We start from the raw sequence: 171,442 nt of genomic DNA on the forward strand, positions 1-171,442 counted from the left end.
GCATCATCGACGAAGGCCACGCGGACCTCACCACCGATCTCGACACCAAACGCCTCACCGTGTTTGCCGACTCGGAAAAGGAAACCAGCTCCGACCTCGGCGAAAGCTCATACGAACGCAACGTTGCCGGCCACGACAGTCTGAACCCAGACGACACCGTCATTTCTGTGACCAACAAAGCGTGGCAGGAAATCCCACGCGGTTCGAAGTTCTTAGGCGAACCAGGCTCGTCCACGTACCTGTTGCCCCAAGCGGTTCTAGGGAAGCACGTACACGGCGAAATGGACCCGCACCTGTGGCACGACGTGAGCAACGCAATCGCCTACGTCAAACTCATCCGTGACACGCTTGCCCACGCCGACCCAGACAACGCGGGCACATACGAGGCGAACGCCAAGCGTTACGTGGACAGGCTGGACGCACTGGACGGCGAAGTACGCGACACCCTTGCGTCTATTCCCAAAGACAAACGCCACCTTATTACCACGCATGACGCGTTCGCGTACCTCGGCGCGGCATACGACGTGTACATCGCCGGGTTCGTCACGCCAAACCCCGCTGTTGAACCCAGCGTCACTGATCGAATTCGGCTCGCCGACACCATTCGGAACCTTAAAGTCCCAGCGGTCTTCGTTGAACCGCAATTGGGTAGGTCGCTCACTCTCAGAACAGTTGCGGATGAAGCGAACGTGAGCGTGTGCGACATCTACTCGGACGCGTTTGACTCCCGCGTCACTACTTATGAAGAACTCATGCGGTTCAACGCACAATCATTGAAAGGATGCCTGACATGAAAGCGATTCGACTGACAGCGATCGCATGCACGCTACTGGCTGTAGGGGTAGTAAGCCCCGTTGCGACAACCGTTTCCTCTACCGTCACAGCGACCGCGGCGCATGCCACGGGGAGCCAACCTTCAGGCAACGGTGCTGAAGACGAAGAAGAAAAGCTCAAACAGAACGTCTCCGATTCTGAAGAACTCAGCGAGGACCATGCGACGATCGACGCCGGTCACGTGGACATTGGCCCACGCCTCACCGACGGCAAGACTGAACTCGTGGCTCGCGACGACACGGCTAACCCACCCGTGTGGCGACACCTGGACAAAACCGTGCTCAAAGTCGTTGATCAGGGCGGCAAGATTCAGATGCCAGACGACGAACAGTACTCGTTCATTCCAGCCAACGCGGGCGATGACGTGTGGGTGATCCCGCAGGTCGAACAACCCGGTGTCGTATGGCTCGGCTGGAACACGCAGAACCCCAGCTTCGTCAACGAAGTAGACGGCAACGTCACCTTGTCTCTACGCGGAGTGCAAGGCCCCGGAGACCTGGTCGTGTACCTGCAAAACGGCGGATTTGGTGCCCCGCAAATCGTGTGGGACGACCAGCAGCGCGACGCCTCGGTGGACCTCAACACTCACACGCACGCCAACTGGGTATTCACCAAGCCGGGGGAGTATTTGGTGAAGATGTCCGTGAGCGCGAAAACCACCTCGGGCGAAAAGCTAGAAGACACCCAAACCATCCGCCTTGCCGTGGGAGACCAAGCTGACGTAGACAAAGCCGCCAGCATGCAGTGGGAGGGCTCAGACGACGCTTCTAACGAATCCGGGCAGAAAGAAAACTCGGAAGACAACAAAGCCGCCGGGAAGTCGGACGGCAACTCTGCGCTGCCACTGATCGCAGGGGGAGTGGGCGGCGTTTTCCTCATCGCCGTCATCTCGGTCGCAGTCATGTCAGCGAACGCACGCAAGCGCAAGAAGGCCGCAGGGATGGACGAGTGAGCGCACACGACACGACCACCGTTTTAGACGTCCGCGACCTGTGTACAAAACTGGGCGGGCGGTCGGTTCTTGAGAACCTCAACCTGGAGATCGCCGCGGGCAGCTTCGTAGGTCTCGTGGGTCCCAACGGGGCTGGAAAGACCACACTGTTGCGCTCCATCCTGGGGCTCATACCTTCCCGCGGGAAGGTGACTTTGCAGGCCGAGGTGGGTGTTGGGTACGTGCCCCAAAAGCACGAGTTTGCGTGGGACTTCCCGATTTCGGTTGAAGACACCGTGCTGACCGGTAAGCGCTTCAAGCTGTGGCAACGCCCCACCGTCGAGGATTACAAAGCGGTCAATAACGCGCTCAAGCAAGTACATCTTTCAGAGGTCAAGGACCGTCCCGTTGCCGAATTGTCCGGGGGACAAAAGCAACGTGTTTTGGTGGCTCGCGCACTTGTCTCGCATCCGCAGTTGCTGGTGCTCGACGAACCCTTCACCGGCGTTGACGTGCCCACCCAGGAACTGCTCACTGATCTGTTTATCTCCCTTGCAAAGGAAGGCACCGTGGTGCTCATGGCCACTCACGATCTGGTGGCGGCCATGCACACGTGTACACACATTGCGATGCTCAAAGGCAACATCCGAGCGTACGACTCACCACACAACCTGACCGACCCGCAACTGTGGTGCGATGTGTTCAGCCTCAAACCGCAGTCACCTCTGCTGACTGCACTGGGGGTGAGCGCATGAGCGTGTTCGACTTCTTCGCAGACCTCACCAACCCGCTTCTGGTATTCCTGCCCAAGGCACTCATGGTCGCCACGATGGCGAGCATTCTGTGCGGTGTCGTAGGTTGCTTCGTGGTGTTGCGTGGCATGAGCTTTATTGGTGACGCGGTGGCTCACTCGGTATTTCCGGGTCTTGCAGTCGCGTTCGTGGTAGGCGGAAACCTGGTCGTGGGTGGCGCGATCGCCGGTGTTGTGACGGCACTTTTGGTAGCGATTTTTTCCCAGTTCCGCAGGCTCAAAGAAGACTCGGTCATTGGTGTGTTCTTCGTGGCGGCGTTCGCGTTGGGAATCGTCATCATTTCGCAGTCGCCCGGCTATGCGGGGTCGCTGACGGACTTTTTGTTCGGGTCGATCACAGGTATCCCCACATCAGACGTGTACGTTGTGGCTATCACCGCTTGTGTCGTGATCGCGGTGCTCATGGTCTTCTTGCGTGACCTTGTCACGGTGAGCATCGACCGTGAATATGCGCGGGCGTTGGGGCTCCGCGTCTTCTGGTTGGACATCGTCCTCTACATTGCGGTGACTCTGGCAATCGTTGTCTCGATCAGGACCATTGGAAACATTCTGGTGCTGTCGTTGCTCATCACCCCGGCGGCGACCGCGCGACTTCTCACCGACAAACTCTCCACCATGATGTTCCTCGCACCCGCGCTGGGCGCAGTGTCGGCGTTCATTGGACTCTATATTTCCTGGACCGCTGACTTCCCCGTGGGCGGAACGATCGTCCTGGTGCTCACCAGTTTCTTCCTACTTGCGTGGTTGTTTGCTCCACGGCACGGGATGGTGGCGCGTCTGTGAAGTGTCGATTCTGGGGAGCGGTCTGTGCTGTGGTGGTGCTGGTATTTGTGCCGCACGTGACACCTCAACCGGTGTATGCCAGTGAGATTTTCGAAGCGCGTGGGGACACACTCACGCTCGATACACGCGAGTGGAAGAGCACGGGGCCCGTGACTCTGAGCGTGCCTGCCGGCACGAAAGTCGCTGATAGCTCTGACGATGCTGAACCCGCGGGTGGCACCGAGCCTCGCACCATCTCAGACGAAGTGACCTTCGACGGGGAACACTTACCGTTTGCGGTACAGACCAAGCCGTCGAAACCGGTGAGTGTGCAAGTGAAGGCCACTCCTGGGACGTACTGTCTGAGCATCCACGCGCACTCGCTTGGCAAGAAAGAGCCTCGGCAACACACCCAAACCATCCGGGTCGAATCCACCGACGGCACCACCACAATCGACACCGACCCCGCAGACTGCCCAAACGACCTCGACGAGAAACACCGCATCAAACCGCCTGAGCTGGGACCCAAACAGCACACAATCAAGGCGGAAAACACCTCGGCGGGGTACGTTGCCCACGCCGACTTCGACGCACGCGGAATGGACGGACGCGTGCGCATGGCGTTCCGGCACGACGGCCACGGAACCATGGGCGTCATCAACCCCAATCGCTCTCAAGGCGGGAACATCGCGACGCGTGGGGACACGTTCGCCTACGATATTTCGGCCCCCACGATCGAGCCCCTGCACCTGACGTTCTCGGAGCCGGGAACGCACTGCGTCGCCTACTCCATGTACGGAGATAACGCCAAGAAACCGGCGCGCAACGGGATGCTGACGGTCACCGCAAAAGGGGCCGAGGTGACTGACGACCGGGCTGCGGACGGCCGGGCGGAAGATGGGGCGACTAGTGATGGGGCGACGGACTCACAGTGTGCGCCCACAACCCCGGTCCCTCGGAACCCAGCCGAAAGCCCCTCCGATTCGCACGACACGTCGACCGACGACAAAGGCACGGACAACGCAGAGGAAACAGGCCCCGGCCAGGAGGGTGACACCTCGGGCAATATGCCTGGCCATTACGGCGCCGCGCCGGGCGTGACCGTGCCCACTCCCGCCGCGCTGCCTTTCCAACCGGTTGCGGCCAATGTGTGCGCACCGGCAGGCGAGGGACAAATGGTTGACGTCACGCACGGGCAGGTGCTCATCAATCCCACCCAGGTCAAAGTGAACGGGGCAGAACGCGCACCCTCAACCGTGAACGTCACCGTGCCAGATTCAGCGCGGACCGCATTCACTCCTTCAACAACTCAGGACAAAGAGTTCGCCACCCCCGGATCCCAAGTATGGGCAACTGGTGGTGCGAACGCGCCCGCCGTGGGATGGAGCGCAAACGACCTGGATCCGGCACTCGTGAAGTCCATGCAGGTGACGCTCACGCGCGTGAGCGGACCGGGAAACGTCATCATTCAGCAAAAAGACGCGCTAGGGAAGAACACCAAGAACCTTCGTCAAGGTTCGCAGTCGACCGTCACGCCTGGGCAGTTCAGCACCCCCACCTTCATGTTTAACCAACCCGGCGCGTATGACGTGGAGTTTGAAACGCTGACTCGTGAGGTTCACGGACACGAACGCCGGGCCACTGTTGTTCTCCGGTTCAACGTGGGCAAAAAACTGCCAGCTCAGGTGGTCGGCTCGCCCTTAGGCGCGCTCATTGGTCACTGCCAAGCGGCCTCAATCACCGGGGACATTGTGCAAGCCAACCCACCTGCGGATCCCCCTCAAGCTGCCCCAGTAACGCCCGAGGTCGAAGGTCCGTCGAACTGGTGGTGGGGAGTCGTTGGGGCGGCGGTCTTGTGTAGCATTGCGCTGGCGATCCTTGCCGCCAGCGTGTGGGTCAGAGGGGACTCGTAATGCACAGTGAAGACAAGCGTTACGCCAGTAGCCTGCAGGACACTGCCGAAATCCCCAAGGTCCCTACGCAGCCCACAGGCACTACGCAACCCAAGGTCACAGCGAAACCCAAAGGCACTACGAAGGTGGTAACGACCTCGGCGGGGGTATCCCGGTGGTGGGCAATCCCGCTCATGGCGATGTCGATTGCGTTGGTGGTACTGGCCGGGCTGCTGTTTGTGAACCTCCGTACGGACGGGGCGGCCAGCGAGGCCGAGGAAGTCGTGGAGATTCCAGCGCCCGTTGCGCCCTCCATGCCTGCCGTTGACCCGGTGACGGGCGGGGTTGCCGTCGATAACCCGTGGTTGCGAGAGACGAGCGAAAGGTCGGGGATCCCGCAACGTGTTCTGCAGGCGTATGTCGCGGCAACGGTGTGGGCTGCCCAGCGCAGTCCGCAGTGTGGGTTGTCGTGGAATACGTTGGCTGGAATCGGCAAGATCGAGACCGATCACGGACGCTACAAGGGCGCCCGCGTCGATGACTCCGGCGAGGTCACGCCGCACCTCTTTGGGGTTCAGCTGCGTGGTGATGGGACGGCGCATATTCGCGACACAGACGGCGGGCAACTCGACGGCGACCGGACACACGACCGCGCTGTGGGCCCAATGCAGTTCATTCCAACCACATGGAACCAGTTTGCTGTGGACGGTAACGGCGACGGTGAGAAAGACCCGCACAACATTGACGATGCGACAGCGTCCGCAGCTGCTTTTCTGTGTGCGAACAACCGGAACCTGACCGACGTGAACGGGTACACGGACGCGATCAAGGCATACAACCCGTCGGATCAATACGTGCGCGACGTGGCAAATGAAGCGCAACGCATTGCCCAAGTTGTGGGTCAGGCTGCGCAAAGCGAGCAAAACGGCGCAATATAATGCGTAGTCTCGTTCGCTTTGCGCCGTTTGTTAAGGCCGTTTGGCTGATGGAGCCCGAGGTGTCGGTAGGGTAAGGGGCATGAGAAGCCCGCTACGACCTCGGGAAGGGATCAGCGCAACCCGGTTGCGCGCACCTGGCGGCAATCAGACGCACTCCCGCCAACACGAACCGGTTCCCGCGACCGTCCGCGACTGGTTGTTAGCCGATTTCCCCGATTCGCGTGAGGAGCTCGACTACATCACCGATCCCCACGGAGGCGGGCTCGTAGACGAAAATGGCCGACCGGTCACCCTGGAGACACCTGTGACCCCGGGCGGCTTCTACTTCTTCCACCGGATCGTGCCACCAGAAGCGCGCGTGCCGTTCGACGTGACCGTGGTGCATGAAGACGAACACCTGTTGGTCGTGGACAAACCACACTTCCTGGCGTCGACTCCCAACGGGCGATTCGTGCGTGAATGCGTGGTCACTCGGTTGCGAGTAGACCGTGGCGAACCAGACTTAGTGGCCATTCACCGGCTTGACCGTGTGACAGCCGGGCTGCTTGTTCTTTCGCGCAACCCAGACACGCGAGGGGCATATCAGCGACTCTTTCAAGACCGAAAAGTGGACAAAACCTATGAGGCCTTAGCGGTTCTTCCGGGCGACTTTGACCCGTCTGCATTTCCACTCGAGTGCGAGTCGCGGATCGAAAAAGACAAAGGCACACGTGGTGTTAAAGAAGTCGACGGGCCCATCAACGCGCGTTCTCGTATCGAGTTTTCACACGTGGTGGGTACGTATGAGGGTGATCCGGTTGGCCGGTTTGTGCTCACGCCGCACACGGGCAAAACTCATCAGTTGCGCATTCACATGTTAGGCGCAGGCGTGCCGATCCTGGGTGATCCCGTGTACCCGCACGACCTGGACCAGGACCCGTACGACTTTTCGCACCCCCTGCGTTTGTGTGCCGTTGGACTTGGGTTTCGGGACCCGCTCAGTGGCGAGGAACGCCGGTTTGCATCCGGGATCCAGTTAAGCGTGTGAGCGTTCGGTTACAGCATTCCTCCCACCATGCCGGTGAAGTAGGGGACCAGCCAAATACCCCACACCAGAAGCGAAAACTTGTGGAACACCGCACGTGCACGGTCTGAACCTTTGCACATGACGTAAAGCGCCCACACAAAGTGGATGGCCATGAGTAGTAGCGCCAGCGCTCCGGTGACCGCCATGATGAGACCCAAGATTTGAGCGGCTTCGCCACCGTAGGTAATAGCGTCAGACTGTGCGATTCGTCGCATGAACTCGGTTCCAGTTGCGTCACACACTAAACCCAGGCCAAACAGTGCCGCATGCGGCCACGTGAGGACCTTTTTCTTGTGTTCTGCCCACACGCCCATGGTGTAGAACACCAGAGCCGCGGTGATGAAGGCAATAGCAAAAAACAACATAACCCCAGTGTGTGAAAACTAGCGCTTACCCACATCGCCCACCGGGTTGGTTATCCCATCAACCAAATGGTTGAGTCATCTGTTTATAAACTCACACCCTTAACGTGGGGAGGGCTGGGTGAAAGCGTTAGGATTGCCTGTATCGGCAGGACGAAGGGGAGGACTCCAATGAGCGAAGTTGAACAGCATTTCCGCGAAGCAGAAAACCCATTTTCACTTACTGGTTTGACCTACGACGACGTACTGTTGCTCCCCGGAGACACCGATGTCATCCCATCTGAAGCGTCGACCCGCACCCGGTTGACACGCGAACTCGACATCAACATCCCCCTGATTTCTGCTGCCATGGACACGGTGACTGAAAGCCGGATGGCCATTGCCATGGCACGCATCGGTGGAATTGGAATCATCCACCGCAACTTGAGCAAAGAAGACCAGGCCGCGCAGGTCGACTATGTGAAGCGCTCCGAATCGGGCATGATCACCGACCCCGTGACCATCACTGCCGACAAGACCCTGCAAGAACTCGACGAAATGTGCGGCCAGTACCGCATCTCGGGCTTGCCGGTCGTGGACGACAACGACGTGCTCGTCGGAATCATCACCAACCGTGACCTGCGTTTTGTCCCACGAGCAGAGTTCGCCACCAAAACGGTTGGCGAAGTCATGACAAAATCTCCTCTGATCACAGCGCCTGTGGGTGTGAGCTCAGAGGAAGCCTTTGAACTTCTGGCTGAACACAAGATTGAGAAACTGCCGCTCGTTGACGGCAACAATGTGATCCGTGGTCTCATCACGGTGAAAGACTTCGTCAAGAGCGAAGAGTACCCCCTGGCGTCCAAAGACTCCGAAGGTCGCTTGCTTGTTGGTGCAGCCGTTGGTTTCTACGGTGACGCTTTAGAGCGTGCTGGCCTCCTTGCTGAAGCGGGAGTTGACGTGCTTGTGGTTGACACGGCGAACGGCCACGCACGTGGTGTCACCGACATGATCAAGACCCTCAAAAAAGACCCGGCTTTCTCTCACGTCCAAGTCATTGGTGGAAACGTCGCCACCCGCGAAGGCGCCCAAGCGCTCATCGACGCAGGTGCTGACGCCATCAAGGTGGGCGTTGGGCCAGGGTCAATCTGCACCACTCGAATCGTCGCTGGTGTGGGTGTCCCACAGGTCACCGCGATTCACTTGGCCTACCAGGCTGCACGCGAAGCTGGCATTCCAGTGATCGGAGACGGTGGTCTCCAGTACTCCGGTGACATCGGAAAAGCCCTTGTTGCAGGTGCGGACTCAGTGATGCTGGGTAGCCTTTTGGCTGGATGTAAAGAAGCTCCCGGTGAATTGCTCTTGGTCAACGGTAAGCAGTACAAGACATACCGTGGCATGGGCTCTTTGGGTGCCATGGCGCCACGCAAGGGCCGCTCGTACTCCAAGGACCGCTACTTCCAGGCCGATGTCGCCACCGACACCGACCTCATCCCAGAAGGTGTCGAAGGCCGGGTCGCCTACCGTGGTGAACTCAAGAACGTTGCCTACCAGCTCACGGGTGGACTGCGTCAAACCATGTTCTACGTGGGAGCGCGCACCATCCCTGAACTCAAAGCGCAAGGACGTTTTGTGCGCCTGACGGCTGCGGGACTGAAAGAAAGCCACCCACACGACATTCAAATGACGGTGGAAGCGCCTAACTACCAGTCGCGCTAAAGACGGTTAGCAAAACTCACACAGCACATGTACAGTGTGATGCAGACTCGGGGTGCCGCTAAAGGCTGAGATCATACCCGTGAACCTGTTTGGTTAAGACCTGCGAAGGGAAGTCAGCATGACATCTGTATCTGAAAGCCGTACCGGAAACGCTCCAGAATTCACTCCTGCGTTTCTCACTCACATGCGTGAACTCACGCCCCTGGTGCAATGCATCACCAACACCGTGGTGCAAGAAGTTGCCGCGAACATTCTGCTCGCATCCGGCGCCTCGCCGGCCATGGTTGACCACGAAGCTGACGCAGCCGCATTCGCCAAGGTCGCCAATGGTGTGTCTGTGAACTTTGGGACCCCCAGCTCGCACACGTACTTGTCCATTGACGCTGCCGTGCAACAGCGCACCGAGGACGGAACCACCTGGGTGTTAGACCCGGTTGGTCTGGGAGTGGCTCCGTTCCGAACCGCCCGGGTTTTCCGGGCTTTAAGCGAACGCCCAACCGTGGTGCGCGGAAACGCCTCAGAGGTGGCGGGACTCGCCGGAATGGGTCAGGGTGCCCGAGGTATCGAAGCAGTTGACGACGTCGAATCGGCTTTGCCTGCCGCGAGTAAGATCAGCAACGAATACGGTTCTGTTGTCGCGATCTCTGGCCCCACCGACGCGATCGTCACCGCAATCGACGGCACCACCTATGTCAGCCACGTAGAAGGTGGATCCGCCTACATGCCACTCGTCGTTGGAACCGGTTGCTCCCTGGGCGCGCTCGTAGCAGGGTACGCAGGAACAGCCCACCACCTCCTCGGCGAATCAGCTACCACGGAAGAAAAACTCACCCGCTACCACCAAGCCACCGTGACCGCGCACGCACACTTCGCGGCAGCCGGTCTGCGCGCACACGAACTGGCAGACGGGCCAGGTAGCTTCAAAGTCCACTTCCTCGACCAGCTCCACGCAGTTACCGAAACTGATCTGAGCGAAATCAACGTGACCACGGAGGAACTGTGACCAACCCGCGTTTGAGCGACATCGACGCGTCCCTGTACTTCATCACCGACACCAAAATGTGCGAACAGGCGGGACGCACGGTGGCGCAAACGGTTGAGCTTGCAGTAGCCGGAGGCGCCGGAATCGTGCAAGTGCGCGACAAGCACGCCACCGACGACACGTTCGCTCAACTCACGTTGGGCGTTCTCGAAGCCGTCGAGAACGCCCGGAGCGCTTACAACATCACGCGCCCCGTGCCTGTTTTTGTAAACGACCGCGTCGACGTCGCAGCCAGCCTCATCAACGACGGCCACGACATCCACGTCCACGTGGGACAAGACGACACGAGCGTGCCACGTGTCCGCGAACTCATCGGCAACACGCCACTGATAGGCCTGTCAGCCAACACTCCGGAAGAAATTGAAGTCGCCCGCACGCACGGCGACTTCGGAAACGGGGGAGTGGACCTTCTGGGCGTGGGTCCCGTTTGGGACACCGCAACCAAAGAAGGCGCCCCAGCTGGACTCGGAATCGACACGCTCAAGAACCTCACAGCCACCTCGGCGATTCCTGTCTTTGCCATTGGCGGAATCAACGCGGAACGGGCAGCGCAACTCAAGGACACCTCGGTCGCGGGAGTGTGCGTGGTATCAGCAATCTGCCTTGCCACAGACCCACAAGCCGAAGCGCAAAAAATCTACGACGCATTTCGCAACTGACCCTTGTGGGGGAACCCAAACCAACCACCCCACACGATAAGGAGATCGACATGTCACGACCCCCTGTCGCGTTGAGTATCGCGGGAACCGACCCCTCCGGTGGAGCAGGTGTCCATGCCGACTTAAAAACCTTCACGGCCCTGCGCGCATACGGAACTTCGGTGATTACCGCGCTGGTCGCCCAAAACACGCACGGAGTCTCCCGCGTGTACGGGATTGACACCGACTTCGTGTCTGACCAGTTTGACTCGGTGCTGACGGACATGCCCGTGGACGCGACCAAAACTGGGATGCTGGGCACGCGGCAGCTCGTGGAAATGGTTGCAGAACGCGCCGGCCGAGGTGGTCTGGGCTTCCTGGTCGTTGACCCTGTCATGGTGGCCACCTCCGGGCACCGCCTGCTCGAAGAAGACGCCGTGGATGCCGTGCGCACGCTTATGGTGCCCGCCGCCCATGTCATCACGCCCAACCTTCCTGAGGCCGCGCTTCTCTTAGGTGACGACGTTGAACCCGCCCACGACCTCGACACCATGCGCTACCAGGCACGCGAACTGATCGAACGTGGCGCTCGCGGTGTGCTCGTGAAAGGCGGTCACGGCGAAGGTGATGAAGTCCTCGACGTGCTGGCGCTCAACGACGGCACCGACGTCACCCTCACCGAATACCGCCACCAGCGCATCACCACCCCCAACACCCACGGAACCGGGTGCACGCTCTCGGCTGCGATCACCGCGCTCGCTGCCCGGCAGGCGTTGGAAGGAACCCTGGATGTTCCCGAGGTCGTCGGGACGGCCCTTGACTACCTCGCCCGCGCGTTGGAATCCGGCAAAGACTGGACACTGTCGCTCGACCTCCACGGGGCCCACGGCCCCGTCGACCACATGGTCACCATCCCAACGCCGTGAAGCTCCACCCATAGCCCTCTCCAACCCACCCCACTGAAAGGAACACTCATGACTGCGACGACCTCGGCCGCCGAAATTGGTAGTGAACTACGTAACCTTTACGTTGCCGGCCCCCACACGCAAGCCCTGTGGGACTCCTGCGACGACATCATCACCGCAACCGAAAACCTCACGTACCTGCAGGAACTCGCAGCCGGTGACCTGGACGCACGCGCGTTCACCAACTACCTCATCCAGGACGAAATCTACCTAGACGGGTACGCACGCACCATGCTTCTGCTGGGGCACCGAGCCCATAACAATGACGACATGCGGTTCTGGGCGACCTCGGCGGGAACCGCCGTTGCAGTAGAAAACGAAATGCACGAAGCCCTGCTGGCGTCCGATGAATTCTCACACCACATTGCCGAACTCAACGACGAAAACGGCAAACCAGTCGCTTCACCTACAACCTTGGGATACGTGTCATTCCTCATGGCAACAGCCACGACCGAACCGTACGAGGTGGGTGTGGCCGGCGTTCTCCCATGCTTCTGGGTATACGCCCACGTGGGCAAGGTGCTGACCCGTTTGGTAGGCGACGGAATGGCCACGCACCCGTACAAGCAGTGGATCGAAGAATACGACTCAGAAGACTTCGACGCTGGCACACGTGAGGCTGTCAAGATTCTGGAACGCGAACTGGAAAACGCGCGCCCCGCAGAACGCGAAAAGATGGAAAAAACCTTCCGTCAGGCGTGCATGTACGAACTGCACTTCTGGGCGTCCGCACGTGTTGTGGAACGTTTTGAACTGGTGAAGTAATAGTTCGCTAGAACCCCTCACTTTGCGTTGAGTTGCGCATACCATGAGTGCAACGCAGATTTGCCAGGTCAGGAGGGTTCATGAAAATCACCGGTGCGGTCTTACGCGAAATGCGTGCGCAACGCCCCTACGCGCAGTCCCGTCCCATCGACATCACGACAGTGGAACTGGACGAACCCGGCCCTCACGAAGTACTCATCCGAATGACCGCAGCCGGGCTGTGCCACTCTGACCTGTCAGTGGTGGACGGCAACCGACCTCGGCCCCTTCCCATGCTTCTTGGGCACGAAGGCGCCGGGGTCGTCGAAAAGGTGGGCGAAGACGTCACCGAATTTACCCCCGGAGATCACGTGGTGACGGTGTTCTTGCCACGGTGCGGGCAGTGTGCCAACTGTGCGACCGACGGCAAGCTTCCGTGTACTCCGGGGACCGCGTCGAACAATGCGGGCGTATTGTCGTTTGACGGGGAGATCCGCCGGCTCAGCGAATCCGGTGACAGCACCGACCAGCGGGCTGGGCGACCCGGCGAACCCATCAACCACCACTTAGGCGTGAGTGTGTTCGCCACCCACGCTGTTGTCAATGCCGCGTCCATCGTCAAGGTGGGGTCCGACGTCCCGCCCCAGATCGCAGCGCCCCTCGGTTGCGCGGTTCTCACCGGGGGAGGCGCCGTGCTGAACGCGGGCAAACCTGCTCCCGGCGACGACATCATGGTCGTTGGCCTGGGCGGTGTGGGCATGGCGGCCCTGCTCACCGCGTTGAGTGTGGGGACCGGCGAGGTGATCGGCGTAGACGCCAACCCGGAAAAGTTGGAGCGTGCCCGTAAGTTGGGTGCGTCCCAGGTGTACACCCCCGCCGAGGTGGCAGAAGCTGGCGTGAAAGCCCCCGTTGTGATCGAAGCAGCGGGGCACCCGAAAGCGTTTGAGACCGCGTATTCAGCCACAGCCGTGGGCGGAACCACGGTAACCGTGGGACTGCCTGCTCCGGATGCGATTTCTCAGATTCACCCGTTGACCTTAACCGCTGAAGCCCGCACCGTTGTGGGCTCGTATTTAGGGTCCGCGGTGCCATCGCGTGACATTCCTCAGTACGAACAGATGTGGCGCGAAGGGAAACTGCCTGTTGAAGAACTGGTTTCTGGAATCGTGCGCCTGGACGACATCAACGCCGCCATGGACACGCTTGCAGACGGTAAGGCTGTTCGACAGGTGGTTCTCTTTGACTGACCGTGCGATACCCTTAAAGGGTGAGTAACGAAGTTGAAATTGGTCGCGGTAAGCGGGGGCGTCGCTCCTATTCTCTTGACGACGTAGCGGTGATTCCCGCTCGACGAACTCGTGACCCTCAAGACGTTTCGCTGGCATGGCAGATTGACGCCTACCACTTTGAACTCCCGTTCATTGGCGCACCCATGGATTCGGTTGTCTCACCGGCAACGGCGATTGCATTGGGCAAGTTCGGCGGGCTGGGTGTGTTGGACCTGGAAGGCTTGTGGACTCGCTACGAAGACCCACAGCCGTACCTGGACGAAATCGCATCGCTTCCAGAAGACCAGGCGACCGTGCGCATGCAAGAAATCTATTCTGAACCGGTCAAGGCTGAGCTCATTACGGCGCGGCTAAAAGAGATTCGTGAAGCAGGCGTGACAGTTGCTGGGGCGCTTACTCCGCAACGCACGCAAGAGTTTTGGAAGACCGTGGTCGAAGCTGGAGTTGACCTTTTTGTGATTCGCGGGACCACGGTCTCAGCGGAACACGTCTCAAGCGAAGCTGAACCGCTCAACCTCAAACGCTTCATTTACGAACTCGACGTTCCGGTCATTGTTGGTGGTGCTGCCACCTACACGGCAAGTCTGCACCTCATGCGTACCGGAGCTGCCGGTGTTCTCGTTGGTTTTGGTGGCGGTGCCGCATCAACTACCCGCCGTACTTTGGGAATTCACGTTCCCATGGCTACCGCGATTGCCGATGTTCACGCAGCTCGCCGAGACTACATGGACGAATCGGGTGGGCGCTATGTCCACGTGATTGCTGACGGTGGTTTGGGCACATCGGGTGACATTGTTAAGGCATTTGCGATGGGTGCCGACGCCGTGATGCTCGGTTCTACCTTGTCGAGGGCAGAAGAAGCTCCGGGACAAGGTTTCCACTGGGGAGCCGAAGCTCACCACCCGCACTTGCCGCGTGGTCGGCGGGTAGAGATGGGAACCGTTGCGCCACTTGAGCAGCTACTTTTTGGACCCGGCCACTCCGCAGTGGGCGAGGTCAACCTGGCTGGCGCACTGCGGCGGTCCATGGCGACCACCGGGTACTTGGACCTCAAGGAGTTCCAGCGCGTCGACGTGACGGTCGCTCCGTACGTTTAAGAGGGTTTATAAGGGAACTGTCACTGTATGTTGCGTTTGGCTTTCACGCCCAGATGGATCGGGAGGTTTGTTCTTGTTCTTGCTTTAGCAACTGCTTTTGTCTTCCTGTCCATGTGGCAGGTAGACCGCGCGCAACACAAGAACGATGTGCAAACCAGTGCGTACGCCGATGACAAAACCCCGCTGAATGAGGTTGTTTCGGCTCAAGTTCCCATGCCCTCGCGTGACACCGACCGTCTGGTAGAAGTCAGTGGATCCTATGTTCCTGAAGCCACAGTGCTCGTTGAAGGGCGTCACCAGAACGGGCAAGCTGGCTTCTGGGTTGTCACCATGTTCACCGTTGATAACGCGCAACTGGGAGGCGGGCTCAGCGGAGATAAACCCGTTGCGATCCCTGTTGTCCGTGGGTTTACCGCTGATGAGGCGACCGCGCGTAACTCGCAGGCTCCGTCAGGCACACACACGCTCGTTGCTCGGATTGGTCCCACCGAAGCCCCCGAACCCTCTGTGGGTGTGAAGGTCGTAACCACGGTTTCTACCGCGCAGCTCGTGAATTATTTTGACGTTTATTCGTATGGCGCCATGCTGTTTCCGGAACCGGATCAGCGTGCTCAAGCCTCAGGGCCCGAACTCGAACACGTGACGTTCCATGCGCAAGAATCCGGTGGCTTGGATGTGCAATCAGCCTTCTACGCAGTGGAATGGCTAGTGTTTGCTGGATTCGCGTTTTATATTTGGTGGCGACTCTTGCGCGACGAATACCGCAGGCAAACAAAAGACGAGCACCAGCACTTCATTGTTGTAAAAAAGCCAGGCCAAAAGAACCTGGGCAACTAGCGCTTCGCTAGCTATTGGAGAGGACATACCGTGCAGGATCCGCAAGACCAGCGACCCGAGTTTGACGAACACGCGCATGACCCGGAAACCGTATTTACGGTCTCACGTTACACCTCGGCACGTAATGCGGAACGTTTTTACCGTGTCATGGCCCTCATCACGGGGACCATGCTGATGATTCTGACGCTTGAAATGATCTACAAGTACATCATTACCCCGCTCATGGGTGGTGATCCTTCAACCGCACTCCTCATTGGAAACTTCAACTTAGGAGCCGCGATCGCGATCTGCCACGGGTGGTGCTACGTGGTGTACTTGGTGGCGAGCTGGTGGCTGAACTCCTCTATGAAGTGGTCGCTACGCCGGATGCTCGTGTTGGCTCTTGCCGGTGTTGTTCCCGTCATGTCGTTTATCTGGGAACGCAAGGTACACCATGAGGTAGAACGGCGTTTAGACGAAGCTGTTGTCATTGCGCCAGCAGATTAAATTCTCCCCGTGTTAGCTCGATAGGATAACGGTATGCAACCTTCAATTCCCACTGCTTCGCGCCCCGTTCTGGTGGTGGATTTCGGAGCACAGTACGCCCAGCTGATCGCACGCCGTGTTCGTGAAGCCGGCTTGTTCTCTGAAGTCATCCCGCACACTGCTCCTGCTCAAGATTTTGTGGACCGGAATCCAGTGGCCATTGTGCTTTCTGGTGGACCGTCTTCTGTCTACGCTGAAGGGGCTCCCCGTTTGGATCCCGAGGTGTTTGAACTGGGTGTTCCCATGTTCGGCATCTGTTATGGGTTCCAGTCAATGGCACACAACCTGGGTGGCAAAGTTGCCCACACAGGATCCCGGGAGTATGGATCAACGCCACTGACCGTGGCAGGGTCCTCGCAGCTACTAGACGGCCAGCCAGAAAACCAAACGGTGTGGATGTCGCACTCGGACTCGGTGGCTGAAGCCCCTGAAGGGTTCACCGTTGTCGCATCCACCCCAGGTGCACCCGTTGCTGCGTTCGAATGTGCTGAACGCAAGCTCGCCGGTGTGCAGTGGCACCCGGAAGTGCTCCACTCCGAGTATGGTCAGGCAACCCTTGAGAACTTCCTGCACTCGATCGCAGGTCTCGAACCAACGTGGACTGCCGGAAATGTCATCGACGAACAGGTCGAATTGATCCGCCAACAGGTGGGGGACAAGCAGGTGATCTGCGCGCTGTCCGGTGGCGTTGACTCCGCAGTTGCGGCCGCTCTGGTTCAAAAAGCAGTGGGCGATCAGCTCACGTGCGTTTTTGTTGACCACGGTCTGTTGCGCAAGGACGAACGCAAACAGGTCGAACAAGACTATGTGGCCTCAACGGGTGTGCGTCTAGTGACGGTTGACGCCGCCGATCAGTTCTTGAACGAACTGGCTGGCGTCACGGATCCTGAAACGAAACGCAAAATCATTGGGCGTGAATTCATTCGCGTATTTGAAACAGCTGCTGCTGACTTGGTTGCCCAGTCACGCAACGACGCTGAGCCCATCGAGTTTTTGGTCCAGGGCACGCTGTACCCAGACGTGGTGGAATCCGGAGGTGGCTCTGGCACCGCCAACATCAAGAGCCACCACAACGTAGGCGGCCTGCCCGAAGACTTGCAGTTCACGCTAGTCGAACCTCTGCGTGCGCTGTTTAAAGACGAAGTCCGTGCGATTGGTCGCGAACTTGGCTTGCCTGAAGTTATTGTGGGTCGCCAGCCGTTCCCAGGCCCTGGTTTGGGCATTCGCATTATTGGCGAAGTGACCCGTGACCGCCTCGATGTACTCCGTGAAGCAGACGCAATTGCCCGCGAAGAGCTGACGCGAGCAGGAATGGACGACAGCATTTGGCAGTGCCCCGTTGTGCTCCTTGCCGATGTGCGTTCGGTGGGTGTGCAGGGCGACGGCCGTACCTACGGCCACCCGGTTGTTTTGCGTCCGGTGTCCAGTGAAGATGCCATGACGGCTGACTGGACTCGCGTGCCATACGATGTGCTTTCCACGATTTCTAACCGCATCACCAACGAAGTGGACGAAATCAACCGTGTGGTTCTCGACATCACGTCGAAGCCGCCGGGCACGATCGAGTGGGAGTAATCCTGCGGGGCAAAGTGCCCAGTTGCATCTCCTGAACACTGTTCAGTTACACTAGGTGAGATTTCACCCAAGGTGGGTGAACCTGTGTACAAGGAGAACTACGTGTCTACTTCCACCGCGCCTGAAACACGCCGTGCACCACAGCCGCGCAGCGTAGGGATGGATGTTGCATATATTGCCGTTTTCGCTGCCCTCATTTGGGTGTCTGCGCTCATTCCACCTATCCCTGTTGGTGGAGTCGGCGTTCCGATCACGGTGCAGACCCTCACGATCGCCATCACCGGAATGGTCTTGGGAGCATGGCGCGGGTTCGCGGCAACCGGTCTGTACATCGTGCTGGGCCTGATCGGGTTGCCCGTGTTCGCTGGCGGCTCGGGAGGTCTGGGTGCTCTCGCCGGCCCCAGCGCGGGCTACCTGGTATCCTTCCCGTTCTTTGCTGGTCTCATTGGTCTGTTGGCTCAGATTTCAGTGAAGAAACTGACCGGTGTGAAACTGTGGCTGGCTCTTGTGGGTGCGGCTCTGGTCGCTCGTTACCTCATCGTGTGGCCGATTGGCGCTTTCGGTATTCACCTCAACGCTGGAGCCCCACTTGAAGCGGCCTTCCTCGCAGATATCCCGTTCTGGCCAGGCGACTTGGTGAAGAACATCCTCGCCGGTGCTATTGCGCTCATGATCCACCGCGCATTCCCCACCGTGCTGGTGCGCCGGTGATCACTTTCGACGGCGCACGCGTTGCGATCGACGAAGTCGGAGGGCCCGAAAGGGTCCTCCTGGACACCACCTCGGTCACGCTGACACAGCCAATGACGTCAGTCATTGGCCCCAACGGATCGGGCAAAACTACGTTCCTTCAGATGATCAACGGTCTGATGACGCCCACCTCGGGCGATGTTCGCGTAGGCGAACTCAGCGTCACCCAAAACCTCAAGGACGTACGCAAGCGAGTGGGGTTCGTCTTCAGCGACCCCGCGGCCCAGCTTGTCATGCCCACGGTGGTCGAAGACGTGCAGCTGTCCTTGCGCCACCTGCCCAAGGCTGAACGCAAACCGGCGGCGATGGCCATGCTCACCGAACTGGGCGTAGAAGACCTGGCCAGCCGTTCCGTCTACGAACTGTCTGGCGGGCAACGCCAGTTGGTCGCCTTGGCAACTGTGTTGGCGGTAGACCCTGAGGTTTTGGTGCTCGATGAGCCGGCGACGCTCCTGGACTTGAAGAACACGCTTCTGCTGCGGCGCACGCTGCGTGATCTGGTGGACCGGCGCGGGGTTCAGGTGGTGTTTTCTACCCACGACCTGGACTTCGCTTTGGACGGGCATGAGTGCGTGTTTATCGACGGCGGCCAGGTGTGTGGCAAGGGCGCCCCGGCCGAGGTCGTTGCCGAGTACCGAGCGAGTGTCGCATGAGGCGTCGGCAACAGTTTTTGGGTGTGTGCTCGCCCCGCCGTGGGTGGTTGCACACGGCCCCTGTGGGCCTGAAGTTCGCGTCACTGACGGTGTTGACGCTGGTGGTGATGCTTGCCCGTAATCCCTTTGTGAACGCTGGCCTCATCGTGCTGCTGGTGATCATTGGATTAACGGCCAGAATGAGCCTGAGGCAGATTCTGGGACCCATTCGACGCATGTGGCTGATCTTTGTGTTGTTGGTGGTCTTCCATGTGTTCTTGAGTGACTGGTGGAACGCCGCACGCATCATCACGGTGATGATCACGTGCGTGGTGGGTGCACAGATCTTCATGCTGTCCACGCCTCTGTCTGTTCTGTTGGACCTTTTCAGCATGTTGGTGAAGCCGTTGAAGTTTATAGGTGTCCGCCCACAGGTGCCAGCGCTTGCGGCAGCGATTGCGGTGCGCAGCGTTTCCTACTTGGCTGACTTGGCTGACACAGCGAAGGATGCCGCCAGTGCACGCGGATTAGAAAACGACATTCGCGCACGCACCGTGCCGGTGATGTTAGGTGCCGTGAAGTACGCGCAGGACACCGGGCGGGCGCTTGAAGCCCGCGGGATTCTGGATTAGCTGACGCGGTCCTGTGCCCAGCGAGGAGCCCCGATGAGCGACCGGCCAATCACCTGGGGCGCAGGAGAATCGATCGCTGCGGCGTAGTGACCTACAAGCTGTGAGCACACGCTCTTCCACGTGCGACCCAGAACCACCTTGCGGGCCGCTTCACCGAACGCTGCGCGCTTAGCGTCATCGCCCACCAGGTCACGGACGTGGTCTTCCATCGCGGTGAGGTCGCCAGGTGTGTACAGCCACCCGGTACGGGAGTGGTCGACCAAATCCAGTGGGCCACCTCGGGCGGGGGCAACCACGGGCACGGCACTTGCCATTGCCTCCTGGATGGTCTGGCAGAACGTTTCAAACTCACCGGGGGACACCATGACGTCGAAGCTCGCAACCGCCTGTGCCAGGGCGGCACCGCCCAAAAAGCCAGTGAAAACAGCGTCAGGCAGAAGTTGTTGCAAACGAGCGCGCTGCGGTCCTTCACCCACGATGACCAACTGAACGTTAGGGATGTTGCCCAGTCGAACCAAATCCTCGACCTGCTTCTCGACTGCCAGACGTCCCACAAAACCAACGATCTTCTTGCCCGCAGGGGACATGCGCGCCCGCCACTCTTCCGAACGGTGGCTGGGGTCAAAGCGGGTCGAGTCAACACCTCGGGCCCACAAACGCACATCAGCCACTCCGTGACTGTGCAACTGGTCGATGGTGAACGACGATGGGGCAAGAGTCAGGGATGCGTGCTGGTGGATGTTGCGCACGTGGTTCCACATGAGGTTCTCCACCCCACGCAGACCGTAGCGTGCGGCATAAGCAGGTACTTCAGTCTGGTAGACAGCTACCGAGGGGATGCCCAGGTCCTGTGCTGCGAGCACTCCGCGCCATCCAAGGACGAACGGGGAGGCTAGGTGGACGACGTCGGGGTCGTAGTCAGCCAAAATGCGACGGATACGAGGGACACCGCCGGGGGCAACGCGAACCTTGCGATACTTAGGCATCGCAAAAGAGGGCACTCGAACAATTCGAGCGCCCGAAAGTTCAGTGGGGGAGTCGTGACGAGTTCCAGGAGCGATCACGATGACGTCGTCACCGCGTTCCGCTAAGTGTTCAAGGACTCGGACAACCGTGTGGACCACGCCGTTGGTCTGGGGCAAGAAGGACTCAGCAATAATCGCAACTCTCACACCAGCATTAGAGCCTAGTGAAGTAACATGAAAACGGTGTCAGTACGAACAATGGCTAACTAAACGGTAAACTTAACCACTGGGTAACTAACGTGACGACTGAACGAAGCGCTCGATGCTCGGTCGGAGCCGTTGATATCCGTGCATGTCCGTTGAAAAGTCGTTGAACTAAAGGAGCAGACAGTGACGTGGGCTTTGGCGATCCTCTTGATTGTCTTGGTCATTGTTGCTGGTGTGGCGATTGGCCTGGTTGTCCGCAATAACCAGCTGTCACTTGCTCGCGACCTGTGCCTCGAAGCACTGCGCCAAGTGAATGTGCAACGTGAACAGAGGCACGCGCTCGTGCCAGAATTTGTGAGCCTCGCACGCTCATGCCGGGATAACGACAGTAAACGTAACGGTGTCGCTGGCGCTTCAGTTGAACGGTGTGACGAAGCAGGGCGCGAACTCTCCGCCGCCCTCACTCAAGCAGTGTCGGTAGGTACGGAAGAACCTGCCACCCCAGGTGACACAACGGCCAGTGTAGGGCCAGCGGAAGACCAACTCACCTCGGCCATTGACACATTAGCGCGCGCCGCCCGCGTGCAAGGCGACGTTACGGACACCGACGAAACATGCCGCATCCAGATCCATGACCTCTACGAGCACCTCCTCATGGTCGAACACCGCCTGTCAGCCGCCGTGCGCTACTACAACCTGGTGGTAACGCAGTATTCGACGATGCGTTCCTCGTGGGTATCCCGACCACTGACGGGCGTGTACCGGAAGTTCGCCCACATCGCATACACGCCCAACGACTTTTCCGAAAACGTGCCCAACACGCTGCGAGTGCCAGAACGCGAAAAAGGAACAGGCTACCGGCCAGGAAGCGTGTTCGGCTAAGTGACGGCTCGCAATACAGAAGAATCAGGCCAACCGGATCCTCCACACCAACGTTTCCGGATCGACTTGGGGTACGTGGGCACCAACTTCCACGGGTGGGCGCTCCAACCTCATCTGCGGACCGTGCAAGGGGAACTCGAAACCGCGCTCGCCCGGATCCTCAGCACCCCCGTTCGCGTGACGGTGGCCGGCCGTACGGATGCCGGCGTGCACGCGCGCAGACAGGTCGTTCACGTGGACATTCCGCACACCGACTTTCCGCGGTTGGTGGGGCAACCTCGGGCGCGGGGTGAGCAGCGAACGCCGGAGCGGGGATTGACATCCCGGTTGCGCGGTGTGCTTGCCCATCAGGACGCCAGTGACATTGTGATCCACGGGGTGACGGCTGTGCATTCTGATTTTGATGCCCGGTTTTCTGCCTTGTGGCGTTCCTACACCTACCGGCTGGCTGATCCCCAGGCTTTTACCGACCCGCTGACCGCAGCTTTCACCGTGGAGCACCGGGCGGAGTTAGACGTTGCTGCGATGAGTGCAGCTGCCCAGCAGGTGTGCGGCCTACGCAACTTCTTGCCATTCTGTAAGCCACGCGAAGGTTCGACAACAATCCGCACATTGGAAGAACTCCGGGTGGAGCGCGATGGCAACGGTGTGGTCGAGCTTTTCTTCCGCGCAGACGCCTTTTGTCACCACATGGTGCGCGCCCTGGTGGGTGGGCTCGTCAAAGTGGGGGAAGGTAAGTGGGAACCGGGCAGGTTGGCTGACATGTGTGAAGAAGCCGGCCGAGGTGGTTCCGACTTCCCGATGTTTGTCTTCCCAGCGCACGGATTAGTTTTGGAAGGCGTGGGATATCCCGAACCTGGTGAGTGGGCTGTGCGCAATCAGCAAACCCGCGCGCGGAGGGACGCTGAGTAGTGCGGAATTGGGCGGTGAACGGGCGCTGAGTCACGGTCGTGAGATTTTGCGCTCGGCTCACATAATTTACTCAGTTATTGCTCTGGTTTACCTCAAGTTCACGCTGCGCTGATAGACATTGAGAGCATTTGTTAATTTCACTCCCTTGATGAGGACATTATGAAGCGAACAACCCGCGCTTTTGCGGCTGTGTCAGCACTCGCTGTCGTGTCGCCACTTGGAGCGCTCCCAGCATTCGGTGCAGCCGACGAAGGCACCGAATTCCAGATCCTGAACATTACAGACTTCCACGGACGCATCGGATCCGGCGTTGGCGCCGACCTTGCGGGCGCCGTTACTGACAACCGCCAGGAAAACTCCACATTCCTGTCCGCTGGTGACAACATTGGTGCATCCACCTACGCATCGTCGTCACAGCAGGACAACCCCACCCTTGAGTACCTCGACGCACTTGGGCTAGACGCATCGGCCGTAGGTAACCACGAATTCGACCGCGGGTTCGACGACATCAAGTCACGCGACACCAACTTCGAACACCTGGGTGCCAACGTTGTGAAGAAGGGAACTGACGAACCAGCGTTCCCCGCGTACACCACGTACGACGTCAACGGCATCAAGGTCGCAGTCATTGGTGTCGTCACAAAGGACACCAAGACTCTGGTATCCCCAAGTGGTATCAAGGCGATCGACTTCATCGACCCTGTCAAGGCAGTAAACAAGGCGGCCCAGGAACTCGAAGCTTCAGACGAAAAGCCTGACATTACAATCCTGGAAGCACACGCCGGGCCTTCGTCTGCTGGCAGCATCGAAGAAGCTACCGGTTCAAACGACGAATTCGCGTCCTTGGTAGAAAAAGCTGACGCTTCTATCGACGCGATGTTCTTTGGCCACTCACACATCAAGATGAACCTGGAAGCCAAGATTCCAGGAACCGACCGCACACGTCCAGTGGTTCAGGCTGGTAACTACGGTGACTCTCTTGCTGACGTCCGTCTCACCTCAGAAGGAAACGGCGACTGGACCGTCAAGTCCTCCGACCTGATTGAAGTCGAGGGCGTTGGAACCGAACGTGACGGCCGCGGAAAGGTGACCGGCTACAAGGACAACGTGCCTGCAGACGTTAAGAAGATCATCGATGACGCGGAGGCTAAAGCGCAGGAAGCTGGATCGGTTAAAGCCGGCGAAATCACCGAAGATATCACGCGTGCATTCAAAGAAGACGGTTCGGAAGACCGTGGCGCAGAAAGCACCCTGGGGAACCTGGTTGCAGACGCTCTGAAGGAAGGTGTCACGTACTCTAACCTTGAAGAAGCTGACTTCGGTATCACCAACCCAGGTGGTCTGCGTACCGACTTGAAGATGGATGACCAGTTCGGTGAAGAGGCCGAAGGTGTTGTCACCGACGGTGAACTCAACCAGGTTCTTCCGTTCGCTAACGACCACGGTGTTGTCACTATGAAGGGTGAAGACGTCATCGAGCTCTTCGCTCAGCAGTGGCAGCCGGCTGAAGCATCGCGCCCATTCCTGCACCTCGGTATCTCAAAAGAACTGAGTGTTGTCTACGACTCCAGTGCTGAAGACCCAGCCAAGCGGGTTAAGTCAGTCAAGGTCAACGGAGAAGACATTGACCCTGCAAAGGAATACCGTGTAGCTACCCTGTCATTCTTGGCAAACGGTGGTGACAACTTCGGAGCGTTCGCAAAGGGCACATTCGAACAGTCGGGTCTCACCGACTTCGAAATCTGGCAGAAGTACTTCGAAGAGAACTCGCCAGTGTCACCAGACAAGAAGGAACGCCAGGCTGACTTCGCGAAAGACATTCTGGGTAGCGGAGACGCCACTGCCGAGGTTCACACACCTGACACCAGGAAGAACAACTTCTACCTCCAGATCGACTCAAAGGTCGAAGCAGAAAACCTTCTCTTTACCGTTGAAGCACCAAAGGGCTACGACGTTGAATGGGAAGACGCAAAGGTTATTGAAGGAACCGAAAACACGGTTCGTGTCGACAAGGTCAAGGCTGGCGAAACGCAGGTGAAGTTCCGTCTGGTGCGCAACTCCGACAAGACCGACGGTGCTAAAGAGTTCAACACCACCCTGATCGCTGACCCAGCCGCGAAGTGGTGGGACAACAACCCACTTCCAATCTTGCGTGAAACCAAGGTTGGATTCGTCTCAGAAGACAAGCCTGGGGACGACTCCGACGAAGGAAAGCCTGGCGATGACTCTGACGAAGGAAAGCCTGGCGACGACTCTGATGAAGCGACACCTGGTGAAGGTGGACAGGACGACAAAGGTAAGGACAAGGGCGGTTCCGACAAAGACGGCTCGGACAAGGGCACAGACGGCTCTGACAAGGGCAAGGACACGGACGCCGGTGACGGCAAGCCACTGCCTCGCACCGGTACCGAAACCGCTGGCATGATCGCCGCTGGAATCGCATTGCTGGCCGTTGGTGCAGCGGCAGTCGGACTTACTCGCGTCCGTCGCAACTAACCGCACACAGGTGAGTGACACCTCGGCGAAGGTGACTCCACCCACCCCGTGAGCGAAGCCACGCTTCGACCCCTCCCAAGCATTTGCCTGGGAGGGGTCGAATGCATTAGATTAGGTAGTCGTTGCGTACGTCAATGCACATGCCACAAAACCTCTAGTCGCGTTGCAGGTTGAGGCGAAGGTGCTCTTCGTACAACATGACAGAACTGCACTGGCGATCTCCAAAGATCACGACCTTTGAGAACACGCGCGGTGCCGCACACACTAGAGACGAAAAGAAGGCTACACTTGCGTACCTATACTCCGAAGCCCGGCGACATCGAGCGCCAGTGGCACGTCATTGATGCCACTGACGTCGTACTTGGTCGACTTGCTTCGCAGGCAGCTCGTCTGCTTCGCGGCAAGCACAAGGTGACATTTGCCCCACACGTTGACACGGGCGACTACGTGATCATCATCAACGCTGAAAAAGTTGCTCTGACCGGCGCCAAGCTGGAACAGAAGCGCGCATACCGCCACTCCAACTACCCTGGCGGAATCAAGAGCGTGAACTATGCAGAACTGCTGGCTACCAAGCCTGTTCTGGCAGTTGAAAAAGCCGTTGCAGGTATGGTTCCGAAGAACCGCCTCGGCCGTGAACAAATGCGCAAGTTGAAGGTGTACGCGGGTCCTGAACACCCACACGCATCACACAACCCGCAGACCTACGAAATCAGCCAGGTTGCGCAGTAAGCGCCCCGGGCACTGACAGGAGAATCATGGCTGAAAACATCAACGAAGAAGTCGAACTGACTGAATACTCAACCGAAACCCCTGCTGGTCAGGGCGAAGCCGCAACCGGTGGCCGTGGGCAGTCGCTCACTGCTCCAGGTGCTGGAGTTGGACGTCGCAAGCAGGCAATTGCTCGCGTGCGTTTGGTTCCTGGCTCCGGTGAATGGAACATCAACGGTCGCGACCTTGCAACCTATTTCCCGAACAAGCTCCACCAGCAGCTGGTGAACGAACCGTTCCGCCTGCTGGACCTGGAGGGACGTTTTGACGTGTTCGTCCGCCTGCAGGGTGGAGGACCTTCCGGTCAGGCTGGTGCTGTTCGTCTGGGAATTGCTCGTTCGCTCAACGAGATTGACCGCGAAAACAACCGCCCAGAACTGAAGAAGGCTGGATTCCTGACCCGTGACGCTCGCGTACCTGAGCGTAAGAAGGCTGGTCTGAAGAAGGCACGTAAGGCACCTCAGTTCTCGAAGCGTTAATACGTGTTATGCGCATGTGGCCCCGGTATTTACCGGGGCCACACGTGTTTGTGGGAGTGGTGAGGGTGATTGGCTCACGCTGGGCAGGATGGTTAGGCAGATGCTGAACCAGAAGTTTGCGGCGTTTTCGGTTTAGGGGCCCGAGGTTCCTCATGCTTTGAGTTGTGTGTCGCCTGGGGGAGTGAGCTGTCGATAGCCAGGGCAACCATTCCCGCGGACACGCACATTGTTCCTAGTGTCCAGACTCCCAAAACAATGAAACTCTCAACGACCGCCAAGCTCAGAATCGCTATAACACCTATGACTATGGGCAGCGCATAGCCCACCGGGAAACCGTTGATGCGCGCGTTGAGTCCAAAGCACGCGGCGCACGCCAGGAGCAACGTGGGCATGATGAAAGCAGAGATCTGGAAGCCGTCGGACATCGAAATTGATAACGCCCCAATTGTGGGTAGGACAATAGCAAGGACTCCCAGCACGCGGACGACAATCAGGGTGATACGCCGTTCACGTTCCGAGCGCTGCTCAAGCGCAAGTGTCAAGGCATAGCCACCGAGGACAAAAGCCTGACCAACGAAGAACAACCACAGGTCAGATTCAGCGTCGATGATGAGTGTGAACAAGCCCACGGCTACAAGCGCAAGCAGGCTGCTACCAGCCCACGTCAGCCGGTGCAGGGAGTGCGTGAGGTGAAAAAGATACGGAACACATGCGATAATCCCGGGGATGAGAACCAGAAGGCCAATACCAAAGCCGTTGACAATAGGGTTTGCCGGTTCTTGTGGAAAGAACAACACGGCGCAATAGAGCGCGAGTGATGTTGTTGAGAAGAGTGTTGTCAGTGATGTGAGAACGTATGACTTGTCCATGGTGCCTCTTTCTTTAGCCTCGCGGACATGCGAGTGGTTGATTTCACTATTGCACCGTGTCATCTAGTTTTTGTTTCAAAAGTGGTATCGGTTGGGTAAAGTTCCGTTACGTGTAAGAGCTGGATTCGGGGCACAGTAACTGTGTCAGTGCCTCTGGCTACACTTGAACAAATTGCAGTAGATGTGAAAGTGAGACTCATGGGTCGTCTGTTTGGAACCGACGGAGTGCGCGGACTCGCCAACCGAGACATCACAGGCCGGTTGGCTCTCCAATTATCGGTTGCAGCGAGCCGGGTGCTGGCAAAGCCTGAACAAGCTGGGAACCACCGCCCGCGTGCAATCGTCGGACGTGACACCCGAATCAGTGGAGACTTTCTGTCAGCTGCAGTAGCGGCGGGGATCGCCTCAACTGGCGTCGACGTGTGGGACGCAGGCGTGCTCCCAACTCCCGGTGTCGCTTATGCAGTGAAAGCCACGGGTGCTGAGTTCGGCGTGGTTCTTTCTGCTTCTCACAACCCCATGCCAGACAACGGCATTAAGTTCTTTGGTCCAGGTGGAACCAAACTTGATGACGCGATCGAAGATGAGATCACCGCTCTCGTTGACGTGAATTGGGATCGTCCCACCGCCGAAGCCGTTGGGCGTATCCAGCGTTACCCGGCTGCCGCCGATGAATTTACCGAACACCTGGTCGCCGGTCTGGGCGAAAAAGTGACACCTCTGAAGGGACTCACGGTTGTTGTTGACTGTGCCCACGGAGCAGCCTCCGTTGTGGGCCCAGCGGCCCTGCGTCAAGCAGGGGCCGAGGTCATTGTGACCGCCGCAGAACCAACGGGACTGAACATCAACGACGGAGTTGGCTCCACTCACATCGACAACCTCCAGCGTGCGGTCATCGAACAATCCGCTGACCTAGGTGTGGCATTCGATGGGGACGCTGACAGGTGCTTGGCCGTGGATGCGCGTGGACGCGAAGTCAACGGTGACCAGATCATGGGAATCCTGGCGATTGGCCTGAAAGAAGACGGGGTACTCGCACACGACACTCTGGTGACAACGGTGATGAGTAACCTGGGCCTGCGCCTCGCTATGGAACGCTATGGCATTGATACGGTACAGACCGCCGTGGGCGACCGGTACGTTCTTGAACGCATGAAGGCCGACGGATACTCCCTGGGTGGCGAACAGTCCGGGCACATCCTCATGCTTGATCACGGTTCCACCGGTGACGGAGTCCAAACGGCGCTTCACCTCATGCACCGCATGGCTACGTCAAAACGGACGCTTGCCGACCTTGCAGCAGAAATCCCGAACCTGCCTCAAGTTCTCATCAACGTGAAAGACGTTGACAAGAGCCGTACTGCAGACCCTGCAGTCGCTGCTGAAGTCACGGCAGTAGAAAAGGAACTGGGAACAACTGGGCGAGTACTCCTTCGAGCTTCCGGTACGGAACCGGTCATTCGCGTCATGGTAGAAGCCGAAAGCGAAGAAGTCGCACAACAGCAGGCGCAGCGCCTGGCCGATGTCGTCAAGACGCAGCTGGCACTGTAAATGACGCCCAAGTTCGCGACTGCCATCGCGGCGTCCGGGGCAACTGCCGTTGCCACGCTCATCACCTCGGCCGTGTCCCTGGCACTTCGCCCTGCCACGCACGACGGCCTACTGTTCGTCTTCAGCAGGTTAACCACCTCGGTGCTGGTAGTAGGGGCAATCGCATCAGGCCTCGCTTTCATTTTTGGGTTCGTGCGCGCGAACTACCGTGGGCACCCCGTGGCACGCACGCCCGGTAGCGCAAAATGGCTGGCACTCACAGCTCTGTTCGTCGCGGTAGGGCCAGCCGTCATCATGTACATGCTCACAGTCATGTGGCTTACCAACGCCATGTATGTAGGGGCGCTCGCCCTTCTGGTTGGCCTCATTGCTGGGCCACTTTTTGCAGTGGCAATGCGACCCATGAGCCGCCTGATTAGTGAACCTGGGTCAGCTGGCAAGAAAACGTAAACGGCGCAACCTTAGAGGGCGTAACAGGCTGATGCACAAAGCTTTCACGTAGTTTCCTGGTCCGCAAACTGGGTCTCGTAGAGTTCGGCGTACCGGCCACCGGCAGACAGCAGTTCGGAGTGCGCACCGCGCTCCACAATGCGCCCACCTTCTATCACCAAAATCTGCGACGCCGAACGCACCGTCGACAACCGGTGAGCGATCACAATAGCCGTGCGGCCGGTCATCGCCTCGTTCAACGCCTGCTGGACTGCCACCTCGTTCGTGGAATCCAAAGCGCTGGTCGCCTCGTCTAACACCACAATCGGAGGAGCCGCCAGGAGCAAACGCGCAATCGTTAACCGTTGCCGTTCACCACCGGAGAGCCGGTACCCGCGTTCCCCAATCACCGTGTCAACTCCATCAGGCAAAGCTTCGACAACACGGTCCATGCGGGCACGGCGCAAAGCGGAATTGATTTCCTCGTCAGTGGCATTCGGCTTGGCAAGCAACAGGTTTTCCCGAATCGAATCGTGAAACAAATGCCCATCCTGCGTCACCATGCCCACGCCTGCCTTGAGATCCGCAAACGCAAGGTCACGGGCATCAATACCGCCCAAGCGCACGCACCCTGAAGTGGGGTCGTACAAACGCGGAACCAAAGACGCAATCGTCGACTTACCAGCCCCAGACGACCCCACGAGCGCAACTGTTGACCCGGCAGGCACCGTGAACGAAATGCCGTGCAACACCTCGGCGTACTCCCGCGTATCCAACACCGCCACGTCTTCCAAAGACGCAAGCGACACCTCCGCAGAAGTGGGGTAGGTGAAACGTACGTCATCAAACTCCACTGACAACGCACCTGATGGCAAAGCACGCGGGTGCGCAGGCTCAGTGATGATGGGCTTGAGGTCTAAAATCTCAAAGATGCGCTCAAAGCTCACAACAGCGCTCACAAAGTCCATTCGTGCGTTCGCAAGCATGGTCAACGGTGCGTAAAGGCGGGTGAGAAGCATCGCCAAGGTGACCACCATGCCCGCGTTGAGGTGACCCTGCACCGCCTCGAAACCTCCCAAACCGTACACCAGTGCAAGAGCCAAAGCCGACACCAAGGTCAGAGCCGTCACGAACGTGGTCTGCAACATGGCGGTCCGAACCCCAATTGCGCGGACGCGGTCAGCGCGCTGTGCAAATTGGGCAGACTCACGTTCAGGCGAACCAAAAAGCTTCACCAGCGTGGCGCCACCTGCATTAAAACGTTCAGTCATGCGGGTGGACATCGCCGCGTTGAGATCAGACGCCTCGAACTGGAGTTTTGCCAACTTTGACGCCAACAGACGAGCGGGCAGTAGGTAAATAGGGAGCAAAACCAGCGACAAAACCGTGACCTGCCACGAATACGCAAACATGACACCCAGCGTGAGCACAAGAGCCACAAGATTCGACGCAACCGACGGCAACGTGTTCGCAAACGCGCGCTGAGCCCCCATGACATCGGTACTCAAACGAGAAATCAAGGCCCCAGTGCGCGTGCGGTTGAAAAATGCCACCGGCATGGTCTGCACGTGGTCGAACACAGCAGTGCGCAAGTCAAAAATGAGCCCTTCGCCCACCTGCGCCGAAAACCACCGGTTGATCAAGGACAGCGCGGCATCCAAAAGAGCAATCACACCCATGGCCACTGCAAGCCACACAATCGTGGACACCGGCCCGCCGTCAGTGATCGCATTGACAACCCGGCCAGACAGAATTGGCGTGATGACACCCAACAGCGCGGCCAAAGCTGAAAGCAAAACGTAGGCCACCATGCGAGCGCGATGACGACGGGCAAAGGTAAAAATCCTGCCCACCGTTGACCAACTCACCGACTGTGACTTACCACCGTACTTTTGCGCGGCCGTGGCACGCCGCAACACCATATGCGGTGAAATGTTCGACATGTAGAACCCTTAAGCCACCACACTCACAGCTTCCGTAACTGGATGCTCTTCACCTTGTGGTTACTTGCCTTTTTCAGAATCAAGTCCGCACGACCTCGGCTAGGAAGAACATTTTGCGACAAGTTAGGCGCGTTAATTGAGTCCCAAATTTCTCCCGCCAACGTCACCGCTTCCTCTCGCGTCAACTGCGAATACTTGTGAAAGTACGAGTCAGGACGGGAAAACGCGCCTTCCTGCAGGCGCAAAAAGCGGCGAATGTACCACTCGCGAATATCACTCGTGTTGGCATCCACGTAAACGGAGAAATCAAAATAGTCACTCACGGCCACGCCAATGCGGCCGTCAGGGCGCGGACGCGGAGCCTGGAGAACATTCAACCCCTCAACGATCACAACATCGGGGGAGCGGACCGTCACCTCGGCGCCATCAATAATGTCGTACGTGTGGTGGGAATACACAGGAGCGCGCGCCTCTGGTGCACCCGCCTTAATCTTCGCCAAGAACCGCAACAAACGCCTGCGGTCATAGGATTCCGGAAAGCCCTTCCGATCAGCGATCCCACGGCGCTCAAGCTCCGCGTTTGGGAACAAGAACCCATCAGTCGTGATGAGTTCGACCCGTGGGGTGTCTGGCCACCTCGACAACATTTCACGCAGAAGGCGTGCCGTCGTTGATTTACCAACCGCAACAGAACCCGCAACACCAATAACAAAAGGAGTGCGCTTAGGTGTGACGTCCTTGCCTTTTTCACGTAACGGGGTGAAAAACTCGCGCGTCATCTGATACTTGTTACCCCGCGCGGCAACGTACACACTCAGCAGTTCGGACAGCGGAAGATAAATGGAGCGAACTTCGTCTAGGTCGATTCGCTCACCCAAACCGCGCAGTCGCTCAATTTCCTTTTCCGTCAGTGGTGAGGATGTGGTTTCCGCAAGCGCTGCCCACGACTCTCGATCGAAGAGCCAGTAGGGCGACGGCAGTGAGTCCGAATCTGGTCGCAAACCGGCCAGGCGCCGTGCGGGATCAAGGTTGTTGAGCGCATTCATAGGCCACATTGTCCCACTTTTCCCACGCCCTTCTACTTTCAGTGTCACAACGGGCGTATCAGCAGCGAAAAGTGAATGTATCTTTTGTTCGTCCTGTATTTCTCGCTTGGCTAGGCAGTCGGTACGATTGGTCCCATGTGTGGAATTGTGGGATATGTTTCAACTTCTCGTGCCCAGTCTGCAGGCGGGTCTGAGCAGGCAACAGCAGGTCGCGACCATTCAGCTATCGACGTAGTCATGGGTGGTCTCAAGCGCATGGAATACCGCGGTTACGACTCCGCCGGTGTAGCGCTTGCAACCCCTGGCCAGCCACTTTTCAGTGAGAAGAAGTCCGGTAAGTTGTCTAACCTCAAGGACGCGTTGGAGACTCACCAGATTCCGGACGCCACGACAGGAATTGGTCACACTCGTTGGGCTACCCACGGTGGCCCCACCGACCAAAACGCTCACCCTCACCTGGCCGATGACGGCAAGTTGGCGCTCATTCACAACGGAATCATTGAGAACTTTGCGCCCCTGAAAGAACGTCTCGAAGCTGATGGCGCTCAGTTTGCATCCGAAACCGACACGGAAGTTGCCGCTCAGCAGCTGGCCAAGAACTACCGGGAAACCGGCAACCTGACCGAAGCCATGCGCATTACTGCAACTCAGCTTGAAGGTGCGTTCACACTCCTGGCTATTCACCAGGATCTTCCGGACACGGTTGTGGCTGCACGCCGCAACAGCCCACTTGTCATTGGTCTGGGTGACGGCGAAAACTTCCTTGGCTCAGACGTCGCAGCGTTTATTGACTACACGCGCGATGCAGTTGAAATTGGTCAAGACCAGATCGTGACCATCACACCGGATTCAGTCGACATCATTGACAGGGACAACAACCCGGTCGAAGGCAAGTCGTACACGGTTGACTGGGACCCAGCGACCGCTGAAAAGGGCGGCTTCGCATCGTTCATGGACAAAGAAATCCATGACCAGCCCCAGGCTGTTGCTGACACTCTGTTGGGTCGCATGGACCAAAACGGCAACCTGCAGTTGTCAGAGATGAACATTGACGAATCGGTGCTCAAGAGCATCGACAAGATTGTTGTGATCGCATGTGGGACTGCTGCCTATGCAGGTCAGGTTGCCCGCTACGCAATTGAGCACTGGTGCCGTATCCCTACCGAGGTCGAACTGGCTCACGAGTTCCGTTACCGGGACCCGGTGGTCACTGAGAAGACCTTGGTGGTGGCGATCAGCCAGTCGGGTGAAACCATGGACACACTCATGGCCGTGCGCCACGCCCGCGAACAGGGTGCCAAGGTGATCGCTATTTGCAACACCTACGGTTCCACCATTCCGCGCGAATCCGACGGCGTGCTCTACACCCACGCTGGCCCAGAAATCGCGGTTGCGTCCACGAAGGCGTTCTTGGCGCAGATCGTCGCATGCTACCTGTTGGGTCTGTACTTGGCACAGCTACGTGGCAACAAGTACCAGGACGAAATCAAGGTCATCCTGGACGAACTTGAACAGATGCCTAGCAAGATCGAACGGCTTCTGGACGAAAGCAAACAGCAGGTACTCGACCTTGCACAATCCATGCGGGACACCACCTCTGTCCTCTTCTTGGGGCGTCACGTAGGCTACCCCGTCGCCATGGAAGGCGCGCTTAAACTCAAGGAGCTCGCCTACATTCACGCAGAAGGTTTCGCCGCCGGTGAACTCAAGCACGGCCCTATCGCGCTGATCGACGAAGGCCAGCCGGTGTTCATTGTGGTGCCAAGCCGTGCATCGCGTTACTCGTTGCACGACAAAGTGGTTTCCAACATCCATGAAGTCCGCGCGCGTGGTGCCAACACGATCGTGATCGCAGAAGAAGGCGACACTGCGGTCGAACAGTTCGCATCCGAAGTGATCTACGTGCCTGCAACGCCTACGTTGCTGGCGCCACTTCTGACCACGATCCCGTTGCAGATCTTCGCGATGGAACTGGCCTCTGCCAAGGGCTTGGACGTCGACCAGCCGCGTAACCTGGCCAAGTCAGTCACGGTCGAATAAATCGCAACGAATTCAGGGCTGACTCGTAACCGTGGCCATTATTGGGATTGGAGTCGACATTGCTGATGTCGAGCGGTTCCGTGAACACATTGAACGCGTTCCGGAACTGCTTGACCGGCTCCTCACACCTGCTGAGCAGTTAAAGAAGAACGGTAAGCGGCGTACCCCTGAGTCTTTGGCCGCCCGCTTTTCAGCTAAAGAGGCCCTGGTGAAGGCCCTGCAGTTGCCAGAGATCATTCCGTGGCACGAAGCTGAAATCGTGTCAGCGTTTACGGGTGCGCCCAGTTTCCGGCTTTCAGGTTGGGTTCTTCAACACTTCCGCGACATGGGCGGCGAGACAATCCACGTGTCGATTACTCACGACGCCGGCCGGACCGTCACGTTCGTTGTGGCGGAGGGAAACCCGGTGCACAGCCACCCGCCCGTTGACCAGCCGGCCCCGTTGCTCCCTGGTTCGCCCGAGGCGTTAGCAGCTCTCGCTGAGTTCCGGCAACGCGCTGAAGAGACGCGGGAGGCGCGGCGCAAAGCGCGCGAGGAAGCACGGCGAAACGCGGAGTAAAGCGCATCAGCGCGCGCTTCCTTACAACTGGAACGTCAGGCGCGCGCCACCTTCCAGAGTGTGCGACTCGCCGTTGACGTACACGCTCACAGAGTGAGTTTCGCGTGAACGGGATACCAGCGTGAGTTCCGTGTGCGTGACGTACACTTCGATGATCTGGCCCTGGAACAGAACCCGGAAACGTGCGTCGGCAACGTGTGTGGGCAGGTTCGGGTAGAACTCGATCCGGTTGAACCGGATGAGCACACCGGCGAATGCGCGAAGAATAACGTCGACGGTTCCGGCCATGGCTCCCAGGTGGATGCCTTCTGCGGTTGAACCCCACTGAGTGTCGTCGATGTCGATGCGCAGCGCTTCTTGCCATTCGTTCCACGCGTCCTCGCGACCAATCATGGCGAGCACGGCAGCGTTGGCGACCCGGGACAAGCTGGATCCGTTGGTGGAATGAGCCACGTAGTAGTCGATGGTACGTTCGACTTCTTCTTCACTCATGTCGTAGCCCATGCGGCGCAGTTCCTTCACCACTCCAGTGGGGCCCAACAGGTAGAACAACATGTTGACGTCAGACTGTTTGGACAGCTTGTAGTTGTTGGTCGAATCGTCCTCTGATTCCAGGATCAGGTCCATGCGTCCGATATTGCCGTACTTGCGACGGTAGGCGTCGAAGTCAAGGTCCTTGAGGTCTTCGTACCCCGCGAATTGGCTGATCCGCCCGTCTGGCGCAAACGGCACGTACAGGCGTGCGGCCATGCGTTCCCACAGGGTGACTTCCTCTGGGTCGATGTTGAGCCTGAACTCCAATTCGTCTGCTTCGTGGGATGACAGCACTTCAAAGATGCGCACGGCGTGACGTGCCAGCCACGCGACCATGACATTGGTGTACGCGTTGTCGTCCACACCTGATCCGGGGGTTCCCGGGTAGCCGTCGTGGTATTCGTCGGGCCCCATGACACGTCGGATGTGGTAGCGGTCCTCAGCAGCGTCGTATTCAGTCATGGAAGCGAATAGACGCACAATTTCGATGATGAGTTCACCGCCGTGTTCGGCCAACCATTTGGTGTCGGCAGTGACGCGGTAGTGCTGCCATGCGTTGTACGCCACGGCAAGCCCCACGTGGTATTGCCTGCGTGAGTTGTCTGGCATCCACCTGTTTGAACGGTGGTTCCACAGCTCCACCGGTGTCTCTTCGCGCCCGTCAGAACCCGACTGCCACGGGAACTGAGCTCCCTTAAAACCGGATTCGCGGGCCAGTTGGCGGGCGGCGTCGAGTCTGCGCCACCGGTACATGAGTAGAGATTTGGAAATCTCCGGGAAGCGCATGTTCAGCAACGGCATGACGAACACTTCGTCCCAGAAAATGTGCCCGCGGTAGCCTTCTCCGGTCATTCCGCGCGCGGTGGTTCCCACGTCCTGTGCAACGGTGTGTGGGGACATGGATTGGATGAGGTGGAAGGTGTGTAGGTCCACCATGAGTTGTGTTTGGTCCGCCGCGCCCGAGGTGGTGTCCACCTCCACGCCGAACCGGTCCCAGAGTTTGGCAAGGGCTGCCCGGTGGCCGGGCAGGAGGGCAGTAAAGCTGCAGTCGGGCAACCAGTCGAGGTGCTGGACCGCCCCGCCTCGCACGGAACTTAACGCGGGGTCTCGGGAGTGGACGGTGGAGGTGACGGTGTCGAAGTCGAACGCGTGACCTGGGTGAACGGTAAATGCGTGTTCGCGATAGATGGCTTTTCCGCGTTCGTTTTCTTCGCTTACGGTTTCGACGTCGTATCCCATGGTTTCGCCGGGCATGCGCTGTGTTGAGAAGTCGACTCGGCGTTCTGTCACGCGGGTGCGTTGGGCCATGGCAACCCGGGTGCGGCTCTGTTCGGTGATGACTTCGGTGAGCAGGGTGCCGTCTTCGAGCACTTTCGCGTGACGGGTCTCAATGTGCTGTTTGGCCAGTTGGTCGTATTCGGCCACGTTGTCATTGTTGACGCGCGCGTCGATACCTAAGCGCACATGCACTTTCTGTGGCTCATTGCTCAGCGTTTCAACCCGGGTGAGGGTAGCGCTTAAGTGCTGTTTGTCCATGGAAACGATGCGACGCTGGCACAGTTTGAGCGAGCGCCCGCGCGGGTCTTGAACAACCAGGTGACGCACCAGAGCGCCGTCGTCAAAGTTGAGGGTCCGTTCTTCGGACACCACGGTGAGTCCGCGGTCTGAGAGCCATTCCCCGTCTGCGAATTTCACGTCCAAGGCGGCCCAGTGAGGCAGATTCACCATGGACTCGTGGACTTGCGTGCGCCCCTGAACGGTGGATGTGAGCCGGTTGAAGATCCCAGCGATATACGCCCCTGGTGCCCCGCGGTGCCCGGTCTTGATTTCCGAGGCGGTACCCCGGATAGCCATGTATCCATTGCCCAGGGTGGTGAGGGTGGCGCGTTTGCCTTTGTGGTGGTCTTCTCCGCCCACATAAACGAGGGTGCGAGAGCGGTCGCGGCGTTCTCCCAGGTCGAGTTCGTGCAGGTCCCCAATGACCACATCGGCTCCGGCGTCGATGAGTTCGTCGCGGTGGCCGTGGCGGTCAACACCAACGACCAGCCCAAATTTCCCAGCGCGTCCTGCTTGAACACCTGAGATGGCGTCTTCAACAACAACGGCGTTGCGGGGTTCGACGCCGAGGTCGTTGGCAGCCCGGAGGAAGGTGTCAGGTTGGGGTTTGCCGGGCAGGTGTTCGTCGAGTGCGGTTTGTCCGTCAACGATGGTGTCGAAGAGTTCCGTGATCTGTGCGTTGTTCAAAAGGGCGGGCGCGTTGCGGCTGGCAGTGACGAGGCCGATCTTGCGTCCGCCTGCGCGCAAGCGTTCGATGAGGTTGATGGTCCCTGGGAAGGTGCGGACGCCCTGTTTTTTGAGTTCTTCGTTAAATGCGTCGTTCTTGTGACGGGCCAGCCCGTGAACGGTGAGTGCCCCGGCCGGGTCGTCGTCGTCACCTTCTGGAAGTGTGATGCCACGGGAGGCAAAGAACTCGCGCACACCGTCTTCGCGTGGACGCCCGTCCACATACGCACGGTAGTCAGTGGCGACAGAGAACTCAGAGGCGTTGAGTTCCTCCGGGAACTCGACTGCTGCGTCTTTGAGTTGAGGATTGGCGAGGGCGGAGTCAAACAGTTGTTTCCACGCGGCGGCATGGAGCGAAGCGGTGTCGGTGACGACTCCGTCCATGTCGAAGATCACTGCGTCGAATGGTGGGGTGGCTGTGAGAACCTCAGTCATATATCTAGCTCATCATGAATGAGTGACGCGTGGGTGAACGTCACGGCCTTGTTCAGAAACTTTTGTGTTTGTTTGACCACGTTGTTCGACTCGTGACCGGGTTTACTAGGCTTAACGTCATGACAGCGAACGAAGGTGTACTCAAGAAGGTTGTAGAGGTTGCAGAGCAGTTAGCTCCCCGGTTGCGAGACATTCGCACACGGATTCACCAGAATCCGGAACTGGGTCTGACTCTTCCTGCCACGCAGAAAACTGTGCTGGATGCTCTTCACGGCTTGGATCTTGAGGTGACGACTGGAACCAATCTGGATTCGGTCGTAGCCGTGCTGCGTGGTGACAAGCGTGGCGAAAACCCGCAAGCGGTGCTTTTGCGTGGTGACATGGATGCGTTGCCCGTGACCGAAGCTACCGGGTTTGAGTTCGCTTCGACGAATGGCAACATGCACGCGTGCGGGCACGACTTGCACGTTACTGGCCTTATTGGTGCCGCCCACATCTTGCACGCATGCAAGAGCGAACTGGCAGGTGACGTCGTGTTCATGTTCCAACCGGGCGAAGAAGGTTATAACGGAGCCGGGAAGATGGTGGACGAGGGAGTCCTTGAAGCTGCCGGCGTCCCAGTAGTGGCCGCGTTCGGGGTCCATGTTTCGGCTGATCAGCCCCCAGGGCACGTGTACTCCAAGCCGGGTTCGTACATGGCGTCTGCGAACAATCTAGAAATTACTGTCCGCGGCCGAGGTGGTCACGCCGCCCGCCCGGAAGCCGCCTTGGATCCGGTGCAGGTTGGGGCCTCGATCGTGGGCCAGTTGCAAGAGTTTGTGTCCCGGCACTTTTTTGCGTGGGACCCCGTGGTGCTCACGGTGGGGCAGTTCCAGGCAGGAACTGCGCCCAACGTCATCCCCGACTCTGCGTATCTGGCTGCGAGCGTGCGCACATTCTCGGAAGAAACCACCAGCGAATGTGAACGGGTTCTCCCCGCCCTGGTGGAGGGGATCGCGCAGGCACACGGCCTGACCGCGGAGGTCAACATGTACCGCCTGCTGCCAGCCACCATCAATAACAACGATGAGAACGCCCTGTTCCTCGAAACTGCTGAAGCCCTGTTTGGCACCGAACGCGTTCACCTCATGGACCACCCTAGGGTGGGGTCAGAAGACTTCTCCCGCATCCTTGATCTTGTTCCGGGGTCATATGGACACTTCGGTGCGGCGTACGGGCCGGAAGACACGTGGGAAGCTAACCATTCACCTCGGGCGCGGCACACGGATACCGCGTTAGGCGACCAGGCGGCGTTTCTTGCCGCGCTGGCACTCAACCGTTTGAACAAGGACTAGCATGCAACCGCTGTACACCTCGCAACAGGTGCGCGACGCAGAAGCACCTCTTCTGGCAGCCGGCCAGGGCAAGGAGCTCATGCTGAAGGCGACCACGGGGCTTGCGCATGTGGTTGTGCGGGAACTGCAGAACAGGTACGGGAGAGTGTATGGAACCCGCGCGGTCGCGTTGGTGGGTTCGGGAAACAACGGTGGAGACGCGCTGTACGCGCTGGAGTTTTTAGCCCGCCGAGGTGTCGCCTGCCAGGCTGTGACCGTCGCCGGTTCTGCGCACGAGGAAGGGTTAGCCGCCGCGGTGGCAGCGGGCGTGCGCGTCACCACGGAGTGGGACAGTGCGCGGGACGCGGACGTGGTCATCGACGGGATTCTGGGCACAGGGGCCTCTGGGGCGCTTCGCGAACCCTTGGCGAGCCAGCTGACCGACTGGCAAAACAACGCGTGTGATCAGCTGTGTATTGCGGTTGATGCCCCCACGGGCGTGAACGCGTCAACGGGTGAGGTTGATCCGCATGCGGTGCGTGCGACCCACACGGTGACGTTTGGCATGTTGAAGGCTGGGCTGTTTGTGCACCCAGGGGCTGGGTTTTGCGGGCACGTGGAGTGCGTGGACATCGGTTTGACCAGCGTGGACGCCCCGGCTGGCTACCTGCACACCACGGCGAGTGTGCCGGGGCCGGGCGAACAGGACCACAAATATTCGCGTGGCGTCCTGGGCGTTGCGACCGGGTCACAGCAGTACCCAGGTGCCGCCGTGTTGGCGTCTCTTTCCGCCCAGAACACTGGCGTGGGAATGGTGAGGTATGTGGGTGACGCAGCTGGGTTGGTTATGCATTCCGTGCCCGAGGTCGTTACCGGGTGGAGACGCGTGCAAGCCTGGGTTGTGGGCCCCGGGGCGCCAGAAGATGAACTGGTCGATGAGGTTTTGGATCAGGCGTATAAGAAGTGTCTGCCTGCCGTAATTGATGCAGGTGCGTTGGCGCGGGTGAGCAAGACACGTGACCACTGGGTTCTCACTCCGCACGCAGGCGAAGCCCAATCACTGTGCGAGTCGCGCGGATGGACTGTGACGCGTGAGGAGATTGAGTCAGCACCTGCACACTGGGCGCGACGCTTGGCCTCTGAACTGGGGTGTTGTGTTCTGATTAAGGGTGCGCGCACTGTTATCAGTGAGCCCGACGGTACGTTGCACCTCACGCCGGTAGGGCCGGCACGTTTGGCTACAGCTGGTAGTGGCGACGTTTTGGCTGGCATCATGGGTGCCCTCATGGCAACAGAACAGCCGGCTGGTTCGCGGAGCGCCGCGGTGGTGGCAGCGAATGCTGTTCTTCTTCATCATGAAGCTGCCGGGAACCGCGCATTGGAAACTGCTCAGTCTATTCTGGAAGTCGCACGTTCACACAGGGAGGAATCATGACGTCTGCACCACTGACGGCCGTGATTGATACGCGCGCACTTGTACACAATGTGCAACTGTTGCAGAAACGCGCTGCAGGAAAACAACTCGTGGCAATTGTGAAAGCAGACGCATATGGACACGGGGTGAACCTGGTGGTTCCTGCGCTCGCCCGTGCTGGCGTGACGCACTTTGGTACTGCGACGATCCCGGAAGCTGTGGCTGTTCAGGACTTTCTTGCTGACCGTAGCGGTCAGAGCAGTCAGAGCGATGGTGGCGATCAGCGCGACCACACAGTCATGTGCTGGCTGTACGAACCAAACGCTGACCTTTCTGAACCTGTTGAACGCGGAATTGAGCTGGGCGTGGGATCACCTGCGGCCCTTGAATCAATCTTCAACGCCGCCCACACCACCGGAAAAACCGCACGTATCCACCTCAAAGTGGACACGGGTTTGGGCCGCAACGGCCTCAACAGTACGCAACTACAACAGGTGTTAGAACAACTTACCACTGCACACGGCGTGCAGGTGTGTGGTGTCATGTCTCACTTCGCATGCGCTGACGAACCAGACAATGACTTCAACACAACCCAGATTGAGAGGTTTAACCAAGCTGTCGACACGGTAAAAGCAACGCTTCAGATCGACAACCTGATGGAACACATCGCCAACTCGCCTGCGATCCTCTCCATGGACCCCGTGCCAGGAAACGCGGTGCGGGCCGGTGTCGCCATGTACGGGCTCAGCCCCTTCGCGCCAGTTGACCACTCCTACTCGGAAGGCCTCCAACCGGCGATGACACTGGTCTCACACGTGTGCGCAGCCAAAGACGTCCCTGCAGGCCAAGGTGCCTCATACGGACTGCGGTACACAACCTCGGCGCCGTCCAAATTTGCGCTGGTAGCCGGCGGGTACGGGGACGGAATCCCGCGCCAAGCCTCCCACAAAGCGCACGTGGCCATTCAAGGAAAAGCGTTCCCAGTCGTAGGGTCGATTGCCATGGACCAGATGATCGCTGACGTGGGCGACGCGCAGGTATCTCCCGGGGACCCAGTGGTGATCTGGGGCAACGGCGGCCCACACGTCGACGAATGGGCACAGTGGGCGGACACCATCAACTACGACATCGTCACCCGATTGGGAGCTCGCGTGCCACGAGTAGAACAGGAGCACACGTGATCCGCACGTCGTCCGTGGAACAGACAGCCACTTTTGCCCGCGTCTTGGCTACCCATGTGCAGGCCGGAGACGTGATTCTGCTGACCGGAAATCTGGGGGCCGGGAAAACCACGCTCACTCAGATGATCGGGAAAGAGCTCAACGTGCGTGGCCGCATCACCTCACCCACCTTCGTCATTGCGCGTGAACACGAAGCAGTAGGCGACGGCCCGGGGCTCGTTCACGTCGACGCGTACCGTTTAGAAGACGCGATGGAACTGGACGACTTGGACCTCGACTCGGAACTCGACGACATGGTCACGATCATCGAATGGGGCCGGGGCAAAGCAGAACAGCTCAGCGACTCCTACTTGGACATTTTCATCGACAGGCCCGAATCCGATCCCGAATCCGAAGCGCGCACCTACACGCTGAGCGCCCACGGGTCACGGTGGGAAGGTCGCGTTGAACAACTGACAACCGCGTGCCAGGAGGCGCTGTGATCACATTGGCGATTGACACCTCGGCGGCGGCGAGCGTGGCACTCGTGGACTCACACGGGGAGGTGCATGCTCAACGCACCACGTTTAGTGCGCGTAAGCACGCCGAATTTGTGGGCCCCGCGATCCGCGAAATCACGCAAGACGTGCAGCCGCAGCGGGTGATCGTGGGCGTGGGGCCCGGGCCGTTCACCGGCTTGCGCGCTGGGATCGCCACCGGGATTGGTTACGCGCTGGGTTTGGGTATTCCCATTTATGGTGTGCGCAGCCACGACGCGTTGGCATTCCGTGCAGCAGCCCACGGAATCACCGGCGACATTACTGTTGCCACCGACGCCCGCCGTAAAGAGGTGTACGCAACCACCTACCACTTGGGGTCTACCGTGACCTTGGTCGACGGGCCACGCGTGATCCTCCCGGCAGAGCTCACACCGGCTGCCACCCGAATTGGGCGAGGCTTTGTTCTCTACTCCGAAACCCTGGGCAACCCGGCACGTACGGAAGATGAGTCCACCGAACCCACGGCCAGTGACCTCGGCCTGTGCGCCCAGGACCAGCCAGGCAACCCGGAAGGACTGGGCGCGTTGCTTGACACCTCGCCACTGTACTTGCGTGAACCGGACGCCAAACCCCGCCAATGATCGAACGCATGCGGTGGATGGACATTGCCCCGGTGGCGGTCCTCGATGAGAAGAGTTTTGGAAACCAAGCATGGACCGAAGAGTTCTTCTGGTCGCAAATGGCGGTTCCCGGCAACCGGTTTTGGGTCGCGCGGGACGGTGGCCAGGTTGTGGGGTATGTGGGGCTCTCAGTTTCCGGCCCCCAAGGTGACATTCTGACGCTGGCCAGTGACCGCCGAGGTGTTGGCAGCCGGCTCTTGGATGTCGCCATGGACGCGGCGCGAGAAGCGGGTGTCGAAGCCCTGTATTTGGACGTGCGCGACGACAACGAACGCGCTATTTATTTGTACGCCTCGCGCGGGTTTGAAGAGATCAATCGGCGGGCTGGTTACTATTCGGACGCAGACGCCCTCATCATGCGTAGTAGCCTGTGAGTATGGACATTGAGGCCACCCTCACTGAATGGGAAGACGGTTGTGATTTGGTGATCAGCTCGGTCGCTCCCGTGGACCGTGCAACCGTGTGGAACTACGTGACAGACCCTGATTCTGCTTCGCAGTGGTTCGCTCCGTGGAGTCGCGACGACGACGTTGTGACATTCGACTTTGACGGTGAGCAGCTCACGGGCGAAATCATCGGGAGCGAAGATGAGCGGTTCTTCTTGCTGGAACTTCCGTTTGGGCGAGTGGGCCTGAATGTCAGTGAAGAAACGCCTCATTCAACACGTCTTACGGTGACCCACACGTTCGCCACGTATGAGGAAGCGGCACACACAGTTCCTGAAATTGGGCCCGTGTGGGACACCCACCTGCGCGCTTTACTCACGGAACTTGGAGCGAAAAACGTGGACATCGACGAAGATTCCCAAGCACGCATGTACGCGAGCCTCGCGGTGGAGGACCAGTGACCGAACCTTTGGTGTTAGGGATTGAAAGTTCCTGCGATGAAACCGGTGTAGGGATCGTGTGTGGTCGCACCCTGCTAACGAACACGGTCGCTTCGTCCATGGACGAACACGTGCGTTACGGGGGAGTAGTTCCCGAGGTGGCCTCCCGGGCGCACATCAACGCAATTGGACCTACCGTGCAGGCGGCACTGGACGATGCGGGCGTGACTGTGGACGACCTGGACGGGATAGCAGTGACAGCCGGACCGGGACTGAGCGGAGCGCTCATGGTGGGCGTGTCAGCGGCTAAAGGGCTGGCCGCTGCCACGGGTCTGCCGCTGTACGGGGTGAACCACTTGGCGGCGCACGTGGCCGTCGATATGGTGGCCCCCGATTCGCCTGGGCTCACGCTGCCCACCGTGGCGCTGCTGGTTTCTGGCGGGCACACTGAGATTCTCACCATCACCGACATGGTTGACGGGGTGGAACTGGTTGGTGCCACGATTGACGACGCGGCGGGGGAGGCCTTCGATAAGACAGCGCGGTTGCTGGGCTTGGACTATCCAGGTGGTCCCAATATTTCGCGTGCTGCAGCAGGTGCTTTCACTGACGGGGTTGCAGGGGATCCGCACGCGGTTGCGTTCCCGCGGGGGCTTACGTCTGCAAAGGATATGCGTGACCCGGAACGTCGCTATTCGTTTTCTTTTTCTGGTTTGAAGACCGCGGCCCTGCGCTATGTCACTCAAACGCCCGATGCCAATGTTGCGGATGTCGCGGCTAGTTTCGAAGAAGCGATTGTGGACGTGCTGGTGAAGAAGGCGCTTTTGGCGTGTGAAGACTTCAACATTCCTCACTTGCTTGTAGGTGGGGGAGTTGCGGCGAATAGGCGGTTGCGCGCTCGCCTTGAGCACGACTGTGCGGAGGCTGGAGTGACGTTACGGATTCCGCCGTTCGCACTGTGCACGGATAACGGTGCCATGGTGGCTGCGTTGGGCGCGGAGATCATGAGTCGTGGGCTGGCCCCGTCGGACTTTTCGTTTGGAGTGACAAGTTCATTGGAGGTCGACCACGTCTATGTCTGACCCACAGGTTTCGCGTGCTTCTGGTGACGGGTGGTGTGAAACACCCCAGGGTCGTTTCTGGGGGTTGTTCGGAGCCGCTGGTTTGCTCATTCATGACCCGGAGCGGGGCGTTTTGCTCCAGCACAGGGTTTCCTGGTCAGCTCACGGAGGGACGTGGGGTATTCCTGGAGGGGCTAAGCACAAGGGTGAAAGCGACACTGCGGCCGCGATTCGGGAAAGTCACGAAGAAGCAGGTGTGCCGGCTCTTGATGGGCACGACATTGAGATCCTTGATCTGTACACGGTTGATAAGAGCGGCTGGACGTACACCACGGTGATTTGCCGGGCTTTGGGGCGACTGGAAGAAAGCATCAGTGACCCTGAGAGTGAGGAACTCGCGTGGGTTCCCGTGGACCAGGTTGAGAGCTACCCTTTGCACCCCGAATTCGCGAAGGCGTGGCCTACCCTGCGTAAGTCCTTGGGGTGACTTCCGCGCGTGACGTGTTGTGCGGACGTATGGCTGGGTGGCCTGCGTGCGTGAACGGTTTACCCAACACACTTCGAACTGCTGTGTTGGCTACACACCCTTTTTGTTCGTTTTGTTCACGTTTTCGCGCGAAAATCGCCTAGTTACCCAACACAGCAAGTTCAAAACTGCTCACTTGTGGTGGGTAAACCGGTTTAGGTTTCAAGGCACTCGCGCACCTTGAGCACAATACTGTCCATCTCGTGTAGTGCGGTCACGCGAATCACTGTCCATCCGAGTCGGCCTAGTTCGTAGTAACGATCCGTGTCTTTGAGTACTTGTTCGGTGAGCTCGAAGTGGTGGCGCCCCTCGTATTCGATCGCGATTTTTGCAAACGGGTATGCCAAGTCCGGGTGGATATGTACTCCGAACCGCTCAATCCACACTGGGTGTGCGACCACTGGTTCAGGCAGACCAGCGCGCACAAGCGCTAACCGGAGTCGTGTTTCTTGAGGTGACGCAACGTTCTCACGGGCCAGCGCACTGGCTTCTTTCAGCTTGGACCACCCGTGAACCTTGGGCCCGGCAGCAACCAGTTCATCGAGTTTGGAGCGTGTGAGTTCCGCTGGTCTGCGCCATGGCCCCATGAGCGCGTCAAGGACTGCGACCAGGTTGTCCACAGGCTCTTGCCGTGCAAGGACATGAAGAATCCCGCCGAGGTGGTGAACCCTTAGGCCTTCTTTGGTGACCTTCGCGGTGTCTGTCATGCGGAAAGTTTTCACGTGCGGAACCAAAATTGGGTTGCATTTCTTGGGAACCGCAATGTCTAGCTCTGGTCGAAGTTTGACTGGCAGTCCACGCAGATAAGCGGCACTGTTACCCGTGACCAGTGCGTGGGGTCGGGTTGCCGTTAATGCGCTGAGCTCAGTAAATAAGGTCCACCAGTGAGGATCCTCGCGTGCCCAGGGTGGTATGCGTACGGTGCGAACATGCGCATCAGAAGTGAAGGTTCCCCTCAGTTTGTGGCCTTTGAGGAATACCGGTGTGAGTTGTGATGTGCGGAGACCACGTGTGCGCGCCTCCTGTATAGACATCGGAATGTGCAGGGTGCGTTGTGATGTGTTTGTGAACTCCATGCGCTGAATGTAGGCCCCTGGGTTCGCTTCCGCTATGGCCCTTGAACGATCTGTGGAAAACCTGATTTTCCGGGTACACCTGTGCCGCACAGTCACACGCTGAGGACAACGCTGAACGGTTTACCCAACACACTTCGAACTGCTGTGTTGGCTACACACCCTTTTTGTTCGTTTTGTTCACGTTTTCGGCTCATATTCGACCCGTTACCCAACACAGCACACGAAAAACTGCTCACTTGTGGTGGGTAAACCAGTTTCGACCTACTCCGCGCCAGGCGCAATAACCTCAGAAGGCCGTGTGGACTTAAACTCGTCAACCAAAAGCTTGGCTACTTGGAACATGTCGCCCGTGTTTTCGTGAACAGCCCGTTGACGCTGATAGGACGCGCCAATGCGCGCAAACTGCAGCATGTCCAGAAGCTCATCTTCACACCCAAGCTCACGGGCAATCGGGGTTAAGAACTCCACCTCATCAGCAATTACGTGCTTCACCAGGCGCTCACGCCCCAGTTCGTTTTCAATGATGATCGCGTCCATCCCGTAACGCGCGGCACGCCACTTGTTCTCCACATGGAACCACTGCGGCATAGTGGGTAGGCTCAACCCGCGGTCCAAACGATCGCAGAAGTGGTGCACTAGACACTGAACGAACGCGGTCACTGCGGCGACCTCGGCGATGGTAGGCATCCCGTCACACACCCGCACCTCAATGGTTCCCCACTTAGGGGCAGGTCGGATATCCCACCGGATCTCATTGATCTGTTCAATCACGCCGGTCTTCTGCATGTCGCGGACGTACTTTTCATATTCGCGCCACTCGGTAAACGGATACGGCAGTCCGGCGGTGGGCAACTGCTGGAACAGCATGGCGCGGTTGGACGCGTAACTGGTATCCGTGTCTTCCCAAAACGGGCTGGAAGCACTCACCGCTTGCAAGTGCGGCACGTAGCACATGAGCGCGTTCATAATGGGCAAAACGTACTCGCGCTTGTCGATACCCACGTGCGTGTGAACCCCGTAAATGAGCATGTGGTGACCCCACCACTGCGTGCGGTTAATGAGTTCCGCGTAACGTTCCTTGTCGGTCACCTGTTGCTCACGCCAGTGCGCAAACGGGTGAGTTCCTGCACTCATGAGGTCCAAGCCCAGCGGGTTTGTGATTTCGCGGAGCTGTGCAACAGAAGACTTGAGATCCGCTACCGCGCCAGACACCTGTTCATGGACACCGGTAACAACCTCAACCGTGTTCGTGAGCATTTCGCCCACAATGCACGAATCAAGACCAGCTTCACCAACAAGAGTAAGGACCTCACCGGCACGCGGGACGAGGTCCAAATTCGTCTTGTCAACCAAAGCTAGCTCCCATTCGACTCCCAAGGTCGAACGGGGGGACTGCGCAAAATCAACCATGATGGCAATCCTAGTGTGTAGCCCAGGAATACACGGTGTGAGCTAGCTCGCTGGGTCGCCTGTCGCAACGGGGTTTGAATCGTCCGATGACCACCCTGACCAGGAAGGACCGTACAAAACCGGGGTCACGCCCACTTGCATCAAGCTCAACGCATTGTGACACGCTGTGACACCAGACCCGCAATAAACCCCTACCTCCGCGGTAGCCTTGCCCGTTTCGTCAAGCACGCCGAGGTCGTTCCACGCCTTCCGCAGTTCCTCCTCTGAGAGCCACCGCCCGTTAGGGGTGTTGAGGGTTGTGGGCCGGTTGATAGCCCCTGGGATGTGGCCGGCTTTGGCATCCATGGGTTCGTGGTCCCCGCGGTAGCGTTCGGCGGCGCGGGAGTCGATGAGAATGCCGGTGCGGGCGAGCTCAGCGGCCCCCGCTGCGTCGGTAGTGGGAAGGGACGGAGTGACGGTGTAGGCCGAAGGCACGCGCTCATTGGTGTCGGGGCCATGTTCCAGTTCGTACCCGGCGTCTTTCCATGCGGTCAGGCCACCGTCGAGCACGTGAACATCTGTGAGCCCCGCCCACACGAGCAGCCACCACGCGCGGGCAGCCGCAGTTGAGGAGGCGTCGTCATAGACCACAACAGTGGTTCTTTCATCGATACTCAAACACTGCAGCGTCCGTTGGAATTCCTCAACGCTGGGAAGCGGGTGGCGGCCCAGGTGCGGTTGATCGGGGCGATGACTGGATAGCTGTTCGTCCAGTGATACGTACGTGGCCCCGGGAATGTGATTTTCCAGATAGTCCGGGTAACCGTTGGGTTTGCCCAGGGTCCACCGCACATCCAGAATGCGAACACGGGGTGTCCCCAGAAGCGAGTGAAGTTGATCCACGTCGATCACGTACTGCGTCATTGAGTCGCCTCTCGTTAAGCATTTGCACATTACAGCCTAGCTAAACTTAGCCCCATGCGTCGTTTAATCACCGCGGGAATCTGTGCTCTGTTGCTGACAGGTTGTGGAGGGACCCAAGGGAACCCCACACAAACGTCGGGCCCTGCGCAGAAAACTGAGAAGTCCCAAACCGCTGCCACGGCCCCTGAGGCTCCTGAAACCCCACAGCCCCAGGGACCGGCGCCGGTTGAAGGGATAAGCAAAAAGGACACCGCGGAAGCAAAACAAATCGTCGAAAAGATGTCGGATGAAGAACTGGCCGGATCTGTTTTGATGATGACGTATCAAGGAACGGATCCGCAGGTCGCTGCGGACACCATCAAACGCTTGCACCTGTCCGGCAGTATCGTCATGACCTACAACCTGGGCGATGCAGCCACTTTTGAAGACCTGAAAGCGACCACCTCGGCGATCAAAGCAGGCGGCAAAGACCGCGACTGGCCGGTTCTGACTTCAGTCGACCAGGAAGGTGGCCCCGTTGCCCGCGTACGTTCGGCAACCATGCCGTTCCCGCCACTCATGGCCGGTGGGGCCGTGCGCAACAAGGACACCGTCACCAACGCAACCCACGCGCAAGGTGCGGAACTGCGCGACGCCGGTTTTTCGATCGACTTCGCCCCTGTCGCCGATGTCACCGTGGGTGCGAAAGACCCAGCAATCAACGTGCGGTCTGCGGGCGACAAGTCTGACGCGGTGAGCGACACGGTCGTGGCCGCAGTGAACGGGTATAGCAAGGCGGGGATTGGTTCGGCGGCCAAACACTTTCCGGGCCACGGATCCTTGACGGTCGATTCGCACGAATCCCTGCCGGTGTCCAAGAAGTCGCTGAAAAAGCTGAGCAAAACGGAATTTGAGCCGTTTCGGAAGGCCGCCGAGGTGGGGGTTCCGTTGGTCATGGTTGGCCACATTGCGGTGCCCGGGAACGAAAAGCTTCCCGGTGACCTCAATCCCGAGGTGTATGAAGCTTTGCGTAAAGATGTTGGCTTTGAACACGTGGCAGTGACCGATGCGTTGAACATGGGCGCGGTTACGCAAAAGGACGCGGCGCTCGCCGCGATCAAGGCGGGGGCAGATTTGGCTCTCATGCCTCATGACATTGAACAAGCACACGCAAGCATTGTGAAAGCGGTGAAAAGTGGCGATCTGTCACGCGAGCGGATAACGGAGGCTGCGACGCGGGTGGTGGCGCTGAGTCTGTGGCAAAAGCGCAGCGCTGAAACTGCTAAGGGGAGTGCCCCTAAACCTGAGGGCGCGTTGCGTGCGTACGCTGAGGAGTCTTTGTCGGTGGTCCGTGGGGCGTGCGAGGTCGCCACGCCACTCAAGCAAGCGCGAGTAGTGGGTGACGATGAGGTTGCTGTTCAAGGACTGTCCGAGGCGTTTGAAAATAACGGTGTATCTGTTGGTAGTGGCCCAACTGTGAGCGTGGGACAGAAGGCAGCAAGTGGGGCAGAGTACGTTGTGGGGATCGGTGCACCGTGGAACGTGGACCGGGCCAAGGCTGACACTGTCATTGCCACATACACCGGCAACGAGTATGCGATGGATGCTGTAGCCAAATACTTGACCGGTGAACTGGAAGCGACAGCGCAAGTTCCCGTCAAGGTTCGCGGTAAGTCACCTACGTGCGGAAAGTAGCGGGGGCTGGTTACAGCGTCACGGGCTGCGTTAACAGCACCACGTGCTTTTCGCCCACGCGGGTGAAAACCAAAGTTGCTGACTCGCTGCCCTGGGTGAGCTTCAGCTGACGACGCACCTTCTCAGGAACAATGTCCATTCCACGTTTCTTAATAATGACCTTGCCAATGTTGCGTGCCTTCAGTGCTTGACGCAACGCCTTAATACCAGCAGGCAACACATCCACAATTCGGTACTGCGACACCGCGCGCTGAGCAATCCCGGTCACAAGAGCGTCACCAGTCAGGTACGCAATTTTGGGGGAGATCCGCCACACACCTAGAGGGTCACAGAGGGCAGTGACGAGCCCGGCTCGCACCAGAGCCCCGTCCGGTTCAAACAGATACTCGCCCAGCTCACCAATCCCGGGTTCGTCCGCTTCGGGCACCTCGGACTCGTGCACGGTCAGTGTTCCGGGCCCATCGCCCATGAGAAGAGCGGAACGCCCCGCCCGTTGACACGCGTCGCCAGCGTACAGGCCCACTTCAACGACATCGCCGTTGTGCGAAACCCACTGGGCCTCCCACCCGTCCGGAACGAGGGCATGGTCCAACGCCGGTCCCATCTTCACGCCAGCTGCCCGCACCTCGGCGGCCTTTTCCACTACCCATGACAGCGACGGCGAGAACGACTCCGGATCACTGAGCCTGCGCGCCTGCCCATCCCGGTGCGAACCCGACCTGCGGGCAGGGTCGCACCACAGCGCGTCAAACCCCGCCAGGTTCTGATCCTCCGCGGCACCATGAACCACCTCGGCGGTGGGGAACTCACGCATATTAAACGCCGCAAGCGCAGCGGTAACCTCATCGATCTCAACCGCGCGCACCTGCACATCTGTACCCGCAAACGCCAGCGCATCGGCACCGACCCCGCACCCCAAATCAATAATCGAGGTGACTCCAGCCTGACGCATCCGGGCCGCGTGGTGGGCGGCGACCGGAAGCCGGGTGGCCTGCGCTAACCCGTCGCGCGTGAACAACATGTGTGAAGCAAACGGGCCAAACTTGTCTTCTGCCTCGATGCGCAACTGAGCCTGCGTGAGGATCGCCGCGGTGAGTTCAGGACTCAAGCCCTGCTCCCGCAACTGCTTGTTCAGCCGCAACTCACGCGAACGGTCGTACTCGAGTGAATCCAGAATCTTAAGAGCAGAAACGTCAAGAAGTTGTTTCAAAATGCTGGGATCCATTTCACTATGGTAACTGGCGTATAGGGTGGAGATGTGAGCACACTTTTGACCGCGCGCACAGTTCGCGAAATCGCACATGAACTGGGGTTACGCCCCACTAAAACGCGTGGCCAAAACTTCGTGATCGATCCCAATACGGTGCGCATGATCGTGGAAGAAGCACAGCTCACCCCTGGCGAACAGGTTGTGGAAATTGGCCCGGGATTAGGCTCGCTGACCCTGGGACTTCTGGAGGCGGGCCACCCGGTGACGGCGGTCGAAATCGACACGCTCCTGGCATCCCGGCTCCCGCGCACCATTGACGAACACGCCCCGGATGCCCACCCGCTCACCCTCATCAACGAAGATGCCCTCCACGTCACCGAACTTCCCACCACCCCCACCGCCCTGGTGGCGAACTTGCCGTACAACGTGGCTGTGCCGGTGCTCATGCACTTCTTGGAAACGTTCCCGTCGCTGAACTCGGTGTTGGTGATGGTCCAGGCCGAGGTGGCAGACCGTCTGGCTGCCACCCCAGGTTCGCGGGTGTACGGGGCACCCAGCGTGAAAGCCAAGTGGTACGGGGCTGTGACTCGCGGGTCGGACATTGGGAAGAACGTCTTTTGGCCGGCTCCCAACGTTGGTTCCGGGCTGGTGCGGATCGTGAAGCACGCGCAGCCATATGGTGATGAGGACCTGCGCACAGCCACATTTGACGTGGTCAACGCGGCATTTGCCCAGCGCCGGAAAACACTCAGGCAGGCGCTTGCAGGTCTGTTGGGTTCAGGCGCGGACTCTGAACAGGTGCTGATGGACGCGGGTGTCGACCCCAAGACACGCGGTGAAGCCCTGGACATCGACGCGTTCATCGCAATCGCACGTACGTGGCTGGCCGGCAGGAAAGGCTCACAATGACTGAGGTAACCGCGCGAGCCCCCGGAAAAATCAACGTGTTCCTTCATGTGGGGGACCGGATGGATGACGGATACCACGAACTCGTCACCGTTTTTCAAGCCCTCGACATGTATGAAGAGGTCACGTTGCGCCCGTGCTTCGACCGCACGGACACGGTGGTTCGGAACATCTCAGGAAACGACACGTACCCCGGGCTCAGCCCAGTTCACGCAGTGACGCTCAAAGGCCGGTTCGGCTCGACGGCGATCCCGCTGGATCACTCGAACTTGGCGGTGTCGGCGATCAACCGCTTGGCTGCCCGCACCGGCGTGCACGTTCCAGTTGCTGTCGAAATCGAAAAGAACGTCCCCGTTGCCGGTGGAATGGGTGGCGGATCTGCCGATGCCGCAGCTGCGCTCGTTGCCTACGCGAAACTGGCGGGCATCAACGACCCGGACCTTCTGCGTGCCGTGGGTGCCGAACTCGGCGCAGATGTTCCGTTTGCTCTGCGTGGCGGTTGCGCTGTGGGAACCGGCCGAGGCGATGAACTCAGCCCCATCTTAAGCTCCGGTGAGTTCACCTGGGTGCTTGCCACCTCGGTCGACGAACTTTCCACCCCCGTGGTTTACCAAACTTTGGACGACCTCCGCGATGCTGGCGAGGCCCCGCCTGCCGGGGACGTGCAGGAGCAACTTGCGCAGGTTTTGCAGGCGGTAGGTTCGGGGGATGCTCACGCATTGGCGCAGGTTGTGCACAACGATATGGAGCCCGCGGCGTTTGGGCTGCTGCCCGCCGTCGCCGAGGTCGTTACCACCGGGCGGCAGGCAGGCGCCTTGGCTGCGTTGATGTCCGGCTCTGGGCCCACGGTGGGGTTCTTGGTTGAAGACGCGACGCATGCGTTGGATCTGACTGTTCTTTTGGAAGCGAGCGAATCGGTGAAGCACGTGGTTCGTGTTACGGGTCCGGCGTGCGGCGCCCATATTGTGACCCAGTGACCACCGTCTAGCGTTCGCTTTGCGCCGTTACGTACGAAGCTTGTCGACCCGGATCGGTTCGGGGATCGTGCGCCAGTGTTCGCGGGGCCATTTTTTGGTTGTGAGTCGTTCAGCCCGCAGGAACATCGTTTCATCGCCCGTCGCGTGGGCCATCACAGCTAATGCGTTAGCGAGTTCTGCCGGTCCTGCTTGTTTCGCCGCAATGTCGTCGGCGGCCAGTTCAACCAACAGTGTTGCGGATCGCTTGAGCGGAGCAAACACGTGCAACATCTGGTCCAGAGTTGTGAGGATTGAGAGGATTTTGCCGTGGCGTTTGGTCACGTGCGCGTACTCATGGGCCAAAACGGCTTGAAGTTGCCCAGGTGTCAATGCGTCACGCAAGCCCGTCGTCACCATGATGGTTCCCGGGCGACCGTCAGCAGGAGGAGTTGAAAGCGCTGCAGGGTACGTGTGTTTTACCGTGGCCAAGGTGAACCCGGGGCGCTCTTCTTGGGACACGACATGAGTATTAAGCGCTGTAATGACCTCACGAACATCTTTGGTCACGGGAGCGGTTGCCATGATCCAGAAACTCACGGCCGCAACGGTCAACAGTGTCGCTAAGCCATATGCCCAAAGACTCGCAAGCGGAATGGTGTCAGTAATTGCCGGGAGCATGCGCAAGGCAAGTGAAATGGCCGCAACGAACAGGAACCACACGCCCAACACTGTGGAACCGAGCTGGGCATACAGCGACAGGGACGGAAACCGTAACTGAAAGCGGGTGCGCGCAAGAACGGGTATCAGTACGCCCGTGACACATGCCAGGACGGCACACGTGATTGCGCTAGCGAGCACTGAGCCTATTTCGTGAACGCCGAACGCAAGAGTTCAAGATCGCGACTGTCCAGGTTGCCTGCGAACGCCAAAAGAGCGGCTTCACGGTCATTTGCCTGGTCTAAAACGCTCACCATGTCGTCGACAGTCTGCTCTTCATTAGTTCGAACAGCTTCAAACTTGGTCTTACGAGGCGACGGGCCACCGCGCTTCACGTGCCCCTTCTTCTCTAACCGCGTGAGAGTGGTCATCACAGTGGAGTACGCAGGGGTGTGGTCGACAAACTGACGCTGAATGTCACGGGCTCCTAAAGGAACCGGGGAATCCCACAAGAAGTTCATGATTTGGGATTCCAGCTCACCCCATTCGCGGATTCGTGCCACGATCGTCCTTTCACTCAGATCACCACTATTGTATGTCGCACTAGCGGAATAAGCTATGGGGTTTCTTCGCCAGCTTCTTTATCGGTGCCTTTCGAGTTCTTTGATGTATCAGAATCATCCAACGCGTCCGTCTCTATAGGGTCACCGTTGTCATCCAAATACTCGCCCGTGGCGTAGTCGTAGTTGACAGGGTTTCCGTCTTCGTCGGTTCGCTGGTACCAAGCAGTCAAGTCCTCCGCCTTCGAGTCGAAAGTTGCGCCGGCGGCGTACTTCGACGTGCTGGAAGTTGGCTCGATCGAAATGGCGAAGTCGTCTCCGTGCTTCTCAATACCGCGTCGCACCATCGACTTCAACGCCTGTTGCGTGTAGTTAACCCGCAACGTTTGCGGGTCGCTCCGCAGGTCCTTCACCAATCCCACACACATGAGAACAATGACGAAGGTAAACGGCAAAGCTGTCACCGTGATGAAGTTTTGCAAGCCGGTCAATGCGCTTGACCCGCCCACCAGGAGCATGACAACAGCAATCCCTGCCATACACAGCGCCCAAAACGCGGTGATCAACCGGTTAGGTTTGGGGTTTCCTCCCTGTGTGAGCTGCGCATTGACCAAAGAAGCGGAGTCAGCCGTGGTGATGAAGAAAATGGCCAACATCACCATGACAATTGGCGCGATCAAGGCCGCTCCAGGCAGGTAGTCGAGCACAGTGAAGAAAATGTTCTCCGGTGCAGGCAGAGTCTCAATCGTGCCGTCGGTAGCCACTGCCTGCTGTGTGTGCTGCAAGTAAATCGCGGTTCCACCCAAAATGGTGAACGCCAGAACAATGATTGACGACGGGATGAACAGAACACCCAGAACGAACTGGCGGATCGTGCGCCCGCGAGAAATCTTGGCGGTAAACACACCTACAAACGGTGACCAGCTCACCCACCACGCCCAATAGAACGTGGTCCACGCCGACAAAAACTCCTGCATCTCAGGCGAGTCCGCCATGGTAGCCGAGAGCGCCTCGGGGGCGGTGGCGAAATACTCAACGATGACACCCGGGATGATGTTCATCAAGAACACTGTTGGCCCAGCAACAAAGAAGAAGAAAGCCAGCCCCACAGCCATCACCATGTTGATGTTAGAAAGGCGGCGAATTCCCTTTGTCACACCGGAAACGGCGGACAGGATCGTGCCAATCGTCAGCACCATGATGATGACGATGGCCACCGTGTTCCCGGTGGTGTTCCAACCGGTGACAATCTGGGCTCCGCGCGCAATCTGAAGCGAGCCCAGACCCAGACTGGACGCGGTACCAAACAAGGTCGCAACAATCGCAAGCGAATCAATAATGCGACCGCCCAGAGAGTCGCTCTTCTTCCCAAACAGCGGTTCCAAAACGGAACTCATCAACGGGAGACGACCTCGGCGGAAAGACATATACGCAACGGTGAGGCCCACGATCGCATAAATCGCCCACGCGTTGACACCCCAGTGCAGAGCTGCCTGCGCCATGGCCCCCTTGATCGCTTCAACCGTGGCAGGGTCATACGCGCCCGGGCGAGGCGACAAGAAGTACTGGAGAGGCTCGTATGGGCCAAAGAAAATGATCGCAATTCCGATCCCAGCAGCGAACAACATCGCCGCCCATGAACCAGTGGAAAACTCCGGCTTTTCACCGTCCAGGCCCAGCGGGATACGGCCGTAACGTGAAAATGCAATGCACAGCAGGAAGATCACCAGGACAACTGCCAGTCCGTTGAAAACCCATCCAAGATTGCTCATCACCCACTGCAACGCCGCAGTGGACACTTCCAGCACCTGTTCTGGCGCCAAAATTCCCCACGTCACGAAGCCAATGATCAGCAACCCAACAATGACCAGGATGCCTTTATCCACCCGGTAACGAATCAGCTGATCCTCAATCGAAACACCGGGCACCAGCGCGGGGTGGATGCCGTGCGGGTACTCGATCTCCTCAATAAAGCGCTTGGCTTTCTTAGTGCGCTCTTGGCGGACCTTCTTTTTACGCGCGGCCCTCTCTTGCTGCTCTTGGAGTTTGGGGCCCATGCGGATGTCGATTTCAGGCTCTCCGGAAGGGGCGGTTTCGTCGTGAGAAGAGTTACGTTTCGAATGGTCGTTGTTCATTTTTCCTCGCTGAGAACCCGGGGGGGGCTTCTTCTCAGACTATCGTGTTATCCAAGGCCAGATCAGATACGAAGGGACTGTGTGTGCACCTGCTTGGCGCTGAATCCATCAGCTTGTCCTACCCCAACCGGGTCGTTCTTGACGACGTGACCGTTGGGGTTTCTGCCGGCGACCGCATTGGGATCGTGGGGCGTAACGGCGACGGGAAGTCCACGCTCATTAGGATTCTGTCTTCTGACTTGCCTCCGGATTCTGGCCGGGTTACCGCCCGAGGTGGCACCCGGATTGGGTACTTGCGTCAGAGTGACGATTTGGGGGAGTCGGCCACGGTGCGCCACGCGGTTGTGGGGGATGTTCCCGATCACGAGTGGGCTTCGGATGCAGAGAAACGCGATGTGATTCACGGGTTGCTGGGTGATCTTCCGCTTGAAACGCCTACCCACAGCCTGTCTGGGGGACAACGTCGCAGGGTTGCTCTTGCAGCTCTTCTGGCCCAACCGTGGGACGTGCTCATTTTGGACGAACCCACCAACCACTTAGACATGACTGGTGTGCGGTGGCTAGCTGAACACGTGAAGAAACGGTGGCCAGCTGGCCAGGGTGCGTTTCTGACCGTCACCCACGACCGTTGGTTCCTCGACGAAGTGACCACCCGCACGTGGGAGGTTCACGACGCCACAGTCGACGCCTACGACGGTGGCTACGCCGCCTATGTTTTGCAGCGGGTTGAACGTGACCGGCAGGCGCAAGCCGAAGAAGCCAAACGCCAAAACTTGATGCGAAAAGAACTCGCGTGGCTTCGCCGAGGTGCCCCCGCCCGCACCTCCAAACCCAAGTTCCGGATTGACGCGGCGAACGCTTTGATTGCTGGCGAACCTCCTGTGCGCGACACGGTTGAACTCGTGTCCATGGCTACGTCGCGACTGGGCAAAGATGTATTTGAAATGGTGGGTGCCTCGGCTGCGTTCGCTACGGATGACAATCCCGAGGTCGTTCGCACAGTGATCGAACCCACTGACTGGATCGTGGGACCCGGCGACCGCATTGGCATTTTGGGCGCTAACGGTGCTGGAAAATCCACGCTGGTAGGCCTCTTAACAGGGCGGGTTGAGCCCGCCTCGGGCAGGGTGAAGAGGGGCAAGACCGTGCGCGTGGCCCTTCTTGACCAGCAACTGCGCGAACTTGATGACGTGCAAGACGACTTTGTGCGCGAAATCGTGGGGCGCAAACGCGAAGTGCAGACCGTGCAAGGGGAACTGACGCCCAGCCAGCTTCTGGAAAAGCTGGGCCTGGGTGGCGTTCTTAAATCCCGGGTGCAAGACCTTTCAGGTGGCCAGAAGCGCAGGCTTCAGCTGTTCATCGTCCTCATGGATGAGCCTAATGTGCTGATTCTGGACGAGCCCACCAACGACATGGACACCGACATGCTCGCGGCTATGGAGGACCTTCTGGACCAGTGGCCGGGCACGCTCATCGTCATTTCGCACGACCGCTACTTCACGGAACGCGTCACCGACCACCAGTACGCGGTACTCGGCGGGCACGTACGGCACCTGCCCGGGGGAGTCGACGAGTACTTTGCCTTGCAACAACAGGCGGAGGCCACACCTCGGCACGTGCAAAAACAGGAAGCACCCAGTGAGGACGCAAGCGGGCTGAGCCCTGCCGAACACCGGCGAATCACTAAAGAGGTGCAAGCCGTGACGCGCAAACTTGAGCGGATCGACAGCGAAATTGCGAGATTGGACAGCACTATCGCAGAACACGACCAGTCCGACTTCGAAGGCTTGGCTGAGCTTTCTGCATCACGCAATGAACTGCTGGAGGATAAGGACGAGCTGGAACTGCAGTGGCTCGAACTGTCAGAACAATTGGAGTAGTGGTGGCGGGGTGGGTTACGCAACGACTCGTGCGCCCCTACCCCTGCCAACAGAAGTTAGACAGTTTCTGTAATGACGTCCGCAACTTGATTCAGGGTGCGAGTAATGTCCGCAAGTTCACTGCGATGCTCGTCTCCAAGTGGTTTGAGCATGAGACCCACGTGGCGATAGAAGTCCACTGCGATTTGAGCTGCTCGCTCTGTGTAGTACAAGGCGATGCGTCGCTTGTCCGCGTCGTCCTTGTCTCGAACGATGTAGCCACGCTCTGCGAGACGTTCAAGAATGGAGGTCAACGTCGAAGCAGACAGTGACATGCGGTCCGCAATGTAACCGGGTGTGACAGTGACATCTCTGTCACTTGCGGCGATGATCGCAAAAAGTACGCGGAAGTCAGCTTGATTGAAGTCTCGTTCACTCGCAAACCGAATCGATGCAAGCTGGATAACTGAACAACAGCGAATGAGTGAATAGGTAACTCCGGCGAGTTCGTCATCGTTGATGCCTGGTGAAGGGAAATCGTCGGACCGCGTTATGTCAAATAGTTCATTGAGGGAATCAGGCAACATACCGCAATCATATGCAAAGCCTGGTCAGAAGGTATATCTGTCTCAATTTAAAGGACATGTGAACATGGTGTGTCTTTTCAGTGAATCCGCTATTATTGGAACTGTTGTAAAGTATGCCAGTTGCGCCAAAGTGGCACGTGGCCCCCGCTGGTAGTCCTGACGGGGCGAAGGTTTCAATGTGCCCAAAAGTTTAGGAGAAAAGGTGAAGCGCAAGTTTCTTGCTCCCGTTACCGCCATTTCAGTTATCACAGCACTAGCTGTTTCTGCATGTGGCCAGGCTCCCGAAGAAGGCGGGGGTGACAAGCAGGCCTCAGATTTCAAATCTTGCATCGTTTCTGACGCTGGTGGTTGGGACGACCGTTCCTTCAACGAATCTTCCAAGGACGGTTTCGACCGTGCTGTTGAAGAATTCGGTTTGCAGAAGGGTGAAGCAGAATCCAAGGACGACTCCGACTACGTCCAGAACGTTGACAACATGGTGCAGCAGGGATGCAACCTCATCTACGGTGTTGGTTTCAACCTGGCTGGTGTTCTCACCGACTCTGCAAAGCAGAACAAGGACGTTCACTACGCGCTGATCGACTCGACCTTCGCAGAAGCTGACGGAACCCCCGTTGAAGTTGAGAACGGCAAGCCACTCCTCTTCAACACGGCAGAAGCCGCATTCCTCGCAGGCTACCTGGCAGCTGGTACCACGGAAACTGGAAAGGTAGCGACCTTCGGAGGAATGCAGATTCCTTCGGTTTCTATCTTCATGGACGGCTTTGCTGACGGTGTGAAGAAGTACAACGAAGACAACGGCAAAGACGTCAAGCTCCTGGGTTGGGACAAAGAAGCTCAGAAGGGCTCATTCTCTGGTGATTTCGACAACCAGTCGCAGGGTCAGGCCCTGACCGAACAGTTCTTGTCCCAGGGTGCAGACATCGTCATGCCGGTTGCTGGTCCGGTTGGACTGGGTGCCGCCGCGGCAGTCGCTAAGGACGACAAGGCACGCCTCATTTGGGTTGACGCTGACGGTTACGAAGCAATCCCTGACTACAAGGACCGTGTTCTGACCTCGGTTGTGAAGCAGATTGCAAACGCTGTGTACGACACCACTGTTGAGTCCAAGGACGACAAGTTCTCGTCTGAACCATACGTCGGAACGCTTGAAAACGAAGGTGTGGGACTTGCTCCGTACCACGACTTCGAAAGCAAGATCGATGATGAACTCAAGTCAAAGGTTGAAAACCTGAAGCAGGACATTATTGATGGCAAGATCAAGGTCGAAACCCCGAACGCGCCTACGAAGTAATTCCATAGCGATACCCGGTCCGGAACTGTTCCGGCCCGGGTATTGTTGTGCTTGAGCCCTGTGAGGAGACACCGTGCAACTTGAATTACAAGGAATTACTAAGCGATTTGGGTCGTTTACCGCTAACGATTCGATTGACCTCACCCTTAAACCTGGCGAGATTCACGCTCTACTTGGTGAAAACGGTGCAGGTAAATCTACGCTTATGAACGTCTTGTACGGGCTGTATGAACCCACTGAAGGATCGATCCTTCTTGACGGGAAGCCCGTAAAGTTTTCCGGCCCCGGCGACGCTGTCGCCGCTGGTATCGGAATGGTACACCAGCACTTCATGCTTATCCCTGTTTTCACGGTTGCCGAGTCGGTTGCCTTGGGATACGAACCAACCAAGGCGCTGGGGCTTCTCAACCTTGACGAGGCTCGAGCCAAAGTGCGCGAAATTTCGGAACGGTTTGGGTTCGACATCGACCCGGACGCCGTTATCGGTGATTTGTCCGTGGGAGCGCAACAACGCGTAGAAATCATTAAAGCGCTTTCACGCGACGCTCAAGTTTTGATTCTGGACGAACCCACCGCGGTTCTCACACCACAAGAGACCGATGAACTCATCGAGATCATGCGTCAGCTCAAGGACCAGGGCACGTCGATTGTGTTCATTACTCACAAACTTCGTGAAGTCCGCGCCGTAGCTGATGCGATCACCGTGATCCGCCGCGGAAAAGTCGTCGGTACAGCTTCACCTGAATCGACCGAATCCGAGCTCGCTGGTTTGATGGTGGGGCGTGATGTCAACCTCACAACCGATAAACAGGATGCACAAGTTGGCGACGTCAAGTTCGCCGTCAAGGACCTCACGGTTCTAGACAAGTCAGGGTTCCCGGCGGTGAAAGACATTTCCTTTGAAGTGCGTGCCGGTGAAGTGCTAGCAATCGCCGGTGTGCAGGGCAACGGTCAGACTGAACTGACAGAAACCATCATTGGCCTTCGAGCACCGGCACAGGGATCTATCTCGCTTGGCGGAAACGAACTTGTAGGCACATCGGTGAAACACCGTTTGGACGCCGGAATAGGGTACGTCCCAGAAGACCGGTCCACAGACGGCATGATCAAAGACTTCTCGATCCGCGAAAATATGATTCTCGACTGGTACAACCGCCCGCCATACTCACAAGGGCTTGCGCTGAAGCCACAGGTTATTCGCGAAGAAGCTGCGAAGAAAGTCGAAGAGTTCGACATTCGGCTCGGAACAATTGACGACCCAATTTCCACTCTGTCTGGTGGTAACCAGCAGAAAGTCGTTTTGTCGCGAGAGTTGGGACGTGAACTTAAGCTCTTGATTGCCTCTCAACCCACTCGAGGTCTTGACGTTGGGTCAATCGAGTTCGTGCACAAACGCATTATTGCGGAACGCGACGCAGGTACTCCGTGCATTATCGTGTCCACGGAACTCGACGAAGTTCGTAACCTTGCTGACCGTGTTGCGGTTATGTACCGGGGAAGCATCGTGGGGATTGTCCCTGCTGATACCCCGCGTGACGCGTTGGGCCTCATGATGGCGGGAGCGTCGGAAGAAGAAGCTATGGCTCGCGTCGCTGATGGATCAGCAGTGACGGAAGTCAGTGAGGCAGCGCAGGAGGACATCGTATGAGCGCGCCCGTAAAAGAAAAGAAGACAGAAGCGCAATCGACACCGCAGTCACCTTCGGTCATGCGGCAGATTGTGACCGGGACGTTCGGTGTATCAGTCTTGTCGATTGTTCTTGCGCTTGTGTTTGGGGCATTTCTGATCGCGTTCGCCAACCCAGACGTACAGCGAGCCGCGGGGTATTTTTTCGCCCGCCCCACTGACCTGCTGTACTACGCATGGACGTCCGTCAGTGAGGCGTATGTGGCGCTTTTCCGTGGAGCGATCTTTGACTGGCAAGCGAACTCGTTCACCCGCATGATTCGTCCCATAACCGAATCGCTCGTGCTGTCCACCCCGCTCATCTTCACTGGATTGGGAATTGCTTTGGCTTTTCGGTCTGGTCTGTTCAACATCGGTGGACAGGGACAGGTGATTCTTGGAGCCGTAACTGCTGGTTTTGTGGGTTATGCGATCAACCTGCCACCGGTGATTCACCTTCTAGTTGCGCTTGTAGCCGGAACGCTAGCGGGCGCTGTGTGGGCAGGAATCGCAGGTGTCCTCAAAGCACGCACAGGTGCCAATGAAGTGATCGTGACAATCATGCTCAACTCGATCGCTGGATTCCTTCTGGCATATCTGCTCAAACAAGCGTGGTTTAGGCAAACAGGTTCAGCGAACCCCATCACTACGGAGATCCACAGCTCTGCGGCATTGTTCCCGCTTCTCCCTGCTCCTTTCCGTCTGCACTTCGGTTTCCTGATCGCGATCGCCGCCACCGTGCTCGTGTGGTGGATTCTGGAACGCTCAACGATTGGTTTTGAGTTCCGCGCAGTGGGGTCAAACCCTGAAGCATCCCGCACAGCGGGTATTTCGGTTCAGCGCGTCACCATTCTGGTGATGGCGCTTGCTGGAGCGCTCGCCGGTTTGGGCGGAGCAGCTCACGTGCTGGGAACTGAAATGAAAATTACAGGCGGTATTGCCGGGCAGATCGGGTTTGACGCGATCACGGTAGCGCTGCTTGGGCGGTCCAGGCCGCTTGGTACGTTCTTTGCCGGTTTGCTGTTTGGCGCTCTGAAGTCCGGTGGGTACCTCATGCAGGCACAGACTGGAACGCCCATCGACATCGTTTTGGTTGTGCAGTCAACGATCGTGCTTCTGATTGCGGCACCACCGCTGGTCCGCGCGATCTTCCGTCTGCCAGCGCCCGTTGCTAAGGAGGCTGCATGAACACCCTAACTAAGGAAGCACAAATGCCTACGGCTCTGCAGCCCGTTGAGTGGAAGTACCCCATTGTCTACGGCGTTTTGGCTCTTCTGGCGCTTGCAGTGTTTGGGTTCGGGGCGCCCGGTGACGCTCAGACGACGTTCGCGTTTACCGCACCTGATGCGTTCATCTCTCTCCCAGATCTGGTGGTAGCTTCGAAGATTACTGCGATCGTGGTGGGTGTCATTCTCTTGGCACTTGCCGGTTTCAGTTTGTGGGCTACGCGTGCCCGGGCCGAGGTGGGAGTATGGCTCCCGCTGGCATTCGGAGTTTTGTTTGTGTTTGCGTTCTTGACATGGGCCGGTGCGGGCCGAGGCGTCATTGCAACGACCTCGTTGTTGGCTGGTGGCCTGGCGCTGTCCGTTCCGCTGATCTTTGGTGCCATGTGTGGTCTAGTTGGGGAACGTTCTGGCATTATCAACATTGCGATTGAGGGTCAGCTTTTGGCTGGCGCTTTCCTTGCAGCAGTGGTTGCCAGTGTTGCTAAGAACCCGTACGCAGGGCTGGTTGCAGCGCCACTGGCAGGGGCCATTGTGGGTGCAATCCTGGTGTTCTTTGCCGTGAAGTACTGGGTCAACCAGATCATTATTGGTGTTGTTCTCAACGTGCTCGTGGTGGGTCTGACTAACTTCTTGTTCTCGACTCTTCTCACGCAGAACCAAGAGCTGTGGAACACGCGCCAGGCGTTGCCGGCTTTACCTATTCCTCTGTTGAGTGAAATCCCGGTGCTTGGCCCCGTGTTCTTTAAGCAGAACGTCTTGGTGTACCTCATGTGTGTGGTTGTCATTGTTCTGCACGTGGCTGTGTTCCGCTCCAAGTGGGGCTTGCGGATGCGCGCAATCGGTGAGCACCCACGGGCTGCCGACACGGTGGGTATTAACGTCAACCGTGGACGTGTTCTGAACACGATCTTCGCTGGTGCGATCGCAGGCCTTGGTGGTGCGTTCTTTACGATCGGCTCAGGTTTGGCTTTCGGTAAAGAAATGACTGCCGGTCAGGGTTACATCGCTTTGGCGGCAATGATCTTGGGTAAGTGGAACCCATTTGGAGCGCTGTTCGCAGCGATTCTGTTCGGGTTTACCAAGAACCTGGGTAACTCGCTTTCCGCGATCGGGGCACCTATTCCGCAGGACCTTCTGTTCATGTTGCCGTACATTGTGACGATCTTCGCAGTTGCAGGGTTCGTGGGGCAGGTTCGCCCACCGGCGGCAGAAGGTATCCCATACTCCAAGCAGTAAAAGAGGTCAGAATGGATTGGGACGTTTTGCGTGAACGCGCGCGTGCCGTGATGGAAAACGCGTATGTCCCGTATTCGAAATACCCAGTTGGTGTTGCCGCTCTTGTTGACGACGGTCGCATCATCGTGGGGTGCAACGTTGAGAACGCGTCCTACGGATTAGGCCTGTGTGCCGAATGTGGTCTCGTTTCGGAGCTTCACCGGACGGGAGGTGGCCGGTTGGTCGCTTTCGCGTGCGTTGACAAACACGGCAACAAACTGGTGCCGTGTGGCCGGTGCCGTCAACTTTTGTACGAACACGGTGGGCCAGATCTTCTTCTGGACATGCCGTCTGGGATCGCGCCACTGTCCCAGGTTCTCCCTGAAGCTTTTGGACCCGATCACTTAAGGAGCTGACATGATCGAACCGTTTGACGCCGTGGATGTGATTCGCACAAAGCGTGATCATGCCGAACTCAGCGACGAACAGATCGCATGGGTCATCAACGCCTACACACGCGGTGTTGTCGCCGATGAGCAGATGTCGTCCTTGGGTATGGCGATCTTCCTCAACGGGATGAGCCCACGCGAGATCGCTCAGTGGACGCACGCGATGATTGAGTCCGGCGAGCGGATGGACTTTTCTAGCTTGTCGAAACCCACCTCGGACAAACACTCAACAGGGGGAGTGGGGGACAAGATCACTTTGCCACTGGCCCCCTTGGTCGCAGTCTTCGACGTGGCCGTTCCACAGCTGTCCGGCCGTGGACTGGGACACACCGGTGGCACGCTGGACAAGCTGGAATCGATTCCCGGTTGGCGCGCCAACTTGAGCAACGACGAACTCATGAGCCAGCTTGAGGACATTGGCCCAGTGATCTGTGCTGCTGGAAGTGGCCTGGCGCCGGCTGACAAGAAGCTCTATGCGTTGCGCGACATCACCGGGATCGTCGACTGTATTCCGCTCATCGCGTCGTCAATCATGAGCAAGAAGATCGCTGAAGGCACCCAGGCATTGGTGCTTGATGTGAAGGCGGGTTCGGGAGCGTTCATGAAGGACGTCGAACAGGCGACCGCTCTTGCCCGCACCATGGTGGAGTTGGGGAAGAACGCAGGCGTTGAGACCTCGGCGTTGATTACCGACATGTCGACCCCGCTTGGGCTCACGGTTGGTAACGCGCTGGAAGTCCGGGAGTCCGTCGAGGTGTTGGCTGGCGGAGGCCCAGCTGATGTCGTTGAGCTGACGGTTGAGCTGGCACGTGAGATGCTCGCGCTGGTAGGCAAGACCGAGGTGGATGTCGAGGCCGCGCTGAAAGACGGCCGGGCGATGGACATGTGGAACCGTATGATTGAACGTCAGGGTGGCGACCCGCACGCGAGCCTGCCCACCGCAAAAGAAACCCACACCGTGACTGCTGAAGAATCGGGCGTTGTCACAACCCTGGACGCGCTGAGTGTAGGAGTTGCCTCGTGGCGTCTGGGTGCTGGTCGCGCACGCAAGGAAGACCCAGTGCAAGCCGGTGCCGGTATTGAGCTACACGCCAAACCAGGTGACACCGTGACTGCGGGCCAGCCTTTGATGACGTTGCACACGGATGAATCGCAGCGTTTTGAACGTGCGCTCGAATCTCTTGAAGGTGCGTGGAGCATTGGCCAGCAGGCTACGCCTCGCACTGTTATTTTGGACCGAGTTTCCTAACCGAAAGGACCCCCAATGACCACCCGCACTGATGTTGCACAGATGATCGACCACACGCTTCTCAAGCCCGAATCAACTCCTGATGACTTCGCTGCGCTGGTTGAGGCCGGTAAGGAACTGGGTGTGAAGGCTGTGTGCGTGTCGCCTTCCGCGCTCCCACTCACCGACACGGGTGACCTGGTGGTGGCCACGGTTGTTGGCTTCCCGTCTGGTGCGGTCAAGCCACAGATTAAGGCTGCCGAGGCGTCCCAGGCTGTGCGTGATGGCGCCCGTGAGATTGACATGGTGATCAACGTGGGGCAGGCAATCGCGGGAGATTTCGCTGGGGTCGAAGCTGATATCAACGGGGTAGTGACTGCCGTTGCCGAGGCGGCAAAGGACTTAGGCCTTCCGGTTGCTACCGGCCCGGAGTCAGCGACTGAAGGTGCCGCGATCGTCAAGGTGATTATTGAGTCGGCGGCTTTGAACGACGAGCAGATTGTGGGTGCGTGCGAGGCTGCTGTGCGTGCAGGAGCCCACTACGTGAAGACATCGACTGGGTTCCACCCGGCCGGTGGCGCAAGTGCTCACGCTGTCAAACTGATGCGCTCAACGGTGGGTGATGCCCTGGGCGTCAAGGCTTCCGGTGGGATCCGTGACGCGCAGGCAGCACAGTCCATGATCGAGGCTGGGGCATCACGCTTGGGCCTGTCAGGAAGTGCTGCCGTGCTCGACGGTTTCACGGCGTAAGCACCGTGAACGGTTGAAGGGCGTTGTTTGGGTGCCCCTGGCAAGGAGGTCACCTAAACAACGCCCTTGTTTTTCTTGCAAAGGTATCTAGTCAGGGCCGTCGCAGGGAGACGATCACATAAACAATCCAAAGGCCACCGAAAAGAAGGGTAAGTAGACCACTCCAAGGAAACAATAGCTCCGCTGGTGAGCCGTATATGTTTGCGTCGCGAGACATTCCTGTAATAGTTCCGCATGCAACAAATATTGCCAAGCTCATTGCGAATGTAGCGCCCAAAACAGTGTTTGTGATGATTTTTCGCGACGTAGGCTTCCTCACTTCGGGTTGCAAGCTTGTGCGATGGTCTGGGGCAAACCCGTAGGTGTGATTTTTATCTAGGTTCTTATTTTCTTTGCCCTCTACCACGGACTTTATGAGCGACGCTCCTGCTACTGCTTAATCAGTGCGCGTGATCACTCATACCTTGCACCGCGGTGTGCGATAAGTGATATGCACAATTGTACGGTACATCAACGGCGCGTCAAGGCTTCCGGTGGGATCCGTGACGCGCAGGCAGCACAGTCCATGATCGAGGCTGGGGCATCACGCTTGGGCCTGTCAGGAAGTGCTGCCGTGCTCGACGGTTTCACGGCATAAGCAGCTCAGTCACGTATTACTGCAGGAACTCAGCGAGGTCTGCAGTAATACGGTCCAGCTTGGCGCGCGCTTCTGCAAGAGCCTGCGGGTACGTGCTCTCATCAGCCGTTTCAACGGCTTCCAGATAGCACTTGAGCTTGGGTTCTGTTCCCGATGGGCGGATCACTACGCGGTCGCCAGATTCGGTTAAGAGAGCAAAACCGGGGGTACCCGGAAGGGACTCCGACCCTTCCGACAGGTCAACGACCTCGGTCACGGCAGACCCACCCAGATCAGCGGGAGGTGCCGACGCAAGCCGGTCCAACATCTTGTCAATATGCTTCAGGTTGGTGACACGAATCGTATAAGGCGCGGTGAGGAAAATACCGTCACGCACGCGAATGCGCTTCAGCTCATCGTCAACCGTGCGCCCTTGTGCGTGGAGTTCAGCAACAAGGTGAGCGATGACAACCGCGGCCGACACGCCGTCCTTATCGCGCACAACCTGAGGGTCCACGCTGTAGCCCAGAGCTTCTTCGTACCCGAATACCAAATCGGTGCCACGGGAAATCCACTTGAAACCGGTCAGCGTGGTGCGATGCGGGACCCCGTGGAAGTCCGCGGCCTGGGCCAACGCGCGTGACGACACGAGCGAATTGGCCACGGTCCCAGGGGTCCGGGACGCAATGAAATCGCCCAGGAGCAAACCAACCTCATCACCGGTCAACTGACGGAACGCGCCGGGGGAGTCCGGGATCGGAACAGCGATCGACACGCGGTCGGCATCCGGGTCGTTGGCGATGACCAGCTGTGCGTTCTCAGCTTTTGCCGTTTCAAAGGCCAGGTCAAGGGCCCCAGGTTCCTCCGGGTTAGGGAATGTGACTGTGGGGAATTCCGGATCGGGCTGAGCCTGCGCTTCCACGGGCGTAATACGGGTGAACCCGGCCTGCTTAAGAGCGGCCAGCGTGGTGTCATTGCCCACGCCGTGCATCGACGTGTGGACAATCCGAAGATCAGCCGGTGCGTCAGACACTCCCAAACGCGACCTGACCGTGGCGATGCTGGCTAAGTACTCCTCGGTGACGTCGACGCTTTCCCACCCGGACTCAGCGCGGGGAACATCTGCAACACTTTCAACACGGGCAATGTGCGACGCGATCTGCGCATCAAACGGCGCAACGATCTGAGCTCCTGCGCCGTGCGTGGCGCGTTCGTGAGCAGCGTCCTCACTTGCAGCCCCAATTCCAGCGAATGCCATCCCCGGTGCCCCCGCCGTGGCGTGGGCGGCGCTGGCTTGGGACACGGTTTCAGCTAAGTACACGGCGGCCTGCGGGCGGGCCCCCAAGTACACCTTGTATCCATTGTCCCGAGGTGGATTGTGGCTGGCCGTGACCATCACCCCGGCATCGGCGTCGAGGTGGTTGACGGCAAACGCCAGCATAGGAGTGGGTTTGCGGGCTGGCAGCATGAGCGCACGGGCACCGGCAGCGGTGACAACGGCTGCGGTGTCGCGGGCAAAATCCTCTGACCCGTACCGGGCGTCACACCCGATCACCACGGTGAAATCTTCCCCTACGGTGTCACGTAGAAACGCGGTGAGCCCGGCTGCTGCGCGGATCACCACGGCACGGTTCATCCGGTTGGGGCCACCGCCCAGTTCGCCACGCAGACCCGCGGTCCCAAACTGCAGCATGCCAGAAAAGCGGTCGGCCAAATCATCGAGTGCTCGAGCCGACTCTTCACCCGGCTCCTGCGTCGCTTCGACCAGGTCCGTCAGCTGTTTCCGGGTTTCTGGGTCCGGGTCATCTGCGATCCATGCGCGTACAGCATCAAAGTCCACACTCATGATTCCCTCACTTCAGGATTCGACGAACAATGTCAGCCAACAGTTGCGAGATCCGGGGTCCGGCCTGTTGCCCAGCCTCTAACACCTCGGCGTGGCTGAGCGGTTGTTCAGAAACACCGGCACCAAAGTTCGTCACCAGGGAAATCCCCAAGATTTCCATGCCGGCTTCACGCGCAGCGATGGCCTCCAGAGCAGTGGACATTCCCACCAGGTCAGCGCCCATGGTGCGAGCCATGCGAACCTCGGCGGGGGTTTCGTAGTGCGGGCCGCGGAACTGTGCGTACACGCCTTCGGCAAGCGTGGGGTCGATCTCTTTGGCAACTGCCCGCAACCGCGACGAGTACAGGTCGGTGAGGTCCACGAACGTGGCACCTTCCAGCGGGCTTGAAGCTGTGAGGTTGAGATGGTCGGAGATAAGGACGGGGGTTCCCGGCGCGAAGTCCGTGTGCGTGGAACCGCACCCGTTGGTCAAAATGATGGTTTTGGCTCCAGCGGCCGCAGCTGTGCGCACCCCGTGAGCTACCGCGCGCACACCCTTACCTTCGTAGAAGTGGGTGCGAGCTCCAAGGACCAGAGCGTGTTTGGGGCCCGCCTGCGTGTCCACCTTGATGGTGGTGAGGGTGCCGGGGTGGCCGGACACCTGTGAGGTGTGGAAGCCGGGCACCTGATCTGCTGGCGTTGAGGCTACGGGGTCGCCCAGCAACTGTGCTGCTGACCCCCATCCCGAGCCCAGCACCAGGGCGATGTCGTGGCTGTCGATTCCGGCTGCGTCGTTGAGAACCTGGGCAGCCTGCTGTGCGCTTTCAAGCGGTGAGTCGTTCGTGCTCATACCAGTGACACTAGACGAAAACGGGTGGTGTTTTCATGTGATCTTCGCAAAAACGTGCCACGTTAGGATTTAAGCATGATGACAATCCGCCCGTTTGCCCCCGGTGATGACCTGGCGCTCAACAACATTCTGAGCGACCCCAACGACCCCGCGCACCACATGTTGCGTTCGCTTGTGCGCGAAGATTCGGATTCGGCGCCGGTGACGCGCACGGTTGTCGCCGAGGTGGCCTCCGGCGTGCTCGTGGGTGTTGCCGTGTGTGCGCAGTCGCCGGCGCACCCGCAGCGGGCGTGGTTTCATACTGAGGTGGCTCGCGAATTAGACGGTGAAGAGGCCGCCGAGGTGTCCGCCCAGTTGCGTGAAAAGCTCAGTCACGCTGTGAGCGGGACGGTTCTTGAGGGGCTGCCTTTGCGTACCCGAGTGGGTGTCGGTGCGGGTAGTTCAGGTGGGGCCGGTGTGGGTAGCGCGGGCGCGGGCAGCGCGGACGGCGACACGGAGCTGTTCCGAACCCGGATCGTGCGCGTTGAAACCCTGGCATTAGGTGGTTTGGGAGCCGACCGTTTAGACGACTTTGTTGTCACAGCTACCGGTTCGGTGGAGCTCACTCGCGCCTTTTCGGAGTGGTACACCGGAGTCAACCGGGCTGACCCTGCTGCGTCCATGACCTTGGGCGAATTCAACCGGCGTTTCCTGTCAGAGGCGACCGGCGCACACGGAGCGGCCATGTTCAAACGCGACGGGCAGGTGAATGCGTTCGCCGTGTCGTACCCGCCAGAGCAGAGTGCCGAAGGGGACGCACCTCAAGAGAGCTCTGAGGCCACAGAACTCACCGTGGGTGTCATGGCTGATGCCGTTGAACCACGTCCGGAACGAGATTCGGCGGAATACCAAGCCGCGCTCGGCGATGCGGGAGCACTCATTGCCCGCCTGTCCACGGACACCGATGTTGTGGTGGAAGTGACCAGCGAAATGCCAGTGCTCACCGAACTCATCGACGGCCTGGTGCAGGCGGGCAAAGCACACGTGCTCTACGAATACGCCACGCTGGGAAGCGCGCCACTCAACGCCTAGTCGCGCTTCTTCTGCACCCGCTGACGCGCAAAGTCCACATACCAGTCCACGGTGGCAACGTCCTCGGCGGCGGTGCGGTTAATTGTGCTGGGGTCTGCTCCCTGGAAGATCTTCTTAATGGGCACTTCCATGAGCTTGCCGGTGCGTGTGCGCGGAACCGCGGGGGCCTCAATCATTTCATCGGGTACATAGCGGGGCGAGATCTTGGTGCGGATCGCCTCAACAATTGCGCCCTTGAGGTCCTCATCGAGCGTGTGCCCGCGAGCCGGAACCACGAAAAGCGGCATGTAGTAGTCGCCGTCTCCCACCTCGGCGCCAATCACCATAGAGGTCGCAACCCCGGGCACCTGGTCCACAACGTCACAAATATCAGCCGAGCCCATACGGATGCCGCCACGGTTGATGGTGGAGTCGGAGCGACCGTGAATGATCCACGGGCCTTCCGGCAACTGGGTAGCCCAGTCGCCGTGGCGCCACACGCCGGGGAAGTCCGCGAAATAGGCGTTGTGGTACTTGCTGCCGTCCGGGTCGTTCCAGAACATGACTGGCATGTTGGGAAGAGGCTGCGTGAACACGAGCTCACCCACCTCGCCAATCACGGACTCGCCTTGTGAGTTAAACGCGTGTGCATCGACGCCCAGCACCTTGCCTTGGAGTTCGTTGACGTACACAGGGTCGTACGGGTTGGCACCTAGGATTCCCGAACAAATGTCGGTTCCACCCGAGCTGGAGCCCAGCTGGAAATCGTGTTTGACCTGCTCATATGCCCACCTCCACGTGGACCCGGGAAGCGTGGACCCGGTGGACATGATGTGTTCCAGATGAGGGAGTTTATAGCTTTCTGACGGGTTGATGCCGGCTTTTTCGATGAGGCTGAGCAGCGCGGCCCCGGTGCCGATCTGAGTGACATTTTCACTTTCCGCAATGTCGAACAGACGAGCGGGCGTGGGGTAGGCGGGCGAGCCGTCGTAGGTGATGGTGGTGGCGCCTAGGGCCAGAACGTTCACCATGAGGTTCCACACCATCCACGTGGTGGCCACTGCGAAGTACAAGCGGGTGTTTTCGTCCGACCCGTTGTGCAGGCCAACCATCTTGTACACGTCCAGAACGATTCCGCCGTGCCCATGCACGATTCCTTTCGGCTTGCCTGTTGTGCCGGAGGAGTACAGGATCCACAGCGGGTGGGAGAACTCGACTGGTTCAAATACCGGGTCTTGCGGGGTGGCGGTGATTTCGGAGAAGCGGTGATGAGTGACCGAGGTGGTTGCGCTGGCGCTTTCCTGTCCGGCGAGGTCTGTGTACGTGTCTGGGTGGGAGTCACGGTGACGGTCGATGAGGATGTGGTGTTCTACCGTGGGGAGCACGCTGAGTGTGGATTCGATCTGGGGGAGCATGTTCCGGTATGTGCCGTTGAAGTCGAACCCGTCAACCGTGAGGAGGACTTTGGGCTCGATTTGGGCAAAGCGGTCAGCGATTCCGTTTTCACCAAAGTCCGTGTTGACCACCGACCACACGGCACCCACGGTGGCCGAGGCCAGTAGTGCGATGATGGTTTCAGCAATGTTGGGGAGCACGGCGGCCACGCGGTCGCCGGGGCGAACACCCATGTCACGCAGTGCCGCAGCCAGTGCGCCAACTTTTCCGTTGAGTTCCTTCCACGTGTAGCTTTCGCGGGGGTCGGATTCGTGGAGGGCCACCACGGCTTCGCGGTCTGGCATGGTGTGGACGTGACGTAGCAGGTTTTGTGCATAGTTCACGCTGGCGCCGGGGAACCATGTGGTTTTTTCGATTGAGTCACCCGTGCGTACGGGGCCGTCGCCACGGGTGCCCACGACGTCGAAGTACTCCCAGATGCTTTCCCAGAAGTCGTCGAGGTTGTCGACTGACCACTTGTGTAGTTCGGCGAACCCGGTGGTGTGAACTCCCTTTTTGTCGGCCAGCCACTGCTGATACGCGTACATGGGGGATTGGCGGATACGTTCTTCACTGGGCTGCCACAGCATTTCACGAGTAGTCATCTGATCCTCCGTTGGATTCGTAACGTGCGTCACGCTACATCATGCCCGATCAATCGTTCGGTTTTCTAGTAGAGCACGACACGTGGACGGGCACGCGCACATTCGCGTGTACGAACCACGCACATGAGTCGTGCGGTGGAATGAACGGAAGGTCGCGCGCTACGTGCCCCAGCTCCTGTGGTGAACGCGCTCCAACGATCAACATGGGACCTCGGGCGCGAGCCTGCGCCAGTGGCGAGCCATAACCAGGCATGTGGTCAAGAGGCGAGGCAACCACGGTGAGTTCTCCGAATTCCCAGGAATCTTCGTGCGCTCGCGGAACCACGGCTGTGCCACGTGGCAGATGCTCAGACAATCCAGCAAGAAGCGGTGCGGTTGCGTGGTCTGGGCCCAATACGTTCAAGACCGGCCCTGTTGCCGGATCCCAGTACACCGCATTGCCCAGCGGACTCGTCCCCACCAGGATTCCGCTACCCACATCGGGAACTGGCCGGAGGGTAAACGGCACTCGGGTGGACACCTGAGCGTCGACCCCGTCGGAAGCTGCGATCGACGGGGAGGAGAGGAGACCTCGGCCGGGGTCTTTCATGCCAGCGAACCGGGCGGGTTTCACTCCATAGAAAACAGCGTCAGCCGCCACGGCAGGCGGGAACGTCAAACGGGTCGAAGCTCGCGTCGCCACTGCCGATGCAACACCCCGGCGGCCTGTCACCAGGGCAAACGGCCTGTGGGCCAGCACCAAATCCAGCCTGGCCCGGTGCGTGGGAGAGAACAGGTCGTCCGAGTCATCCACAGCGACAAACACGGAGTGTGAACTGGGTAGTGACTCCAGCAGACTCAGCGCGGCTTCGTGCATCCACTCCGTGTTCGCGTACACATGGGCTGCCTCCATGGACGTTCCTTGCCGCCCGAATCCCACCACCACGTGCGTGTTACTCGCGTGCCCGGCCAGCACGTGGAGAGCGTGGGTCTTTCCGCACCTCGGACCCCCGCTGATGAGCACCGCCCCGTCCCGGTCCGGTTGGTAGGTCCACGGGGTGAGTCCCGCCGAGGTGTCAAAAACTGCGCTGGCTGTTCCGTCGAAGATGCGTGGCAACGGGGGAGGGACGATGGTGTGTGGTGTTGTGCCAGGCGAGTGGTGAGAGACCTCATCCCCGCCGGTGTTCACAGTCTGTAACACGCTGTTCTCGTAGCCGGGGAGAAGCACTTCTGTTTGCGGCGCGTCCTCAGTGTCGGCCGGGCGCCAACGCATGACGGCCGGTTCCGGTGGGCCCGTGTGTGCCGATCTGAACAAGGTGAGCCCGTGCGGCGTCGAGATGAGCCCCAGGCCGGGTGCGCTCGCGTCTAGGCGCGCGGCCTCGGGGGAGTCGATGACGTCGTTTGAGTCCTGCGTGTCCCTCACGCGTAGGCACACGCGCATCGAAATGTTCGACTTCATCCGGGCTGTCACCACGCCGGAGGGCCGCTGGGTGGCCAGTACCGCGTGGATCCCCAGAGACCGCCCTAACGCGGTCAGCTGTTCCAGGATCTCTACACTTTCCGGGATCTGATGGACCAGCGCTTGAAACTCATCGATGACGGTGACGATCCGGGGGAGTGGTGCGTTGTTTTCGTTATATGCGGGCAGATCGCTCACTCCGGCGCGTGCGAACAACTCTTCGCGTCGCGTCACCTCAGCCAGAACGTACCTCAGCGCTCTGAGCCCTAAGAACGTGTCCAGGTTTGAGACGACCGTGTCGGTGTGCGGCAGGTCTTGCAAGGGCGCAAACGCAGCCCCGCCCTTGAAGTCAACCAGAACAAACCGGACCTCTTCAGGCGTGAGCGCAGTGGCTAACGACTGAATCCACGCGCTTAAAAACACCGACTTCCCACTGCCCGTTGTCCCCGCAACAAGCGCGTGTGGCCCGTCCGCAAAAAGATCAAGAAACACGGCACCGCTTTCGCTCACCCCGACTGGGACCGCGCTGCGCGAATCATGGGATGCTACCCGGGTGAGTTCTTCGACACTCATGGACGCCAACGTGACCGCGCCTGTTTCCCCAGCCCCACCCAGCACGCGCACGAACCGGTGGGCGGGCATGCACCTGGGCGCAATGCGGCCCGGCACAGGACCGGCGCCTAGCGGTGGCGGGCAATGTAGGTTCGCCGCCACCGAATCCGGGCAGTCCACAATCCACGTGTCGGCCATCTCGGCGGGAGTAAACCTGATGGTGTCACCCCAGGTGACGGTAATGACCGGTCCCGAGGCGGCCACCCCTACCCGCAGAAACTCCGGCCCATCTGGGGGCGGGTCGAAAACCACAGCCGCGTCGCACGCCCGGAGCGTGACGATGATTCCGCGGGCCACCTCGGGCGCGGATTCACCACACACCACCAGTTCCGTACATTCGAGGTCCACGGTGACGACCTGGTTGTTGGACACCAGGTGTGTGTGGCCGTCGCGGGTGATCCCTGGAACGTCGACGCGGGCGGCCACTCGGTCAAACGGAGGTTCGTATTCCGGTGGAGCCTTCACCGTGGCGCCCACGCAACACGTCCCAACACCCACCGGGATCCTGGACAGTGAAAACGGGCGTTGGTTCTCAGCGCTCGCGGCACGGGCGCGGTTGGTGCGGATATCGGACTCGAACTGCTCAACCGCCCGAGAAAACTCTTGCAGCGCCTGGGTGAGGTCGCGGGCGTACCGGCGCCGACTGCTCCACCACATCACCCCGGCGCTCAAGGGACCGGCAACGCTGAACAACAGAAACCACCACATGTGGGTGACAAGCATGAGCACCACGCCCAGCACAATCGGGATCGCGTAGTGAGCCAGGTGGGGTGCTCGCGGGGCCGTGACGCGTGGGGCGGCTGGCCAGGCGAGCGGTTCCGGTGGGGTGGTGCGGTTGCGTGGGTCGTGTGTCCCGAGGTGGGTTGCCCCAAGCGTAGTAAGTGTGGCTGCTGGGGCTGGGGCGACGGGATTTGGGGCACGGCTCATATGCGGATCGAACAGTTGCAAGGTGGCTTCATGCGATCTGCCCACGGTGAAATCGGAGCGGGTCCATGGGGTGTAAAACCCGGAGTCCGGGCCGGCGAGCACAGAGACCGACTTCCGTTCGACCTCGGGCAGGGCGTGACATGCGAGGGCGCTTGCCTGTTCAATCACCGTGACCGGGCTACGGGTACACCACTCGAACCATCGCTCGTGTGGTGCAGGGGTTGCGCGGGCGAAATTGCGTGCAGTGTAGGTGGTTGGGGTCTCAATGCCACGGTCGGTCATGAGTGCAGTCATCACGTCAGCAGCCTCGGCGTACCCGGGCGCGTCGACGTGCATGGATGACAGGGAGTCACCTTCCACAATGTGAACGATCGTGCTGTACATGTTCGCCATGGTGCACGTTCGTGGGCCGTGGTTCTAGACCCTGGTTTTGAGGTGTGGATAACCGGGTTTTGTCCACACTGAGAGTGGCAGGTGGTCGTAGGGCTTGTGGACGCAAGTGCGCGGCAGCGTTGGGGTAGGTAGCACGGTTAGATCGCCCGGGTGTGTCAGGGTTACCGGAGCGTGCCGCGGGCTTTAGTTGTTGAGGTCAGGGTAATGCCTTTGGGGACAAAAGGCGAGATGAGGATGGGTTTGTAGCGGGCGTGCGCGGTGACGTGAACATTGCGCGAATCTGCAATGTGTGCGCTTACTCGAATGTGTGAGAGGTTCGATGGGGGTCTGATACGAGCCACATGCTGGTTCGCTTTTTTCTCAATTCCGTGGGCGTCAAAGACGAACGTAGGTTTACCACCTGGCACCGGCTGGTAGCTTTCCACAGCCGCAAGGGCAGCTGAATCGGCGATCGCGTACAGCTTGCGGTGAGCCATGTAGAAGTCGGTGATGATGGTAATGATGGTGACCAAAGCGAGGACAATCACGCAGAACCCAACGGCAAGGGGCGTGATCGAACCGGCTTCACGGTGAGCCGGTGATGCCATGCGTGATGTCATGGTGTCCTCCCGTAGGTGCGACGATGTCGGTATGCGAAGCCGTGACGGTAATGCGCCCGGCTGTGTCACTGTTGAAAACGAATGGAATCCCAGGAAGAGCCACCCGGGTTTCCACATGTGCGGTGACAGTTGAACCTGGGGTGTCGCATTTTTCTGAGCAGGAAAATTTCACGCGGTGTGGAGTCCCCGTGAGACCAAAATCATCCAGATGTAATGACGCGGTAGCGTTGGCGCGTGCATGTGCAGTGTCTGGGTGTCTGGAAGCGTAACGGGCCGAATCGATCGCAATAGCCTGCGTGGCATAGGTTCCCGCTTGCAGCGTGCTGATCGCTACGACGATGTACACGACAGGCACCAGCAGCACCACCGAAGCAAAAATGAACTCGATAGCTGCGGTGCCGGATTCGTCTCCAACACGTGTGTGACCCGCGGTTCTACGCAGGGGCTCTCTGCCAGGACTCGGGGGAGTGGACCGTCTACTCATACGCATCATCCCTTGGCTCTTACGGCTCAAACACCGGTTCAACGAATGCGCGTCCCTGCCTGGTCATGACGCCGGTGGGACCCCACATTCCAATGACCGGCACCGCAGTTGTTACCTCCACAACAGCCACGTCATCCCCGTGAACACTGTCGAATCCCACATCGATAGGTCCGGCGAACCGTTCGCCAAGGGAACTCACAATCAGAGTCCGAGTCACCTCGCGTGCGTCATCAGCGTTGCCGTCGCCCATCGCAAGAACCCGGGCACCAGCGACAGCGGCATCGGTGACGGTGTTGCGCACGTGAATAGTCAGACACACTTGCAACACACCAGCGAACACCAACGATAAGAGCGCTGCAACAAGCACAAACTCAGCTACCGCTGAACCACGATCCGACTTCAAACGCTCAAGGGAACTACTTGGCCGCATAAGGGAATTACCCCGCGTTGCGCACCTTGTTCATCGAATCATTAAAGAAATTCGTAAACGCTTCACCGGCAAGCGCCCACAGGGCGACCACCAACGCCGCGGTCATAACAGTAATCAAGACCCAACCCGGCACATCGCCGCGATCTGAGCGTCGGTAGCGGGCACCTCGGGGGCGGGGACGGGGAGTAAACGCAAATAAAAGGGTGGATAAAAAGGCGTAGAACCGGACAAACATAGCTCCTCCTTGAGCTAAAGACCTACTTTGAGAACAGCCAACGACGGATAAACAGCGAACAGGACGGTAATGGGAAGAACGAAAAGCACAACAGGAACAAGCATCCCAACTTCCTTCTTGCCCGAAAGCTCCATGAGTTTGCGGCGACCCTCCTCTCGAACATCGGCGGCCTGAGCACGCAACACCTCAGACAGCGGCGTGCCACGGGACAGTGCAATTGCAAGCCCGTCAACGAACTGAATGAGGCTCTGGATATTGGTGCGACGAGCCATTGCGTCCAGCGCATCTACCAGTGATGTGCCAGTGCGCGCCTGAGCTAATGCGATTCGCAGTTCGTCACTGAGCTCGCCCGTTGCGGTGTGACACACGCGGTTAAGAGCATCAACGGTGCCCTCACCAGCAGTAATGGACAGTGCTAAGAGTTCAGCGATGGTGGGGAATTCTGCCAGTATGCGCTCTTCACGCTTCTTGACCGCCTGGGTGAGGAGCCAATCGTTAAGAAAATGGCCACCCACGCCACCAAGAACAATCAGAACAACACACACCACAGGGTTGAAACCACGCGCCACAATGATCACCGTGCACATGAGCGCACCCACCACAAGGCCGGCGATAATGAGCAACACCTGGCGGGCACGGAAACTGTCGACCGTGTGTGACGGGCCCAGTTTTGAGAGTCGCAGAGTCACTGACGCATCGGTTGTCATACGCGAGTTCAGCCAGTAAAGAGCTCGGTGAGCGAAGTGACGGGCAAGACCACCAAACCCAGTTTCGGTAGGGGCGGTGAGGTGGTACTTTTCTTCGGCTACTTGAGTAGTCCGCAAATACGGGCCGATGCGATCCTCTAACCGTGGACGCCGCATCACAGGCAAGGACAGTACAAAGAACGTCAGCGACAAACCAACAGAAAGCCCAAGCGCGCCAATAACAAGCGGGTGATCAATCGACATCATCGCAGAACCCGCGCCTCTTCAGGCAACCGGCCAATCCGCTTCATGACACTGTAGGCACACAGCGAAATGACCAAACCCACAACCAACAGAACAGTGCCCTGGGCAGTGTTATACGCATCCGCAGTTTCCGGTCGGGTGGCAAGTAGCCCCAACACCACCCACGGGGCAGCCACGCCCAGCTTGGCTCCGGTCACAGTCCACGATTGGCGGGCTGTTAACTCAGCACGGGTACGTGCATCCTCCCGCAGAAACTGGCTCAGCGTTTTGAGCATCGCACCCAAATCCGTCCCACCCACTTCGCGGGTGATGTGCAACGCCGCCACCATGCGGTCAGCAACCGGATCAGCAGCCGACTCTTTAAACCGATTGAGGGCCAGACTAAACGAACCCGTAGCGCGGTACTCACGGGCAAAGACTTCGAACAGGGGCCGCAACGCAACTGGACCGCGGGCACTCAAGCCGCATACCGCCTCAGGAAGGGAAAGCCCCGCGCGAACCCCGGAACTCAAATGGTCGATGGCTTCCGGCCACAGCGTGCGGCGGGAGACCGAGGTTTTGCGGGCCCGGATCTTCACGATCTGGTATGGCGCGACCGTTGCGAACAACCCAAAACACACCGCAATGGGTAACGCTGGCGAAAACACGTACGTCACCGAAGCAACCATCAGCCCGCACACTAAGCACACCGTGAAAAGCTGTGCCGGACTCACCCGGTGAAGCCCCGCAGCCCTGAGCTCATCGCGCGTGCGCAAAATAAAAGCGGGCGGGGTCTTCTTCTGGGCCGGCGCCTCCCACATGGACCACCACACGCAAAACAGCCCAGCCCCAAGAGTGAGGCCACACAGCGCACCAGCCAAAGACGTGGTCATGCCGCCTCCAAAATGTGGTGGATGTCTTTGCCCACGCGGGCAAAGCGCTCGCCGAGGTGGGTAAACCCAGTGCCGCGAACTAAAGTTCCGCGCTCAGTGGTGTGGAAAACGGTTTCAAGTTCAACTGTGTTGTTTTCCATTCCGCCGGGAATGGCAGCGATTTCGTCGACCCGGCGGGTGCCGGATGGGTCGAGTCTGACGTGCACAATTAAGTCGATGCACGTTGCGACCGTGGGGGTCACGAACGCCGAACCGATGTTGGGACCGGCTAAAAGCGGGAGGGTGCACATTTTGGTGACCGCTGCACGTGCGGAGTTCGCGTGCAGGGTGCCCAGCGCAGGGAGGCCACTGTTGGCGGCGACGAGGAGGTCAAAGCTTTCGGCTTCGCGGACCTCGCCCACGATGATCCGTGACGGGCGCATACGCAGGGCTTCTTTTACAAGCTTGCGCAAAGTCACTTCACCTGCACCTTCAAGCGACGGTTGACGGCATTGGAGCGCGACCCAGTCACGTGTGGGCAGGGACAGTTCGAACACTTCTTCGCACGTGATGACGCGCTCGCGGGCAGGGATCGAGCCTGCTAAAGCGTTGAGCATGGTGGTCTTACCCGCTTGGGTCGCTCCAGAGACGATGACGTTGGCTCCTGCGATCACTGCTGCGTCAAGAAACTCGGCTGCTGGTGGGGTGATCGTTCCGTTTTCTACTAGGTCTCGCAGGGAGCGGGTGCGCGAAATGAACTTGCGGATGTTGACGCTGGGGTACTTGCGGGTGATGTCGGGGAGAACCACGTGGAGGCGCGAACCGTCAGGCAGGCTGGCGTCGACGAAAGGACTGGAAAGGTCGACGCGTCTGCCGGTTGTGCGAAGCATCCGCTCGATCAAATCGTAGATGTCTGTTTCGGTCAGGATGGTGGTGGTGAGTTCGGAAACTCCGCGCCGGCTGATGAAAACGCCTTGTGGCCCGTTGATCCAGATTTCTTCAATGTCCGGGTCGTCGAGGTACTTCTGTAAGGTGCCGAAGCCCGCGACGTCGTCGAGAATGCTTTGGAACGCCTCTTCTGGGTTGGACAGCACGGGGAGGTTTCCCTTGAGAGTGCGCTCGTCGTAGTCAGCGATGACATCTTTGATGACGTCGCGTGAAGCGGCGGTATCTATTCGGGGGTCTATTCCAGTTGCGCGAATTCGGTCACGCACTTCCGAGGTGATGATGTCGACAGCGTCCATGATGTCTCCAACCGGATTTGCGGGTGCTCAACAATTTAGCCCGCTGAGTGCTGAATAGGAATACCCTGAACAAAATCTGTGGATAACTTTGCGAGGTTGTGCCGTGTAGTTGGCGCCCGAGGTTGAGTTACGGGGTGAAGGAGGCGTGGCACCTGAGCGAGTGGAATTGCGTGGGGTTGGGTGAAGTAGAGTAGAAGCACTATGGCCATTGACTTTCCAAGCGAGATCGCTTCACTGCAGCAAACGTTTTCCTCAATTCGTGAAGTGTCTGACGTTGAACAGCTGAAGTCTGAAGTAGCGGAGCTCACCGAGGCCGCCACCGCTCCTGACCTGTGGGACGACCCTGATGTTGCGCAGGCCATCACCTCCAAGCTCAGCCACAAGCAGAGCACCTTGGAAAAGCTCCAGAAGTTTGACCAGCGCATTGAAGACGTTGAGCTTTTGGTCTCGATGGGTGAGGACGAAGGCGATGAGGACGCTTTGGCTGAAGCGGCCTCGGAAGTTGAAAAGCTTAAGTCTGAACTGGCCGCGCTGGAGATCTCGACTCTACTGTCTGGCGAATTTGATGAGCGTTCAGCCGTGATCGCGGTTCGTGCTGGTGCTGGTGGCGACGACGCGACTGACTGGGCACAAATGCTTACTCGCATGTACATCCGCTGGGCTGAAAACCGTGGCTACAAGGTTGAAGAGCTGGATACGTCGTACGCGGAAGGCGCGGGCGTGAAGTCGGCGACCATCCAGGTGAACGCGCCGTATGCGTATGGAACGCTCTCGGTTGAAGCGGGTACGCACCGGCTCGTGCGCATTTCGCCTTTCGACAACCAGGGCCGCCGCCAGACCTCCTTTGCCGCGGTCGAAGTTGTCCCTCTGATCGAGCAGACCGACCACATCGACATCGACGAAAACGACCTCCGCATTGACGTGTTCCGTTCTTCGGGGCCTGGTGGTCAGTCGGTGAACACGACGGACTCGGCGGTGCGTATTACGCACGTGCCAACGGGAGTTGTTGTGTCGATGCAGAACGAGAAGTCCCAGATTCAGAACCGTGCCGCCGCGATGCGTGTTTTGCAGTCGCGCCTGTTGCAGCTGAAGCGGGAAGAGGAAGAAGCGCAGAAGAAGGACCTGGCTGGTGACATTAAGGCCAGCTGGGGTGACCAGATGCGGTCGTATGTCACGCACCCGTATCAGATGGTGAAGGACTTGCGTACGGGTTATGAAGTGAATAATCCGCAAGCGGTGTTTGACGGGGATATTGACGGCTTCTTAGAGGCTGGGATCCGCTGGCGTAAGGAAGAAGAAAAGGCGGCCGAGGCGGCAGCCAACCAGCCGTGAGTCTCACCTGGCGCGGGCGCTGGTAAGATATTCATCTTGTGCCTGCAAGGAATGTGAGAGGAGGGCTGGCACGTGGCAAAAGAAACCGGTAAGAAGACGATTGCGAAGAACCGCAAAGCGCGTCACGACTACCACATTGAAGACACGTATGAGGCTGGTCTTGTTCTCACGGGTACTGAGGTGAAGTCGTTGCGTGAGGGGCGTGCTTCGCTTACGGACGGGTTCGCGTTGATCTTCCAGGGTGAAGCGTGGCTAGAGAACGTCTATATCCCTGAGTATTTGCAGGGGTCGTGGACGAATCACTCTGCGCGTAGAAAGCGGAAGTTGCTTCTGCACAAGGCTGAGATTCTGAAGATTTCTCACAAGTTGAAGGAATCGGGTAGGACTCTGATTCCGCTGGAGCTGTACTTTGATGGCTCGCGGGTGAAGGTTGAGATCGCTGTGGCCCGAGGTAAGAAGGACTGGGACAAGCGACAGACTTTGCGTGAGAAGCAGGATCAGCGTGAGGCGCAGCGTGCGATGTCCCTCCGCCGGAATATGTAAACGCTTGTTGGAACGAGCTGTGGATAACGCTTGTTCTTGTGACTATTCACACGTGTGGAAAAGTTGGGGATATCCCGGACTTTCAAGCTTCTCCATAATGTGGAACGCATGAATGCTGGATTTATGAATAGTCTCTGACCTGCGAAAACGTCGCTTCCGTGGATAAGTGTGGAAACTTTATCCACAGTGTGGATAGGGCTGTGGAATATTGCGCGAAGCGCAGGTGTTGTGTATAACGCACTGAAAAACTTGAGATCATGTTGATGGGATCCTATGGCTCCCACAGGCTGTGTTTTTCTTGCGTTTTTGTTAGAATAAAAAGTCCCGCTTTGCGCGGGGTGTTTGGCAATTGCATATGGGGATGATCGGTTTCGACGTTGGACATTGCGTCGGGAGAAGCGGGCCGAGAATGCAGACTCAACTCGTGATGCTGTCTGTAAAAGAATAGGTGCTAAATCTAACAACCGCACCGAGTTTGCCCTCGCCGCCTAATTTAGGCCTTAATCCGCGAGCTGCGACTCCGTCAGCCTAGAGGTGCTTTCCCTCTAGATCCTGGCGTCGTTTAGAAAGCCACTGCTGCTCACACATGTTGGGGGTGTGAGTGGGACTCTTACTCAACTCCGTTCGTTGGGAAAGCGTGTTCGTGCGCTCCCCAGGACCTAAGAAACATTTACACGTACTGCGCCCGGAGAAGAATCGACAATTTGCCGACGGACGCGGGTTCAATTCCCGCCATCTCCACAAATGTGAAGTCTCGGGACATCGTTCACTCGATGTCCCGAGACTTTTTGTTTTGCACTGCATGCAGGTCACTCAGTGCCTCTAGACTTTTTCCTTTTCGCTTTCTTTTCTGCTCTGCGTTGACGTGCTCGGGCCCGTTTGGTTTTGCGGATTTTGACAACCCAACGCGGAACAAAGGGCCACGGCAGTGGAATCCCGAGCGCGCCGGTGAAGCCGATGACTCCAATGAGGAACGCAATAACGATCGGCGCTTGGAATACCGTTTCGATGGGCTCGGGAAGGTGAAGGGCCTCGACTAGTCCTGCGGCGCCGGCGGCACCCATGATTAGCGAGCCGTAGGGGAAAATGTAGAGTGCGCCATCACTATCTGCGCCTTGCGCATCGCCGGTGTCGTACCAGGCTTCCGATTCGGGAGTCCTCCGCACGCCCAAGATGTAATAAACCCAATAGAGGATCATGAAAAGGAACAACCCCAGGGCAACGAGTAACTCGGTTGTATCCATGCTCATAGACTGTGCCCTCCGGTGGACGCTTGTGGCGGTACCGAATAGAAACGTACCAGCCTTCGGTTAGGTCGGGCATGTAGTGAAACTTCGACCATGCGAACTAGTCCGAGCTCGAATGCGTTGCGAGAGTACCTTTGTGTAACTCACCGCCCTGTTAGTGATTGGAACCTATTCACTAACTGCCGTGCTTTACCGCTGGTCACCGTTCCCGTGATAAGTGCAACACTGGAATGATCGCTGAAAACAATACCGACTCGTCCTCGCTGCAAAATCCCACGGGGGATGTGGCGCATCGTGGTGATGTCCTGCACGGCGCACCACCACACGAGGTTTGTGGCGCGGTCGGAATCCCTGAGATTGGCGACGAGCGTCAGGCGCTGATTTGTGAGGAGCAAGTCTGCGGTTGGTGTGATAGCAGTGCTCAGGGTTCCAGCCATCGAGCCCGGCGCACCGATGAGCGTGGTGCCTGAAACGAGCTTCTCAACGGCGGCATCCCACGCGTGAATGGATAACGAAGCATCGAACGGATTGATGTGCCATCCACGCTCTGCCTCGGATTTAAGCGAGCCACTCCTTATGACGTCTCCTTCACCTGATAAAGGAGTGAAAGAAAGCTCTCGACCCGAAAAGTAGTCGGCACTTATGCACGCAAGTCCAGTTTCTCCGTCAGGCAGGAACTCGCGGATTTCTTTTGCATTAAGCTTCAGAGCGTCTAGCACAGTAACAGCATTTCACAAGCCTGAGTACCCCGCACAACCACTCTCACCAGGTCGCATGTGACGAAAAGTGGCAAAGATAACAATTTGAACGCGCCTTTCGTGTCGCGGTCTCAAAGTTGTGAGGTGATTCACAGGTGACGCTATAGTGATTCACTACGTGACACATAACACACTGGAGGAAACATGCGGAGTGCATGGAAAAAGAAGGCGCTAGGCGCTGTTGCCATTGTCGCTTCAATGACACTGGCAGTCACTGGGTGCGCCAAGTCGCAACGTGGCGAAGGTGGCGGCGGAGACGTCGACGGCCACTTTATTTTTGCTGCGTCATCTGACCCCAAAACGCTTGACCCAGCGTTTGCAAGTGACGGTGAGTCATTCCGCATTACTCGCCAGATCATGGAAGGACTGGTGGGTACTAAGCCTGGAACGGCTGACCCAGCCCCACTCTTGGCCGAATCATGGGACACCAGCGAGGACGGCCTGTCCTACACCTTCCACTTGAAGGAAGGCGTGAAGTTCCACGACGGAACCGACTTCAACGCTGAAGCAGTCTGTGCAAACTTTGACCGTTGGTACAACTTCACGGGCATCCAGCAGTCTGAAGCAGTTGCGTATTACTACGGCAAGCTCTTCCGTGGCTTTAAGGACAAGCCAGAAGACGCTGTGTACAAGTCCTGCGAAGCTACCGACGAGAAGACCGCAAAGGTCGACCTGGCCCAGCCATTCGCCGGATTCATTGCTGCTCTGTCACTCCCAGCGTTCTCCATGCAGTCGCCAGAAGCCATGGAAAAGTACAACGCTGACAAGATTGGTGGAAGCGCCGAAGCTCCAGAAATGAGCGAATACGCTCGCGAACACCCAACCGGCACCGGCCCGTTCAAGTTCGAAGCGTGGAACCCTGGTCAGGACATCAAGCTGAAACTCAACGAAGACTACTGGGGCGAAAAGGGACAGATCAACCAGATCACGTTCCGTGTCATCGACGACCCGGTTGCCCGTAAGCAGTCCTTGGAAGCAGGCGAAATTGACGGTTACGACCTGGTTGCACCTGGTGACGTCAAGCCACTGTCTGACGCAGGCTTCAACGTGATGAACCGCGACCCGTTCACCATCCTGTACTTGGGCTTCAACCAAGAAGTCAAGGAACTCCAGGACGTCAAGGTGCGCCAGGCGATCAGCTACGCGATCGACAAGGACGCCCTCATCAAGCAGACCCTTCCTGAAGGAACCAAGCCCGCTGTCACGTTCATCCCTGACAGCGTGAACGGTTACACCGAAGACGTCGAAAAGTACGAATACAACCAGGAAAAGGCTAAACAGCTTCTGAAGGAAGCCGGCTACGAAGACGGTTTCACTATCGACTTCAACTACCCGACTGGCGTTTCACGTCCGTACATGCCTACTCCTGAACAGGTGTTCTCCAACATTTCTGGTCAGCTTGAACAGGTTGGCATTAAGACCAAGGCTGTTCCGGAAAAGTGGTCCCCTGACTACCTTGACCGTATCCAGGGTGGCAAAAACCACGGCATCCACCTCTTGGGATGGACCGGTGACTACAACGACACCGACAACTTCGTAGGTGTGTTCTTCGGGACCGAGAAGCCAGAGTTCGGTTTCAACAACCCTGAACTCTTCAAGGCGCTTTCGGACGCCCGTAAGGAACCAAAGTTGGAGAAGCAGACGCCACTGTACGAAGACATCAACAAGAAGGTTGCTGAGTTTGCACCGGCCGTGCCTTTGGCACACCCTGCCCCATCGCTCGCGTTCTCAGAACGCGTGGAGGACTTCCCGGTCTCACCTGTCAACGATGAAGTCTTCAACGAGATCAAGCTGTCTAAGTAAGACCGCGCCCGAGGTGTCAGCCCGGTTGGTCTGATCCCTCACCAAAAGGGGTGGAGCGGCTCCGCTCCACCCCTTTGGCCGGTCATTTTGACGCTGAAATACAACTGAAAGGCATCTGCCCGTGCTTCGACTTATAGGCAAGCGGCTCTTGCTGCTTATCCCTACGCTTATTGGGCTTTCAATTCTCCTGTTCTTATGGGTGCGCGCTCTACCAGGCGGCCCTGCAACTGCACTGTTGGGTGACAAAGCCACGCCCGAGGCCGTTGCGGCTGTGAATAAGGCATACGGGTTCGACCGCCCCATATTAGAGCAGTACTTCGTATACATGAGCAAGATTCTGACAGGCGACTTTGGAAGGTCAATCCTTACCAACAGGCCTGTTCTTGAAGAGTTTGCCGCTCGCTTTCCCGCAACGCTTGAACTGTCAATTTTTGCAATCATCTTTGCAGTCGTCGTGGGTATTCCATTGGGCTACTGGGCTGCACGCAACGTAGGGAAGTGGCAAGACCACCTGGCTGTTCTCTTCTCGCTGTTTGGCGTGGTTATCCCTGTGTTCTTCCTGGCGTTCCTCCTCAAGTGGGTGTTTGCCGTTGAACTGGGTTGGCTACCCACCGATGGTCGGCAAGACCCACGTATCGACGCCACCCACTACACCAACTTCTACATTTGGGACGGAATCAGCACGGGCGAATTCGACGCCGCCTGGGACGCCTTCCTCCACCTCATCCTTCCTGGAGTGGCACTGGGAACAATTCCATTGGCCATCATTGCGCGTATTACACGCGCAGCTGTTCTCGAAGTGCAAAACGCGGACTACGTTCGCACAGCACAAGCAAAGGGCCTGGCGCCCCGCCTTATCCGTAGCCGGTTCGTGATCCGCAACTCAATGCTTCCTGTGATCACTACTATGGGTCTACAACTTGGTTTGCTGATCTCTGGTGCAGTTCTTACAGAAACAGTGTTTGCGTTCAACGGGATCGGCTCGTTCTTGTGGGGCGCGATCTTTAACCTCGACTTCCCAGTCTTGCAAGGCTTCATCATCTTTATTGCGCTGATCTATTCGATCATCAACTTGATCGTCGACGTGTCTTATGGACTCATCGACCCGAGGGTGCGTGTGTCATGACAATGAATCTTCCTCCAAAACCAGGCGGCGCAGCTGCCAACAACGCTGACAATCTCGCTGCGAGCCCTGAACAGGTTCAAGCAGGACTCACACAGACAACATCGGAACCCACGATGGACCAAAAAGGTACGTCGGTGTGGAAAGATGCTTTCTTGCGACTACGCAAGAACCCTGCGGCAATTGCGGGCTTTGTGATTGTGGCTCTGTTCGTTCTGGTCAGTATTCTGGCTCCTGTTTTGGCCCCGCATCCTGGCACTGCGGTCCCAGGGGCGCGCGAAATCACTCCCAGTCACATTCCTGGACCCGGTGAGCTGTCAGAGTTTCCACTAGGGCTCGACCGCTTTGGCGGCGACGTCCTATCCAAGCTCATTTGGGGTGCGCAGTCATCCTTGGTCATTGGTGTCGTATCGACAGCATTGGGGCTCTTGGGAGGTATGCTCCTGGGCCTGCTCGCCGGCACGTTTGGCGGATGGGTAGACGGCCTGGTGATGCGTATTGTCGACATCTTGCTGTCGGTTCCCAACCTTCTGCTGGCGGTCTCAATCGCAGCTATCCTGGGCCAGACTCCGTACGCGGTCATGATCGCAATCGGTGTTTCCCAGGTTCCGATCTTTGCGCGTCTTTTGCGGTCTTCCATGCTCACGCAGAAGGGACAAGACTACGTGCTGGCCGCCCAGACTCTGGGGCTTAGCCGGGGAACCATCACCATGAGTCACGTTCTTCCTAACTCCCTTGGCCCTGTGATCGTGCAGGCGACGCTGACTCTCGCCACCGCCGTCATTGACGCAGCCGCACTGTCGTTCTTGGGACTTGGTGGTGGACGTCCAGAAACCGCCGAGTGGGGCCGAATGCTGACCTATGCGCAGTCGGAACTTGGAACAGCGCCCTGGCTTGCGTTCCTCCCAGGCATTTGCATTGCGCTGACCGCTTTGGGCTTCACGCTTATGGGCGAATCGCTCCGCGAAGCTCTCGACCCCAAATCACGGGCAAGGTGACACCATGACTCAGACTCCTAAAGAAACACCTAACCTCCTTACGATTCAAGACCTCGAAGTCTCTTTCACCACCATGCACGGCAAGGTGCAAGCGGTGGAAGGCGCCAGTATGGAACTGCCAGCAGGTGGAACACTGGCAATCGTGGGGGAATCCGGATCAGGTAAATCCACCACCGCAATGGCAACCATTGGTCTGCTGCCCGGCAGCGGAAAAGTGACCGCAGGTTCTATTGTTTTTGACGGCCAAGAACTCGTGGGGCTGGCAGAACCAAAAATGCGTAGCATCCGAGGTCGTCAAATTGGGTTGGTTCCGCAGGACCCCATGAGTAACCTCAACCCGGTGTCACGGATCGGAACCCAGATTTCTGAAACCCTTCTCACTCACAAACTGGCGACCAAACAGACGGTGCAGGAACAGGTTGTGGAAGTGATGGCTCAGGCCGGTATTCCGGAACCTGAAAGGCGTGCTAAACAGTTCCCGCACGAACTTTCAGGCGGGCTGCGTCAGCGTGCGCTCATCGCGATTGCTTTGGCATGTAAACCCAAACTTCTCATCGCAGACGAACCCACCTCGGCGCTGGACGTCACCGTCCAGCAGGTCATCCTTGACCAGATTGACTCGATGACCGCTGAGCTAGGAACCTCGGTTCTGCTCATCACACACGACCTTGGACTAGCGGCCGAACGGGCCCAGAACCTGGTGGTCATGCACCGGGGGAAGGTTGTGGAATTCGGCTCATCGCGTCAGCTTTTGGAAGACCCGCAACACCCATACACGCAGTCGCTGGTCAAAGCGGCGCCGTCAGTTGCCGCTGCTCGCCTGCTCACCCAGGAGCACACAACGGAAGACACCGGCGCGGAGGCGAAAGAGGAAGAAAAGCCCCTTGTAGAGATTTCTGGCCTCACGAAGGTGTATCCAATTCGTGGGCAAGACGATTTCTACGCTGCAAAAAACGTGAGCCTGGAAATCCCTCGCGGAAAAACGGTTTCGATCGTGGGGGAGTCCGGCTCAGGGAAAACGACCACCGCTCGCATGCTTTTGAAGCTCATCGAGCCCACTGAAGGTTCCATTACCTTTGAAGGAAAAGACGTTTTGGCCCTCAAAGGTAAGGACCTCAAGGACTTCCGGCAACGTGTACAAGCGGTGTTTCAGGACCCCTACTCATCGTTGAACCCCATGTTTACGGTGGGCAAGATCATCGAAGAACCGCTAGCGGCCTATAAGCGGGGGAATGCTGCAGAGCGTCGCAAACGCGTTCTTGAGCTGATGGAACAAGTGGCACTGCCACAACACTTCTACCGCAGATACCCGGCCGAGCTCTCCGGAGGGCAACGTCAACGTATCTCAATCGCTCGCGCACTTGCGCTCAACCCCGATCTCATAGTGTGCGACGAACCTGTCAGCGCTCTTGACGTATTGGTGCAAGACCAGATCCTGAACCTGCTGAAGAACCTTCAAGAAGAACTGGGGCTGTCTTACCTGTTCATTTCGCACGACCTCGCCGTGGTTAGGCTCATCTCTGACTACGTGTGCGTGATGAAGGATGGTGAGCTGGTTGAAGCCTCAACTTCGGAAGAAGTGTTCACTAACCCGCGTCACCCGTATACGCGCAAACTCCTCGCTTCGATTCCCGGTAACGAACTCGGAATTGACGAGGCGAGCTGAAATCAGGTGGCCGTTCCTTGTCATGTAAGAATGACAAGGAACGGCGCTGAAACAGTCGTAGTATCAGATCTGAAACAAAGTAATAGTCGAGACATTCAGTAGTTCTCAACGTTGCTATGGTTGAAGAGTTCGCGCTCAAGCAAAATGAGAACGTGTAGTCATGAGCGTGAGATGTGAAAGGGGGCCACGGTGTCGGTGCCGTTTGGATCAGGGCCGGGTGGTAATCCATTCGGAAGTTCACCGGTGAACCAGCCGGGAGGGCCACCAGCACAGCAACCAGGCATGGCACCTCAACCTGGAATACCGCCACATGCGCCTCAACAGGGCTACACCCCTCACGCCTCGGACTCCTCCAGTCCCTTTGGATCTCAAAACCTAGGCAGTCAACCGGGCGCGCAACAGGCCCCCGACGCACCGTTCGCAGCAGACTCCGGTCCCAGCGATCTCACCGTCGCCGGGCCACCCATGCACATTCTCTTCATCGTTCTTGGATGCGCAGCCCTGGGGATTATCATCGCAGTACTGCCATGGGGCTTCACCGGAATCATCGGATGGCTGATCGCCGGACCAGTCGCGATCCTCATGCTAGGGAACTTCACCACCACCGATGTGCGCAGGCGAGCCGCCGGCATGTACGCCTCCCGCTCAGCCGCCACAACCTTGTACTGGATGGCCGCGATTCTGACATTGATCGCTGTGATCGTGACCGCAATTCTGACAGCACTGTGGGTGGGACGCCTGTGAAAAACGTTCGTGTGCACGCTTTCAAACTTCTCATCGGCTTTTTTGCCACCTTCTTTCTTCTCGCACAAAGCCTGGCAGGTGTTTCAACCCCCGTTCACGCTCAGCCAAGTGAGGAGCCCTCACAGGACAGCGGTGACTCACAGCAGTCAGGTGGGAGTGACCTCGGCAGTGCTAAACCGCTCCCAGAACAGTTCTCAGCCTGCGCGGCAGCAGGCGGCAACATCGACGTTCTCATTCTGGTAGACGAATCAGGAAGTCTGGTCGACAGCGACCCGAACAACGCGCGCGTGACCTCGGGGTTACACCTTGTTTCACGCATGTCTAAACTGACCAAATCAGGCAATCTCTCCGTGGCGGTCAGCGGATTTGGCCACGAGTATTCCACTGTCCGTGACTGGCAAGAAGTCAAGAACGACGGTGATGTCGAAAGCCTCCGCGGAGCCATTAACGATCTGTCCAACCGCACCAACGGAATCGACACCGACTACTGGACAGCCATGGATGAAGCGCGCAAGCAACTTGCGAACCGTGCGCACGAACGCGGAAGCGACGCAAAGAGCTGCCAAGCGATCATCTGGTTCTCTGACGGTGAACTCGACTATGAAGTTCGCAAAGGCAACATGGCCAGCAAGTATGGCGAAACCAAACCGTTCGCACCAGACATCAGTCTGAAAACTGAAGACGGCGCCAAAAAGGTCGAAGAAAAAGCACGCGAGGACATTTGTCGCTCCGGTGGTCTCGCTGACCAGTTGCGTAGCTCGCGTGTTGCCATGTTCGGTGTGGGATTGGGGTCGAAAGACGGAAAAGAATTCGACCTGATGCGTTCAATCGCAACCGGTAAAGACAGCGGTGGAAAGTCCTGCGGTGACCTCACCGACCCTGTTCCCGGCGAGTTCTACCTCGCATCAGACATCGACAGTTTGCTCATCGCTTTCGACTCGATTTCCGGTCTGGGACAAAAACCCATCACCAACGACCACGGGGTGTGTGTCAAGGACTTCTGCCAGGACGAAGCCCACACGTTCGTCTTAGACAACACCACCCTGGACGTTGACGGTTTTGCTACTGCCACAGCAGACGGTCTTCGCGCCGCGCTTCAAGGACCCGACGGGAAGATCGTCGACCTGAAAAAGGACGCAAAGAACGAAAAGACCGAAGTTTCTGGCGTGCCGTTGACCTACTCATGGGAAACCGGCAGGAGCCTGAGTTTCCGGCTCGACGGCACATCTAAAGGCAAAATTGGTGACAACGGCCCATGGGTAGGTGTCTGGCGGCTGGCATTCATCGCCGACGAAGGCGCAGACTCACAGGCAAAGTCCAAATCAAACCTCCACATCACCCCAGGCATAGTCCCAGCGTGGCCTGGCAAAGACAACGCTGATGTCCGTGCCGGGTCAACACTGAATGACGTCACCTTTGCGCTGCATGACCGCGAAGGCAACGACGTGCCCGTAGACTCCATCACCAGCACAGGTAAGTTCACTGCGACCTTTACCGACTCTGCTGGCAAACAGAGCACGTTGACTGATACCAGCACATTCGGGGACATCACCAAGCCATTTAACTGGGACCTCGGAAATGCACCCACGGGAGGCGGAACCCTCAACCTGTCGCTGGAACTGACGACGGCCTCGGCAAAGGATTCTGACGGCAAGGACGTCCAAGGTACCAAGCTGAGTCCTGCTACCGTGGCTCTTCCTGTCACGGTGCAACCGCCTCTGGACTACCCCACAGTGCCCACCAAAGTGGACTTTGGTGAAGCTAAAGGCAAGATCGACCTGAACTCAGTTTTGAAACTGGGCGGAAAAGGTTGCGCCTGGGTAGAACCCGACTCCACAGAAGTGATCGCTTCGCCTGCCGGACTGGACAAGGTCCAGGTGTCCTCCGACGCCTCGAGCAAGGACAACTGCGTGAAAGCCGGTGAAGACTTGGGTCTGACGCTGGCCTCTGACCAGCAGGGCAACGGCGCGATCAACGGAACGTTCGTCGTCGCATCGGCGCCCGAAAACGGCCAGGGCGAACCGGTGAAAACCAAGGTTGAATTCACCGCTAGCGCCGTCAAGCCGCTCAACACGCTCAACTTCGTGACCACCCTGATCATCGCTTTGCTACTGGGCCCGGGAATCCCACTGCTGATCCTGTACTTCGTCAAATGGCGAGGGGCGAAGATCCCGTCGCAACCACTGGTCGCAGTGCGTGCACAGATCGAAAAGACCTCCACCGGGGTGACCCGTGACGGTTCACGTTTCGCGTTCAACCAGGGCGATATGCGCAACACGGTCATGATCGATTCGGGCGGTTCCCGCCAGATCGACGCCGCAGGTGTAACGCTCAAGACCAAGATGGGCGGATCACCGCTGGGACCAGGCTTTGTGGTCGCAGAAGTGCCAATGAGCGTGTCGAAGCACGACCCGGCACGCACACCCGCACGACTGCCTTTGGCGGTTCACAACCACTGGTTAGTCATGCGTAGCGAAGGTATGAACGAGAACCAGGCTGAGATCCTTGTTTTGCTCGCCGGCAACATTGATGAGAAGCAACGCGAAAAGATGGAAGACGAAATCGCTCGCGAAGCTGGTGACCTCATGGATCGTTTGCCGTTCACGGGAGCGCACGCCCCGGCTGGGCACGACTCGCCGTTCGGCGGGCCGTCTGAGCCGCAGGCCAACCCGTTCGCCGAGGCGGACGCACCTTCACCTGGTCCGTCCAGTCCGTTCGGGGGACCGGGGTCGGCAGGGCCTGGTGCTGCCCCTCAAGGCCAGCCGCCAGCTGGGCCTCCGCCATCGGGGCCCGGTAGCCAACCTCCTGCCGGACCTGGTGCTCAGCCCCCAGCAGGGCGGGGTGTACCTCCGTCAGGTCCACCTCCAACAGGTCCAGGTTTCCCGGGCCCAGGTGGCGGACCCGGCGCTCCCGGTCCTGACACCTCGGGACCCGGTGGCCCTGGGCAAGCTCCAAAAAACCCCTTCCAGAATGGCCCTGGGCAACCTGGCCCCGGTCACTCCGGTCCAGGACAGTCCGGCCCTGGACAGCCAGGGCAAAACCCTTTTAGTTTTGGCCAGTAGCCGACTCACCCCTCGAAAGGTATAGATCATGTACAAGTTCCTCGTCGTCGGTTGTGGTGGATCCGGTGGTGAAACACTGGCACGGATGATGGACCAGTTGCGGTCTGAGCTCATGCCACACGGCATTTCGAAGCTTCCAGATGGCTGGCAGTTCGTGCACGTCGACGTTCCGACTGTCCCTGACACTGACGTCAAAGGCGTGGGTAACGTGCGCGACCAGGGCGGTACGTACATTGGAACTGCGCCTTCCTCGGGTTCCTACTCCGTCCTTGATTCGGCTGTGAGCCAAAAGCTCCAGCAGTCGGGAGACTTGGACCAATTCGTGACGTGGGCACCTCGCAAGCCCGCCTCAGTGACCACACCGTTGAAGAACGGTGCTGGTCAGATGCGTGGTGTGGGTCGTGTGATTACGCTCAACCGTGCCCCCGATGTGTTCCAGGGTCTGCAGCGTGCGGTCAACAAGATGAAGACCACGGAAGCGAATGCGGAAATGGCCGAGGCGGCCCGCGCCATCCCGGGTTCCGGCGGTTTTGATCCTGAAGGTTCGCCCATGGTTTTGGTCGTGTCGTCGATGGCCGGTGGTGCCGGTGCGTCGATGGCGCTTGACGTGTGCCGTCTGCTGGGCCAGGTGCAGGGTGTTTCGGTCAACGACACATGTGTGTACATGTACACCTCGGATATTTTCCCCGACCGCCTAGAAGGTGTGCGCCCTAACGCTCTGGGAATGTTGGGTGAGATCGTCTCAGCTCAGTCGGTGTCTTCGGAAGAGCACGACGTACGCATTCTGGAAGCCTTGGGTCAGCACATTGACCGTTCGGGTGGACCATCGTTTGCGCGTGTGTTCCCGGTTGGTAAGTACCAGGGGTTGGACCGCACCACTTTTGGTGATGGAACGCAGCAGGGTGTGTACCGTGGTTTGGCCCGAGGTCTCGCAGCCCTCATGGTGTCCGGTTCGGCTTCGTCTTCGTTTAGGCAATACGACCTGACCAACAAGGACGGTCTGTCACCTAACCGTAGCTACTTGGGTTGGGGTGTTGAAGCGGGCGAACGCCTGTCATGGGGTACGTTCGGGTTCGGCTCGCTGAACCTGGGCCGGGACCGCTACCGTCACTACGCATCCCAGCGGCTAGCACGTACGTCCGTGGACCGTCTGCGTGAAGGGCACTTGCAAGAAGGTTCAAGTGCGGGTGCTCAGCAACAGCTCAACCGTCTCATCGACTCCCAGTGGGACACATTCTTGAGTCGCGTTGGCCTGCCAAATGAAATGCAGGTTCGCGACATCAACCAGTTGGCAACGTGGATCCGCGGAGCAGCCGGTGGGCAGCAACTTGACTCTGCTCTGCGTCAGTTCGTTGAACACCAGGCCGGTTCACAAATGCCACGCGCCCAGGGACAGTCTGGGCCAAACTGGTTGGCCAGCTTGGAGACGTACCTGCGCAGCGCTAATCCACACTTCCGCCAGTTCGCCTCGCAAACGGTGGTGCGCACCACGTTCGACTGGATGCTCAACTTCCAGTGTGCTTTCCTGGCTTCGCTGGAAGACGCTATTTCTGACTACGGTCTGCCGTATGCCCGCGGGCTCATGGAGAGGATGAAGTCCTTCCTCCAGCACGAACTCACCGCCGCATGTTCCAACCTGGGTGCCAACCAAGCCCCTGACATCATGCGCCCAAGCCAGCAGGTTTCCACCTCGGTTTCGGCAGTCCGCGGAAACATTGTTCAGGGTGACCAGTTTGAACGCCAGGTCATCAACGACCTTCACGTGGGTCTGCTCAACGGGTGCTTTATTGAAGCCAGCAAGATTTTTGCCGACGTCTTGAGCGAAGCGCCACGTGACTTCATCCAGCCACTTCTGAAGACCATTGACGAGTCGATCCAGGCGCTTGACCTGGTCGTCAATGAGACGAGCCGCACGGTTGGTTTGGCAAACGTGGAAACCGATGTCTACTCCGCGTGGCCGTCGGATCAAGATCAGCGCGTGCCTGAACGGTTCTCGACCGCTCACAACGAAGTGCTCATCACTGCAGCCGAAGACTTCCAGAACCTGTACAACAGTCACCTTCCTGCCACGATCGAAGGTGACAACGGATGGGACGCAGCCCGCCAAAAGGGTGCGGCACACGTTATCTCTGGCCAATGGCCAGCAGCAGAAGGTTCCCGCGCACCTGGTGGACTCTTGGAAATCAACTCAGCTTGGCGCCCCACCTTCTACAAATTTGACCCACGTAGCCAGGAACAGCGCACCATTACACCCACCTCGGGACGCTATACCTTGCACGTCAAGGCGAACGAACTGCGTTACCGCGCCCTGGAATTCGTCAACCGTCGCAACGAAGCGTTTGAGCACTACTGCGCTTTGTCGCTCGAGGACTACATTCTGGGTAACGACGGCGCTGCTCCACATGAAATCGACCAGCGTAAGAAGGACGTTGCTGACAAGTTCCGCAAGACGCTGACGCGAGCACTTCCACTGGCAAGTGTCCACCCGGATGTGGTTTCGAGTGTCCACTCCTCAGCAGTGCGCTACCAGTACAAGTTCTCGTCCGTTCCCTTTGGTGCGGCCCCGGACCTTGTCGACGCGCTGACCGAAGTTCTCACGTCCCAGCAGTCGGTTGACACGCAAACGATCGACATCTTTGAGAAGGTCGTTTCGCAAGGACAGACTGCCGCAGGTATCACCCACGTCGACATCTTCGGATCGTTTGGAAACTTGAGTCCCATCGCATTCGACGGGGTTCTGCAACCGGTTTCTGACAGGTGGTCGCGTTTGACCTCGGCTGGTCAGCGCCGTGATTTCTGGACGTTCCGTCGCGCACGCCCACTCCCAGCGTCGCTGCCCATGAGCGACCTGGAGCGCCGCGCCATGATCGCTGGTTGGTATGTGGCTCAGCTGACTGGTCAGCTACAGATTCCTGACCGGCGTAACTTGAGCCGCCCGGTACGTGTGTACCGTGCAGAAACCCAGCAGTGGATCGACTTCCCCAACCCGCTTCTCACACCACCGTCTGAGTTCGTGGGGGAGACGTTCGACTGGTTGCCTGCAGTCTTGGAGTCGTTCCTGTTGGCTATCGCGAACGCTCACCAGAGCCCGGTCTTAGGTTCGCTCATTCCGTACCAGACTCTGCGCTCCATTTATGACGGCAGTGAAGAAGAACCGGCCTCGGGTCTGCAGATCGTGTCCGCGCGTGACTTCCTCTCCGAGTGGATGTCAACGGGTAAGACCCCGTCCGGTGCACCATCGCGAGCCGACGCTGACGACCTTGAAGGCCGTTACACCAACGCCCGTCAGTTCCTTGAAACAGTGCACACATTCGCTGCCAGCAAGCTCGACACCTCAGCGAACAAATCGACCCCGAGCGTCCGTGTTGAATCGCGTGCCCAAGGATCAGTGACCCCGATCTTCTGTGACTTGGTACCTGACATTGTGCAGGTGACCGAAGAACTGATGACCCTTCTTGACGAAGCCAAGTCCGACGCTGAAAACAGCGGTGGTAGCGGTGGTTTCGCAAATGATCTACCTGAAGGATTTGGAGCCTTTTAAATGGAAACGAATCTGAGCCTTATCGTGGCTCCTGCGCACCTCATTGGTGTGCGTGAAACGTTGCGTGACTGGCAAGTGAGTGGACTTGTTTCCGACTTCATTTGGATTCCCGTTGAGGCTCAGGATATGGGGCGCAATCTCAACGCGCAGCTGGTGTCTCACGGGTCACTCAAGCCAGTTGACGTGCGCTATTTGTCTGGCCAGGTTCAGTACTCCCGTATTGGGGTGTTGGTCTTAGGTGCTGTCACGGGGTCTGAACGGGACGCTGCACGTCTGTCGAAGACAGGTGAAGTGGGTTCGTTCGTCCGTGATGTGGTCACCCAGGACTTCGGTGCGGCGCAGGTTTCTGCGATCCGTGCCGTGTTTGCGACTGAGGATTCGGCAAACAAGGTGGAGTTGCCGGATTCTAATGGCTGGGTTGATGTCGTTTTGAGTCCGTCGGATTCGAAGGGCCCCCGGGTTGGGTCCCGTCCGGTGAATTCGTCGAATATCGCCGAGGTGTGTGCTTTCTTGGCATCCCAAGTTGCCCCGTTGGCGGGTATGTGGGATTCGGTTCCGCAGGGGACTCTGGACGATCTACCACCGGCGTACCAAGGGTACCGAGGTCGTTTAGTCCGCTCGTTTTTCCGCAGGCTTGACGGCACCGCAGTTGAGGACGCGTTGCGTGACAAGGCATTTGAAACGGCCACCGGATATCCGCTACCGAACTTCAGCGGTACTCCAGCACGCTACTTTGATGACGATGGAGTAGTCGTTGATCAGGCACTTCAGCATTTCTGGGCAAAGCACGGCTACCTGGTAACCCCTAACCGGGAACAGTATGTTTCGCCTGAACCTCAACCGATCTCAGCCGGTGAAGCCCTCAAGATGTTTGGCGCGTTCTTGGGGAATGCGATCAAGGGCACGCCTGGCGCATTAGCAGCTGGACTCGTTGACTCCACTAAAGCCGCGGTTGCACAGACTGTTCACGGCCTGGTTTTTGGCGACCGAGCTTCTGAGTACAACGTGGTTGTGGGTGGTATCGACGCAAGCGGTCGCCCAGTGGGTTGGCAAGAGTCGATGAACGCGGCCCAGCGGATTGAAGGTGCGCTGGGGGTGGACCGTCACAACATCGACATGTCGGGTGTATGGCGCTCCATGGTGCTGAGCTCCCTCACGCTCCTTGACTATGGGACGGCCGGCCGTGACATGCCGACTCTTTCCCCACAACCAGCGATTGTGCGAGACCCTGCTGTTGTCGCTCCTGACCCGGAGGATATGTTCACCCTCAAAGGGTCGGTTGCCGGGCGCCTAGGTGCGATGAGTGTTCAACCGGCCGATCTGGTTCACGCCCAGGAAGTGGGCCGGCAGATCAAGACGGTTGCACAAGACCCCAACATGCAGACCCCTGACGCCGACGCGCAGCTTAACGAGATGACGGACTGGTACGACCGAAGCCGGAAGTCGTTTGTCAGCCGGATTGGCGAAACGATTTCGACTAACTTCGAAGCTCGTCGCCAAGAAATCGCCGAACGGATGAAGAACCTGGGGCGCAATACAGAAGAGCAAGACGACTCGGAGCACCTGCTGGCTGAAGCACACCGCATTCTGAGTGTGAAGCTCAGGCAACTGTTTGGCTACTCAGCTGCTTTGACCGTTCTTGTGTTCTTCCTTGCCGGAATGGACTGGGCGCCGTGGTGGCTCGCCTGGACCGTTTTGGGGCTCAGTGTCGTAGGAAGTCTGGCAGGTGCTTTTGGCCTGTTCATGCGGTCTCAAACCGATATTTTCCAAGTGATTCACCGCAGGAAAAAGGACCGGGAAGATCAGGAGATCGATGTTCGCAACCTCAAAGCGACAATCTCCGAATTTACTCGCCTCGGTGAAGCCTACTCTCAGTACTTGCGTTGGGCAGACATTGTGGGGGCTTTTGTCCACCGGCCGTTCGGTTCCCGCACGCAGCTGGCACGTGGCGAACAGCGCCGCTTCGATGATCTCCCTATCAGCATGGGTAGTGCAGAATACGTGGTTGATTATGCGCAGGTTGAAGAGACCGCCAGAATGCTACGCACCGAAGTGTTTTACACGGGGTGGGCATCTGAGCAGTTCTACAACTTTGCCAACGTGAGTCTCCAGCGCGCTGGAATCAACAACTTCCCACTGAGCTCGGACATGCACTCCCTGTTCGCAGAGCAGTCCACCGCTGACGACTCGGTTCTCACTGTTCTGGCCCAGTCACTGAGAAACAACGGGGTAGACCCTGTTCTGGAAGCCGATTACTGGGAACAGATGCGCAAACGCATCGATCACCCCGGAATGGAAGCTGCCCGCAGCTCTCTTCTCAGCCAAATCCACATCAGCGGAGAACACGCCAGCCAAAGCCTGGAAGACTTCCGTGGAACCGTTGGACTGGAAGACAACCAAGAAATCCGAGAAACCCTGGATGACGAACTCCTCACCGCAAACGCCGTGGGATTCGACAAGAACGCAGTCATCGCCAACAGCGTGCGCAAACAGCCAGCCGGTTTTGGTGAAGTGCTCGTCCACACACAGATCACGGGTGACCTCACACCTGATGACCTGAAGTTCGCACAAAGCTACAGCGGCGATGTCAACTGGGGTAACTCGGAATGGTCGGTCTCTGACCCGGCACAAAACGTACAGCCCGCCCAGGACGAACAACCCACAACGTGGAATAACCCATTCGGAGGTGACGCCATCTAATGTCCTCCTTCGACTTTAACGATCCGTTCAAAATCCCAGAACCACGTATCGACGTGCCACCACCTCGGGCGGGGAACGAAACCCAGGAGCCAGCCTGGGAACCACCTGCCCCGTATGTTCAGCCACACGGCGCTCAGAACCAGGACGTCGAACAGGCAGGCGACACCCAAGAGGAACCCCAACAGCTACAGGGGATCCGGTTTGCGCCGTTTAACTTTGGGCAGCAACCAACGCCACTCACCATGAAGGCGAAACCCCAAGAAGGCGGTGTTCACCTGGCGTGGAAGCCCAGCGAAACCCCGTGCGTGTACCGTGTGGTTGCGCAGGACGCAGGTGAGCCTCACTCACCGGACATGGCCGAAGAAGTCGTTGTCACTCAAGGCACCACGGCAATTGATACCGACCGGCCTCGGCACGCTGTCAGGTACTACCAAGTGTGGCGCTATGAAGCCGGAACCGTTGAGGAAGCCCAGACGGTACAGCCGGTACTTCACGCCGCTCGCCGGATCACACACGGAATCCAAAACCCCAACATTCGCTTAGACGAACAGTACGTTGTGGGGAAGTGGGACTCGCTCGAAGGCATTTCAAGCGTTCACGTCTACCGGGTTCCCGCCAAAGTCAAAACCACAGGTGTCGCCGGCCCTGAATACCGGGTTGCCGGAACCAAACCGAACACGCAAGGATTCACCGACGGGCAGGGAACCCCGGGCGAAACTTACATTTACCAGTTCGTCTCAGTGTCACATGATGGGTTCGCGTCTGACCCCACCGAGTTCACCATGTCGATCCCTATTCGACTGCAACCGGTGACCGACCTTGAGTTCGTCCTACACGAACCCGACGAAACCGAGGGACGCCGCAGCCCAGAATTTGACCTCAAGTGGAGCACTCCGGTCCACGGTCGCGTCGAAATCTATCGAACCGAAAAACCTCCCGTTTCCGGCCTCGACCAGGAAACAGACCTCACCGCCACGTATCTCAACGACCGTGGTTTCCTCCCCGATGACGCTAGGCTCGCAATGCCTGTGCACAAAGGTGGAGACGGCACATCGTCCATGTTCAGCGTCCCATGGCCAGAACAGTGGACTCGCGCATACTTCACCCCCGTCGTATTTGACGGCGACAAAGTGCGCGTGGGAAAGACCATCCACGGTCAACGAGTCCGGCCTGTCACGGAAGCGAAATTCACCGAACGCATTGGGCGCAAGATCATCAGCTTCGCGTGGCCAACCGGAGCTGACACAGTGCGCGTCTACCGCACGCACATCGACGGTGATGCACAATCTGCTCTCAGCGGATCACCCGTTGTGCAGATCGACGAATCGAAGTACCGCGACCAAGGCGGGGTATCGCTACCGGGAGAAGACGACCGAGGTGGCTCCACCTACTACCTGGTGGCCGGACTTTTCAGTGGGGGACGGGATATCTTGTCCAAACCCACTCGCTTGGATTCCAACCCCCTGGTCAAGTTGCAGTATGAGTTCGCAATGCATCTCAATCAGGCAGGTGGCTTGGACGGGCAACTGTATGTCAAAGCGGTCGCAAGTGACCTGCGTGAACAGGTGAGCCTGTGCGTTGTCCATAACCCCACGCGCCTGCCCTTGCACCCCGATGACGGGGCCCGGGTCCTGCTTACCCGCATCTCACCAGCGAACGACGAACCACGACGTAGCGTGCGACCACACGCGCTGTACGCGGCATTCGAAAACCCAGACAGTGCAGTGTACGCATTCGCTGTTCCACAACCCAACGGTTTCGTCCGTGCGTTCCTCGACATGCGTACTGAAGATCTCAAACGGTATACCCTTCTGGACCCAGCTGTTGTCCGGCTTCAGCCAGCCGAATGGCTCAGCTTCTTCTACCAACAGCAAGGCATGCAACAACAACCCATGCCACCCCAGCAACAGCAATACCAGCAGGGGAACTGGTAATGAGCCAAGGACAAGTGGGCGGGCCACCCACATTTGGCCACCGACAGGGAAGAACAGTCCCCGAAAACACGAGCCCGGCACCTGCTGCGCGCATTACGGTGCCACAGACCGAGAAACCTGTTGCCACCTCGGGCGCGGTACCACCAACACCCGCCCCAACGGTCGCGAAACAGCCACCCGCAACCCGTTGGGCGCAGCTGACCTACGCCTCGTTTGACCGGGCTGACGGCTCTCCAGGTGGGTGGCAAGAAAAAGACATCGTGGGCGACCCCACAGACGAAGAACGCAGAACCCTGCGACGTTACGTCATGTCGCAGTTTTCGTACCACGGCACACTTCCCAAGTTCGCAACCCCAGAACAAGTTGCAGCCCTACCGGTCCGGTTCGCCTACCATGCACCGGACAACGAGCGACCAGGTATTTACGCCTATGCCGTTAACGCGGGAGTCGACTCAACCGGACGCCCTGGCAACGTGTACAGCCACATCTTGATGGACCGCAACCCAGACACCATGCGACCCATCGACCTGTGGCGCTCGCCCAGCTTTGCCCGGCCCGCGAACGTCGACGACATTCTGCACACTCAGATCGCAGAAACGCCTCTAAACATGCAGGCGGGAAACCTGCGAATGATCACGAAGGTCCTCCAGACACAGGGCTACACCGAACCGATTCTCGCCGCCGCCGACGCCCTCATGAACACGCAACACAAAGGGACTGTGGTGCTGGTCAGCGACAGGCAAGACTGGAGCGCGATCGTCATCATGGCGGTTCAGTACCTCATGAGCCCCTCCCTTGCGCGAACCGTGAACTGGTCGGTGTACGAACGTGCACGCGATATACGTAGCGACATGCAGATCGTGGCAGTGCCCGAATGCGACCGTGAAGACGTCCAACGCATGGACCATACGTACGTGATCTGCGATGGCGACATTCCGCGCATCGAAGGTGACCAACACGTGCTCGGTCAAAGTCGCGCGATCCCGGTTACGGCGTTCTCAACACTCATCCGTGCGTGCCTTGCTCAGCCGCAAGAACTCGTATCCAGGCTTGAGGCCCTGACTCGTATGGATCAGTGGGCACGTGTTGAAGCACACGAAAACGTGCAACCGGTATGGGCCCTAGCAGCGCTTTTGGCCATGGAACCGGGGTCGTTGGACCAGGGCACAGCGGATCTGGCGCTCGACGTTGCAACTCAGAGTTTCCCCGCCTCGGCACGCACAATCGACAAACTGTTTTCCCGTGTCAGCCAAGGCGTAGTTGAGCGTGTCAACGGGAGTTCAGATCCGTGGTCGGTTGTGAGCGAGTACCCGCATGACGCCCACAGTGCTGAACGTTTTGTCGCACAACGGGTCGCCCTGATCGCCACCTTGGAAGGGCGGGCGCAAGTTCCGCACCCATCGCAGGTTGTGAGTGCCCCTGAGTTGGCGAAGGACGCCGAGGTCGTCGAACGCGCTGTCAACCGCGTCGACCAAGAGCGGGAACGGGTGACCGAGTCCTCTTTTTCGGTTGCTGAAATGCTATGTGCAACCGGTATCGCAGACTCTGATTCGAACCCGCAACTCACTGCGCGACTCTTCGAGCTCATCGCTCAACTGCCGCAAGTTGGCCCGGAATATGGCAACCACGTCGAACTCGACGCGCGTGCCATCGACGTGTTTACGCAAGCTCTTCTCGAAGCCGAAAACGCACACATTCCAGAAAGCCCGGAAACCACCTCGGCGGTTCCTCCCCGGCCAGCCGCGCCGCCACCTCGGCCCACGGCACCACCCCCAGCCGCACCCACGCGCCCTTCCGCTCCACCACCCGTTCCACCTGCGAAGTCACCGGAGCCTGCAAGCCCGTGGGCGCCTAAATCCGACAGTCCGTGGGCGCCGCCAGGTGAACGAAGCGGAAGCCAGCCGGCGCACACAACCGCGAACAGCGATACCCAGCAGGCACGACCAGTTGCGGAAACACTGGCGGTATCCGCGCCACTGGCTCGCGCACTCGTGAGCAACGGCCTACCGCTGCCAGTAAAGGAACGCGTGGACACCAACGCGTTCACCCCGCTAACCGCGCAACTGACTGCACTGATTCTCAACAACCAACCGCAACTGGCCGTGCCACTGACCCGGTACTTGCAGACCTTGTCACCTGACAAGCAACCCACGCGAGTGCTTAAACACATTGTCACGTTGCCCATCGAAGTAGCGGTCGAATGTTTCCATTCCGCACCCCAACTGTTTGACACAGATCTGATTCTGACGCTGATCAACGCGCATGCATGGTCACCAGAATTGAAAAACCTGTGTGAATACCTCGTTGCAGACGGGTCAGCGAGCCGACGCGTATGGTATCCATGCATGTTGCTCGATACATATGATCAGCCGCGAGACATCGACTCCGCCACGCTGATGGCAGTGACGTACGACCTGGGTGATTGGAAACGACACCACCAGCAGGCGATGAGTTCATACCTGTACACCTACCAGTTGGCTTCGACACTGTTCCCCGGTTCGTACAGGCTCGAGAAGAATGCGCCGGTGCAGTCGGTGAACGTGGACGACATCGACCCCGCGAGCGTGGACCCCGACCGTGTGCGGCGCCTGCTGTATCTTGCGCACCCTGACATTCAACCGGAAAAGCTCGTGGTCTTAGCGGTCACTGACAGAAAGGTGCAAGAGGCCATGCCGTCAGCGACCCTACGCGTCGTGGATATGATGCAAGGCAACCGACGCATCATCAACGCGGTATGCGAACAGTTCGCCGATGATATTTATGCAGAAGACGTGGTGGACTGCGCAAAGGACTTCATTACGGCCAGAGGCGGAACACTCCGCAAGATTGGTATGGGAATTGACGTGAAGAACACCCTGAAGTCATTACAACGGCAGGAGGACCAGCAATGACTGTATTTATGCTGAACCGGGGCGCGTCCGTAAGCGTGAACCGGTCCCGCTTGACCCTGTCGGTCACACTGCCCAGCCAGTCCGACACGATCAACGTGGTCGACGACTCAGGTGCGGCAATTGACTTCGTTGCACCAGCGCCAGGTTTCGTGATCATTCCTGAACCGCCAGACAGTTTCACTGTTTCAGTTCAGTCTGGGGCGCAAGAGTTTCCGCGCGGTTCGTCGATCTTCGCGAACGTCAAGGTCGATGCAACCGACTACACCGACGAAGACGAAGTACGGCTCTCTGAAGGGATTGACCCGTCAGGTTTGCGGAGCGTCAACATTTTGCAGTTCAACGCTGACGGTGGATCGTTGCGCGTGGAACTGCCCGCGGTATCCACGGTCGCGCAGGATTTGTCGTCTTCGGCCGAGGCCGTTCGAGTCGAAGCGCGCCGTCAACTTGGCAATGTGGATGGGTCTGCGCGTCCCGTGGTGATTGCGTTAGATGCTTCGGCATCAGCACACACCCTGGATGCGAAGAATGTGCAAGAGACCCTTGAACACATCATTGGATATGCCTCTCAGGTGACTTCAGAAAACAACATTTCGGGAGCCTTGGTATCTGACAGGTATGTTCCAGTGGGTAGCGGAGAGCTGGCGGAACTCCCTCAGCGAATTGTGAAAGAGCTAGAGAGTGCACCGTTGCGTTCGTCTTCTGTGATTACCAGCGATGCGCTCATCGCAACTTTGCCCCAAGATGCGCTGGTGATCTATGTCAGTGATTCGCTTCCGATCGACTTTACACGCTTAGGAACCTGCGGGGTTGAGGTGAAGCTGGTAGTCCTGATGTCCCGTGAAGCGTGGGATGTTGAGACACGTGGAGTAGAGATCCCTGTCCCAGCTACTCACGTTGACACGCACGCTTTAGCGAACATGCCTGAAGCTAGCCGATCGGTTGCGCTGTCTCAGTTTGTCCAAGCACTTTCCCAGAGGAGTTAATGTGGCGAAGTGTGCAGTTTGTCTGTATGACGTTCCCTACGATACGTACACGTGGGCGCTAGAAAACACGGGTAGCGCGCCAGTTGTCGACAATAACGCGTCATTTTACTTAGGCCGTGAAGTCCGCATTGAAGCCACATTGGACCTCGATGCGGACGTCGTGGACAACATGTATGTTCAACCCAACGCCGAGGCCGCGCTGAATGAAATCGTTGCTGGCGGAGGGCTACCTCAATCTGTACGCCTGGGCGATGAGCTCTGCCCGATTTGTCACAATCCATTAGCGCCTGGTTGGCGTTTTGCTAACGTCACGGTCGTTGCAATGTGCGGGGCACGTGCATCGGGAAAAAGCCTGTACATTGCGACTGCTGTCAAGGAGCTGAAACGAGAGCTTCTTAGCAAGGGAACCAGTTTGCAGATGTACACAGACATTACGGATGAGAACTATCAGACGTATTATGAGCGTCCTCTTTTTGAGCAGATGGGATTGATGGGAGCCACCGTGCGCGCTGACACGGGACAGGCATATCAACTCGACCCACTGATTTTTAGCGTGGGTGGCAACCACCAGAACGGTCGACAACTGTTGGTGTTACGCGATGTGGCTGGCGAAGAGCTAGAGAACCCGCCAGAAAATGACGGTCACTTGGACTTCATGAAGCGCGCTGATGTCATCTTGTTTATGTTTGACCCGCTGTCAGTTGACGCGATTGCACGGCGACTGAACGACCTCGTCCCAACGCAAGCACGTTCCTCGGGTAGCCCAGTTCAAGTGCTTGACAATTTGCAACGTCGAATTGGGACAACGGAGCCCGTGCCACGTGTAGGGGTTGCACTGTCCAAGTTTGACGTCATGCAGACGCTGGCTGACATCGACGACCAGGACTGGAGCCGTGTCATGGCTAACCGCGGGTCCGCGATGATGCGCGAACGTCTGGACTCAGATGACCCAGAAGCCGATCAGATGTTGCTTCACCAAGAAGTGAAGAGCTTGCTGTTGCGGATGGGGGCGGACGAAATCGTCAATAAGATTGAAAACCCGCACACAGGTCAGCAGATCCCACACAGGTTCTTTGCGATTTCCGCGCTGGGATATGCCCCGGTAGGGGAACAAGTTTCAAGTTTGGGAATTGCACCGTTTAGAGTACTCGACCCACTTCAGTGGGCTATGGAAGCAAGGTAAGAACATGATTTTAGGTACTCCGTTAGTGTTCGCGTTGTTGATGGCTCACCTTGTTGTAAGCCCTGTTGTGGGCATCCAGCTTGCGCGGATCATTGGTTTTTCATGGTGGATCGGCCTCTCAGTGGCGGTCTTTGGCGGTGGTCTGGGAACTCTGGTACTGGGGGTCTGGGCACTCGTTGTGTCATTTGGACGCTTGGGCGAAGAACTTCAGGTTCAACCTCCGCGTCAAGCATTCGAAGGGCGAAGCGATCTGGCATTTAACACGCTTGGAAAACTCCTTGCAGCTATTGGGCCAATTGTTTTTATCATCCCCATTGTTCTTACGCACTGGCTTCCATGGAGCGCTGGGGGAGTGTTGCCTGCAGTTGACCAGCGCTTTCTTATCGGGTTTGGTTCTCTGCTCCTTGCATTCGCACTGATTTGCGCGCTATGTGCAGCACCACGATGGGCAAACCTTTTCACCTTGAGCGTGTGTTTCTTTGCGTTTAATCAAACGTTCTTTTCGTTCAAAGAGACAGGCGCATCCAATTTAGAAGCGGGATTTTGGATCCTGTTTATTGCGACAGTCATTATCTGGTTGGGCTGCTTGATCTTCGCGATCATGATGAAAGGTCCACAGAAACGTCAAGAACAGCCGCCCGTTGTTCAGCACCATCAGCAACAAAATGCCCCAGCAATGGCTGGAGCACCAGGCGGACCAGGGAACATGGGCCCTGGGACCGCGGGACCAGGATACGGGCCAGGCCCTGGTATGCCGGGACCAGGCCAAGTTGGACCTGGCTCGGCCGGACCAGGATATGGGGGCCAGGGAACCGGTGGCCCCGGTTACGGATCCGGACCTGGCTATGGTTCTGGACCTGGATACGGATCAGGGCAACAGCAGTACTAAACGCAAGCGGGGCGCACTCAGAGTTGGTGCGCCCCGCTTGTTTGCTACTGGTCCATTGACTTAGTTCTGTGCGAACCGTTCAGCGATAGGACCTGTGGGAGACGTGTGACCGGCTTTCTGCGCAGCCCACAGAGAAAGAATTTCGTAACCCACCTGGGCAGCCGCCAAACCGGTGAGCTCAGCGTGGTCATATGCGGGGGAGACCTCCACAATTTCTGCGCCCACAACATTGAGTCCTTGAAGCCCACGAATTGAGTTGAGCAGTTCGCGACTTGTCATTCCACCGGCTTCCGGGGTGCCAGTTCCAGGGGCAGCGGAAGGATCTAAAACGTCGATATCGACCGAAAGATATACGGGAGCGTCGCCCAAACGCACACGAATCGCATCGACGATTTCAGACAGTGGGCGGAACTGGTAGTCATCGCAACGCAGAACCTGGAATCCAAGAACCTTGTCGTCTTCTAAATCCTTCTTGCCATACAACGGGCCACGAATACCTACGTGCATGCACCGTTGAAGATCTAAAAGACCTTCTTCTGACGCTCTGCGGAATGGGGTGCCGTGAGTGTACGGGGCGCCCATGTAGGTGTCCCATGTGTCTAGGTGCGCATCAAAGTGGAGAACTGCAATAGGACCGTGATCTTTTGCCACGGACCTGATGTTCGGAAGAGCGAGAGTGTGGTCCCCGCCTAAAGTGAGAAGCTTGGACCCGTCTGAGCGCAGTTCATTTGCAAGAGCCTCGACCTCAGAGACTGCCTTGTCAATGTCAAAAGGATTGACCCCTACGTCACCACAGTCCGCAATCTGCAAGGTTGAGAACGGGTGAATGTCTGTAGCTTGGTTGTACGGGCGAAGCAGTTTAGAAGCTTGGCGGATGTGTTGTGGGCCAAAACGCGTTCCTGAACGGTACGAAACTCCAGCGTCAAACGGAATGCCAACGACTTTGACATCGATCGGTGCGCCAGGCCGCTCTTTTTCAACCTCATCAATACGGGGAAGAAGCCCAAACGTGGGCGGTCCGGCAAAACGTGGAGTGAGACTGTAATCAGCAGGTCCCAATGGCGTTTCACTCATGAGTGTCCTTCTTTCACAGGGTACGTGTGACCTTTCGCACAAGGCGTGTCACCTCATTCTGCCATGTATTTACCACGGCTTATCGGACCACGAAGAGCCACTTGACTGATCGTTGTTCTGGCGCCCTTGAGCATCCTCGTTTCGCTTAGCGAGTTCCTCTTGTTTGGGATCAGATCCTTCTTTGCTTCCCTTGCCAGAAGGCTGATCGGAGCCCGCACCCCCAGCGCCGTTGCTGTCGCCGTCACCCGACCCTTCATCCTCTTCGCCTGGGTCATTACCAGAGTCACCGTCTTGCGTTGGATCGTCACCACCGTCGGAGCTATCCTTCTTCATTTCTTCTCCGCCGTCTCCTTGATCCTTCTGCTTATCGCCGTCCTTCTTTTCTTGTTCCTTTTTCTTCTTTTCCTCTTCTTCTTTGCGCTTCTCTTCTTCTTCTTGTTCTTTACGCTCTTGTTCAGTCTGGTCCATGCGCTTCTCGGCCTGGTCCATATTCTGCTTTTGCTGGTTCTGACGGCACCCTTCCGGCGCGTCTGTCGAAATCTTCTTCGCCTCTTCTAAAAGTTTCTTCGCTTCGTCGCGTCGGTCCGCTTCCCTCGCGACGTTCGACTTTTCTTCAATCACCGCGGAAAGGTTCTGGCGAACGGCACATTCGTCACGTTCAGGCGTCAGGTCCAGTGCAGTACGTAGCTCGTCTTCAGCTGCGTCAAGCTCGCCTTTGGCCGCAAGTGCCGTTCCCACGTTGAAAGGTCCTTTGTGTTTGTCAAAAGGGACAAAAGAGTCATAGCGTTTAGCGTGCGCGATCGCAGAGTCATAATTTCCCTTGTTATAAGCGGACGACGCGAGGGCTAAAAATGAGGATGCGACGGCACTGTAGATACCTACAGCGAGTATGAGCAGACCCACAATGATGCTGATCAGCGTTCCCAGTGAAAGCTTCTTCATTTTCGACCGATCCTTGCGATTTCGCGTACACGCTTCAACGCCATGGTGGTTTCAACGACGATCCAGGCATACACCAGAATGAGCGGGATCCAGAACAGCTCATCCACTCCGCGTTGATCTTTCTTATCAACGAACGACTGTTCGAAAGACGGCACCGAGTAGTCCTGAGTGATCTTTGAGCGCGCGGTGCGGTGGTGATAGTCGGTTCCCAGTGAAGAAGCGATCTTCTTCAATGTCGACTCGTCAATTTTTGACAGGGCAGGTTCCCTGGTTTCGGGGTCGTCGATGTATTCGGGGTCGCGGCTGAGGAAAGAGTCGAGAGTTTCCTTCATCTTCCCGCCCTTTTCGGTGCCGTATCCAAAAACTGCACCGCCCGCGAGGTTGAAATCACCGTCGAAGGAATCAGCACCCTTCTCAGAGGTCTTTTCGCCATCGCCAAAATAGAAGACGTACTGGTCTTCACCCGGGTGCGCTTCCTGCCCCTTTGCCAAGCGAGAACTTACTGTTTCTGCCGGCGCGAAGGGAGAAGTTCCTGCTGAACTGCGAGTAATTTCCGGAGCCAAAATGGAAATCGCAGACTTCACAGCAGCGTCATCCGTAGTGAGCGGGACACGCACATGTGACTCCGAACCAAAAGTGATGAGCGAAAACTTGGCGCCGGGCATCGCATCGACCAGTTCTGTTAGGTCTTTCTTCAAGCCTTCCAAACGTGGCTCGGAACCATCCCAGTCTTCAGCGATCATCGAGGCAGTCACATCGACCACCAGATAAACCTGAGCCGACGCTTCTTGTTTGAGGACAACGACCTCGGTGGGAATTCCTGGACGCGCAATTGCGGTCGCCAAAATAAACACCACCACAGCGCGCAAACACCACATAACTCGTTGATGGGAGCGGGTAAACGCCGCAACACAGCACCCGATCATGACCACCACGACCAAGGGAACTAAAACAACGAACGGGATAAGCGGGTTAAACGTCACAGTTTCACTCCCCACGCAAGAGCAAGAATGATGAGAAGGATGACCCCCGTGATGCTCAGCGGAATCGCTGGGTGGTCGTGAGTCAGCGTCACTGCGTCGCCAGGCGTCAAAGCGGCCTCTTCCTGCTGCACTTTCTGAATGACACCTCGGGCACCACCGCCACTACCCATGGTGAACATCTCGCCACCAGTGAGCTCAGCTGCTTGTTTGAGCTCGTCGAGCTTCGATGCTCCAAAGAAACCTTTCGGCGCCAGCGCATAGACGCGAATCTTGTGTTTCTTAGCGAGCTCGGCTGCTTCCATAAGTTCATAGATGGGGTTGCCCGCCAACTGATTGTCGGTAGCAAAAATAACTGACCGTGACCGCTCCTCGTCATTCCGGTCAAAGTTGTTCAGGCACGACGCCAGCCCATCTCCAATGAGCGAAGAGCCGTCAATCGACCGGTCCACAGTGCCTTGATAAAAGTTGATACCGCGCAAACCGTTCGACTCAAAACCCAGTTGAGCGTCTTCGAGGAACTCGGAGGCCATTTCGTAATCAGTGGTCAGTGGAAACACCGAAACTGCAGCCGAATTGAACACCGTCATCCCGATCCGCTCGCCCTTAAACGACTGAATGAGATCGGCATACGTGTCCAGAATCTTCGCGTTGTACGACGCCATCGACCCAGACGCGTCAAGGCACAACATCACATCGCGCTGTTTTTGTTCGGGGTTGAGTGTCTCCGTGGTGACTGGGCGAGAAATCCCAGCTAAAGCGCTTGCCCCACCAATTACCGTCACAGCAACAATAGCCAGACCGCCAATCAGAACGCGACGCTTACGCGCAACGAATCCGGGAAGGGAAGTGATGCGGCGCGTGTACGCGACGGGCACGGAACCTTTGAGCGACCTCGGCCGGGAAAGCAGAAGAACCACAACGCCAGCAATGACAAGAAGGATGAGCGCGAGCCACCAAAACTTCAGGACCACATTCCCACCAGCTTTCTCACTTCAGCGAAAAGAGGAGCCACATCAGTCGCTTCTTCTGTTGCGAACTCCGCGACGTACAGGTGTTCCACAGTGTGAGCCACGGGGCGCAGACCCATGTGTCGCAGTTCGGCAAGAGTCATGTGGTCGATCTTGTGTCCCCACGCGTCGAAAGCGAACTGGCGGACCAACTCACCCAGCTTTTGAGCTACTTGACGGCCACTCAGATCTTCTGTGGCGAACTGCTCCTCAAGCGCTGTCAGCTGAGATTCGTACTTGGTGCGCACGTGAGTAGGCACTTCAAGGTCCTTGTTGCCACTGCCAAGAAAGCGCGAAACCAAGGGCCACGTCAAGACCAGCAACCCCAGCAGAATGCCCGCAATCGCGCACACCAGAAGGGCCGGGTGGGCCTGGAGAAGCGGATGCAGTTTATCGACGAGCATTCGCGTGCCTCTTCATGAGTCGGTGAAGTTCGTGGAGGGTGTCTTTGGTGTGCGACAGTTCAACGTGCGAAACGGTTTTGAGCGCATGTTCAAACTCTGCCTGGCGGGCTTCCTCCCGACGTTCGTACTCCGCTTGCAGTTCGCGCGACAGCAGGGACTTGGGAATGTTGGTGTCGTCGCCAACACCCAGTCCTCGGAGATCGCCGAGGTGGCTAGCCGCGATCAGGTCCGCGTCAGTGAGGGTGACCCACATGAAGTCGTGCTGCGCAGACAGCCGTTGGACGAGTTTGGGGTTGACCGGAACGCCTGCGTCGCTGATGACGAACAGGAGTTTACGGCGAGAAACGTTCCGCGCTACCCACGACAGCTGCGTGTTGATATCGCCAGCGTCGAGCGTGCGGGAGTGCAGGATCGTGCGCAAAATGCTTTCCAAATGAGCCTCAGAACCTGCTGAATCAGTAGCGCCGGTACCGCCGGCAGAACCATAGACCATGCTCACGTCGTCCCCGTGACGGACCGCGAGGTATCCGGCCATCCCCGCCATGAGAATGGCGAGTTCACGCTTGAGCTCACCACCTGCACTGGAAGCGTCAAGTTCCACACCCGTGTTAACGACAAGCATGAGTGCGTGCCGGCGGTGAGCTACATACCGCTTAACTAGTGGGGTGGAGTGGCGGGCGGACGCCTTCCAGTCGATGTCGCGAATTTCATCGCCAGGGACGTATTCGCGAAGGTCGTCGAAGTCGAGCGAATGTCCGTGATAGACCGAGGCGTAGTCACCGTCTAACAGACGTCGAGTGAGTCGTCGTGCATGAAAGTTCATGCGCGACTTTACGCGGGGGAGGAGTGTTGTCATGGGGCAGGGATCACGCGGAGAAGTTCGTGGATGATGGTTTCCGATGTCACGCCTTCGGCCGCACCTTCAAAACCAACAATGATGCGGTGGCGCAGAACGCGCAAAGCCAAACTTTTCACGTCCTCGGGAACGGCATAATTCCGGCCGTGCATGACAGCTAATGCGCGCGCTGCCTGCGTAAACGCAATCGAAGCACGCGGTGATGCGCCACAGTCGATAAAGCGGGCCAAAGGGCCGATATAGCGTTCAGGGTTACGTGTAGCGTTAACAATAGCGACGAGGTAGTTGGAAATGGCTGGGTCGATATAGACCTTTTTGACAAAGGCACGCAGCTCAACGACGTCCTCAACGCTACACGCAGACTCAACCTGGGAGTCGAACACTCCTGCATCAATGCGATTGAGAATCTCGATCTCTTCTTCGTGGGTTGGGTAGTCCAGGATGTCCTTGAGCATGAAACGGTCCAACTGCGCCTCAGGAAGTTCGTACGTTCCTTCCTGCTCAATAGGGTTCTGGGTTGCCAAGACGAGGAAAGGGGAAGGGAGGTCGTAACGAACGCCGCCAATGGTGGTCTGCTTTTCTTGCATGGCTTCAAGCATGGCGCTCTGAGTTTTAGCAGATGAGCGGTTGATTTCGTCAAGGAGGACTAGGTTGGCGTGTACTGGGCCTAAACGGGTTTCGAACGATCCAGTGGCTGAGTTGTAGATTTCCGAACCGATGATGTCAGACGGCAGGAGGTCTGGCGTGCACTGGATGCGAGCGAACTTTCCTTCGACCGAACCTGCAAGTGCCGCGGCAGCTGTAGTTTTTGCAAGGCCCGGCACACTTTCCAGGAGAATGTGGCCGCCGGTGAGGAGGCCGATCAACAGACTTTCGCGCAGTCGCTGTTGTCCCACGACATATGTGTCTACATAGGACTCGATGTTGGCCAGAAGCGCGCCTGCGTGTGCGACTTCTTCCTGGGATGTGGTACTCATGGGTTCCTTTCTGGGGTGTCGTTTCTAGGATATGAAAAAAAGTGGCAGGTGGCTGAGCTGCGTGTGTCAGTCTCGAAACACGTACGCGAACAGGCGTGAAAGGTTCTCCTCAAATCCGTCACCCATGGCTGCGCGATGTTCGTTGGGTGCGTGTGAAAAAAATTTTTAAAGAATTTTTTCTGTGGATAAATCGGAATTTGAATGTGGGTAGCTGTGGATGAAGGGTGAAGTCCGAAGTGTGAAGCGAACTGAATGTCTGGGCAAACCTGCTGGTAGTCGAACTACATGCTTGTTATTTCCATGTGTGGACAACCTGGATAACTGTTTCCACTCCCTGTGCACAGTGAGAACACACACATGAAATTACACTGGTGTAACACACGATATGGGGGTAATGTGTCTGGCAGACACAACATCTAGTGGTCTGAGCTGAATGAGGGCGCCGGCGTTGATATCAGCGCTACGCGTGGAACGGAGATCCCCTAACGCAGGTCCGTTCCAGGCAGAAGGGCTCCTCAGCTGGCTACACACATGCAAGCGTGATGAGGAGAAACATGATTACCGTGTACACGAAGCCAGCGTGCGTACAGTGCACTGCAACGTACCGTGCATTGGATGCTCGCGGTTTAGAGTACCGCTCGATTGACTTGAGTGTTGACACCGATGCACTCGATGTCGTTAAAGCCATGGGGTACATGCAGGCTCCCGTCGTCGTCACTGACGACGATCACTGGTCGGGCTTCCGCCCCGACAAAATTGCTACGCTCAGCGGCGGTGGCGCGGTTTCGTCATCCGGCGTGGCCTAAATGCTGATTGTCTACTACTCGTCACCTTCGGAATATACTCACCGCTTCGTTCAGAAGCTTTCGCATGAGAGTCGTAGACTTCCCCTTCTCACCAGCGAAGACACGATCGAAGTACACGAACCCTACGTACTAATCACTCCAACATATGGGGCCGGCCCCAACCGTGGGTCGGTTCCCAAACAAGTTAAAAAGTTTCTTGCACAGCCTGTAAACCGAGAACACCTTGTCGGGGTCATAGGTGCCGGAAACACCAACTTCGGAAGTAACTACTGCCGAGCAGCCAAACTGGTATCTGCAAAATTGCAGGTGCCAGTGCTCTATATGTTTGAACTCCTTGGAACACAAGACGACGTCGAAAAAGTCGACAAAGGATTGGAAACACTGTGTCAACGACAGCGCATGAACGCGACCTAGAAGCCATCATCCGCGAGGAAACCGACCTGGACTACCACGCGCTCAACGCGATGCTCAACCTGTACGACGAAAATGGTCGTATTCAGTTTGAGCGTGACCGTCAGGCCGCACGCCAGTTCTTCTTGCAACACGTCAACAACAACACGGTCTTCTTTCACGACCTGGCTGAAAAACTGAACTACCTGGTCGAGCACGAATACTACGAAAAAGAAGTGTTGGACCAGTACGACTTCGAGTTCATCTCTGAGCTTTCGAAGTTCGCCTACTCGAAGAAGTTCCGCTTCCAAACCTTCTTGGGTGCGTTTAAGTTCTATACCTCCTACACGCTGAAGACCTTCGACGGTAAGCGTTATTTGGAACGTTTTGAGGACCGCGTCGTCATGGTGGCCTTGTTCTTGGCGCGTGGCGACCGCGAACTTGCTCGCAACCTCGTGGAAGAAATCATTGCTGGGCGTTTCCAACCCGCGACTCCAACGTTCCTCAACGCTGGCAAGAAACAGCGTGGTGAGCTGGTTTCGTGCTTCCTTCTTCGGATCGAAGACAATATGGAGTCAATTGGACGCTCCATCAACTCTGCCCTGCAGCTGTCGAAGCGTGGTGGCGGTGTGGCATTTAGCCTGACCAACATCCGCGAGTCAGGTGCACCCATTAAGAAGATCGAGAATCAGTCCTCTGGTGTCATTCCTGTGATGAAGCTGCTTGAAGACTCGTTCTCGTACGCCAACCAGTTGGGTGCGCGTCAGGGTGCTGGTGCTGTGTATCTTCACGCTCACCACCCGGACATCTACAAGTTCTTGGATACCAAACGCGAAAATGCCGATGAGAAGATCCGCATCAAGACGCTGAGCTTGGGCGTCGTGATTCCGGACATCACGTTCCAGCTGGCGAAGAAGAACGAAGACATGTACTTGTTCAGCCCGTACGACGTTGAACAGGTCTATGGAGTTCCGTTCTCCGACATTTCTGTTACGGAAAAGTACGACGAAATGGTCGACGATGCGCGTATCCGCAAGACCAAGATCCGCGCGCGTGAGTTCTTCCAGACCCTGGCTGAAATCCAGTTCGAATCTGGTTACCCGTATATCATGTACGAAGACACTGTGAACCGAGCCAACCCCATTGACGGCAAGATCACCATGTCGAACTTGTGCTCTGAGATTCTGCAGGTGTCAGAAGCCAGCGAGTACAACGCGGACCTGACCTACGCTCACGTGGGTAAAGACATTTCGTGTAACTTGGGTTCGCTCAACATCGCGATGGCGATGGACTCGGACGACTTTGGTCGCACAGTTGAAACCGCGATTCGCGGTCTCACCGCTGTTTCAGACACGTCGAACATCAGCTCGGTTCCTTCAATTGAGCGCGGTAACAACATGTCGCACGCAATTGGTTTGGGCCAGATGAACCTACACGGATACTTGGCCCGTGAGTCAATCCACTACGGCTCTGAAGAGGGTCTGGATTTCACCAACATGTACTTCTACACCGTGGCGTACCACGCTGTTCGTGCTTCGATGGAAATCGCTAAAGAACGTGGCGTGGCCTTCGAAGGCTTCGAACGCTCCAAGTACGCAAGCGGCGAGTACTTTGAGAAGTACACGCAGCAGGAGTGGGTGCCTCGCACGCAGAAGGTTGCTGACCTGTTTGAGAAGGCCGGCGTCCACATTCCTACGCAGGACGATTGGGCTGCGCTTCGCGATGACGTTGCGAAGTACGGAATCTACAACCAGAACCTGCAGGCCGTGCCACCCACGGGATCAATTTCGTACATCAACAACTCAACAGCATCGATCCACCCGATCGCTTCGCGCATTGAAATCCGCAAAGAAGGCAAGATCGGGCGCGTGTACTACCCGGCTCCGTTCATGACGAACGACAACCTGGAGTACTACCAGGACGCGTATGAAGTTGGGTACGAGAAGGTCATCGATACTTACGCGGAGGCCACCAAACACGTGGATCAGGGCCTGTCGCTGACGCTGTTCTTTAAGGACACAGCTACCACGCGTGACGTTAACCGTGCGCAGATTTACGCATGGCGTAAGGGAATCAAGACGCTTTACTACATTCGTATTCGCCAGATGGCATTGCAGGGGACCGAGGTCGAAGGCTGCGTTTCCTGCATGCTGTAGGCGCGCGGGTTTCAAGGGGAGATAAGAATGAGCGAAAAGCTTAAGTTGGTGTCCCATGTGGACGCGATTAACTGGAACCGTATCGAAGACGACGTCGATATGGAGGTGTGGGACCGTCTGACAGCTAACTTTTGGTTGCCAGAGAAGGTTCCACTGAGTAACGACGTTCAGTCGTGGGCAACACTCACTGACGATGAAAAGTTGCTGACGATGCGCGTGTTCACTGGTTTGACCTTGCTGGACACGATTCAGGGGACGGTCGGAGCTGTTTCACTGATTCCGGATGCGTTGACGCCACACGAAGAGGCTGTGTACACCAACATCGCGTTCATGGAGTCGGTGCACGCTAAATCGTATTCGTCGATTTTCTCCACGCTGTGCAACACACGTGAAATCGACGAGGCGTTCCGCTGGTCGACCGAGAACCAGAACCTGCAGAAAAAGGCCCAAATCATCGTCGACTACTACCGTGGCGATGATCCGCTGAAGCGCAAGGTCGCTTCGACTCTACTTGAGTCGTTCTTGTTCTACTCGGGCTTCTATTTGCCGATGTACTGGTCGGCACACGCGAAGTTGACCAACACCGCAGATCTGATTCGCCTGATTATCCGTGACGAGGCTGTTCACGGGTACTACATCGGATATAAGTACCAGCGTGCTCTGGCAAACGAATCAACGGAGCGTCGCGACGAGCTCAAGGACTACACGTTCGCTCTGCTGTACGACCTGTATGAGAACGAAGTGCAGTACACGCACGACCTCTACGATTCGGTTGGACTGTCTGAAGACGTGAAGAAGTTCTTGAACTACAACGCGAACAAGGCGCTGATGAACCTTGGGTATGAAGCGATGTTCCCGTCCACGGTGACCAATGTGAACCCGGCTATTTTGTCGGCGCTGTCACCAAGTAGTGATGAGAACCACGACTTCTTCTCCGGTTCAGGTTCGTCGTACGTGATCGGTAAAGCCGAAAACACCGAAGACGACGACTGGGACTTCTAAAACCCCAGGTCAGACACCATGACCAACATGAGCGCCCTCATTCTCAACACCGAGTGGGGGCGCTTCTTTTATGCCCACTCACAAGCTTTTGCCCACATTTTGCCCACAAAGTTCCCGCGACCGCATCGCATCAATCCGCTCCGCCGTCTTCGTCACGTCCTCTTCCCACAGTGCCGCGTACACGTCCAGCGTCATCGTTGCCGAGGCGTGGCCCAGCATGTTCTGTACGACTTTCACTGACGCGCCGGAAGCAATCGCGATAGAAGCGGCGGTGTGGCGTAGGTCGTGGAACCTCAGCCTGGCGTGCCCGGCCCTGGTGATTGTGCGGTGCCACCACCCTTCCACTGTTTTTGGGTATGGGGTCTGGTAGAACGGCCTTCCGCCTTTCAGTTTCATTTCACGCAACTCCGGGAGCATGAAACCGGGAATACCTACCGTGCGTGGCTCGCCTGCTTTCGTTGGCCCGAACCCGTTCTTCGTGGCGGTTTCCTCCACAAGGATAGTCCCTGCTTTCGTGTCGATGTTTTGGGACTTCAACGCTTTGATTTCACCGAACCTGAGCCCAATGTATGACGCGATGTAAATGATGGTCCGGTACTCGCCGGGGGCGTGGGCGCAAATGTTCTCAATGTCCGCGTGCGTGAGGTAGATGCGTCGTTTCGGTGGGAGTTTAGGCAGGTTCGGGGTGTTGTCTGCCGGGTTTTTGTGGATAACCCCGTCTGTTTTCGCGGTCTCAAGGATCGCGTGGAGGACGAAGTGGGCGCGGCGCACGGTTTGTGGCCCACGGTTGATTGTGGCGACCCAGTCGCGAATGTCAGCGGGTGTGATGGCGGCTACTGGCGTGGTGGCGAATGCTTGCGTGATGTGTGTGTGGAAGGCTGTCCGGTACACGGTTTTTGTTTGTGGGCGGACGTTCGTCCTGTGGCGTAACCATTGTTCACCAAGCTCACCAATGGTGACCCGCCCAGCGGTGGGGTCAATGTACGTGCCGGTGGCTTTGCTGGTCTCCACCGTGGCGGCGAAAAGTTGCGCGTCCCGTTTCGTTTTAAACCCCCGCTTGTCGGTTTGGGACCTGTCGGGTTTCCGGTAGCGGACGCGCCACCGTTTCCCGGCTTTGGTTTGGTACGGCTCGATGGTCGCCATTAGTGCTCCTGGTGCCACGCGGTCTGTATGGCGTGGTTGATCATTGCTTTTTCGACGGGTGAGAGGGCATGCAAGCGGTCAGTGAGGACTTCGGGGGTCACCCAGAGCTCGTCTGCGGCTTCTTCCACAGTGTGGGCCCATTTCAGAGTGTCGATGAGGTCGCCGGTGTCGATGAGGCGCTGGGCGGTAATCCTGCGGACCCGGGTTTCTTCCGCGTCGTCCACGCATTGGGTGCCACGTTCAATATGCACCAGCTCATGCGCAATCGCACACCGGCGTTCGACCTGTAAAAGCCGGTTGTGCATCCACACATTCGCCCCGTCCGTGACAGCATGGAAAGGTGGTGGGAGGTTCGCCCAGTGCAGGGTCAAGTCCGGTTGGTCGCGAAGAGTGTTCCACGGGTGATACATGCCAGTAGATTATGAACAGGCACTGACACGGTTATTTGGTGCGGTGAACTTTTACCGGAACCTCGGCAAGGTTATTGTTCCGCCTGTTCGTCACTTTCTCTCATGACCAGCGTTTGACGGTATTGGTCTGCCTCTGGGTACTCCGTAAACTCCAGGAGCGTCCCCTCGATCTGCAGAAGCGCGTCTTTAACTTCAAGTGGTGTTACCAAGAAAAACTCGCGCCTAGGGTTGAGCAGGTTCGCTTTACGGTCAGCAAATTGCTGGTGGAGAGCTGTTTCAACACCAACAGCATCTTCGCTAAAAAACAACGCGTGTACGTCAAAATTGAACGGTACCGACGCGTCAGACAGTTCTTTCACTCGATCCATCGGGTCAAGGCGACGAGTCATACCGATCTTGACCATGCGCTCGCCGAACGACCCAATGTTAGAGATGACATACACGTATCCGGCACGAGCATTTGCCTCCCGGGCCTCGATGTCATTTATGCTCTTTTCAAGACTGATGATCTCAGCCTTAATCTTTTCGGTCTCTGCAGTGTCGCCGAGCTTCTCAACCGTTTTGAGAACGTTGAGGTAGTGGAGCTTTTCCTTCTCGATGCGCTTACGCTCCGCCTCCAGCTCTCGCTCAGCTTCAGCTTGTTCGCGGAGTTCCTGACGGCGTTCCCGCTCAAGTTCGCGTTCAAGCTTTTTAGCTTCCAAATGCTCGACGGCAAGGCGGAGCTCTCGCACGCGCAGCTCAATATAGTCTGGATCTATTTGGACCCCTGCGGTAGCTCCCAACTTTTCAATGGCATTGGCCGAGCGGAATATCTTCGAAGCTGATGTTTCAAAGTTGGTGGCTGTTGCACCTTTGACGGCGTTGTCAGCTTCGGCGTTGAATGCGCGTAGTGCGAGCTTTCCAATGTCCTTGCCAAGTTTGGATATTTGCGCCTTGGTGGTTGGTACTTCGAAGTGGTCTGCGCCGAACACTGCCTTTGAACTTTTTACCTTAGTAGAGATTTCTTGGCGCAATGTTCTTAGCTGGCTCTGTAGCGCAATGCTGTCCTCGGCTGGGTGCGGGGGAGTGCTGAGGCCAGCTTCAAGAGTCACTTTTTCGGCTTTAAGGAAGTCGGTTAAGGCTCGCAGTTCCGCAGTTTGCCGTTTGAGCCGTTCGATGTTTTTGGTGATTTGCGCTTCTTGGTCTTGCAGTTTTTCGAGTTCTTGTTCGGCATTCCACACGGACGTTCCTCCGTGCTGTTTGAAGAACTCGTCGAACCAGTTTGCGCGGTTCCACTCGTGGTCGCGTTGCTGTTTAAGCTCAGCTACTTCACGCATGAGGTTATGGATCTGGCGTTTCTTCTTGCCGAACATTCTGTGCCTCCTGGGCGGTTAGGTGTCTTGGTTTTCTTCGCCACGTTTGTTGGCTTTTGCGTCTTCTTCGTCGAGTGCTCGTTGTCCTGTGGTGGCTGCGAGACTGTACCCGAGGCGGTCCAACGGCGGCTGAGGGGTCTTCTCACCTTCGCCCGTTTCGCCTGGTGTTCCCTGTTCCTGCGCAATAGATGGTGAAGCATTCTTGTTGCCTTCCGCTAGTAGCCTGATGATCTGATTCACAGCGTCGCGCTGTGTAGCGGTGAGCATGTCTGCATCACGGTGAGGCTCAAATGGCTCAGAACCCGTGAAGCTCGCGGCGTCTTCAAGCTCTTCAAGTGGAATACTCAGAACTACAGAAAATGCACGGAGAGTCGCCCGGCTAGGCTTTCCGTGAGACCCGTTCAGGTAGTTCGAGACAGTTCCGGCTGAGAGGGTTTCCCCGCGCTTCTTTGCTAAGCGCCCAAGCTCGCTCTGCTTGATCTTGAGCTCGTTTAGGCGATTATTTAGCAAGTCGGACAAGTGGCTCACGGGAACATCTTTCAACTTTCGGCAACAACAGTACAAGCCTACTGTGTTTCAGCCAGTCACAAAGAACTGCCGTGTAATTCGCTTATTGGCGCTAGTCTTCAAAAAGTTCACTGAAGAAGTTGCATAACTGTAGTCACATGGTCTATATTCAAAGTGTTCAAAAACATCACTGAACAGAATGAAGTTAGGAGGAGGTGAGATGACTGCCTACACAGAAACCCGCCGGGGATTCACCGCACGGCCACACAAAGACCAAATCAAACTCGCCATGAGCTTCTACAGGCTCACAAACGCGGAACTCGCGCTACGCGCAAAAGTCGCACCCTCAACAATCGGCAACATTCTTGGGACAAAACGCGACACATGTAACCCGGAGACCGCAGCGAAAATTGCACAGGCCCTCGGCATGGGTACGGAACGCCTGTTCACTCTTGAGCAGATTGATTACGCGAACTAAACGAAATTGCCCCCACCTACAGCAACTAGGTGAGGGCCAATGTCCCAGAAAGGACAAGTAACTAATGGCTAGATTATCAGACTCATTCCCACCACTACCAGCAACCGGGGCAGCCCTTATCGGCAAGAACGACGAGCGCGGCATATACGTGCTGATCTGCGAACCGTCAGACAGGCCAGGCGTGTTCAACGTGGCGGTTAATAACAACGGCACCATCAACGAACTCGCTGAACCCGTGAGGGACTCGGTAGCGGCTCGTGAGTTGATCGGCGGGCTTATCAAAGACAGCACGGACGGTGCCCCACTGGTCTGGACGGTCGAAGGCGAGGGAATCAAATGAGGGGCGAATGGGGTAACCCCGGAAAACCACTGCCCCGCGTTCCTGGCATGTGCACAGGGCTTGTAGCGAAGGAAAATCGCGAGGGCCAGGCGTGGTTCACAGTCCAGTGCGCGGTGTGTTACCGCACGTACACGGATAGGGGAGTTATAGCGATGTCCACGATCAACCACCGAGGCGATCAAGGCATCTTGACGGTGCCATATCGCAGGTGCGAGGAGTGTAGGGAAAAGTGCGCACACCCAGAAAGCGAGGTGTCGGCATGACAACTGGAGTAGAACTCAAACAACTAGGCGCTGACCTGGTGATCGCGAGTGACGAGGCTCGGGCTAATGCGAGTGAGCATATCCGCGCCACTATTGAGCACCTCGCAGGGTTGGGGCAGGCGTTTACTGCGGAGGACGTGCGGGAGGAACTCCGTGCTATGCCTCATGTGTTCCTCGCGATGAGGGACCGCCCAAACCTTCTCCCAGCCCATTTTACGGCTGCGAAACGACGCGGGGACATTGTGCCTGTCGGGTTCACGGTTCCCACTCGGGCTTCACGGCACGGGTCGGTTATCCGCGTGTGGAGGCGAGCATGAACAAGTTGAAGAGCATGCAGGCCATGTGGGCTGAACAACACGACGAGCACACGGATGAGGATTACACCATTTTTGATTGGAATGAGGCCTCTGACCCTGAGCGGTGGTGGCGGGAATGAGGATCATGACCAGTCAGGAGGTCGCCGAGTTCTTGGGCGTGTCTAACCAGACTTTGGAGCAGTGGCGGTACCGGGACCGTGGCCTTTTGCAAGCAGGGAAGCCTCGGGCGTTCGGTCCTGCGTGGGTGGACGTGAACGGTAAATGCCGGGGCTACCTGGAAGAGGACGTTCAGGCATGGCTCAGAGATCGGAGGACAGCATGAGCAGGACAGTGAGTGACATTAACAAAGACATTCGGGTTACTCGGGCGCGTATGGAAAGGCTCGGGAATGATATTGCGGTCGCGTTGATGAACGGTTGGGTGGATAACGCGAAAAGGTTCGCTACCGGGCCTTATGCGGATTCTTACCGGAAACTGTCGGACTTGATGGACGAATGGGATAAGGCGCATGAATCCGATTGCGGTTGAGATGACGAATCTGATCCAGGAGGCGCGGGAGGCTCGCACGCTGGCGGGTGGAATGTTGGCTGATTGTGTCGCCGACGGCGTGCCCGTAGCTGAGCTGGGCGACCTGATCGCGGAGTACAAAAACTCGGTGAAGCAGGTCATGGTCGCAGAAAAATTGTTCACTGACTACACAAAGGTTTTCGCATGAAGAAGTTTCTGATTAGAAGATTCTGTCTCATTTACGCGCCCCTCACAATCATTGGCGCGGGGGTGATGGTCGCCTCGTTCGTTGGCGGGATACACCACATGGCCTACCTCGCCGGTTTAGCGGTGGCGTTCCTCGCAATCCTCGCCGCCGTCACTGACGCGATACAGGCGGTCGATGACTTATGAGACCAAAAGAGTATCTAGAGTCCCTGTTGAGTATTCCAGGTGACTTGCCAATGCGGCAGTTGATGCAGCGTGTTGGAGTGGCAATAAACGAACCCAACATGCGCAAGGTCAACAAGTTCATGCTGTGGTTCTTCCGCAACCATGAACATGTGAAAACTGTGCTTGACAGGCAATCGCAGGACAAGTCCATGAGCGAAGACCCGACTGGTGAATTGGCGGTGAGACACGTTTATTCATGCTGTTACCGCCACATTTAAGACCACCTGACCCGTTAAGACCTAAACGTATTACGTACCCAGACCCCACCGGTGACACGGCAACGAAAAATGCTGACCGGGCGGGGTCTGACTCATTCAAAAGGGGGAAGAAATGGAATTGATTTATGGACCGTCATCTGTGGATGTGTCGGAGTGGCAGCAGGCGAGACGTGAGTGTGTGACGGCTACTGATGTGGCGAAGTTGGCTAATGGTGGCGCGTCCGTGTGGGCGCAATTGCGGAGCGAGAAGCTGCATGGGTCGAAGTTCACCGGCAACAAGTACACGTTGCATGGGCAGGCTAGGGAGCCGGTGATTGCTGACCGTGTGAAAGGTGACGGTTGGGAGCACAACCAGCATTTGATGTTGTGGGAGCAGGACCGGCGTTTCGCCGCCACTCCTGACCTGATCCATGACGCGTGGGAGATGGTGGGGGACATCAAAACGCGGAAGCGTGAGCCGAAGTTCCCGCCCGAGGAGTACACGCCACCACAAGAACACGTGGACCAGGTTTTGTGGCAGATGCTGGTCACGGGTGCGCAAGCGGGCCTGATCATCACTGAGTGCTACGGCGAGGTTGATGGGGTCATGTGGCCTGAGCCGAACTTGTACGAGTTCAAGGTGGAGTGGGACGACGAACGCATCGAGTTCTTGAAAGACACGGCGGTGAAGTTCCTGGAAAAGGCCGACTCGTACCTTGATTTGCTTCTCGCGGATTATGCGACCGAGCTGGCGAATTATCGGGTGGCGAAGGACCAGAAAGACGAAGTGTACGACCGGATTAAGAAAGAAGCTAAAGCCCAGGGGGCACCGTTTAAGTACGTGTCCGAGGTGGGGTCAGTGTCTTACACGAAGTCGAAACCGATGGAGAAGTTCGACTGGAAGAAGATGTGGGCTGAGCACCCGGAATTGCATGAAGTGATGGACGGGTACAAGTCCACGGTGGAGAAAGAGCCTACGTTACGTGTCACGCCAGCGAAGGGGGACTAATGGCACAAATCAACTTAGAGAATTACGAGCCGGTAGAGGAACGTATCAACCGGTTCTATAAGGACCACCCAGAGGCCCGGATTATCACTGATCTTGTCTCAATGGACGGTGAACCAGGCCGTACCAGGTGGGTGGTCAAGGCCCTTGTTTTTCGTGACAGTGAGCGGGAAAGACCCGACGCTACCGGGTATGCCTTCGAGATCGACGGGGCGGGAATGACCCAGCGGGCCGCCGCCCTGGAAACCGGGGAGACCTCGGCTATCGGAAGGGCACTCGCCAACCTCGGTTACGCGGGTAACCGTCGTGTGACCCGTGAGGAAATGGCGAAAGTGAAACGCCACGAGGAACAGGTGACACCGGCACAGTTCCAGGAAATGGCGTTGAGCGCGAAGTCTGATGAGGAACTCGAAAAGGTGAAGGCCCAGGCGAAAGCCGCCGGTGCCCCACCAACATTCATTGAGGGGTTGAAGCGTGGCTGAGCTGACCCCGGTAGCGATTGAGAACCACATCCGGGAGCTGAGCGCCCGCATTTCCAAGTCGGTGATCGTGTGCAACCAACGGTACGGAGAGTTCCTGGAAGCAGACCGGAAATTCGATAAAGCCTACGCGTCCGCGTACCTCGCTTATGAGGGGCCACAAGGGGAGAAGCGTTATCACGCTGATGTTGCGTCGATGGGGGAGCGTGAAGCCCGGGACGTTGCGGACCAGGCTTACAGGTACGCGGACCGGTTAGCTAAGGCGCTCCAATCTGAGCTGATGGCCTACCAATCACTCAACAAATCCGTGCTGGCCCAGTTTGATGTAGCGGGGGTTGGCGAAAGGTGATCACGCAGAAGCTCAGGAAGAAAATTTATGACCGGGACGGGTGGCAGTGCGTCGCCTGCGGAACCCCCGCCGGGTTGACGATCCAACATCGAAAGAACCGCCAAATGGGTGGTTCCAAGTCCCTGGATATTCCAGAGAACCTCGTCACCATGTGCGGTGCCCACAATCAGGCTTTGGAAATGGATGCGGAATACGCGGAAATAGGCCGGAAAAACGGGTGGAAATTGCGCCAGTGGGACGACCCGGCAGTAATTCCCGTGAGATACCCGGACGGCATTTCATGGTTTTTAACGAACAGGTTTACAAGGAGAAAGAAATGACTGAAGTTACTTTGATTGGGAATTTGACGGCTGACCCGGAATTGCGGTTCACCCCGTCAGGGAAAGCGGTTGCGAATTTCACTGTCGCTAACACGCCAAGAGTGTTTGACAAGCAGGCCGGGCAGTACGTGGACGGTGAGCCGATGTTCCTGCGGTGTAATGCGTGGAAGTATCTAGCGGAGAACGTGGCTGAGACGCTGGCTAAAGGCAACCGGGTCATTGTGCAGGGGAAGCTGAAATCCAGGTCTTTTGAGGACAAGGAAGGGAACAAGCGGACTGTTTTCGAGGTGGACGTTACCGAGGTGGGCCCGTCGCTGAAGTTTGCGACGGCGACCGTTCAGAGGAACCAGCCACAACAGACCCAACAGCAGTCCCAGTGGGGCCAGCCACAGCAGGCGCAGCAACCACAGCAGGACCCGTGGCAGGGCACACCCACGAACGCCGAGTGGGGCGAGCAGTGGGGCCAATCAGAGGCACCGTTCTGATGGGCAAACAGGGTACCCGCGTCTCCACACGTGAGGCGCGGGCCCACATCAACCACCTTGTCGAGCTGGGGGCGAGCCTCCCAGCGATCGCGAAAGCCGCCGGGGTGGCTCTTTCCACCGTGTGCAACGTGGCGCGGTACCGGGACAAGTGCGCTCTGGTAACGGAACAGCTGGTCCTTTCAGTGACGCTGGGGGACACGGTACCTCACATTGTGAACGTTCCCCTCGGTGACCTCACTTACCGGCTGCGGGAAGCACAAGCTCGGGGATGGTCGCAGCATGTGATCGCTCGTGAAGTCGGGGTGCCACAGGTGACGATCTACCGATGCATACACGGTGAAATGAAACGTCTTGATGTGGGCGTAGCCAGAAAGATTGACAGGTTTTTACGCAAAATTGATGGCCTTGAGGGGCCGTCTGGGAGGGCTCGTGCAGAAGCAGTGCGGAAGGACTGGGATCAGTATCTCAGTGCCTAATGATGAGTGGGTGACCGCGAACGGTCGCTACCACTGGGCGAAGAAGGCAAAGATGACAAGGGCTTTACGCACCAGGGCGAAATTCCTGGCGAAGCGTGACCGGCTCAAGGTGCAAGTGCCGACACTTCTTACGGTCCGGGTTGGGTACCCCACTTCAGCGCGGGCTGACATGGAAAACGCCCACCCGACAGTGAAGGCGCTCATTGATGGTCTCGTGGACGCTGGGGCCTTACCTGATGATTCGTCGCGGGAAATTGTGTCTACGACGTGGGAGCGTGGCCCGAAGTGTGAGAAAGGCACGCACATGGTGGAGCTGGTTTTCACATCGCAGGACGTCCCGTTTTGAGGAAGGAGGCAGGTCATGGCGAGACGGTCTGAAAAGTTCGCACGGTTGAGTTTGGACTACGCGGACCACCCAAAAATTGTGGGTCTTTCGGACGCGGCTTTTAGGGCTCACGTGGAGTTGATTTTGTACTCCAGGAAGTACCTGACGGATGGAGTAATTGGTAAGCAAATTGCTAAGCGCTTGCTTCCCCACGTGTTGAAAGAGTTGCTAAATAACGACGACGAGGCACCAAGTCTCATAGCTCTCGACAATGGGGACTATCTTCTGCACGGTTTTTGTGACATGCAGGAGACAAAAGCGGAAGTTGAAGCAAAACGCCTGGTCAGGGCGGAGGCGGGCCGGAAAGGCGGTTTAGCGAAGAAGCAAAATGCTAAGCAAATTGCCAAGCAAATTGCTAAGCAAACGCCTAGCAAACGGGGTAGCAAAAACGTAGCAGAGAAAGAGAAAGAGAAAGAGAAAGAGATAAGTAATAAACCGTGGATCGGCGCTGACGCGCCATCCACTGGCAAAAACACGACCGAGCAAAAACACATCAACGAGGTCACTTCAACGGCTTACGAAGCGATTGGAAAGGCTGCCAACTGGAACGGGTTACGAGCCATCGCGAAATGGTGCCTGAAAGACCGTGGTCTGACTCCGGAGCAGTTCCGGGATGCGTGCGTTCACGTGTACCGGACGGGTAAGCCAATTACGAAGCAGACCATCGGCCAGCACATCGACGGGGTACTCGATCAGGGCCGGTTGAGTTTCGACGCGCAACGGCACCGGGCAAACGACGCGGTACTCGCGCACTACATGAACCAACAACCCAACCAGCAGGCACAAGAAATCGAAGGGGAAGCGTCGTGGAGTTCCAAGAAGCCCAAGAGCGAGCAGCGCAAATTCTGCGCATAATCGCCGGGTTCGACAGGCGGGAGACTGATCATTTCGAGGTCAGGGCGTGGGCGAGCGCGGTCATGCGTGAACCTGACGCGCTGGCGAATGATTGGGTCGAGGCGATCCAGGAGCATTACCTGCAACCGCAGGCACGTCGGGCAATGCCGGGGGACATTCTAGCGACGGTGACGAAGATGCGTCAGGACCGTGACGGGGTGAGGGCGATCCCGAAGGCGGACGGTAAGGGTGTCCCTTGCCCGGCGGATTTTTGGGACCGGGTGGAGTTGTCCGAGCTCGTGGTGAAGCGGTTCAAGCAGTCGGGGATTAACCCGAGCTTGGAGGAAGTGACGCGGGAGTTTCGGCGGTATTGGCCGGAGTTCGCGAAACAGAAAGTGCAATCACGGTTGGCCGATGGAACCACAAATACCCCGGAACGGCTCGACCAGGAGCCTAGAACGGCCTAACACGGCAAGAACGACCAAACACCCATCGAAGAAAATCTAGGCCCTTCTAGGGGCCTTTTTTGATGCCAGAAAGGAAACCGACATGACAGAAGCGGAAGAGTTTTCCATAGCGACGCTCAAAAGCCTGTGGGAAGACGGGGCCACAGGATTCCTCGTCACCTCACCCACAACATTCCCAACGCACGCGGAAGCAAAAGAGCTGCTCGACAAATACCCTCACAAGCACCACATGATCATTGTCCGCAGGACACCAGGCACCGACTGGGAGGAAGCATGACCAAGAAAAGAGAATACGCAGTAGGCATGAGGAACGGAATCTACATATGCGGGCATGACGCATACACGCGTTCACCACAAATATTCGAAACGTATGAAGAAGCCGAAGAGCTACTCGCGACACTCCCCTCACACCCGAGCAGCCCGAAAGTGATCATCACCAGGCCACCAGTAAAAAAGGGCAGTGGCTGCGGGTGCTGGGAGGAAGCATGACAGGCAAAAAGGAATACACGATAGCAACGGACAGTGCCCCTCGCATGGGCAGGCGAAATAACTGGGTCAGAGTATCTCCGGTATGCGCCACGTACGAGGAAGCGGAAAAGCTACTTGAAAGATTCCCTATCAAAGAAGGGAAGTTCATTGTGTCCAGGTTTAAGGGGAAACCGTGGGGGAAAGCATGAGAAAACCAGTGCGCAGGCGAGAGCCAGGCGGTGAAGTGTATGAGTATGAGCCTAACCGAGGTGTATCGAAACACCGTGATGGCGCAGTGAAGTCACATCGCGACCGGCCAAGCTCGGCAAAAATGCGGTGGGCATCAAGCATGGGAGACATGTCGAATGCGTATATTGACGGCTCGCAGATGGGTGTCAGGGACTGGGAGCTGGAATGGCCAGAAGAGTTCCCGGTGCACGTCAGGAAGGCGACACCAGAAGAGATTGAAGCGGCGCGAAAGAGAACAGAGAAAAGGCGACCATGAGGATTAGTTTCACGATCTCTCTTGACATTGAGAACGACGAGCCAGAATCTCAGTATTCCGCGACTGACGCGCAGGTCGAAAACGCTGGCCCGCAGGCAATTGGATTCAGAGCAAATATGCCGGAGGAAGTATGAAGCCAATCGTGTACAAGCAAAACGGCATGAACTGGTGGTACACGCTCTACCGCGACAGTAAAGGGAAACTCACCACCGCCGCGTCACCAACCTGGGAGTGGGCAATCTTTGAAGCCCTCGTCTATGTGTATATGACCCAAAGCAAAGGAGACTGCGAATGAACAGTTTGATCAAACACGCCACGGAACAGCAACTGCGCGACACTCTTAAAGCCGTGGCCGATTACATACACGAAGAAATAGTTTACGAGGTCATACAGCCACGAATAGACCTCGCTGAGGACCTCATGAGCATCATAGAAACAGGCTTGGAATGAACAAGGACGAGAAGAACGAGAAGCTACTCGAGCAGGCCGGGTGGCTCTCGGTGTACCCGCCACCGAAACAAATTCCAAAAGGCCCACACAGTCTGCACGACATGGCATACCACTCAGAGGCAGACCAGCTGTACTCCGCGATCACCCGAATTATTGACGTGGTGGAACACGAAACCGCATACGGGGGTAACCACCACCGCCGGTTACTCGCCGAAGACATTACCGGGATTCTTGAAGAAGAACTAAGGCTAACACCATGAACATTGACCGGCTTATCAACCAAGCCGACGAAGGGCGACTGCGCACGGCCCTACACCGGGTCACACGCGACCTCAACTATTGGCAGGCCCTCCTTGATGAAGGCATGGACGACACCAGTTACGGCAACGGCGTAGACGAAGTCGTAGACAACATCACCGAAACACTCGAGAAAGAACTCTCATGACCACTGAAAACCTGATTGACCAACTCAACACGCTCATTGACCAAGCACCACCAGACATTCTTGAGAACGCGTTCGAAACCATGGACGTACGGTTAGCCGATTACAAAGGGCGACGAAAGGACGCAAAGGAAATCCTCACGAACCTCATTCAAGAGCTCGCCCCCGCCAGGTTCGAAATCAAGCACAAGAACTTCACGAACGGGCAACTAGAAGCCGCCATGTTCAACATCACCAGGGAAATTGCCCGAGTGGACGAATACACAGACAGCCCTGCCGTGATCGACTACGCGGAACACCTGGCCCGGGAAATCATGTACGCCACCAAAAACACCACACCAGACACGTGCGAACACTAGGAGACCAGAATGCTGATCGAAACACTGAGACTCATGGACGGCGAATGTGAAGGCTACGCAATCCGCATTGACGGAAACATTGAATTCGAGTACTTCACGCGACACAAAGTACCCGAAGGCAACACATTCAACACCGGTCACTCAGACATCCTCGACCTCGGAGAAATCCTCGCAGCCATGTACATGACGGGTGTGGAAACACACGGGGAAGGACAAGTGATGCTCAAACAATTCGAGACCACGAGCTTGGAACGCTACATTGCATGGGGGTTAAGGGGCGAACCATGCGACTCATAGAACGCATCATCATCCTCGCCGCACACGCCCTCGCATGGGCATGCCGAATGCTCAACAAATTAAGGGAACGCCGATGATAAACGCCATCAAAGCAACAAAACACATCAAGGAAGCCACCCGCGACCTCAGCACAATCCACGCCATCGCAGGAGTCGCCCACGCGATCCTCCACCTGGCAGACATGCAGCAGGAACGAAACCAGCTTGCAGCCATGACTGCCAAAAGGCGAGGCATGACACTACCAAACAACCTCACCCACCTGATCGAAGGGGTCGAGAGTGAAAATCACTGAATGCCTAGACCTTGTTCATGACACGCTCAACCTTGCCGAACCTGTGCCGTCGAGACAATCCAGTGAGGCCAGGTCCATGGAATGGAAGGAGCCAGTAAAGTACGCACTCATTGAAGCCAAGGCGAGACTCCATGCCACCCTTGTATCTTGGGCAAAAATGGTATCCGAGGAGCAACCTAGGCGAATCGACTGCGAGGACGAGACACTCAGCATCGCTGGGTGGCTATGGCAATCAGCCAACTTCCTCGAGGCCCACCCAGCCAGGGAAGACTTCATTACCGAAATCCGGGAAGCCTGCCAAGCAATCCGCAGGTTCGTCGACACCATAGATGACCGTGTATTCCTTGGCATCCATGCTGGGCAGATGATCTACGCCAGACACGGGCAAGCTACTGTAGTCCTGCCCGATGGGAGAGTGGAGCAGGTTAAGACACTCAGGGATGAGCTGAAGGCTAAGACCCTGAAAAAGCAAGGCACCGCGAAGGAAGTATCCATCATCCTCCGCGACTGCCACGGCCTAGAAGTCACGGCCAAGTCCATCACATCCGCATGGCGGGAAGACAAGCGGGCCCGTGAACGCGGGACACTCGGACACCTTGAAGGCCTCGACATCGTCGCCATGGACGGGAGCAGACCAGTCTTCGTCGTCGATGAAGTGCTTACTCGCATGGCCAAAGCAGGCAAGATCAAAGTAGCTTGACCCCAAGACCACAAAAACCTATGATGAGATTAACTAGAAAAAGTGTCAGTAGGGCCGACTCGCTTTCGAGTCGGCCTTTTGCGTACCCACACACCAGGAGGTTGCACCAATGGCAACCTCACGCACAGGCACAAGCAAATACCTACGCAACCGCGCCACAATACTCAAACAAGCACAACGCGACGGTATTACCAACTGCCCCAACTGCGGAACCCACCTCAACTACGACGAACCCCACCAACCAAACAGCGCCGAAACCGACCACATCATCCCCCACTCACACGGCGGCACCGACGACACCACAAACCTCACCGTCCTATGCCGATGGTGCAACAACCGCAAAAGCAACGGGCGACGCAAAACACAACCACCACAACGCAGGGCCCCAGCCACCGCACACAACTGGTAACCCCAGGGGGCACCCGGTACCCCACCAGAAACCCCGCAGGGCCCCGTTGCATAGCGATATCTCCCCAATGAAATACCGGTGGGTATCGGTTTCTAGTGGTTTTGTTTTTTTCGCGTGTTGGTTTGACTTTTTTGGAGGTTTATTTTGGCTACTCGTAAGCGTGTGACGACTGTTTCGGCGGCTACTCGTCGCGGTGATCGTCTTGGTGAGTTGTTGGCGATGCGGAAGCGGTTGGCGAAGGTGATTGATGATGATTCGACTTCACCTCGTGATTTGGCTGCGTTGACCCGTCGGCTGATGGAGATTAGCCGGGAGATTGAGGTGGAGGAAGCGCAGGAGTCTGAGTTGGCGGAGGTTGCTTCGATTGGTGACGCAAACACGACGTGGCGACCTGAAGCTATCTGAGCTTGCGTCTCATCTGGTTTTGCCGGATGGGATTGTTTCTACGCGCATGCCTTTGGTTGACCGCCAGCTTGATCGTATGGGGATTAGGTTGGACCGGTGGCAACATGGTCTGGGTACTGCCTTGTTGGGGTGTCGCGCTGATGGGCAGTACGCGTGTGGTGTGGGTGGCGCAGTGTTTTCTATCCCCCGTCAGACTGGTAAAACGTTTACTGTCGGGGCGATTGTGTTCGCGTTGTGCATTATTGATCCTGGCACGTTGGTGATTTGGTCGGCGCACCGTTCTAGGACGCACAAGGAAACGTTCACGTCGATGACGGGGTTGGCCCAGCGTGGCGAGGTTGCCCCGTTTGTGCGTTCGATTAGGCGGGCTAATGGTGAGCAAGAGGTTGAGTTCACTAATGGTTCGCGGATCTTGTTTGGTGCACGTGAGCAGGGTTTTGGGCGTGGGTTCGCGCAGGTGGATGTGCTTGTGTTGGATGAGGCGCAGATTCTCACTGAGAAGGCCATGGAGGACATGGCCCCGGCTACGAATGCTGCGCCTAATGGTCTTGTTGTCATGATGGGTACGCCTCCGCGTCCGGTTGACCCGGGCGAGGTGTTTTCTGAGCGTCGCGACTCAGCGCTGTCTGGTGAAGATGTTGACACGTTGTATGCGGAGTTTTCGGCTGACAGTGGTTGCGACCTTGATGACCGGGGGCAGTGGCGTAAGGCTAACCCGTCGTTTCCTGGTAGGACTCCTGAGACGTCGATGTTGCGGTTGCGGAAACTGTTGGGGTCTGAGTCGTTTATGCGTGAGGCGCTGGGAGTGTGGGATAAGAAAAGTTCCCGCGAGCGTGCGTTTCACATGGACGTGTGGGGTAAGCGTGCGTCCGCTTCGCCGGTTGATGGAGTGAAATCGTTTGGTGTGAAGTTCACTGTTGACGGTTCGCACGTGGCGTTGGCTGGTGCCGTGAAACCGGCTGATGGGCCGATTTTCGTTGAGGCGATTAAGCAGGCCCCCATGTCTGACGGGACGCAGTGGCTTGTTGATTTTCTTGTGGAGCGTAAGAACCAGGTGGCCCAGATTGTGGTTGACGGTAAGGCTGGTGTGGGGTACCTGGTGAACGCTTTGCGTGACGCCCACGTGGGCAAGCAAATCATTATTACCCCGTCGTTAGATCAGGTGATTACGGCTCATTCAGAGTTTGAGCGCGCCGTGGTTGGCGGTACGGTGTCGCATTCCGGCCAGCCGGAGCTTGACGAGCAGGTGGAATGCGCAGGCAAGCGTCTAATTGGGCGCGCTGGCGGATTCGGGTGGGAGCCTGTCAGCGAGGAAGGGTCTGTAGCGTTTTTAGATGCTGTGACTCTCGCGTTTTGGGGCGCGAAGAACAGTAAGAGGAAACCAGGGAAGGTGCAACGGTTCTTATGATGCTTGAAACGTTCAGGCCGGAATCTTTCATGTTTCCTGGCTTGTCGGATGATGATTCAGCTACTGTGCGTCGGTTGTTGCGTGTGTGGGACCAGCGACAGTTAATGAATTTTAAACGGTCGCTGTATTACGACACGGAGCAGACGTTTAAAGATTTGGGTATCGCGCTACCCCCGCAGTTGAAGGAGGCTGAGTTTTATTTAGGTTGGGCCACGCAGGCGGTACGCAAACCAGCGATGCGTTCACAGCTCGACGGCATCCGCCTGCCTGGTACTGATGACCCGCTTGAACTGAACGACGTGTTCACGCGAAACCGGTTCCACTTGGAGTTCGGCCAGGCTATCGTGTCCGCGTACACGCACGGCATGAGTCTTGTCACCGTGTTTAAAGATGAGCGCGGGGACGTGCAGATTCAAGCGCATTCTGCTGAGGCGTGCGCTGCGGTGTGGGATTACGGGACACGCAGGTTAGAGTCAGCGCTCACGATTTCTGAGCTTGACGAGTACGGCCCGTCTGTTCTGACAGTGTATTTGCCTGACAAGGTGATCATTGCACGCAAAGACGGTGAGTATTTGTGGAGTGTGGACCAGTGGCCTAATTTTATTGGTCGCGTGTTAGCGGTCCCGGTGACGAATGATCCGCAGTTGCGTAAACCGTTGGGCAGGTCGCGTATCACCAGGTCGGTAATGGCGTTAACGGACACGGCGGTGCGCACATACGTCCGCATGGAAGGCAACGCCGAGTTGTATTCGGCCCCGCAGATCGCCTTGCTAGGGCTGTCTGAGGACGCGTTCGAAGCACTATCTGAGTCTGAAGCGAAGAAGTTTAAACTCGCATTGGATCGCGTGCTGGGTATCACGACTGACGAGAACGGGGACAAACCGGCGTTACAACAGTTATCACAGGCGTCGATGCAGCCGCATGGTGACATGTTGCGTACTGTGGCGATGGCGTTTAGTGGTGAGACGTATATCCCAGCTTCATCTCTGGGGATTGTGCATGATCAACCTGCTTCGGCTGAGGCGATCAGGGCGGCTGAGCATGATTTGTTGATTGATGCGACGTACCACAACAAGTTTGTTCACGCCCAGACGGTGAAGGACATTGCGTCTTTGGCGGTGATGGTGCGTGATGGGTTGAGTACACCACCGCCGGAAGTGTTGAAGTTGTCGGTGAGGTTTGCTGATCCTGAGTTCCGTTCGTTGTCCGCGCAGGCTGATGCGGTGCAGAAACTCGCGTCGGATATGGAGAGTTTGGCGAAGTGGCCCGTGCTGTTGGAGCAGGTGTTTGACGCCGACGAGGTGGAACGGATCATGTCGGATAAACGCCGGGCTGATGGTGGGGCGTTGATTGATGCGCTCACAACTGAGCCAGCACAACCTCTTGTTGATGGTGTGGGTAATGCCGACGCGTGATGACATTGAGTTGTTGGTTCATGCGAGGAACACGCTTATTGGTAAAGCTCAGCGTGAACTTGTGGCAGTGTTTTCTGCTGTTGAGCGTAAAGACCCACGGGTAGTTCGTAACGTTCTATTAGAGGCCGTGCCGGTTCTTGTGCGTAAGTATGGTGATGGTGCGGCTGCTGCGGCGGCTGACTGGTACTTGCAAATGCGTGCGAAGGACGTTCCTGGTGCGGTTGATTTCCCTATTGTTTTAGGTGACCCGGTGCCGGATGGTGTGGTGCGCGATAATGTGCGTTACGCTGCGAAGTTCCTTTTTGGTGGCGACCCGGCTATGACGGTTGGTGCTCTTCATGGTGCTATTGGTCGGCATGTGAAGTATGCGGAGATGTCAACGCTTTGGCAGTTGGGTGTGAAGGACACTGTGACGGTCAGGTATGCGTTGGTTCCGCGTCCTCCGATGACGTGTTCGTGGTGTTCGTTTTTGTCGTCTCGCGGGTGGGTGTACACGTCTGAGGCGAAGGGGCTTGCGTCGCAGCATTCGAATTGCGATTGTTCGGTGGTGCCGTCGTGGGATGCAGAGAAGGCGCATATTGATGGGTATGACCCGGAGGCGGATCATCGAAGGTACAAGAGAGCACGTGCGAGTGTTCCTGCCCAGGGGGTAGGGGAGACGAGTGACGAGTTCACGGCGCGTGTTCTTCGGCAGGCGCGTGAAATGTTCCCGGATGACTACACGGACGGGAAGATGCGTCAGCGTAGAGAGTTCACTTCGGATGGGTCGATTGACCTGAATGTGTGGCGCAGGAAGAGGCAGGACCGGGCTAGGGAGGCGAAGCGCGGCCATTATGGTCATGAGGCTTTGGCCCGTCGGATTCCGCCGTCGCGTCCTGATGCGGTGCCGTCGTCGTGGTCGGATGATCTGCCGGAGTTGTCAGCAAAGGCGTGGAACCACATCCTTTACGGGTTTGATGGCCGTGGCGGACACTTGCCGGGCTATGAGTGGGTGAACGGTGGTACACCGTTTCCTGTTGACTGGACGAAACACGACATCGTTGAAGCGGCGGAGGCCGTTTTACGGCATCCTGAGCTTGTTGTGGAAGACGATGTTACTGGACGTTTGACGTTTACTCGGGTTGTAAATGGCTTCAAAGTTTTGGTAGGAGCTTCTAAGCAGAGTACTGGTAAAATGAAAGTACTGACTTGCTTTTGTCCCCAGCGTTGACAAGAGGTGAATTCTGCTGTGAAGTTGGCGTGGGAGCCAGATGAGCTGGATAACTTAACTTTGGGTGTTCGTGCGCTCCTTCTTTCGGAGCTGAAGTTGGACGATGATGCCTTTCCTGCGACTGATTTAGATATTCGCAACCGGGAGACTATTTCAGCTTTGCTTGGAATGGTGCATGCATCTATGAACCTCAAAATTCTTTGGCCGGATCATTTGGTTGAGCAGTTCCGTGATCTTCGTGAAGAGTTCGTTCTTGAACAGGAGTTTGAAGAGTTCATGGAGTGCCAAGACGAGATTCGAGCGAAGAAGAGCGCTACAGCCTCAGAGCCTGTCTCGTAGCCACATACAGCAGATAAAGATATTGAACCCACCCGGGTTTCTGGGTGGGTTTTGTTTTCCCCTTTTTACCGCCAGGGGGTATGAGGCGGGTGTACGCGTCTACGCGGAAGGAACATCATGAGCGATAAGCAGAACGCCGGTGAAGAAGAACACGAGTTCAACCCGATCACCACACAAGCTGACTTGGACAGGATTGTGGGTGACCGGTTAGCAAGAGAACGTAAAAAATACGCTGACTACAACGACTTGAAAGCGAAAGCTGAAAAGCTCGACGAACTGGAAGACGCGAACCAGTCCGAACTAGACAAGGTGCGCAAACAGTTCGAGAGCACGAAAGCTGAACTCGATGAGTTGAAGTCAGCGCAGCAAGTCACCGAGTGGAAGAACACGGTAGCAAAAGACACAGGTGTTCCAGCCAGTGTGCTACGCGGAACCACAGAAGATGACATTCGTTCTCACGCGGAATCGTTGAAATCGCTAATCAAATCCGGCCCGGTCGTTCCCACAGGGCACATGAAACCAGCAGGGGACGGTTCTGACAGTGATGTTCGCGCAACTGTGAAGAAACTTTTTAGCCAGTAAACAAAAGGAGACGTGTCATGGCTATTTTCAGCACTAAAGAAGCGAAAGTGCTCATGCCCCGCAACATTGCGGACGGCATGATCAAAGAAACCCGCACCGAATCGACTGTCGCCCAGTTGTCCAACCGTGAACCTCAGCGCTTCGGCGAAACCGACTACATCGTGTTTAACGACTTCCCGAAGGCAGAGTTCATCGAGGAAGGCGCGAAGAAGTCCGCAACCACTGGCGGTTACACATCTGTGACTGCGAAGCCCCGCAAGGCGCAGGTCACTATGCGGTTTAACGAAGAAGTCCAGTGGGCCTCCGAGGACTACCAGCTGTCCATTTTCAGTGACCTTGCTGACGCTGGACGTGTAGCCCTGGCCCGCGCCCTTGACCTTGGCCTGTACCACCGCATTAACCCGCTGACCGGTAAGCCAATTGAGTCGTGGGACAACTATTTGGCAAGCACGGATAAGACCGTGGAGCTTGCTGGTGGTGTCGAAGCGGACAAGACGATTCGTGAAGCGATCGGCCTGATCGTGAACGCCCCTAAAACGTGGGGTGTGAACGGTATCGCCCTTGACCCTAAGATGTCGTGGGAGTTGGCTTCGTTGCAGACGAAGCTTGCCAACGGTGACCCTTCTGGCGTTCAGCGTTACCCGGGCCTCGGGTTCGGTACGAACGTGACTGACTTCATGGGTATTCGCGCCGCCCAGGGCAACACTGTGTCTGGTCAGCCTGAAGCTGAGGACACGAAGGTACGTGCCATTGTTGGTGACTTCACGAACGGTGTGCGCTGGGGTGTGCAGCGTGAACTGCCGGTTGAACTTATCCGTTTTGGTGACCCTGACGGTCAGGGTGACTTGAAGCGTTCAAACCAGATCGCTTTGCGCCTGGAAATCGTGTACGGCTGGCACGTGTTCGCGGACCGTTTCGCCGTCGTAAAGGCTGGCGCTAATGCCGAGGCTTAAGAATACGAAAACCGGCGTCGTCGTGGACATTCCCGAATCTCTTGCTGAGCACATTGGCGGGTATGAGCCAGTCGATAAACCAGCAAGTGAGAAGGAATCGAAACGCCCACGCTCACGTAAGTAAGGAGGGGGAGTTATGGCTGACGTTTTCGCAACGGTGAATGACCTGAAGGACCGTTGGCCTGACTTCCCGCCCGGTGGGGAGAAGCATGCTGAGGTTCTGTTAGCAGACGCGACAGATTTCATTCTGGCGGAAGTGCCGGAAGCGGTGAATGCGCCAGAAGCAACCTTACGCCGGGTCACGTGCTCAGTGGTGCGCCGGGCCATGCAAGCTGGCATGAACGCGCTACAAGGGGTCGAGTCGTACACGGAAGCGACAGGCCCGTTCTCAGAAACGTACAGGCCAGCAAACCCTAACGGGGATTTCTACCTCACGCGAGCTGAGAAACGTTCCCTTGGGGCGCGGTCACAGGTCGCGTTCGGTGCGAACGTGGCCGACTGCGGGCAAACCCCGCATGGACAAGCGTGCGCCCTGAACTTCGGGGCAACCTACTGTGACTGTGGACTGGCACTGTTCGGTGAGGTGCGTCGTGGCGGGTTTTAGACACGCGCAGAAAGTAACACGAGTGCGGAAAGCTGGGGTTGATGCGAAGGGGAAGCATATCAACCCCGGCGAGCCTTTAACGTTCCGCGCAGCATTCGCCCCAACCGTCACGTCTGATAACACGCAGTTTCAGCAAACCACCACGGCTGATGCCACGTTCTACACGGACACGCTGGACGTGGATGTGGTCGCGTATGACGTGATCGAGTCCACGTACCCGGTTGCACAGTCGTGGAGGGTCACTGGGGTGAAACCGTGGGTGAACCCGTACACAGGACGTGAGAAAGGTTTAGAGATTCTCGTGGAGGTGACAACCCGTGCGGAAAGTAAACTACAGGGCTAACCCGAAAGGCATGATCGAGTTAGCAACGTCACGGAAGGTGCAGAACGCTTGCCTGGAAGGTGCGCGTGTAGTGGAGTCGGCGGCCCGTAACATCCCGGTCACGGCCCAGGGGTCGGAGCTTGATAAGCGCGCTTACCGTGCTTCGTTCCGGACCGTCCCAGCGAAGATTGAGCTGGCAAGGTCGAGAAAGTCACCGGTTCGTGGTGGCGCTTTGGTGATAAATGATCATGAGCTGGAGCGGTATTTCGGCGGGTCGTCACGCACCCTGTATAAGGCGTTAGGCGCGTTGAATGGGGTGAAAATCGGATGATGCACCCGGACGTGCAAGAAGCGGTCATGGAAGTGTGCGAGGGCTTAACTGGCCCTGAGCACGTGTATGCCCGGTTGCAAATGGATTTCGCGGAGAAGCTACCAGCTGTGCTTGTGATGGCTGAACAGAACGATGGTGACGTGTTAGCGGACCACCGCGTGAATTTCGAAGTGTACGGCGTTGATCTTCCCGCAACACGTGCGCTTGCGCGAGTGATCACGTCAACCCTGACTGACCGGCAACATGCCACCAGTGCGGGAATGCTTGACCCCGCACGGGTCGAGTCGCCACCAAAAGAACTACCGTACCCCGACCCGAATGTTCAGCGGTACTCATTTACTCTCGTAATCCCTACGAGGGCCGTCTGACGCGGGCGCATAACTGAATATTGGTAACCATCGAAACCCCCACCTGGGGGTTTTCTTATTTCCACTGTGGAGGGGAAATGGCAACTCTTGAAGAACTGAAAAAGGAAGCGCACGATCAGCGGTTGATCCGCAAGTTCATGAACGGTGTCGCGATCATCGGTCCGTCTGACGCGGCTTTGCCAGCGTCGTGGGTGGGAGAGGACTCCCAGCCGGTCGCCCTGCCTGAGTCTTTTAGTGGGCTCGGCATCGTCGAAAAGGACTCCGGATACGAATTCGGTGTGGATTCCGACCAGGAAGAGGTCGAGGGCCACGGGTATGCATCACCGGTGCGTATCGACATTACGAAAACAACTCGCACCGTCCAGATGGTGTGCTTGGAGACTCGGAAGAGTGTTCTGGAGCAGTACTACGGTGTCGACATGTCCGGGGTGAAACCGGCGACGAACGGCGAAATTGTTTTCAACGAGCCAGAAACCCTGTCGCGCCCGTATGCCCGACTGGTCATCGTCGGCTCGGATGGTGTGGGCGCGGACCAGTGGTTCTGGGCCAAGATCATGCCACGGGCTCAGGTTACTGAGGTGGAGGCACAGACCTGGAACAACGACGCTTCCAGTTACGGCATGACATTTACCGCGTTCCCTGACCCTGAACTGGGCTACTCGGTGCAGAACATTATTTTTGGTCCGGCTGCGAAGAAGCACGCGAAGGCTCTGGGCTTCTCGGCCTAATTGTGACGGCGGTGGCGGGCCCGGCCAGGTGGCCTGTCGCCGTCGCCACTTATCCCACCTGGCATGGAGAAAGGGGCAGGAATGCCAACTTTTGAGGCCCGCAAAGGGAACTTCACGGTCACCACAACGTCTGCGGTTGAAGCAGAGAACCTGCGTGGCCACGGGTACGAAGTAACGAAGAAATCAGAACCAGCACCGGCAAAGAAGAAGTAAGAAAAGGAACCTGGCATGTCTAAAGAAATGCGCTTTAACCTCGACAACCTTGAAATCGCCTCGGACGCGAAGCCACAACGTTTCACCTTGAAGGGTAAAGAGTTCCAGACAGTGGACCTGTCCGAGCTGGAATGGGGCGCCTTCGAGGAGGCGTGGGGTATTTACACGCAGACGGAAAATCCCCGCCCGGTCATTAACATGCTCCTGGGGCCCGACGCTAAACGCTTCTGGGCCGTCAAACCATCACTTTTCCAAGTCATGGGTCTGATAAAGGAACTCGAACCGGTTATCAAGTCTGTGTTTGGTGACCCGGGGGAATACAACGGCTCCGTAACCTCCTGGGCAGGTACCGCAAAGAACTAAGAGCCGATGTCCAGCAGGTTTACGGGGTCGATCTCCACGCCATTGTGAGGGCCCGCCGGGTCGTGTACGCGCTTGACCTGATCGACGGGTTACCGTCCGCGTCGCGATTCCGGCAGGCCCTCCTCAGTGATGAGCAGGTGGCCGAGCAGATTATTCAGGCTCAAGACGAGGCTGAGTCTCGGGGTGACTCGCAGGAGTCATGGCGGTTGCAGGTCAGAGAAAACACGCCCGAGGTTATTCTGCTCACCCACGTGCTACAAGCACTAGACGACATTTCAGGTCTTGTGCTCGCTCAAGCGTCACAAGGCAAAAAGAAACACAAACCGCGCCCACTACCAGTACCACGCACAGCCGTGGACACGGTGCGGGAGCGCAAAACCAAGGAGAAGGCGCAAGAAATCGCGTCAATTTTCCTTCCACACGAAACCCAATAGAGAGGGCATGATCTTATGGCTACACCTATCGCAACCGCAGCCGTGCAGATCGTGCCCTCTTTTAAGGGCTTACACCAGTCCACGGCGAAAGCCATTGGCGGGGTTGAGGCTGAGTTCAAAAAGTCCGGCGGGCAGTCCGGTTCAATTTTCAGCAAGGCCCTTAAGGGCGTCGCCGGGGCTGGTGTCGTCGCAGCCGGTGGTGCCATTGCGACGGGCTTCGGCATGGCTGTGGCCAAAGGCTTCTCACGACTTAATGCCATTGACCAGGCTGAGAAGAAACTGCAAGGACTCGGCCACTCCACGCAGGCCGTCGAAGGAATCATGAAGAATGCTTTGGCCAGCGTGAAGGGCACGGCCTTCGGTCTTGATGAGGCCGCGAACGTTTCCGCGTCCCTGGTTGCGTCTGGGATTAAACCGGGCCAGGAGCTAGAAAAGACGCTTAAGACAGTAGCCGACTCTGCCACCATCGCCGGTATCGGCATGGAGGACATGGGGGCGATCTTCGGTAAAGTCGCCGCCACGGGGAAACTCCAGGGTGACGAGCTCAACCAGCTGTCCGAGCGGGGAATCCCGGCCCTCCAGCTTTTGTCGAAGCATTTGGGTGTCACAACGGACCAGGTCCGAAAAATGGTGTCCAAAGGCCAGGTGGACTTTAAGACTTTCTCGGAGGCGATGAACTCCGGCGTGGGTGGCGCCGCCCAGAAGTCCGGTGAAACTTTCATGGGTGCGTGGAAGAACGTTCAGGCGGCGCTCGGACGTATTGGCGCTACCCTCCTTGAGCCGATTTTCAATGCGCTTAAAGACAGCTTCAACGTCCTCACTCCGGCGCTTGATGAAATGCAGAAGGCAATGGAGCCGTTCGCAGCGGCGTTTGCGGAGTTGGTGGCGGGTGTCATGCCGATTGCTATAGCCACATTCAAGGGGCTCGTTGCCGTGCTTGTATCGCTTGTCACATGGCTATCAAAGAACATGTGGCTAGTAAAGACGCTGGCAGGCCTAGTTGCTTTTGCGGCAGCCGCGTATGCGGGTTGGGTGATCGGCGCGAAGCTCTTGGTTGCTGTGCAGACCATACAAATGCTCATTGGGTACAAGATGCTGACCTTGACGAAGTTGCAAGCGTTGGCAACTGGGTTGTGGGCCAAAGCTCAGGCAGGGTTGAATGCCATGCTGTCAGCTAACCCTATTGGCGCGGTGATCGTGGCGATTATTGCGCTCATAGCTATTTTCGTTGTCGCGTACAAGAAGGTAGGTTGGTTCCGTAACGCGGTGAACGCCGCATGGGCTGGCATTAAATTCGCCGTGGGCGCGGTCGTGACGTGGTTCCAGACGTTCGTGTGGCCCGCGTTGCAGAGAGTGTGGGCGTGGATTGCCCAGGGCGCGGTATGGCTGTGGCGCAATGTGATGGTGCCCGCCTGGAACGGGATTAAGGCCACAGTGTTTGCTGTGGTTGGTTGGTTCCAAACGACGATGTTGCCGTTCATTCAGGCGACATTTAAAGCCGTGGGCGCGGTGTTCAACTGGCTGTGGGCGTGGGTAGTACGCCCTATTTTCGGGTTCATTAAAGCCTACATTCAGGTGTGGTGGGCTTCCGTGAAAGTCGTGTTTAACGCGCTGGTCTGGTTCTTCCGCAACGTCCTGGGGCCGGTATTCAAATGGCTGTGGTCGGTCATCAGTGCGGTACTGTCCTTGGCGAAAGCGATGTTCATTCAGTGGGTGAACCACGCGAAAGCGACATTTAGTGTCCTCGTGAACTTCGTGAAAACGGTTCTTGGTCCGGTTTTCCAATGGTTGTGGACGTGGATTATACGACCAGTTTTCAATTTCATTAAGGCCTACATTCAGGTGTGGTGGCTTGGGGTCCGGTTGGTCTTCCAGGCTGTCGTGAACTTCGTGAAACGTGCCCTAGGGCCCGCGTTCCTGTGGCTGTGGCGTAATGTCATCGTGCCAGCATGGAACGGAATCAAAGCCGTTATTTCCGGGGTGTGGAACTTTATCCGGGATCGGGTTTTCAACCCGCTTGCCCATGCGGTGAGGCACACGCTACCGGCAGCGTTCCGGGCTGGGCGTGATGCTATCGGTCAGGCATGGGAAGGGCTCAAAAACATCGCGAAGAAGCCCGTCGAGTTCGTGGTGAACACGGTCATCAACCGGGGCCTGGTAGACAACTTCAACAAGATCGCGGGCGTTTTCGGGTCGAAGAAGATACCGCAGGTGAGCTTGCCTAAAGGCTTCGCTACTGGTGGGCGTATCCCCGGATGGTCGCCGACGGCTACAGCGGACAATGTGCCGATCTGGGCGACAGCAGGCGAGTTCATGGTGCGCCGGAAGAGCGCGGACCGACTGCGACGAAATCACCCGGGAGCATTAGAGCACATCAACCGGCACGGGACCCTCCCGATCATGGGGTACAAGTCCGGTGGCGATATTGTGGCACTTGGTCACGCACTCCAGAAGCTGGGTGTGCGTGTCAGTGAGCACCCGGCGTTCGGTGGGGTTCACCCGGTTCACGCGAAGAATTCCTGGCACTACAGGAACGGTGCGCTTGACTTGAATTATGGTCCCGGTGGGACGAATGCCGTAGAGACAGCATTCTTTGACCAGCTGGCGCCTATCCTCCACAACCTCGGCTGGGGCGTGATCTGGCGGTACACGGGACACTATGGACACGCGCACGTGGACCTCGGCAACAGGTCCTTAGGTTCATTCAACCGGCATGCACCAGCAGGCGCAATAGCTGGCGGTTTGCAGAAAGCCCTGGAAGGAATCAAGGGGGCCGGGCAGGCCATCGGCAATGCTTTCGTGGACCTCAACCCTTTCACGAAGCTCAAGAACCTCATTAAGAACGGTCTGGCGAAGATTGGCGACAGCCCGTTCGTGTCCCTGGTCGCCTCAGCGGGGAACAAACTCGTCACGTCGGCCCTGGATTGGATGCGCTCCCGTGTCCCAGTTGGTGGGGACCAGGGGGCACCGCCGGATAGTGTCGCGCCAAGCGGTAAGGGTATTGAGCGGTGGAGGCCTCTTGTTCGGCAGGCCCTCCAGTTCACCGGAATTGGTGGCGGTCAGGCCGATGAAGATAGGTGGCTCAGGCAGATTAAGACCGAGTCGGGTGGTAACCCGCGCCTCGTCCAGTCCTCGGCGCTACGGGATATTAATGTTCGTCGTGGTGACCCGGCGCGTGGTCTTGTGCAGGTCCCTGGGGTGACATGGACGGATTTCGGCGGCGGAATGGGTCCGTTCTTCCCGAATGTGTACGACCCGTTGAAGAATCTGATTGTGGGTATGCGTGCCGCGTCGCGTCAGCACCGGCGGAAGAGCTATCACGGCATGTCCGGCTGGCGGTCTGTCGTCGGGTGGGGCCATGGGTATGCCGACGGTGGGACGATCACGAAATACGACACTGGCGGGTGGCTACCACCAGGCCTGACAACCACGATCAACCAGACGGGCAAGCCGGAGGCTGTGTTCACGCAAGACCAGTTCCAGCACATTAAAGCCGCCGCGCTTCACGGTTCCCCTATGAGCATCACCATTAACGGGGTTCATGTCGATAATGCCGAGGAAGTGGCGCGGGCCGTGCGATTCGAGCTAATCCGACAGGGGCGTGGAGGACGTTATGCGACCGCATGATTTTGAGGTAGGTGGTATTCGTCTTGGGTACCATGAGCCGGTTGTTGTTGAGACGGTTGATTTCGGGGACCTTGATTTCAGGACGCAGGACGTTACTCACCCGCGTGATGACAGGGTGCTGTTTGGGCGTGATTACCTCACCCCACCAGTGTGGACGCTGAGCCTTGCGACTAATCCGGCGACTTTCGCGGGCGGGTTGGATTCCATGGCCAAGGTGGAGGGCGTGTGGGCGAATGCTGCCAGGAAGTCGCCCGGCTGGTACACGTGGCTGAGGTATGAGCGGGCCGGTGAGGTGAGGCGCGTCCCTGGTCGCCCCAGGAAGTTTTCCCGATCACACACGAAAACTTTCCGGCATGGTGTCATAAAGGCGACAGCGGAATTTCAAAGGCTGGACACGAAAACCTATGGTGACGAGTCCCAGTCAGTGCGGTTGACGACCGTTCCCGGGAGTGTCGGCGGGTACACGTTCCCAATTATTTTCCCGTGGGGGACGAAAAAAACTGGCGGACTCAGGCAGGGGTCTGTAGTCGTGGAGGGGACTACCTCAACCCCAGCAACGGTGGTTATTCATGGTCCGGTGAAGTCACCAGTGGTGACGGGGCCGGGATGGCGGTTGTCTTTCCCGAAGCTCACTTTGGCCTATGACCAGCAAATAACGGTTGATCCGCGCTCCCAGTCGGTGAGGCGTGGCGACGGGGCTTCCATGGTCGGGTATATGGGCAAGTTTTATTTTGACCAGTTGGTGATGAAACCGGGGACGCAGGAGATCACGTTTTCCGGAGTTGATGATTCTGGCACGGGGTGGGCGCGAGTGTCTTGGTTCCCGGCTTATCAAGGAATGTGAGGGGTAAGTTATGGCGTTAGTTGGTGTCCCGTGGGCTATTGGTGGTGGCGCAGATAACCCGGTAGAGGGTGCGCGCATGTCGACGTTTGGCGCGACTGGTGGGGCGCGTGGCGTTCTGGGTGCCACGGATATGCGAGTGACTGCGTTGCCTGTGCCTGGTACGGCGGTGAGAGTCCACATGGGTGGTGGGGTGACCCCGAATGATTATTTGCCCGCACCGGCTTACGGGTCGCAGTCCTATGTGGTGCGTGAAGAGTCGTCGACTGATGTGCCGGTTCCGGCTACGGGGTCTGCCGGTGGCGCGACAAGGTACCTGATTGTGCGCATCACTGACCCGCAGTATGGCGGGCAGGCACCGTCGAACGTGGAGGACGGCCCATACAATGATTACGCCTTAGTGTCGAAGCTCACCGGCCTCGGATACCCGTTTATCCCGCTAGCGAAGATCACCCAGCCCGCCTCTACGGGCACGATCACGAACAGCATGATCACGGACATTCGGGAAGTTGCTAACCCTCGGGTAGAAGACCATGTCATCGCACGGCCAGTCGTACAGCAGGCCATTCAGGACTGGTCCCACGTGCTCCGGCAGAAGAGGAAAGGGACGGGAGTCCTCAGAGGTGAGCAGTTCCCAGACCGCGTACACGGAGGCGGTTTCAAGATCAAAGCCCCAGAGTGGGCGACACGAATGATCATTGAATGCTACCTGACAGGAGTCCGGTACTCCGGGAAATCATCGTGGGGCGGGTGGTATATCGCCCACGAAGCCGCCGACGGGTCAGGGGAGCCACACTGGTCCCAAGATTTCGGGTGGGACGTGCTGGAAAATAACACCATTTATAAGACGAACTGGATCATGTCAGAGAACTTGTATGTGTGGCCTGACGAACGAGGCAAAGAAATACAATTCGACGTCCGCGCTTTTGTCGACCTAGCAAGCACCGCACAAACCGGGCAGGTGTCTCTCGATAACCGATCGGGAATCACATTCAAGTGCCGATTCCTGGAAATTGCTGACGCGCCCCTGGAGTCTTAATGTCGTGGCGATTTCACGCATTCACCCTGCATGGTGACGGCACGGAGACACCATTAGCGTGGGATATTCCTCTCATGGGTGTGTCTATTACGGACGCTTTATCTGGGCCGGGCCAGCTGGACGCGACCCTGAAACCTGAGCTGTCCGCGTACCAGTCGCGGGGGGCGAGTATTTTCAAGCCCTGGTCTACCGCGATTTATGCGGAGTATGGCGGGGATACTCGTGGCGGGTTTATTGTCGCTGACACGAGTGTGGATGCGGAAACCCTCACGATCACGTGCCCTGGTTTTCGCGCCTATTGGACTGGTTTACCGCACACAGGTGAATTCCGTGGCATCAAGGTAGACCCCTTGAATGTGCTTCGTGATCACATTATTGGGCACGCGCAAAGCCAGCCTGGCGGGAACCTTGGGCTCACCGTCGATGACACGACCTCCCCTGTGCGTATTGGCACGGAGTCGAAGGAAGTCTCCTTCACCACTAAATCCGGTGATGATGTGAATTTTGAGTCCGGCCCGCACGTGCTCTCCTGGTGGAATACCGACGATCTAGGCAAAGAGTGGGACGACCTGGCAGAGGAGACTCCTTTCGATTACCACATTGAGCACACATGGGCTGGTGAGCGCGTGAACCACCACGTGAAGCTCGGCTACCCAACTTTGGGGACTCGTCGCCACAACCTCAGATTCGTGGTAGGGGAGAATATCCTGTCCGAACTTGCCCTGGAGGACAAGGGGGAAGATTACGCCTCAGAGATTCTCGCCCTCGGGTCTGGTGAAGGTTCACGAATGATCCATGCGGTAGCGCAAGCCGGGAAGCGGGACAGATTAAGGCGTGTGCGCGTGATTACGGATAAGTCCATGCAGTCGAAGAAACGTGCCATGGCTGTAGCTGAGGCTGAACTGCGACTTTCGCAGGGCGTGTCCCAAGTGGTGGACGTGAAGGTTCGGGACCATGCTAACGCGGTTTTTGGCACATGGGATGTGGGGGACGAAATCAAGATTGATTCTCGTAGCGTCCCGTGGGTGGGCGAATTTTCACAGTGGGTGCGGGTCGTATCCCAAACCTGGGATGTGGACCGTGACGAAATGACTTTGACCGTACAAAAGGCTGGTGCAGTGTGAGTGAAGAAATCCGACGTTTAGCGGAGCGTATCAGGGCGACGGAGAAACAAGTGTCGGCCCTGTCTCGGCCCCAATTGTCGTGGTCCACGGTTGAGGGTGGCGCAATCGTCGTGAAGGACGACCAGGGTACACCACGCATGACCATGGGCGTGCAAGCAGACGGCACTCATACAATTAAGCATGTGCAGGGGCCACCGCCACCGGCGCCGTCTGCCCCTGTTGTGACCCCGGATTTGTCTACACTGCTAGTGGCGTGGGACGGAACATTCACTGGCCCTCGTCCGGAGGATTGGGACCGCGTGGACGTGCACGTATCCCAAGACGAAAATTTCACACCGTCCACGGGTACCCTGCGTGGGTCAATCGTGTCCCAGAACGGTGGGGGTTTGACTTTGCGTGTCACTGGTGGCACCTGGCATGTGCGCCTCGTCGCAGTATCCAGAGCAGAAATGCATTCAGCCCCGTCCAATCCTGTCACGGTGCTGGTGGAGGGGATCACTGACCGGGTGAAAGCCGATATTGAAGCCTCCGAAGGCAGGCTGTCGGAGGCCCAGCAGAAGGCCCTCGAAGAACTGGCGGAGCTTGAAAGGAAGCTCGCCGGGGTGGGTGCGAAAGCTGAGGAAGCCACCCTGAGTGCTCGCAACGCGCATAATGTCGCGGTTGAAGCCCAGTCGGTCGCGGATGACGCGCTCGCGAAATATGGGCCACTTGATAAGCGCGCTATTGACGCTCAGAAGGCCGCCAGGGACGCGCAGGCGAAAGCCGAACAGGCATATTCGACGGCTGAGGGAGTGAGTGGGGACGTAGCTCAGGCGAAAGCTGACGCTGACACGGCCAGGCGGGAAGCGACGGCGGCGCAATCGTCTGCTTCGCAGGCGCAGGCGAAAGCTGATGAGGCCCAAGCTGAGGCGAAGCAAGCCCAGTCTGTGGCTGATGACGCGTTAGCGAAGTACGGGCCACTTGATAAGCGCACTATTGATGCGCAGGCGAGGGCGGACCAGGCGAAGCAGGAAGCGAACCAAGCCCACCTGGAAGCATTGGCTTCGAAGTCGCTGGCTGATGCTGCGAAGAAGCGGGCTGATGACGCTTACGCTCTGGCCCAGTCGAAACTGTCTGGGGCGGAGGTGGATAAGCGGATTCTCCAGTCAGCGAATGGGAAGAACACGATCACGGTGTCCACGTCACCCCCGGGGTCTAGTAAGGGTATTGCTGGGGATTTGTGGCGCAGAGTCGACGCTAACGGGCATGTTTTTGCTGAGTGGACGCATGATGGTAAATCCTGGAAGCCTGCCGTGATCCGGTCGGACATGATCACGAATCTGGACGTGCACAAGCTCACGGTGTCCGGGTCCGCCAGAGTTGAAGACGCGGTGATTGAGAAACTGTGGGTCGACGGGTTGAGTGCCCGCACGGTGACTACATCACGTTTGACAGTGGCAGCGGGGAATATTTACCGTGACCCGAATCTTCTTGACGGTGAGCTGTGGGGGTCGAGGTACCAACCTGGTGGTGGCCGGTTTGGGGGCGCTTCCATCGTGGTGGAGGCGGGTAACCGTCAACGCGGAACCTACGACCTGTTTTTTCTGCCGGCAGGCTGGTCAACTACTGACAGGACGCGTGTGCGTAGTGGATCATCATACCGTGTGGGCGCGTGGGTGAGGACTAGCGCCTCTGCTACGGGCAATGGCGTGTGCATGTACGTCAGACAGTACAGTGAGGACGGGTCCCCACTGTCCCCAATGTTCACCCTTCCTGGTGGGAGTATTTCTCAGGGTGTGTGGACGTGGATTGAAAACGACATCACCGTGCGCGATGACGCGGTGTTTATTGCGGTCGGGTGCTTTCTCAATTCTGGTTACCCCGGGTCGGCGAGGTTCTCTGACCTGTCCGTGGTCCCGAAAGTGGGGGCGGTGCTCATTGAGGACGGGGCGGTAACGGCCCCGAAAATCACAGCAAGCCAGGAACTCACCGCGAAGATCGCCCAGTTCCTCACCGTCAGGGCGGGGCAGATTGAAGCAGACGCTATCGACGGTATGACGATTACCGGGGCGACCGTGCAAACCGCGAAATCTGGGCCACGCGTCGTCCTGAACACGGCTGGGCTGTCACAGTATGACGCCACCGGAACCAAAGTGGTGAACCTGTCGTCCGCAACCGGAAACGCGTCCATCATCGGTGAGATAATCACAGGCCGCCCTGGCAATTTCCGCACCACCATCACGCCAGACCTGTGGTCGAACATCACGATGAAAGACTGGGACGGGAACGACGTATTCGCTTCTGGTGCCGGCGTGCGCATCGGAAAAGACACCGACGCAGGCCGATACGGCGACATCGTTTTCGCAGAAATCTCGGGATCGTCCGGGCAGGTCATCGACCCAGAAACCGAAGAGCTTGAAGGCACCACCACCAGCACAAAGCCAGCATTAGTGGTCACAGGGCCGGGGCAGACCATGACCGACCGCGCAAACCTGGGACTCTACGGCGACGGGTCCGTACTCCTGCGATCGAAAGACGGCGCACCGCTCACACTGCGCTCGCAGACCAACCGGGGGGACTACGTCAGGCTCGTCGGAGACGGGTCGGTGAAGATCCGCTCCACCGGTGGGGCTGGGCTGTCGCTTACTAAGGAAGGCCAGGTGATCCTCAAGCCGGGCCTGGGAGGTAAAGATTCCGCTCGTCTGTACATGCATGACAGCGCGGTGATCCAGACCCGTGGTGGCGACTCGGCTATTCTCCGCACGGGTAATAACCGCGCCGCCCTCGAGGTGGGTGCTGGTGGTGGTGAAATCACCATGCGCGCCGATAGAAATAGGATCACCAAAGGGTCTTTGTTCTACCAATCAGCCCCTAAGACGGGTAGCTCGGCTAACGTGTTCATTGCTGATGATGGTTGGATGGCAAGGTCTACTTCGTCCCGCCGATACAAGCGTGACATACAGGGCTTCCATGTGCCGGATAGTTTGTTGGATGTTCCGTTCCGCACGTGGATTGATAAAGGCGAGTACGAACGCAACGGTGACAGTGCCGATGGTTTAACCCGTATTCCCGGCCTGGTCGCGGAAGAAGTCGCCCAAGCATGCCCAGAGCTGGTCATCTATGACGATAAGGGACGTCCCGACGCGCTCGCCGGCGACCGTATCGGCATGGCCGCTCTCACGCTTATACGTCGGCAACGGGACAGGATTACCCGGCTTGAAGAAAGAATCACCCAGATGGAAGGTGCGAAATGACCCAAGAAGCCCTCACGCAAGTGCTCACCGACTTAGCAAATGAGAACCTCCAGCTACGCCTCCACGTAGCGGAGCTTACGCACAAGCTCAAAGTCCACGAGGAAGCGGAGGCGAGCGGTGATTAAAAGCACGCCAATGTCGCAGATACTCGACATCGTTAAAGTAGGCATGACAGCCTACGGGGTCGGGTACATCATCCTCGGAATTACCTGGATAGCCCTCCCCACGCAATCGCGAGTATCCGGTATCGGGTGGACAGGCTGGCTCACGCCAGGAATCGTGGGGACGGCTTTCGTGATCGCTGGCACCATCGGCGCAAGCGTCGCAATCCTCCCTATACGATCCCCACGGGCCACGCAATTAGCGTGGCTGGTACTAACCGCTATGCCAGTGGTTCTGTCGCTGTACTTCCTCGTCGCATGGATCTGGTACCTAATCCCGACGGTGGCCTCCGGGTCTGAGCGGGGTATCGCCTCCGCAGTGTCGTACCTCATCATCGCCTGTGGTGCTGCCGGAATGTCGAGGGTCTCACAGATTGCCCATCGCCTCCAGGATAAGTGGGAGGGCGTATGACGTTATACGGAATCATCATCGGTGGCGCCGTCACGGTCATTGGCTCAATCCTCACCTATGTGGCGGCAATCGGGAAATCTAAAGGCGACGACCTTGATAGGGCCGTGTCGTGGTGGGAGAAAGCCGTGACGAGGTTGGAGGCGCGGGCGCAAGACCTAGAGGATCGGGTCGAGTCGCTAGAAAAATCCAACCAGAGCTTGGCGGACGAGAATCGCAGGTTTAGGCACGCGATACGGGAAGTGATCCGCTGGCTGACGGCGAATCTGGAGCATGAGAAGGCGGGCAAAGGCCCGCCTTTGCCGTATCCATTCGAAAAACTTTTAGGCAGATTACTTGAGGTAATCGACGAGAAAGGCACAAATCTATGACGACGGGGAGTAGGGCTGTCGCGGTAGCGAGGTCTCAGAATGGGGTGCGTGAGCGTGGGTTCTCCAACCGGGTGAAGTTCAATACCTGGTACTACGGAAGGAGTGTCAGCGGGTCCGCGTATCCGTGGTGTGCAGCGTTCACGTCATGGGTGTATGACCAGATCGGGTTGAAAGCGGGGCGTGATTTCCCGAGGTCAGCATCTGTGGCGATGTGCTTTGAGTGGTATCGAAAGCACGGCAGGCGCATTGACAAGCGTAAGTTACGGCCGGGTGACCAGGTTCGGTACACGTTTTCTCACACTGGAATCTTTGCCGGGTACCGAGGCGGGCGTGCCCTGGTGTGGGAGGGCAACACGTCTGCCAGCAACAGAGGGTCTCAGCGCGATGGGGGAGGTGTTCACCTGCGTACGCGGTCACTCAGCCTGATCCAGTACGGAGGCCGGCCAAAATTTCACGATGCGCCGCGGCACGCCATTAAAACGCCACCTAAACCTAGTCCACGCAAAAGCAAACAGAAAGAGGGCGACATCATGCCAGTCATAGCCACAGGCACCAACACGAGCAATCGAACGATCAAGCCAGGTCAGACAGTCAGGGTCAAGGTTGGAGAGTATTTCTCGATGACATCACTGAGGAAGGGTCAACATGTGCGCCCGACAGTCGAGATTGGGACTTCGGGTGCAGGCGCAATAGCCGTGTCTGCCAAGATCGTGGACTTCCTCAAAGGCGGCAAACCACAGGATCGCATTGTCGGTAATTTCTTCGAGCAGGACTTCGCTTCGAATAGGTCTGCGAAGCACATTTACACGCCACAGTCCTACGTTGTGAAACAGACCCCTCGTAAAGGGTCTTCGCTTCGCCTGCAACTGCAGGTGACCAACCGGGGCAAAGACCCAGTAGTCATCACGTCGACAAACTTTACTGTTGAAGGGAGAGACGCATGAGCATGCTTACACCACAGTTTTGGACAGCTACCACGGAACGGGCAGTAAAAACGGCTGCGCAGACGCTTGTCGCGCTCATCGGAGTGGACCAGGTAGGTGTTATGGAGCTGGACTGGCCGGCAATGTTGTCAGTTACAGCTACCGCCACTATCCTGTCAGTACTCACCTCTATTGCCTCAAGCCCCATCGGTGTAGCAGGCCCGGGGCTCTCGGCCGAGACCATCGAAAACACGACAGATATCAACACAGCAGACCAGTCCAACGCGCTCGACCAAGACGCATTAGACGCCGCGCTCGCCTCGGAAAGCCTCGATGATGAAGAAGGGTACGAGCCAGAGCCTGTGGGGGAGGAATCGTGAGTGCAGATCTTTCGAGTCTTTCAGACGGTGAGCTTGACCAGCTTCGTCAAGAAGTGGGGGTGGAGATTGAGCGTCGCAGGGTGCTAGCTGAGGCACCAAACCGGATAGAGGCGATCACTGAAGAGGTGTGGCGTGCGTCGGGCAAGGAAGATGGTGACGAGTGGGTTCAGCCTACCGGCGCGCATGATGCGTACCCCGTCGGTGTGGTTGTCACGTACGCCGGCAAGACATGGGAAAACATCACACCAGCGAATGTGTGGATCCCTGGTGAGTCTGGCTGGCGCGAAATCACTGACAAAAGCAGTGGCGCTGCGCCTGAGTGGGTTCAGCCCTCTGGTGCGCATGATGCATATAAGGTTGGTGATCGCGTGAGCTTTGAGGGAAGCGCCTACGAGTCCACGATCAACGGAAACGTGTGGTCACCGGCCAGCTACCCGCAGGGATGGAAAGTTGTAGCTGAGTAGAAAACGCATAACTGGTGTAGCCCCTCCAAAAACGGAGGGGCGCATTTTTGTTTGCTGGTGGTGATTTTCGTATCACCCATGTGTTTACTTGTTGAGGTCGGTTTTTGCCTCTCGGCCGAGCCCGTTGTCATTCCACGCCCCGCCCCTGCCATTATGGCGCACATAGCTGTTAAGATTCGGGCCACGCTCAGGCTCGAAGCGGTCCGTGTCCGGGTACCACGGCAACCGTGACCACCTCAAAGTGTGGCAGGCGCGGATGAAAGCCCGCGGGTGGAACATCAGTGCAGACGGCCTGTACGGGCCACGGACGCGGGCCGTAGCGCGGGCCTTCCAACGTGAAAAGCACTTGCCTGTGGACGGTCTCATCGGTAAGGCCACATGGGACGCCGCCTGGGACGCTCGCGTCACGTGAAAGCCATGGCAGTGCTCTAAGAACACTGGCCCCCACCATGTGAATGTGGTGGGGGTCTTATTTTTGTGCCTCCACCACACCAGCCACCACACCGGACACATTCCGATGCACCGACCTCCAACCCCGATCATAGGGGGCCAAAGATCGCGTCCCAGCATGCCCTAAACTCACTGACACATCACGCTCAGATGCCCCATGATCAAGCGCAATCGTCGCGAAAGATGCCCGCAAAATGCGAGGCGTAATATGCGGTATACCTGTCACTTCTTCGAGCTGTCGGCACGTGCGAAGTACCCACATTCGTAAAAATGAGAGCTTGCCCTTAAAGACCGGGCCACTTGCTTTATCGCCCACCACAGTGCCCCAGGCTTTGACTGTCCGGCCGGGTAGCGCGATGTGGTCACTATGCCCAAATTTCCGGTCAGGCAACAGTAGGATAGTGCGCCCGTCACGCTCGGACAGGTGCTCAACCCTGGCCGTGAGTGCTTCTGACGACCTCAGGCCATTAAGCGCGTAGAAGCAAAACACGAGGTGCGCCTCCGGGCTGAGCTTTTCAGCCGCTTCGAGCATCACGGACACTTCACTAGCCCCTAACTGCTCAAGCGAACTCCGCTTCGACCTGCCCACAACCCGCACCCACTTCGCTGGCGAGTCCTCAACATACCCGCGCCTGGCACACCAGGCATAAAATATGCGGAGCGTGGACAGTGACACGCTTTGAGTGCCGATAGCCACACCAGTCGCAACCATTGAGTTAATCCAGTCCTCTATGAGAGTGGGTGTCGCTTCAAGTGGGGGGACGCCCGCCGCCTGGCAAAACCTCACCCACGACCGGAGCTGTTTTATTTTTGCCTTCCTGGTGCCGGGGCGGTAGGGGTGTAAATGCTCGGCCACAAGATCATCAAACGTTACCGGCCCCACACGTGCACTCGTGGTTTCACCACCAGTGGCGCGTCGGCTGGCCCTTTGATGTAGGGCGGCACGAAGGTAGGCCGCCTGTCGGCCCGACCTGGGCCACACACCTGCGCCCGCCAATGACCCCGGACGAGGTGCCTCTTCTTCAGTCCCCATTTCTTCTCACCACCTTCAGATTTAGTGGCTGGTAACCCGGTTGGTAGGTTTTCGCGCAACATCACCTTCGTGACGGGGGAGTGAAGTGGGGCACGCCCCGTGGGTCCGGGTGGTGGTGGCTTAAATGTGCGCTGAGCCGCGACCGTCGGAGTGTCTGACAGAATGAGTGTGGTACCAAGCATCGCCCACAGTCTTGGTAGGTGCTCGGCTAACTCCGCCGCCGAATAGGAGAACGGTGGCGTCACGAGCGGTAATTTCGCGGGTGTGCGAAAAACATCTTGCGACCGCCCTAAAGGGAAGAACCTTGTCCCATTATCAGCGTGCACCCACACGATGCCTTGGATGACAAAACCCCACATCCGTGCCACAGGCCCCGGCATGGGAGCATTAAGCCCGGTCGACCCCTCCCAGATAATGATCCCGGATGATGACTGGGTGGCCGCGTCGAAGTCCCACTCGGGAAGATCGGGCGCGTACTCGTAAGCAAGGACCGTCATTTGCTCTGTCACCCACATGAGTAGCGGGTCTTTGGTAAATCTCGCGCCGGGCGTGTTTTGAGCCAGTGATGTCCGTGCGAGTCCCTGCTGGAGGTAGGGGAGTGTGAAAATGTTTAGCCTTTGGCTACGCTTTTTCATGCCCACTCAAGTGTCAGCCCCGGCACCCGCTCACACACGCGAATGCCCACCATTTTCCACCAGTCGAGTGTGACTGGTCCGGGCATGATGATTTGCGGGAGCATGTCGGGAATGTCCTCTGGCGTGCGCGGTATCTCCATGGGCCATTCGATTTCTGACTTGCTGTAGTGGCGGGCTAGATACTCCACAGCCTTATCTGTAGCGTCACTAAGCTCCTGAAGTTCCTCCACCACTCCAGCCGGGGGTTGGTACACCCCCTTGTCCCAAGCGCGGGCAGAATTCTGGCTCACTCCAAGGTAATCAGCAATTTCTTTCACCGAGTAGCCCAGGTAGGTGCGGAGTGCGCGGAAATGCGCACCAGTCATGCGTTCCATTTAATCCCCAAAAAGTGTTGTGCCCCAGCGGTGAGGCTGGGGCTTAGTTGCATTTAGGCTTCGTGCTTGGCTACAGCGTCCCAGAATTCGTCGTGGTCGATGTCCTCGCGTAGGCGGAAGCCTTGGCGGTTGAGGTTGTAGGCGTTACGTTCTTCTTCGTATCCGTCTACGTATTCGAGTACCTCGTCTGCGATAGCGTCAATGTCGTATTCTGCGTGAGCGTCTTTGACTACTCCGGTGGCTTCGATGGCTGCGACAATCTCGCGGTTAATGGCTTCATCAAGGGTGGTGTAAAGTTTCATTTTCGATCTCCTTATCGTGTGCCGGGAACTTTGTTTCCCTTGCTTTCTATACTCCTAGCATATACCCACTTTGGGGATAGTGCAAATCGGGTAGGAAAAAATCTTCCCGTGCCCACACTTTGCCCACAAACACCCACAAACAGGACTAACCGCCACACACCACGCACCAGCTCTCACCAGGCAAAACACAAAAACCAGACACCCCACCAGGGGCGCAGAAAGAACCACGACTTCTTCTCCGGCTCAGGTTCCTCGTACGTGATCGGTAAGGCTGAAAACACCGAAGACGACGACTGGGACTTCTAAACACGTCATGTGACATTCAAACGGCCGAGGTGCTACCACCTCGGCCGTTTGAATGTCAGCAGAAACAGGTGAGCGGCCGCAGCCGGGCGGCCAAAGACACCGGAACGTTAGCGAGCCAGCTTGTTACGCAGGTCCTCTTGTGCAGCCTTAAACTCACTTACCAGGTTGGCAACCAACTCCCGGGCGGGAACCGAACCTGTGATGTGCCCAATTCCCTGGCCTGAACCCCAAATTTCCTTCCACGCTTTTGGCTTTGCACGCTCACCGGAGGCCGTGGACTCAAAGCTCATCGCAGAAGGGTCAGATACCGGCAGGTTCTCGGGGTCCAGCCCGGCTGCCTGAATTGAACCACGCAGATAGTTACCGTGAACACCGGTGAACAGGTTGGAATAAACAATGTCATCGGCCGAGGAGTCAACAATCATGTTGCGGTAGCCATCAACCACATTGGCTTCAGGCGTGGACAAGAATGCCGAACCTACATACGCAAAGTCAGCGCCGGCAGCCAGCGCGGCCAGGATCGAATGGCCGTGCGCAATCGCCCCGGACAGCGCCAGCGGTCCATTGAACCATTCGCGGATCTCGCGGACCAGTGCGAACGGGCTCAACGCACCCGCGTGCCCACCGGCTCCCGCAGCTACAGCAATGAGGCCGTCCGCACCCTTTTCAACCGCCTTGTGCGCGAAGCGGTTGTTAATCACGTCGTGCAGAACAATGCCGCCATAAGAATGCACTGCTTCGATGACATCTTCACGCGCGCCCAGAGAGGTGATCACAACGGGCACCTTGTGGTCGACAACGACGCCGAGGTCGTGCTCAAGTCGGTTGTTTGTCCGGTGGACGATGAGATTGACTGCGAGTGGGCCCACAGGCGCACCGGGGTTAGCCGCGGCGTACTGGGCGTTGGATTCGGTAATGTCGGTGAGCCATTCGTCCAGAAGCTCCTGTGGGCGAGCGTTCAGGGTGGGAAACGAGCCGATGACTCCTGACTGGCACTGCGCTTTGACGAGGTCTGGGCCAGAGGCAATAAACATGGGGGAAGAAATGATGGGGGCCGCAAGAGGTGTGCGCAGAATGTCAGGGAGTTCAGACACGAGTTGTCTCCTTCGAAAACTTGCCGTGATAAACGATCGTTCGGTGTGCCTAGAACTATAATCTGCGTCACGTTCGCTGACAAAACGAGGCCACCCGTTGAACGGGTGGCCTCGTTGCACTTGTGCGTACTGCGTTTCGCGACTGGAATGTTTCGCTTTACGCCGCGCGAGGATTAGGAGTCAGTGAACTTTGGTTCACGCTTTTCGACGAACGCTCCCATACCTTCCTTCTGGTCGTTCGTGGCCAGAGTGGAGTGGAAGAGGCGACGTTCAAACAGCAGTCCCTGCTGCAGCGTGGTTTCGAACGAAGCGTTGACGGCTTCCTTCACCATGGCTGATGCGATGAGCGACTTACTTGCGATGGTCTTAGCGATGTCATACACGGTGTCCAGGAGTTCATCGTGTGGAACAACGCGGGCGGCCAGACCAGAGCGTTCAGCTTCTTCAGCGTCCATCATGCGCCCGGTCAAGCACAGGTCCATGGCCTTAGCTTTACCAATCGCACGGGTCAGACGCTGGGAGCCACCCATTCCAGGCAGAACGCCTAGGTTGATTTCTGGCTGGCCGAACTTCGCCTTTTCACTTGCGATGAGAATGTCGCACATCATCGCCAGTTCACAGCCACCGCCCAGGGCAAAACCGTTGACGGCTGCGATGATGGGCTTGCGAACTGCTGTCAGGCGGTTCCAGCCTTCGAACCAGTCGGCACGGTAGGCCTTTGCGAAGTCGAGTTCGCTCATTTCCTTAATGTCAGCTCCCGCTGCGAATGCGCGACCTTCACCGGTAATGACGATGACACGCACATTGTCGTCTGCGTCAGCCTGTGCTGCTGCTTCGGTGACTTCCGTGAGTACCTGCAGGTTCAGCGCGTTCAACGCCTTGGGGCGGTCAAGAGTAATGGTTGCGATGCCGTTGTCGGTTTCGAACTTGATTGTTTCGTAACTCATGAAAACACCTTGTCTTGTACGGGGGTTGTAATGATGGATTCGACTTCCTGAGGGTCCAGCTCGGCAAGCGACGCTGGGTTCCACTTTGGGTTACGGTCCTTATCGATGACCTGTGCACGGATACCTTCAGTGAGGTCAGGGTACTTGGCAATGTGCGTCGCGGTACGCAGGTCCTGTTCAAGAACGTCAGCAAGCGACATTGACGCCGCCCGGCGGATCAGTTCAAACGTCACAGCAACTGACCGTGGTGACTTGGTTTCAAGAAGCTCAGCGGTGGACTTGGCCTTCTCCGATTCGTGCGAACGAAGCGCTTCCACGATCTCTTGTGGCGAGTCCTTCGCAAAGCACTCAGCGATCCACGAAACGTCGTCGGCGAGCTCAGCGGCAGGTGCGTCCTGCGCGAACTGGGCAACGACCTCGGCGACATCCCCTGGGTTTTCCGCGAGAGCCTTAACCAGCTCAGGAACCGAAGCGTCCGGCACGTAGTAGTCAGCTAGCCCGTACGCGATTGCGCCGCCTGCGCCGATCGGTAGGCCGGTCAGACCCAGGTACATGCCCACGTGCTGAGGCATGCGCGCCAAAATGTGGGTTGCGCCAACGTCAGGGAACAGACCGATCGTGGTTTCGGGCATTCCGATCTTGGTGGAGTCGGTGACGATACGGACCGATCCGTGTGCGGAAATTCCCACACCGCCACCCATGGTGATGCCGTTCATGACAGCGATGACAGGCTTGGGGTATTCCGCAAGCGTGTAGTTCATGAAGTACTCGTGGCGGAAGAACTTCGCGTTGTCTGTACTGCCTTCGGTGATTGCTTTGTAGATCGCTTTGATGTCACCGCCGGCACACAGTCCGCGTTCACCGCGACCCGTGATGAGCACTGCGCGGACTGAATCGTCGTCCTTCCACGCGCCCAGCGCTTCGTTGACGGTGTTGATCATGTCCACGCCCAGTGCGTTAATCGCTTTGGGCTTGTTCAGTTCGATGCGTCCTAGACCGTTGTCGACGCTGACAATAACTTGCGGTTCGCTTGCTTCCGACATTTAGGCAACTCCTGTGCTCTTGCGCGAGATGATGACGCGCATGATTTCGTTCGTTCCTTCAAGAATCTGGTGGACGCGCAAGTCACGAACCAGTTTCTCCACTCCATACTCTGCCAGATATCCGTATCCGCCGAAGATCTGCAGGGCGCGATTTGCCACGTCAAAGCTGATATCGGTGGATTTCAGCTTGGCCATGGCTGACAGCAGGGTGGTGTTGGGGTCGTTGGCGTCATATGCCGAGGCTGCCCTCCACAGGAAGGAACGCGCGGCTTCGAGGTCGGCCTGCATTCCAGCAACTTCGAAGCGCAGTGCTTGGAACTGGTTGATTTCGGAGCCAAAGGCCTGGCGTTCGCCCATGTAGGTGACGGCCTTTTCGAGCGCGGACTGGGCTCCTCCCAACGCGCACGCTCCAATGTTGAGGCGCCCTCCGTCGAGTCCAGCCATGGCGATCTTGAAGCCAGTGCCTTCGTCGCCGATGCGGTCTTCAACGGGAACACGTACGTTGTCGAGCATGACCTGGCGGGTGGGTTGCGCGCGCCAGCCCATCTTCTTTTCATTCGCTCCAAAGGACAGCCCTGGGGTGTCTTTGTCGATCATGAATGCGGAGATGCCTTTTGCGCCGGCGTCCCCGGTGCGTGCCATGACCAGGTAGGAGTCAGAAGATCCCGCCCCGGAGATGAACTGCTTGACACCGTTGAGGACGTAGTGGTCGCCGTCCAGGCGGGCCGAGGTGGCAAGGGCCGCCGCGTCGGAGCCGGCGCCTGGTTCTGTGAGGCAGTAGCTGGAGAGTTTGTCGAAGTTGGTCAGCGGTGTGAGCCACCGTTGTTTTTGGTCGTCGTTGGCGAAATTGTCGAGTACCCAAGCGACCATGTTGTGGATGGAAATGTAGGCGGCCACCGCGGGGCATGCTGTTGAAAGCGCTTCGAAGATGAGAGCGGCGTCCATGCGCCCCAGTCCCGAGCCACCGGATTCTTCGGATACGTAGATTGACGCCATTCCAAGTTCGCCGGTCTGTTTGATGACGTCGACGGGGAAGTGGTGGTTTTCGTCCCATTCAAGTGCGTGGGGTGCGATCATTTCATCGGCAAAGGTGCGCGCCATGTTGGCGATTTCGCGTTGATCGTCTGTCAGTCCAAAAGTGAGTGCAGCAGCTGGGTGCGCCATGAAACCTCCAATTCGTGGTGTTGGTCACCATGGTATGCCCATTTAGTTGGACGTCAAAGTAAATGTGCTTGGCTCTTTCTGTGCTTGGCGAGTAGCTCCAGAGCACGTGTGAGATCGTCAGGTTCGAGGCCGGGGGAGGCGAAGACGTTTTCGTTGAGGGCGACGGTTGCCCGCTCAGAGAGTTTGCGCCCTTCTTCTGTGAGACAGACCAGGGTTGTGCGTTTGTCGTTCGGGTGGGTTTCGCGTGTAACAAGCCCGGCTTTTTCGAGGCGGTCAACAGCATTGGTGGTGCTTGTGGGGTGGACTTGAAGGCGCTGGGAAACCTTAGAGGTAGGAAGTTTGCCGGTCTTTGTGAAGCGAAGAAGCGTGAGGAGTTCATAACGAGCGAACGTGAGGTTCATGGGGCGCAGTACCGCCTCAACACGCCCCAACATGATCTGATGCGAACGCATGATCGACGTGACAAATGACATGCCGTCCGCAAACTCACTGTTTCCGTCGTCGATCCATTTGCGCTTAGCTTCTTCAAGCGGGTCAAAGTGCGTCACTGGGTAACCTCCTTGGCATTCCCACCCTATGACGAACGATCTTGCCACGAATGTTGTCCCGTGCCACGATCGACGTGTGTGTGGACGTTTAAACATGGCTTCAGACCCGGCTGACATTGGTCGCGAGCTGGGAGTTGAGCATGAGCGGTATATGTTTTCGCCACGTTTTAACGTGCCCCCGGGGTCGGCATTACCTATTGTTTGCGATTCGGTGAGCGATACAGGTGAAATCGTTAGGCGTTTGGAGACCGCTGGGTGGGGTTTGGTTCCTGGTTGGGCTAAGGACGTGAAAATTGGCTTCCGCGCCTTTAATGCTCGCAGTGAAACTGTCGCGGATAAACCCATGTTCCGTTCTGCTTTTGTGCGCCGCCGATGCGTCATACCTGTGAGTGGATATTACGAATGGGCAGTAGAAGACGGTGAAAAAACCCCGTGGCTCATGCACGGTGACGGCTGGTTGTTTTTAGCTGGCCTGTATGAGTTCGCAAAATGTGACGCCTTAGGTATTCCTGAGTCCGATCCGCGGACAACTGACGGCTGGTACGTCTCAACGACCATACTGACGATGCCGTCCCATGGTCATTTGGTTCCTGTGCATGACCGCATGCCTGTTGTTTTGGACCGTGCGGGGGTCGATCGCTGGTGCGAACCGGTGGAAACGAAGGCGGATGCCTTGGGTGTTCTCGATGCTGCGCTGCAGGCGGTTGATGTGGATCGCGTTGAACGGTACCGGGTTACTCGAGCCGTGGGTAACGTGCGCAATGACGGCCCAGAGCTCGCGGAACCCGTGGAGGATTAAGGCGGGGTTAAGGGACACCGAGGTAGTTTCCGGACCGACTGTCTCGTTGCGTTCTCGCAGTGTTGCGAGAGTCACGTCCAGCGGGCTTGCATGCCCGCTGTAAATGGCATAGATTATTTTCTTGTCGCCTCAAGGACGGAAACGACTTTGAGGTGAACATCCGGAAAGATTTTCAGGACTTGCGAGTCGCAAACTTGCTAAGAAATGAAATCTGTTCTAAAATGGAGAAGTTGCCTCGATCGAGGCAGAAGCCACCTTTAGCGTGAGCCGACTGTGTGTTGGTGAGTGTTTTTGTGTGTGTGTTCTTTTTCAACTCAATAGCGTGTTTGTTTGTTTTTGTGATGCCAGTTTTGTTTTATTTTTTCTGGTTCTCAGATTGATTTGGCTTGATTTTTTCTTGTCTTTTCTTTTTGGGTGCTGGGGTTTTTCTTTCTTTTTTGTGGAGAGTTTGATCCTGGCTCAGGACGAACGCTGGCGGCGTGCTTAACACATGCAAGTCGAACGCTGAAGCTTGGTGCTTGCACTGGGTGGATGAGTGGCGAACGGGTGAGTAACACGTGAGTAACCTGCCCTTTACTTCGGGATAAGCTTGGGAAACTGGGTCTAATACCGGATATTCTGCGTGATCGCATGGTTGTGTAGGAAAGATTTTTTGGTAAGGGATGGGCTCGCGGCCTATCAGTTTGTTGGTGGGGTGATGGCCTACCAAGACGACGACGGGTAGCCGGCCTGAGAGGGCGACCGGCCACACTGGGACTGAGACACGGCCCAGACTCCTACGGGAGGCAGCAGTGGGGAATATTGCACAATGGGGGAAACCCTGATGCAGCGACGCCGCGTGGGGGATGACGGCCTTCGGGTTGTAAACCTCTTTCAGTAGGGAAGAAGCGAAAGTGACGGTACCTGCAGAAGAAGTACCGGCTAACTACGTGCCAGCAGCCGCGGTAATACGTAGGGTACTAGCGTTGTCCGGAATTATTGGGCGTAAAGAGCTCGTAGGTGGTTTGTCGCGTCTGCTGTGGAAACGTGCCGCTTAACGGTGCGCGTGCAGTGGGTACGGGCGGACTAGAGTGCAGTAGGGGAGTCTGGAATTCCTGGTGTAGCGGTGAAATGCGCAGATATCAGGAGGAACACCGGTGGCGAAGGCGGGACTCTGGGCTGTTACTGACGCTGAGGAGCGAAAGCATGGGGAGCGAACAGGATTAGATACCCTGGTAGTCCATGCCGTAAACGTTGGGCACTAGGTGTGGGGTCCATTCCACGGATTCTGCGCCGTAGCTAACGCATTAAGTGCCCCGCCTGGGGAGTACGGCCGCAAGGCTAAAACTCAAAGGAATTGACGGGGGCCCGCACAAGCGGCGGAGCATGCGGATTAATTCGATGCAACGCGAAGAACCTTACCAAGGCTTGACATGCACTGGATCGCTGCAGAGATGTGGTTTTCTTTTTGACTGGTGTACAGGTGGTGCATGGTTGTCGTCAGCTCGTGTCGTGAGATGTTGGGTTAAGTCCCGCAACGAGCGCAACCCTCGTTCTATGTTGCCAGCACGTGATGGTGGGAACTCATGGGAGACTGCCGGGGTCAACTCGGAGGAAGGTGGGGATGACGTCAAATCATCATGCCCTTTATGTCTTGGGCTTCACGCATGCTACAATGGCCGGTACAGAGGGTGGCGATACCGTGAGGTGGAGCGAATCTCTTAAAGCCGGTCTCAGTTCGGATCGTAGTCTGCAACTCGACTACGTGAAGTCGGAGTCGCTAGTAATCGCAGATCAGCAATGCTGCGGTGAATACGTTCCCGGGCCTTGTACACACCGCCCGTCAAGTCACGAAAGTCGGTAACACCCGAAGCCGGTGGCCTAACCTTTGTGGGGGGAGCCGTCGAAGGTGGGACTGGTGATTGGGACTAAGTCGTAACAAGGTAGCCGTACCGGAAGGTGCGGCTGGATCACCTCCTTTCTAAGGAGCAACCACCTAGTGTTTGGGTGGGTAAGCCACATGTTTTGTGTGTGGTGCTTATTTTTGGGTGGAACGTCACAAAAACTCTCACAGTGCACTTGTTTGTGTGTTGTGTGCGTGTGTTGTGTGCTCTTTGGATGGGGTATGCAGTGGACGGGTGAACACGTTGTTGGGTTGTGGGGGAACAGGCACTGTTGTGTGGTTCTTCTTGTTGTTGTTTTTGTTTGTGAATAGTGGACGCGAGCATCTGATGAATGATCGTCGTGATTGTTTGTTGTTGTGTGTTATCTGGTTTGCTGCACGTTTTGTAAGTGTGGTGAGTGTGTAAGAGCGCATGGTGGATGCCTTGGTATCAGGAGCCGATGAAGGACGTGGTGACCTGCGATAAGCCTCGGGGAGTTGGTGAACGGACGGTGATCCGAGGGTGTCCGAATGGGGTAACCCCGCTGCATGTGATGTGTGGTGACCTGCCATTGAATGTATAGGTGGTAGGGGGGAACGTGGGGAAGTGAAACATCTCAGTACCCATAGGAAGAGAAAATAATAATGATTCTGCTAGTAGTGGCGAGCGAACGTGGATGAGCCTAAACCGTGTGTGTGTAAGCGTGCTGGTGTTGCATGCATGGTGTTGTGGGGTTGGTTTTTCTGCTCTCAGCATGGAGTGGTGCCGTGATATGCGTGTAGGTGAATAGTCTGGGATGGCTAACCGTAGTGGGTGAGAGTCCTGTAGCCGAAATGCGTGTGTTGTGGTGTGACTGATTCCCGAGTAGGACGGGACTCGTGTAATCCTGTGTGAATCTGCCAGGACCACCTGGTAAGGCTAAATACTTCCTGGTAACCGATAGTGGATAGTACCGTGAGGGAATGGTGAAAAGTACCCCGGGAGGGGAGTGAAATAGTACCTGAAACCATGTGCTTACAATCCGTCAGAGCCTCCTTTGTTGGGGTGATGGCGTGCCTTTTGAAGAATGAGCCTGCGAGTTAGTGATACGTGGCGAGGTTAACCCGTGTGGGGTAGTCGTAGCGAAAGCGAGTCCGAATAGGGCGCCATAGTCGCGTGTTCTAGACCCGAAGCGGAGTGATCTAGCCATGGACAGGGTGAAGCGATGGTAAGACGTCGTGGAGGCCCGCACCCACCTAGGTTGAAAACTGGGGGGATGATCTGTGGTTAGGGGTGAAAGGCCAATCAAACTCTGTGATAGCTGGTTCTCCCCGAAATGCATTTAGGTGCAGCGTTGCGTGTTGCTTATGCGAGGTAGAGCTACTGGGTGGCTGATGGGCCCTATCGGGTTACTGACGTCAGCCAAACTCCGAATGCGTGTAAGTGTAAGCGTGGCAGTGAGACTGCGGGGGATAAGCTTCGTAGTCGAGAGGGAAACAGCCCAGACCATCAACTAAGGCCCCTAAGCGTGTGCTCAGTGGGAAAGGATGTGGAGTTGCGAAGACAACCAGGAGGTTGGCTTAGAAGCAGCCACCCTTGAAAGAGTGCGTAATAGCTCACTGGTCAAGTGATTCCGCGCCGATAATGTAGCGGGGCTTAAGTACACCGCCGAAGTTGTGGCAACACCACGTATGAAGGCTTAACAGCTGTGGTGTTGGGTAGGGGAGCGTCGTGTGGCCGGTGAAGTCGCCGTGTGAACGAGTGGTGGAGGCTATACGAGTGAGAATGCAGGCATGAGTAGCGAAAGACGGGTGAGAATCCCGTCCGCCGGATGACAAAGGGTTCCAGGGGCAGGTTCGTCCGCCCTGGGTAAGTCGGGACCTAAGGCGAGGCCGACAGGCGTAGTCGATGGATAACGGGTTGATATTCCCGTACCGGTGAAAAACCGTCCATACCGAATCATGTGAGACTAACTACTGGTATTGACCGATCACCCTTTTAGGGTGTGGTTGTTGATAGTGGTAGGACCTGAGCGTGTTGTAGGTAAGCGTGTTAACAGGTGTGACGCAGGAAGGTAGCCAGGCTGCGCGATGGTTGTCGTGGTCTAAGGTTGTAGGCTGTCATTTTGGTAAATCCGGGTGACATGAAGGCTGAGAGCTGATGGGCACTCCACGTGGTGGAGTGATCTGGTGATCCTATGCTGCCAAGAAAAGCATCGACGTGAGGTTTGATCCGCCCGTACCCATAACCGACACAGGTAGTCAGGTAGAGAATACTAAGGCGAGCGAGATAATCGTAGTTAAGGAACTCGGCAAATTGCCCCCGTAACTTCGGAAGAAGGGGGACCATCCTGGTACTAGCCTTTTGCGGTGAAAGCTGGTGGTGGTCGCAGAGACCAGAGAGAAGCGACTGTTTACTAAAAACACAGGTCCGTGCGAAGACGTAAGTCGATGTATACGGACTGACGCCTGCCCGGTGCTGGAAGGTTAAGAGGACCCGTTAACCCTTGGGTGAAGCGGAGAATTTAAGCCCCAGTAAACGGCGGTGGTAACTATAACCATCCTAAGGTAGCGAAATTCCTTGTCGGGTAAGTTCCGACCTGCACGAATGGCGTAACGACTTCTCTGCTGTCTCTACTACGAACTCGGCGAAATTGCATTACGAGTAAAGATGCTCGTTACGCGCAGCAGGACGGAAAGACCCCGAGACCTTTACTACAGTTTGGTATTGGTGTTCGGTGTGGCTTGTGTAGGATAGGTGGGAGACTATGAAGCATGCACGCCAGTGTGTGTGGAGTCATTGGTGAAATACCACTCTGGCCATTCTGGATTCCTTAACTTCGGACCCTGATCGGGTTCAGGGACAGTGCCTGATGGGTAGTTTAACTGGGGCGGTTGCCTCCCAAAGAGTAACGGAGGCGCCCAAAGGTTCCCTCAGCCTGGTTGGCAATCAGGTTTTGAGTGTAAGTGCACAAGGGAGCTTGACTGTGAGACGGACGTGTCGAGCAGGAGCGAAAGCTGGGACTAGTGACCCGGCCGTGGATTGTGGAATCGCGGTCGCTCAACGGATAAAAGGTACCTCGGGGATAACAGGCTGATCTTGCCCAAGAGTCCATATCGACGGCATGGTTTGGCACCTCGATGTCGGCTCGTCGCATCCTGGGGCTGGAGTCGGTCCCAAGGGTTGGGCTGTTCGCCCATTAAAGCGGTACGCGAGCTGGGTTTAGAACGTCGTGAGACAGTTCGGTCCCTATCCGCTGCGTGCGTAGGAAATTTGAGAAGGGCTGTCCTTAGTACGAGAGGACCGGGACGGACGAACCTCTGGTGTGCCAGTTGTACCGCCAGGTGCATGGCTGGTTGGCTACGTTCGGGAAGGATAACCGCTGAAAGCATCTAAGCGGGAAGCCTGCTTCAAGATGAGATTTCCATGAGGTGCCCTACAGACTATAGGGTTGATAGGCCAGATGTGGAAGCACAGTAATGTGTGTAGCTGACTGGTACTAATACACCGATCACTCACACACACCACGTGCTAGTAAACCAGGTAACACAAACAACAAACACTGGTTATTACGAACGAAACTTTCATTAACTCGCGTCCACACAAACAACACAACAAAAAACATGACCGTACACACGCACTGTGTGCCCCCACTGTTTTTTGCGGTGGTTATAGCGTCAGGGAAACGCCCGGATAACCATTCCGAACCCGGAAGCTAAGCCTGACAGCGCTGATGGTACTGCACCCGAGAGAGTGTGGGAGAGTAAGACACCGCCGCAAAACCAACGTAAA

The 171,442-nt window shown here is 57.5% G+C and carries 174 protein-coding genes, 3 rRNA genes, 1 other RNA gene and 1 pseudogene (1 of these 179 running past the window's edge); 133 read left to right on the plus strand and 46 right to left on the minus strand.

The features are described 5' to 3' along the window. From QP868_RS01520 to QP868_RS01550, 7 genes are all read left to right on the plus strand, one after another. On the plus strand, positions 1–794 hold the 3' portion of the coding sequence (locus QP868_RS01520; RefSeq protein ID WP_284924790.1) for an anchored repeat ABC transporter, substrate-binding protein. The gene continues 784 nt to the left of window position 1, outside the view; the window shows 794 of its 1,578 coding nt (coding positions 785–1,578); its start codon lies beyond the left edge, outside the window; its stop codon occupies positions 792–794. After that, positions 791–1,786 carry a choice-of-anchor M domain-containing protein gene (locus tag QP868_RS01525; protein ID WP_284924792.1) on the plus strand — a complete coding sequence of 332 codons (996 nt, stop codon included), beginning with the start codon at positions 791–793 and terminating at the stop codon, positions 1,784–1,786. Before QP868_RS01520 ends, QP868_RS01525 begins: the two co-directional genes overlap by 4 nt. Continuing rightward, the gene (locus tag QP868_RS01530; RefSeq protein ID WP_284924793.1) at positions 1,783–2,520 is read left to right on the plus strand and encodes an anchored repeat-type ABC transporter ATP-binding subunit; all 738 of its coding nucleotides are present in this window, start codon (positions 1,783–1,785) and stop codon (positions 2,518–2,520) included. Before QP868_RS01525 ends, QP868_RS01530 begins: the two co-directional genes overlap by 4 nt. Continuing rightward, positions 2,517–3,359, plus strand: coding sequence for an anchored repeat-type ABC transporter permease subunit (locus QP868_RS01535; RefSeq protein ID WP_204514833.1), 843 nt, complete (start codon positions 2,517–2,519; stop codon positions 3,357–3,359). Before QP868_RS01530 ends, QP868_RS01535 begins: the two co-directional genes overlap by 4 nt. Positions 3,360–3,394: 35 nt before the next feature. Beyond that, on the plus strand, positions 3,395–5,251 hold the full coding sequence (locus tag QP868_RS01540; protein WP_284924794.1) for a hypothetical protein: 1,857 nt from the start codon (positions 3,395–3,397) through the stop codon (positions 5,249–5,251). Then, positions 5,251–6,168: a lytic transglycosylase domain-containing protein gene (locus tag QP868_RS01545; protein WP_284924795.1), complete on the plus strand. Its 918-nt coding sequence runs from the start codon at positions 5,251–5,253 to the stop codon at positions 6,166–6,168. Before QP868_RS01540 ends, QP868_RS01545 begins: the two co-directional genes overlap by 1 nt. A gap of 79 nt (positions 6,169–6,247) precedes the next feature. Beyond that, the gene (locus QP868_RS01550; protein ID WP_284924797.1) at positions 6,248–7,195 is read left to right on the plus strand and encodes a pseudouridine synthase; all 948 of its coding nucleotides are present in this window, start codon (positions 6,248–6,250) and stop codon (positions 7,193–7,195) included. An 8-nt stretch (positions 7,196–7,203) separates the two neighbouring features. Here the strand turns inward: QP868_RS01550 and QP868_RS01555 are convergent, their stop codons facing one another. After that, positions 7,204–7,599: an HsmA family protein gene (locus QP868_RS01555; RefSeq protein ID WP_284924798.1), complete on the minus strand. Its 396-nt coding sequence runs from the start codon at positions 7,597–7,599 to the stop codon at positions 7,204–7,206. 168 nt (positions 7,600–7,767) lie between these two features. Here QP868_RS01555 and guaB point away from each other — a divergent pair, with 168 nt between their 5' ends. The 13 genes from guaB to QP868_RS01620 all read left to right on the plus strand — a co-directional run bounded on the left by guaB (position 7,768) and on the right by QP868_RS01620 (position 20,020). Continuing rightward, positions 7,768–9,294, plus strand: coding sequence for an IMP dehydrogenase (gene guaB / locus QP868_RS01560; RefSeq protein ID WP_284924799.1), 1,527 nt, complete (start codon positions 7,768–7,770; stop codon positions 9,292–9,294). A 118-nt stretch (positions 9,295–9,412) separates the two neighbouring features. Further along, positions 9,413–10,297: a hydroxyethylthiazole kinase gene (gene thiM / locus QP868_RS01565; protein WP_284924801.1), complete on the plus strand. Its 885-nt coding sequence runs from the start codon at positions 9,413–9,415 to the stop codon at positions 10,295–10,297. Next, a complete protein-coding gene (gene thiE, locus QP868_RS01570) occupies positions 10,294–10,995 on the plus strand; it encodes a thiamine phosphate synthase (RefSeq protein ID WP_284924802.1) in 702 nt (233 codons plus the stop codon). Before thiM ends, thiE begins: the two co-directional genes overlap by 4 nt. 50 nt (positions 10,996–11,045) lie before the next feature. Continuing rightward, positions 11,046–11,900, plus strand: a complete 855-nt coding sequence (thiD, locus tag QP868_RS01575) for a bifunctional hydroxymethylpyrimidine kinase/phosphomethylpyrimidine kinase (RefSeq protein WP_284924804.1) — start codon at positions 11,046–11,048, stop codon at positions 11,898–11,900. A 48-nt stretch (positions 11,901–11,948) separates the two neighbouring features. Next, positions 11,949–12,704 (plus strand): TenA family protein, encoded by a 756-nt coding sequence (locus QP868_RS01580; protein WP_284924805.1) that lies wholly within the window; start codon positions 11,949–11,951, stop codon positions 12,702–12,704. Between the two features lie 80 nt (positions 12,705–12,784). Continuing rightward, the gene (locus QP868_RS01585) at positions 12,785–13,930 is read left to right on the plus strand and encodes an alcohol dehydrogenase catalytic domain-containing protein (protein ID WP_284924807.1); all 1,146 of its coding nucleotides are present in this window, start codon (positions 12,785–12,787) and stop codon (positions 13,928–13,930) included. A gap of 20 nt (positions 13,931–13,950) precedes the next feature. After that, a complete protein-coding gene (locus tag QP868_RS01590; RefSeq protein WP_005883089.1) occupies positions 13,951–15,069 on the plus strand; it encodes a GuaB3 family IMP dehydrogenase-related protein in 1,119 nt (372 codons plus the stop codon). A gap of 27 nt (positions 15,070–15,096) precedes the next feature. Continuing rightward, positions 15,097–15,906, plus strand: coding sequence for an SURF1 family protein (locus QP868_RS01595; RefSeq protein ID WP_284924809.1), 810 nt, complete (start codon positions 15,097–15,099; stop codon positions 15,904–15,906). Between the two features lie 30 nt (positions 15,907–15,936). Continuing rightward, a complete protein-coding gene (locus QP868_RS01600) occupies positions 15,937–16,392 on the plus strand; it encodes a DUF3817 domain-containing protein (protein ID WP_284924811.1) in 456 nt (151 codons plus the stop codon). A 33-nt stretch (positions 16,393–16,425) separates the two neighbouring features. Continuing rightward, positions 16,426–18,006, plus strand: coding sequence for a glutamine-hydrolyzing GMP synthase (gene guaA / locus QP868_RS01605; protein ID WP_284924812.1), 1,581 nt, complete (start codon positions 16,426–16,428; stop codon positions 18,004–18,006). A gap of 102 nt (positions 18,007–18,108) precedes the next feature. Continuing rightward, positions 18,109–18,717 carry a biotin transporter BioY gene (locus QP868_RS01610; protein ID WP_284924814.1) on the plus strand — a complete coding sequence of 203 codons (609 nt, stop codon included), beginning with the start codon at positions 18,109–18,111 and terminating at the stop codon, positions 18,715–18,717. Next, positions 18,714–19,409 carry an energy-coupling factor ABC transporter ATP-binding protein gene (locus QP868_RS01615; protein WP_284924815.1) on the plus strand — a complete coding sequence of 232 codons (696 nt, stop codon included), beginning with the start codon at positions 18,714–18,716 and terminating at the stop codon, positions 19,407–19,409. Before QP868_RS01610 ends, QP868_RS01615 begins: the two co-directional genes overlap by 4 nt. Before the next feature lie 62 nt (positions 19,410–19,471). Beyond that, a complete protein-coding gene (locus QP868_RS01620) occupies positions 19,472–20,020 on the plus strand; it encodes an energy-coupling factor transporter transmembrane component T family protein (protein ID WP_284924817.1) in 549 nt (182 codons plus the stop codon). On the opposite strand, the gene QP868_RS01625 is transcribed toward QP868_RS01620, so the two are convergent. Next, positions 20,017–21,192 (minus strand): glycosyltransferase family 4 protein, encoded by a 1,176-nt coding sequence (locus QP868_RS01625; RefSeq protein WP_284924818.1) that lies wholly within the window; start codon positions 21,190–21,192, stop codon positions 20,017–20,019. The two genes, QP868_RS01620 and QP868_RS01625, sit on opposite strands and share 4 nt — an antisense overlap. Before the next feature lie 183 nt (positions 21,193–21,375). Here QP868_RS01625 and QP868_RS01630 point away from each other — a divergent pair, with 183 nt between their 5' ends. From QP868_RS01630 to rpsI, 5 genes are all read left to right on the plus strand, one after another. After that, entirely contained in the window at positions 21,376–22,074 is a 699-nt protein-coding gene (locus tag QP868_RS01630; protein ID WP_284924819.1) for a LemA family protein, read from the plus strand. Continuing rightward, on the plus strand, positions 22,075–22,986 hold the full coding sequence (gene truA, locus QP868_RS01635; protein ID WP_284924820.1) for a tRNA pseudouridine(38-40) synthase TruA: 912 nt from the start codon (positions 22,075–22,077) through the stop codon (positions 22,984–22,986). Between the two features lie 159 nt (positions 22,987–23,145). Continuing rightward, positions 23,146–25,482 (plus strand): bifunctional metallophosphatase/5'-nucleotidase, encoded by a 2,337-nt coding sequence (locus QP868_RS01640; RefSeq protein ID WP_284924822.1) that lies wholly within the window; start codon positions 23,146–23,148, stop codon positions 25,480–25,482. Between the two features lie 288 nt (positions 25,483–25,770). Continuing rightward, on the plus strand, positions 25,771–26,214 hold the full coding sequence (rplM, locus tag QP868_RS01645; protein WP_284924823.1) for a 50S ribosomal protein L13: 444 nt from the start codon (positions 25,771–25,773) through the stop codon (positions 26,212–26,214). A gap of 26 nt (positions 26,215–26,240) precedes the next feature. Then, the gene (gene rpsI / locus QP868_RS01650; RefSeq protein ID WP_005883112.1) at positions 26,241–26,732 is read left to right on the plus strand and encodes a 30S ribosomal protein S9; all 492 of its coding nucleotides are present in this window, start codon (positions 26,241–26,243) and stop codon (positions 26,730–26,732) included. Between the two features lie 92 nt (positions 26,733–26,824). Here rpsI and QP868_RS01655 read toward each other — a convergent pair whose 3' ends face one another. Next, on the minus strand, positions 26,825–27,601 hold the full coding sequence (locus QP868_RS01655; RefSeq protein WP_284924826.1) for a hypothetical protein: 777 nt from the start codon (positions 27,599–27,601) through the stop codon (positions 26,825–26,827). Positions 27,602–27,799: 198 nt separating this feature from the next. Here QP868_RS01655 and glmM point away from each other — a divergent pair, with 198 nt between their 5' ends. Both glmM and QP868_RS01665 read left to right on the plus strand, forming a co-directional pair. Continuing rightward, positions 27,800–29,152: a phosphoglucosamine mutase gene (gene glmM, locus QP868_RS01660; RefSeq protein WP_284924829.1), complete on the plus strand. Its 1,353-nt coding sequence runs from the start codon at positions 27,800–27,802 to the stop codon at positions 29,150–29,152. Continuing rightward, a complete protein-coding gene (locus QP868_RS01665; protein ID WP_284924831.1) occupies positions 29,153–29,602 on the plus strand; it encodes a hypothetical protein in 450 nt (149 codons plus the stop codon). Between the two features lie 44 nt (positions 29,603–29,646). On the opposite strand, the gene QP868_RS01670 is transcribed toward QP868_RS01665, so the two are convergent. Together QP868_RS01670 and coaA are read right to left on the minus strand one after the other, a co-directional pair. Next, complete coding sequence (locus QP868_RS01670) at positions 29,647–31,524, minus strand: ABC transporter ATP-binding protein (RefSeq protein WP_284924833.1); 1,878 nt, start codon at positions 31,522–31,524, stop codon at positions 29,647–29,649. 23 nt (positions 31,525–31,547) lie between these two features. After that, a complete protein-coding gene (gene coaA / locus QP868_RS01675; protein ID WP_284924834.1) occupies positions 31,548–32,579 on the minus strand; it encodes a type I pantothenate kinase in 1,032 nt (343 codons plus the stop codon). Between the two features lie 126 nt (positions 32,580–32,705). Between coaA and glmS the strand changes: the two genes are divergently transcribed. Next, entirely contained in the window at positions 32,706–34,610 is a 1,905-nt protein-coding gene (gene glmS, locus QP868_RS01680; RefSeq protein ID WP_284924835.1) for a glutamine--fructose-6-phosphate transaminase (isomerizing), read from the plus strand. Positions 34,611–34,641: 31 nt separating this feature from the next. Beyond that, positions 34,642–35,169 (plus strand): holo-ACP synthase, encoded by a 528-nt coding sequence (locus QP868_RS01685; RefSeq protein WP_284924836.1) that lies wholly within the window; start codon positions 34,642–34,644, stop codon positions 35,167–35,169. A 21-nt stretch (positions 35,170–35,190) separates the two neighbouring features. Here the strand turns inward: QP868_RS01685 and QP868_RS01690 are convergent, their stop codons facing one another. Further along, on the minus strand, positions 35,191–38,421 hold the full coding sequence (locus QP868_RS01690) for a beta-phosphoglucomutase family hydrolase (protein ID WP_284924837.1): 3,231 nt from the start codon (positions 38,419–38,421) through the stop codon (positions 35,191–35,193). Positions 38,422–38,540: 119 nt separating this feature from the next. Here QP868_RS01690 and QP868_RS01695 point away from each other — a divergent pair, with 119 nt between their 5' ends. Genes QP868_RS01695 through QP868_RS01735 form a run of 9 tightly spaced genes read left to right on the plus strand, consistent with a single transcriptional unit; the run spans position 38,541 to position 45,862 of the window. Continuing rightward, complete coding sequence (locus QP868_RS01695) at positions 38,541–39,755, plus strand: M20 metallopeptidase family protein (RefSeq protein ID WP_284924839.1); 1,215 nt, start codon at positions 38,541–38,543, stop codon at positions 39,753–39,755. Position 39,756: 1 nt separating this feature from the next. Beyond that, complete coding sequence (locus QP868_RS01700) at positions 39,757–41,169, plus strand: NAD(P)H-hydrate dehydratase (RefSeq protein WP_284924840.1); 1,413 nt, start codon at positions 39,757–39,759, stop codon at positions 41,167–41,169. Further along, on the plus strand, positions 41,166–42,329 hold the full coding sequence (alr, locus tag QP868_RS01705) for an alanine racemase (protein WP_284924842.1): 1,164 nt from the start codon (positions 41,166–41,168) through the stop codon (positions 42,327–42,329). Before QP868_RS01700 ends, alr begins: the two co-directional genes overlap by 4 nt. Continuing rightward, positions 42,326–42,811, plus strand: coding sequence for a tRNA (adenosine(37)-N6)-threonylcarbamoyltransferase complex ATPase subunit type 1 TsaE (gene tsaE, locus QP868_RS01710; protein WP_284924843.1), 486 nt, complete (start codon positions 42,326–42,328; stop codon positions 42,809–42,811). The genes alr and tsaE overlap by 4 nt, the downstream gene beginning before the upstream one ends. Beyond that, entirely contained in the window at positions 42,808–43,449 is a 642-nt protein-coding gene (gene tsaB / locus QP868_RS01715; protein ID WP_284924845.1) for a tRNA (adenosine(37)-N6)-threonylcarbamoyltransferase complex dimerization subunit type 1 TsaB, read from the plus strand. The genes tsaE and tsaB overlap by 4 nt, the downstream gene beginning before the upstream one ends. Then, entirely contained in the window at positions 43,446–43,862 is a 417-nt protein-coding gene (gene rimI / locus QP868_RS01720; protein ID WP_284924846.1) for a ribosomal protein S18-alanine N-acetyltransferase, read from the plus strand. Before tsaB ends, rimI begins: the two co-directional genes overlap by 4 nt. A 2-nt stretch (positions 43,863–43,864) precedes the next feature. Continuing rightward, on the plus strand, positions 43,865–44,335 hold the full coding sequence (locus tag QP868_RS01725; RefSeq protein WP_284924848.1) for an SRPBCC family protein: 471 nt from the start codon (positions 43,865–43,867) through the stop codon (positions 44,333–44,335). Beyond that, entirely contained in the window at positions 44,332–45,396 is a 1,065-nt protein-coding gene (gene tsaD, locus QP868_RS01730) for a tRNA (adenosine(37)-N6)-threonylcarbamoyltransferase complex transferase subunit TsaD (RefSeq protein ID WP_284924849.1), read from the plus strand. The genes QP868_RS01725 and tsaD overlap by 4 nt, the downstream gene beginning before the upstream one ends. Continuing rightward, on the plus strand, positions 45,389–45,862 hold the full coding sequence (locus QP868_RS01735) for an NUDIX domain-containing protein (RefSeq protein ID WP_284924850.1): 474 nt from the start codon (positions 45,389–45,391) through the stop codon (positions 45,860–45,862). The genes tsaD and QP868_RS01735 overlap by 8 nt, the downstream gene beginning before the upstream one ends. A 194-nt stretch (positions 45,863–46,056) precedes the next feature. On the opposite strand, the gene QP868_RS01740 is transcribed toward QP868_RS01735, so the two are convergent. The 3 genes from QP868_RS01740 to QP868_RS01750 all read right to left on the minus strand — a co-directional run bounded on the left by QP868_RS01740 (position 46,057) and on the right by QP868_RS01750 (position 49,290). After that, entirely contained in the window at positions 46,057–46,608 is a 552-nt protein-coding gene (locus QP868_RS01740) for an endonuclease domain-containing protein (protein WP_284924852.1), read from the minus strand. A gap of 630 nt (positions 46,609–47,238) precedes the next feature. Beyond that, positions 47,239–48,387, minus strand: a complete 1,149-nt coding sequence (locus QP868_RS01745) for a glutamate--cysteine ligase (protein ID WP_284924854.1) — start codon at positions 48,385–48,387, stop codon at positions 47,239–47,241. A gap of 42 nt (positions 48,388–48,429) precedes the next feature. After that, positions 48,430–49,290, minus strand: a complete 861-nt coding sequence (locus QP868_RS01750; RefSeq protein ID WP_284924855.1) for a sulfurtransferase — start codon at positions 49,288–49,290, stop codon at positions 48,430–48,432. A 54-nt stretch (positions 49,291–49,344) separates the two neighbouring features. Here QP868_RS01750 and QP868_RS01755 point away from each other — a divergent pair, with 54 nt between their 5' ends. After that, entirely contained in the window at positions 49,345–50,964 is a 1,620-nt protein-coding gene (locus QP868_RS01755) for a glycoside hydrolase family 3 N-terminal domain-containing protein (RefSeq protein WP_284924856.1), read from the plus strand. A gap of 10 nt (positions 50,965–50,974) precedes the next feature. Here the strand turns inward: QP868_RS01755 and QP868_RS01760 are convergent, their stop codons facing one another. Then, positions 50,975–52,189 carry a class I SAM-dependent methyltransferase gene (locus tag QP868_RS01760; protein WP_284924857.1) on the minus strand — a complete coding sequence of 405 codons (1,215 nt, stop codon included), beginning with the start codon at positions 52,187–52,189 and terminating at the stop codon, positions 50,975–50,977. Between the two features lie 33 nt (positions 52,190–52,222). Between QP868_RS01760 and rsmA the strand changes: the two genes are divergently transcribed. Next, positions 52,223–53,083, plus strand: coding sequence for a 16S rRNA (adenine(1518)-N(6)/adenine(1519)-N(6))-dimethyltransferase RsmA (gene rsmA, locus QP868_RS01765; protein ID WP_284924858.1), 861 nt, complete (start codon positions 52,223–52,225; stop codon positions 53,081–53,083). Further along, on the plus strand, positions 53,080–54,057 hold the full coding sequence (locus QP868_RS01770; protein WP_284924860.1) for a 4-(cytidine 5'-diphospho)-2-C-methyl-D-erythritol kinase: 978 nt from the start codon (positions 53,080–53,082) through the stop codon (positions 54,055–54,057). The genes rsmA and QP868_RS01770 overlap by 4 nt, the downstream gene beginning before the upstream one ends. Positions 54,058–54,084: 27 nt before the next feature. On the opposite strand, the gene QP868_RS01775 is transcribed toward QP868_RS01770, so the two are convergent. The 3 genes from QP868_RS01775 to QP868_RS01785 are packed head-to-tail and all read right to left on the minus strand — an operon-like array spanning position 54,085 to position 57,388. Continuing rightward, a complete protein-coding gene (locus QP868_RS01775) occupies positions 54,085–54,894 on the minus strand; it encodes a M56 family metallopeptidase (RefSeq protein WP_284924861.1) in 810 nt (269 codons plus the stop codon). Positions 54,895–54,899: 5 nt separating this feature from the next. Then, positions 54,900–55,256, minus strand: coding sequence for a BlaI/MecI/CopY family transcriptional regulator (locus QP868_RS01780; RefSeq protein WP_284924863.1), 357 nt, complete (start codon positions 55,254–55,256; stop codon positions 54,900–54,902). A gap of 53 nt (positions 55,257–55,309) precedes the next feature. Beyond that, positions 55,310–57,388: a BCCT family transporter gene (locus QP868_RS01785; RefSeq protein ID WP_284924864.1), complete on the minus strand. Its 2,079-nt coding sequence runs from the start codon at positions 57,386–57,388 to the stop codon at positions 55,310–55,312. An 83-nt stretch (positions 57,389–57,471) separates the two neighbouring features. Here QP868_RS01785 and QP868_RS01790 point away from each other — a divergent pair, with 83 nt between their 5' ends. Next, positions 57,472–59,268 (plus strand): ABC-F family ATP-binding cassette domain-containing protein, encoded by a 1,797-nt coding sequence (locus QP868_RS01790; protein ID WP_284924865.1) that lies wholly within the window; start codon positions 57,472–57,474, stop codon positions 59,266–59,268. Positions 59,269–59,324: 56 nt separating this feature from the next. Here the strand turns inward: QP868_RS01790 and QP868_RS01795 are convergent, their stop codons facing one another. After that, on the minus strand, positions 59,325–59,834 hold the full coding sequence (locus QP868_RS01795) for a MarR family winged helix-turn-helix transcriptional regulator (protein WP_284924867.1): 510 nt from the start codon (positions 59,832–59,834) through the stop codon (positions 59,325–59,327). 202 nt (positions 59,835–60,036) lie between these two features. On the opposite strand from QP868_RS01795, the gene QP868_RS01800 reads away from it, so the two are divergent. From QP868_RS01800 to QP868_RS01835, 8 genes and pseudogenes are all read left to right on the plus strand, one after another. Beyond that, on the plus strand, positions 60,037–61,128 hold the full coding sequence (locus QP868_RS01800; RefSeq protein ID WP_284924869.1) for a BMP family lipoprotein: 1,092 nt from the start codon (positions 60,037–60,039) through the stop codon (positions 61,126–61,128). A gap of 73 nt (positions 61,129–61,201) precedes the next feature. Beyond that, positions 61,202–62,776, plus strand: a complete 1,575-nt coding sequence (locus QP868_RS01805) for an ABC transporter ATP-binding protein (RefSeq protein WP_284924870.1) — start codon at positions 61,202–61,204, stop codon at positions 62,774–62,776. Further along, positions 62,773–63,981: an ABC transporter permease gene (locus tag QP868_RS01810; protein ID WP_005883205.1), complete on the plus strand. Its 1,209-nt coding sequence runs from the start codon at positions 62,773–62,775 to the stop codon at positions 63,979–63,981. Before QP868_RS01805 ends, QP868_RS01810 begins: the two co-directional genes overlap by 4 nt. Further along, positions 63,978–65,255 (plus strand): ABC transporter permease subunit, encoded by a 1,278-nt coding sequence (locus tag QP868_RS01815; RefSeq protein ID WP_284924873.1) that lies wholly within the window; start codon positions 63,978–63,980, stop codon positions 65,253–65,255. The genes QP868_RS01810 and QP868_RS01815 overlap by 4 nt, the downstream gene beginning before the upstream one ends. Before the next feature lie 11 nt (positions 65,256–65,266). Beyond that, positions 65,267–65,650, plus strand: coding sequence for a cytidine deaminase (locus tag QP868_RS01820; protein ID WP_102239201.1), 384 nt, complete (start codon positions 65,267–65,269; stop codon positions 65,648–65,650). 1 nt (position 65,651) lies between these two features. Then, positions 65,652–66,932, plus strand: a complete 1,281-nt coding sequence (locus tag QP868_RS01825) for a thymidine phosphorylase (protein WP_284924874.1) — start codon at positions 65,652–65,654, stop codon at positions 66,930–66,932. A gap of 15 nt (positions 66,933–66,947) precedes the next feature. Then, positions 66,948–67,661 (plus strand): deoxyribose-phosphate aldolase, encoded by a 714-nt coding sequence (gene deoC / locus QP868_RS01830; protein WP_284924876.1) that lies wholly within the window; start codon positions 66,948–66,950, stop codon positions 67,659–67,661. Between the two features lie 517 nt (positions 67,662–68,178). Next, positions 68,179–68,298: pseudogene (locus QP868_RS01835) on the plus strand (2-deoxyribose-5-phosphate aldolase); the annotation flags it as partial. A 16-nt stretch (positions 68,299–68,314) separates the two neighbouring features. On the opposite strand, the gene QP868_RS01840 reads toward QP868_RS01835, so the two are convergent. Then, positions 68,315–70,123 carry a phospho-sugar mutase gene (locus QP868_RS01840; protein WP_284924877.1) on the minus strand — a complete coding sequence of 603 codons (1,809 nt, stop codon included), beginning with the start codon at positions 70,121–70,123 and terminating at the stop codon, positions 68,315–68,317. 7 nt (positions 70,124–70,130) lie between these two features. Continuing rightward, positions 70,131–70,952: a purine-nucleoside phosphorylase gene (locus QP868_RS01845; protein ID WP_284924878.1), complete on the minus strand. Its 822-nt coding sequence runs from the start codon at positions 70,950–70,952 to the stop codon at positions 70,131–70,133. A gap of 75 nt (positions 70,953–71,027) precedes the next feature. On the opposite strand from QP868_RS01845, the gene QP868_RS01850 reads away from it, so the two are divergent. Beyond that, positions 71,028–72,023 (plus strand): histone acetyltransferase, encoded by a 996-nt coding sequence (locus QP868_RS01850; protein WP_284924880.1) that lies wholly within the window; start codon positions 71,028–71,030, stop codon positions 72,021–72,023. On the opposite strand, the gene QP868_RS01855 is transcribed toward QP868_RS01850, so the two are convergent. The 9 genes from QP868_RS01855 to QP868_RS01895 all read right to left on the minus strand — a co-directional run bounded on the left by QP868_RS01855 (position 72,020) and on the right by QP868_RS01895 (position 82,204). Continuing rightward, positions 72,020–74,041: an acetoacetate--CoA ligase gene (locus QP868_RS01855; protein WP_284924882.1), complete on the minus strand. Its 2,022-nt coding sequence runs from the start codon at positions 74,039–74,041 to the stop codon at positions 72,020–72,022. The two genes, QP868_RS01850 and QP868_RS01855, sit on opposite strands and share 4 nt — an antisense overlap. Before the next feature lie 49 nt (positions 74,042–74,090). Further along, the gene (locus tag QP868_RS01860; protein WP_284924884.1) at positions 74,091–77,402 is read right to left on the minus strand and encodes an FtsK/SpoIIIE domain-containing protein; all 3,312 of its coding nucleotides are present in this window, start codon (positions 77,400–77,402) and stop codon (positions 74,091–74,093) included. Between the two features lie 170 nt (positions 77,403–77,572). After that, positions 77,573–78,010 carry a pilus assembly protein TadG-related protein gene (locus tag QP868_RS01865; RefSeq protein ID WP_284924886.1) on the minus strand — a complete coding sequence of 146 codons (438 nt, stop codon included), beginning with the start codon at positions 78,008–78,010 and terminating at the stop codon, positions 77,573–77,575. Further along, positions 77,976–78,494 (minus strand): TadE/TadG family type IV pilus assembly protein, encoded by a 519-nt coding sequence (locus QP868_RS01870; protein WP_284924887.1) that lies wholly within the window; start codon positions 78,492–78,494, stop codon positions 77,976–77,978. The genes QP868_RS01865 and QP868_RS01870 overlap by 35 nt, the downstream gene beginning before the upstream one ends. A gap of 19 nt (positions 78,495–78,513) precedes the next feature. Next, a complete protein-coding gene (locus QP868_RS01875; RefSeq protein WP_284924888.1) occupies positions 78,514–78,897 on the minus strand; it encodes a TadE/TadG family type IV pilus assembly protein in 384 nt (127 codons plus the stop codon). Between the two features lie 34 nt (positions 78,898–78,931). Next, the gene (locus QP868_RS01880) at positions 78,932–79,159 is read right to left on the minus strand and encodes a hypothetical protein (RefSeq protein WP_284924890.1); all 228 of its coding nucleotides are present in this window, start codon (positions 79,157–79,159) and stop codon (positions 78,932–78,934) included. A 14-nt stretch (positions 79,160–79,173) separates the two neighbouring features. Next, positions 79,174–80,112 (minus strand): type II secretion system F family protein, encoded by a 939-nt coding sequence (locus QP868_RS01885; protein WP_284924891.1) that lies wholly within the window; start codon positions 80,110–80,112, stop codon positions 79,174–79,176. Then, the gene (locus QP868_RS01890; protein WP_284924892.1) at positions 80,109–80,981 is read right to left on the minus strand and encodes a type II secretion system F family protein; all 873 of its coding nucleotides are present in this window, start codon (positions 80,979–80,981) and stop codon (positions 80,109–80,111) included. Before QP868_RS01890 ends, QP868_RS01885 begins: the two co-directional genes overlap by 4 nt. Beyond that, the gene (locus tag QP868_RS01895) at positions 80,978–82,204 is read right to left on the minus strand and encodes a TadA family conjugal transfer-associated ATPase (RefSeq protein ID WP_284924895.1); all 1,227 of its coding nucleotides are present in this window, start codon (positions 82,202–82,204) and stop codon (positions 80,978–80,980) included. The genes QP868_RS01890 and QP868_RS01895 overlap by 4 nt, the downstream gene beginning before the upstream one ends. Positions 82,205–82,405: 201 nt before the next feature. Between QP868_RS01895 and prfB the strand changes: the two genes are divergently transcribed. From prfB to ssrA, 3 genes are all read left to right on the plus strand, one after another. Continuing rightward, a complete protein-coding gene (prfB, locus tag QP868_RS01900) occupies positions 82,406–83,536 on the plus strand; it encodes a peptide chain release factor 2 (RefSeq protein ID WP_284924896.1) in 1,131 nt (376 codons plus the stop codon). Positions 83,537–83,608: 72 nt separating this feature from the next. Next, positions 83,609–84,079 (plus strand): SsrA-binding protein SmpB, encoded by a 471-nt coding sequence (gene smpB, locus QP868_RS01905; protein ID WP_284924898.1) that lies wholly within the window; start codon positions 83,609–83,611, stop codon positions 84,077–84,079. 357 nt (positions 84,080–84,436) lie between these two features. Continuing rightward, positions 84,437–84,823, plus strand: a transfer-messenger RNA (tmRNA) gene (gene ssrA, locus QP868_RS01910). A 65-nt stretch (positions 84,824–84,888) separates the two neighbouring features. On the opposite strand, the gene QP868_RS01915 is transcribed toward ssrA, so the two are convergent. Then, positions 84,889–85,323 carry a hypothetical protein gene (locus QP868_RS01915; protein WP_284924900.1) on the minus strand — a complete coding sequence of 145 codons (435 nt, stop codon included), beginning with the start codon at positions 85,321–85,323 and terminating at the stop codon, positions 84,889–84,891. Between the two features lie 146 nt (positions 85,324–85,469). Next, complete coding sequence (locus QP868_RS01920; protein ID WP_284924901.1) at positions 85,470–86,045, minus strand: hypothetical protein; 576 nt, start codon at positions 86,043–86,045, stop codon at positions 85,470–85,472. Positions 86,046–86,228: 183 nt separating this feature from the next. Between QP868_RS01920 and QP868_RS01925 the strand changes: the two genes are divergently transcribed. The 13 genes from QP868_RS01925 (at position 86,229) to QP868_RS01985 (ending at position 109,601) form a co-directional block, all read left to right on the plus strand. Beyond that, entirely contained in the window at positions 86,229–87,887 is a 1,659-nt protein-coding gene (locus QP868_RS01925) for an ABC transporter substrate-binding protein (RefSeq protein ID WP_284924903.1), read from the plus strand. 121 nt (positions 87,888–88,008) lie between these two features. Continuing rightward, a complete protein-coding gene (locus QP868_RS01930) occupies positions 88,009–89,013 on the plus strand; it encodes an ABC transporter permease (RefSeq protein ID WP_284924905.1) in 1,005 nt (334 codons plus the stop codon). After that, positions 89,010–90,008 carry an ABC transporter permease gene (locus QP868_RS01935; RefSeq protein WP_284924906.1) on the plus strand — a complete coding sequence of 333 codons (999 nt, stop codon included), beginning with the start codon at positions 89,010–89,012 and terminating at the stop codon, positions 90,006–90,008. Before QP868_RS01930 ends, QP868_RS01935 begins: the two co-directional genes overlap by 4 nt. Positions 90,009–90,012: 4 nt before the next feature. Beyond that, positions 90,013–91,674, plus strand: coding sequence for an ABC transporter ATP-binding protein (locus tag QP868_RS01940; RefSeq protein ID WP_284924907.1), 1,662 nt, complete (start codon positions 90,013–90,015; stop codon positions 91,672–91,674). Between the two features lie 282 nt (positions 91,675–91,956). Next, the gene (locus QP868_RS01945; RefSeq protein WP_284924908.1) at positions 91,957–92,418 is read left to right on the plus strand and encodes a hypothetical protein; all 462 of its coding nucleotides are present in this window, start codon (positions 91,957–91,959) and stop codon (positions 92,416–92,418) included. An 11-nt stretch (positions 92,419–92,429) separates the two neighbouring features. Next, positions 92,430–95,480 (plus strand): vWA domain-containing protein, encoded by a 3,051-nt coding sequence (locus QP868_RS01950; protein WP_284924910.1) that lies wholly within the window; start codon positions 92,430–92,432, stop codon positions 95,478–95,480. Positions 95,481–95,508: 28 nt separating this feature from the next. Next, positions 95,509–99,021 carry a tubulin-like doman-containing protein gene (locus QP868_RS01955; RefSeq protein ID WP_284924912.1) on the plus strand — a complete coding sequence of 1,171 codons (3,513 nt, stop codon included), beginning with the start codon at positions 95,509–95,511 and terminating at the stop codon, positions 99,019–99,021. Further along, the gene (locus tag QP868_RS01960; RefSeq protein WP_284924913.1) at positions 99,022–101,721 is read left to right on the plus strand and encodes a DNA translocase FtsK 4TM domain-containing protein; all 2,700 of its coding nucleotides are present in this window, start codon (positions 99,022–99,024) and stop codon (positions 101,719–101,721) included. Continuing rightward, a complete protein-coding gene (locus QP868_RS01965) occupies positions 101,721–103,655 on the plus strand; it encodes a SaeA-related protein (RefSeq protein WP_284924915.1) in 1,935 nt (644 codons plus the stop codon). The genes QP868_RS01960 and QP868_RS01965 overlap by 1 nt, the downstream gene beginning before the upstream one ends. Next, on the plus strand, positions 103,655–106,546 hold the full coding sequence (locus QP868_RS01970; protein ID WP_284924917.1) for a GAP1-N2 domain-containing protein: 2,892 nt from the start codon (positions 103,655–103,657) through the stop codon (positions 106,544–106,546). Before QP868_RS01965 ends, QP868_RS01970 begins: the two co-directional genes overlap by 1 nt. After that, on the plus strand, positions 106,543–107,529 hold the full coding sequence (locus QP868_RS01975) for a hypothetical protein (RefSeq protein WP_284924919.1): 987 nt from the start codon (positions 106,543–106,545) through the stop codon (positions 107,527–107,529). Before QP868_RS01970 ends, QP868_RS01975 begins: the two co-directional genes overlap by 4 nt. Before the next feature lies 1 nt (position 107,530). Next, the gene (locus QP868_RS01980) at positions 107,531–108,712 is read left to right on the plus strand and encodes a TRAFAC clade GTPase domain-containing protein (protein WP_284924920.1); all 1,182 of its coding nucleotides are present in this window, start codon (positions 107,531–107,533) and stop codon (positions 108,710–108,712) included. A 4-nt stretch (positions 108,713–108,716) separates the two neighbouring features. Then, positions 108,717–109,601, plus strand: a complete 885-nt coding sequence (locus QP868_RS01985) for a hypothetical protein (protein ID WP_284924922.1) — start codon at positions 108,717–108,719, stop codon at positions 109,599–109,601. Positions 109,602–109,661: 60 nt separating this feature from the next. Here QP868_RS01985 and speB read toward each other — a convergent pair whose 3' ends face one another. From speB to QP868_RS02020, 7 genes are all read right to left on the minus strand, one after another. After that, on the minus strand, positions 109,662–110,675 hold the full coding sequence (speB, locus tag QP868_RS01990) for an agmatinase (RefSeq protein ID WP_284924923.1): 1,014 nt from the start codon (positions 110,673–110,675) through the stop codon (positions 109,662–109,664). 69 nt (positions 110,676–110,744) lie between these two features. Then, positions 110,745–111,617, minus strand: a complete 873-nt coding sequence (locus tag QP868_RS01995) for a hypothetical protein (RefSeq protein ID WP_284924924.1) — start codon at positions 111,615–111,617, stop codon at positions 110,745–110,747. After that, entirely contained in the window at positions 111,614–112,615 is a 1,002-nt protein-coding gene (locus QP868_RS02000; RefSeq protein ID WP_284924925.1) for a VWA domain-containing protein, read from the minus strand. Before QP868_RS02000 ends, QP868_RS01995 begins: the two co-directional genes overlap by 4 nt. Next, positions 112,597–113,571 carry a vWA domain-containing protein gene (locus tag QP868_RS02005; protein ID WP_284924927.1) on the minus strand — a complete coding sequence of 325 codons (975 nt, stop codon included), beginning with the start codon at positions 113,569–113,571 and terminating at the stop codon, positions 112,597–112,599. Before QP868_RS02005 ends, QP868_RS02000 begins: the two co-directional genes overlap by 19 nt. After that, complete coding sequence (locus QP868_RS02010) at positions 113,562–114,011, minus strand: hypothetical protein (RefSeq protein WP_284924929.1); 450 nt, start codon at positions 114,009–114,011, stop codon at positions 113,562–113,564. The genes QP868_RS02005 and QP868_RS02010 overlap by 10 nt, the downstream gene beginning before the upstream one ends. Beyond that, positions 113,998–114,834 carry a DUF58 domain-containing protein gene (locus tag QP868_RS02015; protein ID WP_284924931.1) on the minus strand — a complete coding sequence of 279 codons (837 nt, stop codon included), beginning with the start codon at positions 114,832–114,834 and terminating at the stop codon, positions 113,998–114,000. Before QP868_RS02015 ends, QP868_RS02010 begins: the two co-directional genes overlap by 14 nt. Positions 114,835–114,863: 29 nt before the next feature. Continuing rightward, the gene (locus QP868_RS02020) at positions 114,864–115,844 is read right to left on the minus strand and encodes an AAA family ATPase (RefSeq protein ID WP_284924932.1); all 981 of its coding nucleotides are present in this window, start codon (positions 115,842–115,844) and stop codon (positions 114,864–114,866) included. Positions 115,845–116,398: 554 nt separating this feature from the next. On the opposite strand from QP868_RS02020, the gene nrdH reads away from it, so the two are divergent. The 4 genes from nrdH to nrdF are packed head-to-tail and all read left to right on the plus strand — an operon-like array spanning position 116,399 to position 120,198. Beyond that, entirely contained in the window at positions 116,399–116,650 is a 252-nt protein-coding gene (gene nrdH / locus QP868_RS02025; RefSeq protein ID WP_040348029.1) for a glutaredoxin-like protein NrdH, read from the plus strand. After that, a complete protein-coding gene (nrdI, locus tag QP868_RS02030; RefSeq protein ID WP_284924936.1) occupies positions 116,651–117,064 on the plus strand; it encodes a class Ib ribonucleoside-diphosphate reductase assembly flavoprotein NrdI in 414 nt (137 codons plus the stop codon). Continuing rightward, positions 117,034–119,196: a class 1b ribonucleoside-diphosphate reductase subunit alpha gene (nrdE, locus tag QP868_RS02035; protein WP_284924938.1), complete on the plus strand. Its 2,163-nt coding sequence runs from the start codon at positions 117,034–117,036 to the stop codon at positions 119,194–119,196. Before nrdI ends, nrdE begins: the two co-directional genes overlap by 31 nt. A gap of 27 nt (positions 119,197–119,223) precedes the next feature. Continuing rightward, the gene (nrdF, locus tag QP868_RS02040; RefSeq protein ID WP_284924940.1) at positions 119,224–120,198 is read left to right on the plus strand and encodes a class 1b ribonucleoside-diphosphate reductase subunit beta; all 975 of its coding nucleotides are present in this window, start codon (positions 119,224–119,226) and stop codon (positions 120,196–120,198) included. Between the two features lie 78 nt (positions 120,199–120,276). Here the strand turns inward: nrdF and QP868_RS02045 are convergent, their stop codons facing one another. From QP868_RS02045 to QP868_RS02060, 4 genes are all read right to left on the minus strand, one after another. After that, on the minus strand, positions 120,277–121,341 hold the full coding sequence (locus QP868_RS02045; RefSeq protein ID WP_284924942.1) for a tyrosine-type recombinase/integrase: 1,065 nt from the start codon (positions 121,339–121,341) through the stop codon (positions 120,277–120,279). Continuing rightward, the gene (locus QP868_RS02050; protein ID WP_284924945.1) at positions 121,341–121,751 is read right to left on the minus strand and encodes an ImmA/IrrE family metallo-endopeptidase; all 411 of its coding nucleotides are present in this window, start codon (positions 121,749–121,751) and stop codon (positions 121,341–121,343) included. The genes QP868_RS02045 and QP868_RS02050 overlap by 1 nt, the downstream gene beginning before the upstream one ends. A 71-nt stretch (positions 121,752–121,822) precedes the next feature. Continuing rightward, entirely contained in the window at positions 121,823–123,103 is a 1,281-nt protein-coding gene (locus QP868_RS02055) for an SNIPE associated domain-containing protein (RefSeq protein ID WP_284924946.1), read from the minus strand. A gap of 18 nt (positions 123,104–123,121) precedes the next feature. Next, complete coding sequence (locus QP868_RS02060; protein ID WP_284924947.1) at positions 123,122–123,631, minus strand: hypothetical protein; 510 nt, start codon at positions 123,629–123,631, stop codon at positions 123,122–123,124. Positions 123,632–123,830: 199 nt separating this feature from the next. Here QP868_RS02060 and QP868_RS02065 point away from each other — a divergent pair, with 199 nt between their 5' ends. From QP868_RS02065 to QP868_RS02340, 56 genes are all read left to right on the plus strand, one after another. Next, positions 123,831–124,088, plus strand: a complete 258-nt coding sequence (locus QP868_RS02065) for a helix-turn-helix transcriptional regulator (RefSeq protein WP_284924949.1) — start codon at positions 123,831–123,833, stop codon at positions 124,086–124,088. Between the two features lie 64 nt (positions 124,089–124,152). Next, positions 124,153–124,428, plus strand: coding sequence for a hypothetical protein (locus QP868_RS02070; protein WP_284924950.1), 276 nt, complete (start codon positions 124,153–124,155; stop codon positions 124,426–124,428). Positions 124,429–124,687: 259 nt separating this feature from the next. Then, on the plus strand, positions 124,688–125,008 hold the full coding sequence (locus QP868_RS02075) for a hypothetical protein (RefSeq protein ID WP_284924952.1): 321 nt from the start codon (positions 124,688–124,690) through the stop codon (positions 125,006–125,008). Further along, a complete protein-coding gene (locus QP868_RS02080; protein WP_284924953.1) occupies positions 125,005–125,127 on the plus strand; it encodes a hypothetical protein in 123 nt (40 codons plus the stop codon). Before QP868_RS02075 ends, QP868_RS02080 begins: the two co-directional genes overlap by 4 nt. A 5-nt stretch (positions 125,128–125,132) precedes the next feature. Further along, the gene (locus tag QP868_RS02085) at positions 125,133–125,330 is read left to right on the plus strand and encodes a helix-turn-helix transcriptional regulator (RefSeq protein WP_284924955.1); all 198 of its coding nucleotides are present in this window, start codon (positions 125,133–125,135) and stop codon (positions 125,328–125,330) included. After that, complete coding sequence (locus QP868_RS02090; RefSeq protein WP_284924956.1) at positions 125,327–125,536, plus strand: hypothetical protein; 210 nt, start codon at positions 125,327–125,329, stop codon at positions 125,534–125,536. The genes QP868_RS02085 and QP868_RS02090 overlap by 4 nt, the downstream gene beginning before the upstream one ends. Beyond that, positions 125,517–125,723: a hypothetical protein gene (locus QP868_RS02095; protein WP_284924958.1), complete on the plus strand. Its 207-nt coding sequence runs from the start codon at positions 125,517–125,519 to the stop codon at positions 125,721–125,723. Before QP868_RS02090 ends, QP868_RS02095 begins: the two co-directional genes overlap by 20 nt. Next, positions 125,720–125,908 carry a hypothetical protein gene (locus QP868_RS02100; protein ID WP_284924959.1) on the plus strand — a complete coding sequence of 63 codons (189 nt, stop codon included), beginning with the start codon at positions 125,720–125,722 and terminating at the stop codon, positions 125,906–125,908. The genes QP868_RS02095 and QP868_RS02100 overlap by 4 nt, the downstream gene beginning before the upstream one ends. Positions 125,909–126,277: 369 nt before the next feature. Next, positions 126,278–127,153, plus strand: a complete 876-nt coding sequence (locus QP868_RS02105) for a YqaJ viral recombinase family protein (RefSeq protein WP_284924961.1) — start codon at positions 126,278–126,280, stop codon at positions 127,151–127,153. Further along, the gene (locus QP868_RS02110) at positions 127,153–127,632 is read left to right on the plus strand and encodes a hypothetical protein (protein WP_284924962.1); all 480 of its coding nucleotides are present in this window, start codon (positions 127,153–127,155) and stop codon (positions 127,630–127,632) included. The genes QP868_RS02105 and QP868_RS02110 overlap by 1 nt, the downstream gene beginning before the upstream one ends. Then, positions 127,625–127,978 carry a hypothetical protein gene (locus QP868_RS02115; RefSeq protein ID WP_284924963.1) on the plus strand — a complete coding sequence of 118 codons (354 nt, stop codon included), beginning with the start codon at positions 127,625–127,627 and terminating at the stop codon, positions 127,976–127,978. The genes QP868_RS02110 and QP868_RS02115 overlap by 8 nt, the downstream gene beginning before the upstream one ends. Then, a complete protein-coding gene (locus QP868_RS02120; RefSeq protein WP_284924965.1) occupies positions 127,975–128,298 on the plus strand; it encodes an HNH endonuclease in 324 nt (107 codons plus the stop codon). The genes QP868_RS02115 and QP868_RS02120 overlap by 4 nt, the downstream gene beginning before the upstream one ends. Further along, on the plus strand, positions 128,295–128,783 hold the full coding sequence (locus QP868_RS02125; RefSeq protein WP_284924966.1) for a single-stranded DNA-binding protein: 489 nt from the start codon (positions 128,295–128,297) through the stop codon (positions 128,781–128,783). Before QP868_RS02120 ends, QP868_RS02125 begins: the two co-directional genes overlap by 4 nt. Continuing rightward, positions 128,783–129,259 carry a helix-turn-helix domain-containing protein gene (locus QP868_RS02130; RefSeq protein ID WP_284924967.1) on the plus strand — a complete coding sequence of 159 codons (477 nt, stop codon included), beginning with the start codon at positions 128,783–128,785 and terminating at the stop codon, positions 129,257–129,259. The genes QP868_RS02125 and QP868_RS02130 overlap by 1 nt, the downstream gene beginning before the upstream one ends. A gap of 115 nt (positions 129,260–129,374) precedes the next feature. Further along, positions 129,375–129,605, plus strand: coding sequence for a hypothetical protein (locus QP868_RS02135; RefSeq protein WP_284924969.1), 231 nt, complete (start codon positions 129,375–129,377; stop codon positions 129,603–129,605). A 15-nt stretch (positions 129,606–129,620) separates the two neighbouring features. Continuing rightward, a complete protein-coding gene (locus QP868_RS02140; protein ID WP_284924970.1) occupies positions 129,621–130,499 on the plus strand; it encodes a hypothetical protein in 879 nt (292 codons plus the stop codon). Continuing rightward, positions 130,451–130,945 carry a hypothetical protein gene (locus QP868_RS02145; protein WP_284924972.1) on the plus strand — a complete coding sequence of 165 codons (495 nt, stop codon included), beginning with the start codon at positions 130,451–130,453 and terminating at the stop codon, positions 130,943–130,945. The genes QP868_RS02140 and QP868_RS02145 overlap by 49 nt, the downstream gene beginning before the upstream one ends. Before the next feature lie 82 nt (positions 130,946–131,027). Beyond that, the gene (locus QP868_RS02150; protein WP_284924975.1) at positions 131,028–131,222 is read left to right on the plus strand and encodes a hypothetical protein; all 195 of its coding nucleotides are present in this window, start codon (positions 131,028–131,030) and stop codon (positions 131,220–131,222) included. A 486-nt stretch (positions 131,223–131,708) separates the two neighbouring features. Continuing rightward, a complete protein-coding gene (locus QP868_RS02155; RefSeq protein WP_284924977.1) occupies positions 131,709–131,918 on the plus strand; it encodes a hypothetical protein in 210 nt (69 codons plus the stop codon). Continuing rightward, on the plus strand, positions 131,915–132,052 hold the full coding sequence (locus QP868_RS02160) for a hypothetical protein (RefSeq protein WP_284924978.1): 138 nt from the start codon (positions 131,915–131,917) through the stop codon (positions 132,050–132,052). Before QP868_RS02155 ends, QP868_RS02160 begins: the two co-directional genes overlap by 4 nt. Then, positions 132,049–132,213: a hypothetical protein gene (locus QP868_RS02165; RefSeq protein ID WP_284924980.1), complete on the plus strand. Its 165-nt coding sequence runs from the start codon at positions 132,049–132,051 to the stop codon at positions 132,211–132,213. The genes QP868_RS02160 and QP868_RS02165 overlap by 4 nt, the downstream gene beginning before the upstream one ends. Next, a complete protein-coding gene (locus QP868_RS02170) occupies positions 132,210–132,368 on the plus strand; it encodes a hypothetical protein (protein WP_284924983.1) in 159 nt (52 codons plus the stop codon). The genes QP868_RS02165 and QP868_RS02170 overlap by 4 nt, the downstream gene beginning before the upstream one ends. A gap of 101 nt (positions 132,369–132,469) precedes the next feature. Then, positions 132,470–132,628: a hypothetical protein gene (locus QP868_RS02175; RefSeq protein WP_284924985.1), complete on the plus strand. Its 159-nt coding sequence runs from the start codon at positions 132,470–132,472 to the stop codon at positions 132,626–132,628. Beyond that, positions 132,625–132,813 carry a hypothetical protein gene (locus QP868_RS02180; RefSeq protein WP_284924987.1) on the plus strand — a complete coding sequence of 63 codons (189 nt, stop codon included), beginning with the start codon at positions 132,625–132,627 and terminating at the stop codon, positions 132,811–132,813. The genes QP868_RS02175 and QP868_RS02180 overlap by 4 nt, the downstream gene beginning before the upstream one ends. Then, positions 132,810–133,169, plus strand: coding sequence for a hypothetical protein (locus tag QP868_RS02185; RefSeq protein ID WP_284924988.1), 360 nt, complete (start codon positions 132,810–132,812; stop codon positions 133,167–133,169). The genes QP868_RS02180 and QP868_RS02185 overlap by 4 nt, the downstream gene beginning before the upstream one ends. Before the next feature lie 9 nt (positions 133,170–133,178). Then, positions 133,179–133,466 carry a hypothetical protein gene (locus QP868_RS02190; protein ID WP_284924989.1) on the plus strand — a complete coding sequence of 96 codons (288 nt, stop codon included), beginning with the start codon at positions 133,179–133,181 and terminating at the stop codon, positions 133,464–133,466. A gap of 34 nt (positions 133,467–133,500) precedes the next feature. Continuing rightward, positions 133,501–133,758 carry a hypothetical protein gene (locus QP868_RS02195; RefSeq protein WP_284924990.1) on the plus strand — a complete coding sequence of 86 codons (258 nt, stop codon included), beginning with the start codon at positions 133,501–133,503 and terminating at the stop codon, positions 133,756–133,758. Then, positions 133,745–134,458: a hypothetical protein gene (locus QP868_RS02200; RefSeq protein ID WP_284924992.1), complete on the plus strand. Its 714-nt coding sequence runs from the start codon at positions 133,745–133,747 to the stop codon at positions 134,456–134,458. Before QP868_RS02195 ends, QP868_RS02200 begins: the two co-directional genes overlap by 14 nt. A gap of 109 nt (positions 134,459–134,567) precedes the next feature. Continuing rightward, entirely contained in the window at positions 134,568–134,867 is a 300-nt protein-coding gene (locus QP868_RS02205; RefSeq protein WP_284924993.1) for an HNH endonuclease, read from the plus strand. A gap of 144 nt (positions 134,868–135,011) precedes the next feature. Further along, on the plus strand, positions 135,012–135,272 hold the full coding sequence (locus QP868_RS02210) for a hypothetical protein (protein WP_284924994.1): 261 nt from the start codon (positions 135,012–135,014) through the stop codon (positions 135,270–135,272). Continuing rightward, complete coding sequence (locus QP868_RS02215; protein WP_284924996.1) at positions 135,235–136,680, plus strand: terminase large subunit domain-containing protein; 1,446 nt, start codon at positions 135,235–135,237, stop codon at positions 136,678–136,680. The genes QP868_RS02210 and QP868_RS02215 overlap by 38 nt, the downstream gene beginning before the upstream one ends. A gap of 104 nt (positions 136,681–136,784) precedes the next feature. Next, on the plus strand, positions 136,785–138,095 hold the full coding sequence (locus QP868_RS02220) for a phage portal protein (protein ID WP_284924998.1): 1,311 nt from the start codon (positions 136,785–136,787) through the stop codon (positions 138,093–138,095). Continuing rightward, on the plus strand, positions 138,082–139,305 hold the full coding sequence (locus QP868_RS02225) for a VG15 protein (RefSeq protein ID WP_284924999.1): 1,224 nt from the start codon (positions 138,082–138,084) through the stop codon (positions 139,303–139,305). Before QP868_RS02220 ends, QP868_RS02225 begins: the two co-directional genes overlap by 14 nt. A gap of 6 nt (positions 139,306–139,311) precedes the next feature. Beyond that, complete coding sequence (locus QP868_RS02230) at positions 139,312–139,644, plus strand: hypothetical protein (protein ID WP_284925001.1); 333 nt, start codon at positions 139,312–139,314, stop codon at positions 139,642–139,644. A gap of 117 nt (positions 139,645–139,761) precedes the next feature. Next, positions 139,762–140,226 (plus strand): alanine--tRNA ligase, encoded by a 465-nt coding sequence (locus QP868_RS02235; RefSeq protein WP_284925002.1) that lies wholly within the window; start codon positions 139,762–139,764, stop codon positions 140,224–140,226. 17 nt (positions 140,227–140,243) lie between these two features. After that, on the plus strand, positions 140,244–141,179 hold the full coding sequence (locus tag QP868_RS02240) for a phage major capsid protein (protein ID WP_284925003.1): 936 nt from the start codon (positions 140,244–140,246) through the stop codon (positions 141,177–141,179). Beyond that, positions 141,166–141,303 (plus strand): DUF7302 family protein, encoded by a 138-nt coding sequence (locus QP868_RS02245; RefSeq protein ID WP_284925004.1) that lies wholly within the window; start codon positions 141,166–141,168, stop codon positions 141,301–141,303. Before QP868_RS02240 ends, QP868_RS02245 begins: the two co-directional genes overlap by 14 nt. A gap of 12 nt (positions 141,304–141,315) precedes the next feature. Then, entirely contained in the window at positions 141,316–141,783 is a 468-nt protein-coding gene (locus QP868_RS02250; RefSeq protein WP_284925006.1) for a hypothetical protein, read from the plus strand. Positions 141,784–141,805: 22 nt separating this feature from the next. Then, positions 141,806–142,126: a hypothetical protein gene (locus QP868_RS02255; protein ID WP_284925007.1), complete on the plus strand. Its 321-nt coding sequence runs from the start codon at positions 141,806–141,808 to the stop codon at positions 142,124–142,126. Positions 142,127–142,432: 306 nt separating this feature from the next. Next, positions 142,433–142,804: a hypothetical protein gene (locus QP868_RS02260; RefSeq protein WP_284925009.1), complete on the plus strand. Its 372-nt coding sequence runs from the start codon at positions 142,433–142,435 to the stop codon at positions 142,802–142,804. Between the two features lie 77 nt (positions 142,805–142,881). After that, on the plus strand, positions 142,882–143,532 hold the full coding sequence (locus QP868_RS02265; RefSeq protein WP_284925010.1) for a phage tail tube protein: 651 nt from the start codon (positions 142,882–142,884) through the stop codon (positions 143,530–143,532). A gap of 81 nt (positions 143,533–143,613) precedes the next feature. Then, a complete protein-coding gene (locus QP868_RS02270; RefSeq protein WP_284925011.1) occupies positions 143,614–143,745 on the plus strand; it encodes a hypothetical protein in 132 nt (43 codons plus the stop codon). Positions 143,746–143,760: 15 nt separating this feature from the next. Next, complete coding sequence (locus QP868_RS02275; protein ID WP_284925012.1) at positions 143,761–144,108, plus strand: hypothetical protein; 348 nt, start codon at positions 143,761–143,763, stop codon at positions 144,106–144,108. Positions 144,109–144,170: 62 nt separating this feature from the next. Beyond that, a complete protein-coding gene (locus QP868_RS02280; RefSeq protein ID WP_284925014.1) occupies positions 144,171–144,542 on the plus strand; it encodes a hypothetical protein in 372 nt (123 codons plus the stop codon). Positions 144,543–144,557: 15 nt separating this feature from the next. Next, complete coding sequence (locus QP868_RS02285; protein ID WP_284925016.1) at positions 144,558–148,169, plus strand: tape measure protein; 3,612 nt, start codon at positions 144,558–144,560, stop codon at positions 148,167–148,169. After that, positions 148,156–149,013 (plus strand): hypothetical protein, encoded by an 858-nt coding sequence (locus QP868_RS02290; RefSeq protein ID WP_284925017.1) that lies wholly within the window; start codon positions 148,156–148,158, stop codon positions 149,011–149,013. The genes QP868_RS02285 and QP868_RS02290 overlap by 14 nt, the downstream gene beginning before the upstream one ends. Before the next feature lie 10 nt (positions 149,014–149,023). Then, positions 149,024–150,049, plus strand: a complete 1,026-nt coding sequence (locus QP868_RS02295; RefSeq protein ID WP_284925019.1) for a hypothetical protein — start codon at positions 149,024–149,026, stop codon at positions 150,047–150,049. Next, positions 150,049–151,173, plus strand: a complete 1,125-nt coding sequence (locus QP868_RS02300) for a hypothetical protein (protein ID WP_284925021.1) — start codon at positions 150,049–150,051, stop codon at positions 151,171–151,173. The genes QP868_RS02295 and QP868_RS02300 overlap by 1 nt, the downstream gene beginning before the upstream one ends. Further along, entirely contained in the window at positions 151,170–154,406 is a 3,237-nt protein-coding gene (locus QP868_RS02305) for a coiled-coil domain-containing protein (protein WP_284925023.1), read from the plus strand. The genes QP868_RS02300 and QP868_RS02305 overlap by 4 nt, the downstream gene beginning before the upstream one ends. Then, the gene (locus QP868_RS02310; RefSeq protein WP_284925025.1) at positions 154,403–154,531 is read left to right on the plus strand and encodes a hypothetical protein; all 129 of its coding nucleotides are present in this window, start codon (positions 154,403–154,405) and stop codon (positions 154,529–154,531) included. Before QP868_RS02305 ends, QP868_RS02310 begins: the two co-directional genes overlap by 4 nt. Before the next feature lie 10 nt (positions 154,532–154,541). After that, on the plus strand, positions 154,542–154,979 hold the full coding sequence (locus tag QP868_RS02315) for a hypothetical protein (RefSeq protein ID WP_284925026.1): 438 nt from the start codon (positions 154,542–154,544) through the stop codon (positions 154,977–154,979). Further along, a complete protein-coding gene (locus tag QP868_RS02320) occupies positions 154,976–155,347 on the plus strand; it encodes a hypothetical protein (protein WP_284925027.1) in 372 nt (123 codons plus the stop codon). The genes QP868_RS02315 and QP868_RS02320 overlap by 4 nt, the downstream gene beginning before the upstream one ends. Before the next feature lie 647 nt (positions 155,348–155,994). After that, on the plus strand, positions 155,995–156,291 hold the full coding sequence (locus QP868_RS02325; protein ID WP_284925028.1) for a hypothetical protein: 297 nt from the start codon (positions 155,995–155,997) through the stop codon (positions 156,289–156,291). Continuing rightward, a complete protein-coding gene (locus QP868_RS02330; protein ID WP_284925029.1) occupies positions 156,288–156,650 on the plus strand; it encodes a holin in 363 nt (120 codons plus the stop codon). Before QP868_RS02325 ends, QP868_RS02330 begins: the two co-directional genes overlap by 4 nt. After that, complete coding sequence (locus tag QP868_RS02335) at positions 156,647–157,114, plus strand: hypothetical protein (RefSeq protein ID WP_284925030.1); 468 nt, start codon at positions 156,647–156,649, stop codon at positions 157,112–157,114. Before QP868_RS02330 ends, QP868_RS02335 begins: the two co-directional genes overlap by 4 nt. Before the next feature lie 205 nt (positions 157,115–157,319). After that, complete coding sequence (locus QP868_RS02340; RefSeq protein WP_284925032.1) at positions 157,320–157,526, plus strand: peptidoglycan-binding domain-containing protein; 207 nt, start codon at positions 157,320–157,322, stop codon at positions 157,524–157,526. Positions 157,527–157,583: 57 nt separating this feature from the next. On the opposite strand, the gene QP868_RS12070 is transcribed toward QP868_RS02340, so the two are convergent. Next, positions 157,584–158,597 carry a tyrosine-type recombinase/integrase gene (locus tag QP868_RS12070; protein WP_350309952.1) on the minus strand — a complete coding sequence of 338 codons (1,014 nt, stop codon included), beginning with the start codon at positions 158,595–158,597 and terminating at the stop codon, positions 157,584–157,586. A gap of 342 nt (positions 158,598–158,939) precedes the next feature. Here QP868_RS12070 and QP868_RS02345 point away from each other — a divergent pair, with 342 nt between their 5' ends. Further along, positions 158,940–159,080 carry a hypothetical protein gene (locus QP868_RS02345; protein ID WP_284925034.1) on the plus strand — a complete coding sequence of 47 codons (141 nt, stop codon included), beginning with the start codon at positions 158,940–158,942 and terminating at the stop codon, positions 159,078–159,080. Between the two features lie 148 nt (positions 159,081–159,228). Here QP868_RS02345 and QP868_RS02350 read toward each other — a convergent pair whose 3' ends face one another. Next, positions 159,229–159,606, minus strand: coding sequence for a helix-turn-helix domain-containing protein (locus QP868_RS02350; protein WP_284925035.1), 378 nt, complete (start codon positions 159,604–159,606; stop codon positions 159,229–159,231). Between the two features lie 53 nt (positions 159,607–159,659). Beyond that, positions 159,660–159,908: a hypothetical protein gene (locus QP868_RS02355; protein ID WP_284925036.1), complete on the minus strand. Its 249-nt coding sequence runs from the start codon at positions 159,906–159,908 to the stop codon at positions 159,660–159,662. Positions 159,909–160,016: 108 nt separating this feature from the next. Here QP868_RS02355 and QP868_RS02360 point away from each other — a divergent pair, with 108 nt between their 5' ends. Beyond that, positions 160,017–160,214 (plus strand): hypothetical protein, encoded by a 198-nt coding sequence (locus QP868_RS02360; protein WP_284925038.1) that lies wholly within the window; start codon positions 160,017–160,019, stop codon positions 160,212–160,214. A 107-nt stretch (positions 160,215–160,321) separates the two neighbouring features. Here QP868_RS02360 and QP868_RS02365 read toward each other — a convergent pair whose 3' ends face one another. The 5 genes from QP868_RS02365 to QP868_RS02385 form a co-directional block, all read right to left on the minus strand. Then, complete coding sequence (locus QP868_RS02365) at positions 160,322–161,308, minus strand: NAD(P)H-dependent flavin oxidoreductase (protein ID WP_284925040.1); 987 nt, start codon at positions 161,306–161,308, stop codon at positions 160,322–160,324. Positions 161,309–161,481: 173 nt separating this feature from the next. After that, a complete protein-coding gene (locus QP868_RS02370) occupies positions 161,482–162,255 on the minus strand; it encodes an enoyl-CoA hydratase (RefSeq protein WP_284925041.1) in 774 nt (257 codons plus the stop codon). Next, on the minus strand, positions 162,252–163,298 hold the full coding sequence (locus QP868_RS02375; protein ID WP_284925043.1) for an enoyl-CoA hydratase/isomerase family protein: 1,047 nt from the start codon (positions 163,296–163,298) through the stop codon (positions 162,252–162,254). The genes QP868_RS02370 and QP868_RS02375 overlap by 4 nt, the downstream gene beginning before the upstream one ends. Further along, positions 163,299–164,462 (minus strand): acyl-CoA dehydrogenase family protein, encoded by a 1,164-nt coding sequence (locus QP868_RS02380; protein ID WP_284925044.1) that lies wholly within the window; start codon positions 164,460–164,462, stop codon positions 163,299–163,301. It lies immediately after the preceding gene. A 53-nt stretch (positions 164,463–164,515) separates the two neighbouring features. Next, positions 164,516–165,010 (minus strand): MarR family winged helix-turn-helix transcriptional regulator, encoded by a 495-nt coding sequence (locus QP868_RS02385; RefSeq protein WP_350309953.1) that lies wholly within the window; start codon positions 165,008–165,010, stop codon positions 164,516–164,518. A 94-nt stretch (positions 165,011–165,104) separates the two neighbouring features. Between QP868_RS02385 and QP868_RS02390 the strand changes: the two genes are divergently transcribed. The 4 genes from QP868_RS02390 (at position 165,105) to rrf (ending at position 171,430) form a co-directional block, all read left to right on the plus strand. Beyond that, the gene (locus QP868_RS02390; protein WP_284925047.1) at positions 165,105–165,809 is read left to right on the plus strand and encodes an SOS response-associated peptidase; all 705 of its coding nucleotides are present in this window, start codon (positions 165,105–165,107) and stop codon (positions 165,807–165,809) included. Positions 165,810–166,245: 436 nt separating this feature from the next. After that, positions 166,246–167,769: ribosomal RNA gene (locus QP868_RS02395) — 16S ribosomal RNA — on the plus strand. 313 nt (positions 167,770–168,082) lie between these two features. Beyond that, positions 168,083–171,173 (plus strand): 23S ribosomal RNA (locus tag QP868_RS02400). Positions 171,174–171,311: 138 nt separating this feature from the next. Then, positions 171,312–171,430: ribosomal RNA gene (gene rrf, locus QP868_RS02405) — 5S ribosomal RNA — on the plus strand. The 16S, 23S and 5S rRNA genes sit together here, the layout of an rRNA operon. Positions 171,431–171,442: the final 12 nt, after the last annotated feature.

The sequence above is a fragment of the Brevibacterium sp. UMB1308A genome (assembly GCF_030230605.1).
GTDB lineage: Bacteria > Actinomycetota > Actinomycetes > Actinomycetales > Brevibacteriaceae > Brevibacterium.

Excerpts from the sequence above, each read along its gene's own strand:
- QP868_RS01525 (WP_284924792.1), top strand. The coding sequence starts at position 791 with ATGAAAGCGATTCGACTGACAGCGATCGCATGCACGCTACTGGCTGTA.
- QP868_RS01535 (WP_204514833.1), top strand. The coding sequence starts at position 2,517 with ATGAGCGTGTTCGACTTCTTCGCAGACCTCACCAACCCGCTTCTGGTA.
- QP868_RS01545 (WP_284924795.1), top strand. The coding sequence starts at position 5,251 with ATGCACAGTGAAGACAAGCGTTACGCCAGTAGCCTGCAGGACACTGCC.
- QP868_RS01550 (WP_284924797.1), top strand. The coding sequence starts at position 6,248 with ATGAGAAGCCCGCTACGACCTCGGGAAGGGATCAGCGCAACCCGGTTG.
- QP868_RS01555 (WP_284924798.1), bottom strand. The coding sequence starts at position 7,599 with ATGTTGTTTTTTGCTATTGCCTTCATCACCGCGGCTCTGGTGTTCTAC.
- guaB (WP_284924799.1), top strand. The coding sequence starts at position 7,768 with ATGAGCGAAGTTGAACAGCATTTCCGCGAAGCAGAAAACCCATTTTCA.
- thiM (WP_284924801.1), top strand. The coding sequence starts at position 9,413 with ATGACATCTGTATCTGAAAGCCGTACCGGAAACGCTCCAGAATTCACT.
- thiD (WP_284924804.1), top strand. The coding sequence starts at position 11,046 with ATGTCACGACCCCCTGTCGCGTTGAGTATCGCGGGAACCGACCCCTCC.
- QP868_RS01580 (WP_284924805.1), top strand. The coding sequence starts at position 11,949 with ATGACTGCGACGACCTCGGCCGCCGAAATTGGTAGTGAACTACGTAAC.
- QP868_RS01585 (WP_284924807.1), top strand. The coding sequence starts at position 12,785 with ATGAAAATCACCGGTGCGGTCTTACGCGAAATGCGTGCGCAACGCCCC.
- QP868_RS01595 (WP_284924809.1), top strand. The coding sequence starts at position 15,097 with ATGTTGCGTTTGGCTTTCACGCCCAGATGGATCGGGAGGTTTGTTCTT.
- guaA (WP_284924812.1), top strand. The coding sequence starts at position 16,426 with ATGCAACCTTCAATTCCCACTGCTTCGCGCCCCGTTCTGGTGGTGGAT.
- QP868_RS01640 (WP_284924822.1), top strand. The coding sequence starts at position 23,146 with ATGAAGCGAACAACCCGCGCTTTTGCGGCTGTGTCAGCACTCGCTGTC.
- rpsI (WP_005883112.1), top strand. The coding sequence starts at position 26,241 with ATGGCTGAAAACATCAACGAAGAAGTCGAACTGACTGAATACTCAACC.
- QP868_RS01655 (WP_284924826.1), bottom strand. The coding sequence starts at position 27,601 with ATGGACAAGTCATACGTTCTCACATCACTGACAACACTCTTCTCAACA.
- glmM (WP_284924829.1), top strand. The coding sequence starts at position 27,800 with ATGGGTCGTCTGTTTGGAACCGACGGAGTGCGCGGACTCGCCAACCGA.
- QP868_RS01665 (WP_284924831.1), top strand. The coding sequence starts at position 29,153 with ATGACGCCCAAGTTCGCGACTGCCATCGCGGCGTCCGGGGCAACTGCC.
- QP868_RS01670 (WP_284924833.1), bottom strand. The coding sequence starts at position 31,524 with ATGTCGAACATTTCACCGCATATGGTGTTGCGGCGTGCCACGGCCGCG.
- coaA (WP_284924834.1), bottom strand. The coding sequence starts at position 32,579 with ATGTGGCCTATGAATGCGCTCAACAACCTTGATCCCGCACGGCGCCTG.
- glmS (WP_284924835.1), top strand. The coding sequence starts at position 32,706 with ATGTGTGGAATTGTGGGATATGTTTCAACTTCTCGTGCCCAGTCTGCA.
- QP868_RS01690 (WP_284924837.1), bottom strand. The coding sequence starts at position 38,421 with ATGACTGAGGTTCTCACAGCCACCCCACCATTCGACGCAGTGATCTTC.
- QP868_RS01695 (WP_284924839.1), top strand. The coding sequence starts at position 38,541 with ATGACAGCGAACGAAGGTGTACTCAAGAAGGTTGTAGAGGTTGCAGAG.
- QP868_RS01700 (WP_284924840.1), top strand. The coding sequence starts at position 39,757 with ATGCAACCGCTGTACACCTCGCAACAGGTGCGCGACGCAGAAGCACCT.
- alr (WP_284924842.1), top strand. The coding sequence starts at position 41,166 with ATGACGTCTGCACCACTGACGGCCGTGATTGATACGCGCGCACTTGTA.
- rimI (WP_284924846.1), top strand. The coding sequence starts at position 43,446 with ATGATCGAACGCATGCGGTGGATGGACATTGCCCCGGTGGCGGTCCTC.
- QP868_RS01725 (WP_284924848.1), top strand. The coding sequence starts at position 43,865 with ATGGACATTGAGGCCACCCTCACTGAATGGGAAGACGGTTGTGATTTG.
- QP868_RS01735 (WP_284924850.1), top strand. The coding sequence starts at position 45,389 with ATGTCTGACCCACAGGTTTCGCGTGCTTCTGGTGACGGGTGGTGTGAA.
- QP868_RS01740 (WP_284924852.1), bottom strand. The coding sequence starts at position 46,608 with ATGACAGACACCGCGAAGGTCACCAAAGAAGGCCTAAGGGTTCACCAC.
- QP868_RS01745 (WP_284924854.1), bottom strand. The coding sequence starts at position 48,387 with ATGGTTGATTTTGCGCAGTCCCCCCGTTCGACCTTGGGAGTCGAATGG.
- QP868_RS01750 (WP_284924855.1), bottom strand. The coding sequence starts at position 49,290 with ATGACGCAGTACGTGATCGACGTGGATCAACTTCACTCGCTTCTGGGG.
- QP868_RS01755 (WP_284924856.1), top strand. The coding sequence starts at position 49,345 with ATGCGTCGTTTAATCACCGCGGGAATCTGTGCTCTGTTGCTGACAGGT.
- QP868_RS01760 (WP_284924857.1), bottom strand. The coding sequence starts at position 52,189 with ATGGATCCCAGCATTTTGAAACAACTTCTTGACGTTTCTGCTCTTAAG.
- QP868_RS01770 (WP_284924860.1), top strand. The coding sequence starts at position 53,080 with ATGACTGAGGTAACCGCGCGAGCCCCCGGAAAAATCAACGTGTTCCTT.
- QP868_RS01785 (WP_284924864.1), bottom strand. The coding sequence starts at position 57,388 with ATGAACAACGACCATTCGAAACGTAACTCTTCTCACGACGAAACCGCC.
- QP868_RS01795 (WP_284924867.1), bottom strand. The coding sequence starts at position 59,834 with ATGTTGCCTGATTCCCTCAATGAACTATTTGACATAACGCGGTCCGAC.
- QP868_RS01810 (WP_005883205.1), top strand. The coding sequence starts at position 62,773 with ATGAGCGCGCCCGTAAAAGAAAAGAAGACAGAAGCGCAATCGACACCG.
- QP868_RS01815 (WP_284924873.1), top strand. The coding sequence starts at position 63,978 with ATGAACACCCTAACTAAGGAAGCACAAATGCCTACGGCTCTGCAGCCC.
- QP868_RS01820 (WP_102239201.1), top strand. The coding sequence starts at position 65,267 with ATGGATTGGGACGTTTTGCGTGAACGCGCGCGTGCCGTGATGGAAAAC.
- QP868_RS01825 (WP_284924874.1), top strand. The coding sequence starts at position 65,652 with ATGATCGAACCGTTTGACGCCGTGGATGTGATTCGCACAAAGCGTGAT.
- deoC (WP_284924876.1), top strand. The coding sequence starts at position 66,948 with ATGACCACCCGCACTGATGTTGCACAGATGATCGACCACACGCTTCTC.
- QP868_RS01840 (WP_284924877.1), bottom strand. The coding sequence starts at position 70,123 with ATGAGTGTGGACTTTGATGCTGTACGCGCATGGATCGCAGATGACCCG.
- QP868_RS01845 (WP_284924878.1), bottom strand. The coding sequence starts at position 70,952 with ATGAGCACGAACGACTCACCGCTTGAAAGCGCACAGCAGGCTGCCCAG.
- QP868_RS01850 (WP_284924880.1), top strand. The coding sequence starts at position 71,028 with ATGATGACAATCCGCCCGTTTGCCCCCGGTGATGACCTGGCGCTCAAC.
- QP868_RS01855 (WP_284924882.1), bottom strand. The coding sequence starts at position 74,041 with ATGACTACTCGTGAAATGCTGTGGCAGCCCAGTGAAGAACGTATCCGC.
- QP868_RS01860 (WP_284924884.1), bottom strand. The coding sequence starts at position 77,402 with ATGTACAGCACGATCGTTCACATTGTGGAAGGTGACTCCCTGTCATCC.
- QP868_RS01865 (WP_284924886.1), bottom strand. The coding sequence starts at position 78,010 with ATGACATCACGCATGGCATCACCGGCTCACCGTGAAGCCGGTTCGATC.
- QP868_RS01870 (WP_284924887.1), bottom strand. The coding sequence starts at position 78,494 with ATGAGTAGACGGTCCACTCCCCCGAGTCCTGGCAGAGAGCCCCTGCGT.
- QP868_RS01880 (WP_284924890.1), bottom strand. The coding sequence starts at position 79,159 with ATGTTTGTCCGGTTCTACGCCTTTTTATCCACCCTTTTATTTGCGTTT.
- QP868_RS01885 (WP_284924891.1), bottom strand. The coding sequence starts at position 80,112 with ATGATGTCGATTGATCACCCGCTTGTTATTGGCGCGCTTGGGCTTTCT.
- QP868_RS01890 (WP_284924892.1), bottom strand. The coding sequence starts at position 80,981 with ATGACCACGTCTTTGGCTGGTGCGCTGTGTGGCCTCACTCTTGGGGCT.
- QP868_RS01895 (WP_284924895.1), bottom strand. The coding sequence starts at position 82,204 with ATGGACGCTGTCGACATCATCACCTCGGAAGTGCGTGACCGAATTCGC.
- prfB (WP_284924896.1), top strand. The coding sequence starts at position 82,406 with ATGGCCATTGACTTTCCAAGCGAGATCGCTTCACTGCAGCAAACGTTT.
- QP868_RS01915 (WP_284924900.1), bottom strand. The coding sequence starts at position 85,323 with ATGGATACAACCGAGTTACTCGTTGCCCTGGGGTTGTTCCTTTTCATG.
- QP868_RS01925 (WP_284924903.1), top strand. The coding sequence starts at position 86,229 with ATGCGGAGTGCATGGAAAAAGAAGGCGCTAGGCGCTGTTGCCATTGTC.
- QP868_RS01935 (WP_284924906.1), top strand. The coding sequence starts at position 89,010 with ATGACAATGAATCTTCCTCCAAAACCAGGCGGCGCAGCTGCCAACAAC.
- QP868_RS01940 (WP_284924907.1), top strand. The coding sequence starts at position 90,013 with ATGACTCAGACTCCTAAAGAAACACCTAACCTCCTTACGATTCAAGAC.
- QP868_RS01945 (WP_284924908.1), top strand. The coding sequence starts at position 91,957 with ATGGCACCTCAACCTGGAATACCGCCACATGCGCCTCAACAGGGCTAC.
- QP868_RS01955 (WP_284924912.1), top strand. The coding sequence starts at position 95,509 with ATGTACAAGTTCCTCGTCGTCGGTTGTGGTGGATCCGGTGGTGAAACA.
- QP868_RS01960 (WP_284924913.1), top strand. The coding sequence starts at position 99,022 with ATGGAAACGAATCTGAGCCTTATCGTGGCTCCTGCGCACCTCATTGGT.
- QP868_RS01965 (WP_284924915.1), top strand. The coding sequence starts at position 101,721 with ATGTCCTCCTTCGACTTTAACGATCCGTTCAAAATCCCAGAACCACGT.
- QP868_RS01970 (WP_284924917.1), top strand. The coding sequence starts at position 103,655 with ATGAGCCAAGGACAAGTGGGCGGGCCACCCACATTTGGCCACCGACAG.
- QP868_RS01975 (WP_284924919.1), top strand. The coding sequence starts at position 106,543 with ATGACTGTATTTATGCTGAACCGGGGCGCGTCCGTAAGCGTGAACCGG.
- QP868_RS01985 (WP_284924922.1), top strand. The coding sequence starts at position 108,717 with ATGATTTTAGGTACTCCGTTAGTGTTCGCGTTGTTGATGGCTCACCTT.
- speB (WP_284924923.1), bottom strand. The coding sequence starts at position 110,675 with ATGAGTGAAACGCCATTGGGACCTGCTGATTACAGTCTCACTCCACGT.
- QP868_RS01995 (WP_284924924.1), bottom strand. The coding sequence starts at position 111,617 with ATGAAGAAGCTTTCACTGGGAACGCTGATCAGCATCATTGTGGGTCTG.
- QP868_RS02010 (WP_284924929.1), bottom strand. The coding sequence starts at position 114,011 with ATGCTCGTCGATAAACTGCATCCGCTTCTCCAGGCCCACCCGGCCCTT.
- QP868_RS02015 (WP_284924931.1), bottom strand. The coding sequence starts at position 114,834 with ATGAACTTTCATGCACGACGACTCACTCGACGTCTGTTAGACGGTGAC.
- QP868_RS02020 (WP_284924932.1), bottom strand. The coding sequence starts at position 115,844 with ATGAGTACCACATCCCAGGAAGAAGTCGCACACGCAGGCGCGCTTCTG.
- nrdH (WP_040348029.1), top strand. The coding sequence starts at position 116,399 with ATGATTACCGTGTACACGAAGCCAGCGTGCGTACAGTGCACTGCAACG.
- nrdI (WP_284924936.1), top strand. The coding sequence starts at position 116,651 with ATGCTGATTGTCTACTACTCGTCACCTTCGGAATATACTCACCGCTTC.
- nrdF (WP_284924940.1), top strand. The coding sequence starts at position 119,224 with ATGAGCGAAAAGCTTAAGTTGGTGTCCCATGTGGACGCGATTAACTGG.
- QP868_RS02045 (WP_284924942.1), bottom strand. The coding sequence starts at position 121,341 with ATGGCGACCATCGAGCCGTACCAAACCAAAGCCGGGAAACGGTGGCGC.
- QP868_RS02050 (WP_284924945.1), bottom strand. The coding sequence starts at position 121,751 with ATGTATCACCCGTGGAACACTCTTCGCGACCAACCGGACTTGACCCTG.
- QP868_RS02055 (WP_284924946.1), bottom strand. The coding sequence starts at position 123,103 with ATGTTCGGCAAGAAGAAACGCCAGATCCATAACCTCATGCGTGAAGTA.
- QP868_RS02065 (WP_284924949.1), top strand. The coding sequence starts at position 123,831 with ATGACTGCCTACACAGAAACCCGCCGGGGATTCACCGCACGGCCACAC.
- QP868_RS02070 (WP_284924950.1), top strand. The coding sequence starts at position 124,153 with ATGGCTAGATTATCAGACTCATTCCCACCACTACCAGCAACCGGGGCA.
- QP868_RS02075 (WP_284924952.1), top strand. The coding sequence starts at position 124,688 with ATGACAACTGGAGTAGAACTCAAACAACTAGGCGCTGACCTGGTGATC.
- QP868_RS02080 (WP_284924953.1), top strand. The coding sequence starts at position 125,005 with ATGAACAAGTTGAAGAGCATGCAGGCCATGTGGGCTGAACAACACGAC.
- QP868_RS02085 (WP_284924955.1), top strand. The coding sequence starts at position 125,133 with ATGACCAGTCAGGAGGTCGCCGAGTTCTTGGGCGTGTCTAACCAGACT.
- QP868_RS02090 (WP_284924956.1), top strand. The coding sequence starts at position 125,327 with ATGAGCAGGACAGTGAGTGACATTAACAAAGACATTCGGGTTACTCGG.
- QP868_RS02095 (WP_284924958.1), top strand. The coding sequence starts at position 125,517 with ATGAATCCGATTGCGGTTGAGATGACGAATCTGATCCAGGAGGCGCGG.
- QP868_RS02100 (WP_284924959.1), top strand. The coding sequence starts at position 125,720 with ATGAAGAAGTTTCTGATTAGAAGATTCTGTCTCATTTACGCGCCCCTC.
- QP868_RS02105 (WP_284924961.1), top strand. The coding sequence starts at position 126,278 with ATGGAATTGATTTATGGACCGTCATCTGTGGATGTGTCGGAGTGGCAG.
- QP868_RS02110 (WP_284924962.1), top strand. The coding sequence starts at position 127,153 with ATGGCACAAATCAACTTAGAGAATTACGAGCCGGTAGAGGAACGTATC.
- QP868_RS02125 (WP_284924966.1), top strand. The coding sequence starts at position 128,295 with ATGACTGAAGTTACTTTGATTGGGAATTTGACGGCTGACCCGGAATTG.
- QP868_RS02130 (WP_284924967.1), top strand. The coding sequence starts at position 128,783 with ATGGGCAAACAGGGTACCCGCGTCTCCACACGTGAGGCGCGGGCCCAC.
- QP868_RS02140 (WP_284924970.1), top strand. The coding sequence starts at position 129,621 with ATGGCGAGACGGTCTGAAAAGTTCGCACGGTTGAGTTTGGACTACGCG.
- QP868_RS02150 (WP_284924975.1), top strand. The coding sequence starts at position 131,028 with ATGACAGAAGCGGAAGAGTTTTCCATAGCGACGCTCAAAAGCCTGTGG.
- QP868_RS02160 (WP_284924978.1), top strand. The coding sequence starts at position 131,915 with ATGAGGATTAGTTTCACGATCTCTCTTGACATTGAGAACGACGAGCCA.
- QP868_RS02165 (WP_284924980.1), top strand. The coding sequence starts at position 132,049 with ATGAAGCCAATCGTGTACAAGCAAAACGGCATGAACTGGTGGTACACG.
- QP868_RS02170 (WP_284924983.1), top strand. The coding sequence starts at position 132,210 with ATGAACAGTTTGATCAAACACGCCACGGAACAGCAACTGCGCGACACT.
- QP868_RS02175 (WP_284924985.1), top strand. The coding sequence starts at position 132,470 with ATGGCATACCACTCAGAGGCAGACCAGCTGTACTCCGCGATCACCCGA.
- QP868_RS02180 (WP_284924987.1), top strand. The coding sequence starts at position 132,625 with ATGAACATTGACCGGCTTATCAACCAAGCCGACGAAGGGCGACTGCGC.
- QP868_RS02185 (WP_284924988.1), top strand. The coding sequence starts at position 132,810 with ATGACCACTGAAAACCTGATTGACCAACTCAACACGCTCATTGACCAA.
- QP868_RS02190 (WP_284924989.1), top strand. The coding sequence starts at position 133,179 with ATGCTGATCGAAACACTGAGACTCATGGACGGCGAATGTGAAGGCTAC.
- QP868_RS02195 (WP_284924990.1), top strand. The coding sequence starts at position 133,501 with ATGGGCATGCCGAATGCTCAACAAATTAAGGGAACGCCGATGATAAAC.
- QP868_RS02205 (WP_284924993.1), top strand. The coding sequence starts at position 134,568 with ATGGCAACCTCACGCACAGGCACAAGCAAATACCTACGCAACCGCGCC.
- QP868_RS02220 (WP_284924998.1), top strand. The coding sequence starts at position 136,785 with ATGAATTTTAAACGGTCGCTGTATTACGACACGGAGCAGACGTTTAAA.
- QP868_RS02225 (WP_284924999.1), top strand. The coding sequence starts at position 138,082 with ATGCCGACGCGTGATGACATTGAGTTGTTGGTTCATGCGAGGAACACG.
- QP868_RS02235 (WP_284925002.1), top strand. The coding sequence starts at position 139,762 with ATGAGCGATAAGCAGAACGCCGGTGAAGAAGAACACGAGTTCAACCCG.
- QP868_RS02240 (WP_284925003.1), top strand. The coding sequence starts at position 140,244 with ATGGCTATTTTCAGCACTAAAGAAGCGAAAGTGCTCATGCCCCGCAAC.
- QP868_RS02245 (WP_284925004.1), top strand. The coding sequence starts at position 141,166 with ATGCCGAGGCTTAAGAATACGAAAACCGGCGTCGTCGTGGACATTCCC.
- QP868_RS02250 (WP_284925006.1), top strand. The coding sequence starts at position 141,316 with ATGGCTGACGTTTTCGCAACGGTGAATGACCTGAAGGACCGTTGGCCT.
- QP868_RS02260 (WP_284925009.1), top strand. The coding sequence starts at position 142,433 with ATGATGCACCCGGACGTGCAAGAAGCGGTCATGGAAGTGTGCGAGGGC.
- QP868_RS02265 (WP_284925010.1), top strand. The coding sequence starts at position 142,882 with ATGGCAACTCTTGAAGAACTGAAAAAGGAAGCGCACGATCAGCGGTTG.
- QP868_RS02270 (WP_284925011.1), top strand. The coding sequence starts at position 143,614 with ATGCCAACTTTTGAGGCCCGCAAAGGGAACTTCACGGTCACCACAACG.
- QP868_RS02275 (WP_284925012.1), top strand. The coding sequence starts at position 143,761 with ATGTCTAAAGAAATGCGCTTTAACCTCGACAACCTTGAAATCGCCTCG.
- QP868_RS02285 (WP_284925016.1), top strand. The coding sequence starts at position 144,558 with ATGGCTACACCTATCGCAACCGCAGCCGTGCAGATCGTGCCCTCTTTT.
- QP868_RS02290 (WP_284925017.1), top strand. The coding sequence starts at position 148,156 with ATGCGACCGCATGATTTTGAGGTAGGTGGTATTCGTCTTGGGTACCAT.
- QP868_RS02295 (WP_284925019.1), top strand. The coding sequence starts at position 149,024 with ATGGCGTTAGTTGGTGTCCCGTGGGCTATTGGTGGTGGCGCAGATAAC.
- QP868_RS02300 (WP_284925021.1), top strand. The coding sequence starts at position 150,049 with ATGTCGTGGCGATTTCACGCATTCACCCTGCATGGTGACGGCACGGAG.
- QP868_RS02310 (WP_284925025.1), top strand. The coding sequence starts at position 154,403 with ATGACCCAAGAAGCCCTCACGCAAGTGCTCACCGACTTAGCAAATGAG.
- QP868_RS02315 (WP_284925026.1), top strand. The coding sequence starts at position 154,542 with ATGTCGCAGATACTCGACATCGTTAAAGTAGGCATGACAGCCTACGGG.
- QP868_RS02320 (WP_284925027.1), top strand. The coding sequence starts at position 154,976 with ATGACGTTATACGGAATCATCATCGGTGGCGCCGTCACGGTCATTGGC.
- QP868_RS02330 (WP_284925029.1), top strand. The coding sequence starts at position 156,288 with ATGAGCATGCTTACACCACAGTTTTGGACAGCTACCACGGAACGGGCA.
- QP868_RS12070 (WP_350309952.1), bottom strand. The coding sequence starts at position 158,597 with ATGGGGACTGAAGAAGAGGCACCTCGTCCGGGGTCATTGGCGGGCGCA.
- QP868_RS02345 (WP_284925034.1), top strand. The coding sequence starts at position 158,940 with ATGACAAAACCCCACATCCGTGCCACAGGCCCCGGCATGGGAGCATTA.
- QP868_RS02350 (WP_284925035.1), bottom strand. The coding sequence starts at position 159,606 with ATGGAACGCATGACTGGTGCGCATTTCCGCGCACTCCGCACCTACCTG.
- QP868_RS02355 (WP_284925036.1), bottom strand. The coding sequence starts at position 159,908 with ATGAAACTTTACACCACCCTTGATGAAGCCATTAACCGCGAGATTGTC.
- QP868_RS02370 (WP_284925041.1), bottom strand. The coding sequence starts at position 162,255 with ATGAGTTACGAAACAATCAAGTTCGAAACCGACAACGGCATCGCAACC.
- QP868_RS02375 (WP_284925043.1), bottom strand. The coding sequence starts at position 163,298 with ATGTCGGAAGCAAGCGAACCGCAAGTTATTGTCAGCGTCGACAACGGT.
- QP868_RS02380 (WP_284925044.1), bottom strand. The coding sequence starts at position 164,462 with ATGGCGCACCCAGCTGCTGCACTCACTTTTGGACTGACAGACGATCAA.
- QP868_RS02390 (WP_284925047.1), top strand. The coding sequence starts at position 165,105 with ATGGCTTCAGACCCGGCTGACATTGGTCGCGAGCTGGGAGTTGAGCAT.